The sequence below is a fragment of the Paenibacillus sp. XY044 genome (assembly GCF_002257645.1).
GTDB lineage: Bacteria > Bacillota > Bacilli > Paenibacillales > Paenibacillaceae > Paenibacillus_AQ.
Genome location: NZ_NQMO01000004.1, coordinates 401669 through 582877, shown reverse-complemented (window position 1 = coordinate 582877; position 181209 = coordinate 401669). Strand labels below are relative to the sequence as shown.

The following is a 181209-nucleotide window of genomic DNA, read 5'->3' as shown; positions in this document are numbered from 1 at the left end:
CGTCCTGAGCCAGGATCAAACTCTCCAATAAAGTTGGAAGAATCTGCTCACCCGAAGGGAGTAGCTTTCCAACGAAAGTTTGTAGCTCATTTTGAAACTGACGAGATTGATTTAATCTCAAGTTGCTCCGGTCCGAAGACCGTCGCATGTATACTCACTCGTTGTTCAGTTTTCAAAGATCAAACTTCGTTTTCGTTACCGCCTTATGTTTCAGCAGCAACTCTTATAATATATCATGTTCATTTCTTAATTGCAAGCTTTTTTTAAAAAAATTTCTTTTTACTTGCCGGCGCTTTATCAGCGGCCGGATTTATAATTTACCACGTCTGGACCTTTATAACAAGTTGTAAAATATTCCATATTGATATTACGTTATAACATGGAGCTCAGTTTGATTTTAACAGACACCTTCCAACCGCTATATGAAATAAGAACATAAGAATTCGTACATTTGGGATTCACTCCATCTTCAACTTCTCATGTACCGAAAAAAACGCGATTACTCGCGGCTGCACATTAAATATAAGATGGGATAAATGATCACTAAATACCGCGTTCCCTTCGCCTTGCCACTCCTGAGGCATAGGCAGCCTGAATTACGGCTTCTTTTACCTTATCTGCAACATGAGGATTAAAGACACTCGGGATAATATACTGCTCATTCAGCTCATCCTCCCCCACAACCGAAGCAATGGCCATGGCGGCAGCAATCTTCATCTCCTCGGTCACCCTGGAGGCTCGGCAATCGAGTACTCCGCGAAATAGTCCTGGGAAACAAAGAACATTGTTAATCTGATTCGGATAATCCGAACGGCCTGTGGCCATTACCCGTACAATGCCCTCCGCTTCCTCCGGCGCAATTTCCGGTGTTGGGTTCGCCATAGCGAAGACGATGGGATCGGAAGCCATCTTAGCGATATCGTTTCGCTTTAATATACCAGGTCCTGACACACCGATAAAAATATCAGCACCCGTAATCACGTCCGATAATGTCCCCGACTCCTTGTCCGGATTCGTATGCTCCGCGTACCAACGCCAGGCGTCATGAGTATATTCGTTCCCACGGACTATTGCGCCGTCCCGATCAACTCCAACGATCCGCGTAACACCGGCAGCTTGAAGGATTTTGGTGCAGGCAATGCCGGCTGCACCGATGCCGCACAGCACGATCTTGCAATCCTCGAGCCTCTTCCCGACCAATTTAACTGCATTATAGAGGCCTGCCAACAGAACGACAGCCGTCCCATGCTGATCATCATGAAAAATAGGAATGTCCAACTCCTGGATCAGCCGCCGTTCAATTTCAAAGCAGCGCGGAGACGAGATGTCTTCCAGATTGATACCTCCAAAGGCCGGAGCAATCCGTTTAATCGTCGCGATAATTTCCTCCGTATCCTGCGAGTCCAGACAGATGGGGAAGGCATCAACACCCGCCAGCTGCTTGAACAGCATCGCTTTCCCTTCCATCACGGGCATTGCGGCAAGTGGACCGATGTTTCCGAGCCCGAGCACGGCACTCCCATCTGACACCACTGCAATCGTGTTGCGTTTGATGGTAAGGGTGTGGGCACTGGAAGGGTCCTCATGAATTGCCATACATACACTGGCAACACCGGGAGTATAAACTCGTGACAGATCATCCCGCGATTTGATGGCCATTTTCGGTGTCACCTCAATTTTCCCTCCCAAATGCATCAGGAATGTCTGGTCAGAAACCTGCAGAACCTTGACGCCGGGAAGTTTATCCAAAACCTGTACAATTAGATCTTTCGTTCCCGTATCCGTGATATTGACCGTCAGGTCCCGAATCGTAGTGACCTTTCCCGTCCCGCTGACATCAATGGCGACAATATCTCCCCCTGAATCCCCGATCGCCATAGCGATCCTTCCAAATGCAGCCGAGGCCTTGTCCATTTCCACCCGGACGACGATATTCGTGCTCCCCGATTTCGGCACAGCCATATCTCCCACGCTCCCCATCATCAAATTTCAACCAATAGGCCGCGCCAGATAACACCTTTTTTATCGCCTCTTGGCCACTTCCTAATCAGATCCGTTAAAATATAAGTTAATCATTTACCTTTGTGAGGTACTTGCGCCCGGATTGCTCCGGGATTCATGCATCTGACGCTAGTGCTGCATCAATCTCCCCCCAAGGACAACCAAAACGGCGAGCACCAACGGGATGATGATGTAAAAAACATGAGGTAAAGCTTCCATAAAACCGGCGAACCTCTTTTCTTTTAGGATCATTTCGCCCGCTGTGTAGCCGAGAAGCGCAACGCCAAGAATAACGATGACCGGAAATTTGTTCATTAGAGACATTAGCAGTCTGCTGCCCCAAATAATTAATGGGATACTAACTGCAAGTCCGACGGCGATTAAGACGTAATTCCCTGACGCCGCTCCGGCCACCGCTACCACATTATCAAGGCTCATCACCAGATCGGCGATCATAATGGTTTTGATGGCTCTTCCGAGGTGGGCGCTTGCTTCAAGCTTTTCCTCTCCTTCTTCGCCGGACATGAGTTTGAGCGCAATCCAGAGCAGCATAATGCCTCCCGTCAACTGTACGAAAGGAATCTGCAGCAGCCAAACGGCAGCAATGGTCAGTACAAAGCGGAGAACAATCGCACCGGAACTGCCAAGGAATATCGCCTTCTTCCTCTGTTCGGGCGGCAGGTGTTTGCAAGCGAGAGCGATAACGACAGCGTTATCGCCGCTCAGCACGATATTAATAACAATAATTTTCAAAAGACCGAGAAGCAGCCACTCCATATCCATAAATGACATTTCCTTTCCTAGCCTTCCTCATTAACAAGAACCTTCTTGCCTTTCAGCTTCAGGATCAACGGGATCGTAATCCATAACAGTCCAATAAACAGAAATACCAGGGAAACCGGCTTCTGAAGGAATATCATAAAATCGCCGTTGGAAATCGTAAGCGCGCGCCGCATGTTATTCTCCATCATAGGTCCGAGAATAAGTCCGAGCACGAGAGGCGCAAGCGGAAAGTCGTTTTTGGACAACACATACCCAACGACGCCGCAACCCATAATTAACAATAGATCGAATGTCGAATACTGGACGGCGTACACCCCGAAGACCGAAAAGACGATAATCAAAGGAATTAAATATTTAGCAGGCGTTTCGATCACCTTCGCGAACAGCTTGACTAGAGGCATATTGAGAATCAGCAGCATGAGATTGCCGACGAACATACTCGCAATAACCCCCCATGCCAACTGGGGATGATCCTGAAACAGCAAGGGACCCGGCTGCACATTGTACATAATAAAAGCACCCATCAAAATCGCCGTCGTACCGGAAGACGGAATCCCCAGACTGAGCAGTGGGATCATGGCACCTCCGGAAGCCGCATTATTCGCCGATTCCGGCGACGCTACCCCCTCGATAGCGCCTTTCCCGAATTTCTCGGGATGTCTGCTGATCTTCTTTTCAACAATATATGCAAAAAAGGATGCTAGAATGGCCCCTGCTCCTGGCAGCAGGCCTATAAAGAAACCTAGAATGGAACCGCGGGCGATCGGTGCAGCGCTATCCTTCATATCCTGCTTCGTCGGCAGAATACGGCTGATTTTTGCGATTTCTCCGTCGTTATTGTCCCGCTCCAAAATGGTCTTAAACACTTCCCCTACCGCAAACATGCCTACGGCAATCGTCAAAAATTCCAGTCCCTGATAAAGCTCAGGAATCCCGAAGGTAAACCGCTCTACACCGGATACGCTGTCGATCCCGATCGTCGCGAGAAGCAGTCCGAACGCTGTCATTATCAGCGCCTTGACCATCGATTTGCCGGCCAGACCGCTTATGGCAAGCAGTCCAAGCACCATCAACGAAAAATATTCTGCAGGACCAAACTTGATCGCAACCGCCGATAATGGGCGGGCCAGGCAGATAAGTCCAACCAAGGAGATGATGCCTGCGGCGAACGAACCGATGGCCGATATCGCCAACGCCGCTCCCGCTCGTCCCTGCTTCGCCATTTGGTATCCGTCCAATGTCGTGACAACAGACGAGGATTCGCCGGGGGTATTGAGCAGTATCGAAGTAGTGGACCCGCCGTACATCGCGCCGTAGTACACACCGGCCAGTAGGATAATTGAGCTTGTGGCTGCTTCTTCAGGACTCAGACCCGATGTCATGGTTGCAGTTATCGGAATAAGCAGTGCCACGCCGCTCATGGGACCGATGCCGGGCAGAACGCCAACGACGGTACCGATTAATACGCCAAAAAATACGAAGACCAGATTATGCCACTGCATCGCGGTCCCTAGTCCATGCAGCAAATACTCAACTGTGCTCACTGTTCAACCCCCTAGAAAAAGACTAACCAAGATGGAAAACCGGGAAGGGTACCATCCAGCACGTTGACATAAAGATAATACACACCGTAAGAGAAGCAGGCAGAGATTACAATTGAAGCCCAGATGCGGCCCCTCTGCATCGTTTGAAAGCCTATCATCAGAAACAGGAAGGTCGAGATGACGAATCCGATATCCTCCAGGAAAAGCGCGTACAGCACTGCGGCGGTAAAAATAATGCCGAAACGCCTGTAATCGAGCTTTTCTTGATTCTGCTGCTTCTGCTGCCTGCGGAAAGTTTCGTATATCAGCCTGATGCTCATCAGCGAAAGAAATGCGCCGAGAAACATCGGAAAGATATTCGCGCCGACGTTGCTGCCATAGGCACTTGTCGATATACTTGTGCTCCCGATGACAAAAGCGATGCCGACCGCACAAAATACGATACCGGCATAGCGGTCAAATGTATGATTCATCGTCTTCACGCCTCCTCTTCAGACAGGGGAAAGAAAGACTCTTCCCCTGACGTTCCTATCGCCGTTACTTCTGCATGCCGAGAGCGGTCAGCATTTCCTTGAGCTGATCATTTTGCTGGGCCAGGAAAGCCTTGAAATCGTCGCTGTTCTTGTAATCATTTTCCCAGTTGTTCGCCGTCATCTCGGCCGCCCACTCTTTCGTTTCGGTCATTTTTTTAATAGCCTGATCCCAATAGCTCTTGGCTTCAGCGCTCATCTCCTTGGGACCAAAAATACCTCGCCAAATGAGAAATTCAGCTTCAATTCCCTGCTCCTTCATGGTCGGTACGTCTTTCAAGCTTCCCCCCAGACGTTCAGGGGCGGCCACGGCGAGCACCTTGATTTTTCCAGCCTTTAAATACTGGTCAAGCGACGAGGCATCCGTACCCAGCACATCCGCGTTGCCGCCAAGCAGCGCGGTAATGGCTTCGCCTCCCCCGTCGTAAGACACGTACTTTACGCTTTTGGGATCAATTCCATACTTGAATGCCGGGAGAATGGACACGAGATGATCCATGGAGCCTGGGGCTGAGCCGCCGGCGATCGTGAACTTGGCCGGATCTGCTTTCAAATCATCAAGCAGCGATTTCAGATCGTTGTATTTGGAGTTAGCCGATACGGCAATAGCACCGTAGTCCTTTGTCAGCTGGGCCAGCGGCGTCGTATCCTGATATCCATACGGCGAGTTGCCTTCCTTTTTCAAATTGTTGATCAGGATCGGCGGAGAGCTGACAAACAATCTGTAGTCATCCTTCTTGTCCTTGGTCGCGTACTCGGCCATGAAAACCGCGCCGCCTCCGCCCGGTTTATTTTCTACCGTGATAGCCTTGTTGGTAGCCTTCGTCTCGGTTAATACCTTGGCGATGGTGCGGGCTGTCATATCCCATCCTCCTCCCGCTCCTGACGGTGCCACGAGCGTTAAGGCTTTTTCGGGATAATTGGACCCTTTGGAAGCCCCTTCCTTGTTCGCTGCTCCTCCATTGGCACAAGCGGCTAAACTGAGCGCCAGCACCATTGCGGGAATCACTTTCCAGGTTTTATTCCGCATTTTTGTATTCATCTAAGTACCCTCCGCATCATTCATCTAAACTTTCTTCCCACATGCTGCCGCACTGATGTATGCGCTTTCTTTTTTGTGGTTCTCAGCATATCACCCGCTGCAGCTTTAGCAAATGTTAAGCACATAAGATCTAAAAACACGATTATGGGCATTTTGTTCATTTTGTTCACGATAAGATGAAAGCCCTTTCAAACAGGTTTATGCTACAATAAAAGCAAAAAAACGGGGGGCGTCCGGTATTCATGCGGCTGCAGACAAAATTGATTTGGATCATCTGTTCCCTGATTGCCTTTATCACCCTCAGCCTAAGCGGTATTTTTTATGTCGTGATCACGAACATTTTCGAGGACCAGATCGGTCAGCGTGCCTTAAAAGTAGCCGAAACTCTAGCCATCATGCCGGAGATTAGAAAAGCCTTCAGCGAGCCGGATCCCTCGGCCATCATCCAGCCTATTTCTGAAAACGTCCGGATCAAAACAGACGCCCAGTACATCGTTGTAGGAAACCGCGAAGGCATACGATATTCGCATCCGCTGCCGGACCGGATCGGAAAATCCATGGTTGGCGGCGACAACGGCCCTGTGCTTGCGGGACATTCCATCGTGTCCAAAGCTACCGGCTCCATGGGGCCTTCCGTTCGGGGGAAAGCCCCTGTTATCGCGGACGACGGAACGGTGATCGGTATCGTCTCGGTTGGATTCCTGACAGATAACATCGATCGGATAAATGATGTATACCAAAATGAAATTTTATTGGTCTGCTTGATCGGTCTGGCCGTCGGCGCTAGCGGAGCCGTTCTGATTGCGCGCAGCGTAAGACGCTCCATCCATGGTCTTGAGCCCAGGGAGATTGGCGCGCTGTATACAGAGAAAAAGGCGGTCCTGGAATCGATCCGCGAAGGAATCATCGCCATTAACCGGGATGGTTTCATTACGATGGCTAACCGTTTCGCGCTTCAGTTGATGAATCTATCGGAGAACGAAACGATCATGGGAAAACATATAGAGGACGTCCTTCCGAACACGCGGCTGCTGGAGGTGGTCCGGAGCGGCGAATCCGAGTTCGACCGGGAGATGCTGATCGGCGACCACGAAGTGATCGTAAACAGGCTCCCTATCATGGATATGAACAATCAATTAACCGGGGCGGTCTCCAGCTTCCGCAGCAAGCCGGAACTATACCGGCTGGCCGAAGAATTATCCCAGGTCAAGCGTTTTGCAGAATCGCTGCGGGCGCAGACGCACGAATACTCCAACAAGCTCTATGTCATATCTGGCCTGATCCAGCTGGAGTCTTACCAAGAAGCGGTAGACCTGATCAATCGCGAAGTGAACGTCCACCAGCATTTGATTCAGTTTGTTATGAGGGAAATCCCGGACCCGGTCATCGGTGGGCTGCTGATCGGCAAGTACAATCACGCCCAAGAGCTGAAGCTTTCCTTTGAGATCGATCCTGAGAGCACGTTCGCTGACATCCCGGACAATATGGACCGCAGCCTGCTCGTGACCATTATCGGAAATTTGATCGACAACGCGATGGAAGCCGTTCTTGCACGGCAAACCTTCTCCGAATCCAAAGGCGAAGTTACGCTGTTTCTGACGGATTTGGGTGAGGACCTGATTATCGAATGCGAGGATAACGGAATCGGCATTCCGGAAGACATCGGAGAAACGATCTATGAAAAGGGCTTCTCTACCAAACCGGGGGCACACCGCGGGATCGGGCTTGCCCTTGTCGTTCATGCGGTCAGTAAGTTAAGCGGTTACATTACGTTCAATCGAAATACAGCGGGCGGCGGTACGGTCTTTACGGTGGCGATCCCCAAACAACCCGGTCTATTCAGAAAGGAGCATCCCAATGGAAATGCCAGGACAAAACGCAGTCCTTGAGGTGTTAATCGTAGAGGATGACACAAAAATCGCGGAAATTAACCGGCGGTTCATTGAACAAGTGCCCGGGTTTAAAGTCGTCGGCATCGCCACGGATGAAATACAGGCAAAGTCGCAGCTGGAAATCCTGGAGCCCCATCTGGTGCTCTTGGATATCTATCTGCCTCACGCGAATGGCTTGGATTTGCTGCTGTTCATCCGTCAGCATTACCGAAGCACAGATGTAATTATGATTACCGCCGCCCGGGAAATCGAACCGATCCGGGAAGCCATCCGCAGCGGTGCGTTCGATTATCTCATGAAGCCGCTCATCTTCGACAGACTGAAGGAGACGCTGCTGCACTACGCGGCCTTCCAACGGGAATTATCCCGGCTGGATACGGCCGGCAGCATCGGCCAGAGCGATGTGGACCGCTTGCTGGCAAGCCCAGTCAAAGCGGAGCCGCTCTCCGAGAATACATTTCTTCCCAAAGGGATTGATAAACTCACGCTCGAAAAAGTCGTCCATACCATATCGACAGTGAATGAGGGGCTAACCGCCCATCAGGTGGCCAAGCTGATCGGCATCAGTCGCTCGACTAGCCGGAGATACCTGGAACATCTCGTAGGTTTCGGTATTGTCTTTGCCGACGTATCCTATGGTCTCGTTGGCCGTCCGGAACGCGTATACCGAAGCAAAAAATAACCCGTCTGCAAATTGCAGGCGGGTTCCTTTTCTCCATATGAAGATCGTTCTTAACGCGTACATGCCCGGTACTCCGTCGGCGACATGCCCGTATGCCCCTTGAACTGCCGGGAAAAGTGCGACAGCTGCATCCCGAGCTGATCGGCAATATCCGCGATAGGCGCGTTCGTAAATGAAAGCAGGCGTCTAGCTTCCTCCATCCGTTTGCGCTGAACGTAATGCATCGGCGTGCAGCCCATCGCTTTTTTAAAATAAGGAATAAAGTAGTTCGGATGCAGGTGGACGATCTCGGCCAGCTTTTCGATTTCCATCGATTCACGGAGATGGTCATGAATGTACTGCAGCACGCCGCCGAGCTTGTTCCCTTCCGTATGCTGCATGAAATCGATCCAATAGTCGGTGTATCCGCCTTCTTCCAGGCAGCAGGCCAGCATGTGCAGCAGACCCGCCTGCATGCGCAAGGCCGCAAAAGGCCCGCCCTCTTGAAATTGACCGATCATATCGTTAAAGGTGCTTCGAATAAAATCCGCGTCGCCGACGTCGCTGATATAAAGCTTGCTCCCCGCATGGAACAAGGGCCACTCCCCCACCTGCGCGTCAAAATGGCAAAAATAGCGCGTGTATGGATTTTCCTTGGACGTGTAGGTCGTCTGGCTCGTACCCGCAGGCATGATCATCAGTTGGTTCGGCTTGGGATAATACGTAACGCCGTTGATTACGACCGAGCCTTCACCTTCCGTGATGTAATAGAGCCGATGAAAGCTTGGGGCGACTTCGGCCCGGTTCCAGTCGGGAAAGCCCCTCTTGAGCTGGACGTGACTGACATGCATCCGAAGCCCTTCCGGAAGACGCGCGCCAAGCTGCATGGCCTGTGCCATATCAAGCCCCTCCTTATATAGAAAATAGTCGTCTGATGTACTGCCATTGTATCATCCCCATTTTACGAAAACACCTTAATTTTATGCAAAACCCTCTTAATCTAAGCCATTTGCTTCCCCTGTCATTCGGGCTAAGCTTGAGAAAGATGAAATGGCTTACATGCCTGCAAACTTTGTTCATAATCAATGGGAAGGCGGGATTTTTAAGATGGAGCAAGTACGATACGGCATTATCGGCATCGGTAATATGGGAAGCAGTCATGCACTGAGTTTGGTGGATAAAATCAAGGGGGCGCAGCTGACGGCGATATGCGATACCAGCCCGGCCCGTCTGGAGTGGGCGCAGGCCCATCTGCCGGAATCGGTGCAAAGGTTCGACACGCCGGAGGCGTTCTTCGCTTCGCACGCAATGGATGTCGTCCTGATCGCCGCTCCGCATTATGATCATCCTGCGCTGGCGATCAAAGCTTTTGAGAACGGATACCACGTCATCGTCGAGAAACCAGCCGGGGTGTACACCAAGGCGGTTCGTGAAATGAACGAGGCTGCTTCCGAATCGGGCAAGCTGTTCGGTATTATGTACAACCAGCGCACCTCGCCGCTGTATACCAAGCTGCGCGACCTGGTGCAGTCCGGAGAACTGGGGAACATCAAACGGACCAATTGGATCATCACCAACTGGTACCGCTCGCAGAGCTACTATAATTCCGGCGGATGGCGTGCCACGTGGGCCGGCGAAGGCGGCGGCGTGCTGCTGAATCAGGACCCGCACCAGCTGGACCTGTGGCAGTGGACGACAGGCCTGATGCCGAAGCGCGTCCGCGCATTTTGCCACTTTGGAAAATACCGCAACATCGAGGTCGAAGACGATGTCACCGCTTATGTTGAATATGAAAACGGAGCTACCGGCGTATTCGTGACCACCGTCGGCGAAGCGCCGGGAACGAACCGGTTCGAGCTCTCCGGAGATAACGGAAAAATCGTCGTCGAAGACGACAAGATCACCTTCTGGCGCCTGCGCGTGCCCGAGCCACAGTTCAACGCGGAATATACCGGCGGATTCGGCCAGCCGGAATGCTGGAAATGCGACATTCCGGTGCACGGGGGACACGGTCCTCAGCATAACGGAATTTTGCAGAACTTCACCAACGCACTGTTGAACGGAGAGAAGCTGATCGCCCCGGGCGAAGAAGGCATCCGCGGCCTGACGATCTCGAACGCGATGCATCTGTCTGCCTGGACGGACAACTGGGTGGACCTTCCGCTCGACGAGGATCTCTTCTACGACAAGCTGCAGGAGAAGATCAAAAACTCGACGTTCCGCAAGGAAGCTGCCGGCGGCAAAGTGCTCGACGTCTCGGGAACCCACTGATCCGCTTGGCAATAGCAAGTTCAAGTTAGCTTCCATAGCATCGGTACCTGATTATAGATGAATGACTTCCATGGACATCCCATTTTCGATAAGAGGAGAATCGCCCTATGAAACTATCGGTATTTACCGTCGTCACCCCGGATCTGAATCCTGAAGAGCTTGTGCAAGCCGCAAACGAAGCCGGACTGGATGGCGTGGAATGGCGCTTCAAGGAAGTTCCCGCAAGCGCCGCAAGCGAGAAGCCGTCGTTCTGGAGCAACAATTTGTGCTCGATCGACCCTTCCCTTCCCGCGGATCAAATGCGGAAATTCAAAGACCTGGCCCTTGCGCAGGGGCTTGAAGTCGTCAGCATCACCCCTTATTTGAACCATTTGGACCTAAAGGATACGGAGCATGTGTTCCGGACGGCCAAAGAGCTAGGTGCAAAAATGATCCGCATCGGCGTGGCGGGCTACAACGGAAGCTCAGACTACAACGAGCTGTACGACAAGACGGTCCGCTATTTAAAAGAAGCCGAGCAAATGGCCAAACAGTACGGCGTCAAGGGCGTCATTGAAACCCATCACGGTACAATCGCGCCGAGCGCCGGGCTAGCCCACCGTCTGGCCAGCCACTGCAGCCCGGACCATATCGGCGTCCTGTACGACCCGGGCAACATGATCCATGAAGGCTTCGAGCATTCCCGGATGGGCCTTCAGCTTCTCGGTCCTTACCTCGCTCACGTTCACATCAAAAATGCCGAGTGGGTCCGTGAGGGGACCCGGGAAGACGGAACGGTCAAGTGGCGTTCGAAATGGGCGCCGATGCGCGAAGGCATCGTAGATTTCACCTCGCTGCTCAATGACCTGAAATCCGTCGGTTACGACGGGTACTTGGGAATAGAAGATTTCAGCGAACAATATTCCTCGCGTGAGCTGCTGAAAGAGTTCGCGCAGCTCATGCGCGAAAGGATGTGACAGGCCATGACCATACAAAATAAAGACGGAATGAACTACGCGCCGGAAGGCAAGCCGGACCATGTCGTGGAGCCGGGACAATTTGTTTTTGCGGCGGCGGCTTTGGATCACGGGCACATCTATGGCATGTGCAACGGGCTGATCGAAGCCGGGGCGACGCTGAAATGGGTATACGATCCGGATCTGGCGAAAAGTCAGGCTTTTGCCGATAAGTTTCCGCAAGTACAGATCGCGGACAGCCTTGAGCAGGTGCTCGAGGACCCCGAGGTCCGACTAGTGGCCGCAGCTGCGGTGCCCAGCGAACGCGGCCCCCTCGGGCTGCAGGTGATGGACGCCGGAAAAGACTATTTTACCGACAAAACACCGTTCACCTCACTGGACCAGCTGGAAGCGGCGCGCCGGAAAGTGAAGGAAACCGGGCAAAAATACGCCGTGTATTACAGCGAGCGGCTTCATGTGGAGTCGGCGGTCTATGCCGGTCAGCTCGTGCAGAAAGGAGCCATCGGCCGAGTCATTCAGGTGACCGGCTTCGGCCCGCACCGGCTGAACGCGCCGTCTCGTCCGGACTGGTTTTTCGAGAAGGATAAATACGGCGGCATTCTGTGCGATATCGGGAGCCATCAAATCGAGCAGTTCCTGTTCTATGCCGGCTGCAAGGACGCCAAGGTTCTGCACAGCAAAGTAGCGAACTACAACAACCCGGATTACCCCGAGCTTGAGGATTTCGGCGACGCGACCCTGGTAGGCGACAATGGCGCTACCCAGTACTTCCGGGTCGACTGGTTCACGCCGGACGGTCTCGGCACCTGGGGCGACGGCCGGACGATCATCCTCGGCACCGAAGGCTACATCGAGCTGCGCAAATACATCGACATCGCACGTGATCCGCGCGGCGATCATGTCTACCTGGTGAACCGGGACGGCGAGCAGCACTTCGAAGTCAAAGGCAAAGTGGGCTATCCTTACTTCGGCCAGCTTATTCTCGACTGTCTGAACCGGACTGAGAATGCCATGACTCAGGAACACTGCTTCAAAGCGGCGGAGCTGTGCCTCAAGGCGCAGGAAGCGGCCGTACGTATCGATCAGGTGATGCAGACAAATTCGTAGCCGCATCTAAAATAGATTTGCGGCGGCCAAGCTTGACGATTTTACTATAAGCAAAAAGCTCCCGTATCGCGCTCATTCCTCTACGTTGAGGCTAAGAGCACGGCGGGAGCTTTTTCATTCATTCAATTCGGATTCATCAAATTTGTCCCGAATTATGGCGGATAGCTTTTCTGGCCCGCTGCTTTTCGTGCAGCGCACTCAGCTGTTATTATTCTCCGTAGACGTTGGTAAACGCCTCTTCGATTTTCGGAACAATGTTCTCCCAATCGGCGTCCGGCATTTTGCTGACGGTGACGAATGTCCCGATGCCAAAGATGTTGTCCACTCCGTCGATGCTGAGCAGCGCGCCAGCGAGCGGATGGTCGGTGTTGTCCCCTTTTTTCAGCGAGGTGCTCTTCGGCCCTTCGAACAGGCTCTGGCTCGCATTGACTTTAAGCGAGTGCGGGTTCGGGGTCTGCTGAATCTGAATGGATACGGCCATGCTTAATCACTCCCTTCTGGCTATAACTGTACCATATTGTCCATTTTTCACCAAAGCCGGGACGCCCATCCGGACGGAAAGCGACATCATTTGCGCTTGGCGAAGCCCTGGATTACAATTAAAGGAATTGAACGGTTAGGGAGAGGTGAAGAAATGAGCGACAGCAGACTGGAGCCCGGAATAGACGCCACATACATCGTTTCCGGGGACTCGATTTCCAAGGGTGTCGTGTATGATGAAACACGCAGCAAATATGTCATCCTCGAGGATAATTATGTATCCCTTCTTCAGGGCAAACTGAAGGGGGCTGTGAAGAACACGGCAAGATTCGGCAATACGCTGATCAAAGGCATCGGCAGCCTGAAGAAGGAAATCCTGAAGGATAAGCCCAGCATGGTGCTGATTGAATACGGCGGCAACGATTGCGATTTTAACTGGAACGAAATTGCCAGCAATCCGGATGCGGAACACCGTCCCAAGACGGATTTCTCGCTGTTTGAGAAGATGCTGACGGATACGGTGAATTTTCTGAAAAGCCAGTCGATTACCCCGGTACTCATGAGCCTCCCTCCCCTCAACGCGGATAAATACTTCAAGTGGGTCAGCCGGGACAACCCCGAAGCGGAGCAAAACATCATGAAGTTCCTCGGCAGCGTCACCAAAATCTACTGGTGGCAGGAGCGTTATAATTCGACCATCCTCAAGGTGTCCGAGCTGACCAAAACCAAGTACATCGACGTGCGGGGTGCTTTTCTCGCCCATCCGGACTTTACCCAATTCATCTGCTCCGACGGCATTCATCCGAACCGGGACGGCCACCGCATCATTTACGACAAGGTTCTGGAGTTCGTCAAGGCCAACTACGGGCATTTGCTGAAAGACAATACGATAGGCTGCGAGGCGTGAATGAGAGGATGCGGGTATTGGAAATTTGGCTATAAATAGATAGATGCACTTTTGCATTTAATCCAACCGTACCGGGGAAAACCCAATCAAATAGATGCATTTTTGCAACTAATCGCGTGGTATGGCATTTGCATGATGGCTGTCAACCACATGGTTTGTACTTGGAAAAAGGCTGCCCCAATCAGGTGACTCACTCCTGGGGGACGGCCTTTTTAACGCGCAAAAAACGGCAGCCCCGGACATGACGTTCGCGTCCCGGACTGCCGCTCTTATAGCTGATGATCTATATAGGATAATTAGAGCCAGAAGCGTTTATTTTCCGTGGCATTTCTTGTATTTCAGCCCGCTGCCGCAAGGGCACGGCTCGTTGCGTCCCACCTTCGGCACGGTATCCGCTGCGGAAACGTTCACCAGCTTCACCAACTCCGGCTTTACGCCATCGGCAATGGCCTGAAGCTCCACCAGGGTAAAGCCGTTATTGGCCCACATCCGGGTATGGTTATAGATTTCAGTCAGCAGCTGAATCGTCTGCTGTGCCTGAAGCGGGTTTTTGAAATTGATTTTGCGGCTCTCGAATTCGTAGATCAGATCTTGAATCGAGGAGCCTTTGGCGCACGCCAGCTGGAGATCGTCAATCAGGTATTCCACCGTCTCCTGGTCCTTGCACAGCTCCCGCAGCACATACTGCTGTAGTGCGGACAACTGCGGCGTCATTTCAAAATACGTTTCGTCCGTATACCGGAGCAGTTCCTCCTGGTCCGGAACGTAATGCGGTTTCCCTTCGGCTTTCGCGATCCAGTCGTTGATCTTCTGCTCGTCCATGTCGTGGAGCAGATAGCCGTTCACGATATATTCGCCGTGCAGGAGCAAGTGCTCCCCCCGGCCGATCGCCCCGTTCACTTCATCCAGAAGCTCCTGCGAGCTCAGCGCCTGTTCATTCTGCGCATTATAGATCTCAAGAAGCTTGTCCACCTTAACCGCTCCGTACAGATGGGATGCGGCAACAATATATTGATAAGCCAGCTGGTGCTGGCCGTGCTGCTGTTTCAAAGCAGGCAAATCAGCCTTACGGATGGCGTCTCTTATTTCTTCCGGCATGATCAGATGCAGCTGACCTTCCGAAAAAAAGCTGAATACGAGCCCGCGATCCAGCAAAAACGCGTAATCCCCATATGGAATCGTATTATCTTGAACGGAAGACTCCTGAAGGAGCTTCTCAAACAGGCTCCATTCGGCACCATCCATCTGGAGCAGCATGGACGTCAAATTCCCCGTATTCGTGACGTAATCCGACAGCGCTTCGGCAAGTTCTTCTTTCTTCATCTTGGAACGACCTGTGATGCTGTGGACGGAAGCCAGCGCGGACAACCTCGTCTTGGTTAGGCTCAGCAAAATCTCGGACAAGCTGGTCATGGGTTCGCCGATGATGGCATGCTGTATATTCGTTTGTTCCAGTTGTAACGTAGGGTCTTCCAACATGTACACCTCTTCTTCGTTATTAAGCATGCGCAGCATGACCGATTAAGGCATCACCCTGCGCCCTTCTACCATTATACACGATGTTCGCTTCGCAGCCCGCCTTCCGGCAAAAAAAGGAACCCGGCCCGGAGAAAAAACTCCGGCAGGCCGGGTTGTACCGCCTGTCAAGCATCTGCCGCAAGTCCGGTAAGAGCTTGGCTTACACCATGATTTTGCAAATATCGTTCGTAAACTCGACCGGATCCTGAATCGGCAGCCCTTCGATCAGGAGCGCCTGGTTGAACAGCAGGTTCGTGTACAGCCCCAGCTTCTCCCGGTCCTTGTCATAAGCATCCTTCAAGGACTGGAACACTTCGTGGTGGACGTTAATCTCCAGCACCTTGTCGGCCTGGATGTCCTGGCCGCTCGGCATCGCTTTGAGCACTTTCTCCATTTCGATCGACAAGTCGCCTTCCGTGGACAGGCAGACCGGATGGGACTTCAGCCGTTTTGAAGCCTTGACGTCCTTCACCTTGCCGGAGAGAATGTTCTTCATCTCCTCGAAGAGCTCCTTGCTCTCCGTCTCCGCCGCTTCATCTTTCTTGTCTGCTTCCGTCTCGATGCCGAGATCGCTGCTTGATACCGATTTGAATTCCTTGTCCTTGTATTTCATCAGCATTTTGATGGCAAACTCGTCGATATCGTCGGTGAAATACAGAATTTCGTAGCCTTTATCGGTCACCATTTCCGTTTGCGGCAGCTTCTCAAGCCGCTCCACCGATTCGCCGGCCGCGTAGTAAATATATTTCTGATCCTCCGGCATACCGGATACGTATTCGTCCAGCGTCACCAGCTTCTTTTCCTTAGAAGAGGTAAACAGCAGCAGATCCTGAAGAACGTCCTTATCCGCGCCGTAATTGTTGTATACGCCAAACTTCAGCTGTCTGCCGAACGCCTCATAGAACTTCTCATAATTCTCACGCTCATCCTTGAGCAGCGTCTGCAGTTGGCTCTTGATCTTACTCTTGATATTTTTTGCGATCAGCGTCAGCTGACGGTCATGCTGCAGCATTTCTCGGGAAATGTTCAGCGACAGGTCCTCGGAATCGACCATTCCTTTGACGAAGCTGAAGTAATCCGGGAGCAGGTCGCCGCATTTTTCCATGATAAGGACGCCGTTCGAGTAGAGCTCAAGCCCCTTCTCGTATTCCTTCGTATAATAATCGAACGGGGTGTGCTCCGGAATGAACAAGATCGCGTTGTAAACAACGGCGCCGTCCGCCTTGATGTGCACATGAGTGAGCGGCTTGTCAAACCCGTAGCGCTTCTCGTTGTAAAAGTTGACGTAGTCCTCTTCGGTCAGCTCGCCCTTGTTCTTGCGCCAGATCGGAACCATGCTGTTCACGGTCTGCTCCTCGCGGTATTCCTCAAACTCGCCGTCCGCGCCCTCTTTCGGCCGGTGTCCGGTGACTTCCATCTTGATCGGGTACCGGATAAAGTCCGAGTACTTCTTGATGATCGTCCGAAGGCGGTAATCCTCCAGAAACTCATCGTAATTGTCTTCTTCCGTGTTTTCTTTGATTGTCAAAATAATTTCCGTACCCAAGGCGTCCTTCGCAGCAGGCTCAATCGTATATCCGTCCGCTCCAGCAGACTCCCACTTGTACGCCGTATCGGAGCCTAACGCCTTGGTGATGACCGTCACCTGGTCCGCCACCATGAAGGCCGAATAGAAGCCGACCCCGAACTGGCCGATAATGTTGTGGCCTTCCTTGGCTTCGTTCTCATTCTTGAAGGCCAGCGAACCGCTCTTGGCGATGACGCCCAGATTGTTCTCCAGTTCCTCCTGTGTCATCCCGATGCCCGTATCGGAAATCGTCAGCGTTCTGGCTTCTTTATCCGGCGTGATCCGGACGTAATAATCGTCTTTGTTGAATACCAGCTGGTCGTCTGTTAGCGCTTTATAATAGATTTTATCGATAGCGTCGCTGGCGTTGGAGATGAGTTCGCGCAAAAAAATCTCCCGCTGCGTATAAATGGAGTTGATCATCATTTCCAGCAGTCGTTTGGATTCGGCCTTAAACTCTTTCTTGGACATCTAGAATACTCCCTTCAACGAACATAGTATCTTAGCACTCAAACATAATGAGTGCTAATTATTCTTATTTTTATATAACATAAGTTCATTTTTGAAGTCAACATTTGGTTATCCGCTCTGCTTATCGCTTCCACTCCGGCAAGTCCCGGCGAACGCCGAACAGGGCTGACCCGGCAGCTTTTTGCAAAGCTTGGCGGTCAGCCCCGTCCTTTATGATCGCTGTCATGTTCTGCCTATCCAGGATCCGTCTATTCCTTGACCGACCCCAGTACGATGCCGTGAATGAGATACCGCTGCAGGAACGGATAAATCAGCAGGATCGGTATCATGGATACGAGAATTTTAGCCGAGTTGAGCGTGGTGTTGGAGATTTTGTTGTACTGCTGCAGCTGCTCGACCGACAGATTCTGCATTTGGTCACGGGTCAAATTCAGCTGCTGCAGATACGTTTGCAGCGGAATTTTATGGCTGTCGTTGATCAGCACAATCCCGTCAAAGAAGTTGTTCCAGTGGCCCACGATGACAAATAAGGTGATCGTCGCCAGGCTGGGCAGGGAAACCGGGATGAAGATGTGCCACAAAATTTTCAGCGGACCCGCCCCGTCGATAAAGGCCGCCTCCTCCAGCTCCTTCGGAATCCCTTTGAAAAAGTTCATCAGCAGGATGACGTTAAAGACCGGGACTGCGCCGGGCAGCACGAGCGCCCAGATCGAGTTGATCAACCCCAGCTTGCTGATGACCATATACCATGGAACAATGCCGCCGCTGAACAGCATCGTGAACACGATGATCCACATGTAGACGTTGCGGGCCCGGAACTGCGAGGCCGTTCTCGACAGCGGGTATGCCATCAGAATCGTCAGCAGCATGTTGATGGCTCCGCCCAAGGCGACCCGTTCCACCGACACGAGGAAAGCTCTCCAAAACTTCTCGTCATCCAGAATTTTGACGTAGGAGGAGAAATTAATATCTACCGGGAGAAAATACACCCTGCCCGCATTGACCGCGGTGCTGCTGCTCACCGACACCATGATCGTATTGATGATCGGGGCCAGGGACAGGCAGGCGATCAGCACCAGCACCAGGATGATCAGGAAGCGGGAAGCCTGCGCCCCGAACGTTCTCGATTGTATCATGCAAATCAGCGCCCCTTTCTAGAAAATCCGGTAACCGGCGTATTTGGAAGCCAGCTTGTAGGACACGATGATCAGCACGAAGCTGATGACCGATTTCATCAAGCCGACCGCGGTGGCAAACGAATACTGCATCTGAATCAGACCCATCCGGTATACGAACGTATCAATGATATCCCCGGTCTGATACACCAGCGGATTGTACATATTAAATACCTGATCGAAACCGGCATTCAGCACATTGCCCAGGCTCAGCGTGCCGAGCAGAACGATCGTCGGCAAAATTCCCGGCAGTGTAATGTTCAGCGTCTGCTTCCACCGGCTTGCCCCGTCAAGAGCCGCCGATTCGTACAGGGAAGGATTGATGCCCGTCAGGGCGGCCAGATAGACGATCGTTCCGTAGCCGAACTCCTTCCAGGTGTCGGTCACGATCAACAGCGGCCTGAACCAGGTGTTGCTGGCGAGAAACATCGTCCGATCGAGTCCGAAGAGCTGCAGGATGTTGTTCACCATACCATCGTAAGAGAAGATCATCGTCATCATCGTGCCGAGCACGACCCAGGACATGAAGTGAGGAAGGTACACGATGGTCTGCACGGTGCTTTTAAACACTTTCAGACGTACTTCATTCAGCAGCAGCGCAAACACGATCGGCACGATCAGCCCCAGAATGATTTTCCCGACCGCAATGACCAGCGTATTGACGAAGATTTGCTTCGCGTCCGGGAGCTGAAACATATACGTGAAATTGGACAGCCCGGCCCATTTGGAGCCGAAAATGCCTTTGGCCGGAATGAATTTCTGAAAGGCCATCACGATGCCGAACATCGGGACGATGGAGAAAATGAACAGCAGCACCATGCCCGGCAGCAGCATGAAGTGATACGTCATTTCATGAAACGCTTTCCGTTTCTTCCGTATCCGTCCCGAAACCTGCCGCTCCGTCTTAAGACTTGCTTCCAGCGAAGACATGCTTATCACTTCCATTTATCCAGGATGTATTAACGGGGACCGGTAAACGGTCCGTAACAATAATGCAGGGAGCCAAACCGTAGCCGGGCTCCCTGACGATGCGTTCCAAAGCCTAGAAACCCTTATCTGCTGCTCATCTCTTCTACTTCCTGCGTAATCTCATCGCCGCCGGTCTTCTTCCATGTCGACACGAATTGATCAAAAGCATCGATGCCGGCTTGGCCCATGATGATCTTCAGCATCATTTCCTGCTCCATCTTCTGCAGGTTGGCCCATTTCAGCTTCATCGTTTCCGTCGTGCCGTAGAAGCCGGCCGGGATCACTTCGAGATTCGGGTTGTTCGCCTCCCGCTGCCCCTCAATCCGGGACAGATATTCGCCGTACGTATTAGCGTCGATCGCAGTTCCCTTTTGCTTGAACTCCTGGTACGCTTCGTAGGATACGACGCGGTCTTCCTGAATTCCGTCGGCACTGCCTGCTTTGTCAGCCTTCATAATGTCGTCGTAATAACGCTTGAGCACATCGTCATAGTCCACCTGCATAGGAATTTGCGTCGGCTCGTTATTCCAGCGGCTGTGGTCGGTCAGTCCTTCGCTGGCATGATCCTTCTTATACTGGACGGCGTCGTCCGTCAGCGAGTACAGGAAATCCGTTGTCAGGTTGATCGATTTCATGATCGCCTCGGGATGTGGGTACCCTTTGCGAACGACGACGATGCCCCCGCCGACCGGGTCCTGCCGGATCGTCTTGAATTTGCCGTTATCGTCCACTGGTGCGGAGACCGCCACCCATTCGGCTTTCGGATCCTGCTTGATGGAATCCTTGTAGTTCGTGTATCCGATCCACCATGGGTTAAAGAGCATGCCGGCCTGGCCGTTGATAACCAGAGCTTCCTTCTCTTCGTCCGAGCGGACCGCAAACTGCTTGTCGATCAGCCCTTCCTTGTAATGCTTGGCCAAATCGGCGAGCGCCTCTTTCATTTCGGGCTGCACGGAGCCGTACACGACCTTCCCGTCCTTCTTGATCCACTCGCCCGGGAACGCGTTATAGGCCGCAAAAATCGGCGAAAAATTCATCGCGTCCTGATTCATCCCGAATCCGATCGTCTTGCCGGTTCCGGAGACGTCCTTCTCCACGAAGGTTTTGGCCAGGTTCCATACATCGTCCACCGATTGCGGCAGCTTGCCGCCGACCTTGTCCATCCAATCCTTACGGATCCACAGCAGCTGATGCTGGTTGCCGATATTCGTCATCGGCAGACCCATGATTTTGCCGTCCACCTTCACTTGATCGAGCAGCAGCTCCCCGTAAGAAGAGTAAATGTTTTTGACGCCCTCGGAGGCGGTTTTTTCATATACCTCGGTCATATCTTCAATGAGGTCATTGTCCACGAGCTGGTTGAAAATCGTGCGGCTGACCAGCATCACGTCCGGCAGATCGCCGGTCGTCATCGACAAAGACAGCTTCTGGTCCATATCGTCGGTCTCCCAGGCCACCTTGGCCTTTACGTTCACCTTGCTTTCGACATATCGGGTCGCCATGTTATTCTCGATCGAATCGCCTTTCGGCAGATTGTTCGTATGGCTCGTATTGCGTCCGATGGTAAACTCCACCGGGGATTCGTACTTGCTGTACGGCTCATAGTCCTTTTCGCTGACAGCCTTGTCCTCCGCTTTGCCGCTTCCGCCGCCGCATCCGCTCGCAACGAGCGCTGTAATGACGGTGACGGCCAACAGAGACGATATTTTTCGCTTGTTCATCCCTTTGAACCCCTTTCTTGTCGATTCCTTGTACAAGTAAAATTGTATGCGGTTCCAAAAAAATCGTATATATCACATTTTTCCGTTCTGTGTCACTTTTTTCATGAATGCCCCGCGGGCAGCTTGGCCACATAAAAGGAGCGCCTCCGATCGGGGGCACTCCTCTGGCTTCTGGCGTAACGGTCGGCAGCCAGACGCTGTGGCGTGGGCTGCATTCATTCAAGCAAAAAAGCGACGAGCACATCACCCCGTTGATCGCCACCAATTCGAATGCGATCAAGGAATGGTTGACTCGTCGCCAAGGGATAGTTTCACATCGTCGGGGCGGCCAACCAGGCGTTGTTTAGGACCCGGTCAACCTTCACGCGGCCCCCCTTCAATCATGCTCAGCCCTGAATGGGGTAGTCCACCACCACGACCTGCTCGATCAAGCCATCGAGTTTGCGGACAAATTCCTGATGCGCCGGATGCGGCCCGTAGGCCTGCAGCGATTCGCGGTCTTTGAAAGTCACGCGAAGCCCAAGGCTGAACCCGTGGATGTTCTCCGTTTCCTCCGTTTCATTAAGGCCGGCCGTAAGCTCAACAATGCCGGGAATCTGATCTTTCAGCTCCCACAGCAGTCCGAGCAGCTCCTGCTCCAGCTCCGGTTCAAGGATGCGGTTAAATTTAAATGAGACCAAATGTTCAAACATGTGTGTTCCTCCTTATATGATCTTGCGTTCTTCGCGTTCTGCGTTCCTTACCTCTTTACTTTCTTTCCATACGAAGGCCCGCTCTTCCTTCTACCCGCCAAGCCCCACTACCGCCATTTATTGAACGGCAGCCGCGCTCTCGGCCAATCCGTTCGGTTCCGAGTCCACCGGCTTCAAGGGAAACGTCAGGGTGACCGTCGTGCCCTTCCCGGGAACGCTGTCGATAGCAAGGCCGTACGGCGGCCCGTAAAACAGCTTCATCCGGTCGTTGACGTTCTTCACGCCGGTTCCCCCGTTCTCGGCAGACAGCAGCTTTGCGGCCTGAACAGGGGTCATGCCGACGCCGTTATCCGTTACACTCAGTGTCAGGATGCGCTCGTGCCGGTGCGCTGCAATGACGATCCGCGGAGTTTCCTCGGCCTCCGGATCGGTGAAACCGTGTTTGATCGCGTTCTCAACAATCGGCTGCAGCACGAAGTGAATGATTTTCAAATCTGCCGTCTCATCCTCTACTTGGAACTCCACGTCAAAATCCCCGTCGTTCATGACGAGCTGCAAATCCAGATACGCCCGGATATGCTCGATTTCGTTCGAGACCGTCGCCATATCCCTTCCCCCGTTCAGGGTCGTCCGGTAGAACTTGGCCAGCGTCGAAACCATGTACCCGGTTTCTAAATCCCGCTTCTTTTTAGCCCGCCAGTGTATAAAAGACAGCGTGTTGTACAAAAAGTGAGGGTTGATCTGATTGATCAGCCGCTGGTACTCGCTCTGCTGCCTGGCGATTTCCGCTTGGTACACCTGGTGGATCAGGCTGTTAATGCGCCCCAGCATCTTACCGATACCGTTGGTCAGTTCCCCGAATTCGTCCCGCGAAGAGCTCTGGATGACTACGTCCAGGTTGTTCTGCTCGACCTTGTCCACCTTGTGCTTGAGATGAATGATCCGCCTCGTGAAGTTGTTCGACACGATATAGATCAGGAAAAAGGCGACGATCAGGCTTAAGGCAATAACGAGCAGGGTGATTTTGAAAAATGTCATCGCGTTACCATACGCATTTGCATTGGACAGATAATAATGGATCGTCCAGCCATTGCTCTTCAGCGTCCGGTCAAGCTGGGTCGCCCCTTGCGCGGGTGCGTCCGCCGCCTGTTCGCGGAATATCGTCTGATGCTGCGGACCCTCGATCTGCACGGTGATATGATCCGACAGCTTGTCCATGTCCGAGAAAATGCTGTCGTAATTGACCGAAATCACCATGTAATTGCTGTCCTTCAAATTGCTGATCAGCTCCTGCACCAGGTATACATGACTTCCGTCCACCACCCAATGCCTGCCCCGGTAACCGTCGAACCACGGCTTTTGCTTCAAATCGCTGAGCGGCAAAATGTTGTCCCGGATGCCCAGCAAATCCCCGGACGTATAGAAGGTAATGCCCTCAATATTGTCGTCCATCGTTTTCGTATTGGAAATGAGCGGGTCCATAATATCCCGAAAGTCGAGGAACATCTCGAAGTAGTTGTCCGCATAGTTCCGGGTAAACAGTTTCGAAAAGTCGCGGTTCAGCACGATAAATTCGCTCAGCGTATTATAGCGGTTGATTTTATAATCGAGAATGTTCGCCACTTGGTCCAGACTTGCCGCGGCTTCGCTCTTCAGCTCTTTCATTTGAATGCGGTAGGATTGGATAAAGGCGAGAACGCCGAGCAGCAGAATGGGAATCAGGGCGATAAAAAGGTGGGACAGCAGCAGCTTGTTGCGGAACCGGATATCATTGAACCTGCTCTTGATCCAGTGAAGCATGGACATTCCCGCTCTCTCTATACTGTAATGGGCTGACGCCGTAGTTGGTTTTGAACAGCCGGCAAAAATAAGAGGTGTTGTCGATGCCGACGAACGCCGCGATGTCGTTGATTTTCATATTGGAATTCATCAGCAGATGGCCTGCTTTGCGAAGGCGGAGGTCGGTCAAATATTTGGAAAAGTTCATCCCGGTTTCTTTCTTGAACAATATACTCAAGTATCCGGGGGACAAATACACCTCATTGGCCACCTCCGTTAAGGACAGGTCGCGCTGAAAGTGGTCCTTCACGAACTCCTTCACCTGGCGGATCACCTTCGATTCCTCTGATTCCATCTCCGGCTCGCCGGCATGGGGGCGAATATGCGTAATCTCCTCCATCACCTCCAAAAATTCCTCAGTCACAAGCGGCTTGAGCAGATAGTTCACGACGCCCAGCTTAATGGCGGTTTTCGCGTATTCGAATTCGTCGTATCCGCTGCAAATGACGATTTTGAGGTTGTCCTGCGTTTTTTTCGCCAGCCGGCCGAGCTCAAGGCCGCTCATCAGCGGCATTTTGACATCGGTAATCAGAATATCGATCGGGTGGCGGTTCAAAATGGTTTCGGCCGCGCGGCCATTCTCGGCTTCGAGCACGTGGAACGGAAACCGGTATTCCGATATCAAATCCTTAATGCCTTCTCTTTGGATATGCTCATCGTCTACTACAAGAACATTAAACATCGTACGGACTCGTCTCCTTATGAACAAATAATATGAAGGGAAAGGACCTTTTGGGCCAGCAGCGGCTGCGCTTTAACGATGCAAACGATGGAAGTAATTGATATATTAGGTATGTCTGCTTTTATTGCATTATATCATATGATGTGAAAGTGCTTTCAACAAATTGTTGGCTAGTAGGATAGGGATGCCCATCCGTTAGACAAAAAAAGAGCGCCGGCTTGATCGCCAGCGCCCTTAACCTGTACATTCGGCAATGTTTATCCGAAACGGAAACAGGCCACTCTTATCGAAAAAATCCCTTTGTCGTTCTATCGTTTTAGCGGCTCATCCACTTTCCGTTCGTGAAATCCGGAATCGCCACCGGATGACCGCCAAGCGCGATCGACTCTTCGGAAAGGGCCGAAATGCTCATCCATGCTGCCATATCGTACACATCAAGCGGCGTGTCCGTGCCGTTCTTCACGCATTCGATAAATTCGGAGTAAACCAGCCAGTCCATACCTCCGTGGCCGCCCTTCACGCCATCGCTGATGAATTTCTTCCAGATCGGATGCTCATACTGCTCGCGGAAGGAATCGGCGTTGCCCCACTGTTCCCTCCAGTCAAAGTGGTTCTCGTCATGCTGTCCGTCAACGTAAATGGAATGGTTCTCCTCCACATACATCCCCTTGGTGCCCCGGACCGTGAATCCTCTGGAGTAGTAGCGGGGAAGCGTCGTGTCGAGCGTGATCGTGATCGTTTCGCCATGGGCGCACTTGATGACGGTGGTGACGATATCGCCCTGCATGAATTCGGTCTGGGCGAGCGCGGAATCGGCGCCTCTCTCCCGGACGACGTATTCATGCATGCCTCTGGCTTTGGAAGACATGGAAACGAGGGATACCATCCGGTTGCCGTGGTTGATGCCCAGGATCTGGGCGATGGGTCCAAGCTCATGCGTCGGGTAGTTTTCACAGTTGCGGTGAATATAGTTGTTCAGGCGGTAATGCCGGTTTTCGATGCCGTAGGCAATTTCTTCGCGCAGATCATGATGGTAACCGCCGGCGCAGTGAACGATGTCGCCGAATACGCCCTGCTTGACCATGTTCAGCACCATCAGTTCTTCGCGTCCGTAGCAGCAGTTCTCCATAATCATGCAGGGTACGCCGGTGCGCTCATACGTCTCTACCAGCTTCCAGCACTCCTGCACCGAATAAGCGCCGCCGACTTCGCTGGCCACGTAGATCCCAGCTTCCATGCACGCCGCGGCAATATGAATATGATCCGCCCAGGATGCGCCGATAACAACGGCGTCCAGCCCCGGCAGGGCCACAACTTCGTGGTATTTCGTCGTCACCAGCGGTCTGGCGGTACCGGCCTCTTGAACATAACCGGCCGCCTGCTCGCAGCGATCCTCATACAGGTCGCAGACCGCGACAACTTCGACATCTTCCATATGCAGGATGATTCCTCTCAGCAGCCCCATGCCGCGTGCGCCGAGACCGATCATTCCAACACGCACCTTCTCCTTCACCCTCGATCACTCCTCCAAATTTTTGGTTGTTTTGGCTGTGAACAATGTAGTCCGATTTTGGCTATTCTATGGACTATACAAGCATATTTCTCTATGAAAGGGGTTATTCCTTCTCCAAATTTTATGAGTTTTTTGGATAACGTAAAAAAAGACCACGGCTCAAGTCATCGACTTCCAGCTATGGTCTGGCAAAGGTCTGTTCGGTTGATTTACTTCACCGCTGACGGTTCGGTCTTCTTGAGATAGGCGCGCCAGGTGATGCACCACTGCCGCGGATCGTCCAGGGACGATTCGTCGTTGCGGTGAACCGTGCTGGCGTGAGGAGCCGTTCGGACAATTTCAGGAGTTGTGTACGCTTCATTGGAGATATGCTCCAGCGCCTGGATGTACTCGTCGAGATCCTCTTTGGAGTACGATTCGGTCGGCTCGAGCGTGAACGGCTGCGGCACGATGTACGGATGATGGGACGTCCAGTAATGCAGGCCGAAGTCGCACATCCGCCGCGTAATATCTTCGGTCGTAACGCCCGTCTCGTCGGTCAGCTGCTCCCAGCTGTAGCGGACCTGCTCCAGGCGGCGGCCCTTGATATACGGCGCACTCGCCCCGCGGATCTGCAGGATTTTGTGGTACAGGTAGTTATTGTTCAGCACGGCAGTTTGCGCGACATTCTTCAGCCCTTCCGCGCCGAGGCTGAGAATCCATGCGTAGGCGCGGAGCACCGTCTGGGCGACGCCGTGGAAGCTGCGGACCTTGCCGATGCTGCTTGCGCCCTGCTCCCGCAGGACGTAGCCCCCGTCCGCCGCCTGATCCACCAGCGGACCCGGCAGAAACGGCTTCAGCGCATCGGTCACGCCGAGCGCGCCGGTGGCTGGTCCGCCGCACATATGCGGCGCGGCAAACGTCTTGTGCAGGTTAAAGAAGCACATGTCAAAGCCCGCTTCCTTCGCGCGGGTAATGCCGAGCAGGCCGTTGGCATTGGCCTGGTCGTAGTAGCAGACCCCGCCGGCGGCATGGACCACGTCCGTAAACTCGCGGATCCGGTGGTTATAGATGCCGGTGTCTTCCGGATTCGCCACGACGAAGCCGGCGGTCCGCTCGGAGACCGCAGCTTTCAGCTTCTCCAGGTCCGGGAATCCGTCCTCGTCCGGATGGAGGGTGATGATCTTGTAGCCTTTGACGGCAGCCGTCGCCGCCTGGGACGGATGGGAGAAGATCGTCGTGATGATCTCATTGCGCTGCTCCCCCTCTCCATGTGAGTCATGGTAAGCCCGCACGATGGAAGCCATGGCCAGCAGCGCTTGGGTGCCGCTGCTCGGCTGGAAACTGAAGGCGTCCATACCGGAAATCTCCCGCATCGCAAGGTCCAGATGATGATAGACTTCCAGCATGCCCTGTACCGTGCTCACATCCTGGAGCGGATGGAGCTCGGTCATGCGGGGGCTGCGAATCAGCATTTCGTTGATCCGCGGAATGTATTTCATCGTGCAGGTGCCCTGCCCGATTTCGACGTTCAAATCCGAGCCCAGCGTCTCCTGGGAGAGGCGCAGGTAATGGCGCAGCACCTTGGCCTGGCCGATCTCCGGCAGGGCAGGCGCTTGGCTGCGGCGTATGTTTGCCGGGATGGCGTCCTGCACGCCGCCGGCTTCCGCCGCAACAGCCGGCTCGGCCTGCGGCGGGATGACGCCCCGCTCTCCCGCGCGGTGCAGCTCAAAAATGACCGGCTCATCCCATTTGGCTTGATGGAACTGGCGGACCTTCCGGTCCCTGACAATCCGTTTCATGGCGTCTGCTCCTCTCCTGATGATCCGGCCGCTGAAGCGCTTGTGCCCACGACCGTGCGGACGGCTTCGGCCAGGCGGTCCAGATCGGCCTGGGTATGAATTTCCGTGACGCAGTACAGGGCGCATTGCCCCCAATCGGGATAGCTGGCCGATAAATCTTTGCCGCCGAAAATCCCTTCTTCCAGCAAACCGCGGTTAATATCGGCCACGGTGAGCCCCGTTCCGTTGAAATCGACGACAAACTCCTTGAAGAACGGCGTGCTGCCATGGCGTAGCGATACGCCCGGGATGCCGGACAGCTGGAGGGCTGCATACTTTGCCTTCTGAATGATCGTTCCGCCCACCTCCTGCATGCCGCTAGGTCCCATCAGGGCCAAGTAGACGCCGGCTGTAATGCCCCACAGGGCGGTCTGGGTGCCGACGGATTCTTTGCCCTTCTCCCGCAGCGCAAACGAGGTGCGCTCGTACGCAACGTCACCGAAGCCGTATTCGCCTTCCACTTCCGTCGGAACGATGCCAAACAACCGGGACGGGTATTCCATCACGAATTTCTCTTCGTCGCGGGTCGCAATAAATCCGGCCTGTCCCCCGCCGTAGTTCATATGCATGCCGAGCGGCTGCAGGTCCCCGCAGACGATATCGGCGCCGTAGCGGGCCGGTGGCTCCAGCACGCCGAGGGAGATCGGGTCCACGCCGACGATCGACAGCGCATGAGCGGCATGGGCAAGACGGGAAATGTCGGCTCCTTGGTCTTCAATGATGCCAAGATACCCCGGATTTTCGAAATAGACGGCGGCGGTGTCCTCGTCCAGCTTGCGCTGCAGATCGGCCAGGTCCATTTTCCCGGTGGCCGGATCGATCTCTACCATGCGGATGTCCATGACCGGCGTGCAGTAATTACGGATGATGGCGACCTTATCCGGATCGACCGAGTGCGGGATCAGAGCGATGCGGCGCCCGGTGATGCGGCCGGCCATGCGAATCGCCGTGGACGCGGCTTGCGCCCAGTCAAAGGTCGGAACGTTGACGACGTCCATATCCACCAGTTCGGCTAACAGGCTTTGATACTCGAACAGCGCCTGAAAGCGGCCGTGATCCTCATAAGGCTCGCCGGCATAAGCCGTCACGAATTCGGAGCGCTGGCTGATTTCGTCGCAAACCGCCGGGATAAAATGCTGCCAGCAGCCCGCCCCCAGAAAATTCAGGTCATCCGCGCCGTGCTTGTTTTTGGCGAGCATGCCTTCGATATGCCGGCGCAGCTCGTATTCGTTCATGGCCGGTGGAAGGTCCATCTCCCGCTTCAGCTTGAGATGATCGGGTATCGCGTCATGCAGCTGGTCCAGGGAAGTCAGTCCGATTTCCCGCAGCATGGCGTCCCGGACTTCCGGGACGGTATTCGGTATATAAGGATGGGCATACGTTCTGTGTTCTGCCAAAGTTAACGCCTCCGTTCTGTATTGAGGTCAGGCGATCCCGCCGCCGTCGACGACGAGCACGCTGCCCGTGACCCAGGAGGACAGGTCGCTCGCGAGAAACAGCACTGCGTTGGCGATATCGCGCGGCGTACCGAGCCTCTCGAGCGGGCGTCCCCCGGCGGAAGAGACGAGGAACGCCGCCTCGTCCTGCTGCAGCTGCTTGGCTTCATCCCGAAGCAGCGGCGTGTCCGTATCGCCCGGCGATACGCAGTTGACGCGGATACCCGCCGGCCCGTGGTCGATCGCCATCGCCCGCGTCAGGTTCACGACGCCGGCTTTGGCGGCGCAGTAGGCCGCGGCACGGTCTCCGCCCTTCAGGCCCCAGCCGGAGCCCGTATTGATGATGCTGCCTCCGCCGCCCCGCTCCATGACCGGAATGACGTACTTCGAGAGGAGGTAGACGCCTTTCAAAGACACGTCGAGCACCAGGTCCCAATCCCGCTCCTCGAGCTCGGTCACGCTCCGGCGGCGGATGACGCCCGCATTGTTGAACAGAATGTGGATGCCTCCCAAATCGGCAGCAATCTCACCCGCGGTCCGTTCGCAATCCGCGGCCGAGGTGACGTTGCAGCGGCGGAAGGTAGCCAAGCCGCCGCCGGCTCGGATGCCTGCGGCAGCCGCTTCCCCGGCCGCCTCGTTAATATCAATCAGCACGGCGTGAGCGCCGAAGTTCGCCAAGAGCTCGGCGGTGGCCAGACCGATGCCGGAGGCCCCCCCGGTCACGACCGCCACTTTTCCCGACAAATTCAAAACGTCTTGTGTATTAAGCATCGTTCTCCTCCTTAAGTGGGTATCGTGCGGCTTCCCCGGCCATCTGCCGGCTCAGCCGCTCCGGTGCCTGGTCCTCCGCCATATACGGCTGCAGCAGCATACGGAACCGGAACGGTTCGGGCTTCACCGCATGCTCCGGCGCCTGCGCCGGACCGCAGCTGTTGCTTCCCAGCCCGTTTTGCCGGTAGTCCAGGTTCAGCGTAATAAAGTCGCGCGGCCTGAGCTCCGTCATGTGCTGCGCCTGCTCCAGATCCTGATCCGTGTACCGCCTCGCGCTGAACTCCAGCTCGGGTGAGCCTGCCGCAAGCAGCCCCAATCCCGCGCCGTCCGCAATCGAGACCCATCGCACATCGGTGCGGTTGCCGTTCTCCTGCGGATAGACGTACGGCGTAAAGAGGCCGTCCACCTTGCTGCGGTACACCCCGAAGCCGCCGGCTTCCTTGCTGTCCGAGTAGCTCTCTCCGGGGCCGCGGCCGTACCAGGCCACCCCATCCAAATCCTCCGGGAGCTGCATCTGCAGCCCGATCTTCGGCAGCATGGACGGCGGCGTGCCGATCGGCGATCCTGCCACGTCCATGATGATGAGCCCTTCCGCCGTCACCGTGTACGACGTCTCGCAGCGGAAGCCCCAGTCGTACACCGGCGGCGCGATCCGCGAGGACCAGGTCAGCCGGACCGCGTCCGCGCCAAGCACCTCCCAGCGGAACGCATCCACCCGCTCGCTTAGCCGGTCCAGGTGCGCCTTCCGCCAGTCCGCCAGCACGTACATGTCGTTATCGATCGGCGCGCGCCAGAAGTTCAGCCGCGGTCCGCGCCGGATCAGCTCTTTGCCGTTCATTCGGAGCGAAGTCATGCCGGGTTCAAGGCTGCTCGCTTCCAAGTGGAACCGATCGCTTGTCAGAATGAGCGCATGTCCTTGTTCCTGAACGGATAAGGTCCGGCGCAGACTTGCAGCCTCGGCGGACCGGGCTGCTGCTTGGAACCGTGGCGCCTCTGCCGGCAAAGCCAGCTGCGCCCAGGCGACTTCATGCCCCTGCTCCGCCCAGCTGCAGTCGGCCGCCAGCGTGAAGCCGACGTTCAGCCACCGCTCCGTCCCGGCTTCGAGGCAGCTTTCCGGTTGATCCCACGCAAAGGGGAGTTCAACCTCCGCCGATTCCTCCGGCCCTACGGCCGGAAGCGTCAGCGCGCCGCTGCGCAGAGTACGCCCGTCGGCCGTCACGCTGAAATCCGCCTGAAGATGGTCGAGCGTCATAAAGTCATACTTGTTCGTGATGCGAATGCGGCCTGCTTCCGCCCATTCCACACGAACCGGCTCAATGATTTTCTTATATTCGATCAGTCCCGGCGACGGCGTCCGGTCGGGGAAAACCAGACCGTCGAGACAAAAGTTCCCGTTGTTCGGCACATCGCCGTAATCGCCGCCATAGGCGTAGTCATCGCGCCCGTCGGCCGTGCGTCTGCGCAGGCCGTGGTCGATCCATTCCCAGACGAAGCCTCCCTGCAGGCGGGGAAACTTCTCAAAGGTATCGAAATACGCCCGCAGCCCGCCGGGTCCGTTGCCCATCGCATGGGCGAACTCGCACATCAAATGCGGCTTCGGATGGTCCGTCAGCTTCCCGAAGCCCTCCATCTTCTCGACGGAGGAATACATCGTGCTGACGACGTCGCATACTTCCGCCTCCCGGTCCTCTTCGTAATGCACGAGGCGCGTCGGATCGTTCGCCTTGCACCACTCGGACATGGCACGGAAATTACAGCCGAAGCCCGACTCGTTGCCGAGCGACCAGAAGATGACGGATGGATGGTTCTTGTCGCGCTCCACCATGCGCCGAACGCGGTCCACGTAGGCTTCCGTCCAGACGGGATCATCACTCAGGCGCGAGATGTTCCCGAGCGGCTCGAATCCGTGCGTCTCCAGATCCGTCTCCTCCATCACGTACAACCCATATTCGTCACAGAGGTCATAGAACCGCGGATCGTTCGGATAATGAGCCGTTCTGACGGCGTTGATATTGTGGCGCTTCATCATCAGGATGTCTTCCCGCATCGTGGACAAAGTCACGGTTCGGCCGGTATCCGGGTGATGATCGTGCCGGTTGACCCCCTTGATGAGGATCGCCTTGCCGTTGATCCAAAATCGGCCGTCCCTCACTTCCACCTGCCGGAATCCCACCCGCTGCGCGATGATCTCGCTCTGATTCCCGCGCGCATCCGTTACCGTGATCAGCAAATGGTACAGTACAGGTTGCTCCGCGCTCCACAAAGCCGGATGGGCGACGGGCAGACGGACATCCAAAAGGTTAAAGCCGTTTTGCACCGATTCATGAGCAGTGGCAACTTCCTGCCCCGCAGGGTCCAGCAGCCGCAGCGTGACGCCTCCTTCACGTTCATGTCCTTCCAGGTCGAGGTGAACGGCCACCACTCCCTGCTCAAACTTCCCCTCCAGCTCGGTGACCACCCGGTAATCGGCGACGCGGATCGAGGCGGGCTCGGCGATCAGATAAACGTCCCGGAAGATACCGCTCAGCCACCACATATCCTGGTCCTCCAGGTAACTTCCGTCCGACCATTGATATACGCGGACGGCCAGACGGTTTACCCCAGGCTGCAAATAAGGCGTAAGGTCAAACTCCGAGGTCAAGCGGCTCCCCTGGCTTAAGCCTACGAACGAGCCGTTCAGCCACACATGGTAGGCGCTGTCCACGCCGTCGAATTTGACGGTGATCCGTCTTCCCTGCCAATAGGGCGGCAGCTCGAATTCCCGGACGTAGCTGCCCGTTGGATTGTCATTGGGAACCCGGGGCGGATCCACCGGAAACGGGTAGTCCAGGTCCGTATAATGCGGGCTGCCATACCCTTGAAGCTGCCAGTGCCCCGGCACCCGAATGTCCGCCCAGTCCCAGCCGGCCAGCGCTTCTTCCCGAAAATCGTCCGGCGCCAGCTCCGGCCTGGGCGCATAATGGAATTTCCAAATGCCGTTCAGCGATTGGAACCAGGGCGAGCTTCCGCGGTCGCCGCCCAGCGCCCCTTCGGCGTCCGCATAAGGGATGAAATAAGCTCTGCCCTTCATCCGGTTTTTTTCCAGCACGGCGAGGTTGTCCCAATCCCTGGGTATGTTCGTGTTGTGCATGTTTTCCCTTCCTTTCTCTCTGGATGCGTCTCATTACTTGAACGGGTGAGGCGTCAACCTTTGATCCCGGTGCTCGCAATGCCTCCGACGATATAGCGCTGTGCGAAGAAAAAGATGGCGAGCGGCGGAATGGAGATCAGGCAGGTGATCGCCATAATGGACTGCATATCTACGCCGTACATGCCCTTGAACTGCGACAAGCCCAGCGTCAGCGTGTATTTAGTCTGGTCGTTCAGAAAAATGAGCGGTCCGAGGTAATCGTTCCAGCAGTTCATCATCTGGAACACCGCCACCAGGATAAGCGACGGCCCCATCAAAGGCACGATCACCCGCAACAGCACGGTAAGCTTGCTGGCCCCATCGATCGTGGCAGCTTCATCTAATTCCCGCGGTAATGTCATGATGAATTGGCGCAGCAAAAAAATAAAGTACGCAGAGCCGAACCAGGACGGAACGATCAGCGGCTTGAGCGTATTGATCCATCCTAAATAATTGAACTCCATATACTGCGGAATCATCGTCACTTCCCACGGAATCATCATCGTGGCAAGCACGATCAGAAACAGCAGGTTGCGCCCCTTGAATTCGAACCGGGCGAAGCCGTAGGCCACAAGCGTACAGGACACCAGCTGGCCGAGGGTGGCGAGCACCGTGACGATCAGCGTATTTTTCAAAAACAGGTTAAAGGGCTGAATATTCCAGGCATCCGCAAAGTTGCTGAATCGGAAGACGGACGGAATCCATTTGGGCGGAAACAGGTACAGCTCCTGCGGAGACTTGAGCGCTGTCGTAATGGCCCAGAACAAGGGCGCGATAAAGAGCAGGGAAAAGAGGATCAGCGCAAGATAGCTCAGCGTCTTTTTCATCATGCCCGGCCTCCTTTCGCCGGTTTCGGCTTCTTCTGCGGGCCGCGCTTCATTTCGCCTTCGTAGAACACCCACGCTTCCGACGACTTGAACACCAGGAACGTCAGCGTGAGCACGATCAGGAACATGAACCAGGCGTTGGCGGCGGAGTAGCCCATTTTGAAATACTTAAATGCGTTCTCATACATGTACATCGCGTAAAAATACGTCGCCTTCATCGGCCCCCCGCCCGTCAGGAGCAGAGCCAGCGTCAGCTGCTGGAACGCCGCGATAATCGACGTGATCAGGTTGAACAGAATCGTCGGGGTGATCATCGGAACCGTCACGCTGACAAACTGCCGAAGCTTGCCCGCGCCGTCGATGGAGGCGGACTCGTAGAGATCCTTCGGGATGCCTTTGAGCCCCGCCAGAAAAATCAGCATCATCGAGCCTTGTCCCCACAAGCTGGCGACGACCATCGCGACCAGCGACCATTTCGTATCGTTCAGCCAATCCGGCCCCTGAATCCCGAAGATCGACAGGAAGTAATTCAGGATGCCGTAATCGCCGCTGTATACCCAGGACCAGATCATGGCCAGTGCCACGCCCGAAATGACGGATGGAAGGTAGAATGCCGTGCGGAAAATCGCGCTGCCCCGAACCTTCTGGTTGAGCAGCATCGCGAGCCCGAGGGCGACGACGATGTTCAGCGGCACGAACAGCACGGCGAATTTCAGCGTCACCATCAGCGATTTCCAGAACAGCGGATCGTCGGTGAACATTTCCACATAGTTGCCGAGCCCGATAAACGTCACTTTGCCGACGATCGGCCAGTCAAAGAACGAAATGACGAGCGAAAACAGCAGCGGTCCCAGCGTGAAGACGAGAAAGCCGAATATCCACGGAAAAATGAAGAGGTAGGGAGCAGCCCCACCCCGTCTGCGTTTCTTCAAGGCCTTGAGGGCGGCTGACTGTTCCCGTGCCGGGTGGAGGTAGGTTTGAGCCATTCTCCCAACCTTCTTTCTTCAGGAATTATTTCATGTAGCGTTCGCTGTCCTTCACGGCCTGGTTCAGCACATCCTGGGCATTGCTGCCGTGCATGACCGATTCCACCGCGGCGGAGAGCTGGCGGTTGACCTCATTCCACTTCGGATTCAGCAGGAATGCCGGCGTGTTGTCGGAACGCTCCAGCATCGTGTAGTACGGCTTGTAGAGCGGATCCTGGTCCTTTTTCAGCTCATTGACGACGCTTTGGCGCACCGGGAGGTCGGCTACCCGCATTTTGATCGACGCATCGGATACGTAGAACTTGATGAACTCCCAGGCCAGATCCTTCTGCTTGGAATCTTTCGCGATGGACAACGCCGATTCGGCCAGCACGCCTTTGACCGGTTTGCCCGGGAAGGCCGGCATTTCGACCGTGCCTACATCGACGCCCGCCTGACGGAACGACTCCAGCGGCCAGATACCGCTTTCCCACATGGCGATTTTGCCGGCTTTGAAAATGTCGTCGCCGCTCTGCTGCCCCTTTCCGCCGGTGAGCACGGCCGAACCGTTCTTCACCATGTCGCCGAACATCTGGATCGCCGCTGCGGTTTCCTTGCTGTTCATATATCCGTCGATCGTCTTGCCGTCAGGCGAAATGAACGAGCCGCCGTTGCTCCATACGAACCCCTGCAGATCGTATGTGTCGTTCTCCGCGCGGGCGCCGAAGCCGTACTGCTTCTTGGATTTATCCGTCAGCTTCCCGGCGATCTCCTGGAATTCGGGCCAGGTCCAGCCGTCCTTCGGATACGGGATGCCCGCCTCATCAAACAGCTTCTTGTTGTAGTACACCACCCGCGTCGTAAAACCCGCCGGAATGCCGTACAGGGTACCGTCGATTTTGCCGTAATTGAACAGGCCCTTGTAGAAATCATCAATATTTAAATCCTTGTCTTTGTCCGCAAAGCTGTCCAGCGGCTCAAGCGATTGGTGGTAGGTCGGGAAATCCCACATGTACATGACGTCGGGCGGATTGGCGGCTCCGAAGCCTGCCGCGAGCTTCTGGTCAAAGCCGTCCGCATAAGCCTCCACCTGCACCTTCGTGCCCGGATGACTCTCTTCGAACTTTTTGGCGATGTCCTGCTCGATTTTGAGCGCATCCCCCGTGTCCCAGGTGGCGAAGCGGAGCGTGGCCCCCGATTCGGAGCCGCCGCCCTGGCCGGCCGTTTCCGCCTTACTCCCGCTCCCGCTGCCGCCGCAGGCCGACAGTGACACCATCAGCGCCGCCGCAAGAACGATAAGTGAAGCCTGTTTCTTCATATTGTCAGCTCCTCTCGCGAATGAGGTATATCATTTTTGAACCGCTTTCATCGTAACTCTTTTGAAAGCGGTTCAAAACGTGCGTTCATCGGCAATTTGGCGTCTTTTTGTTTGAAGTTGCAGGCGGGGTGTCAAACTGTCCGGTCCGATTCGCCTTTTTGCACGGTCCGGAATTGGCTTGGGGTCTGACCCGTACAGCGTTTGAACCATTTACTGAAATATTTGCTGTCGCCAAGCCCCGTCCGCTCGGCGATATCCTGCATCGTCAGATCCGTATCCCGCAGCAGCCCCTGGGCCAGCCGCAACTTGCGCTTGTATTGGAACGCAATAAAGCTGTCGCCGACCGTCTTTTTGAACAGGATGGAAAAATGGCTGCGGCTGAGTCCGACCTCTTCGGCCAGCTCGCTCGCCGACCAGTCGGAACCGGGCTGCTCATGAAGCAGGCGCACCGCCTTTTGAATGGGCTCGGGCCAGTCGTCGCCGGACACCCCATACACCCGTTCCAGCTCGGCCTCCTTATGCAGGGAGCGGAACGCTTCCGCGATGTCGCTGCCAGTGCCGAGGGGCCCCTTGGCGGACCATTTGAGCAGGCCATGGCTGCCCTTGGCTTCGATCAGCAGGCTGTTCGTCGCCTCCTGCAGCCCCTCCGGCACGATCCAATAGCAGGCGTCCCCGCCATAGGGGATGATCGCTTCACTTCCCGAGCTGTGTACGAGCTGCTTCGCCATCAGCCATTCGGCCCACGGCATGCCGCAGCCCTCCGTCCGGACAAGGTACACATGCACGTTCTGGCCGCCAAAACGCCACGCCTCCGCGCGAAGCCGCTCCAGCTCGGCGGGAAATCTTCCGCTGCTGCCGCTGAGCCAGCCGAACAGGAGCGCTTCCAGCTTCTCCCCGTCCAGCGGTGCTGGGGACGGAACCCGCTGAAGCTCCCGCTGCAGCTTCTCCAGCAGCCCTTCCAGCTCTTCGTCCTCAAACGCGGTCTTCAGAAGGTATCCCGACGCCCCGAGCTGGATGCCCTGCTGCGCGTATTCAAAATCCCGGTGGCAGCTGAGCAGGATGATTTTCGTCCGTTCCTCGGCCTCCTTGACCCTGCGCAGCAGCTCGATGCCGTCCATCTCCGGCATGACGATATCGGTAATGACGATGTCCGGGCGGTGCTCCTTGAAGGCTTCCCACGCCTTCGCCCCGTTGGGCGCGTCGGCCACGACCTCCATGCCGAACCGCTCCCAGGGCACCGTCGATCTCAGGCCTTTGCGCACGATGCTCTCGTCATCGGCAATCAGCACTTTCAGGTTGTTTGCGTTCTCCATCCGGATGCTCCTCCTTTTTAGGCCAACGAATCTGTATTGATGTTCCCTCTCCCTTAATTGAACGTATGGTAAGCCCGTACCGCGGGCCGAAGTGCAGCTTGAATTTCTGGTACGCATTCCTTACGCCGAGGCCTCCGCGGCCGCGGGGCTCGGGATTCGGAGCCAGCAGCTGAGCGAGTTTCTCTTCGCTGATGCCGACCCCGTTGTCTTTTAGTTCCAGCAGAAGCTCCTCCCCCTGCTCCCGGACGTTCAGTTCGATGATGCCTGCCCCATCGGTAAAACCGTGGAAAAAGATGTTTTCAAACAGCGGCTGCAGCGTCATCCGCGGGATGACGAACCGCTTCAGAGCTTCCTCGCAGTCCAGCTTATATTGGAATACGGCTCCATAGCGGATTTCCTGGATCTTCAAAAAATGCCCGATCATCCGCAGCTCCCGGTCCAGTGTGACGAGCTCCTGCGATATATCAAGGTTGCCCTCCAGCACCATCGTCAGGTGATACAGCATCCGGCGGATTTCCTCCGCTCCTTCCAGCCTGGCCTTCCACTGGATCGAGTTCAGCGTATTGAAGAGCAGATGCGGATTGATCTGATAATGGAATGCCTTCAGCTCCGCCTCCTTCTTGAGGCGCTCGCTTCGTTCCACTTCCTGCACGAGCGATTGCACGCCGCTGACCATCCGGTTGAAGCTGATATCCAGGCTCCCGAGCTCGTCCCGTCCTTCGACCGGGACCCGTGTGTCCAGCTTGCCGAAGCTGACCTTCTGCATCGATTCCTTCAGGGAACGGATGCGGCCCGTAAACCGGGAGGTAAACACGTAAGCCAGCGCGAAAGCGAGCAGGCAGGAACATACCGCCACGATGACCGTGTTCGACCGGATGACTCCCGATGACTGGTAGAAGGCCTTGGCAGGCAGCCTCGCCTCGATCTTCCAACGATTGACGGACAGCGTCCGGTCCCAGATGATATCGTTGTCCCTCGGCGCAAAGGATTCCGCGCTTGCGTAAACGGTCCGGCCGTCCGGCGCCTGAATCGTCAGATGCGCCTTCGTATCCTCTTCGAACTGCCGGAACAAACGCAGCAGATCCCGGGCATCTTCCTCGATCAGGATCGTGCTGCCGTCCTGGGCGCCGCCCGGGTTCCGGATCGGCACGGCCAGTCCCAGCACTGCCGGACCGGCCTGCTCCGAGGCGGATATCGCATGATTCTGCATGTAGAAGCCCAGCCAGTAGGGGCCGCTGCTAGGAGCCGGCATGCTCTTCCAGGCCGGAATATCGGCGAGCTTGGCGACGTCGAGGTTATTTTCGCCGTAATAATATCCGGATGGCGTGATAATATAAATCCCGGCCGTCTGGTCGTTAGCCAGCGACCTCAGGACGGATTCGAAGTCGTTCTTCTCCATAATTTCGCCGTAGCTGACCGGCGGATCGCTTCCGAGGTCCGCATGGGCAGGATCCAGCAAATACGAATAGATCGTCTGGCCCATCTGCTTCATGCGGCCCAGCATGGAGTCCGACTGCTGCTGCAGTTGGGCCACCGTGTTCTCGCCGTAACGGCCGAACTGGGAATTGACCGTCCTGGCGGACTGGTAGTAAGAAAGCGCCCCGAGCGAGAGCAGCGGGATCAGCGTCACAATCAGAAAGCATACAAGCAGTTTGGTCCGGATGCTGCGGTAAGCTCCTGCCGGAAGCCAGCGCCGCAGCGGTCCGTGCCGGCGGATATTCATGGCGGATCCCCTCCTCTTCACGGTAGTCGTCTATCTGCATTCTAGCATGGACGGACAGGGGACGGAGCCCTTTCGCCGCGCAATTGTTACCGCTTACAAAAATCCGTGGTCAAGCGCCTTGTTTGCGGAAGCCATGCTTCTTTCGGAAACGGGAAATGCACCTCCCCGGAGGACTTTTCCAAAAAGTCCCTTCCGAAGAAGTGCATGATCCCGCTATATTTCCCCGTATTCGTGTCCGAGGATCAAAAATACGCTCGACGTCCAGGTAAAAGCCCGGTCCCGCAACCCTTCTCCCGTCAGCGCGTCGAAGTTTTCAGCCATGCCGCTCTTGTTCAGCATGCGGCAGAACCGCTGCGCCACCTCTCGGGCGAGCTCCGTATCCCCCGCCGCGGCGACGCCTTCCACGAGCAGCATGGTGGATGGCGCCCAGATCGGCCCGCGCCAGTAGCCGTCGGGCTGGTAATAGGGACTGCTGATGCTTTCGGTCGCCCAGCCGTTGCCGGTGAGGAAACGACCCTCCTCCCGCAGCCCCTGCAGCAGTGCGGTCCGGATCTCTTCCGGCAGCCGGTTACCGAGCAGGATCGGCACGAACAGCAGCAGGCTGTCGCCTTGCGAGCGCTCATGCGTCCCTGACCGGCATGCCGTGAACCGGCCGTCCTTCCAGAAATGCCGGAGCATGGCGTCCAGCGTATCCCCGGCAAGCCGGCGCCACCGCGCCGATTCCTCCGCCTTGCCCAGCATCCCGGCAATCTCGGCCAGAAGCTCCGCCTGCACAACCAGGAAGGCGGACAGGTCCGGGCTTTCCACCGGAATGCCGTTATTGAACGCCGTGCTGTTGTCCCAGCCGGAATCGTTGCCGTGATTATACTGGGGAATGCCGTCGCCATCGCCGTCCCGGTACCGGAACCACCACTCCGTCCATTTGGACAGCGGCCCGTATACTTCCCGAAGCTGCGCTTCGCCGATCCAATCGGTCCGGCGCATCATCCAGCCGAGCGTCCACCCGTGAATCGGCGGCTTGTTGCAGTTCCACAGCTCATACTTATCGTTGATAAAATCGGGTAGAAGCCCGCTCTCATCCTGCCGGTCGAAAAAGATCATGAACTGGTCCCACGCCAGCTTCGGATCGTGGCGCACCAGCGCCATGGCGTTAAAGCAGTGATCCCAGCTCCATATATTCGTCATCCAGTTCTTCGACATGTACATCGCCGGACGCGTCAGGCAGCCTTCGGCCGGGACGAGGCACGACCACGTAATGTAAGCCGCCAGCTCCCGCCCTTCCTGCCATCGCTCTGGGACCGCAAGGCTGTGATCCAGCCAGGCCGCAAATTCGGCCTCGGCTTCCTTCACCGCCGCCTCAAAGGGCTCCCAAGCCGGCCGCGGCTCCCACACGGTCCGGAATTCTTCGACGGCGAATTCAGCCTCGCCCGCGTCTCCGCCTGCCATAAACTCAGCCACGATGCGCGAGCTCTTGATCTTGTCCCAAATCACTTCCATCTTCATGCTGCCGGCAAGGCGGGTCAGCATAAACCGGCATTCGTGCGTAAAGCTGTTCACTTCCCAGCTGCCGGGCACCGCCTCATAGGCATAATCGTAAGCCGCCGGCTGAAAGGTCAGCCGGATGCCGCAGCCTTTGTTTCGGAAGCGCACGGTGCGGCTGTCTGAAATGCACAGCTCCGCATAAGTCGCGGCTTCGGTGGAGGCGAGCTTCACGCTCGCGGGATTGGCTTCGGCCTTGAACGGCAGAAGCTCTCCGGCGTCATCCAGCAGTTCGATGTGGAACGCCTCCCCGAACTTGTCGTCCCCGCCCCGGATGGTGCGCAGGTACAGCCCGGCCGGTCTATTTTTACCCTCAGGCAGCAGCGATACCGCCAGAAACGTTTCTCTGCGGCTGAAGGGCACTACGTTCAGGTCAAAATTCATGGCTGTTCTCCTTTGTCCAGGAATATAACGCTTTCATTGTAAACCGGGACGCGTGGAAGGGAAACGGCCAGGTGTTTCCATGTACCTGCACATTTGTTGGGGACGGCTTTATTTTCCGGGCAATCGTGTCTTTTTGTCAGGTGTGAGGGGGTACGATTGTTGGATTAGGCATTCGCCTTCCCTACACGCCCCATTCCTTGCGGGCATCGGCAACCGGTTTCGGTGTCGTCTTGCCCCATGCGTAATGCCCCTTTGGCTTGCGGCCCACCCATCTTTCATCGACCGGCTCCAATGCGAGCTGATAGCGGGTATCCGAGCTGATCCGGTAGCGGTCCGTCGTGTTGTTAAGCGAAGTATGCATCATGTACATACCGAAAACAATGGCATCGCCCGCTTCGAAAGACGTCGTGGCCCATTGTCCTCCAAACGTATCGACGATCTCCACCGGATCTTCGGAAAACCAGCCTGTCGCGACATTATCCCGGTCTACATCCATCTCGCCGTACGTTTGCCTAATCTTGCTGAAATGCTGAGAGCCCAGGCACATGGCCAACGTTCCCAGCTCAAGCGGAGTGTCTCCGAAAGGGGTCCACATCGTATATACGTTTTTGGTGCCCCTTCCCATATACACGACATCGTAATGCGCGCCGGTATTTCCACCATGGGCTACGGCCCGCGGCCATTTATAGTCGTAAGTCATCGATTTGCCGCCAAGCAGACGGTCAAAAAAATCCAAGACCGAAGGATGGTTCACTACATCCAAAAATCGGGGGAAATCCCCCTGCAGTTCCTCCGTGCCACCGCCCCACATCATGCCGCGGTTGTCTTGGGAAATGCGCCCTTCGTCCAGCGGGGCCCCCGGCTCCAATCTGCCCATGGCTTGGAGTTTGTGCAAAAATTCCTCTCTTGCGGACAACACCCGCGCCCGATCGTGAAATCCGCGGATCAGCAGGTATCCCTCCTCCGCCAGACGTAATCTCAGCGCTTCCGTATCCTCCAAAATATCGTTGCTGCTTTTCAGCTCGGTCAAATACCGGCTTCCCATCGCTAGTTCCCTCGTTCCGATCGTTACGTTCATGCCGCTCTCTCCTTTCAAGGTATCACCCCGCATTCCTGCCGGAAGCGGAAGATTCCCCCTCATCATAGCCCTTGCTTCAGGAGAAAGTCGTTAATCGAAACCCGCCACATTTTACGCAAAACCGGACCGATTGCCTTAATGATGGTCGCGACGCTGCCTCGTTCGCCATTCCGACGGAGGACAACCTTCGGTCTTTTTGAACCAAAGCGAAAACGAGTGCAGCTGGGCAAAGCCGATCTGCTCGGCTATGGACTGCATATCCTTGTCCGTCGAGCTGAGAAGCCACTTGGCTTCTTCCAGGCGGCACATCTGCTGATACTGCTTGGGCGTCATCCCGTAAGCTTTGAAAAACCGTTTGCGGAAGCCTTCTTCCGACAGGCCTGCCATCTCCGCGAGGCTGCCGATGACGATAGGCTCCTGAAGATGCTGGCGAATATAATCGCCCGTATGCGATACCGTGAGCGACTGCTGGTCCGGGTGGGAATGCTCGTCCAAAAACAGCAGCAGAATTTCGATCCAGGCCAAATCATTTCGGACAGGCTCTTTCAGCATGGACGAGCGGCTTCTCAGCCATTCCCGGAACAGCCGCTCGTAGCGGTCCTGATCGAGGCGGGATAATGCAATGATGCGCGGTTTGCCAAGGACAATCTGCCGTTCAAACAGCTCACGAACATGCACCGGTAGTCCGTCAACAAGCACAACCCCGAACCGGATCGGGGTAATTGCGTGAAAGGAATGCAAGGATAAAGACGGAATCAGCGCGACATGCCCTGCTTCGACCCGCCTTTCTTCCTGTTCATGGACAAAGCGCCCGCTTCCTTCCAACACCACGGTGATTTCCAAATCGGGATGGCTCCACTGCCGCTCGTCCTCCCAGTCCTTATCGTGAGTTCCGATAAAACCTCTAATTTCGAGCAAGATCACTCCATCCTCCTTGTCCGTCAGCTTCGGATCAAACCAATCGCTTGATCATGATATGTCCACTATACATCAATCGCGGAGAGGAGCTACAGTCCCAAGCCTTATTGCTTGTCCATTCTTTTTACGTAACTTAGATGCAGGACATGGTATAATCAGGAAAACCTATGTTTTAATGGTATATTGACGATGACGATAAAGGAGGAACTGGAACATGGGATGGTCGGAACTGCGGGCGGTGCCCAATGATTACGATGAGGAAATCCGTGCGGTCGATACGCAGCTGATTGAGCTGCTCAATCACCGGAAGGCCCTGGCGAAAGGGCGACGATGTTTTCCGCCTATGGTAGTGCTGAAGGAATTCGAGGAAAAATCCGGCTTGAAGCCGCCCTATTTGAATTGGCTGTTCCATTCGATTAACGGAGGGTTTCATCGTACACGCACCGACGGTCCCGGTGAGCTGCAGGGCATCCTGCAGATTATGAAAACAACCGTGCAGGAAGGGTACCAATACATGATTACCCATGCGATGCAGCATGAGCACGGCAGTATCGTACATATCGAGATTAGGCCGCAGAAGATCGATAACGACTCGCCAGATTTCCACCCCCGCCTACAGCTCGAAGTCACGTGTCCTGATGTAGAATACAGCGTACATCGCAACGGCTCCCGAGGAGGTGGAGGAGCCAGCTCCATGTCCTTCCTCGTCGAACCGCCCCTACCGGAGCAGCTGGACACCGTTCATTTTGCGCTGATCCCGTTTGAGGAGCCTATGGAATTCAGGCGTAGGGAGATATTTCTGGATCAGGAGGTTCATTTCGAGTAAGTTCCCGCAAAAAAGTGAACAGTCGGATTTTGGGATGTATCCAAGCAAAGAAGCAGGCACCTTGCCTGCTTCTTTGTCATGAAACTAAATCTATGGGCTGGTTGTACGGCGTCTGCTCATCCTGCAGAAGATTCCACATCAGCAAGAGAATGATGCAAGGTGCTCAATGATGGGCCCGAACGCCTCCGCTTCGGCGAAAAAGCGCTCCGTGTCATCCCCGCAAAACATCGCGGATACCGACAGGCGGAAGATGACCGCCCTCAACAGCATTTCCCGGTAGTGGTCGTCATCCGGCAGCAGGCCTAGACCTGAGAGCGGACACCCCTGCCAGGCAATGCCGTCGCACACGAGAATCGCTTCAGCATACGACTCAGGGGCAACCGTCGGGGAAAAATCGATGATCAGTGGGCCGAGCTCCTCATCGAACAGGATGTTCCCGGCCAGATCGCCGTGGATCAGCTGAACGGTATATTCCCCGCTTCTCTTGGCCTTTCCGAGCAGGCCAGCCAGGAAATCCCTCACGGGGACAGGGAACCCCGACGGAAGTGCTTTGGTCTGCCATGCGATCCGGTGGCCCCTGGACCAAGGATGGTCCGGCTCCGAAAACCCGTCATATGGAATGCCGGCCAAATCCCGGTGGAACAACCGGGCCACCCTTAGCTTTTGTTCCAAGTCACCCTGAACTTCCCTGCCCGGCTCGAACCGGCTGCACGTCCATCCATCGCTGACAAAAGACCCGTTTCGTCCAGGAATCGGCCTGGATATCCGGTATCCGTGCGGCTGAAGCTCGTGCATGATGCCAAGCACCCACTCGTCATGCCGTACATTTTCCGACGGTTTGAGAACCGCGTCCTGTACCTTCACCGATGTATTTTGCCCGCCTTCGAGAGGAACCGCCTCCCCTTGAAGCCCGAATGAATCCAGAATTCTCCTAGACAAGAGCATGGCCTCTCTCACCTCCCTTCACCCTTCTATCTTACTGTATGGCAGCGATGATTTTGACCGAATTTCGCCTCCGATAGCCGTTCCTATTCTCCGCATTTCACCAGCCTTCTCCGATCCTGATCCCAACGCCACGCAGGATTGTCACCGCTCAAATGAACGCCTCCGTACCACACGTCGATGCCGCACCGTTCCAGGTAATCCTCACCGTGTAAAACCCGGGTCCCCCATTCCGTGATCTTGACCTTGCTGTCCCTAAAAGCCGGAGAAGATCCCGCATAGCTGGGAAAGGATTCCGCCCCCTCCAGCGTCAGCAGCGGACTTGGGCCCTGACACAGGCTGCGCAGAATATCCCAGTACTGCAGGTCGCCCATGCCCAATCCGTGCAGCCGGTCGCCGATTTGCCTGAACAGTTCCAGCGGCGAGTGAATCCCTTCGCTTACCTTTTCCAAAGTCATCTGCTCCACGATCCCCAGTCCGTTATATACGGAAGGAAAACGGGACAGATGCAGCTCAAATGCCTCCCGCACGAACGGGAGCGCCGAGGTGTCCCCCTCCAGAAGCTGCCGGAGCTTCATCGGATCAGGCGAGGTGTACGCCTCCCAAACCCTGCTCCCGAGCTTCAGCTCATCCTCTCCGACATGGTGCCAGGTTCCGGATAACGTCTTCAGCTGACTGGCCGATAGCTGGCCAAGTCCTCGGAACAGGCCGACTCCCGGGTAATCCCCGATACAGAGCAGATTCAGTTTCGTCCCGCCGAGGGACTGCTGTCCAAACCAGTGCAGCAAATAAGACAGCATCGTCTGGTCGAACAGGTCATGCTCAAACCACAGCACGATTTCGTCATACTGCCGGAATCCGGCCAGCTTTTGCTCTTGATCCTCGCAGTTCCGGATAAACTCCTCAGCCGGAATGCCCATGTCTTTTTCGAGGTATCTAGCGCGGACCACGCGGCTCACCGGCTCCGCCGGCTCCAGAAACACCGGGCCTTCCGGATATACCTCGCGCCAAACGAGGATATCCCCCTGAACGACTCCCTGCTTGAGCGTCTCGGCGACCGTATCGCCGTTTACAATATGCAGCATGCGTTTTCCTCCTTCGTGTAAATGCTGGAATACGTGCGCGAAATCGGCGACCGGCAGAGTGCCCCTCAGCTTGCGGCGTGCGTCGAACAGCCGCTTTTTCAGCGTCGTCACCGGCGTCCCCGCATACTCCGAAATTTCCTGCAGACTATAGCCGTGAAAATAAAACAGCTGAACCGCCTCTCTCATGCCGGGCGATAAGGCCTTGACCGAGTCGTGAAGCATCCGGTACAGCTCCTGCCGCGCCACGACCTCTCCGATATCCGGCTGGTCGGGCGCGGTCAGTTCCCCCTCCTCCAGCAAGGAAGCCTGCGGCTTTCTGCGAATCAATCGGTAGCACTGGCGGTGCACAATCGTCCGCAGCCAGCCCGGAAAAGCATCCGGATGCTGCAGCTTGCCCAGATGGACGAACGCTTCCACAAACGCCTCTTGCACCGCTTCTTCCGCCAATTCGTGATCCTGCAGCTTCCCGTATGCGGCCGTGTGCGCCATCGCATAATACTGGCGGAAGAGGCGGTTCAACGCGTCCCTGTCTCCCTGCCGGGCTTGTTCAATGAGCTGCCGCAACCCTCTTTCCTCCCTTAGATTTCATGTTCAACCCTATAGTGCGGTATCGGGCCCGAAAGGTTACCAGGGCTCCGGAATATTTTGAAAAATGATGAACCTATTCAGAAAAAATGCTTTAAAGCGGCGTAACCGCTGTTCTCATAAACATATATTTTGTATTCGTTCGGACGACCGCCTTGGCGATTATACTGATCGTGCTTGACGCATTTCCGGGAGCAGTTCAAGTGAAACGAAATCATCGGCCTAACCATCGATGCTCCAAAGCTCGGTGGCGCTCCGCTCCCGTCACCGAACACCCAGGCCCGGAATAGGCTGGTGTATACCATTCAACGATTGGAGCGAACCGCATGGCTCAATACGTACCGCCGGTTGCCATCCGGACCGTCACCTTTACGGCTCCCGGCACGGTGATCCACTATCCGCAGGTAACCGGGCTCGCCGACAAAACGGTAGAGAACAAAATCAACCAAACGATCATCCGTACAATCCAGGAAATGCAGCGCGCCCAGCAGGCGGTTCAGACGGGAAGCCAGCCGGAAACGACCAGCAATTTCGAGATGAAAACGAACGAGCGCGGCATTCTCAGCCTAGTGCTGAGCAACTACACCTATTCCACACCGATGGCGCATGGATACACGATCGCCAAGGGATTGACCTTTTCCGTGCAAACGGGGGACACCTATACCTTATCCAGCCTGTTTAAACCAGGCTCCCCTTACCAGGCGGTGCTGACCGCTGCCGTCAAGAAGCAGGTGCAGGAGCGGAGACTTCCCGTTCTGGATGCAGGCAGCATCACGGTCGCGCCGAACCAGGATTTCTATCTCGCCGATAAGGCGCTGGTACTCTTTTACCCATTGTACGCCATCACGCCCTATTATGTCGGCATTCCGATGTTCCCAATTTCGGTCTACGACCTGCAGGACATCGCGGCCGAAGACGGCCCGCTTACGATACTTGCCGCAGAAGTCGTGTGAAGCAACGCCTCAGGTGACGGGAGGTGAGCAGCCCATCCAGAGATTAGATGCATTTATGCAGCATTTGCTTGAGGGCACCCGCGCCCAATATTCATTGGATATACCAAAAAAGCAAAGAGCCGCTTCCATATCGTCCGAGAGACGAAGGAGCAGCTCTTTTGCACGTATGTCTGCGTTCATGAGGATCATTGCACACAGCATCCCGCTTACTTGACGCCGTTGTACACAAACGCTTTGATAATATGCTTTTGCGCCAGGAAAAAGGCGGCCAGAATCGGTGCGACCAAAATGATATTGCCGGCCATCAGAATGTTCCAGGTGCCGCCGCCCTCGACCTCGCGGATTTTGGCGATGCCGATCGGCAGCGTACGCGCCGTTTCGTTCGTCGTCATGACGAGCGGCCAGAAATAATCGTTCCAGTGCGCGATGAAGCTGAACAGGGCAAACGTCACGAGCACCGGCTTCACCATGGGCACCATGATGCGGACGATGATTTTCCATTCCTTGGCCTGATCCAGGCGGGAAGCCTCCACCAGCTCCTCGGGGATCTGCCGGAACCCCTGCCGGAGAAGGAAGATGCCGAAGGCGCTGGAGGCGAATGGCAGAATCAGCCCGAGATGGGTGTTCAGCAGCTTGAAGGCGCTCAGCTCCAGATATACCGGCAGAAAGATGAGCTGGGTCGGGATCATCAGCGTTACCATGACCAGGCTGAACAGAAAGCCGGAGCCGATAAACCGGTATCTGGCAAACGCATACGCAGCCGGAATGATCGTCAGCATCTGCAGCAGCAAAATGCTGACCGAAATGATCGCGCTGTTCGTAATGTAATGCAGGAACGGCCCGGTTTGCCACGCGGAGGCGTAATTGCTCCATACCGGACTCCGGGGAATCCACTCCGGCGGGAAGATCATCGTCTCCGGCAGCGTTTTGAGGGATGTCGAGAGCATCCAGACAAACGGCATGGCAAAGATGAGGACCAGCAGCAGCAGCGCCGCCACATTCAGCGCCTTCAGCAGCAGGACGGCCGCGGAGCGCGCAAGGGCAGGTCTGCCCGGCGCTTCCAGCATTCGTCCGCCGGGAACGGCGACGGTATGCCCGTCAAAGGCACGGTTTGCGGGTTCCAAGCGGTTTCCCCCTTTTCTTGGTTCGTCGAAGTTAGAAGTTTAACGATAATGAACGCGGCTGGACAGCAGCCGGAAATAGACGATGGTCAGGATGCCGACGATGAACAGCAGGATCACGCCGGCCGCCGAGGCATACCCGATTTTGAAGAAGCGGAAGCCGGCCTCGTAGATGTAATACACCAGCGTATTTGTCGAATTGACCGGGCCGCCCTGCGTCATGATCGCGATCGTTTCGAACACCTGGAATGATCCGATCAAATTGATGATGACGAGGAAAAAAATCGTTGGCGACAGCATCGGCAGAATTAGCCGGGTGAACGTCGTCCACGGCCTGGAGCGGTCCAGGGAAGCCGCCTCGTATATATCCTGCGGGATGCTCTGCAGCCCCGCGATAAACACAAGCGTGTTATAGCCGAGCCCTTTCCACACCGCCACGATCACCAGGGAGATCAGCGAGGTGCTCGGATGGGACAGCCATTCCAGCTTGCCGAAGCCGAACAGGCCGATCACCCAGTTCAAGAGGCCGTATTCGGGATCCATCAGCCAGCTCCACAGGAGCGAAATCGATACGAGCGAGATGATATGCGGGCTGAATATTGCTCCCTGTACCAGGCCGTAGAAGAAGCCGCTGCGGTTCAGCCAGATCGCCATGAACAGGGAAAGGCCGGTCGTCAGCGTGACCGTCAGCACCGTATAAAGGGTCGTGTTCGATAGCACCTGGCGGAAATCCGGCTCCGACAGCAGATCCACGAAGTTCTGGATGCCGACGAACGTCTTTGTCGGGCTGACGAAGTTCCAGTCGAACAGGCTTAAGTACATCATGTAAAAAATCGGGTAGATGAAAAACATGGCGAAGACGATGATTGCCGGCGCGACCATGCTGTACGGACGCAGCCGTTCCCAGACGGTCATGCTACACCCCTCCCGCAATCAGCTGCCGCGAGGTGGTCTCCTCGTTCGCCGCGCCAGCCTGCACCCGGCTGCCGTTCAGGCTGAAATAATAGAGATGCCCATTCGGTACGGCGATGCGCACGCGTTCCGCCGTCACCAGCGGCTTAAGAAACGTTTTGACAAAAAACGGTCCCGCCTTGGAGCGGATCTGGTAGATATGCTCCGCCCCCAGGCTTTCCCGCGTCAGAATATCTCCTTCAAGCACGAGACCTTCCACGGGGCTGTCCGGATTGATCTGCGCATGCTCGGGCCTGAAGCCTACATGGTAGGCTCCGGACTCGGGCTTGACGCGCAGCCCCTTGGTGTCGCCGACCTTCATCATGTTCATCGCCGGTGTGCCGATAAACTGGGCGGTGAACAGGTTGGCGGGCTGCTCATACAGCTTCATCGGCGAGTCCGCCTGCTGGATCGCCCCTTGATTCATGACGACGATTTCGTCGCCCATGGACATCGCCTCGACCTGATCATGCGTCACGTAGACGAAGGTCGTGCCAAGGCGTTCGTGCAGCTGGATCAGCTCCGTCCGCATCTGGTTCCGCAGCTTTGCGTCCAAGTTGGACAGCGGTTCGTCAAGGATAAACACCTTCGGCTGCTTCACCATCGCCCGGGCGAGCGCCACGCGCTGGCGCTGGCCGCCGGAGAGGTTCTGCGGCTTCTTGTCGAGGTAAGGCCCGAGTCCGACGATTTCCGAAATGTCGGCGACCAGGCGCTCCCGCTCTTTGCGGGTAACGCCGCGGTTCTTGAGGCCGAACTCGATGTTGCCCCGGACCGTCATGGTCGGGTACAGCGCGTAGTTCTGGAACACCATCGCCACGTCCCGCAGGCCGGGCGGCGTGTCGTTCACGCGCTTGCCGTCGATCAATATATCTCCCGCGGACTGTCGCTCCAGCCCGGCCACCATGCGCAGCGTCGTCGATTTGCCGCAGCCGGACGGCCCGACCAGGACGGTAAACGAACCGTCCCGGATCGTCAGGTTGAGGTCCTGAATCACGGTTTCTTCCTTGTATTTCTTGCAAATGCCGATCAGCTCGATTTGGGCCATGCCGAATGCCTCCTTGTTTGGCTGGTCTGTTTCATTGCCTGACAGGCGCTAAACTCACTTGCCGAGCAGCTTATCCGACTTGGCCGCGGCGTCGTCCAGCGCCTGCTGCGGCGTCGTCTTCGGATCGATAATCGCCTTCTGGATCGCATCACGGACGATCTTGGCGACTTCCGGATACGCATTCTCCATCGGACGCGGTCTGGCGTATTTCAGCTGGTCGACAGCGACTTTATACTGCGGATACTGGGTAAAATGCTCCTTGAGCTCATCGCTTTCCACCGCGGACGTGCGGGTCGGCAGGTATCCGACATGCTTATGCTGGTAGATCGTGTTTTCCTGGGAGGTCATCCATTTCATGAATTCCCATGCCGCCGCCTTCTCCTCCGCACTGCTCTTCGACGTCATGACGAGCTGGCATCCGCCTGTCGGCACCCCGTAATCCTTGTTGGCCGGCATGAAGGCCGTCTCAAGCTCAAAGCCGTTGCCCTTGGCGATTTCCAAGCTTTGCGACACGCCTGCTGTCGAGGCGAATTTAAACGCGGAATTTTGGTTCGCCCAATCCTTGTCCGCCGTATCCCCGGCTTCGTCACCGACCGGCATTTTGATCAGGCCTTCGTTTACGAGCCGCTTCCAGAAATCCACCGGCGCCACGCCGGCCGCCTCGTTGAAGGTTGCCTTTTTGCCGTCCTCGCTCAGCATGGTGCCGCCGCTTTGGGCCACCAGCGCTTCATAAAACCAAATATCGACCGGAACGGTCATCCCGAGCTTACCCTTCTCCTTGAGCACTTTGGAGTACTGCTCAAACTCATCCCACGTTTTGGGCCCGGATGGATCCAGCCCGGCATCTTTCAGCATCGTCACGTTCTTGTACATAATCGGGGTACTGCGCATAAAAGGAAGCCCGTACAGCTTGTCGTCCACATAGGCGTTCCCCATCAGTCCAGGGATAAAATCGTCCAGCTTCAGTTGGTCCTTGTCTTTCTCGGCGTATGAGGTCAGGTCTTCGAGCATGCCGGAATGGGCGAACACGCCCGTAGAGGCAATTTCCAGATCCGTAACCGCAGGAGCGTCCCCTGCCGCAAAAGCCGCCTGGACTTTCGCATGTAGGTCATCGTAATTCCCCTGATGCTCGGCAACCACTTCGATCTTGTCCTGGGACTCGTTGAACGTTTTGACCATATGCTGCTTGGCTTCCTCGATCTTGTCGCCGAAGGCGTACCAGTACTTGATGACGATTTTTTTATCCGGCTTGGCCGCTGCCGCCTCCGCTGTCTCGCTGCCGGCCGCCTTCTCGGCTGCGCCGCATCCGGCCAGCATGCCCGTCATTACCGCGGACAACGTAAGCAGTGCGATCTTTTTCTTAAACATCGATTGATTCCTCCACCCTTGATTTTGGTTTTAGTTTGTTTGACAGCGACGGCCGCAGCAAAAAAAGAAACCCGAATACCGCCGAAGGGGGAACGCTCGCTAAAGCGCCCTCGGCAGATCAGGTTTCTCCATAACTCCAACCGTTCTATTTACTTGTCGATTTCATCATAAGGGACAACTATTAACGCGGTTTATGCGGAATATTAACGGGACATCAAATGATTTTTCTTCTCCACAGGTCCGGACAGGACGCGGAAATGGCGGTCGCCCCCTGGTCGAGGCATTCCTGCGCGTGGCTGTGCTCATACAGCAGGCCGCCGGTGATGATCGGCACCTCCGTAAAGCCCTTCACCCTGCGGATCACATCCGGGATGCGGGCAGGCATCAGCTCGATGATGTCCGGCTCGGCCTGGGACAGGCTCTTCGCGATGTTCTCCAGCCCTTCGCTGTCGACGAGAAAGAAACGCTGCACCGTAAGCAGTCCCATTTTCTTGGCGGTTTTGATGACGCTGGTTTTGGTCGAAATGATACCGACCGGGCGGATACTCTTGGCCAAATAGTCCAGGCCGTAATGGTCCGTGCTGAGCCCGCCGATTTTTTCCAAATGCATGAACACCGGCAGACCGTGCTCCCGGAATACGTTCACATAGCCTTTGGCAACGCCGATATGGCCCATCAGCAGGAAGACGCCGCTGAGCTCATTCCGATGCTTCAAGGCGATTTCGATATGGCGGGGGTCTTTAATGGAGGCAATCCGTTTATGCTTGGCGAGACCTTTGAAGAAATGCTGCCGGGTCATAACGTCATTCATGCGTGTACAGCCTCCCTTTCGCGAATCTTGCGATCACTCTATATTTAGATTTGCGGCGCAATCGGCAGCGGGACGAGGAGAGAACGATCGTCCTCCATTCCTCTCGCCTCCGGATTCGGGCTAAAATGCTTCATATGCCGGTGAAGCAGCGTCATGTGATCCGGCAGCGTCGGGTCCATCACTTCGACCGGCGTGATCCGGATCGCGTCCTCCCCGATATCGACGATCCGAAAGCCCGGCTGATCCAGGCAGGCCGACAGCTGCACGAACGACCAGTCCTGCCGGTGCGCGATCGAATCCATGTGCGTATGGCCGTTGAAATAGATGCCAATGCCCTGCTTTTGGTTCAAAATGCTCCACATGTCGATGATCGGATGAATCGATCCCTTGTCCTTCTCCGAACCCGCCGTCGTATTGTATACGGGATGATGGCCGAAGACGAGCAGCGGCTTGCCGCCCGACAGTCCGACCTGCTCCTCAAGCCAGCCCAACTGTTCGGGATCGAGCCAGCCGCCCCAGTCCTTAAAATCCATTTCCTTGGCCGTGTCGAGAAACACGAGCATCGCTTGGTCCGCGTCGATGGCATGGTACCTCTCCTGGCCTGTAATCTCGAGCACCTCGTCTCTCCGCTGCGCATACAGGTCGTGATTGCCCAGCACGTGAATGAACGTCTTGTCTTGGCGGCGAAGCAGGTCGTACACTTCGCGAAGCTCGGAGGCCGTGCCGAAGTTGGTGAGATCCCCCAGCGAAATATACAGGTCCGCTTCCTGCTCCAAAAACTGCTCCAGCACCGTTTGATAAAATGCACGCCGTGCTTCCTTCAACCCCGGTACCGACTCGTCGATTTCGTGGTAATGCAAATCACCCAACAGCGCCAATCTCATCATTTCTCTCCTCCCGGCTTGTTCGAATTGGATTTTTCCTCCTTCATCTTATCGATGGATTGTTTCCGATCCGTTAATTAGGAAGGCAGATTATGTAAAATTACGGTTAATTGATTTTGGTCACGCTCCCGTTGGAGGGGAGGGATTCATCCTGAGTGACCTGATGGATGATGTTTCCGCTGCGGTCATAGGCCGTAATCTCGAACTTCATACCCTGAGAAGCATCCAAAAACACGTAAAACAACTTGAAATTTTGCTCAACGGGAACGATCTGCGCCTGCTTTTCGTAGCCGGTGGGGTCCTTGACCACGATGCGGCTGATGTCGGGATGCAGAGCAATGCCGCAATACATCGGAAAAGGAGTACTTCCAATGTCCGTGCCCTCCGTCCCCGGAAAGTACTCCGCATGGAAGCTTTCCTTTCGAGCCTCGGTGTCGGAGAGTCCGGGATGATAGTTGGAAGCTGAAAACGTTCCGCCCCATACATATTTCCATCCATTGGCGTTTTTCCTAATGTAATCTGCAACCATCGCAGTACTGCCGCTCTGTGATTTTCTCAGAAAAAAAGCTACCTCCCCATCAGCAACCGGCTGTTCATGGATCATATAAGACACGAAGCCTTTTCCGTTGACCTTCTCAATCGCCTCAACAACCGTTGGGCTCCCTTCCGCTTTCTTGTCTTGAAGGCCGAATAACTTCCCCTCGAAAGCGTAAATAACGACCAAGATGACCGCAGCCAGCACCAGCAGCAGAATCAGCCTGTTGGCCCATTGCCTGACCATGAATTCCCTCCTTTCAAACGTCCGTCCGCATACACGGCGGCGCCCAGCATCCCGGCCCTGTCCCCAAGCTCGGCCTGCACGATGCGGCAGACACCGGCGGACAGCTGCAGCGCATGGCGGGCTACCGACTCGCGCACCGGGCGCAAGAGCCGCTCCCCGGCCGCGGCCATGCCGCCGCCTACAATAATCAGTTCGGGATTCAGCAGGTTGATAGCATTCGCTAGTCCGTATCCGAGCAGCTCTCCCGTCCCGTGCATCACTTCGACGGCGAGCGCATCCTGAAGGTCATAGGCGTCCGAAATGAGCTGTGCCGTAATCTGCGAGGAATCGTTCCCCGTCCATTCCTGAATGACGCTCGTCCGTCCTTCCGCCAGCTTTTCCGCAAATGTTCGGACCATCCCCACCGCGGACACGTAGCGGCCGAGGCAGCCCGAGCTGCCGCAGCGGCACGGCCGCCCTTCCCTGTACATGTTCATGTGGCCGATCTCGCCTGCGCTCGAAGACGTGCCGTAGACGACCTTCCCCTGATAAATAATTCCCGAGCCCAGTCCGGTTCCCAGGGTAATGAGCATCAGGTTTCCGCAGTCCCTGCCGGCGCCAAACCGCCATTCCCCATACATGTTCACGCGTACATCATTATCGATGAAGACCGGAAAAGCAAACTCCTCCCGCATCCGTTCTACGACGTGGATATTTTCCCATTCCGGAAAGTTGGGGGACAGAATCGACAGCCCCTCCTGCGGATCCAGCAGACCTGGAATGCCCATGCCCATGCAGCTCACGCCAGCCGGCCCGATGCCCGCTTCCTTCATCAGTTCATGAACAATCCGCTTCATCCGGTACAGCACATGCTCCGGCCCCTTGTCCGCCTCGGTTGCGTCCATTCTTTCCACGGCGATCCTCCAATCGGCATCCGCCTCAAATATCGCCGATTTGATCCGCGTTCCGCCGAGGTCCATGCCCATGACAAATTTGCTCATGCCTACCCTTTCCTCCTCCGGAAATCCCTGGTTGCTCACATAAACCTATCATAAACGACTTCGGTCCGGATATGAATGGATCTATAGCATTCTTTTCCAGATTTCCCCTCAGCAGGTTTCCCGCAAATGGCATCAAACGCCGCGGTTCTGAATCTATCAGCGTCCTGCCGGTTTCGGCATTCCCAGTCATTAAATCGTAATCTTTACGTATAGATAGAATGAGGAAAATGATATGGCTTGGTACAGGCTGTGTTCCTGAGCCTCTTTATACAACTTCGCGGGATAAAGGAGATGGATCGCGTATGGAAACGCCAGTCATCATATTAAGCGGATTTTTGGGGAGCGGCAAAACGACGCTGCTGCTTTCCGTGCTCAAGGAGTGCTCGGCCCGGGGGCTGACCCCCGGCATCTTGATGAATGAGCTGGGCAAACGGGATGTGGACGGAACGATTCTGGAGGAACAGGCAGGAGTTCAGGTGCAGAAGCTGCTGGACGGATGCGTCTGCTGCAGCCGGAAAAGCGAGCTGCCGCAGGGCCTCTTCACCCTGCTGGAGCGGTCGCCCGACGTCATCGTTATCGAGCTCACCGGCGTCGCCGATCCGGATGAAATCCGCCGCACCCTTCAGGAGCCGGAGCTAGCCGGCCGTGTACGGCATCATTATACGGTGACGATGCTCGATGCAGAGAACGTGCTGGAGTTCAACAGCCGCTTCTCCGCTGATAAGGAGCTGGTCCGCACGCTGCGCAAGCAGATCGAAAGTGCCGATCTGGTCGCGGTCAACAAGCAGGACCTGGCCGCCCCCGGCACGATCGGCAAAATCGAAAACATGATCCGCAAGCATAATCCCGAAGCTGCGATCGTATACACAGAATATAGCCGGATTGACCTGTCCAGCCTGCTGGACGGGGTTCACCGCCGCCGCGAATCCAAGGCGGCTGCCCATGACGGACACGGAGCAGGGACCCCGGCAGCGGCCCATGCGCATGACGGACATGGTGGTCACAGTCACAGCGGACACGAACCGCATGAGGAGACGGCCTCTTTTTCCAAAGTCAGCACCGTCACGCTGACTTTTCCACCGGCGGAACAAAGTCCGGCTTCCCTGTCCAGGGAGCGGCTGGAGGCGTTCTTCCTCGATTGCGGGGACGCGCTTCTCCGCGCCAAAGGGCATGTGGCACTCTCCCGCCATGAAACGGTCCAGCTCGTCCAATATGCCGGGACGCGTACGTACTGGGAAGCCTCCCGCTACCCTGGCGCACCGTATCTCGTCATGATCGGCCTGAATTTGAGCGAGGCACGGCTGAAGGAGCGCTGGTCCGAACTGTTTCATTAACTCTTCATCATTTCTGTGGAAGGAGCTGATCCGCCATGACCACCCTCTCCCCTTTTAAAATCGTCCCTCTGCTTCTTCCCGCCGCCTTTCTAATCATCCTTCTCGTCCTGTGGCTGCCGGAGCGCATCGAGATGCTGGATAACGTCTATATGGATACGTTCAAAACCAGCTTTGTCGGCATTCTGCTGGAGGCGCTGCCGTTCGTGCTGGCCGGGGCGCTTCTCTCTTCGCTGCTGCAGGTATTTGTGCCGGACGAGGTCCTGTCGCGCTGGATTCCGAAGAAGCCTGTCCCGGCGATCCTGTTCGCCTGCCTGCTCGGCGTGATCTTCCCGGTGTGCGAGTGCGGCATGATCCCGCTCGTCCGCCGGCTCATCCATAAGGGCATGCCCGTGTATGTCGCGATTGTGTTCATTTTATCCGGACCGATCATCAATCCGGTCGTCTACGGAGCCACCTTCATGGCGTTCCGCAGTCATCCGGATCTCGCTTACGCCCGGATGGGACTGGCCTTCGCCGTCGCTTTCCTGATCGGGCTCATCGTCTATGTCACGGTAAAGAAATCCCCTGTGAGATGGTCGATGGAGCGGGAAACCGGCGGGGATTCCCATCTTCATGCCGCCCGGGGCGGCCGGCTGGCTTCGGTATTCGTCCATACGTCGGACGAGTTTTTCGACATGGGCAAATATTTGATCATCGGCTGCCTGCTGACGTCGGCCATTCAGACGTTTATGGTCCGGGAGAGCCTCTCCGCCATCGGCGGCCATCCGCTGGGCTCGTATTTGTTCATGATGGGACTCGCCTTTGCGCTCTCACTCTGCTCCACGTCGGACGCTTTTGTCGCTTCCACCTTCCTGCACACCTTCCCCGCCGGTTCGCTGATCGCGTTCATGGTGCTGGGCCCGATGCTTGATTTCAAAAACGCCATGATGCTGATGGCGCTGTTCAAAACAAAGTTCGCCCTCTATCTGTTCTTCCTGATCGCGGCCTGCGTCTTCGTCGGCTCTGTTCTAATATCGGCCTGGCTGTAGACTTTCTGCTGGTTGTAACTGTCGGCCTGGCTATGAACGCTCATGCAAGGGAACGCCCGGGCATGATCAGAGGGTCCATCCTATCCAACTGGAGGTAGTGCCAAGTGAACGATTCCCGCAGCATCCGGCTGCATTATCTGTTCCGGGCAGCCGTGCTGGCGGCTTTCGCCCTCTATATTTTGCACCTGATGCAGCAGGACGCGCTGCATTATTATGTCGCGCCTGCCCTGGCAAAATGGATCCGGCTGTGCCCGGTTCCGCTTGGCCTGATGGCGCTCAGCCTTGTGGTCCAGGCGCTGCTCGGACGCAGCCAGGTGCTGTGCAACTGCAATCACCGGCTGCCCGCCGGTTTCTTGAAAAGCACCGGGCTGTACGGCCTGTTCGTTCTCCCGCTGCTGCTCGGGTTTCTCCTTCCGGACAAAGCGCTCGGCAGCATCGCCGCCGCCAAAAAGGGCATATCCCTTTCTTATTCGGCGATGGAGCCGGAGAAGGCCACCTCTAGCAGGGTCCCGGAACCGAAAAATTCAATTACCAGCGCTGCCACAGAGCCTGATAAGACCGTCACCTTCGAAACCTCCGATCCGTATGCCAAGGAATTCGCCGAGCTCGCCAAACTGCTGTACGCCCAGCCCGTCATCCCGGTCTACCCGGCGATTTACTCCGAGACGTTCGGGGCGATCGAAATGTTCAAGGAGCAGTTTGCGGGCAAGGAAATCGCCGTATCCGGCTTCGTCTACCGCGACCAAACCGACGGGACTAGCGGTCCTTTTGCGGTCAGCCGTTTTCTGGTGCAGTGCTGCACGGCGGACGCCACCCCGTTCGGCATTATGGTCGATCCGCAGCAGAAGCTGACCCTGCCGGCCGATTCCTGGGTCAAGGTGCAGGGCAAACTGAAGATGGTGTCCCAAGGGGGCAAAGACCTGATCGAGATCGAAGCCACGCAGATCACGCCGATCTCCCAGCCCCAGACCCCTTACATTTATACGAGCGCCGACTCGGTGGCCGCCTGGAAAGAGCTGCAGAAGGACGCTGCCAACGGAAAATAGCAGGAGATTCCCGTCCAGAAAACAAAGAAGACTCCGGAACTATACCGGAGTCTTCTTTGTTTGAGTTTGTATTGGAGTCTCTCTTTAAATGATCATGCCGCTCCCGCGGTCCCGGTTGCGTCTAGCGGGGCTTCGCAACCTCATCGCGCCAGCGGTGCTGCGGCTGCCAGCCGAGCAGGCGCTTCGCCTTCTCGTTGCTGAGCAGGGTCTCATGACCCGTCAGCGGCGCGCGGATATCCGTCACGCCGGAATACCTGGCGGCCAGCAGTTCGCGGCTCGGAACCGCCATGCTGGAGTCGTCGGCGGCCACGTTGAGGGCCACCGCACCGAGCCCGTCCGCCTCGACGGCCAGCCGGATGGCCGCAGCGGCGTCGCGGGTGTCGATGTAGCTCCACAGAATGCGGTCCCGTTCTTCGGGCTTGTCCATAAACGATGGAAAACGCTCATACCATTCCGGAGGAATGACATTCCCGAGGCGAATGGAGACGACCTGCATGCCGGTACGCCGGTGGAACATGTCGGCGGTCATTTCGTTGACTACCTTGGACAGGCCGTAGCTGTCCTCGGGCAGCTGCGGATGCTCCTCGTCCACGGGCACGTATTGCGGGCTTAAGGGACTGACTGCAAATACGATGCCGTAGGACGATTCGCTGGACGCGATCACCGCTTTGCGGATTCCAAGACCTGTGGCCGCCTCCAGCACGTTGTACGTCGACATGACGTTGTTCCGGAAGGTAATTTCCGGCGTGCGGATATGCGCCGCCGGGATCGCCGCCAAATGAACGACGGCATCAGCCCCGGCCAGCGCGCCGTAGGTCTCACCCAAATCCTCTAGATTCGCGATCAGCGTAGGGCACAGGTTCTCGTCGGGACGCCGGAAGTCCACGTTCAGCACCTCATACCCCTGCTCGATAAAATGACGCACGACCCACTGTCCAAGCATGCCGCTTCCGCCTGTAATGACGACTTTGGCCACAGGCAACGCCTCCTCTTCGCTTCGGTTCAAACCTAGCCGAACCCTTGGCCGGTCCGATTATTTCAGAATGTCTTCGATCCGCCCCTGAACGTCTTCGCTAAGGACAATACCCGAAGCTTTGGCATTCTCCGTCACCTGCTCCGGACGGCTTGCGCCGACCAGCGCGCTGGCCACGTTGTCTTTGCGCAGAATCCACGCAAGGGCCAGGTTGCCAACGGAAATGCCGAGCTCTTTGGCGATGCCTTCAAGCTGCTGCACTTTGGCGATTTTTTCTTCAGTGATCCCTTTGCGCATCCAATCGAGCTTCGCCGCGCGGCTGTCCTGCGGGATGTCGGAAGCCGAAGTGTATTTGCCTGTCAGCAGGCCTTGGGCCAGTGGGGAGAACACCACTTGTCCAATCCCTACGCGTTCGCTGAGCGGCATGACTTCCTTCTCGATGTAGCGCTCGAACATGTTGTAAATCGGCTGGTTGACCACGATGCGGTCCAGCAGATAACGGTCGGCCACGCCAATCGCTTCGGCGATCTGCGATGCCTGCCATTCGCTCACACCGACGTACAGCACCTTGCCGTGGCGGACGAGGTCGTCGATCGCGCGCAGCGTTTCTTCCAGCGGCGTTTCCGGGTCATGGCGGTGGCAGTAAAAAATGTCCACATAGTCATGTCCGAGACGCTTCAGGCTGGCATTCGCCTGTTCCGTAATATGCTTGCGCGACAAGCCGCGGTCATTCGGGCCTTCGCCCATCGGCCAGAATGCCTTGGTCGCCAGCACGTAGGATTCGCGCGGGTACTCTTTCAGCGCTTTGCCGACCAGCTCTTCCGCCGCGCCTTTTTCATATACATTGGCCGTATCGAAAAAGTTGATGCCCAAATCGTACGCCGTTTTGATCGAATTCACCGCATTTTCGCGTTCCACGTAACCGCCATATGTAAGCCAGCTTCCCAAGCTGATCTCGCTGACTTTAAGTCCGCTTCTTCCCAGTCTCCGGTATTTCATTCCATCTACCTCCTTGTAGTCCTGTTACCCTTTTCATTCTATAAAAGTTCATATATGATTTAAAGAAGTGAAATGTTTTTCACTTAATTATATCAAGGGTAGATACTATATAGAGTATAGTTATATACATATAAGGAGGAGAGTCTATGGAAACAGTCAAAAAAGCGAGCAGTTACATTCCGAAAAACCCGGAACATATCGAATGCAACATTGAGAGAACACTGGATGTGCTGGGCGGAAAGTGGGCCTTTCTCGTCATCCGCGAGCTGTTCTGCGGCACTCTTCGCTTCGGTGAGCTGCAGCGCCGGATTCCAAGCGTGAGCCCCCGCGCCTTGACCAGTACGCTGCGCCATTTGGAGGAACAGGGTGTGCTGGAGCGGGAAGTGTTCCCTACCGTACCGGTGACGGTGGAGTACTCGCTCACGCCCAAGGGACAGGACCTGCATGTCATTTGTCACGAAATGAAGCTGTGGGCGGCCCGCTGGACTTAAGCAGCCCGCAGCTACGGAACTGTCACAAGAAAAAAGCTCAGGCACTGAATCAGGCCTGGGCTTTTTGGTCTCCCCGTAATATCGTATATATGCAGAAGGCCTTGCGGACGAAGCCGATCGCGCCAAACGCCGACAGCAGCGCCAGCCAAATCACGATACTCGGCATCAGCAGGAAAATTTGCTCCCATTTCAGCACTCTGCCACCCCCAACAAACGTCAGAATCTGCGGCAGGCTGATGAAGAGCGCAAGCGGGATCAAGGTGACGAGCATCCGCAGCGAGGTCAGCCAAATGCGGCGCTTCCGGGCCTTTTGTTGCCACCGCTCCCAGCGGAAAAAGAATCCCCGCACCCACAGCAGGATCGTCAGCAGGGTCACAAGTGCGATTCCCGCTTCAATCATTCCTACGGAAATCGCTGACTTCGGCGGCTCCTCCCCGTTCAAAATGTCGGCAATTCCTGAAGCAAAGGCTCCGTAGTTGACCAGCGCATTCAGCCCGCTGCCAAACAGGATCACGATTCCGTACCCGCTCTCCGGCATCAGCAGCTGATCCGCCTGATACGTCCACAAAATACCGTTATGGCTCACCCTTGCACCGTCCACCGTCCATCCCATGCCGTAACGGCTGTCCACGCCGGCGGGAACCTTGCGCATCGTCGCGATGCCCTCCGGACTGAGAAGGTGGGCTCCCCCGTTAGTTCCCTCGCCCAGCTGCAGCATCAGCCACCGCGCCATATCATTTGCCGTCGAGACATTACCCGCTGCTCCCTCAACGAACCAATCCGGTTCTTTGAAGGCTATCGGCTGTCCATAAAGCAGCATGTGCCCCGGTTCTTTGAAGGAACCGGTCAATGCAGCGTCCGTGGAACGATCCATGTGCAGCGGAGCAAAGATATGCTCCTGCAAATAGTCCGGAAAATGCTCCTTGCTCACCGTCTCCACGATCAGTGCGAGCAGCTGATAATTGGTATTGTGGTAATGAAACGCCTGTCCTGGGTCACTGGCGAGCTTGACCTTCTTCAACCGGGCGATCGATTCGCCGAGCGAGGCCGGCTGCGTGGAAAAAGCCATTTCCGGAAAGACGTTGTCGGCCAGACCACTCGTCTGGTTCAGCAGCTGCCGCACCGTAATTTCCTTCCCCCTTGGATCCTCCATCACGAAGGACGGGAGAATGTCCGCCGCCTTGTCATCCAGCCGGATTTTCCCGGCTTCAACCAGCTGCATGACCGCCAGCGCCGTGATCGACTTGCTCAGGGACGCGACCGGAAACGGCGTGTCCGGCGTAACGGCTGCCCCGCCTCCCGTTTGACCGTACCCTTTGGCATAAACGACTTCGCTATCATGTACGATCGCAACAGACAATCCGGGAATCCGGTTCTGATGCATGCGGGTCTCGATGAACCGGTCGATCTGATCCTCACGGCTCGCCTCAAGCTTAGGGTCTGCTGATGCCAAACGGGTATAAGCTCCTGTAAAAACGGCAGTCATAAGCAGCACGAGCATGATTTTCCGGGAAAGGGGAGCCACGGACCGCCGCTTTTCTTTACACTCCATCATGAATTGAATTCCTCCTCTTGTAACGATAAGCCCAGTATAGGAGCGAAAACGAAAGAGAAGTTAAAGACAATCCTTAAGAAAGAGTTAAGTTGATGATGATGAATAACGATGAACGACCACAAAAAAGAGGAGCAAGCGCAAAGCTCGGTCCTCTCCTTGATCTATCCACGCGAATCGCAAGATAGGCTACCTGTTATTCGCGGCATAATCCGCATTCGCTTGGTCCAGCATCGATTTCCAATCGTTAAAGTCCGTCTCCCTGGAGACGTGCCGGTCCAGCAGCTCACCCTGAATCTTATTCATATCCTCATGGGTTTCCGCCTGAAAATTACCCTTCTCCAAAAAAGCCTGAAAGCTGGCAAACGCCGAATACTTACGCATAAACGAGTCGTTTAAAAGCTTGTCAAGGGCAATGCGGCCGGTATCATCCTGCGCCGATTTTTGGCCTTTCAATTCCAACAGCAGATCGTCAAACGACATGGGCTTGTGTTTTCTCAGAAGATCACTCCTAAATTGAATTTATGCTCAGTATAACATATCATGTTTCATTCCATCTCATACCGTTAAAATCGGACGCCCCCTTCATCCGTGAAGAGATCAGTTGACTAAATTTTCCCAGCATGTTATGTTGTTTTTGAACTGACCAGTCAGATTAAAACCATCCAAATGATGAATGAGAAGGAAAGGACCGATACACCACCGTGAGCAAAGACAAGATTATCCACGCCGCCACCCGCGTCTTCTCCGAATACGGCTATCACCGTGCCAGCATGGATGAGATCGCCCAGCAGGCGCAGGTCGCCAAAGGGACCCTGTACTACAACTTTCCGGGAAAATCACAGCTGTTTAAAGCCGTGGTGAAAGCCGGATTCGAGGACATCATGGAGCGGACGAAGACCGACCTAAGCTCAGAGCTCCCGATCAAGGAGCAGATTCTTCGGGTTCTCCGCCACCATCTGGATTTGTTCCTGGACTCCCGCCATTTTGCCCATATCGTATTCAACGAAATTTCCAACGGCATCGAGCCCGATGTGCTGGATGAGCTGAAGCAGCTCCGCCGCGAGCATTTAAGTTTTCTGGCCGGCATTCTCAAAGAGGCCCAGTGCGAGGGCGGCATCATGCGCGACGTCGATGCGGACCTGGCTGCAGCCAGCACGATCGGCATGCTGGAAAGCACATGCAACTATTACTTGAGCCACCAGGAGGAGTACGGCCGCGAGGACTTGGAAAGCTTCGTATTCACAGTGGTTGCCGAAGGTCTGTTTAAGTCGCTTGATTAAGCAGGACCTTTTTTTGCACACACCAAACTGACCAGTCAGTTCAAAGGATTAAAAAACATTAACCGGAGCCATTTGAAAATCATCCCATCTAGAAAAACGACCAGATCTAGCAGACAGACCTCATTTATCGGAAGTTTCCATCTAAATGAACGAGAAGTCGGTTTTACCGAAAATCAGGGTTCAATCATCTAAAAAGAAAGCGACGGTGTTGCTTCATGGAATGGAATGAGAATGGACTGCTGCCTTTGGAGTGGTATAAAAAAATGCGCCGGGATTCCCCCGTTGTCCAGTCCAACGACGGACAAGTTTGGGACGTATACGGATATGACGATGTAAAGACGGTATTTACGAATCACGATATTTTTTCCTCGTCGGCCTTCCCTGACTCCCAGGACCCGCTGGAACACAGCATTCTGCGGCAGGATCCGCCCAAGCACCGGCAGCTGCGCCGGCTGGTGACCCAGGCGTTCACGCCGCGCGTCATCGAGTCGCTGGCTCCCAAAATCCAGTCGATCACGACCTCGCTGCTGGACGAAGCGGAGAAAAAGGGGCGGATGGACGCCATCGCTGATTTTGCCAGCCCGCTGCCGATCGTCGTCATCGCCGAGATGCTCGGCGTGTCGCTGGACCACCGCGAACAATTCAAAGCCTGGTCCGACGCCCTGGTCGGAGACAGCGGTGAAGATTTCTATCAGTGCCAGCGCGAGATGAGCGAATACTTCTCCGAAATTGCCGAAGACCGCAGACGCCATCCGCAGGACGATCTGGTCACCAAGCTGGTCGAGGCTCGCATCGACAATGAGCATCTGACGGACCTCGAGATCATCGGCTTCTGCATCCTGCTCCTCGTGGCCGGCAACGAAACGACGACCAACCTGATCTCCTCGGCGATGCTCGGCATCGACACCCTGCCGGACGTCCGTGCGCAGCTGCTTGCCGACCGCAGCCTTATTCCCGGCGCGCTGGAGGAAGTGTTCCGCTATTTCTCACCGGTGCAGGTCATGTTCCGCCGCGTGAAGCAGGATACCGTCCTTGGCGGCCAGGAGATGAAGGTAGGCCAATTCGTCCATATCTGGATGGCGTCGGCCAACCATGACGAGAAGGTGTTCGAACGTCCGGAGGAATTTAATATCCACCGCAATCCGAACCCGCACCTGGGACTGGGCAGCGGCATCCATTACTGCCTCGGCTCCCAGCTTGCCCGCCTCGAGTCCAAAATCGCGATCGAAACCCTGCTGGCCCGTTTTCCCGAATACCGCCGCGACCGTTCCGCTGAGCTGACGCGGATGGACAGCATGATGATGTTCGCGCTGAAGGAGCTGCCGATTCTTTTGACATAGATGTTGTTCACATCCATGCATGGCAAAAAACCTGTACTCCTACGGAGATACAGGTTTTTTGGTTCCCATCCAGCCCACTTCCAAATGCCACGCATACGTTTCGCCGCCCTCCACGATGGCTGCTGCTTCCCGTTCCATGGCATGCGCCAAGTCGTCCAGGAAGCCCGTGGCCGGTTCCAGGGCCAGATGGTACTGCCCCTGGTATCCGCCGTAATTCGCCCACACCGACAAGTAAGGCACCTTTTCCTGCGGAAACGTAAAGGTGATCCCTTCCTGCTTCCCCGGGTCATAGACGGAAGCCGTTCCTTCCGGCAGCTCACCCGTAAAATAAAACTTCTCGGCCGTTCGCTCCTCACGTCGGCCCGTGCGGTCCAGGCGGCATTCCGGCCGGTTCGCGAAAGGCTGCGGCCACGACCGCAGATCCCCCCTCTTCCCAAGTCTGTCACCTTCCGAATAGGAGACGGCAATTTGCCGAAGTTCACCCGGCACGATGATCTCCATGCCTTCCCTGATCCGCAGCAGCGGATGGGCCGCCCACAGGAACGAAAACGGGAACGGGCTGAGGTTGGTTACAAGGTAGTCGATCCTGAGCCGGTCCTCCGCTGCAAAAGAATACGTCTTCTCAAGCCGGTACGGCATCCTCACGCCGTGCACGCTGCACGATAGGCGGTCGCCATGTGCCTCGACCTTCCAAGGAATGGACCAGACCTCGCCGTGATCCGGGAGCTCCGTTCCCGTCCAGGGATGCTCCGGATACCGGCATACGTTGACCGTCGGGAACATTTCGTCCCAGCCGCTTCCGTCGCTGTCCGCAAAGGAGCTGGCGTAGCCCCGGTTCTCCAGCGGTCCGTCCGCCGGCGCGAGCCATTCACGACCGGTCAGGCGGTTGCGCAGGGAGATCATTTTGGTGCCGAGCTCCGGCAGCAGGGTGACCTCCATGGCGGGGGTGCGTCCCGTCCAGGCGTTAAAGCCGTTGATTTGATGCGATGTCCAACTCACCTTCTCACCCCTTCGGTCTGAGGCGTCATATGCCCGTCCGGCATAACTCGAGATGCTGCGCGGCACCCTGATGATGCGGCTCCATTGCCAGCGCCCGGCGGAAATGTTCTTCGGCCTCCCGAATTCGGCCCAGACCCAGCTGCCCCAGTCCCATCATGTAATGGCAGTGTAATTCGTGGCGTTTGTGCAGATCGTCCTCAAACACGAGGAAGTCAGGAAGCGACACGGCAAAATAATCGATTTGCGGACGGTCGAACAGATGCTTTTCCCCGTAGTCGACCAGCTTGTTGAAGCGGCTCCGCGCTTCCGCTTCCCGCCCCAGCCTGCGCAGGGCCGCGCCCTGGTAAAAAATCATGTGCGGCGGCTGGTCGTTATAATACATGGCGCTGGCCGGCTCCTCAAGCCCTTTCGATGCCTGCAGCAGCGCGGCTTGCGCTTCCTCCTGCCGGCCGAGCAGGCCGTACGCGACGCCGAGGTAATAGTCGATGTTGTTCTCCTGGGCGCCTTCCAGCTTGCCCTCGCCGATGTTCTGCGGGTACTGCTTCGCGAGCAGCAGCTGCTCGGCGGCCTCCTCCGCCCGGCCTTCGATCAGCATCCTTTTGGCGATTTCCACGCGGGCAGTCACGTATTGGGCCGGCACTTTGCCTTCCCCGCCCTCCCATGGATGGAAATTGCGCTTCAGGATGAGGCTGAGCGCCTCTTCATGCCGGGTCAGCGTGTTGTGCAGCGTCAAGTATTCGAGGTACAGGTCGTCCCGAAGCTCGACCAGCTCACGGTGCGCTTCCAGCGCCAGCAGCCGGGACTCCGGCGCGCGGCCGATCTTTTTGTGCAGCTGGTCCAGCTCGTAAAATACGCGCGCGTCGGCCGGGTTCAGCCGAAACGCCGTCTCCAGCGCCTGCTGCGCGTCGTCCGGGCGATTCAGCTTGTTGTAGTAGGCGAGCGCCAAATTGCGGTAAGGCGTCGCAAAGCTGCCGTCCAGCGACACCGAAGCTTCCCAGCACGCGACCGCCTCGGCATGGCGCTTTTTGTCGTAGAGCAGGTTGCCCAAGTAGTACCGTGCCTTGGCGTCTCCCGGATGCAGCACCGCCGCTTCCTTGAGCACGGCGTAATCGTGCAGCGTGTTCGGGAAGCAGTACGCCGGATCAGCCGCAGCGGCCAGCTCATCATAAGCGGCAGCCTGCTCTACGTGTCCGCTCTTCCGGCTCCAGTTGGCCTGGTAATAGCGGATCATCGGGTAGACGCCCGGTTGGCCCGGTTCCGCGATGCGGCCTAAAATGTCCAGCGCGTCTCGATACTGACCGGCTTCGGCGTAGTCCTGAGCCAAGGCGATGTAATTGTGCGCATCGCCGCGCATGAGACCCGCCAGGCTGTCCAGCGCCTCCTGCGCCTCCCCGGCGCGGCCGCTTTCACGGTATACGGCGATCAGCTCGTTACGGGCCGCGAATTCCACCGGGTCGATGCGGATCGTCTCCTGCACGAGCGCCTCGGCCTCCGCGACACGGCCCAGCCTCCGCAGGATGACGCTTTTGAGAAGACGGGCCTTGTAATGGCGGTACTGGACGTTCAGGGAACGGTCCACCAGCTCAAGCGCCTCGTCGTACTGCCCCTGCCCGCAGGCGATCTGCGCCAGGGCAAAGTATCCCGCCGCCTGCCATGCTCCCGTCCACACGCTCTTGTAGAAGGCTGCGTATGCCTCTTCGAACCTTCCCTGCCATTTGAGCGTCTGGCCGAGATGATAGAATGGCTCGCTGTCATACGGTCTGGCGTTATGGCGCGTCAGCGTCTCGATCGCTTTTCGGAAATACACTTCGCTGTCCTCAAAGCATCCCCTCCGCAGCAGCAGCAGTCCGTAGGCATTGTTCAGCCGGATGTCGCCGGGATCCCGTTTTAAGCCCTCCAAATAGTAAGCCTCAGGCTCACGGGTGGCGTGACGGTACTGCTCCAGATGCAGTCCCGCCAGATACAGCGCTTCGGTACTTGGCAGCTGCTCCGGCGCCTCGATGGCCTTGGCCGGATCGGGAACCTGCTCGATCTTTTTCGGCATCGGCCGGTAGGTAACCAGCTCCCTTCCGTCCGTGTCCAGCACGATGACCCGCAGATCCTCTTCCCGGACTTCGCCGCCAATGTTCACTTCCGTCTGGAACACGTCGCTCGGCGACAGCTTCACGGTTTTGTCCAGAACGATCTGTCCGGCGCTCTTCAGCAGCACGCGCGCCTGTTCAAACACCGAAGTGGCATAGACTTGAACCGATGCCTGCCCGTCCGCCGTCTCCAGGTTCACGGCCGCGTCGATGGAGGCGTTTTTCACCAGGCCGATCTTTTTATACGGCATGAAATACTGCTTGAGGCTCTTCTCCTCGTACGGCGCGAGCCAGCTGAAGTCCGGCTGGTTGTCGGTGTACACGCCGGTCATGAGCTCGATGTACGGACCATTCTCGTCCGTCAAATTGCGGTCCCACGCCTGGCCGAACTCCCCGTGTCCCCAGGTCCACTGCTTTTTCCCCGGCGACACATGCCTGTTCGCGACATGCAGCAGCCCTGCGCCGACGCCATGGTCGTAACCGCCGACAAAATTAAAATCCGAGTGATAGGCCATATAGGAGGTGGGCACGGGTATGTTGCTGTATTTGGAAATGTCCACGCCGGCGGAGTAGTCCATTTTATAATACGTGCCCGTGGCGATCGGGAACTTGGACACGTCCCGCTTGCCGTGGTCGAACACCGCGTGCACGTCCGGCGGAAACACGGACTGCGTGTGGTCGTTGACTGCGACCGCCGGGTTGGCCCACCACAAAAACGTCTGCGGCGCCGCTGTCCGGTTGTACAGCTGGGCCTGAATTTCAAGATAAGCTTTGCCCGGATGCAGGGTGAAACCGGTCGTCACTTTGGTGCCGTACATGCGGTCGATTTCCCCGACCCATACCGTTTGGCTCCCGTCCGGATTGCGTAGGGTCGTATGCTCCACCTCGCCGAACGTGTTCGGGCGGTGATGCTGCGGCCAGTTGAATTCGATCCCGCCGGAAATCCACGGGCCGGCCAGGCCTACCAGCGCCGGCTTGATCACTTGATTATGATAGACAAAGTCGTACCCGTTCGTCTTGTCGATCGCCCGGTAAATCCGTCCGCCGATCTCCGGCATGACCTGGATTTGCACATACTCGTTTTCCAGAAAGACGATGCGGTATGATTTCGAAACTTTCTCGTCGTAAATTTTATCGATGACCGGCAGCGGGTAAACCCGTCCCGAGCTTCCTTGATACACGCGCTTCTCCAAAAACATCGGGTTGGGATCGGGCTTGCCTGCCTCGTAAGTCGGGATTTCCACCCTCTCCTCCCATACCTTTACTTCTTCAGGCGCTTTGGCCATACGGACTCATCCTTTCCTTTGCTTAGACGCTCTTGGACTTGGCGTCTATGGTTTGGATTCGGGATTCTTCAAGATCCTATCCTCATCTTAAAAGGAAACGGTCCCGCCCTCCATTCACGATATCATGGGAATGATGGATTATATTATGATTTTCCGGAATTGATAAGGAATGTGGAGACGGAAGCTGCCGTTGACAAAAAACACGTCCCAAATCATAGTAAGTACTATGGAAAAGATACGAAAACACGAGGGATTCAAATCCGAAAAACTCATCGTCCTGCCGGATCATATTCTGATCGAGGCGTCCTCGCATCCGCTGGTCCGCCCCCTGTACGTAACCGATACCGGTTACTTTCCGCGCGCGCTGCATCATTACCGGGAGCGGCCCGAAGGCAGCGAAGCGGTCATCGTCATATTTTGCATGGAAGGAGAAGGCTGGTACCGCTTGGGAAGCGGCCGGGTGCAGCCGGTCGGCCCGGGCCAGGCCATCGTGATTCCCGCGCGGACTCCCCACGCCTACGGCTCGTCGGAGACGCATCCGTGGAGTATTTACTGGTGGCATTTCAAGGGAGAGCAGACAGAGGCGTTTTTTGAGGGATTTGGCCCGGGACCCGGTCCAGGGCACGAGCCAGGACACAAGTCAGAGTCCGAGGAAGCAAGTACGGATGTTAGCTATTCCGATGAATCGAATATCGATGCGGGTGCTAGCACAGCAAAAGGTCTTTCAGGCGATAGGATCGCTCCAGGCCTGGATATGTCCGGTGCCTGGGATCGTGAGGACTCTACAGATGCGTCTTCCCGTCCGGTTAAAACCGCCACCACTTCTGTTCCAGTCACCCTGCCCCCGGACAAAACGCGCCAACTGACGGAGCTGTTCCAGGAGGGATATGCGCTGCTGGAGCAAGGCTATACGCTGAACCATATCATTTATGTATCGCAGCTGGCGCATCACCTGGCGGCGATATTGAGGCTGTGCCGGCTGCAGCCGCAGGATGGGATTTTCCGCCACAGCCAGCATGATATCACGCAAACGGTGCGGTATATGATGGACCGCTTGGAGGGCACCGTCACGCTGAAGCAGCTCGCCGCCCAGGCTCGCGTGTCCGTTCCGCACTTTACCCAGCGCTTCAAGGAGGCGACTGGCTACTCGCCGATCGATTACTACCTGCGGCTGAAAATCCAGCTTGCCTGCAGGCACCTGGACCTCACCGAGCAAAGCGTAAAGGAAATCAGCCACCGGCTCGGTTTCCAGGACCCGTACTACTTCTCGCGCCTGTTCAAAAAAATCATGGGCAAGTCGCCCTCCGAGTATCGGGGGATGCGGAAGGGTTAAGTTAGGGCGGGATGCTCACGCACCATTTCACGCTAGAAGAAATAAGTGCGATCATCAGTTTTTAGCAGCTTCGCGCCTTTCCCCGCCCACTACGTCCCCCATATAAAAAAAGGACGCCCCCAGACCATTTCGGCCTGGAGGTGTCCTTACGTCTACTCGCGTCATTCCGTGCGGCTGAACGGCCAGCCCCTAGCGACTGCTGTTGGCTTGCTCCAACGGCTGGCTGGCCTTCAATCTGCCGGCCAACTCCGGCCGCTACTCCACCGCCGTCACCCGGTACAGGAGGCTGTCAAAATCGCCCCGCAGCGGCAGCTCGATCCCGATGTTCATCAACGCGCGGCCGCTCCAGCTGCCAGGCAGCCCCTCGATGGCGTACGCCCGGTCCGCCTGCAGCCCCTGCAGGCGCAGCCGCGGCAGCGGTTCGCCGAGACGCTGCGAATGCAGGAAGGCGAACACGACGCTGTCGGTGCCGGCTTCATCGACGTACTGCACGGCGGTGACGCCCTTGTGCTGGAGATCGGCCAGCCGGTACTGGCGGCCGAACTGCACAAGCGGGCGGATCGCCTTGTACTGGCGGATGATTTCGCCGGACTGCTCGATCAGCTCGTCGTTCCACTCGTTCAGGTTGGAGCCGATGCCGAGCGTGCCCATCATCGCGCTGTGGAACCGGTACTTCAGCGACACGTTCCGCTTGTTCATGCCTGTTGGCGATTCCGTCACCCAGCAGGTCATCATCCGCGGCGCGTACGTGTATGAGAAGCCCTCCTGGATGCTTAGACGGTCAAACGCGTCGGTATTGTCGCTCGGCCAGGACTGGTCGGCATACCGGAAGATGCCGAGGTCGATCCTCGCGCCACCGCCCGCGCACGTCTCGAATTCCACATGCGGGAACCGGCGCCGCAGCTCGGCCCAAATCTCGTACAGGCTGTGAACATGGCGAATCCACAGCTCCTTCTGCCGGTGCAGCGGATGGTCCTTCATGCCCGGCTCGGTGATCGTGCGGTTCATATCCCATTTGATGAACTTGATGCGGTGGTTCTGCAGCAGGTCGGTCATGAACTGGAGGATATACGCCTTAACCTCCGGCTTGGAAATGTTCAGCAGCAGCTGGTTGCGCAGCTCCGTCCGCGGCCGCGTCTCAAAATGGTACACCCAATCCGGGTGCGCCCGGTACAGGTCGCTGTCCGGATTGACGGCCTCCGGCTCGACCCAGATGCCGAACTCCATGCCGAGCTCGTGAACCTTGTCGATCAGCTCGCCCAAGCCGTTCGGAAACTTGTCCCGATTCACGAACCAGTCGCCCAGCCCGGCCCGGTCATGATTCCGCTGGCCGAACCAGCCATCGTCGACGACGAACAGCTCGACGCCCATCCGCGCCGCCCGTTCGGCCAGAGCCATCTGGTCCGCGGCATTCACGTTGAAATACGTCGCCTCCCAGGAGTTGTACAGCACCTTGCGCGGCTCACGGCCGGGCAGCACGTACGCGTACTGGTATTGATGCAAATTCCGGCTCATACCGCCGAAGCCGCCGGCCGTATACCCGCCGACGAACCATGGCGTGTCGAACGACTCGCCAGCGCCCAAAACCCACTCGCAGTCGAAATCGTTGATCCCGCCGGTCACCCGGACATGATTAAACACCGTTTTCTCCGCGGTAATCTTCCAGTTGCCGCTCCAGGCGAGCGCCCCGAACCATACGCGTCCGTCCGTTTCCGTCGCCAGTCCCTCATCGACGGCAAACCACGGGTTGGCATGGCTGTCGGTAAAGCCTCTGCGCGACTCCAGCACCTTTTTCCCCTCGCTCAGCACATTGCGGCGAAGCTGGAATTCGCCGGACCATTTGCCAGTGACATGCGTCAGCCTGTAATCCCGCAGGCCCGGCAGGCTCCAGGCGGCCGACTGGACGCTCTCGAGGACGATATCATCCCCGCCTGTATTGACGATGCGCGCGGAGCGCTCAATCAGATCATATTCCGGGATGACCCGGTACAGCAGATGGGCCTCCAGCGGATAGACCCGATCCTTCAGCACAATGATCAGCGTCTGCCGGCCGTCCTCCTCGCGGATTTCATGGCGCACATAACCGGCCGAAAGATCCCGGACGCCATCCGGCATGCGGACCTTCAGGGAAGGTTCGTCATAGTTGACTCCGCCCCATAAGCTGTACTCTTCGGCTTCCATGTCCACTTCGGCGTCAAAGGAGCTGTGTGAGCGTCCGCGGAGCAGCGGCGCGCAGTCGTCGATCGTGACGCGTTCCCCCCAATACAGATGCTGCAGCCGGTCTTGTTCATTGATTCCAAACACGTAGGAGCTGCGCTGCGTATGAATCGCAAAGATCCGGCGATTTTCCTCAAACTCAAACTGAATGTCTACTTTTCCCATCGTCCCTCACCCTTTGCCGTTTGAAAATGGATCGTTTCTCACTAACTTTTTCGCGCAAGCCATCGGCGGACCTGCCGCTTTCACAAAAATATGGGGAGGCCAAAGACAAAGGCCGTCTTCTCCTCCCCCGCTTGCTTTATTTGGACTGCGTCCACAACTGCTGGCGTTCCTTATAGTTATCGGTGTAGATTTTCTCCAGTTTGGAGAGGCCAGCCGCCTCGACTTCCTTCATCATTTGGTTGTATTGCTCGGTGACCTGCTCTTCGGTCGGAGCCAGGGCCATTTTCAGGAAATACTTGTTGATCGTGTCGTTGACCTTCGTATCCATAATCGCTTCCGGCGTACCGCCCGCCGGTCCCAGGTTGTCGTATGGCGCCGTATCAAAGGAGGTGTCGGCCAGGTTTTTGATCGCCAGGTCGGTCACCGGATCGGACTGGAAGCGGCCGATCAGGTCGTAAGGCGTGCCGTCGGAGCCTGGTCCGTTCTTGATCATCCACGTCCACTTACGGATGCCTGTCGTCCGGGAAGCCTCATCCCAGTTTTTCTTGAACGCATCGAGCACTTCCGGACGCGGCACATGCTTGCCGTCTTTCATGTCCCAATCCTTGCCTTCCACGCCCCACATCAGGAGATACTGACCTTCCTCGCTGGCCAAGAAGTCCAGCAGCTTCATCGTGCGCTCCGGATCCTTGTTCGAGCGGGTGATGGCTACGCCGTCCCAGCCCAGGGAGCTCTTCGGACCATACGTCGTCTGATCGGCGCTCACGCCCGGAGCCAGCACTTTATATTGATAGAACTGATGCTCGTCGGCTTTGGCCGGATCGGACGCTTCCGATTTCAGCAGCGAGTTGGCGTTGCCCACGTTCCACAGCGCTTCCGCCGTGGCGAACACATTGCCGCCCGCCAGCTTCTGCTCGAACTGCTTCGTCTTCATCGTCGCCCATTCCTTGTCGAGCAGCCCTTTGCGGTACAAGGAGTTCAGGAATTTCACCATCTCCAGGTAGCGGGGATCGCGGATGTCCTTCTTCAGCTCGCCGTTCGTTTCATAATATGGCATCATGCCGAACATTCCTTTGAAGGTGCCGGTTACGCTGCCGATATTTTCGCCGTTCAGCGTCATCGGGATGGATTCCTTGCCATCGATCGTTGGATATTTCTCCTTGAACTTCACCAGGAGGTTCTCGAACTCTTCAGCCGTAAACGGCTCACCATTGTTCGCTTTGTCCCCGACGCCGAGCTCCTTCATGATATCCATACGCATCATAAAGCCGAAGACCGGGTATTTCTCCAGACCGTACCAGTTGGCAAAATAATAGTTTTTCCCGTCGTCGTTTTTCGTTTTGGCCAGGGTGTCGCCGTACATTTCTTTAATATGCGGACCGTACTTGTCGATCAGATCGTTCAGCGGGATAATCGCGCCCGATGAAATATACTTGTTCATAATGTCGCTGCCGCGGTCCAGCATGACGACATCCGGCAGGTCCCCGCTCGCCAGCATCAGGTTCAGCTTCTCCACCGGGTTGCCGGTCGGCTGCTGAATCTCGACCGTAATGCCGGTCTTTTCTGTAATCGCTTTAGCCACCGGGTTGTTGAACGCATCCCCCGTATTTTTATCGAACCACGTCAGTGTGATTGGCGCATTGCTGTCGGCAGCCGCGCCCTTGTCATCACTGGATGCCGCTTTCTGGCCGCCTCCGCCGCCGCAGCCAGTAAGCGCTGTCATAACGAGGGCTGCTGCGAGAATCCCTTTGATCGTTTTCATTGCCTGAACCCCTTTCTGAAGTCGTCATATTCTTGTTCCCGAATACATGTCTAATTGTAAAAACGGGGAGTTCAATTAGCTATAACGCAATATTACAATTCATAATGGAAAACGTCTTTCATCGTTTCCAGGCAGTTTCTCATCCGGGTGCTTTTGCGGCAGATGGAGGCGGATTGAGCGGTATCCGGATCGTGACCGCGGTGCCGATTCCCAATTTGCTGAACATGGATATCCCGTATTCCCCGCCATAGGTGAGCTTGATGCGGTCATCCACATTTTTGATGCCATAGCCGGATGCTCCGGATGGGTTGTCGCTCTTCTGCATCGCCTGGTCCAGCTGCTCTGACGTCATCCCGGCACCGTCGTCAATGACCTGAAGCAGCATGTCATGCCCGTCCTGCTTCAGCTTAATGTTAATATTAATCCCCGACTCGTCCCACATCGCGTGGTTAATGCAGTTTTCGATAAAAGGCTGCAAAATCAGCTTGATCGTCGTCCGCTGGAACAGCTCCTCATCGAGATCATAGTGCATATGCAGCTTGTCCCGGAAGCGGATATCCTGAATCGCCACATAATTTTTGACGAGATTGATTTCCTGCTCCACCAGAATGATCCGCTTTCCCTTGTTCAGCGACACCCGGTAGTATTTGGCCAAATAGTTAACCATCCGGTAGACCTGCCCCGCTCCCTCTTTCATGGCCAGCGAAGAAATCGATGACAGCGTATTATACAAAAAATGCGGATTGATCTGAGCCTGCAGCGTATTCAGCTCCGATTCCTTCATGGCGATTTCCTTTTTGTACACGTCTTGAATCAAATTCTCGATCGTTGACGCCATTTTATTGAAGGCAAAAGACAGCTGGCCAATCTCGTCATGCCCCATCGGTTTGATGGACAGGCGGAAGTCGCCCCGTTCCACCTTGCGGATCTGCTGCAGCAGCACCTCGATCCGTTTGGTCAGCACCTTGGTGGTGAAGTACAGCAGCAGAATGGCGATGCAGATCGTAATCGCAGAGAACCAGATGATTTTCCCCGTAGCTTTTTTCGTGTTGGACAGCAGTTCATTGTACGGCACGGTAATGACCGTACTCCAGCCGTTGCTCAGCTTGTTATAGGTAAAAAAGCGCTCCTGCCCGTTCAGCTTCAGGTCAAAATGACCCGATTTCTCGTTCAGCTCTTTCTGAATGGGATAGAGGTTATACAGCAGGTTGGAAGCCAGATTCTGATCCCCCGTGCTGATGATTCTTCCGTTCTCGTCGATGATATAGACGCTTTTGTTGTTGTTTTCCATCTTGATCAGGGAATACAGCTCGTTGTCGCTAATATCCAGCGTTAAAATGCCGTAAGGATGCTGGAGGCTGAAATAGCTCAGCGAACGGGCCAGCGTAAAATGCGCATCCGGCGCGGTGTAGTCGTCCGTATGGGTATAGACGGTGCTTCCGGCGGCTTTCAGCGCCTTTTCCTTGATCTCCGTGGTCAGTTCTTCCGTATATTTCACGTATTGTCCGTCGGAGTACAGCGTTTTGTTATCGGTAAAAATCGTGATGTTCTGAATGTTGGAATTCAGCGTCATCAGCGAGGGCAGCGTGCGGTTGATATATTGAAAAGCATCCAAATAATAAAAGGCCTGCTCGTAATCCGTCGATAAATAATTGCGCAGCTGGGCATCCATATACAAAATGTTCGACAGCTGGTTGTAGTATTCCAGCCGCTTCTCCACGTTGGTGTTGATCTGGGCCAATGTCACATTGAGCGCATTATACGTCTGCTCCGTAATCGTGCTTCGGGTCGACGTATACGAATAATAGATCAGGATGGAGAACGGCAAAATAATGACGATCAGAAAGATGAGGAAAAATTTATGCCGCAGGCGCGGGCGGGCCAACCTGCCTGACCGGGTTAACGAAAAGCGCGCGGCGAGTTTATCCCAGAAGGAGATGTTTTCGGTATTCATTCGGCGTGACTCCTTGGTTTTTCACGAATAAGGAAATAAAGTAGGACGTGCTCTCGTAACCCACCATCTGGGCAATGTCCTGCACCTTCAGCGATTCGTCGGCTAAATACGCCTTGGCCTTGTCCAGGCGGATTTGGGTCAGGTAATCATGAATCGTCATCCCCGTTTTCTCTTTAAAAATCGACCGCAGGTAGTTTGGCGAAAGGTACACTTGGTCCGACAGGCTGTTAATCGTAATCGGCTGGTGGAAGTTCTGGTCGATCATCGTCCGCACCTGATGCACCAGCTTGGCGTTCTTGTCCGCAAACCGCTGCCGGACCGAATCCGCCGCCTGCTTGGCATAGTCCATCACCAGCGCTTCAATCTCATAAATGGTTTGGCAGCCGTATACGGTATGGTACAGCTCCGCACGCTTATGGCTTTCGAGAATCGGCTCGTGAATGTGTTCCAGCAGGTGCTCGATCCAGCCGATGGCCGCGCCGCAAACCTCGTTTTTCAAAACCCTCAGCGCCACCAGATGGACGATATGTTCCCTTAATATCTCACCCGCCCGCTCCAGATCATGCCCGTCCAGCGCCTCCATCCATTCCTTCTCCGCAAACGCGGGCGCTTCACCGCCCTTGGGCTGCTGAACGTCCTCCGGACCGATCACTTTTCCCTTTCCCGTGTAAAATAGCTCCGCCAAAATGGCCCGGTTTTGCCGGTACAGCGCCTGAATCCCCGTCAACGGTTCCGCCTGTGGCGCCGTGGCGATCGTTACCGTAAAATGCAGCGATTGCCGGATTCTCTTCAGCAGATCGCCCCAACCATAATCGCCCGGCTTGCTTACGGCATCCATAAACAGGCCCATTTCGCCCTCCTTGAACAGGACGATGTCGGCGTCCATCCGTTTCTCGGCCAGCCATTCCCCGATCAGCTCGGACACCTGGCTGCAGCCGTCCTCCACGGATACGTCCCGCGCCTCAGCGCTGATTCCGTCCAGCTGCAGCAGGGCCAGCGCATACTTCTGCTGCTCCGGATGGCGGGAAAGCCGGCGGAAGCTGGCGGCCAGATTTCCGGTGCGCTCCGCATCGGATTCATGGACCAGCTCCTTCAAAATATGAGAGCGGGTGACGCGGATCGAACGGTTCTTCATCCGCACTTCCTCGCATTGATGCTTGACCTTTTCGATAACGCTTACAATTTCGGTGAGATCGAGCGGCTTGAGCAAATAACCGACGGCTCCCACGTTCAAGGCCGATTTGACGTAATCAAATTCGTCATGCCCCGTCAGAAACACGAGCTGCATCCAGTCATAACGCTCCCGGATATGTCGCGCCAGCTCCAGCCCGTTCATCAGCGGCATCTGCACGTCGGTCAGCACGATGTCGGGCTGGATCGCCTCGATCTTCTCTACGGCATCCCGTCCATTGACGGCCGTGCCCGCGACATAGAGACCCATCTCTTCCCAGCGAATATAATCCCTCATCATCTCAAGTTCCAGCTCTTCGTCATCCACCAGAAAAATGCTGTACATGGTCTACCCCTCCAGTCCCCTTTTGCTATATCTAAATTGAATGAACTAAAGAAAGTTCTTTTCTGACACGGAAATGCCCCGTGGTTCAAGAGATAACGAGAGAAAACTTTAGCTCATTCTATATTATTATAGTGGTTTCCCGTTACTTAACTACGGGTCGAACCAAATGTAAGTCATTTTCAAGCATCATTCGTTACAATGCCGTATCGACACTCATTTTTTGGGGGTTTTATAATTTGAGTTAACTTAAGATGCGAGGTGCCCCCTATGAAAACCGAACTGGCTTTACAGAAAAGATCAGAGCTCCCGATCCCCCGGCGCAAGCTGTGGGTGACCGTCAAACAACAGAAGTATTTGTTCCTCATGATGCTGCCTGCGATCGTATGGGCGCTCATCTTCGCTTATACGCCCATGGTGGGTCTGTACATGTCTTTTGTCAATTACCAGCCGACGCTGGGCGGCTTCTGGCATACGCTGTTTCACAGCGAATTTGTCGGATTCAAGTGGTTCCAGTACTTTTTCAACAACGGCGACTTCCTGATCGTCATGCGCAACACGCTGGCGTCGACCTTGATTACATTGCTGTTCTCGTTTCCGATGCCGATCCTCATTGCCATCGCCATCAACGAGATCCGGAGCGTTCGCTTTAAAAAGACGGTGCAGACCGCATCGTATCTGCCATATTTTATTTCCTGGGTTATCGCGGCCAATATCATCGTGACGCTGCTATCCTCAGACGGCGCAATCAACGGCATATTGAAGTTCCTGCATATTACGCATGAAAGCGTTCTATTCCTGCAGCATGGTTCCTACTTCTGGTGGATCGTCGCGATCGGCAACACGTGGAAAGACATGGGCTACAACTCGATCATGTATCTGGCTGCCATCTCTTCCATTAACCAAGAGCTGTACGAAGCCGCCAAGGTTGACGGTGCAAGCCGCTTCAAGCAGATCCGTTACATCACGCTGCCGCACCTGAAGCCGACGATCGTCATTTTGCTGATCCTTGCCCTCGGCGGCATTCTGAATGCCGGCTTTGACCAGCACTTCCTGCTCGGTAACGATTTGACGCGCGACTATTCCGACGTGCTGTCGACCTATTCGTTCCGCTACGGTATTCAGAACGGCATGTTCTCCTATGCATCCGCCGTCGGCATGTTCAGTTCCGTCGTCGCTTTCATCATTGTCATGATCGTCAACGGCATCGCCAAGCGGCTCAACGGCCAGTCTTTATTCTAATCGACCCAGGAGGTTTACGATATGAAAAACAGCAAACCGGTTTCCGAGCATCTATTCGATGCCTCACTGTACGTCTTTTTGGCCCTCATTTTCCTGGCGACGTTTTATCCGTTCTGGAATATCTTCGTCATTTCACTGAATGACGCGACGGACACGTTAAGAGGGGGCCTGTATTTTTGGCCCCGGGTGCCGACCTTTGAAAGCTACATGACCATCTTCCGCAACCCGGAAATTTGGAGCGCCATCAAAGTCACCGTCCTGCGGACGGTCATCGGCACCGCCATATCCATCTTCTGCATCTCCATGCTGGCCTACGCGCTCAGCAAACGAAACCTGATCGGCTGGAAGTACTTCTCCTTCTTCTTCGTGTTCACGATGTACTTCGGCGGCGGCCTGATTCCGACCTATATGGTCATCAAATCGGTCGGGCTTATCGATTCGTTCTGGGTCTATATTTTCCCCGGCTTGATCGGCGTGTTTCTCATGATTCTGGTCCGGACCTTTATCGAGCAAATCCCTGGCGAAATCGAGGAATCGTCCAAAATCGACGGCGCCAACGACCTGCAAATCTTTTTCCGCATCATCATGCCGCTCTGCGTTCCCGTGCTGGCCACCATCGGGCTGTTTCTGGCCATCGGTCACTGGAATTCGTGGTACGATTCCTACGTCTACACCTACAAGCCGGAGCTGAAGACGCTGCAGGCCGTGCTGGTCAAAATCCTGAACCAGTTCCAGACGGCCAGCATGATGTCCGACGCCCAGCAGCTTGCCCAAAGCTCCAAGCGCATCCCGGTATCGAGCGAGAGCATCCGGATGGCGGTGACGATGGTTGCCACACTGCCGATCATCATGGTGTATCCGTTCGTGCAGCGGTATTTTGTGAAGGGGATCATGATGGGGGCGATCAAGAGCTGAGGAAGGCATGGCGTGTTCGAACGGAGCGTAGTAGGTTGCTCGTAGGATGCGTGACGAAACCCAAAGTGGCGAAACCCAGACGTTTGGTGCGTGGGAGGGGCGGGATTGGGATTTCAGCCGCTGTTGAGACTGGTTCCTGGAATGGATAAGTGGTTGGAACCCGGTCTCAAAGGCGGCACGTAAACTTTCCACCCCAATTCCCGCCTCCTCTTGGAGCTACGTTTGCGGTGACTTCGACGTTATTGAGGTCTTCCCCATCTCTTGATGAGGGGAATAATAGGCTCGTTCCGGACGGCTTTTGCCGTGAACTCACCTGTGGTTGATCAGCGCCTGGCACTCGGCCAGGCTGCTTCGATTTGGCGAAACCCAAGCGTTTGGCATCGTGGAGTGAGTGGCGAAACCCAGACGTTTGGTGCGTGGGAGGGGCGGGATTGGGCTTTCAGCCGCTGTTGAGACCGGGTTCCTTGGAATAGATAAGTGGTTGGAACCCGGTCTCAAAGGCGGCACGTAAACTTTCCACCCCAATTCCCGCCTCCTCTTGGAGCTGCCTTTCCGGTGACTTCGATTTTCTTGTTTCTTGTGGCCTTCCTCATCTCTTGATGAGGGAAATAATAGGCTCGTTCCGCTCGGTTGGACCTGGAACTCGCCTGTGGTTGATCAGCGCCTGGCTCCTGGCCAGGCTGCTTTTTTTGGAGACACCCAGAGGTTTTGGCGCGGGGATGGGTGGCGAAAACCCATAAGTTTGCCCGTTGGAGGGGCGGGATTGGGCTTTCAGCCGCTGTTGAGACTGGGTTCCTTGGAATAGATAAGTGGTTGGAACCCGGTCTCAAAGGCGGCACGTAAACTTTCCACCCCAATTCCCGCCTCCTCTTGGAGCTACGTTTGCGGTGACTTCGACGTTATTGAGGTCTTCCCCATCTCTTGATGAGGGGAGCAATGGCTCGTTCCGGACGGCTTTTGCCGTGAACTCGCCTAGTATGATCAGCGCCTGGCCTCTGGCCAGGCTGCTTGTGTTTTGCCTAACGCCATTGTTTTATTGCATCCAGTATAGTTTTATTGCATCCAGTACAGAGCAAAGTTTGAAAGGATATCATCTTGGATTCGCTCCCTTAGGTTTAAAATCACCGCCCCGTTAGGCTTGCCACCTGGAACATGCGTATCATATCGATCACCATCATCGATTATGTTTCCCTTGTTAGTTCAACTGGAGGCACCGCCAAGCGCACCGCGCCGCCGGAGTAGTTGAACTATCCGAACAAGGAGAAACGCGCAGCGGCAAATCCTTGTTCGGATATCAAGGTATGATAGGCTTGTGTAGGGGGGCATGTTCAACTCCAGGGCCGGGATTTCGGAGTAGCCGAAATCAACGATGCTTTAAAAAAAGCCAATGGCTGCAGGCTTCTCCTTATTGAGTGCTTCCCTGAACCAGTTACGGCTCGATTGGGCGTTTCGTTGGTTGCCTTAGGCAATCTGATTTAATAGAAAAACAAATAATAAATTGTGGTTTTCGCTTGAATTATGTCTCTCATTTTTTATAGAATTGGGAGTAAAAGTAAATTCCCGAATCCGCAGCATACTTACATGAATGATCGGTACGAAGGGGGATGAAGTGATGAAACGACTCGGATACCTCGCGGCCGCCATCGTTATCGTGGTTGGCTTGGGGATTTTCTACTTTTCACCCAAAAACTATACGTTTAAAGAGACTGTACTGGATAAGCTCGATCCCACCAGTGTGGCGTCCATCGAAGTCATCAAACGCGATCAGCAGGGTGAGCATACGAAAAATGTAACGGATTCGAATGAAATCAATGAAATATTGAACGCACTTTCTGCTGCGAAATTGAAAAAATCCACATCATCTGACATCGAATTTACCGAATCTTACTGGATGACCCTGAATACAAAAGAAAAAGGAAGAGCGTACGGGATGACTCTCTATGACAACGACTATATAAATACCTTCGAATACAACGCGGCCGCTCCTAAAAATGCATCTAGGTCATACAAAATTACGAACGATTTCGATACCCTGGTTATTCGAGATCTATTTAAATAATTTGCTTTAATATTAAAGAATCGACCGTTAAAATGTCGCAGCCTCCACCATTGGGAAACGGCTGCTGTTTTCATATAGGATCTCTTTCGAGGAGAGTGGCTGATGTTTTCAAGCCCGGTTCCCTTCTGTGGTGATCATCATTTACCTTTTGGCCATCTAACTGTATAAAAACGGGGCCTGTCCCTATCCAATGGACACATCCTTGTTTTGTCCTACAAAAGAAGGACATGACACATATATTCTCCTGCATGCGGCTGGATTCGAAAATCCCTATATCTAGTGCTAATATCCAGCTCATGTCCTATATACGGAGTAAACACTTGAGCAAAGATAGGGTACTTCTGTCCGCCATTTGAAAGACAAAATCTGAATTTGTTCATTATACGTAGACAAGCTCAATTTAACCGTGAACCAGCTCTAAACCGCTCTAAATCGCTCTATATCCCTCTAAATCGCAAACCATTCAGCAATTCCCCTGCATTCCAGGTTTCCGGGCTGACTCTTGAACATCCCAGATTTACGGTAGGCCTGGCGCTAAAGATGTTCAACGACCCGTTCGACATCCAATGGTAACAGCTGCTCGCCATGTCGCTTTTGCCGGTCCGGTCATATAACCACGGAATTTGCTCGTGGAACTCACCCTGAGGGAGCCGCCTTCTCCACCCTCCCCCAATTTGTGGTAAGATGTCAGTAATTACGGAATTGGCGGGCATGCAGCCCGTCATGAGCCATACATCTCAGTTCTGCCGATGATTTACTCACTACTTCACAAGGAGGACAATCATCATGAAGAAGCTGCTTGACCACTTGTAACGTGAACTTGTCGTCCGCTGGACTATCCGAAATCGGGGACCGCCTCGTTGAGACATGACCCAACTCCAAATTAATATAAAAACAGGGAGGCTGTACCCGGGATGAGAAGCGAACGAGAAATGTTGGATTTGATATTGAATGTAGCCAAAAGCGATGAGCGTATCCGGGCCGTTGGGATGAACGGTTCGCGCACGAATCCGAATGCGCCGAAGGATGTTTTTCAGGATTACGATATCGTGTATGTCGTGACTGATGTGGGGTCTTTTATCCAAGATCCCGACTGGGTCAACGTCTTCGGCGACCGGATCGTCATGCAAAAGCCGGAGGAGATGAAGCTCGTCCCTCCGTCTATGGACGGATATTATCCGTATCTCATGCTGTTCACGGATGGCAACCGGATTGACCTGACCCTTTGCCCGATCGAGAAAAAGGATCACTGGAACGGCGGCGACCGCTTGGCCGTGGTGCTGCTCGACAAAGACCAGAACCTGCCGCAGTTGGCAGAGCCGACGGATCAGGGGTATTGGGTACAGCAGCCGACCGCCAAATTATTTGCCGACTGCTGCAACGAGTTTTGGTGGGTCTCGCCCTACATTGCCAAGGGTTTGTGGAGACAGGAGATGCTGTATGCGCTGGATCATCTGAACATCATCCGGGAGATGCTGGTCAAGATGCTCGAATGGCAGGCCGGCATTCTTACCGGGTTCTCGGTGAGCACCGGCAAAAACGGGAAGTACTTAGTAAACTACCTTCCAGAATCGAGCTGGGAACAGCTCTTGGCCACCTATCCGAAAGGCAGCTATGAAGAGGCGTGGCAAGCACTGTTTACTATGACCGGCCTATTCCGCAAAACAGCGCAGGAAGTGGCGTCGAAGCTCGGTTTTGCCTATCCCACTGAAGACGACCGCCGGGTGACGGCTTATCTGGAGCGAGTCAGGGAGCTGGAACCCGGAGCCACTGAAATTTTTCCGCCGGGTCGCGAACCAGATAAAGAAGCGTAGGTATAGCATATGCTAACATTGTTCCTGTGACCGAAGCGGGAATAACACCAAAAAACCAGCCGAAACCCTAGCGGGTGCCGGCTGGTTTTTCTCTTGGGTCTGGTCTGCGGCCCATGCCGCGGATCGATTCGTAGAATGCGACATGGTCCCCGGCCCCCTTTGCTTGCTGTTCCTGCTGAGGTTCGGAGCTCCCACCCGCCGTTTCAGCTATCCCAAGCTCAATTTCCAGCTGGTTGACGAGCTCGATGAGCTGCATCGGTTCGTTGATCGTGTACGCGGGCTGTTCGGACTCGTCCGCAGGGATATGGGGGTACCTTGGAGTCCAGCTTTGAAAGACGCTTATGATGCCGAGAGCGTTTGCTCCTTTGATATCCCTGCTTAAATTGTTGCCGACCATGACGGTACGGGCAAAATCCGCTTCGGACCCATCCAGCGCGCCGATCGCCGCTTTAAACATCCGCGGGCTCGGCTTGGTGGCCTTGATGTGTTCGGAAATAATGAGCGCCTCGAAATAATCGTGCAGGCGGTGCTGACTCAGCACATTTTTGAAGGATTGAGCGTCACCATCGGCCACGAGCGCAAGCGTAAAGCCAAGTGAATGCAGCGTCCTAACCATCTCCGCTGCCCCTGGAATCAGCTCGGCACTAACCACGATTCCGTCTTCGTCACGAACTTCGGTAGACTCGTCCACTAGCGTATCCCCGCTATCCAAAAAAACGATCAGTTTCTTCTTGTCGATGACGTTCATCCCCTTTATTCCTCATTCTATTCGTTCGCCTGAGCCTCTATGAAATGGATCGAATTCGCACCCATTTCAACCCCGCTGCAGCATTCCATCATATAGAACCCGGGATACGGTGCTTCCTTGGGGTGGTCCTTCCCTTCGAGCGTTATCTCATTTCGGCAGAAGGCAAGCCCCTCCGTGCTCCGCACCGACAGCAGCATGGCATGAGCCGCCCTGAACCGGTTGTCCTCAATCCGGATGTTGCGGTGGACCGGTACGTCTGAATTGGACTGCTCGTTCTCGGGAGCGATCCGGATCACAGGATGCTCCTCTCCGCCGCAGTCGATAAATTGGTTGTTCGTAATGCACAAATCCGCGACAGCACCTGATTCGTACCAGGAGTTCGCATCGGCCGCGACCAGAATGGCGCTCATGTTCATGCGCTCAAACCTGTTACCCTGTATGACCGTCTTCCGAGGCGACGAAGCCAATATGCCCCGGGTCGGTATTCTGGCAAAATGGTTCCGTTCAATCACGACCTCTGGCATCCACGTCACATTCTCGATCACATCATGCTCTCCAAGCCCTGTTGGAGCCGGTTGCTCCAATGTCAGGAGAAACTCGCGGGGATCAAGCATCTCGGCGGCGGCGATCCGTCCGAAAGCATATGACGCAAGACTGTGCGCATTGACAAAAGCAATCTCGTCTCCCGGAAAGAAGGCACGGAATCCATACGTTTGCGGATGCATGAAACGAACCCGCACTTGATTAGGCGACGGTTGGTCGACGATGCGGAGGTAAGTGCCATGAATGTTGACCGCATCGTCATGAGCTCCGGCAAAGCGGCTGTCCGTAATCGAGATGCGGCCCCGGCAGCCTGAACAATGGATAAAATCGGCGAAGCCCGCCACCGTTCTCCCGGTCTCGGGGCGCGGCGTCACATCCAGATCGGTGAAGGTCAGATCCCCGCTAAACTGGCCGACGACGCCTAGTCCATGCATAAAATGAAGGCCCATGCCGATCAGGCTTATCCTCTCGCATTCCAGGATCAGTACCCCGACTTGGTCACGGATACCGTCTCTCATTTGTACGGTGACCCCAGGCAGGATATCCGGAACGGCTTCTTTCCCGAAATGAAACCGGAGGCGCCGGCTGCCGATTTCCACAATGCGTTCAGCCCGTGACGGCCAATCGTCCACGCGCCAGGTCGCAGTCCGGCCGAAGTCGCAGTGCTGCACCGGTCCTTCCCGGAAGCTCCATCCTTCACCGACCCAGGTGAGATGTCCATCTTCCAGTTCATAGTGCGAGTCCGGATGCACGCGAACGTCGAGGTCATGATCACCGCACCGCTCCACGGTCATCTCGGTCACGGTCGGCACCGCATAGTCGAAACGGAGGTTGCGAATTTCAACATCCGCGCAGCTGTCCAACAGCAGCATGGTTTGTTTGCCGTGAATGACAAAAAGGGAGCCGTTTCCCTCCAGCGTCAGCCGGCGCAGCCCCTTCAGCAGCAGCGCGATCGTTTTCGTGACGTCCGGATTTTCTTCCTCGCTGGCCGTGTTGGTAATATGATAAGCTGCCTTGACGGCATGCTCCGGATAAAAATGGTACGTTCCGAAAGGTACATCCAGTATGACGGGGACATCGGCATCATGTGATGCAGCTGCCTCCAGCGCGAGCCGCATGGCCCCGCCTGCATTGGCCTGTAAGTCCTCAGCGTCGCCAAAGTCCGCCAGCGATATTTTCTTGAACAGGGACGGACCCGGAATTTCATGATCAGTCATGCCATACTCCTTTCCATGCGTTGTCTGCTCTATTGCTTAACACACAGCCCGATTTTGTAAATATAGACGAAAACGCGGAAGATGCCAGTCTAATTTAGAACCGGCATCCCGCCTCATTGAATAAGCTTATTTTGCTAATTTATCATAAGCCGTCTGCAAAATTTCCAGGTAACGGTCCAGCTGCAGGTCCTTCAGGCCTTTAACATAAGCATCCCAGTCTTTGTCCAGGTCTTTGTTCCCGGTGACGAACTGCAATTCATTCTGCTCAATGTAATTTTTCAGGTTGGTCTGCAGCATGCTGGCTTCGTCGATTTCGGTTGGATCGATCCAGACGGACCAAATCGGGAAGATTTCTTTAGGCTCATGTCCTTCGTACAGAAGCGTAGCGTTGTACAGTCTGCGCTCATAGCCGTCCGAAGCGTAAATATCGGTGCCCTGTACCCAGGTGTCGCGGTATTCTTTCGGCATGTAGAAATGGCCCATTCCGCTCCAGCCTGCATTGTGCGGCTGCTCGCCTTCCTTCGTCGGAATCGTTTTGACCATCGGCTTGACGCCTTCTCCCAGCGCTTTGTCTTCCGGCCCGGGATCCGTCCAGTCGATGCCCTTCATACCGGTTCCGGCATTGGTTTGCCCCTCGGGCGTGAACATATAATCCACCATTTTGATTAATGCGACTTGCGCTTCTTCGCTTGCTTTATTCGTAATAACGAATTTGGCTCCTGAAGTTACGCCTCCGGCATCATGCGTGGCATATGAGATGCCGTTCGGACCGGTCAGCGGCGGCAGCGCGTTATAATGTGCGGAACGGGTGTTGCCTGGATCAATATTGATAAAGATGGCCGGATGCATGCCTGCCCCCGCACCCAGGATTTCGGCACCGGCATTTTCGCCGACTTTTTTGAAGGCCTCAGCATTTTGCGTAAATGCGCCCGGGTCGATCAGTCCTTCATCATAAAGGGACTTAACGTATTTCAATCCTTCTTTCCACTCCGGCGTAATGGCTGCGGATTGCACTTTGCCATTGCTCATCGTCAAATAGTTCCGGTCATCGTCATAGATAAAGCTGTTCATCAGATACGGAATGAGGCGGACGCCGAAATCCTCCGTCGAACCGCTGAGCGGTACTTCGTCGGCTTTGCCGTTGCCATTGGGATCCTTCGATTTGAAAGCCTTCAGGACCTCTCTGAATTCCTCGGTCGTTTTCGGCTCTTGAAGATTAAGCTTTTTCAGCCACTCGGTATTGAGCCACATTTTGTTCGGATAAGAACAGTGGAAGCATTCGGTATAGGCTCCAAGCCCATAGATATTGCCGTCAGGGGCCGTGACCAGAGCTTTCATTTCCGGGCTCTCTTCCATAGCCTTCTTGATGTTGGGTCCATACTTGTCGATCAGATCATTTAAGGGGATCAATACCCCTTGCTGCCCGTATTTCAGGACGTCGGCCTGGGAGAATTCGTCGATGTAAGCTGTAAGCAGATAAGCATCCGGGTAATCGCCGCTTGCCAGCGAAATTTGGCGTTTTTCCTTGGCTCCGTCGGAAGGGTTAATCTGCCATTTAAACTGAATGTTGAATTTGTCCTCGACAAATTTGGTAAACTTGTTCGTCGGAATATCGATTCCCGATTCCTGAACTGCGAAAACGCTGATCTGTACAGGCTTCGCCGATCCTCCGTCGGCGGCGGTACCGCCTCCCTGTGCACTGTCCGGGCTATCTGTCTTTTTGCCGGAGCAGCCGCTGATGACGATGAAGGAGGCCAGCAGCAGTATGAACATTCGTATTAGGCTCTTTTTCAATCCAATCGCTCCCTTTTTATAAGTTCTGCAACAAGCTTGTAATGCCTTCTGATCATGTAAAAAGTACACCACCTCCTTACTTAAGTCGATTTCAAACCCTTACGGACTAAGGGAGGGCATGTTTATCCTTTGACCGATCCGACCAGCATCCCCTGCACGAAATAGCGCTGCACGAACGGGTAAATGACAAGCACCGGAAGGGTCGCGACGACGATCAGCGCATATTTCAAAAGCTCGGCCAACTGCTGTTTTTCAACCATCGCCATGGCGTCCATCGCTCCTCCCGAACTGTTGTTTTGGATAATAATGCTCCGAAGGACCAACTGCAGCGGGAACAGGTCTGCGCTTCTTAAATAAATTAAGGCATCGAAGTAGGCATTCCACTGCCCGACGGCATACATCAGCACGAGAACGGCAATGATCGGCTTGGATAGCGGAAGCACGACGCTTCGAATGAACCTGATGTCACTGCAGCCGTCGATTTCGCTGGCCTCCAGCAGTTCTCCCGGAATCGACGATTGAAAGAAGGAGCGGGCTATAATCACCTGCCATACCCAGATCGCGTTGGGAATCAGCAGCGCCCACCTTGTGTCGATCAAGTGCAGCTGTTTAACCACCATATAGGTGGGAATTAACCCGCCGCTGAAAATCATCGTAAACGTGATGATCATCATGAATACATTGCGCCCGAATAATGACCTGCGGGACAAGGGGTAGGCAATCATGACGGTCAGCGTGACGCTGATGAGGGTGCCCACCGCGGTATAAAATAAGGAGTTGGCATAGCCCGTCATAATTTCCTTCCTGCTGAACAGCACGCGGAAGCCCTCGAACGAAATATCGACCGGCCACAGCCATACTTTCCCGGAGGTGACCGCCGCCGGACTGCTGATGGAGCTGCTTAAAATATAGACAAGCGGATACAGCACCGCCAGGACGACCAAGATCAGAATGGTGTAGATGATGCCTAAAAATAAGCGGTCGCCTCTCGACTCCTTGATTTCTTTTCTTCCTGCTAGTTGAATGGCCATACCTTTGCTCCTTCCTTACCAAATGCTGTTGCTCGTCAGCCTCTTGGCCAATCCGTTCACGGTCAGCAGCAGAATGAGATTGATGACAGAATTAAACAGGCCGACGGCCGTGGCAAAGCTGTAGTTTGCGTTCAGTAATCCGATCCGGTATACATAGGTTGCGATAATTTCCGAATTCACCTGATTCAGCGGGTTTTGCAGAAGATAGACTTTCTCAAAACCAATCGCCATGACGTTGCCGACGTTCAGAATCAGAATGATGACGATAGTCGGAACGATGCCCGGCAAATCAACGTGCCAGATTTTCTGGAACCGTGAAGCGCCGTCAACCTTTGCTGCTTCGTACAGGGTCGGATCGATGCCCGCCAGGGCCGCTAAATAGATGACCGCGCTATAGCCTGCCGTCTGCCATATATCGGACCAGACATAGATGGAACGGAACATGCCCGGATCGCCCAGAAAATTCACGGACTGAAGCCCGAAATAATTCAGGGCGACGTTGGCAAAGCCCAGCCTCGGAGCCAGGAACAGCATGACAATCGATACCATGACTACCGTGGAAATAAAATAGGGAGCAAAAGTGACCATCTGGACGAATTTCTTGAATCGCTTCCCGCGCAATTCGTTGATCATCAGCGCCAGGATAATCGGAATCGGAAATCCGGCCAGGATCAAATAACCGCTCAGCAGCAGCGTGTTTTTGAGCAATGTCCAAAACAACGGATTTTTAAAGAACAGCTCAAAATGCTTGAAGCCTACCCATGGACTGCCCCAGATCCCCTTGATCACGTTATAATCCTTGAAAGCAAGGACAGCGTTAAGCATGGGGTAGTATTTGAAAATAAGGAAAAATAACAGCGGAGGAATCACGAGCAGATAGAGCTGCCAATGCCTCTTTATGCTTTTACCGGCGATCTGCCGGTAACTGACCTTGCGCGTGGAGCTGCTTTCGCGCTTCATTGGAATTGCCGCTTGCTTGTTCAGAATAATCCCCCCTATGCCATCAGCGTGGATGCATGATGTAATGATAGCGTTTTCTTTCTTGCTAGAGCATAGTGGATCAAATGGACGCTTGAACAGGTACACTTCGGTCGTTTTGCATCCAATTTCCCTTTTTTTGAGGGTCCATCGCTCTAAGCGGTGTACATTTTTCCGCCTCGACCCGCGCACAAAAGCCGCATCATCCTCAAACGGATGATGCGGCCTTCAAGGACTTTGTTCTAATCATCCAGCGTTTGTCTGAACACGCTCGGCGTGACGCCAATCAATCGCTTGAAAGCCCGGCGGAAGGAATGGGAGCTGTTGTATCCCACCTGGGCAGCGATATCGTCGACCGTGTGATTGCTTTCTTTAAGCAAACCGGCCGCTTTCTCCATGCGTACCTTAATCAGATGATCCGAGTAATTGACCCCGGTCACTTCTTTAAACAATTGAGAAATGTATTTTTCCGGCCGCTCCACATATTCGGCCACCCGGTACAGGGTCAGATCGGGATTAGCGTACATTTCCTCCGTGTACTGATACATCCGCTGTACCAGTTTGGCATGGGAGTCTTTTTTCTTGTTGGCGATATAACCGCACAGCGTTTCGGTAATACCTTTGATTTCCGACCGAACGGAATCCAGCGGCTCGGCGGAGCCGATGTCAATGACCCTCCGTTTTACGGTTTCCAGCATATTCGATTCCTGAAAAACCTTCTGATCGAGCAGCTTGAGGAAGGTTCCTTTGATTTCACCGACGAGCTGATGCCTCATCTCTACGGACAACTCGCGCCGGCCGATATTTTGCTCGAAAATGCCGTCGATGATTTTCCCGGCCTCCTCTTCCTCTCCGGCCCGAATCGTACTTGCCAAGCGCTGCTCCGCGTCAAGCGGGTAATAATACGTCGTGTTTTCGATTCGGGCCTCATGATTCCACAGCATGCCCTTGGAGTTCACAAACACGGCATATTCCAGCGCTTGCTTGGCCTGCTCGAACGATTGGCTCACATCCATCAGCGTCTCAAAGGCCTCGCCGAAGCCCGCCTGGATGGAAACCTTGTATTCCTGGAACACATGCTGGATCAGTTCTTCCATCAGTGCGGTTATCCGCTCCTCTTCGTCTTGCCCCGTTTCCCGGTTCCCGCTCGAGAAAAACAAGACGACGAGCTTATCGGATCCAAGATCGGATATCGGCAGCGGACCCGCAAATTCCAAAAGCGCTTGTTTCATAAGGAGTCGGGTGGCGCTTAGTTCGTTCAAAATTTCCACGCTGTCCATACCCGAGTATCCGTTGATGCAGAGAATGCCTACATAGCCGCTCCCCTGTTCCAGCGAGATGTTTGCCTGCTTGGCAGCCGCCACGATTTCATCGCGCGACTCGAATTCGCCCGCGATCAGGCGTTTAATGAACGCGTCGCGGACCAGCGGCAGCTGGAGGGTGAGCTCGCCTTCGAGCTGTTTGTTAGTCTTGATCATGTTGGCGATATTGCCGCTAAGAAAATCATACGCATTCCTTTTCTCCAGCTCGTCCCGGCCAAACTGCTCTTTGATAATTCCGATCATGCTATGAATAGGGACGCTGTTTCGATGCGCCAGCAGCAGTCCTACCACCAGGCCGATCAGCATCGTCCCTCCGGTAAGGACAAAGGTTGCGCGCTTGATCTTGTTGGCGTTCTCCATCAAGGCGGTTCGCGGAATGCCTGCCTGGTATATCCATCCGCTCTTGTCCGAACGGGTCGTAATGACCAGATCATTCTCATAAAACTGGCTCGTTTTATTGGCATCAAAAGCCGGGTCATCCTTCAATTTGTCTACATATGACGGAATGTTCCCTTGGAGCGCAAGCGTATTTCCTTTACTGTCGTAGATATGTACCCATCCTCCAAATCCTTTGGTCAGACCAGACAGCAAACCCGTAATGGTTTTTTCGTCGATCACGACTACTACGTTGGCCGGCGAGGAATCGTTGAAGCTGTCGAGCGGCAAAGACTGCATAAACGTAATGACGGAAGTATCCATTCCCCTCTCCGTATAGGCGGTTACCGGCTTGATTTCGCTGCGGTGGGTCTTTTGCAGCACCTGCGTCTTCCAATCCTCAAACGACAAATCATCATAATGGAAATATTCGTAGTAATGCTCAGGCCGGTAAGTGGAGCCCGAAGTCAGGATCAAATCGTAATTCGCCAAATAAATGAAATAGTTCTGGAGGAAATCGTTGGTTTGTCCAAAGGTCAGCACGTTCCGCATCGCCTTCCACAATCCGTACACATCCTGCACTTTATGGCGGTCGTTCATCAGCATATTCATTTCCTGGTTGATGGCGATTTGCCGGGTCATGCCTTCCACCTCGGCCATCCGATGCTCCAGCAGCTCCTGGCTCTTTTCAAGCTGAATCAAGCTGTTGTCGATCGAGATGGACTGCGTAACCGAAATGGAAGTAAGGTACGAGATGTAACCTCCCACACAGGGGATCAGAAGAATGACAATATAGGAAATAAGAAAATTCCGAAAAATACTGGAACGTTTCAGCATGATGTCCCCCCTCTTTTTGATAGCGCTATCATTTTGTGGGTTGAATAACTTGTTGCTCTTCTCATACAGCGTACATTCCATAATAAGGTCTTGCTCGCGAATTTGTATAGGTACACTCCAGACAAAAGGTACATTTTTCCCGGATTGGTGGCTAGAACGCAGGATTCACGGGCTGAACAGGCCGCAAATCATGATTCGTTGATGCAGAAAAGACAACCACAGCCCACCCGGCTGCAGTTGTCCTTAAACCTAAACTTCCTCGATGTTCAGCACCCTCTCAGCTTGTGAGTCCGGCAGCCGCAGACGCGGCGAGCGCCCCATCCAGCGTATGAACCGAGCCTGGGGCCAGATTCAGTGTTACGCTCCGATCTCCGTAGTATACCTGAACGGTGCCGCCCGAAAAGGCCTGTATACGGGCCTGGACAAGCTTGCCGTGCTTCCACGTCAAGTCCACTTCCATGTTTCCTTTGGTCCGAAGTCCCCGAACGGTCCCGTCCGGCCAGCTTTCCGGCAGCGCCGGCAGCAGATGGACTTCCCCCGTATGGCTCTGCAGCAGCATCTCACCAATCGCGGCGGCTCCGCCGAAATTACCGTCGATCACGAAAATGTTTGTCTCGGCCCCGGCGATTCCCGACTTGGAGTAGGTCAGCATATTGTCCAGGCACAGCTCCCCGATCAAATGGGCGATATGATGCTCGGCCCGGCTGGCGTCGTGCAGCCTGGCGAAGAAGAGGCCGAATAAGGCGGCGGTAAATTCCACGTCCTCGAGGTCGATCCGCTCCATGCGGTTTTGCAGCGTTACCCGCGACGCCTCCGCCAATTCCGGCGTATGATGCGGCGTGATCTGGCTGCCGGGATACAGGGCAAACAGATGAGCCAAATGCCGGTGCTCCGGCTGTGCCTCGCCGTAATCCTTCAGCCACTCCTGCAGCTGGCCGCGCTGGCCGACCTGCAGCGGAGGCAGCAGCGAGATGGCGTCCTCCCACTTCTGCTGCAGCTCTGCATCCACGTCCAGTATTCGGGCCGAATTCAGGCAGAAGGTAAGGAGATCCCGAACCAAAACCTGGTCCATCGTCGGACCCATCGAGAGCTGCTGCGCTCCTTCCTCAGGAGACCCGGGATAGAAGCTGTTCTCCGGCGAGTTGGAAGGCCCGGTCACCATCCAGCCGAGCTCCGGATGCACGGTCATGTAGTCCAGGAAGAAGGCGGCAGCTTCTTTGAGCACCGGGTACGCCTCTTCGGCAAGGAAAACGTCGTCCATACCGTAATCGTAATGCTCCATCATGTGGGTCGCGATCCAGAGGCCGCCCGTCACGTTCAGGCCCCAGGACGTTTCCCATCCGGGCGAGCTGAAACCCCATACGTTCGAGAACACGTGGGCCACCCATCCTTCGGCGTCGTAATACTGCCGCGCGGCGGACCGGCCGGACCGGGCCAGCTCCCGGATGTAGCGCATCAACGGCTCGTGGGAATCGCCCAGGTTGACCATCTCTGCCGGAAAATAGTTCATCTGCGTATTAATGTCGAGATGGTAATCGCAGCTCCAGCCCATGCGGCAAGCTTCCCCGTCATTCCAGATGCCTTGCAGATGCAGCGGCAGCGGTGAATCTTGACGCGATCCGGCGATCATCAGATAGCGGCCATACTGGAAGAAGAGTGCGAACAGCGCCGGGTCATCCGTCAGCCCCGCCCGGAAACGGCGCATCCGCTCATCGGTCGGCAAGCCGGCTGCCGTGGAGGTGCCGAGATTCAGCTCCACCCGCTCCAGCAGCGGCCGGTAATCGGCGGCATGATCCGCCTTCAGCCGGTCATAGCCTTTGCCCAGCGCCTGCTCCAGCTGGCGGAGGCTCGCTTCCTTCCAAGCATCGTCCTCCTGGCGGAAATCCGTGTGCACGGCGGTGTAGACCCACACCTCTTTCGCCCGCTCCACCCGGATCTTTCCGGACGAAGCCAGCACGCTGCCACCACGGGCCTCAACGCGCACAAGTCCGCTGCAGGACACCCCGCATGTCCCGTCGCTGTGCACGGCTTCCACCGCTTTGCCGGCAAAAGCCAGCATGTCCGGTTCCCGGGTTTCGCTGCCGAATTCTTCCGTGCGGCCCTCTAGCCGGAGCGTAAACGTGAGCCCCTCCGGGTCCTCGCTCCACAACCGGGACGCCATCAGATCGTCGGCATGGGAGATAAACGTCTCGCGTTCAAACCGGTATCCATTCATGCTGCCGGCGGAGCGTGCTTCAGCCTGCTGCAAATCCAGCTCCCTGCGCATTGCCGCTTCTCCTTCCGAGGCTGCCGCAGGCCACTCCAGGATGATGTCGCACAGGCTCAGATTCGTGCCGAAGTTGCCCTTGGGCGGCTGCAAATGCTCCTTCGCCAGCTTGTCGCCAGCGGCATAATCGCCCGCAAAAAAGCGCTCGCGCATCCGTTCCAAATCCTGCTTCGTATTAGAGCGGCCGTGACAAGGCTCCGCTTGTCCCGACCAATACGTGACTTCGGTCAGGCTCCAAATTTCCTTATGCGGTGCCGATAGGATCACGCCGCCCATTCTGCCGTTTCCGAGCGGCAGCCCCTGTGCCCAGCCTGCCGCGGGGCCCTCGTACCAAAGCTTCAAGTTATTCATCCAACTTCCTCCATTTCCTTCAGCCGATCTGGCATCTTGAATCGGCGCTGCGCAGCCGCCGATTCAAGAGATTGGCAAGATGGCATGAACGGGTCTCAGCCAACAATTGATTTGCGGATTCATCCGCCATTTTGTTATTTTCATATTCCGGTACCTTCGAAATTATCGTATCATTACTAGGAATAATCCGTCTTTGCTAACACATTCATTGATTTATCAATTCATCCGCCAATCTTATTAAAGATATCATCATCCTGTGACCCGAGGGGAGTGAATCGTATGAACAAAGCATTATCCGAGATGACTCCATTCGTAGGCGACTCCATGAGTTATCTGTACGACGGCAGCAGCAACGAACATCTGCGCGCAGGCAGCGTGTATGCCCTTCACTTGTTTAATGAAGGACCCGGAGAAATGGAGGTCGACAGGGTCAAATATCCAATCGAGCGGGGAACGCTCATTTTTTTGCGTCCCGGCCAGCCGCATGCTTTTCACATTCGCCCGTCCCATCCGCTACCTTCGTATAATCTGTATTTCGATTTATGGGATGACACCGATCCGCTCTCTCCGAGCCGCTCCTTCATCCATGCGCCCGAACCTTTCGTATTTGACCGATTGTCTGTAGAGCTGCCTTGCGAGGAACTGGACCGGCTTCCGAGCGTTTTCTCGCTGCGCGCCCATCCCCATTTGTATGATGGATTCGCAATGATCGCCAGGACATACAGCGAATCCAAGTTTTACCGCAGCGAAACGGTGAACAGCTTTCTGTACGGCTGGATGCTATCCTGGCACAACGCCGTGAACGTGCAGCATCCGAGCGATTACCGCATCGTCCGCCTTCTGGAGTATTTGAACCGCCGTCCGGAGCATGGACAGTCGATTGAAGCCTGGTCCCGGTTCTGCGGCTTGAAACGCACCTATTTCCATGAGCTGTTCCTGCGCGAGACGGGAATGACCCCGAAGGCCTACCATGATCAGCTCGTGATGAAGCGGGCGGCCCATATGATCGTCGAAACCGACCTAAGCATCACGGCGATTGCGGATAAGATGGGATACCCTTCCATCCATCCGTTTTCCCGGCATTTTAGCAGCTTTTACGGCACAACCCCCAGTCAGTACCGGCTGAATCCGCGGCACCGGATATGATCCCGGGGAAGGGATAAAAAAAATCGCGTATCCGCTTGTTGGCCGGAATACGCGATTTTGTTGGTTTTGATTACTCTGGAAAGATGCTGCCTAGAAATTAAAATTGTCAGGGTCCCCGCCGGTCCGTTGGTTCCGGTTCAGCCCGTCGATCTGCCGCATTTCGTCCGCCGTTAATTCGAAGTCGAACACGTCGGCATTTTCAATGATCCGGTGTTCCTTGACCGATTTCGGGATCGTGACGATGTCATGCTGAAGATCCCAGCGGATGATGACCTGCGCGGTGGATTTGCCGTATTTGGCGCCAATGCCTGCCAGCACTTCGTTATCGAGAAGTTGGCCTGCGGCCAGCGGCGACCAGGCTTCGATCTGGATGCCCTGCGATTTGCAGTAGCTGCGCAGTTCCGATTGGGAGAGCAGCGGATGCAGCTCCACCTGATTGACGGCCGGCTTCACCTCGGCATCCTGCATCAAATCCTCCAAATGATGGACATGGAAGTTGGATACGCCGATGGTACGGACTCGGCCGTCCTTCCGCAGCTTCTCCAGCGCGCGCCATGTATCCTTGTACTTGCCTTTGACCGGCCAGTGAATCAGGTACAAATCCACGTAGTCCAAGCCAAGCTTGCTTATGCTTTGTTCAAACGCCTTCAGGGTAGAGTCATAACCTTGATCCGAATTCCAAACTTTGGTGGTAATGAACAGCTCCTCACGCGGAACGCCGGATTCCCGGACCGCCTGGCCGACACCTTCTTCGTTTCCGTACAGCGCAGCCGTGTCAATACTGCGGTAGCCGTGCGCAATGGCCGCTTTCACCGCGCCAACGACTTCATCGCCTTCCTGTGCCTTGTAGACGCCCAGCCCGAGCCATGGCATGGCATACCCGCTGGACAAGGTCGTGGTGGATTGCAGATTGTTCATGAGTAAGACGCCTCCTTCGAATCAGCAAAATGTCGTGGATGACTGAAAACCACCCATCTTGTCCCAAGATAATCCAGCTCTTTGGCAAAGTCAAATTTAAGGACTGATTTTGTACAGTTTGGATTCGGCGCCTTTCAGCGTAACGTCCAGCGCCGCACCTGCCGTTACCTTCTCCCCGGTCCACAAGTCGGTCACCTGATAGGAAGCCCCCTCTTTGGCAGGAATGCCGGCGCGCTTCAGGTCGATCTGGCGCTGCTCCGGATTCTGCGTGTAATTGAACACGGCCAAGTAATAGGTGCCCTGATCTTCAAGCACAAACAGGTCCGCTGCTTTCGTTCCGGTATTCCCTTCCACCGGTTTAAAAGCTTTGCCCTTCACCGCCAACGCGTTCACTTCCGGATTGGTGAGCAGGCTCTCCATGTACTGGCGGGCCGCCGGGTCGTTCACATCGTCGGAGTTCAGGTAGACCGTACCCGAAATGGCAGCCGCATTGACACGGGTCTGCGCTCCTTCGTACGAGCCCCCCTTAACCAGCGTCATATAATCCGGGTCGGTGTAATGATAGATCGTCCCGTTCTGCCACCAGCCATAAGTCAAGTTGTTCAGCTGGTATTCCGTGCTGCCCAGGCTGCCGTCCACGTCGCAGGAAATGCGGCGGCTGTGTGCATATTGGCTCGGGAACAGCGGAGCGATCGATTCGCTGATGAACATCGTGCCGCCAATGGCCTGATCCAGGTAAGCCATTCCCTGATTGTACGCCTGGATGCCGGTCTGCACTTTCGGATCGTAATGCCGGCCTTCCATGGAGCCGTGGGACAGGAAGTCCACCTTGATATATTCAAACCCTTCCTTTTTGAAACGGTTCATATAGTAGTCGATCCGGGCTTTCACGGCCGGATGGGTCGGGTCCACGGCATAAGCGCCGTCCAGCTTCGGCAGAATATTGCCGGATGCATCCCTCAGCACGATATCCCCGTACTTGTATTTGCCGTCGGTCCCTTCGACCACCTGGTCCAAGTTGTCCCCCCAATAAACGAACGGAGAATAGTAGATGCCCGCCTTCTGGCCGTTGCCGTGAATCAGCTTCACGAGATCGGTCAGCTGCTGGTCGGTCATGTTATCCCAATACGAATCGAGGTTAATGTACACATTCCCGTTGTTTTCGAAAGAGCTGTTCTGCAGATGCTCCTTCACATAGTTCGAGACGGCTGCAGCGTTGTCGTAGCTGAGATGATCGGCATAAGCGCCCCAGCTGTTCCAGCCGACCGGCACGCCATCAGGGATGTTTTGGCCAAAAGCAAGCGGCGGTGCGATCGCGGCATTCACCTCGCCGTAGCCCTCCATACCTTTGCGGTAGTCGTCGTACAAACCGATAAACACCTTTGGCGATGTCACGCTCTTTCCGGACACGCTTCCGTGCGGCAGGCTGTCATGCGTGGATGCCTGGGAAGTAAAGCCCCCATACACGCGCAGCTCGTTCAGTTTATTGTCGGTGCCGCTCCAGTGGATTCCCGTTTTCCATGTGTCATGCGTGACGGACCCAACGACAAGGCCCTTCCGGCTTGTATTGTCGTAAATGGCCGTCAATTCGGAACTTACATAGTTGTCCGAATTTAACCGGGTATTGATCGTTTTTGCCTGATACCGGGACCAGCTGTCGTTATCAAAAGGCGTCACGAGCACCCGGTTGTCGCCGTAGCTGCCAATATCGATGCCGCCCCGGGCTTCTACAGCCAGCGGCGAAATCTGGTTCGTCGCCAGTCCGGCGGCTTGGGAAGCCGTCACTTCAGTCAATAAGTATGGACCGTTATTATAAATGTAGAAGACCTGGCTCAGATCCGGCAGCCCTTTTTGCTCGCTGCGGACCGTTACTTTGATGCCTTCGCCCGTTGCGTCACGGAATGGGGTCGCATCCTTGGCTTTAAACGTATGTTTGCCGTAATCCTTGCTCGCCACCGCCTTGTCCAGCATGATTTCGCTGTAGGCTCCCTTGATCACCGGCTTATGGTTCCAGTTGTACTGGGACAGGCCGGTCGTGGTGTTGTACAGCAGTTCATACGACGGATTGGCCACACGAAATCCACGCTGATACTCGGTCAACATAATGGAGCCGTACTTCGTGACATGGAGCTGCTTGCCGAGATCGCCAATGCTGCCGTCGTTGTCCGGTACACCGTCGCCGGCCGATGCCAGCCGCAGCTCCATTTTATCGATATCCGGCGAGTATCCGCCGCCATCGTCGAATAGGATCGTATTGCTGCCCTGCTTCAAGTCGATCTGGATATCATAGGTGCCGACCGTATTCCAGTCCACCGTTTTGGGAAAGTTGAAATTTTCCCCTTCCGCTCCGTTAACCGAAATGACGGCGGCGCGGGGGTCGCCGGAAATGTAGTGCACCGTCATCGTATAGACGCCGGCCTGTTCCGCGTTAACGCCGTTAAACTGCAGGGTGGAGCCGCCGTACAAGTTGCCTGCTTTTTTTCCGCCCGAGCAGGTTCCGCAATCCGCAGGACCCGCATTGCCCGTAAACGTGTTGGCCCCGGCTTCCGCCTCGTACGAAGCTGCTGCTGCATTGGCTCCCGTTCCGGCAGCCGTTTCAGAAGATGCAGCCCAGGAAGCCCCGGGCCAGGACAGGGCCAGCAGCCCCGCCCATACCATCAGCAATATTCTCGGGATGAACCGGATTCGTGTGCTCATCGGCAATCCTCCTTGAAATCTAAAATTATGGTTGAATGCATAGCTTCAAAATGGTGGACTCCGCCGGCTCAAGGCTTAAGCGGACTTCCCCGCCGGCCTCGCTCTCGGTCCCTTCCCACATGTCGGTTACGAGGTAGGTTGCGAGCGGGTCGAGTCCCATGCGGGCCAGAGGCACCGCCTTGTTCGCCGCCTGTTTGCCGTCGAAATTGAACACCGCCAGATAGACCGTACCCTCCTCGCCCGGATCGGCCAGCATAAAGGCGTCCGCTGCACGGCCGCCCAAGGCGCTTTCCACCGGAACGAACGTCGTGCCCTTCCGCGCAAGCTCCATGATGCTGCCGTTCCGCAGCCAAGCCTTGGCGCGTGAGGCCGCTTCCTCCTGCCTGAAATCGTCTCCGAGCAGCAGCACCGTCCCGGCGATCACCGATGCCGTCAACCGGCTCCGCCCCTCGTGGCGTGTGGTGGCCTCCTGGTTAAAGCTCTTGTACAGCACCGAGTGATCGGGGTCGTTGAACCGGTACAGCGTATCGTTCATCCACCAGCCGTAGGTAAGCGAATTGAGCAAATACTCGGTATCCCCGATCATGCCGAACACGTCGCAGGAAATTCTCCGGCTGTGCGCAAAGGCGTACGGGAACAGCGGCGCGATCGACAAATTGATGAATATCGGCTTTCCGGCGGCTTCCGGGGACAGCTTTTGTGCCAGATAAGACAGGCCATAATGATATGCCGCAATGCCCGTCGTGATTTCCGGATGGTAATGCTGTCCCTCCAGCGCTCCGTGTGCCATAAAATCGAGCTTGATGTACTCGAAGCCCTCCCGGATCATTTTGTCCGTGAACCAATCAATGCGCTTCAGCGCCCCCGGATGGGTCGGATCGATCGCCAGGCCGCCGGCGATGTCCGGCAGGATTTCGCCCTCGGCATCCCGCAGCAGAATATCCCTGTATGTATATTCGCCATCCGTTCCCTCTACGGGCTTATCGAACTGGGCCGGGCTGCCCCAGAAGGCAAACGGTGTCCAGTACGTCCCCGGCTTGTGGCCGTTTTGCCGCACCCGGTTCAACGCATCCTCCATCTCTTCATCCGTCAGGCGATCCCAGAAGGCATCGAAATTGATGTACAGTGTGTCGTTGTTATGAAAACCGTCCGATTGGACTTCGCGCTTCAGAAAGTCGCTCGTGGATGTGTACAGATCATAATCCAATGTGCTCATCGCGGCCGACCAGCTGTTCCAGCCAACGGGAACCCCGCCCTCCCACGGAAGCGCCGGCGACAGGGCCCTATTCGCCCGCCCGTAGGCCTCCAGGCCGCGGCGGTAATCGTCGTACCCGCCGACGAACACGACCGGCGACGCCACGCGCGTCCCATGGACGTAACCGTGCGGCTGAAAATCGCGGGTCATTTCCCCGGCCGCTCCGGCGTACATCTCCAGCTCGTCCAGCGTTCCACGCTGTTCGCCCTGGATTTTGATGCCGGTTTTCCACACGTCATGACTCAGCGAACCGGCAATGATCCCTTGCCGGCTGTGCGGCCGAAACAGTGCCGTAACCTCGTAGCTTTCGGTGCGCAGCGGCGCCGTTTCCGTCTCGTAGCGCACCCATTTGTCATTGTCATAGGGAACGCGGAGCACATGAAGGTCCTCGTCTACGGCCGGCCCAAAGGACAGCTGCCCGGAACGCAGCACCGTCATCCGGTTCAGCCGGATGCGTGTCGGGTGAACAGCCACCAGCTGCGTCAGGAAAAACGGCGCACCCTCGTAAATCCAAAAATGCTGCTCAAGCGTCGGAAGCATGTCGGATTCATGCACCAGCGTCAAGTGAACGCCAATCCCGAAAGCATCCTCGATTGTCTCCGGCTCCCCATTCATGCTGTGGCGGTCGTAGCTGCCCGTATGGTATTCGCGCCCGTTCCACCGGATGGCGCTTCGGATTTCTTTCCAGTCCCAAAGCGAGCCGCCGGCAGCGCTGTAATGGCCCTGTTCCAAGTCGATATCCAGCGTCACCAGATCCGTTGACATGTGGATCAGGGAGCCGGTTTGCCGGACCTGGACCGCGTCCGTTTGGCTGTTTGTCATCATTCGCCTTATTTTCCTCCTGTCTCTGCAAGTCTTTGGCTGGACCGGGCGGATCAATCCAACATGCTTGGCATCCGCTCGCCCCAGCCGTATGACTTCATTATAGAAAGCGCTTTATCGGCTTTCTATAGAGCGATCTTCCGATTGATAGCGGGAATTAACGCTTCTGGATGAAGGGCGGGCTGTTAAAATGCGGCATGGCGATTTGCGTTTGGGGCTCGATGGAGCGTGCTTTGGAGCGCAGGGAAGTGGCGATCGATGAACGTGCTCATTGATGGACGCTGGTGCTTCGATGAATGTTTGCATTCTTCGCTGGACGCTCCGTGTACGAAACATTCTGGTGTGTAGTGGCATGATGTGAAGGAGCGTTCGGAGAATCATACTTTTGCATTTCCGTGGACAATGGCACTCAATAGCGTGGCTCATTGTGAGCGAAGACGCTGGCACTTCGATGGGCATTGGCCCTTCGATGGACGCTCCTGGTACGAAACATTCCTCCGATCGCTGTTGCCCCCGAATTTTCGCGGGTCATAGTGAAGGGTAAAATTCGGGGACAGCCCGGGCTTCCGAAGTGAGCTTTCCGGCGGAAAGCTTTCAGGCGACCGCTAACGCTTCTCCGGAATTGTTTCGTCCCCTCCGCTGCGTTGTGCTGGGAGGGCATGCGGTGCGGGGCTAGACCTAAAAAAGCTAGGATGGGAGCACTCAACAACACTTCGCAAACGCTCATAAGCCCCCCATTCCCAGATCGGTTAACAAACAAAAACAAAAAAAGCAGACGCATCCGTCTGCTTTTCATCTACTTCCCCATCTACTTTGGCCCTTCATCTTTTATTCGATTCCCACGGTCAAGAGAAACTTAGTACCCAGTCCAATCCGGCTTTTCCTGCGGCCGATCTTCCTGCCGCTTCTTGCTTCACATTCCGGCCGCTGAAGCATGAAAATCCTTAGTAGCCTTGGATCCAAACAAACTTACAATCCCTCGTGGTATTGAACCACTTCTCCCCAGGACCACTTCCCTACCCTACGCATCCACCAGCTCGAGCTCCAAGCTCCATGCAATCACCCGCTGCATCAGCCGGACGAACCCTTCGTTCAGCAATCCCTTGGGCAGATGCGCCGGCGTCACGCAGGCCACCCTTCCCTGCCCGTACGAATGAAGCCAGCCGGCAGCGGATTCGCCGTCCCGCGAAGAGGACCGCAGGAACACCTCGCTCTCTTGCTCGGAGCAGGAGACAAAATAATGTTCGTCCTTGAACCGAAACGCATTGTCAAGCTCACCCAGTGCTGATCCGCCAACCGGTGTATAGGTCACGTCACTATGTGCCTCCGGATGGGACAAAAAATACCCCCGCAGCATGTTCACATACGCGCCGTCCTCGGGATAAGACGCCAGTCCGGAATGCCAGGCCAGCCAGGCACCGCCGCCACTCACGTAAGTCTCGATCTGCCGGCCGATGTCTTCGGTCATCCAGGTTGCCTCCGGGTCGCTTTGCGGCTCCAGGCGGTTCTCAGCGAATAAAATAACGAGGTCCGGTTTCTGCTCGAGCTGCCCGGCGGCAAGATCGGATACTTCCTTATACCGCAGCTCCGTTTGTCCATTCGCCAGGATGGGCTTCAATACTTGTTCAAGTGACGTTCTCGCCGGTCCGGCTTCATGATAAAAATCGCCGATGACCGCCCAAATCGTTTTCATGAGGCAGCCTCCTTATCTATCGAATGCAATGGCGGCACAAAGGCTTCCTGACCGCTCCGTTAAAAGGGCATCGCTTCCCCTTGGTGATTCACCATCCAGGCTTTCGGGTCAGGCGTGACCGTTCGTTCCACGATGCGCAGTAGGCCCTGCGCGGTATCCGCCGGATCGCCCGGCGCTTGTTCGCCGCCCATCGGGGTCCGGATCCAGCCGGGATGCACGGCATAGACCGCAAAATTCTGAGGGGTCAGCTCCTTGCGGAGCTGGGCGGTAAAGTAGTTCAGCCCGCTTTTGGATATCGCGTATGGATAATCCCCGCCGTAGGCACCGGTAAAGCATCCTGCCTCCGAGCTGATGTTGATGATGCACGGATCGGCGCTCCCCCGCAGCAGCGGAAGAAAATGCTTCACGACCTTCATCGGTCCGTACAGGTTCGCCAGCATGGACTTTTCCATATCGGCAAAATCCAGCTCCTCCAGTTTATGCTCGCGGCCGATCAGCACGCCTGCGTTGTTAATCAAAGCATCGAGCACATCCGTTTGCTCCAGAACGGCCGACTTGGCGGCCTTCACCCCTTCTTCGTCGGTGACATCCATCGAGATAAGCTTAAGCCGATCCGGATGAGCTGCCCGCAGCGCATGAAGCGGCTCGGTATGCCGCTCCATATCGCGTACGCCCGCAAACACGGTGTGCCCATGCGCAAGCGACGCTTTAACCGTCTCAAAGCCAAGCCCCCGGGCCGATCCCGTAATCAAAATATTCATAGCATTAGCACCTCACTCTACTAATTGGATTAATCATTCTCCAGCAGCTCGATCAGAACTTTCAGCTCGTTACTGCTGTCGATGTATGCGTAGCGTCCGCCGGTATATTCGCCTTTTTGAATCAGCGGCATGTGACGGCCTTCCAGAACGGCGATCTTTTCTTTCATTCCTTGAATCGCAAACGCGATATGATGAACGCCTTCACCATGCTCATCCAAAAATTCGCGCCACGTCGACGGATGCTCATCCGGCTCAATCAGCTCGATCTGCAGCTGCCCGCAGTCAAAAAAGGCCAGCTTCGCGCGCGCTTCAGAGGGCTGCCCATTATACTCCGTCTGGGCAACGTCCACGGTGTCCGTCCAGGACCATTTCGGCCGCTCCACTCCCAGAAAATCTGCATAGCTCTGCGAAACGGTATCGATGTCCTTCACAAGGATCCCGATTTGTGTAACCAGTTTGGTTCCCAATGCGCCTGCCGTCATATGAACATCCTCCTTAACAGTACTTAAAATGGAAAAGCATTTTTTCGCGTTGAAATCCTAGGCAACCAAGGGTTTCCCCTCGGCCGTTCCCGCCAAACGCCAGAACAGCTGTCACAGCTTCGGCCTACCGCTTTAATTAGACTTTACGGCACGAGTCCCGGATCACGAGCTCCGCCGTTCCCACGTATTTCTTGTACAACTGTGTTTCGTCCTCAATGGTTTCGATGACCTGCTGCGTCAGCATGTCGATCATTTCAGAAAAGTTCACGCGTATGGTGGTTAACGCCGGTTGAATGCGAGAGCTTAATAAGTGATCGTCAAACCCCATCAGGGAAATGTCTTCGGGTACCCGCAGCCCGGCTTCATTCAAGGCTCGCAGCGCCCCGAATGCTACGCTGTCGTTGCAGGCGAAGATGGCCGTCGGCAGATCTGGGGTGCTCTGAAGCCAGCGGGTAGTCGACTGGTATCCGCTTCGCTCGGAAAAATCCGATGACAGGACCCAGTCCGGGTTCACCTTCAGTCCGTGAGCAGCCATCGCCTCTTGAAACGCCCCTAATCTCTCAGGGCCCGAGCAGCGAAGCGGATCACCCGCAATAAGTGCAATGTTCCGGTGTCCCAGGCCTACCAGGTAATCGACTCCTTGCCTCATGCCCAGCTTGTTGTCAAAATTGCAGATCACCCGATTCGGCTCCAGCCGTCCCTCCAGTTGCTGATCCACGATTCCCGCCACAAATCCCTTGGCAATGAGCTCCTCGATAAAAGGCTCATGATTCGCCGCGCCGATAAAAATACCGCCGTCGATCCGCCGCTGATAAAACGTATCCTTTACCTTGCGGATGGTTTCCGCGTCCCCCGTGCTCCGGATGATGCAGGTCAGGACGTAGTAGCCGCGTCGGGAAGCGCTCTCGATCACATCGCTAATCAGAGCGTGAGTCAGCGTGTCGTGGATCGCCTCCGGCGAAACCAGAAACAAGCCGATCGTAAGCGTTTTCATTCCAGTCATGATACGTGCCGAGAAATTCGGGGAATAGCCGTACCTCTCGATGACCTGCATCACCTTCTCCCGCGTAGCTTGCGGCACGTTCGGGTAATTGTTGATCACCCGGCTGACGGTGCTTCGCGAAACGCCTGCGAGTCTGGCAATTTCGATGCTGTTGATGTCGTTCTTTCTCATTCTGCACGCTCCACTTTCATTAACACGTGTTCACAAAAGGATACGAAATCACGGTTTACTTGAGCTCTTTTGCCATAAACACGTGTTTATGAGTTCAATCTATCCCCTCTTCCACATGTTGTCAATACATTTTCCAAGATGGGCTCGCCATCTTTAATGAGTATTTCTTTCTTGACCAAACGGGACCAGAGCTCACGATGCTCGAATCCCGTCCCCCGCCATTAAAAAAGGCCAGAACCGGTAGAGACCAGCCTGGCTGACTTACATGTACCCAGATTCCAATTTTGATTTTACGAGTTTATTTTTTTCTTGCGAGAAATAAGACAACGGCCTGAGGCTTAACGATTGTACCGCCATGTTGTTCAATTACTTTTTGAATATCACTGAACAATTGGTTACGCACGATTTCTGAAATTAATCGATGCCTCGAATTTGTATTTAATAAAGAAATATATTCACTTGCCGCATAGGTGTCTTCCCATCTATACTGTTTGACTTCAAGTTCCTTGAATAGATCACCTTTTAGCGTCCATTGCGTCCGTTCCTCAACCATTTGCTCCAGGGAAGGGTTTTGTGAATCATCGAGCTGAGGAGCGTATTTTCTGTAAATGCCTCGAATTTCGCTGTATATTTCATTATACGATGGAATATGGACGGTCCAAAAAAATGCGGCAGATCCTTGATCGCCAAGCAGGTCATGGACCTTGCGGTATCCGGCTTCTTGCGGTTGAATGAAATGAAACGCGGTTCCCGAAATGGCCAGCTTAAAATGCGCCCCCTTATGATGCCAAGCTTCAAACGGAGAATGAACAACCGTGACACTTGGTTTGTCTTTAAACTTATCACGAGTGAGATCCGCCAGATTTTCACCTGCCTCTACGGCCGTTATCCTAGAATAACCTAAGTTAACGAACCCGCTTGTAGCTTGACCCGTACCACAACCAATTTCTAGGATTTCATCCGTTGTTTCTAAATCGGCGTACTCCACAATTTCTCTGAACAGCTTATCCGGGTAACTTGGTCGGTACTTGTCGTACTCTTTGGCAATCATTAAAGGTGTGTTTGCGCTCCATCTTATGAACCTCCCTTAATAAATTAAAAAAACTCCCGCCCCGTAAAGGGACGAGAGTTATCTCCGTGTTACCACCCAAGTTCATCGACGATCAAGCATCGATCTTATTTCGGGTACATGTTCAATTACTCTTTCTCATCCATGCCATTGTAAGGAATATACTGGAATTTCCATGAGTATATCATCCGTTAATCAGGGATTCAATGATCTATTTTTTTTTACCCCAGATCCAACGTATCGTCCGCAATGATTCCGCTTTGCACATACCGGACCAACTTACCGGCTTCACTCGAAGCCCGGTTGAACCCTTCCGGGGTCAACCACCAGTTATCCTCCCGGGTCGACGCATCCTCCGCGGAACACATCGAGTATTCGATCCAGGGGGGCATGTACGTGTTTAAGGTCAAGTACGCCCTCCGCATGTGGTAGGCGGAAGTGACGATCAGAATCCGGCGGATACGATGCAGCGGAATCGCCCGATCCAGGATAAGCAGCGAGGCGAGCACGTTCTCCTTCGTATGCTGAGATTCCCGCTCCACCAGAACTTGCCCGGCAGGGACTCCCAGCTCCACCGCCTTTTCCTTCATCATAAGCGCCTCGGGCAGTGGCTGCCCTTTCCAGACCGTACCTCCTGATAAAAGAATCATCGGTGCCCGGCCATTCTTGTATAATTGAACCGCTGTGGGAACGCGGTACTTCGCGCCCTTGTTGCTACCGAACACGAAGATGCAGTCGCCTGGCTGACCGTCATCGGAAATCCCCTTGTACAGCAGCGCGGAAATTTGCTCGTGCGATAATTGGCCGGGATTGCATTCAGAAATTAACATCTCCGGCACCCCCGTTTTCCTATGGATTTCTTTGCGAAATCTCGCAATAAATGATAGAACCACTTCAATTGTATGAAACAACAACTGAAATGGTTCCTGATGACGCCGTATATGATGACAATGCCTAGGCATCGCCGCGCTGGAAAAGGCAAATATCGGAGTAGCGGGATTCGAACCCACGGCCTCACCCACCCCAAGGGTGCGCGCTACCAGACTGCGCCATACCCCGATATACGAACCGCATGAAGCGGTATATCAACCGCAGCGACGCGGTTATCCACGTTCATTGTGCGCTGGACCATGGAAATGATTGCGTTTACCGCTTTCGTATTAACGCTATTATAGCGTATAGGCGCGCACACCTGCAATACTTTAAACGCTGTCCATTGTTAGTTTTCCAAGGCTTCAAGATGTTTGAATAGATCGATCTCTTCCTACATTGCAGGATGAAGAAATGGGGAGAAAGTTATGGAGCATTAGCGAAGAACTTACCTTCACGAGCTCCCACTGAGACTTTCACGCTAAAGATGACGCCGATGTTTTGCGCACTAAAACAAACGCTCTCCGCCGATTCGGCGGTTAAGCGCTTGTTTCAGTAAAATTTATGATTTAGTGGCCAACCCTAGGCGGGAACGGCTCCATTAAAACCGGGATCCTGATGTAATCCGCATGTACTCTTGTTTCATCAATCCTCGTACCAAGCCCCAGGGATCATTTCACGCTCCTGTACCAGCAGTTCTTTGATGATCTTGTCCGCGTCGCTGATCGAATTCACGAGTGGATCCGTCAGCATCGCTCTTCTCAGCTTCTCGTGGCTCTGCTCCACGACCGCCTCCGCCGTAAGCTCATGCGTATCCAGCACAAGCTCCTGCATGCCGCGAATTCCCCGCGGCATCTCGCCTACGTGGACCGGCTTTGCCCCGTCCATGCTCACGTCGCACAGCAGCTCCAGGAACGAATCGTCGCTCATGTTCGTTACAGCTCCGCGATTGAGCGTATTGATGAAGAAGCGTTTCCCCAAGTTTCCTACCATATTTTCGATGATGTCTGTCGCATGATCCGGACCGAAGGTACTCATGTAATCGGCAATCGGAATGTTCCCCGAGAGGAAGTCGTCCACCTGCCGCCACATCTCGTCGTGACGCTGATACCGATCCTCCGTCTCCCAAATCGATAACGGCGGGATGGAGTCCGGCGTTTTGCCGAGACCTTGCCAATAGCGGACGTATTCCTTCGTGTGGGCTGTGCAGGTAGGAATATACCCGAAGATATCGTACAGTTCATACGTGATGGCGTCGTTATGAAGCGCCTTCGCGCCGCGGTCCCCGCCGTTGTTCTCCTCTCCAGCCGCCTTGCGCATGGCTTCCGCGATCGTGGGCATGACGTCCTTTCCTTCGAACTCCGCTTTCAGCAGCCACGTGAAATGATTGACGCCGGCGACACGGAAGTCGAACTTCCGGTCGATCTCCTCGGTGAACTCGCTCCGGTCCCCGATAATTCCCGCTCGTACCGCGTAATAGGCTTTTTTATGCGGCATATGGTGGCTGTCGCACAGCGCGAACGATTTCAGCTTCGGCGCATAGCGGTGTAACGCGATACCATGGACGGTAGACGGGTTGATATAGTTGATCACCCAAGCGTCGGGGCACAGCTCTTCAATGTCTTTGACGCATTCCATAATGACCGGCAGCTCCCGCATCGCCCGAAATACCCCGCCCGGCCCGATCGTATCTCCTGAGCACATGCGAATACCGTATTTTAACGACACTTCGCAATCGATGCCCCGATATTTCACCGATTGCTCCGCGAAGCTGAGTACAACGAAGTCGGCCCCTGAAAGCACCTCTCTTCGGTCCGTCGAGCCCTCCACCTTCAAAGATACGTTGTTCTCCCGAGCCACCATCTCTGCAAGTCTTACCATTTTCGATAGCCTTTCTTCGTCCGTATCCACCAAAGCAAGCGTTCCCCGATTCAGGTAAGGGGAGTGGACCATTTGCCAAATGGACTGGCGGCCGAAAAACAGACTGCCTGCTCCAATAACGACGACCTTCGGATGCTGCATGTTCAAACCGTTCACGAATAACCCTCCTCGTATGATATAAGTCCATTATAGGAGAATGGCCGGAAAACGGAATGTTCGATAGTTTCAATAACATGTCATAAAGTACGATTGTTCGTAATCCACAAATCCTTTGATATACTAAGATTTAAGCTAGGGATGTCAAGAAGTAGAGGAGAACAAAAAACCGGATGGGTATAAACATGAGTATAATTAACGAACTCTCGGAGTATATCACGCTTGGCATGCGCTCCTATTTAGAGCAGGCTCATGATCAGGATTGGATCGAACATAAGTCGCATCCCGATTACGATCTCTGGTTCATTCAATCGGGCTCCGTGAAGGTGACGATCGACGGGTTCGAACATACGGCGGTCCCGGGAGACGTCGTGTTTTTTTATCCCGATCTGCCCTATATCGCCTCGACGAACGAGGACCTTTGCCAATTCATATACATTCATTTCGATTTCGGCATCGGCGAACAACAGCGAATTCTAGGCGAATTTCAACTTCCGGGTATTGTACCGGGCGACCTCATTCGGGAGGAAGCGGCGTTGTTTACCAAAGCCTATCGTCGGTTGAAACAGGGCAGCGGCACGCCGGGGAACCAGCTTTACTTGAAAGCTTGTCTCCTTGCCGTCATCGCGAAGATCCTTGAGCTTCACGGGCAAGGCGCCTACACCGGTAAGTTCCTGCACGGCAGAACATCGGGAAAAAGCGAAGGAAGCCTGGGGGTACTGCAAGACGTATTCCAATACGTAGATGCGAACCTGCACCGTTCCGTTCGGATGAATGAGCTCGCTGCCGTTGTCGGCGTCTCCGAAAAGTATTTTATATCCTATTTCAAGAAAACCGTAGGCATCACGCCGGGGCAGTACATTTCCCAAATCAAAATGAACCGGGCAAGAGACTACCTCTATACAAAAAAATACACGATCCAGCAGATCGCAGGATTCCTCGGGTATCCTGATCCGTTTACATTTTCGAAAGCCTTTAAAAAATATTACAACGTGCCTCCTTCAAAATTCGAATAGCCAAGCATGAACAGGTACACGAACGTCATCAGCGGCTTGATGATGGGCAAAAACAAAGAACCGCGGCAAGCGGTTCTTAAAGTTTAAAGTGGCGTATGCTATTTGAACGTATGGCCCGCGCATTTTGAAAAAGCGTAAACTGCTTCTTCCCGCATTTGCACCAAAGCCTGATCGGGTACGGCCTTTCCGTGATTGCCCAGCAGCGAGGAAATTTCGTCCACGGTATAGTATCCGGTAAACCTTTTTTTTCTTACCGCTTTGGTCAGCCAGCTGAAAAAATCCCACACCGGGTCATCGACCCATCTTCCGCCTTGGTTAACCAGAACGGGCGTATAAGAGATTTTTAGTGCGCATCCGCCCTGCCATTCGAAAAAGAAAATGTTTTCTGTATTTTTTTTCTGCAGTAAAAAGGAGTAGCATCCTTCCTGAAGAAGGTATTTGTCCTGGTTGTGAAAGAAAACCGGTCCCTCCCCTGTCGCCACGATCCCGATCAAGTCGCCGTTGTGATGAATGTAAAAACCCCGGGTGTATTCGATGTTCATATCGGGCGTTAGCCGAACTTCCTGAAGCGAATAGGGCTCGACCCCCCGGTGTCTGGTTTGCGCTGCGTCCTGAAAATGACTAATGATTTTCATGATTACACATAACCTCCCTCTTCGTACAACGCTTCAATTAGTATAACGCTTGATTCTATACCAATTCTGAACATCCCGGGGAATGGCCACCCGATTGTCCATGACTTCCCTCACAATCTGTTTGATTTATAACGGAAGAGGGAAACTGAGAACAAGCCGGGAACTGAAGTGAGGCACGGATGGCAGATCCCTATCCTTTATCCGCATAAAAAACATGCCGGGGGAAGACTTGACCTCCTTTGATTTCAAGCAGTCCAAACGAATACAACCTCTCCCTACGCTTGTCCGTAGGAGAACCGGGATTAAACATCAGCACGCCGTCGTCCATCTGCAGGTAAGGCTGGTGGGAATGGCCGAACAGGATGCAGGAAACCGGCTCGCCCTCAAAAGCCTTCCTAGCCTTCTGGGGAGTGGCTATTCTTGATGAATAAGGCTCATGTCCGTGAACAAGCCCAATCGGTACCCCTTCAAAGGAGAGTACCTTTTTTTCGCCGAAACGCTCAATAATCTCGTACCCGTCATTATTTCCGGCGATGCCGTCCACAGGAGCTAATTTCGACAGCTGATCGTACACCTCCAGGGTCATCCAATCGCCTAAATGGAGAATATGGTCAACCTGCCGGAGCCCTTCCACCAGCTTTGCGGGGAGCTTTACTCTGCCCTCTCTCAAGTGCGTATCCGAAACCACGCCGATGATCATTGTTGTTCCTCCTTTTCTCAATTTGATCCCCCTTCGGTAGATCGCATAAAGAATGCATTTTTGCAGTTACTCCATTTATACCCCGCCTAACGGATGATAATAAGTGCGCTTTTGCAGCTATTTATCCCCAGTCTCATCGTATAGCAACGCCGTTGACTGCGGTCCTACGCAAAAAAGACCGCCCCGCGGCTTCCCTATGGACGGTTCAAGGTCCAGAAAGGTGCCGAGAGGCAGTCTAGAAGCTGCCTGAGCGTAGGCAGTTATGGTACAGTCATGGTGCTAACTTGGCCCAGCCTAACTGCGGTCTCGCTAACCAGAAAAGTAACGACCGCCGTGCCGCCAATCAGTACTTAATCAAGTCGGCACGCAGCGGTGTGAAGCAGTCCAGCAAAGCGCTGGCCTCCAGCGCCTTCGCCCCATGCCTGGCGCCCATCGGAATGACGATGTGCTCGCCCTGCGCGATGACCGTCTTCTTGCCTTCGATCGTGAACTCGACACGTCCCCGCAGGCAGTAAGACATCTGCTCATGCGGGTGGGCATGCTCATATCCTTCCGCGCCGGCTTCGAAGTGGACTTCCATCATCATCAGCGACGCCCCCGGCTGTAAAATTTTACGCTTTACGCCAGGCTCCGCGTCCTCCCAAACTCCGATATTGCTCACGATTGTTCCGCCTCCCTATGCTTATCCGTCTGATCGAGATTTTCCTGGCATTCCGGCCGAGCTTGGGCCTAAAACGCCTTCGCTATTTCAATCTTGTGCGTTTGCCCGTTGTCCGTCAAATATAAATTATAACTGAATCCTTGATCATCCATAAAATAAGAAATGTATTTGCCGCCCTCATCCAGCCGCTTCGGCACGAGCAGCGTGGCGATCCGGTGCGAGGCCGCGGCCTTGGTCTCCGCCGACAGATGCCAGTGGGTATCCAGCCCGGCGATTTCCGCGGGATCCACGCCCTCGAATCCGCTCTTCTGCGACAGCGCAAGCTCTCCGGAGGTGCTGAAGATGAAGCGCCCTTCCATCAGGGCTTTCTTCCCGTTCACGTGGAAGGACTGGCCCCTCAGATCCATCTCATACAGCGTGTGGAAGAGCCACTGCACCCGTCCCGGCTGCTCAAGGTCGATCGAGTCGACGACGACGAAGTAGCTGTTCTGCACAAAATAAATCTCGCGCTTATACTGCTTCAAATACGGTACATGCTCCCGGTAAGCGGAGGCCGGGTTCAAACGGACGTAAGACACGCCCTTGTCATGCCAGGCGTCCTCGACCTCCCCTTTGGCCGCCAGGTTCAGCGCCTTGTTCATGCCGGCGAACTGCCCCTGCCCGTCGATGAGGGCGGCGTTTTTGGACTTGGTCTGCCTGCGCCAGTTCAGATGCATCGAGCTGTTAAACGCGACGTAATACCCGCTCTCCATGGCCAGCGGCTCCCCGTAAGCGTGCAGCAGAAACGCCCCCTGATCGCCATGGCTGTGGCTGACCGAGCCGTACCGGCTGCTCTTGGCGATGAGGGAAATCTGCTCCGCCGGATCGTGCAGGCGGTGATGCATCGCCACCCAGCCGATATCGCGGAACCATTTGACCGGCTCGATGCCGGAAGGCTCCACCGGTTCAATATGCGCGTAATTGTGCCGGTACACGAGATCATCGAAGGCAAAATCCCACCAGCCATAGTTGTAAAACATGCGGTCGGCCTCCGGATTCGCGTCCTTCAGTTGGTCGAAGTACCATTGGTACCATCCATTTCCGGTGACGCCGGCAAACTCGCGCATGTTGTAGCCGACCTTTTTAATGATGTCGTCCCCAAGCGTCGAGTTGTCGCCAAAGGCCGTGCGGGTCGATGTGGTTGGGCTGTAGCAATATAGGGGGAAATCCCCGGTACGCTGGAAAAAAGGACGCCGGAACACGTCGAGCTCCGAAAAGTTTTTGAGCAGGTTCAGGCCCTCCGTCAGGTAAGCCATGCCGGTCGTCCAGTAGTGAGGCCCTTCGGCCCAACCGCCGTCTTTACCTCCCCATGGGGAGAACAGCGTGTAATAGTACTCCACCGTGTAGTCCAGCCATTCCCTGGCCTCCGGCTCCTCGTCGAACAACGCGATGCAGCAGGGCACGAGCACCGAAGACAGCGAGCGGACGGCGTGGCTGTCATAGGGGACATGATGGATCTTCGAGCGCTGGATCACATGGTACGCCACCTGCCGGGTCCGGGCGAGCAGCTGCTTCCGCACCGCATCCCGCTCCTCCTCCGCCAGTTCGCCATGGAGCCAGTCGTAGCCCCAAGCCAGCGCGGCGGCAATCCGAAACGCCGCTTCGTCGTTATAATCGCGGCTGGTCGGGCCCTCCGGGTCCCAGGACGCGGCGTGCAGCAGCCAGGCCTTCGCCTTCGCGAGCAGCTCGGCGTCCTGCAGCACGGCACCCGCAACGCTCAAATGCCGGATGGCGTACAGCACCTCCTGGCAGGTCAAATAGCTTCCGCGCCACAGCGCCGCCGTCCGGCGGTTGTCCGGATAAGGCTGCGGCTCCTCAATCAGCTCGCGGGTCAGCCAAGGCTTGACCGATTGCTCGAAGAAAGCCGGCCATCCGCTGCCTGCCGCATCCTCCCTTACTGTGCCGCGATAAGCCTCCAGCTCATCCGGCTGCAGCCACAGCCGGGGATGCCCGGTGCGGACCGCGCTGTAGCGCTCGCTCCGGGATGGAAGCGCCGTCTCCGGCAGCCCCTCCGGCAGTTGGAACTCCCTGGCGGTGCTCCATTCAGACTGCTGCGCCTCCAGCCCTTCTCCCTCGAGCAGCGCGTACCGCCAATAATACATCCCCGGCTCGAAGGCCTCGGAAGGCGTAAAGAAATTATAGGGAATCGGCCCGTAAGTTCGGGTCGTCTCCCCGGTGAAATCCGGCGCTGACGACACCTCCAGCACATACCGGTCATCCTCCAGCTTCGCCGGGATCCAGGTAAATCTTGGCGGATTTTCCATCAGCTCCGATTGCCCGGAAGGCGCATACTGCACCGTTAAATCGCCGCTTTGCGGCTGATACAATCCGTTTGCCATTGTCTATATCCCTCCAGTTTGCGTGACGCTGTAGTAAGCTGTGCTCCTAAATGCAGCTTCATTTAAATACCGCCCCAAAATGTCGTGATATGCTTACCGCATGAACAATCCGCCATTCACTTCGATCGTTTCGCCCGTAAGATAGCGGGACAGGTCTGAAGCCAGATACAGCACCGTATCGGCGACATCTTGCGGCGTTCCTTCCCGGCCGAGCGGGATTTTGGACACCGTGGCGGCCCGGCCTTCATCGGAGGTGAAGGTCGCGTGGAAAGCCGTCTGGCCGATGAAGCCCGGCGAAACGCAGTTCACCCGGATTCCATGCGGGGCGACTTCCTTGGCCAGACCCTTCGAGAAGGAAATGACCGCCGCTTTGCTGGCCGCATACACCGATGCCCCCGGCCCGCCGCCATCATGGGCGGCGACCGAAGTCATATTCATGATGGAACCGCCGCCACGGGACAGCATGCCTGGAATGACCAGCTTGCTCAAAAACACGCAGGATTTGAAATTGACGTCCATGACGCTTGCATAATGCTCCTCGGTCATTTCCGTATTCGGCACCCGCTTCACCAGGTGGCCCGCATTGTTCACCAAAATATCCACCGGGCCGCCCAGTTCCCGCTGGACCGTGTCCAGCATCGCCGTCAGTTCATCCACGCGGGTGACGTCCGCCTGGACGACGGCAGCCCTGCTGCCCGACTCCGCTATTTCCGCGGCAAGGGCTTCCGCCTCCTCCCGGCCCCGGTTATAATGAACCGCTACGGCGGCTCCCGCCGCCGCCAGCGACCTGGCCGCTTCCCGGCCGATGCCTGAGCTGGCGCCGGTCACCAGCGCAATTTTCCCTTGCAAATCGATCTTCATCCCACGTTCTCCTCCTCATACATGCAAGTGATGCTGCCGTCGAACGGCAGCGACATCCGTATCGTCGTTCCCTGATGCAAAGCGCTGTCAATCGTCAAACCGTAAGCTTCCCCATAAACCATCTGAATCCGCCGGTGCACGTTCATGAGGCCTAACCCGCCTTTATGGTACAGGGAGCCCGAATCGGACTCCGCGAGCCGGTTCAGCTCCAGCTTTTTGCGCAGCAAATGAAGCTTCCCTTCCGTCATGCCGGCGCCGTTATCCTCCACGCTCAGCCGGAAGCCGCCTTCCCGGACTTCCGCACCGATCCGGATCCGGTGATGTTCCTGAATCCCGTCGGGGAACGCATGCTGGAACATGTTCTCGATCAGCGGCTGCAACGTCAGCCGGACCATCTTGTGCAGCAGCAGGTCCGGAGGAACGTCAACGTCCAGCTCAAACCGCCGCTGAGTCCGGTACTGCAAAATCGTCATGTAATTCAGCACATGCTTCAGCTCGTCGACGACGGTAATCTCCGATAAGTTCGTCTGAATCGCATACCTCAGCATGGCCGCCATCGCCTCGACCATTTCCATGATTTCTTCGGAATCCTGGACGACGGCATAACATTTGATCGTCTCGAGCGTGTTGTACAGAAAATGCGGATTGATCTGCAGCTGCAGCGCCTGAAATTCGGCCTTGTGCTGCTCCAGGGCGATTTTCTGCAGGTTCAGCTCGGTCTTGTGCGAGCGGATTTCCGCCTCGTAGACGCGTTCGATCATCTCCGACAGCCGCGTCAGCATTACATTGTAGCTCGAGATCAGGAAGCCGAACTCATCCTGGCGCTGCTCCCCTTCAATCGTTTTCCACTCGCCTTTCTCCATCATGCGCATATTGCGGACGAGCTTCTTGAGCGGCTGCACGAGAGAGCGGCCGAAGCGTCCCGCGATCCACATCGCGACAATTAACGTGATGAAACCGGCAATGACCGTCGTATAACGGATGTTCATGATAGGCCTCCGGAGCTCCTTCACCGGGACCGAAATGACCATTTGCCAATCGGCGGCGCTGAGCCGCTGCGACACATACATCCGCTTCTCCCCTTTGACGACAGCCGTGAAGGTGCCCTGCCCGCCGAGCAGGTTCTTCCTTACCTCGTCGTCCATAAATGCAGGGATGGCGGCATCCTCCGGCTTGTCGACGAAATTACCCTTGCTGTCCACGATGAACGAGTAGCCTTTATCCCCCAGGTCCATTTGGCCCCACAGCTTGGAAATCTCCCTGGTGTTGAGCTTCATTCCGAGGATGCCCCGCGGCTGATGCGACAAAAGCCCCCGCACGCGGCGGATAAACGTAATATATTGTTCTTCCCCCGGATCGGCTGTCGCGGAGTTAATGATCGCGCCGAGACCGTCCTTCGGAATATTTTGCTCGATCAAACGATAATAGGATTTATAATCCTTGACCTCATCCTGGATGATGTCCTTCGTGGTGATCGCCTTACCGTCCTGATTGATGACGTAAATCAATTCGATCTGCGGGTAAATGATAAAGGCCGAATCGAACACCTTGCTCTGAATCCGCCGCGACAGCTCGTAATACTGGAAACTGTCGTCCGGATCCATCTCCATGAACTTCAGGACGTCCGGGTCGGACAGAATGATTTTGCTGGCGTTATCAAAGGTTTGGAGGTACAAGTCCGTATGATAGGCCGCATGGGTGATCATTTGGGACAGGTACCGTTCCAGCTGGCGGTCCAGAAGTTTGGACGACTGCATGTAAGTAATGGTGCCGACCACCGATAAAGAAATGACGATTAATACCATGAAGTAGCCGAAAATGCGGTGGGAAATGCTTCTGCGGAACATGTCAGATCCCCAGCCGCTGCCGGTATTCCGAAGGCGAAATGCCTTCGTATTTCTTGAAGGTTTTCGTGAAGTTGGAATGGTCGGCATATCCAACCGCGTATGAAATGTCGGTGATCCGGTGCGATTCCTCGCCGAGCATCCGCTTGGCGTATTCCATGCGCCGCTTCGTGCGGTACTGGACGAAGGTTTCCCCCGTCGCTTGCTTGAACATGACGCTGAAGTAGTTCGGATGCAGCCCGAGCAGATCCGCCACTTCCTCCAGCGACACTTCGCTGGCCAAATGGCGCTCGATGTAATGCTTGGCTTCCTCGATCGGGTCCTTCCATTTCCCTTTCCGCTTTCGGTACAGACGGTCCAGCGTCTGGCCGATTCGCTCGGCGAACCGCCCGAAAGCCTCCTCCCCGGAGGATTCCGGGCTGAGCTCTAGGCTATCGTCCAATTCGATGTTCATCTCCCTGGCTCTCAGCTTCTTGACGAGCAAGCCGTGGAATTCCTCCAGCATTTCGGCCTTTTGCCGCTCCTGAAGCTGAAAAGCCGAAGTCTCCCGCTGCCACTCCCCCAGCAGCTCCTGGACCTGGCTGCGGTTCATGTAGTAGATGGCCTGGTCAAACTGCTCCAGCCACGCATCCATTTTGGCGACGGAGAGGTAGGCCGAGGCCGGCTTCTGTTTCTCGGCGCGCTGTACCAGGCGCCTCAGCGTATCCGCCAGTTCGCGCTTGGCCACCGGCTTCAGGAGGTATTCCCTCACGCCGAAAGCCATGCTGGCCTGGGCATACGAAAAATCACCATAGCCGGAAACGACCACCGTCTGCACCGGGTACTCCTGCATGGCGATGGCCTCGCACAAGGCCAAACCGTCCATGACCGGCATCCGGATATCCGTAAACACGAAATCGGGGAGCTCCTCCCCGATCGCCTGCAGCGCCTCGCGCCCATTGGCTGCCAGCCGGATGGATGAAATCCGGATCCCGGACTGCTGAATGAATACGCTTAGTCCTTTCAGAATCATAGGTTCATCATCAACGAGCAAAATCCGATACATCCACAAGAGCTCCTTTCGATTTCGTATATTCGGGTTTCGATTTGGGCGGCGTAACCGGCACGGCTCCGCCGCCCCAACAACTTCATCAGCAGGTGAACAATCGCCAATCCCTACTTCCGCGGCAGGAAGGCACCCTCCTGTTTCTGGTAGCGTTCATTGGCTTCCTTCAGCACGGCGCTGCCGCCCTTGGACTTCCACTCCTCGATCACCTTCGGCCAATTTTCGACTGGCTCCTGGCCGTAGACCATCTTAACCATATGAGTGACGAGTACCGGCGGCGGCGTATCCGAGAGCGGGGTGATGTCCGGATTCTTTTTAAGCGCTTCCAACCTTGGGTCGAATTCAATACCGTCACGGCCTTCATTCGCAAGAATGTTATCGAACACGCCCATCAGCTTGCGCCCGTCTTCCGTCAAGCTGAGCGATCCCTTGTTGTAGGTCGTATCCTGCACGAGCCACAGGAAGGATTGGCGGTAGCGCTCCTCGTCAACCCCTTTGGAGTCGGTCGGCTGCTTGTAGTTGATTTTGTCCCCGTCCATCGTGTAGGTTTCGCCTTCGACACCGAAGGTGAAAAACTTCTCCGCCTCATCCGATACCATCCAGTCAAGGAATTGGATGATTTTCTCCGGGTGCGCGTACTTGGCGTTAATAAAATAAGAACGATTCACGTCGCCGTACAAATAATATCCGCCCTTGCCGTCCGGTCCGGTCGGGGATGGTATGATTTCAAGCTTCGCATCCGCAACCGACTCCTGCAGCTGGGTTTGCCATTGGAGCAGTTCGTTGGCGTTCATCGACCAGATGCCGGCTTTTCCGGACAGAATCGTGTTCTTGAACGTCGTCGGGTTGATCGTGGCAAATTCCTTATTGATCAGCCCTTCATCATACATCGTCTTGTAGGTGGACAGCGCTTTCATCATATTGTCCGCATCGAAGAATTTGGGCTGCACCTGACCGTCTGCTTCCTCAAACTGGCTTAAATACGGGAAGACATCATACGCTCCGAAAACCGTATCCGCATATTTGAAGTCCTGGCGGCCCATGTAGGGATTTTCGACGCCCATCTTTTTAAAAGCGCGCAGCACCTCCATAAAATCGTCGATCGTCTTCGGCACCGGCAGGCCCGCTTTGTCCAGCAGATCCTTGCGGATCCAGGTCGCGCGGCGAGAAGGATTGCCGAGCCACTCCGGAATACCATAGATTTTACCTTCATAGGTCATGCGATTCCAGGCTTCTTTCGGGATTTTTTGCAGCAGGTTCTGCCCGTACTTCTGCAGCAGGTCGTCCAGCGGCATAAAGACTCCCGCCTCCACCGATCCCGCCATCTCCTTTCCGGTCACTCCGCCCTGGCCCTGCACCACGTCCGGAATGTCGCCTGTTGCAAACATTTGCGCCATCTTCTGGTCGTATTCGCTGTGCGGGACCAACCGGATGTCCATGTCGGTGTTCGTCAGCTCCTCCAGCTTCTTCACCCACTTATCCGCGTTGATGTCCGGCGATTTTTCCACGTGGCCGAAATTCAGCGTCCGCAGCGAAATCGAAAACTTCGTGATCCCGCCTTCCTCCGTATTGGCGCCGGCCTCCTTGCCGCTGGCGGATGAATCATTGTCCTTGCCGCCGCACCCGGCGAGCAGAGATGCCGTGACCACGGTGGCCAGCATCAAGCTTACCCATTTTTTCATCGTATCCCCTCTTTCCCCGCTTTGATTCGCTCTTTTGTGTGCTCTTTGTTGGATTTGGCAAGTTGATTGTATCGTTAACGTTTGCCGGACCGTGAGGTGGCAACTTCAGTTCGGGTAGTTCATTTTTAAGATTTGACCGCCCCTAGTGTAAGCCCTTTCACAAAATGTTTCTGCAGGAACGGATACAGCAAAATGATCGGCAGCGTCGCAATAACGATGGTGGCCATCTTGATCCCTTCCGGGGAGGTAAACGCCAACTCGCTGAACTGCGAGGCGCCGGGATCGATGCTGAGATCGTCGGTCTCAAACATCTTTTTCAGCAGGACCTGCAGCGGCCACCACTTCGGCTGATCGATGTAATACAGCGCGTTCATATAGGCGTTCCAGTGTCCGACCGCGTAAAAAATGCCAAGCGAGGCCATCACAGGTTTGGAGAGAGGCACGACCATCTTCATCAGGATACGTACCTCCCCGCAGCCGTCGATGCGGGCGGAATCGATGACCTCCGCGGGCAGCTGCTTGAAGAACGAATGCATCACGAAAAAGTTAAACGCGCTGATCGCGCCGGGCAGAATCATGGCCCAAGGGGTGTTCATCAGGTGCAGGTTTTTCATCAGCAAAAAGTTCGGAATCAAGGGTGCGCTGAAAATCATCGTGATCAGCACCATCAGCATGATCAGTTTGCGTCCAACATACTCCTCCCGGGATACCGGGTAAGCCAGTGTTGCCGTCGCCACCAGGTTGATCAGCGTCCCCGCCACCGTGATGAAGACGGATACCGCAAACGCGCGCCATATCGACGCATCGCTGAACACGTACCGGTAGTTGATCGTTGTGACGTCCACCGGCCAGAACGTCACCTTACCCGACGTGACTGCTTCGGACGAGCTGAAGGATTGGGCGATGACGTTCAGAAACGGCAGGAACATGGCGAGCCCGAGCAGGCACATGAACAGGATGTTGAACGAGTTGAATATTTGAAAGCTCCTAGACATCATTCGGTACAACCGTCGTTCCTCCCTTCTAGTACAGGCCTTCGCCCGTTGTTTTCTTGCTGAGCATGTTGCCGGTCAGGACCAGCACCAGCCCCACCACCGATTTGAACAAGCCCACCGCCGTCGTATAGCTGTACTGCTGCGACAGGAGGCCGGAGCGGTAGATGTACGTGTCGAGAATTTCCCCGTTTTCCGTGTTGAGCGCGTTCAGGAACACCCACACCCGCTCAAAGCCGAAGTCGAGGAATTTCCCGATGTGCAGCAGGAACAAAATCATGATCGTCGGCAGCAGCGCCGGCAGCGTAATCCGGAGCGTCTGCTTCCACCGGTTCGCCCCGTCGATCTCGGCCGCTTCGTACAGGTCCGGGTTGATTCCCGCCAAAGCGGCCAGGTACAGGATCGTGCCGTACCCCATGTCCCGCCAAATGCCGGATCCGACCAGCACGCTGCGGATGTAGGCGTTGTCGCCGAGAAAGTACAGCGGCTTGACGCCGAACAGTCCGAGCAGTTGGTTCAGGATGCCGGTGGACGGGGACAAAATGGCCACGGACATGCCGGCAATGACGACCCAGGACAGAAAGTGCGGCATGTACACCACGGTTTGGATGACCCTTTTGAACACGACCAGCCTCAGCTCGTTGAGCAGCAGGGCCAGAATGATCGGGGCCGGAAACGCAATGATCAGGTCGTAAAGCCCGATGAGCAGCGTATTTTTCAAGATCCGCAGAAAGTCGTAATGCTGAAACATCGCCGCGAAGTTGGCGAAGCCCACCCACTCGCTCCCGGAAAAGCCCTTGAACATGTTGTAATCCTGGAACGCGATGATCGATCCGCCTAGCGGAATGTACTTGAAGATGAGAAAATACACGATCCCTGGGAGGGAAATTACGTACAGCGCCTTGTACTTCCAGATGAGGTGGATCAGACCACCGCCCCTTCCCGGCCTTCGGACCCTGCTTGGGGGCTTCAGCTCGGCCGTTTCCGTTTTGATCGTCGACATATCGGTCCTCCTTTATGGCAGTGCTTATTTTCCATAGTAACGGCGGAGGGGCGGGGGATGCTTGGCGTGAATATGGGTGGGCTGGTTATTTTTTAAGGTTTGAGGCTTGGTTGAAAAAAGGAGGCAGCGGTGCATCTGCTTTGGGAGCGAGCTGATTCGAAGGAGGAATAATGAGAGCCGATTCGAAGGAATAATGAGAGCCGATTCGAAGGAGGAATAACGAAACCCATACGTCGGCGCTCGGGGGAGGGACGCATTTGGGGTTCCAGCCGCTGTTGAAGCCGTGTTCCTTGATGAGATAAGGAGGTGGGAACACGGCTTCAAAGGCGGCACGTAAACTTTCCACCCCATATGCTTTCCCTTTTTGGAGTTCAGGCGCGGGGACTGCGTTAGAGTTCGATAATCGAAACTAACCTTCTCCCGCTTTCCTGCTGCTAGCCATTTTTTTTCACCTTCGGTTGCCGCACCAGCACACCGTCTTCGCTCGTGACCTTAAAAAATAAGCAGCTTGGGGGTAGGAAGAAAAAAAGAGGCGTGTCGCCTTACGGCACGCCTTTATTGATTTACTTAGCCGATTCCAAGGAGCAGCAACGAAACCCATACGTCGGCGCTCGGGGGAGGGACGCATTTGGGGTTCCAGCCGCTGTTGAAGCCGTGTTCCTTGATGAGATAAGGAGGTGGGAACACGGCTTCAAAGGCGGCACGTAAACTTTCCACCCCATATGCTTTCCCTTTTTGGAGTTCAGGCGCGGGGACTGCGTTAGAGTTCGATAATCGAAACTAACCTTCTCCCTCTTTCCTGCTGCTACCCATTTTTTAACCTTCGGTTGCCGCACCAGCACAACGGCTTCGCTCATGACCTTAAAAAAATAAGCAGTTGGTGGGTAGGAAGCAAAAAAGAGGCGTGTCGCCTTACGGCACGCCTCTTTCAGGTTGGCTATTGGTTCGCTTCGAAGGGAATAACGAGACCCCATGCGTCGGCAAAGCTGCTATGAGAGGAGGCGATTCGAAGGAGCAGCAACGAAACCCATACATCGGCGCTTGGAGAGGACGCATTTGGGTTTCCAGCGCTGTTGAAGCCGTGTTCCTTGATGAGGTGAGGAGGTGGGAACACGGCTTCAAAGGCGGCACGTAAACTTTCCATTCCATAAGCTTTCCCTCTTTGGAGTTTAGGCGCGGGGGCGGCTTCGCTTAGGAATTTGCCGAGGCTTGAGCATTGGGAGGAGCGCCCCCTTTCTCACCGGAACTGCTGAGCAATGCCGGCCATAAATTCCTCCTCCGGCACCTTGCTGCGCAAGTCCATCAGAAACTCGGCGTCCGGACCGGCGATATACCGGAACCGGGAAGAAGGATCGACCGCTGCCTCGTAAATCGTCTTTGCGATGTGTTCCGGTGTGGACACCTGGGTTTCAAAGCTCTCCAGCTGCTTTTTCATAACGGTATCGGTATAGGCTGCGTACGCATCCAGCGCATCGTCCTTCAGCAGGTCCAGCGAGCGTCCGGTAAAGTCCGTAGCCACGTTGCCCGGCTCCACAACCTTCACCCGGATGTTCTGTTCAGCCAGCTCATAGTATAGCGATTCGGAGAATCCTTCCACCGCCCACTTGCTTGCGTGGTACAACGACAGCAGCGGGAAAGCCACCCTGCCGCCGGCCGACGAGACGTTGATCACCGTTCCGCCGCCCTGGGCCCGGAAATGAGGAAGAAGCGTCCGGGTCGTCTGCATCACGCCATGGACGTTGACATCAAACTGTTTGCGCACCTGGTCATCCGTCGCTGCTTCAAAAGCGCCAAATGCCGCATAGCCCGCGTTGTTCAGTAGGACATCGATCCGCCCAAACCGGTCGATCCCCTCCGCTACCGCAGCCTCGATGGTCTCCTTCTGCTCCACGTCCAAACGGGTCACCATCACCCGCTCCAAGGACTTCAGCCCGAATTCCTGTTCCGGCGAACGCATCGTCGCAATGACGTTCCACCCCTGCTGCTGAAAAAACTGCGCCGCCGCTTTTCCAATACCCGATGAAGCACCCGTAATCAAAATCGATTTCATGCCAATTCCTCCTCTGTTCTCATTTACAAGGAGATTATACCGCGGAGAATGAACTATGTAAACTAATATTAACTATTTTAGTTAAGTTATATAAAAATAATTCATTGTGTTTACATTATTGCGGATTGTTCGAATAAGTTGCAGCATAAGGCAGGGGTGGCTGTTGGGAGCGCAATAAAGGCAGTCGCAGCTAGAAGCGCCTTTTGAGTACATTGATTAGTGTATTACCTGGGAATGAACGAATGATCGATGGTATCGACAGCAAAAAGAGGCCAGAGCGGCCTCTTTTTGCTTATTTGCCAAACGGTACCTTGGATGGCACCGCCTGGCTTCTCTCCTTTTCCAAACCTTTGTAATGATAGATCTTGTCACCAATGCTTTGCAAATTGTCCCGAAGCACCCGCATTTGCTCATGAATGTGCGCCTGGTGGGCTTCCAGCATGACCCGCCTTTCCGTTATCGTGGAATCGCCTTCGCTCCGCAGGTCCGAAAACCGCTTCATTTCGCTGATCGGCATCCCCGTCTCCCTTAACCGCATCAAAAATTCAACCCATAACAAGTCGGACTCCCGGTACAGACGGTAGCCGTGCTCATCCCGGGGAACTCCTTCCAGCAAGCCGATCCGCTCGTAGTAACGCAGCGTATGCACGGACAGGCCGGTCTTTTGGGAAAGCTGCTGAATCGTATATTGGTTTTCCATGGCTGCATTATATCACTAAATCCCCTACAATGCGGGTCCATTTCGATCTGAACTCGGTTACGTTACGGAACCTCTAGAGGTATAGATTCCTTCTAAAAATAGGCCTTGCTTTAGAGCGCGCTCAAAGCTGTAGCATAAGTCTCACGAAGCAACAAAACCAGAACTCAGGAGGTCAAAACAATGACAAACGAACGTTACGAACGCGGATGGAAAAAGCTGCTGGAAGTCGACGGAGACGGCGGGCAGCGTGTCATGGACTCGCTCAGCGATATCGCCCCGGACCTGGGGAAATACATCATCGAATTTGCCTTTGGCGACATTTACTCGCGGAAGGAACTCGACCTCAGGCAGCGCGAACTGATCACGATCGCTTCCCTGACGACGCAAGGGGGATGCGAAGCGCAGCTGAATGTGCACATCAACGCCGGATTGAACGTCGGGCTGACCACCGGTGAAATCATGGAAGCCATCATCCAATGCGCGCCGTATACCGGCTTTCCCCGGGTGCTGAACGCGGTATTTGAAGCCAAACGGGTATTTAATGAACGTAATTTAATATAACGGGCAAAGGGGCGGCATGAGCCACCTTTTTTGGCCTACTAGCCGATAGAACTTTAACTTTTTCCATTCTTATCGCCACAATAGACAGATATCGTTGCAAGCACATCTCTACATTCATATGTTAGGTCAGGAAGGTGGTGGTATGTATGGCTAAGTACAAAAGCAGCTCGATCAGCGATAAATGGAAGAAAACGAAATGGTTGTTAGGGCAACGCGATTTACGGGAATATGTCCCCCACACGGAAACTTTTAATAGAAAAAACCTGTTATCCATGCTTTCCAAATATTCAACCGTTTACTTCAAACCAACGCATGGTTCCGGCGGGGCGGGCATCATTCGGATCAATAAAAAAAACAGTGGGTACCAAACCCAATTCAAGAGAGAGAAATCCTTTTTCTCAACAGCTGACGAGCTATATCATATGCTTTCCCGCTTTTCTAACAAAAGGCCGTATTTGTTACAGAAGGGGATCCAATTAGCTAAAACGAACGGAAAGCTGTTCGATATTCGCGTGATGGTTCAGAAAACGAAAAAAGGGGAGTGGATCAGTACGGCCGTCTTCACGAAGATCGGGAGTCCTGGAAAGGTTGCAACGAACTATAACCAGGGAGGAAGCATCGGTTTATTTCGGCCAACCCTGACAGGCGCGGGGCTTCATTCGGCTTCCATTCAAAGTACGGAAGAAGCACTGAAGCAGTTAGGGGTTTCGGTAGCGAAAAATTTTGACCGCCATCTCAAAGGATTTCAGGAACTCGGTTTGGATGTAGCGCTGGACAATAAGGAAAAGCTGTGGATATTGGAGGTCAATACCCGGCCCCAAATTTATCCGCTAAAAAATTTAAAAGACAAAAGGCTGTTCCATCGAATCCTTTCTTATGCAAAGCAATATGGGAGGCTCACATAATTACCATCAAAACGCCATGAGCAAACATGGCTTTTTTTGTTATACATAAATGGTTTGAAGGAGATCGGTAGCACGACTAACAACAAAATGATAATATTATTCATTAATTATTTATTGTAAAACGATAAATGGTGTGCTAAATTCGAGGAACAATAATGATTAAGAGGTGTTTTTATGAAACGGGTGTCAACTCTCTTCTTAAAGATGGCTGTGTTTCTGATCGGCATTCCGATTCTTGCTTTGTGCATCTTTGTGGTTCCGGTGATTGCGAATTTTGCAGCAGAACTGTATCCGGATCATGCCTATTTCAAATATCTCGTTTTCGTCGGTATGTATGCAGGAGCCATTCCTTTTTACCTCGCTCTGTATCAAGCCTTTAAACTGTTAATTTATATTGACGGAAATGAAGCTTTCTCGGAGTTATCCGTAAGAGCGCTAAAAAAAATCAAGCACTGTGCAGTCGCCATCAGTATTCTGTATGTGGCCGGTTTGCCGCTCATGTATCTCATCGCGGAGGCAGACGACGCCCCGGGTGTCATTTTGATCGGATTGGTCATTATCTTTGCTTCCATGGTGATTGCCTTCTTTGCCGCCGTTCTTCAGAGGCTTTTGCAAGAGGCGATCGATATCAAATCGGAAAATGACTTAACGGTCTGAGGTGAAAACAATGGCAATCGTAATCAATATCGACGTAATGCTGGCGAAAAGAAAAATGAGCGTAACCGAGCTTTCGGAACGGGTAGGAATCACCATGGCTAACCTGTCTATATTGAAGAACGGGAAGGCGAAAGCGATTCGATTATCGACTTTAGAGGCGATTTGCAAGGCTTTGGATTGCCAGCCCGGAGATATTTTAGAGTATCGGAGTGATGAAGATCATGATGGATCATAGCCGAATGATGGAGTCACCGGTCATCAGAGCTTTCAAGCAGCTCGTTCGATTCGGTTGGGAGCAGGCCTTATCCTGTTTGTTTCCCGTCGTGATTTTTGCCTCTTTGGCTTTGACGAAAATCATCCCCCTCCCCTTCCTGCCAAGGTATGATTGGCTGCTGATCATTTGCCTCCTGATGCAGTGGTGGATGGTTCGCTCCGGACTCGAAACGCGAGACGAACTCAAGGTGATCACGATGTTCCATTTGATCGGGCTGGCTCTTGAACTTTTCAAGGTACATATGGGCTCTTGGTCGTACCCGGGGGAAGGATATTTCAAAATATTCGGAGTCCCTTTATACAGCGGATTTATGTATGCGAGCGTAGCGAGTTATCTTTGCCAGGCCTGGAGAAGGCTCAAGATAGAACTGATCAAGTGGCCGCCGTTTGCGGTTGTCGTACCTCTTGCGGCTGCGATTTATTTGAATTTTTTCACCCACCATTTTTGGATTGACTTGCGTTGGTGGTTATCTGGACTTGTTATCCTTGTCTTTTGGCGATCATGGGTCAAATATGAAATTAACGGAACGCGTTACCGTATGCCGCTCGCCCTGTCATTTGTGCTCATCGGATTTTTTATTTGGATCGCAGAAAATATCGCCACGTTCTTTGGCGCCTGGCAATACCCGAACCAGGCCGATGCTTGGAGCCTCGTTCATCTCGGAAAGGTAAGTTCATGGCTCTTATTGGTGATCGTCAGTTTTCTGATCGTAGCGACGTTAAAGCAGGTGAAGGAAAAAATCCCGCCGGAATAGACCGGGGGCATTGGGTTGATTATTATCGCAAGCCCGAAAGTGCATATAAAAGGAAAAGGCGGCGGGAATGGCCGCCTTTTTATGTTCGATCGTATGTTTTTCGGGATGTCCCATCGAGCCCCATTACGTTACGTCCCCGGCCGTGAGGCCCGTCCAGCCTCAAAATACTTCTCCGCCAGCATCACCGTCTCCATCTCCGGCTCGGCGTCCAGCTCCTCGGACAAGACTCGTACAAACATATCGTAATGCCTTTGTGCCTCGGAAATTTCGCCGATTTGGAGATGGCCTAACAGGATTTTGCGGCACACCTCGTCTGAGAAAGGCTCGACGCTCTGCAGGCCCAGCAGCCGATCCAGTGCTCTGCGCGCCTGCCCGACGGTTTGTTCATAGTCGGCAGCCAGCAGGCTGGAGCACACGAATTGGCGCCGAAGCTCCTCGCGGACCGACAACGCCCATGCGTAATCATGCTCCTCGAGATAATCGCCCTGATACTGGGCCAGTCCGTTCTGCAGGCGCTGCAGGTCGCGCAGGTCACGGATTTCCTCCATGGCGGTATCCCGCAGGAAGCGGTCCACGTCCACCTCTACCTCCCGCTGCACCAGGCAGTAGCTCTCATGGGAGTAATCCACGGTGGAGCCCAGTCCCCAGGATTTCAGCATTTTGCGGACCTGGTATACGGAAGTATGCAGCTGGGTCACCGCCTTATCGGCGGAGAGCTCCGGCCACAGGGTCATCAGGATCTGATCCTTCGCGACCCATCGGTTGCGGTGATGCACCAGCAGGGCGAACAGCTCCTGCGCTTTCTGTGTCCGCCATTTGAGCCGGCTGCCGCTCCCCGTGCCATCCAGCACCTCAAGCCGCTGAAAGCAAATGATTTTGGGCTCCTGCCGGACAGATGCCTCCGCCAATTGCTGAGACGCCAAACGCGCCTCCAGGCGGCTCACGGTTTTGGCAAACCGCTCGGGGTCAACCGGCTTCAGTAAATAGTCGACCGCGTTCACTTCGAACGCTTCAATCGCGTACTGATTGTACGCCGTTACGAATACGACATGAATGCCGGGATGCAGGCTGTTCAGGTGCTCCGCCGCCTCCAGCCCGTTCAGCCCGGGCATCTCGATATCCAAAAACGCGATATCCAGCGGACTTCCCGCGGCATGCTCCAATGCTTCCCGGACCCGCGTAAATTTGCCGGCTACCTCGATCCGCCCATCTACTTGAATCAGCCGCTCCAACTGGAGCAGCGCCGGATTTTCGTCATCAACCAATATCGCTCTCATGCTTGCCCTCCTCTTGTGTCATCCCGGGAGTCCCGCTGTTTTTGCTTCGGCACATGGAACCGGACTGCGGTTCCCCGCTCCGGATGGCTCTCGATCATAAGCTCCGTGCCAAAGAGCGTCAGCAGGCGGGCATTAATATTTTTCAGCCCTACACCGTCCCCGGCCCTGCCTTCCCGCACGGCTTCCATCCGTTCCGGAGTCATACCTATCCCGTTATCCTCGACGGAAATCTCCAGCCGCTCATCCAGCTCCAACACCGATATCCGAACCCTGCCCCCCTCTTCCTTGCGCATGATTCCGTGCCGGACCGCATTCTCAACGATCGGCTGGATGGTAAGCGGAGGCACCAGTCGGTTTATGTCCGCCTGAACGTTGTAGTCGATCTGCAGCCGGTCTTCAAACCGGGCCTTCTCCAGGTTTAAATAGGACTTGACCAAAGCCAGCTCCTGACGCAGAACGGTCAACTGGTCCCGGTTGCTGAAATCGAAGCTCCCCCGCAAATACCGGCTGAGCTCGTGCAGCAGTTCCGTCGTCTTTTCCGGGTCGACAGGCAGCAGGGCGATCATCGTATTCAGCGCATTGTACAAAAAGTGCGGCTTAATCTGGGCCTGCAGGAAGGCCATTTCCGCGGAAATCGCGTGCCGGACCGATCTGCGCAGCTCCAGCAAGGTTCTGACCCTTGCCCGCAGTTCTTCGGCATCAACCGGCTTGCGAAGAAAATCGTTCGCTCCGGCGGATAGGCCGATACGGACATCCTCCGGCAGGCTTCTCGCCGTTAGAAGAAGAATCGGAAGAGCCGACAAGGAGAACTGCCGGCGCACGTTCCGGCACAGGTCCAGGCCCGACATGCCGGGCATCATCCAATCGGCAATGACCAGATCGATCGATTGCCCCGATTGGATCTTTTCCAGCGCCTCCTGCCCGTTGCTGGCCGTCATCAGCCTGTAGCCCTCGAGGGCCAACAGATTGCGCAGCACCTGAAGATTGACGGGATCGTCGTCCACCATCAGGACAGTGGCGCGTTCCGCTCCGCTCTCGAGCATCTTCGGATCGGCGAGCGCTGCAGCCGTTTCCTCGCGGATGCGCTCCGAAGAGATGCCGGCTGCTGCGCTATCTGCAGTTTTCGGTCTTGGACCGGCGGCAGGAACGGTGAAATGGAAGGTTGAGCCCCGTCCCAGCTGCGATTCGACCCAAATGCGGCCTCCGCCGAGCTCAACGAGCCTTTTGGTAATGCTGAGCCCAAGGCCGGTGCCGGAAGATTCGTGCCCCTCCGGCATGTCCAGCTGATCAAACGGGGTAAAAATAGCCTCCAGCCGCTCCGCCGCAATGCCGATCCCGGTATCGGTCACCGAGATATGCACGGCGTCACCCCGTTTGTCGGCCGCAATCCGGATGCTTCCACTGGAAGTATTTTTCACCGCATTGCCAAGGAGGTTAAACAAAATCTGCTGAAGACGGTCCTCGTCCGTCAGCAGGAAGGGCAGATCTTCCGGCAGGCTTTCCTCCAGTACGATTCGTTTGCTCCCCGCGAGATTGCGGATGATCTCCAGCACCGACCCGGTCACGGAAGCCAACTCGACCGGCTGCCGCCTCATGACGATCTCCCCGTTCTTCAGCTTGGCAAAATCCAAAATATCGTTGATGAGAAGTGTCAGCCGCTTCCCTGTCGTCATGATCAGCTTGAGATTGCCGCGCTGCTCCCGGTTCAGCTCCCCAGAGGCCCCTTCCAGCAAGGACTGGGCAATGTTGACCATGCCGTGCACGGGCGTCCGCAGCTCGTGGGAGGTGTTTGCCATAAACTCATCCTTTAGGCCATCCAAGGTCAGGAGCCTGCGGGACAGCTGCTCCACCTCATTAAATGTCCGGTCATAGCGCCGGGCCAGCAGGGCCGACTGAGTCACGACGAACATCAGCATCTCCACTGGAGCGAAGACCATGCCCTCGTATATCCCAATCAAGGGAAGCAGGTTGGTGATAATGACCATGAGAATGCTGATGATGCTGAGAATCGTGAGCAGGTATTCTCCCGAATTCCGCCGCCTGTGGAGATCCCGCAGCATGATGCCGATAATGTAGGCGATGCATAACGCTGTGAAGGCAACCAGCAAAGGTTCGATCCTGGAGAACAGGATACTGGGAAAAATAATCGCAACCGCAATGGATGCCGTGCCGAGAAACGTGTAGGAACGCATCACGATAGGATGCACCCCGCCGCGTACCGAAGCGGACACGAATTTTAACAAAAAATAGTACACCAGTACGGACAGCAGCAGCTGGCTCTTCAGGATCCACTCATAAGGAAGGCCCGGCCAAATGCCGGCGATCAGCTTCTCCCCGTGCAGCAGGACATAACAAATGGTTGTCAGACAAAATAATCCCAGGTGCAGGGAAGCCGGCTCCTTCTTGCGGATTTGTTGGAATCCGAGAAAATAAAGGGCTGCGGTAAAGAAGCCGGCAATCGTCATCCAGTCAGCGAACAAATACAGTTCTTTGTTCTGCATAATCGAGTGCTGCTCCCCGAACAGGATCGGTGAAAATACGCCGCCGGTGGTATACAAGTAATTGGCCACCTGAACGAGAACTTCGATCCGTCCGCCCGAAAGGGTGGCAAACCCCAAATAAGGCACGTTCTTCTGAACGCCGTCGGCGGCGGAGCGCCCGGGATTCCCGCTGGCCCCAATCTCGTATCCGCCCATGAACACACGGCTGGCGGAACGGATATTGTTTGTCTGCAGGCCATACGTCAGCATCTGTCCAGGCTGTACCTGAACGATCAGACGAAACGTCCCGTAGCCCTCGGCTGCTCGTCGCCCGTCCTCCGCGATATAATCGTTCCAGGCTCCCGGCAAGCGTGCCATCCCGGACAGCCTTGGACGCTCGCCTTCCTTCTCGGTGCCGCTGCCGTTAAAATCTTCCGGAGTCAGCAGCTGATTACGGTAAAATTCCCACTCCCCGTCCAAGCTGATGGCCCCTTGGTGCCGGAGATCCAGCTTGCTCAGGTCAAGCACCCCTTGGATCCCCGTAGGCTGCCTGTCCATTGCCACCTGCTGCCAAACGGCGTACACCGGCAGAAACAGCACCAGCAGCATGCCGATGATAAAAATAATCCATTGCCTTTTCATGCCAACGCTCCCCGGGCTTTACGCAGGGTAAAGCCTGTATTCAAGCCGCTGTTCGCGCACTTTATTCCGACATAGCAACCGCTATACTTTATGTCGGCGCCTCTTGGTCAAAACATAATAAAAAGCCCCCCTCGCCAAAATTTTTTTTGAATAAGCATAAAACGGCGATCAAAGCATATTCAAAGAGCCCAGACCGCATTAGGCGGTAGTTTTTGTTGCGTGATAAAGAAGGCGAGTTTCCGACATCAAAAAAAGAGACCTTACGGTCTCTCGATCCCAGGCAGCTCCGACTCCATATGCATCATAGCCAATAGAACTTCCTGATTCCCTAACTCCGCCGGGACTGAAGCTCGCGCCAAACCTTCTTGTTGCTGTACTCCTTATCCGTACTGATGTCCTGGCCAAACCATGCCGGGGGAACAAAGCTCTCGGCCTCCTCCTCCGAGGAGAACTCCACTTCCAGCACGGTCAGCCTGATTTGATCGTATTCATCGATCTCTACCTGCAAGCCATCCCACAGCGCCGTGGAGCGCTTCTTGATCAAGGGGACGGCGCCGTGAGCCTGAATCATCTGATCATACAGGCCGCCGGCAATGGATACCTCGACTTCTTCCCTGGCGATGCCGAATCCCCGCTTAAACGTATGCGTGTACTCCACCTCTCCGCTGGCGGCATCCGTAATTTTCCGAACCCGCAGCTCCTGGTCTTCATACAGCGCGAGATACGTCTGCTCGATCAGCTGCTCCTTAACGATCTGCAGCACGCCTTCATCGACCTGGGCCGCCGGGAATTCCGGCAGCAAAAATTTGCGTTCAATTTCAAGGGGCATCCCGCTGTTCCTCCTTCGATTGGATAGCCGGTATCCGGCTTTTTCCAAAAGTTAAGTTTGACTTAAGACTCGCTCTTTACACTAAACCCACAACCAAGCATTCCCATTATACGAATGAAACCATAGGAGGACAATCATTTGAACTGGATTCGCAAACAGCAGCAGATCATCAAGCTCCAGGCAGCCGTGACGAAGGAATTGTCCGGCTACGAGAGCGAACAAGATAAAGTCATAGCCGAACGGCTAAGCAAACTGACCGCCGGATTTACGGTCTAAACATGACATAACTTTCTGAATAAACCACGGAAGTCGTAAAATAGCCTGGAAACGGCAAACAAGGGTTAAGCAGACGAATCTGCTTAACCCTTGTACTTTTACCAGGAATGAATCATCAATGTGACGACCTAAGCCTTAGCAAGGCCTGTTCAACGTAACCTGCAGGGTGCCGCCCGAGCCGACTTCTACAGCTTCAGCGCCTGCCCGCACCGTCCGCAGTATCTGGACCCCGGCGGCGATACCGTTTTGCATGCCTCGCAAACGAGCGTCTGGCCCGGAACCGCAGGCGCCCCGTCCTGACCGGCTGCGCTGAGCAGCCGCTCTTCCACCTGCTGCTCCGGGTTGACCGCCTGGAGCATGGACTGCTCTTCCCGAGACCCCCTCCGGACTAGCCAATAGAGAAGCCCGATCCCGATCGCGCCGACGGCGACCATCCCGACCAGCTTCCAGAGCGCGGTATCATAGCGGTAATCCCATACCGCGTGGAGCACCATGCTGGACAGCAGCAGGGCCGCCATCACCAGCAGGCTGCGTGGCGAAATGCCCCGCTGCCCTGCACGGCCGGCACCGCGTCCCATGCCATACCATACCCCCGCCGCCGCAATCGCCGTCCAGGTGCCGTGGCCAAAAGGGGACAGCAGCGCCCGAACCCACAGCACGGCAAGCATGCCGGTGGTGGCGTGGGATTGCAAATAAGTGACGCCGTACAATATGCTCTCGATCGCCGCGAATCCCATCCCCGCACAGGCGCCGAAAACGATGGCGTCCATCAGGAACCGATGCCTGCGGCTCCGCAAAAAGATCAGGCAGACGAGCAGTTTGGCCGCCTCCTCGATCACCGCTACAAGCGCGGCCGCTTTCAAGTGGCCCGAAGCGCCGACACCCATGCCTGAGTGCATAAGCCAGCGCTGCTCCAGCAGCCAGGCGATGGGAAGGGCAATGACGGCCGAGGAAGCAAACACCAGGGCCAGACGCATCGGGCGAAAGCCGAGGAGCTGCGAGCTGCGTAGATAGGCCACGAACGATACCGGCCCGACGAATCCGCCAGCCACCAGCGCCGCATCAATCCACACCGTCTGCCTGAGCCACGCGGCCAGAATCGTTAATAGAACGAACAGCCCGCCGAGAACAAGGACGACATCCATCCAGCGCTCTTTTTTCGCCCTAACCGGATATCCGGCAGATTCCGCGACCGCGCCGTTCCCGGCCGGATCGGCCGCCGCCGCAATCTCCGAAAACTGCAGCTTGGAGCTGACAGCCTCGTTCAACAGATCCGGCCTGCGAATCCGCAGCACCTCATAAAACTGCCTCCTCACCGGTTCATACTGCTGCAGGACAAATTGGAATTCGTCCCGGCCCATAACCATCAGCTCGCCGTTTTCCAGCGCGGTCACCGTTCCCGTCTTCGCCTCTCCGCTTAACAGGTCCATCTCGCCGAAGTAATCGCCGGCTTCATAGACCGCCTTCTTGCGCCGCCCGTTTCGGATCTCAAACCGTCCCTCGGCGATCATGTAAAACCGGTCGGACATCGTTCCTTCCGTCAAAATCACGTCGCCCTTATACACCTTCCGGCGGACAGTTACCTCCGCCAGTCCACGCAGCTCTGCATTCGGTATCGCCGCCCAAATCGTCGCCTTGCTGAGCATGGCATGCATCGTGCGGATGCGCGCCGAGAAGGACAAGCTCTCGTGAAACATCGGACTCGCCGCCGCCAGCCGGCTGAAGGCGTTCTGCTCGAGCCGCAGGGCGGTCACGTCACCGATGGCCTGAACGCCGGATGTCCTTTTTTCCTCCAGAAACAAGGCCACCTCCCCGATCAGCGCACCTTCGCCCAGCACGTCCAGCGTCATCGTCTGCCCCACCAAATTCCGTGATACCACCTGCACCTGTCCGCTCATAATGAAATAGCATGAATTGCTGTAGCTCCCCTCCACGATCAGGCTGTCACCGTCATGAAAGCGCTCCTCATGCATTGACAGGGCCGCCCCTTCCAGCTCGGGAACCGGGACGCCGCGAAAAAGCGGGTGGCTGCGCAAAAAATCGACCGCCATCGTTGTCATTTCCATCGCTCCATACACGAAAAGAACCCGCCCTGCGGCAGATTCCTCTCCTGAGTTATTGATTGTCCTTCCTCAAATAGAAGGGATCATCTCATATTGCCTAAAATACTGCTTCTTGCGTCTTCCATCTTCTTGATGTAATCGCTCATGACGTCCATCGCTTCATTCCGCTTGTTGCTAAGCTCCTGAAGACGAATCATGTCCATCTGCTGGGAACTGCTCAAATTGTCGATATGGCTCTTGACCTTCTCGATCAGCTGATCCACATCGTCTGCGGAATAATCGGTCTTCGATGCGTCGGCCAACCCCTTGCCCGCAAGCGTCGATAACGTCCCGTCCGCCACCTTGTAATTTCCGTCAGCGCTTTGTCCGCGGAGGGTTCTGAGCTCGCTCAAAATGTTGTTCAGCTGGGCAATCTCTTCATTCCTTTTCTGAACGTTTGTCAATTGATCCCTTAATTGATCCTCCAGCACTTGAGCACGCTGCTGCTGCACCGCCTGAAGGGCGGATTCGATATCCATACCGGCCAGATCAATGTTCCCCACATTCACCAAGGAGTTGTTCGTGGCGCTGCCCCCTACGGCCTGCTTCACGGACGTGTAGGCTTGGTCGTTCATCATAATACCGGTTCCTGCGACGACACCGACGAGCAGTGATGCGGCGGTCGTCAAGATCATTTTACGATTCATGCACTCAACCTCGATCCATTCATTCTATCATTCTACTACAAGAAGAATAGCAAAAACAGGAAATCAGCACAATCCAAAATATGACAAATTACCCTTGAATTCCGGGATTTAGGCCTTTTATAATGTAACTATTCTTTCAAAGGGGTGAAGCGGACCGTGGTACTGCATTTCGTTCGAGGTATTTAACTTCCGGGCTGGGTCAAAACGCGTACCAGCTATCAAGGGACACGTCTGTCCTTTGATCCATTTGGAAACGAACCGACAACGTCTGCATGGACCTCTATTCTCTTACGCTTTGAAAGGTGGAATGATCTATGGATTCTTTTGATTATAAAACATTTTACGCCGAGGTCGGCCGCATGAACGGTTGGGATTTCAGCCGATTGAACGTAATCGTTGAGGATGCCCGGTGGAATTTTTGGAGCGAGGTCTCCTCACGCTGCAAGGCCGGAGACATTTTGCTGGATATCGGCACCGGAGGCGGCGAAGCTTTGCTGCGCATGACGGATGCGGCCCTGCTTCTGATCGGAATCGACCATTCGGAAGCCATGATCCAAACCGCCAACCGGAATCGGGATCAATCCGGCGGTTTCAACGTCCGCTTTTTGCCGATGGAGGCGTCTAAGCTCGACTTTCCTGAACAATTCTTTCAGATGATTACCTGCAGACATTCAGAATTCAGTGCGGCTGAAGTCGCCAGGGTGCTGACCGATGACGGGGTGTTCCTGACCCAGCAGGTTGGCGAAAGCGATAAACGCAATCTGTCGCAAGCTTTCGGCAGAGGTCAATTTGGGAATGCCAAGCGGGGAACGCTGATGGACCGGTATGCCGCCGAGCTGAAGGAAGCCGGATTCCGCAAGATCGAGTGCCGGCAATACGATGCAGTGGAGTATTACGCGTCGGCCGAAGACTTGATATTTTTGCTGAAGCACACCCCCATCATCCCCGGATTTGGACAAACGGAGTCGGATTTTCAAACGCTCCACCGATTTATTGCCGAACATCAGACGCCGAAGGGAATCCAAACGAATGCCGACCGGTTTATGATCATCGCTTCGAAATGACTGTTTATGGAACCTTCTCAACACTTAACACTTTGATATGATTCGGATCATACACGTCTTGACTGGTATTGCTGTAAAAATATTATGCTTTGTGGTACAGCCAACCATAAAGCCGAGCGTCAGCATGGCTAGAATCCGTTTTTTCATCTTCATAGCCTCCTTAGCGCAAAAACAGCAGCTGATCTTTATGGTCGGCTGCTGTCTTTTATCATCATAATCACGCCCTCGTTAACGAGCGTCCTTTTGAGGTTCTTCCAAAACGGGAGCCAATCCCGCCGCCACGACCACCAGCATCTCCTGAACCATCTCTTCCCCCGATCGATGTTGAGGATCTCTGCTCCACTGAATGGCTGTCCCCAATATGCCCCAACTTATAAGGAGAGCCGTGGGTTCCACAGCTTTTTTTGCCTCCGGCGTCTTCGCTTCTTCGCTCAACCATGTGAACAGGAGTTGATAGAGTTCTTTATGAATGGCGCTTTCAAACAGCGGTTCATACGGACTGTTCTCTGGAGTACGAATCATATATTGCCGGGTAAGGGCAAGAAAATCAAAAACGATTTGAATCAAAGAACGCAAGCTGCTCATATTCGATATTGAATTATTAGGTAATTCCCTTGCCAATTTCCTTTGGAATTTTTGCCTCATCCAACACTCCAGGAATGCATACTTATCTTCGAAGTGCGCATAAAATGTGGCCCGATTAACCGTCGCGCGGTCGGTAATGTCTTGAACGGAAATGGAGTAAATATTTTTCTTTTGCTCGATCAGCTCCATAAAGGATTGCAGTAATAACTGACGCGTGCGCTTGACGCGGGGATCGTTTGGGTTTACTGGCATGCTATCACTCCTTGTACTTGTAACCTAATAAACAACAAAAGCGAGCAGTTGTTGCCTACACAACGAAAACGGCTTCGTGCTGATTGCCTGCATAGCTGTATCAACCTAATATGATTTATACAGTATAGTTTAACCGAAAATGACGCTTAGACAACACTGTTAGTTAGTTGTCCTCTCCAATGAGTTGGGACAGCCATAACCTATGAAAGGATGAATTGTTCATGATTGTCATTACTGCCCCCACCGGCCAAATCGGCCGTCAGGTTCTTGAACGCATCATTGATAGCGGGAAGGCTATCCGTATCATTGTCCGGGATCCGTCCCGGCTACCGCAGCGAGTGCGCGAACGCGTCGAAGTCTTTCAGGGATCACACGATGACATCGATGTCGTCACGAAAGCATTCACAGGTGCAGAGAGCGTTCTTTGGCTGGTGCCTCCGAACCCTCAATCCGGGAATTCCACGGAATACTATTTGAATTTCACCAGACCGGCTTGCCAAGCAATCGAGAGCCTTGGAGTGAAAAGAGTTGTAGGCGTGTCCAGCATGGGGCGCGGGTTCGGCAGAAATGCCGGGATATTATCCGCTGCGTTTGAGATGGATGCTCTCATCGAAAGCACAGGTGTAAGCTATCGTTCACTGCGTATGCCGTATTTCATGGAAAATATGTTTCATGATCTGGGATCCATCAAGAGCCACGGGACGTTCTATATGCCTATGACTGGAGATCAGGAGCTCCCGCTCTGCGCTACCCGGGATATCGCCTCCACAGCAGCTGCACTCTTGCTCGATGAATCCTGGAGCGGTCAAGACAGTGTCCCTGTAGTCAGCCCCGATTCTTTATCGCCCAATGAAATGGCGCATGTCTTGTCTGAAGTGCTCGAGCGTCCAATTCGTTTTCAGCAGGTTTCGATTGCCGAGTATAAAGCTACCCTATCTCAGTTTGGAACGGAGGCATGGGTCAAGGATTACATGGATATGGTCATTGCCCAAAATGAAGGCATCTACGACGACGATTTCCAAAAGGCACGGCCCTCTGACACAAGCTTCCGCACTTGGTGTGAGGAAGTGTTCAAGCCGGCTATTCTAGCTTAAATTACAGGTCAACATTCTTTGCCTTCGTCAACATAGCTCATCAATCGTAAATCCCAACACGAACCCTATAGCTTGTCCTTCTTCCGTACATCCTCTTTGATGTCGCCTCATGAATGAACAAAAGGAATCTATGCATGCGAAACCCGGTGTCCTCGATACCGGGTTTTTATTAAGATTATAGAATTTATAAATTTCAGCGAAGCTGAACCATTCTATAATCGCAAGAAAAACTTCAGCTACACGCGGTCTGTCTTCTTTGAAGGTACGTCGATAGACGTTTTTCTTATGGCTTTGGGTGTATGAATGACTCGAAGCCCCATGTTTAACTCGATATTTGCCGATAGATCTATATATTTTTACCGATGCATCCCCAAACGTTTGACACATCGAAAACAACGTGCTATATTTATCTTAAATTAAAGATTCTTTATAACAAGTAATTGGCATAAGTCATTTCATTCATGGAATAACAAATTTGAGGGAAGCTTAATTCATGAGGAGGAATTGTAACATGAACGGATTAAAAGGAATTCACCACGTAACTGCAATTACGAGCAGCGCGGAAAAAAACTATCAGTTTTTCACTTATGTGCTGGGCATGCGCCTGGTCAAAAAAACGGTAAACCAAGACGACATTCAGACTTACCACCTGTTCTTTGCCGATGACAAAGGAAGCGCGGGAACCGACATGACGTTCTTTGACTTTCCGGGCATTCCGAAAGGCGTTCACGGCACCAACGAAATTGCCAAAACGTCGTTTCGGGTTCCGAGCGATGCGGCACTGGACTATTGGGTGAAACGCTTTGACCGCCTGAACGTGCAGCATTTCGGCATTAAAGAAATGTTCGGTAAAAAGACACTCTCCTTCGTCGACTTCGACGACCAGCAGTACCAGCTCATTTCCGACGAGCACAACGAGGGCATTCCTTCGGGAACTCCGTGGGAAAAAGGGCCGATCCCGCTGGAGTATGCCATCACAGGTCTGGGCCCGGTCTTTGTGAGAATCGCCAACTTCGATTACTTCAAAGAGATGCTGGAGAAAGTATTCGAGTTCAAAGAAATCGGCCAGGAAGGCTCCTACCACCTCTTTGAAGTCGGCGAAGGCGGCAACGGGGCACAGATCGTCGTGGAATATAATGCAGTGCTGCCACCTGCCCGTCAGGGCTTCGGCACCGTGCATCACGCGGCATTCCGCGTGGAAGACCGCGCCGTGCTGGAACAATGGATCACCCGACTGGACGAATTCGGATTTTCGACGTCTGGTTACGTCAACCGTCACTTCTTCGAGTCGCTGTATGCCCGGGTGGCACCGCAAATTTTGTTCGAGCTGGCTACCGACGGACCCGGCTTTATGGGCGACGAGCCTTACGAAACGCTGGGCGAAAAGCTGTCTCTGCCTCCATTCCTGGAGCCGAAGCGCGAGCAAATCGAGAAGCTGGTACGTCCGATTGACACTGTGCGCAGCACGATTGAATTTACAAAAGAATAAGTGTCCAATCTAAAAAAAGCAGCTCCTGACTACGGTCAGGAGCTGCTTTTATAATAGGACAGCAGAGGCTGGAGCAAACCGAGGAAGCCGCGCTCATACAGCTTCCGGTACGCCAGATGGCGCTCCGGATCAGGCTCGTACACCTTCGCTTCGGGATACGTTACGGCAGCAGCCGCTTCGCGGAAGGACGGATACAGGCCGGCCCCGACAGCGGCGGCCAGAGCAGCCCCGAGCAGCGAGGCCTCGGCTGCGCCGGTCATGGTCAGGCGGACGCCCGATACATCGGCCTTGATCTGCAGCCAGTGGCTGTTCCGGGCGCCGCCCCCGACCACATGCATCCGCCGGATCGGGCTGCCGCCGACCCGTTCGGCGCGCTCCCGCAGCAGCTCCAGCTGATAGGCGTTTCCTTCCAGCACCGCCCGGATCAGGTCCCCCTTCTTGTGCTTGGCATCCAAGCCGATGAAAGCGGCCCGGGCCCCGGGCTCAGGAAACGGGGCGCCGCTTCCGGTTAAATACGGATAATACAGAATGCCGGTAGGCTGCTCGCCCGCCTCATCCAGCAGCCGCATCATGTCCGGGTAGGACAAGCCCGCATCCGACAGTGCCTCTCGGGCCCATTCCACCGAACCGCCGGACGAGGAATGCCCTCCCATCCAGTACATGCGGCCCGGCACCGGATGAATGCCGAATGACAAGCCCGATTCATCGTCGGCATCCCCTAGAGGGCGCAGGGGGAACGTCCCGACCAGCGTTTCGGCGGTCCCCATCGAATTGTATGTACTGTCAGGCCCCTCCGGGCAGGCCAGCGAAGCGCACACATGGTCATGCCCGGCCAGAATGACCGGCGCTTCGCCGAGGCCAAGGCCGTCCATGGACGGCAGCACCGTTCCGACCGGCGTCCCCGCCGGTTGAATGGGCGGGAACAGCTTCGGATCCAGCCCGAAGCTGCGGATCAGCGGCTCATTCCAGGCGCGGGTGTCGATCCGGTAAGCGTAGGTTCTCGCCGCCAGCGTTTCATCCTCGGCAATCTTACCGGTAAGCCGGTAAGCGATGTATGACGCGGCGGACAGCCACACGCTGCCGCCGAAGGCGTCCGGGCAAGCTTCCTGCAGCCACAGCAGCTTCGGCAGGCCGTGTTTGAACGACGGCCGCAGTCCGGTCATGCGGAACAGCTCCCGTTCATCCACCTCCTGCCTGATTCGCTCGGCCTGCGGCGCCGAGCAGGTTTCGAACCAAGGCAGGATCGGGGTGCGTGCCTTCCCGTCCGCCGGATGCAGCAGCAGGCCGCTCTCCGCCATGCTCGTAATCCCGACGGCATCGATCGCATCGCCCCGTTCTCCGAGTCGCTCAGCCGCCTGCTGCATCAAACTGGACGCGGTCTCCCACAGCACATCCGGGTCATAAACGGCGGTACCGGCGGGGCCTTGTGCCTTCGGGTTCGCTGCCGAGACGACGGCCAATTCCGAGCCGTCGTTCCCGAACACCCCTGCTTTGATATGAGTCGTGCCGATATCCAAAGAAAGCAGCATCCCGGGCTCCTCCTCTCCAAAAAGGGCTCCTCTACGGGAGCCTTATGCATAGGAGATCAGAGAGCTGAACAACAATGCCGCAGCAACCTGATCTCCCCATCTATATTTCCGCTAAACGCGGTCTGTCTTTGATGCATGTACGTCGATAAACTTTTTCGTACTCCAATCGTAGCACGTGAGGTTTGGAGATGAAAACCCGCCCATCCGGGAACGCAAATCCCATGGACCGGATCTCCCCCTGCAGCAACGGCTTCCACGTAGTGCCGCCATTCGCCGGGCAGTCCTTACCAGGACGACAGCTCCGTCCGTTTCCAACTGTCTTGGGCAACGCAAACATACACATACTGGTCGTCCCAGGCCATTTGTCCCTGACTGCAAGGCTCACTGGATGACTTCGGCGTATGCTTCTCGCGGATGCGAAGCTTGTCTCCGTTCACATCGAGCTTGGTGTCCGGTTCGCTTGTGCCGATTCCGACATTGCCGTCGCTCCGCTGCACGGTAAGCGGGGAATCAACCACTTCGCCGTCGTCGCCATAGCGGACGAATTCCAGGTTTGCCCCGGTGTTGCCGCCCTTCTCTTTCGTGCTGTCCGCCCGAACGGCCCATCGCGGCGTCGTTTTGTTGTCTTCGCCGGCTACGCTGAACTGGAGGTCCCGGTTCGACCCGGTTTCCCCTGCAACCCGCAGGATGCCGTTCATCACATTGAAATTGGATGATTGGGTCCGGATTTCGCTGACGTCCATGTCATAGGGAATTTCCAGCCGCGTGAACAGTTGGTCCGCATATTGACCGTCTGGCGACATCGTCGTCTCAAACGAGAGGTGTTTATGGTCATGCTGCTCGGGATTATTCGCTTTGTCGTGGGAGATGATTGCGGTCTTGTCCTTACCTTTTTCGTCGGCCCATGCAATCGCGGGTTTGGCACGGTCGGCCGTCCATTGCAATCGGATCAGGTCGGACTGATGCCCTTCCTCATTGATCCACTTCTTGTCGGTGGACAATAGCAGCCGCTCGTTATGCGGAACGCGGATTTCGCTGCCGGTCTGTTCCGCTTGATCCAACACGCTATCAGCCGAACTCAATGTTCGGTCGGTGCATCCGATACCTACCAAGCAGACGCCCCCGAGTAAAATCTTTACGATCATCGACTTCGATATTTTCATTGCATATCCCTCCGTTTTCATTTCATTCGACCTTATTCATGTGAATCAGCCAAAAGCTCCGTTTGATCGTATAATAGACCGCACACTGCGTACATCCATTTCAGCAAATTTCCCGGAAAAATGATTCTTTCTGTCTATAAAATTTAGAATCCGATTGTCCGATAGCCGTTCTCAAAATAGGTCTAACTGTTGATATGATTCTAAAAAAATATGTAAACGCCGCGGCGTACCGCAGCTTCTTCTATTTATATGTATTTGTACCTATACGGCAATCAGCTAATCCAGCGACAGGTGATCCACAAATCCGGAAGATAAAGAAACAAGGAACCTACCAATATATTTGCATCAACTTAGATCAGCCATATCTATCGTCCAATCATTCTCTCATTGTTCAACATATCTTGGAACTATCAAACCAAAGGAGTTGATATGATTGGCACGTATTCTCGATAAAGCCACCTCACAGCCGCGCCGCAGATTCAGTCTGACAAACGCTTTTACGATTCGGCGTTCACCGGCAAGATCTCGCCTTGCTTCGATCACTTTACGGATTCCGGCGAACGCTCAACCTAATAGGGTAGATTTAGTAGCGTCCGTAGGCGTTCGGGGTGTCACAGGTATTGCACAAATTCTGTTTAGAGTCTTCCGCGATGGAAGAGAGATTTTCAATACGCAGCAAGGCATTGAATCAGCCGGCTCTGAACAAAACTATGTTGTGACGTTTCAAGCGGAAGATCGAAATGTAAGATCGGGTTCCCATGTGTACACGGTTACCGCCGAAAATAGAACGGCAAATACAAGAGTCGATGTTGTAGGGCCGATATCGTTCAGCGGTTTAGCCGTTCAAACCAGAACTTAATATCGCCGCGAAAAAAGCAAAAGCAGCTCGTTCATCCTCCGTTGAACGGCTGCTTTTGCTTTTTTTTCATTAAAGAAAGAAGCATAGAGCGTGCAAACGGGATATGCGGCGGCATAGCCGTAGGGTTCCCAAGCCGTTCCGACCCCCTATTCGAACCCTTCATGCTGCTTTTACGCCGAGACGATTTCGATCTGTACGGATTGTCCCGGCTCGCCGCAGAGCGCTTCATAGAAATCGCCGGACTCCCCGCCCACCGGGACAACAAGGGCCGCCTTCCCGTTTGCGGTGACGCTCAATGGCGCTGTTTTGGCTGCAAACACAAATCTGCCGCCTTCCCGCAGCCGGACGCTCGTCACCTTGCCGGACTCGGTGTACCCGGTAACCGCCGCCGGGGAAATGTATTTGCCGGCCAATCCCACGGGAGTGACGCTGCCTGCAACCGGAACGACCACAAATAAGGCGCATTTCCCTTCCTTCAGGCAAATCGGGGTCTGCTCGTCAGAACGCATCAGCCAACCCTTTCCGGCGAAATGATCGTACACGGCGAATTTCTCGCCGCCGAGCCCCGGCGCATCGGCCGGTCCGATCGAACCCGCGACCTGCGCGGCGTCCCCGCTGATATGGAAAGCAGCCACAACGCCTGCGTTTCCTGTCCGGTTCCACAGCTTCAGCGGCACATGCTCCTCGGCCGGATTCAGCAGCAGGCAGTCCGGTGTCGGATTCGCCGTCTCGTCGCAGCGGATAACGGTGCCGTCTGCATAAATCAGCGGCCAGATATGCGACGGATCGGTATTCCCCGGGGCGTCGCTGATATAGACCGGGCCTCCGCTCACCGCGCGCAGCACCGCACTTTGCACGTCGTCGTGGTTTTTGGACCAGTACATATCCCAATCTCCCCAGTAAAAAGCCCCGTGGTAAAAGGAATTGTAGCCGTTCTGCAGCGCGTGCTCCGGAAAGCCGAGCTTCTCCAGCGGGACAAAATCGTCACTGTTGCGCGAAACGGCCGACTTCGGCCGGTGCCATACATTTTCGGAGGCCATTCCCATGCAGTTGATGATGGTCCCGTCAAAATGCAGCGCAACCGAAGCCTCCAGCGCCTCATGCGCAGCCGCGGCAGCCTGGCCGATCGGCATCCGTCCCTGCAGGTAGTTCAGAACCGCGCTCTGGCTGTCCACCTTGACGAAATCGATGCCCTGACGGCGCAAAAATCCGTGCCAGGCATGCCAGAAGGCAAAGCCTTTGCCGGCTTCCGGATAAGGGATCAGGTTGCCCCGGGGCACCCGGTACAAATGGTCCGCATACGTCCTGGCGATCGGGCTGTCCTCCAGAATGCCGCCCCAGTAGCCGGCGATGGTGTGCCATACCCCGACGTGGCGGATGCCGTAGCGCTCCTTCAGTGCATGCACGGCACGCTTCAAACCGCCGGAAAATTTAACGGGATCCGCTTCAAAGGAAGACAGCTTGCCCCCGGAAATATCGGACCAGCCGTCGTCGATCATCACCCAGCCGACCGGCAGCCCGAGCTGCTGCAGCTCGGCGGCTTTGGCCAGCAGCCCTTCTTCGCTGACCTGGTGGTAAAAAGCGTCCCAGCTGCACCAGCCGAGCTTTTCCAAAATGGCCGGAAACGGCTTCTGCTCCCTGGGCAGCGCCGGATAGTCCAGCGCTTTCAGCGCGGAAGCCACGTTGCTCTTGACGAGACCGTACGGGTCGCTCCCGGCCGCAAAGGCAAAGGCCAGCGCTTCGCACCGGGTATGCCCTTCCTCATAGGCCGATAATCTAAGCGTAATCCCTTCCTCGGAACCGGCGGCATCCGCCCGCCATACCGGCCCCGTTACCGGCAGCAGGTGCCCGTATCCGGCCGCCGTCTTCCACAGCACCGACTGCATCTTCTCCGGAAGACCGGCCATATCGGTGCCAAAATGCGGGCGGGTCCACCAGTCCTTATGCTGGTAGTTGGCCATGAGCCCTTCGATCCGCCCGGCCGGCCGCAGCGTCAGCAGGATCGCATGCTCCCCTGCGAACGAGCGCTGCTTGCCGAAATCATTTTCATTGGCGATACTGGCTTCCAAGGATACCAGGACTGTACCGCCTGCTTCCTTGCGCACAAAAATACGCGCCTGAATGGACTCATCTTCGCTCAGGTAGTGAAACCGGGTCTCCTCAAGAATTCCCCGTTCCGTTGAACCTTTCTCTGTGTCCGACCCCGTCAGCCGCAGCCGAACCGCTTCGGTCACCGACTGAAGCCGAACGGAGAGTCCAAACGGCCAGAGCAGAGCTTTCTCCCCGCTGTCCGCCCCAAGACTTTCCCTGGAAATAAACGCGCCTTGCCCTTCGATACTCATCAATGATTCCCCCTGCTGCTCCCAAAATGACGAACATGCCAACTTCCAACCATCCATGCGACAAAGGCCTGAGGGCTTTGCACTTCTATGCCTTCAGGCCGCGAATCCTGTATCAAATCAATGAAGTTAACCTCTATCATCTTAAAAAGTTTACCGAGTCTTCCTGCAAATTCCCGGATCGGTCATTCCAACGTTAATGCTCCCCCAGCGCGTGAAGCGCAACGGACAAGCTGGCCGCATCCCCGACATGCTCGCCGAGCTCCGAGGGCAGAATCCGGCAGGCCGAGAGAGCCGCCGGCAGCGCTTCGCGCCGCAGTTCCTCCAGCACGAGCGGCTGGAGCACCTGCGCCTGGCGCGCATAGATGCTGCCGATCACGATCCGCTCCGGATTGAGCGTATCGACGAGAACGGCCAGGCCCCGGCCGAGCTTGCGGCCGATGATGCCCACCGCTTCGCGCGCCAGCGCGTCCCCGGCGGCGGCCGCCTCAAACACGTCCTTTGCCGTCCATGGAGCGCCCCCGCTCTCTTCCGGGTTCGAGGCCAGGCCTCCGGCGCCGACGGATGGATGCGCGGCAGTCCCTGCCGCCGCTTCCCTTAAACCGGAATACAGGCGGGCGATCCCCCCGCCGCTGCAAAAGCCTTCAAAGGAGCCGGCCTTGCCGTAGCCGACCGGCCCTTCCTCCGCCAGGCGGATATGGCCGACCTCACCGGCCATGTCACTTGCGCCGGTATACAAGGCTCCGTTCAGGATCAGACCCGCGCCCATTCCTGTCCCGAAGGTCAGGAAGATCATACTGGACGCCCCGCGCCCGGCCCCCCACCGCCATTCGGCGAGGGCGCAGGCGTTAGCGTCGTTCTGGAGCGCGGCGGGAACGCCAAAGCGATCCCGGAGCGGCGTGAGGACGTCAATGCCGTCCCAGCCGGGCAAATTCGGCGGGGAGAGAATCAGTCCCCGCCGGCTGTCAAGCGGGCCGCCGCAGCTGACGCCGACGGCCGCCAGCGGCTCGCCCCCGCCGGCCGAAGCGGCCAGGTCGGCCAGCTCATCGCACAGCGACGCCAGCGCTTCCTCCGGCGTGCCCGGCGTCGGGAAGCTGTGCTTGCCCACGATTTCGATCCGGTCGCCCTCCACCCTTCCGAGCACGGCCGCGCATTTCGTTCCGCCGATATCGAGGCCTCCCAGCAGCATGCTCATGCGAAAAAAGCCTCCTCCAGCAACATGCACAGCGTATGGTAAATCGGCAGATGCCTTTCCTGGATGTCCGGCGTGCCGTCGTAAGGAACGCAGACGGCAATGTCGCACAGCTCCTTCAGGCGTCCGCCGGTGCGGCCGGTGAGCCCGATCGTGGTCATCCCGAGGGATTTGGCCACCTGAACGGCTCGAACCACATTCGCGGAGTTGCCGGATGTGCTGAACACGACCAGCGTATCCTTCGGCCGGCCATAGCCGTATACCTGCTGGGCCACCGCCATATCGGCGGCAACGTCGTTAATGAACGCGGTCGACAGGCCGCTCTGGCTGACGAGGGAGATGGCCGGCAGCGCACCCTGCAGCCGGTCGGCGATATAAGCGCCTTCCTCGCCGTGAATGAGCATTTTGTCGCGTTCCGCCGGCGGCAAAGTCCGCTTCAGCATAAAGCCCTTCATCAGCTCGCCCACGACATGCTCGCAGTCGGCGGCGCTGCCGCCGTTGCCGGCGAGGAGCATTTTGCCTCCCTGGCGAAAAGAAGCCTCCATCGCCTCAAACGCCTGCCAAACTTCGTCCCGGCACGGCTGAAGATCCGGATATTTCGCAAACAGTTGATCAAAGATCGCGCTCATCGCAGTCACTCTCCCCATGGATGTTCATTCCCTTCAAATGTTCGATGGCTTTGACGATAAACTCCGGGCTGCCGAAGCTGCCCGATTTCAGCACGAGCAGGCGCTCCCTGCCGTCCAGCGACATGCAGGAGGGCAGCCCTGGCTCAATCTCCTCCAGTACCCGCAGCCCCGCGATGCCCAGCCGGCCGCACACCGCGGCAGAGGTCTCGCCGCCGGCGATGACGAGCCGGCGCTGCCCGGTACGCTCCGCGACCTCGGCTACCGCGCCTGCCAGTTCATCCGAGACGATGCGCGAGAGCACTGGGCCCTCTAGGCCGAGCTCCCTTGCCCGTCTCCGGGTCGCCGCAAGCTTGCCGGCATCGTTCGATGCATGGATCAACACATCGCGTCCGGAGGCCAGTTCCGCGCGGGCCCGCCGCACGACATCGGCGATGTGTCCCGCTTTGTGCGCCGGTTCCAGCAGCAGCAAGGAGTCGAGCTCAATGATCGTGACGCCTTCTTCCCGGGCGAAAGCGATCTGGGCCGCAGTTTGCGGCATTAAGCTGCCTGCCGCGAGAAGCACCCCTTTGCTCCCGGTCCCGTTTCCGGCTGAACCGGAACTGTCCTGCAAGGCATCGCCATCCTTGCGAGGAACGCGGTGTTCCTTACCATCAACGGAGGGCAGGTCACCTTGCCCGACAACCGGCCCGCTCCCGGCTGAAACCAAGGCACCCGCTGCTTCTTCTTCCCGGTCAGCCTTGAGGGTTTTCAGCCCCCCATTCGCAACAGGTCCGGCACTGGGTCCACCCGATCGTTCCCGTTCAGCATCTGCACGCTTCAGCAATGGCGCAAGCTCCTCATAGAGTCCGGAACTGCCGCACAGCAGCGGCTCACCCTTTACCGCCTCAGCGATAATCCGCAGTGACTGCTGATCGCGGACATCGAGGATCAGGTAGGCGCTATGGCTCCGCATCCGGTTTATTTCCCTGCGGAGAGCTTCGGCGCCTTGCTCCACCACGCCGATCGGCAGCATCGCGACTTTTCGCTCCGTCTGCGCCTGCAGGATCGCCGTCAGCTCCGATTCCTGCATCGGATGCACCGGATCTTGCCGGAATTCGGACTCGGCGAGCGGCTTGCCGTGCACGTAATGGATGCCGCCCAGCGTAACGCGGCCGTTCTTCGGGAAACCGAGCACGACGACCACGAACGAAGCGGGCACCGCATCCAGCATGGCGTCGAATTCCGCTCCGATGTTGCCGCGGAAGACCGAGCACGTTTTGTTGATCAGCCGCGTGCAGCCGGCGGCCCGCAGGGCAACCGTGGCCGTATATACCTTGGCGTAAGCCTGATCCCCGGTATCGAGCCGCGAGTTCGTGTCCACCACGAGCACGTCCGGCAGAGGTTCCGGCAGACCGTGCCGGAGCTCATCCGCCGGATACACATGTATCGTCAAGCCCGCCTTGGCGAACATGATGCCGATGTCGTTCGCGCCGGTAATATCGTCGGCAATGACGCCGATCATCCGTCCCACCTCCTCCGCGGGCGGTAGCCGGACCGCTCCAGAAAGTGCTGCCGAACCGAATCCGGCAGTTCTTGAAGTCTTATGCCCGCGCTCCCGGATTCAATCACCATCCGGCAGGCCATTTCGAGCGTCTGCAGCGCCATCCGCGCTTCCTTGATGCTGGTGTCGTATACCAGCACCCCGTGGTGCTCCAGCAGCAGCACGTTGGCCTGCTTCGCCTTCTCCCTGACCGCTTTCCCAAGATCCAGCGAGCCGGGATGGGCATACCGGACGCGCTCCACGCGCTCCAGGTAATACATCGTCTCCACGAACAAGCCGGAAGGAAGCGGAATATCGGCGCAGGCGAACAGCGTGCTGTAGAAAGGCGACGCATGCAATACCGCCCCGACGTCAGGCCGCAGGTCATACACGGCCTGATGCATCGGCACTTCCTTGGACGGCTTGGGACCGGCAGCCGCCGGCACCTCTCTGCCGTCCAGAACGCATTCGGCGAAATCCCCGTCGCCCAGTTCCCCCAGGAACGTTCCCGTCGCCGAAATCAGAAAGCTGGCATCATCCAGCCTGGCGCTGATGTTTCCCGCGTTGCCCCAGGCGAGCCCTGTGTCCATCATGAATTTCCCGGCCGCCCGCAGCTCGGCGGCCGTCTCTTCGCGGCGGCTCATCTTACAGGTCCCACTCCAGGAGGCTGGTTTCCGTCACTGGAAGGTTTTTGTCAGCCGGCACGCGGAACGTTTTGATTTCCGACGGATTGAAATCGGCGCGGATGCTGCGTTCCCATTTCGGGAGCCGGATTTCCGCCGTCGTCGCTTTTTTGTCCGTTTCATACACGCGCAGGATGAGATCATCGTTATCCTCCGCTTTTTTCACCGCGCTGACGATAACGTTGTCCCGGTCTACCGACAGGTACGAATCGGTCTGCGGCAGCTTTCCGTCATGGTAAGTCTCAATAATAGCCACCGGCTTACAGTTCAGCTCCGCTGCGCGGCGCACGGTTCCGGCCTGCTCCCAGCCTTCTTCGTGGGGAAGGAGCGAGTAGTGGAACTGCTGGATGCCCTGGTCGGTAAAGGCATATTCGCCGTCCGCCTCCGGCTCGTAAGGATCGTGATGGGCGTAAATCGGACTCCTCAGCACGGTTAAAGCCAGCTCCTTGTTGTGGATGCTGTAGCTGTATTTGGCGTCATTCATCAGGCTCAGCCCGTAGACACGGTTCGATCCCGGAACGATCCCGGTATAGTCAACCCAGCTCTGACCCGGCTCTTCCTCGCCGTTATGCTCGCGCTCGATCGTTCCGTAAGGAATTTCGTACGTATGCCTGCTGAAAACGCAGTTCACCGGGAAGACGAGCTTCAGCATTTTGAATTTTTCCCGCCAGTCCACGGTCACGCGAACTTCGATTTGGTCACGGTCCGGATACATCGCAAAATCCTGCACCAGCCGCGAGCGGCCGTATTCGCTTACTACACGGATCACCGATTTGACCGGCCCATGCTCGATGCGCTGCACTCTGACCGCCTTAAGCTGCCCTGCCGTCCGGTTAAAATGAAGCACGTCATGGCTCCACGTGTCCGAGGTGTCGTCGATCACGACCGGTCTCGCGCCTTCGCCACGCAGCACCTCATGATCCAGCTTCTTGTCCCGCAGGCTCTTAATAAAGCCCGTGTCCTTGTCAAACTCCAGCCGCAGGCGGCTGTTTTCCAAGACGAGATCGCTGGCCGTGATCGGTTCCCCGACCGGCTTCAGCGAGGCCGATTCCAGGAACAGCTTGTAGACCCGGTATCCAAGCGGCGGCAGTTCGGCCATAAAGCTGAGACGGTACCGTCCTCTGGCAGCGGCCTGCGACTTGACGGTTTGGAACGGCACCGGCTTGCCGGTATCGTCGACCAGAACGCTGCTGTCCTTGATCCCGCCGATCTCCAGCTCGACGTTCACTTTGCTGGACCAGGCATGCGGGTTAAACACGACGATCGGCCGCATCGTCTCATCCTGCTCGATGCCGATGTTCCAGGACAGCGACTGCACTGCATAGTTCAGCGAGCGGTCGGCAATCGCCATCGCCTCCCCAAACAAATATCTGGCGTCCTCATACGCAGGCTCCAGGCTCGTTCCGGCCAGGATGTCATGGAACTGGTTGAACAGCACGTTTTTCCAGGCACGCGTAAATTCCTCCGGGTACTGCTGGCCCGTGATCCATGAGGCGAGCGCGGAGAACTTCTCCGCCGCGATCAGCCGGTTCTCCGCCTGGCGGTTCCACTGCTTGATGCCGGAATGCGCGGCATAACAGCCGCTGGCGTGATGCTGCAGGTCGTCATGCACAACGGGAAAATCGAGCCCGGACGCCTCCATATCCTTGAAGTACCGGTCAGGCGTAGCAAACTCGAGCTTCGGCAGATCAGGCTCCTGGTTCAGGCGCCGAATGCTCTCGATATTTTCCTTGGTCGGCCCGCCCCCGTGGTTGCCCACGCCGTAGAACAGCATCAAGTCGTTCAGCGGTTCCTTGAACTCGCCGAGGCAGCGGCGCACATGGTTCTCCAGATCTTTGCCCCAGGACAGGTACTCAAACATAATGCGGAACGTCAGCACCTTGGACCCGTCGTCGGACTGCCACCAGAAGAGACGGCTCGGCAGGCCTTTCTCGTTCGGCATTGGCCGCATCATCACGTAGTAGTCCATCCCGCTCTTCTTTAAAATTTGCGGCAGCATGGCATTATGGCCGAAGCTGTCGACGTTGTAACCGACCTTGGCGGTCACCCCGAACTTTTCCTTAAAATAACGCTGGCCGTACAGACCCTGGCGGACGAAGGATTCGCCCCCCGGGATGTTGCAGTCAGGCTGGATCCACCAGCCGCCGACGATGTTCCATCGCCCTTCCTTTACACGTGCGCGGATTTCCTCGAACATCGCGGGCTCGTTGTTTTCGATCCATTCGTACATGGCCGCCGAGCTGGACGTAAAAATAAAATCCTCCGATTCCTTCATCCGGTCGAGGGCCGAGCGGAAGGTCGCCTTCGCTTCCTGAAAGCCCTCCTGCCACTGCCACAGCCACACCGGGTCGAGATGCGCGTTGCCGATCATGTACAGCTTTTTGTCCTTCATAGTGGTTCAGCTCCAATCCATGGTTACTTGGGTGTAAAGATGAGTCCGGTTTATTGGAAAAAGCGTCCGGCCTTCCCGGCGCTAAGCACAAAATCCTTCATCTTGTTCATGACCGTCTGTTTTACGGCTTCGCGGCCGGCAGCCAGTTGATCCGGCGCGAGCGCCCGGCACTCCGCGTCCGTCATCCGCTCTTCCCGGCCCAGCGCCGCCAGCAGCGACAGCTCCAGGTCGGTGGCGATATTCACTTTGCTGACGCCGCCCCTGGGCAGGGCGAACGCCTGCTGCATCATGTCCGCCGGAACGCCCGAACCGCCGTGCAGCACCAGATGCACCGGGGTCAGCGCCCGGATCGCCGCTAGGCGCGCGTAATCGATCTTCGGCTGCTTCACGTCGTAAACGCCGTGTGCGGTGCCGCATGATACCGCCAGCGCGTCTACGCCGGTTAGCCGCACGAACTCCGCCGCCTCATCGGGATCGGTGTACAGCTCTTCGTCCGTGTCCGTCTCGACGAAATCGGTCGTGCCGATCATGCCGAGCTCGGCTTCGACCGAGACGCCTCTGGCATGGGCATAGTCGGCCACTTCCTTGGACTCACGGACGTTGACTTCGAACGGTTTCTCCGACGCGTCGATCATGACGGAGGTGAAGCCGGCTTCGATCGCCTCGGCGGTAACCGCCATATCCTTCGTGTGGTCCAGGTGGAGCACCACCGGAACGGTGATCTGCTGCTCCTCCAGCTGGCGGTAGAATTCCTCCGCAAATGCCTTCGGCGTAATGCCGTACCGGACCAGCTCCTTCTGCGATATCTGGACGATCAGCGGAGAATTCGCCTCCTGCCCTGCCGCCAGAACGGCAGCGATCATCGACGTATAGCGCGGCGAAAACGAACCGATCGCGTATTTTCCGGCTTCGGCCGCTTCCAGCGCCTGCTTCAGCGTCAGGACGTTGGACCGTCCCGTAGATCCTGCTTGGGTCGTCATATGGTAATAGCTCCTCTCGCTACTCTCGTGTAATTCTGGATTACATTGACCGTGATTCACCATTCGGTCCGTTCAGTCCATCCTGTCCGCCATCAACCGTTCGCGCACTCGCTCCATTCCGAAGGCGGGGCTGGTCAGAAAGCAGCCCCGTTCCTCGGGAGGCAAGCCTTCCACCGCACGCGCCATCGATGCCTGGGCCAATACGACGATGTCCGCCGTCTCGGCCATCCGGGCCAGCGCCTCGGCCAGCACTTCGTCATGGCCCTGCCGGTCGCCGGCCAGCAGGCGTTCATACGCGGAAGAGATCACCTCCGGCATCAGCCGGACATCTCTTCCGAGCCGCTCCGCCTGCTGCAGCAGCAGCCGCTGCGTCGGCCCAAGCGTCGTGGCCAGCGTGGCCGCCACGCCGATGGTGCCGGCGGAGCGCACCGCATGCTCCGCCATTGCTTCGTCGATGCGCACGATCGGCACCGCGATCTCCGGCTGCACCGCCGCGCACAGCTCCCCGATGGAGGAGCAGGCGTTCAGGATGCAGTCCGCGCCCTGCTGCTTCGCAATGTGCGCATACTGCTGCCACCGCCCGGCGATGGCTCCCACCCGCCCGCCGTTCTCCGCGAGCTCCGGCAGGATCGAGTCATCCACCAGATTGATGACGCGGAGGCCGGGCATCCACTGCTGCGCCAGGTCCCGCAAGGGATCGATGGTGACCGGGGTCGTATGGATGACCGCCAGTTTGAAGCGTCCCCATTCCTGCGGCTGACGCGATGTACTTGTATCGACTGTATCCATGTCCATCCCAAGTTCACCCTTTCCTCATTTCGCTAAGCGACGACCGGACATCGGGATAATATCCGGCCGCCGCTGCGCCGTACACGGCCGCTCCATAGGCCGCCTCCTCTTCTCCGGGCGGAAGCTGGAGCGTCAGGCCAAGCTCCGCTTCCAGCATTTCGCGGAGGAGAGGATTCCGGCGGATGCCGTTTCCCGAACCCGCCGCGGCCGAGATGCTGCCGCGCAGCCCCGCCGGCAGCGCGCCGACGTACTGCATCAGCTCCTCGGCCATGCCCTGCAGGAAGCCTGCGACCAAATGGCCTGGCGTGAAATTGTCCGGCCCGATGCCGCGGATGGCCCCCCGGAGCCCCGGATCCTGCCGGGTTCCGTAGAACTGGGTCTGAACCTGAAGCGGCTCATCCCCGCGCCGAAGCACCTCCCGGGCCCATTCATTCATCCGCGCGTAGATCTCGCCTTCATCCGGAGGTGCGCCGAAGGCTCGGCCCGCCTCCTGGAAAAATGCCAGCAGCATGGCGTAGGACTTGCCCCCGCTGAGCGGGGCGCCTACCAGCAGCGAGCCGCCTCCCGGAAACGGCCGGATTTCAAGGCCGGCCGAAGGGTCTAATTCCTCCGGAGACACATCGTTATCCGTATAAATGGAAATTTGCGAGCCGGTCCCGACGTTGACGAGCAGCGTCCGCTCCAGCTGCGATACCGAACCAAGAAAGCTCGCCTGGTTATCGCCGATCGCGCATGCGACGGGCTTACCGTCCCGCGTTCTTCCGACCGGTTCCGTGCCATGGCAAACCGGCGGCAGGATGGATGCATCCATCCCGGCCCGCCGCAGCGCTTCTTCATCAAAGCAGTGCCGGCTCGCCGAAAATAATCCGATTCCGGCCGCGTTGGAAGGATCCATCAGCGGTTTGGCGGCTCCCGTCAACTGCATCGCCGCATAATCGCCGATCGTACATAAATAAACCGCATCATTGGGAACGTTCCCGTTTTTCACATGATGAAAGTGCGTCACCAGTCCAAACCCGCTGGCCGCCGGATAACCCGTGCATTCCCGAAGATGCCGCGCGTAAGAGACTCCCCGATCTTGCATCGGTTCGTCGCCGCGTCCGTCCTGCCAAGTGAAAAGCGGACTGACGCTTTGGCCCTCTCCGTCGACATAGAGGATGCCGTGCATCTGGCAGGAAATTCCGACCGCAGCAACGTCCGCCCATTCCTCCCGGCATTCCGCAAGCAGCCCGCGGACGCGCTCCATGATCCGCTCCGGATTCTGCAGCCGTTCCCAGCTGTGATCTCCCCGAATCGACGCATCGTTCGCGCAAGTTGCCACACGGACCACCCGGCCCGACGCAGCCGAGATCAGCACGACGCTGATCGATGTCGTTCCGATATCAATTCCTGCAAATAACATACGTTGTCCCCTCCCGTATTCGTCTTACCATCTCATCGCCCTTGCAAAGCGGTTCCATGGATTTCCTTATACTTTTCGCGGGCGGAAAGCGACGCACCTTCTGGTCGTCCGCTTTTGCGCCCTGAAATCCTTTTTCTCGCCGGAAGGTAAGTTCGATGGGACGAAGAACGTTTACCGGCGTTTCACAGAGGACAGAACGCATTTTTGGCTTAAGCAATCAGCCCTCGGTTTTCCGAACATTTATTTTTCGATCCTTCAGTTTTCGATCAGCTTGCTCAGCTCCAGCTCCGCCGCGTATTCCGCCGCCTCCTGGGATGCGTACAGAATCAAGCCGATGCACCAGGAGTGCGACAGGGTCAGCATCATTCCTTTGGGCTGGAAGCAGTTCGTGTTGTAATAACGCTCGGTGACCATGCCTTTATAGGCGTTGAAGTCCCCGTCTTCCCGCGCGATAAACTGCAGGAAGCAGGCAATATGGTCGCGGGTGCGGTCCAGGTAATAACGGTCGCCGGTATGCTTCCACAGCCTCAGCATTTCCGGCACGCAGAACAGGCCGTAGTTGTGCAGATGCTGGTTCGACGTGGACGCCTGATCCGCTCCCCGCGAGCGGAAATCGTATTGCGCCAGCAGCGTATGACGCGGAAAGCACAGATTATACGTCCAGCGGAACGTCATCATCCAGTCCGCCGCGCTGGATGCCAGCTCCAGCCACTTCGGCTGCCGGTCGAATTCATACAGCAGCACATAGGCGGCGACGGCGTTATAGGCGTCTTCCGAGGTTGGCGTCAGATGCACATCCTCCGGAGCGCCGTAAATATATTCATCCTTGATAAATTTCTCGTAGTAGCTTCCGGCAAGCACGGCGGCTTCGGCAAACCTCGTATCCCCGAACAAAGCCGCGCCTTCGAGCAGCGCCGCGATCCACAGCATGCCGCCGGCGCCGTCCCATTCTTCGACCTCCCCGGTCTTCGCATGGTAATAGGACCCGAAGTTGCCGTCGCTTCGCTGGCAGAAAGCCGCAAAGTTCAGGTTCGACAAGGCCGCCGCTTCCCAGTCCGGATGCGATACGCCCTGCCCGCGCTCAAAGGCCAGCGCCCGAATCATGAACAGCGTTGCTTCGGCTGCCGTTCTCGCCTGCAGCCAATCGGGCTTCGGATTCCAGCCGGCGTTCCAGCCCCGGCCTTCGATCCAGGACGCCCAGAAAATGCCGCTCGGCGACAAGCCCTCGGCGATTTTGCTCAGCACATCCATGCCGGCCGCCGTGTACTCGGCAATGCCCTGCCTGCGCCCGTACGTCAGCAGCGCATGCGCGTACGGCGCTCCGCTGACCCAGCCCACGTGCATATGAGGGCGGTCCCCCTGCCCTTTGACGTTGTTGTTCAGCTCGCGGTCAAACGCCGCCGTTTCGTACAATATGCGGTGCTCCGGACGATAATGCCACGTAAACAAACCATGCGCGGTCAGCTGCGCCCCCTCGTCCAGATCCATCCATGGCCGGAGCGGGTAGGCTTCGGCATGCAGCCGGTACATCCGGCGCACGAACGGATCGTACGCGTGGGGATCGCCTGCCGCCGTATACACCCGGTAACGCAGCGTCACCTGCTGCCCCGGCTCGAACCGCGCCGACGTCAGGTCCGCCGGCGCCGGAACCGGTTCGCCGACAAACGTCACCGGCTCCTCCCGATACGGGAAGTTCAGCCAGATTGCCGTTCCGTCCGCGTTGCCCCGGAAACCGAGGCCCGTCAGACCCAGCTCCGACATCTCTTCCGTGCAGAGCGCGCCGCACAGCGCGTCGTTCCAGGCAAACACCGCCGGCAGCGCCGCCCGGTCCGAGCGGAAGGACCAGTAATCCGATACCATCTGCTCCGGATCTCCGCCCCGGTAGTCGTAGCGGGGATAGCGCCGCAAATTTTTCTCAAAGCGGTTTTCCTTGTAGAAGGCGCCGGGAATCATCCAGTCCGGCTTCCCCGGACCGGCCACCTCCGCCCGCAGCGTCAGCCCCATATTTTTGGGAACGTTCCCGTTATACGTTAAACGAAGGGTGACGTCGTAGCCGTCACAGCTTTCTTTCACCGCTTCCCATTTCGCTTCCGCAGCAAATTCGCCCGAAGACCCGGACATCGTCAGCCCTCCATCCGTCAGGGCTTCCACCCTTTCGATCGGAACCTCCGAGATGGACCCGTCCAGCGGGCTCCATGCTTCGATCAAATGATCGAACCGCAGCGCAGCCTCCCCCTGCTCTTCATCGGGCCGATACACGTTCAGTACGTAACGCTCACCACCATCTGCCTCTGCCTTCCATCCCACGATTGACTCCCGCCTTTCTTCCGATAGCATGCTTTTCCCAGAAACTTTTCTACATCACATATCCAGCTGGTATATCTCGATCAGGTTGTCCCGGAAAATGCGCTTGGCGAATTCCATCGCCGCCTTTTCCGTCATGCTGCCCTCCTGAACTTTCTCGGTTAACACGTCGCCCACGATGTTCCGCACCAGCTTCAGATGCGCGTAGGTTCCTTCGATATGGTTGTAGTCGCCGCCGAACCCCTGGATCTTCGTCTGCGGAACCATTTCGATCATTTGATGCAGAATCTGTTTGCCGATCGTCGGCGAGATGATGTGCACCCAGGTAAAGTCGGTATACACATTCGGATAATTTTTCGCGATGCTGAGGTACGACTGATGGTAAGGAAAACCGCAGTGCAGCAGGACGAATTTGGCGTCCCGGTACTGCGCCAGCAGCGGCAGCAGCAGCTCCGCGTTCGAGTTGGTCAGGATGTTGCCGTTGCCGGACACGCTCGACTCATGATGGCCGGTATGAATCTGGATCGGCAGCTCATAGGCGATGGAACGCTGGATGATAAAATGAATGAGGTAGTCCTGCAGCGCCAGCGTCTCGTCCTTGGACAGCCCGTCCTCCAGCGTATAGCCCAGCAGCCGGTTGAAGACGATCTCTGCTTCGTGGAACGTCGGCTTGGTGCTGGCGAGGCTCCGCCAATATGCATGGCCCAGCTTCGTCGCGACCATACCTTCCTGTTTGTATCTATGCAATAAGGCATCCACCGCTTCGAGATAACCCGGGAACGAATGCACGCGCATCCCGGACGCGTTCTCGACGTCGTGAATATCCTTCAGTGTTCGAAGTTTAAAAGTAAAATCCATAAACATAATCGGGCGGAACAGCTCATAGTCCAATTGCGTCGTTTGGATCAGCGTGAACGCCAGGTCGATTTGCGAGCGCTCGTACAGCACTTCCCGGTACCAGTCCGGATTGTTCGTCGCCGCTTTGACCTTCTCGTTAACCTCCAGAATCCCCTGAACGGTCCAGTTTTCAAAGCCGTACAGATCCTTCATGGCCGTCCGGAACATGTTCGCGTATGTGGTGTTGTTCGCGCGCTGCCAATACTGCAAAAAGGTGGCCGCCTTCTCTTCGTCGCTGCGCAGCCGGCCGCTTAGAGCCCCGCGCTGCATCCCTGCCGTAATGAAGTCGGAATCGAGGTAATGCATCAGGGAGAAAAAATCCTGCTGTTCTCTTTTTCTGATCTGCGGAGTCGCCAAATGCTCATGTCCGTCGATGATCCGTAGTTCGCTGATATATTCATGTATGCTGCTCATCGGGCTTTTCTCCTTCCAAAAATGGAGCGGCTGCTCCTCTTCCCATCCGAAAAGCAGCCGCGTCTTTTTATCTGTCATTCCTGCCTCTAATCGGGCGATCAGTCCACGTTCAGCTCAGGGAAAGCGTTCTTCACTTCTTTTTTGAAGTCTGTCACGACATCGTCGTAGCTGCGGTTGTTGGTCACGCCGTCACCTGCGACTTTTCTCCACTTGCTCATGATGTCTTCACCGTATTTATCCGCTTTGGTTGCCGGAATTTTCACGACGGTCTCGTAATATGGCTTCAGTACGTTTTCGTCACCGAACAGCGGGGATTTATACGTATCCAGGTTGGCTTCGTACACTTTGCTGTTCCCCGGCATGTTGCCCGTTTTTTCCAGGTTGTGCTGCTGCCATTCTTCACCGGCGATATATTTGATGAACTCATACGCCAGATCCTTGTTCTTGGACTTTTCGTAGATGCCGCGGTACGTTCCGCCCGAGTAGAAGCCTTCCGGCGTTTTGGCAACGCCGTACTTGCCTTTGGCTTTGTCGTCCTTGTTGTCGACCATGAACCCGGCCCATGCCGGCATCGAGGTCAGCACGACACTGCCGTCGTTCAGCGCGTTACCCCAGCCCGCCGACATGAACGGGAGCTTGGCGTCCACGTTGTTATTGCGGATATCCAGCTGCGTCTGATAGATCGTCTGCCATTTCGGATCGATGTTCAGCTTGCCGTCCTTCACCCACGGCTGGGTGTTGTAGGCCTCGATGTCGAACAGGTCGCCGGCGTTTTGGATCAGATGCACTTTGCCGCTGCTGTCCGCCGCTACTTTTTTGCCGAGCTCGATGATTTTGTCCCACGAGCTGACCATATCGCTGATTTTGTCGGGGTCATCCGTCCCGAGATACTTCTTGGCCGTATCGCGCAGGTACCAGAAGCCGCCCGGAGAAGAGTGGTCGGAAATCGCCCGCAGCTTGCCGTCCTGGGAGCGTCCCAGCTCCTGGACGTAAGGGATGTAATCCTTCACCAGATCCTCGGCGCCCATCGCCGACAAGTCCGTCAAAAACTTCGAATCGATGAATTTGCCGATATACCCGCGCTCCAGGTCGAAAATATCGGGAACGTCGCGTCCGGACTGCAGCGCGGTCAGCAGCTTCGTCTGATATTGGTCACCCGGGAACATTTTGACGTCTACGGTGACGCCGGGATTTTTCGCCTGAAACTGGTCGGCCATATCCTTCACCTGGTCAAAGAACGTCCAGATAACCAAATGACCTTTGAGCTCGCCGGATTCGGCGGCCTTGCCGGCGTCGCCTCCGCTTGCCGTACTGCTGCTGTCCGAAGCCTTGCTTCCGCATCCGGCCAGCATGCTGCCGACCAGCAGGACGGACAGCACCATCATCAGCCATTTCTTCGTTTTCAAAACCGATCTCCCCTTTTGGTCGTGATTGAAGTGCATGCGTGGACTTAGGTCCCGCAAATGATAGAGCGCTTTCAATTGACTGTGTTGCCCTGGCGGTTCACTGCGCCGTTTCCCGGTTATCACCTCTTTCCCTGAAGTCTGGGATTCAAGCCGGATACAACCTGCTTCATTGGATCAGCCTTTGACCGCTCCCGCCGCCACGCCGTCGATGATCCGCTTGGACATGAATGAGAAGAAGACGAGAATCGGAACGACTGCAATTACAATGCCTACATACTGCGCGCCAAAGTCCGATGTGAACTGGGATTTCAGGCTCGCGATCATGACCGGCAGCGTCTGCAGGTTGTTGTCGAAGAGGACGATCATCGGCGTGAGAAAATCGTTCCATTTGCCGATAAAAGCGAAGATGCCAAGCGTCGCGAGCCCCGGGCCCATAATCGGCAGCACAATCCGGTTAAAAATTTGCCATTCCCCGTAGCCGTCTACCCGGCCCGATTCAATAATTTCCGTCGGTACCGAGGAATCCGCGAACTGTCTCATCAGGAAGATCCCGAAGGCGTTATGGATCGACGGCAAAATGAGCGGCCAGTACGTGTTCAGCATGTTCAGCGAATCCATCAGTTTGAAGAAGCCGATGATGCCGAGCTGGCCCGGAATCATCATGGTGCCCAGGACGAACATAAACAGTACGTTTTTGTACTTAAAGTTGCATTTCGAGAAGCCATACCCGGCCAGCGCCGCAAAGTACACGTTAATGATCGTCGATGTGACGGTGATCAGGACGGTGTTCCCGAAGCCCCGCCAAATGTTAACCGTGTCCTTCAGCCTCGCGTAGTTGTCGAGGAACTGGTCTCCCGGAATGAGCAGCAGCTTGCGCGCGATATCCGAGTTGGCATGGGTGGACGTTATGATCATGCTGTAAAAGGGCAGCAGGCACGTCGCCGCCACAGCGACGAGAAAGAGGTACAGAATGCCTCGGGTAAGTATTTTAGCCATGAAGGTGAACCTCCTTAATCCTTCAGCTTCGATGCTTTGGCCGTAATGGCCGTAAAGAACATGACCACAAAGAATATTCCGTAGGCGACCGCCGCCCCGTAGCTGTAATCAAAGTTTTTGAAAGCCGTTTCATATAAATACATGACCATCGTTCTGGAAGAGTTTCCTGGCCCGTCTCCGAGCATGAGCGGCGCATCGAACAGCTGCAGGCCGCCGATGACCGACGTAATGAACACGAACAGGAATACCGGGCGCAGCAGCGGCAGCGTAATGTGCAGCGCCGTCTGCTTTTTGGTGGCCCCGTCCACTTCCGCCGCTTCATAAACTTCTCTCGAAATGCCCTGAAGTCCGGCGATAAAGACGATCATGTTGAACCCGAAGTACTGCCAGCAGATGACCCCCGATGCAATGATCCTGGACCACCATGGGCTGTTGAACCAGTTGACCGGATCGTGGATAATGCCAAGGCTCATGAGCAGCTTGTTGATCGTCCCCGTCTGCCAGTCGAACATCAGGGAGAAAATCACCCCTAGCGTCACCGGCGTAATAATATGAGGAAAGAAATACACGGCCCGGAAGAAGTGCTTGCCCCGGATAAAGCGCTCGTTCAGCACCAGCGCGAGCAGCACCGATAAGATGAGCTGGGGAACGTTGGACAGAATCCAAATAATCAGCGTGTTGCCGATCGTCTGGTAAAAGAAGCTGTCATGCAGCAGCCGCGAATAATTTGCCAGCCCCACATAGACGGGATCCGAGAATCCGTCCCATTTCATGAAGCTGAGGTAAAGCGTGTACAGAATCGGCATCAGCCCGAATACGGCAAAACCGATAAAGAAAGGCGCCACAAAGATGTAACCGTAAAATGACCTGTTGACCTTGGAGCCCATCGTTTTCACCCCTCTTTACTCTTTACTTGGTTCCGCAGGAATCCCGGACGATGAGCTTCGGCTTCAGAAGATGGATCGCTTCTTCACTCTTGTCCTGGACGCCCTCGATCTGTTGGAACAATCCTTCCGCCGCCTTTCGGCCGATGGCTTCAAAGGGCTGGCGTACCGTCGTCAGCGAAGGATACACCCATTCCGAGATCGAAATGTCGTCATACCCGACGACCGACATTTGCTTGGGCACGTTGAGTCCGTGCTCCTGGATGGCCCGCAGCGCCCCGGTTGCCGCTTCGTCGTTGGAGCCGATGACGGCCGAGAAGCCTTTGCGCTCAAGCAGCTGCTTCATAGCCTGATAACCGCCCTGACTGCTCCAGTCCGACTCCACCACCCATTCCGGCCGGTAGGTTAACCCAAGCGTTTCCATCGCCTGCAAATATCCGTTAAAGCGATGCTGGTTCGCGGCGGCATGCTGCGGTCCGGAAATGTATGCGATCTCCCGGTGGCCCAGGCTGTGCAAATATCCGACGATATCGTAAACGCCTGCGGCGTTGTCCACGTCGACTGCGAAGATGCCGTCCTTGCCGCCGTGATCCCCGATCAGCGCAACCGGATACTGCGAGTCCCTGATTCTTTCCAGATCTTCGTCCTTGCGTTTTTGGAAGCTCACCAGGATAATTCCGTCGACCTGCCCTTCATACAAAAGGTTGAGAAAGGATATTTCTTCCGCATAGTTGGAAGTCCAGCTGAGGAAGGTACAATTGTATCCCTTCAGATTCGCTACTCCCTCAATGCCCCGGATCACGCCGGAATAGAAAATATTCGAAATGTTGTCGACGACGACGGCGATGCTGTTCGTCCGGTCAAGCACCAGCCTGCGGGCATTGGCGTTGCGGTGGAAATTCAGCTCCTTGATGGCTTTATCCAGCGCTTCCTGCGTTGCTTTTTTAACCTGCTGCCCGTTCAGGTAACGGGACACGGTGCTTTTGCTTGTTCCCGCCAATCTGGCGACATCGTGAATGGTTGGACCCACTGTAATCACTCTCTCCATGTATCGTTTCCCTAGGCTTCGGCCCCTTCTCTTGCCAAACCGGCTGAGGCGGAATCAATGGCAAGAAACAGCACGAAAACCATTTTTGGGAACGTTCCCATTTTACCAGACAGCCTTGGTTCAAGAAAAGGACTTGTTTGGCCGGGGCTGCCACTTTTTTACCGGGAACACCCGCCGGCACAAGCCGTTGTCTGTTTGTTCCCTGTCTCAGATCCAACATCACAACCCTTATGAAGGCTCCCGCCTTAAAGGTTCCGACACGGAATTCCGTTTCCCGCTTCATTTTGGGAACGTTCCCAAAATGAAGGACATGCCTCTCACGGCTTTGCTTCAAAGGAATTCAATCGAACGGGAAAGACCCTTAAGAAAATAGAATGGCCGGATCTAAACCATGAAGATTTTGGGAACGTTCCCGTTTTGATGCAGCAACTTGATTAAGATGCGTCTATAATAGCGCTTCCAGGAAAGGGTGTCAACGGATATTTTAAAAATAAAAAATATCCATTTTATGGGCATCGGCATATCTTCCTCCCTCCTTACTGCTATTTTTGCCCGAATGAATGACGTTTGCCCAGGATGCTGAATAAGGTGAAGGAAAGCATCCATTACGAAGGGAGATAAACCAACGATGTATTACTATACGTGGGACTATCGGGCTCCGGCCTCCTCGATCGCCGATCTTGAGAAAGCCATCAACGGCGAATACTCCGCCATCGCCTGCTATGAACGGCTGGCGGGTGCGGCACCGAGCGAGGAAGAACGGAAGCAGATCGCGGAGATCCGGAAAGACGAAATCAGACACTACCAAACGTTTGCCGGGCTGTACACGACCCTGACCGGAAGACAGCCGGCACCTGTCATCAATGAGCCATGTCCATCCGACTACCGGGATGGCCTCCACTTTGCCTTCAAGGACGAACAAAACACGGTGGACTTCTACCATGAAGCCGCCGACCGGGCATCCGATCCGGCCGTGAAGCAGGCTTTCCTGAGGGCCGCTGCCGATGAGCAGAATCACGCCGTTTGGTTTTTGTATTTCCTTACGCAGCAGGCCAGGGAATAATCCCCGGCCTTTGATTTTTGGAGCCCTGTCCGCCATTCACCAAGCAATTGCCTGACGTCCCCGAAAATATCCCCCGCTTGGTCCGTCTTCTCCGGCGGTGGCCAGCCACACGGCTGTATCGGCCCCCTCCGCCACCGAGAGCGGAGCGTCCGTCCCGCCCATATCGGTCCGCACTCTGCCGGGGCAAACCGCATTCGTTTGGACGCCGTACGCCGCGGCTTCCTGGTCCACCAGCACCGTCAGCGCATTTAGCATCGTCTTGGAAATCCGGTAAGCCGAGGATGAACCCTTAAGCCCGAGGAGTCCCTGCATCACCTCAAAAGAACCAAGGCCGGACGACATATTGACGATCCGCCCGTACCCTTGTTCCTTCATCAACGGCACCACCGCCTGGATCATGCGCAGCGCGCCGAAGAAGTTGGCCTCCAGCGTTTCTTTCATCACACTCTCCTTAACGTCCAAGACGGATACGCCCCGGTCCAGGATGATGCCGGCGTTGTTAACGAGAACGTCCAGCCTGCCATGCTCCTGCCGGATTCGATCCAGCATCGCATCAATGCTTCCCGGATCTTGCAGATCCACCATCTGAACCTCCAGCCCAAGTCCCTCCGAACGAAGCTCGGTTACCGCTTGCTGCCCCTTCTCTTCGCTCCGGCAGCCGATGATGACATGCAGTCCCTTCTGCGCCAGCTGTCTGGCGATTTCCTTTCCGATCCCGCGATTCCCGCCGGTGACCAGCGCTACCCGCTTACTCATCATGATCCCCTCCTTCCTCCAATTGACGTCTCCAATTGGTCAGGCATTCCTGCAGATGGGCTTCCGCCCTTCTAAGCGTATCGATCCGCTCCCCAATCTCCGCCAGCTTGGCTTCCCCCACCCGGATCGCTCCAGGCAAGCAATCCCGCCGAACGTCCTCCGATCCGGCGCACGGATAGGCATCGCTGATCTCTTTGGCGCTCAGCCCAAGGCTGAAGTACAGCTGGATGATCCGGACGCGCTCGACATCGGACAGGCCGTATTCCCGGTATCCGTTATCCAGCCGGACGGGATGAAGCAGCTCCTTCTCCTCGTAATACCGCAGTGAGCGCAGGCTCACGCCCGTGGCGCGAGACAGTTCGCTAATATGCATCATCGTTACTCCCCTTCATCGGCTATACAGCCATCTGTTAAAGCAAGTGTAAACCCTCACATCATGTGAAGGTCAAGCGGTCATTTGCAGGTGGATTTATAATTCACCCGGATCGATGGGCCGTCCGTTACTTTTTATGGTAAGCTGTACTGAAAAAAGCTGCGGAGGTGAAAAGATGAGCAGACAGAAAACGTATGTCGATATCGAATCCATACCGGCTGCTGTCCGGCCGTTTTTGACAAACGCCGTTTTCTATGACAGCAGCTGTTCCGGGCAGGCACAAACCTTGCGGGTGGAGGGGGCTGAGCGCTTCTTTCTGAAGATCAGCGGGAAAGGACGGCTGGAGCGGGAATACCGTATGACGGATTTTCTGCATTCGCATCAGCTGGCACCAAGGGCCATCGCCTTTGCTTCGGACGAAGGGCATGATTACCTGCTTACCGAACCGGTGCCCGGCGAAAATGGGGCAAGTCCGACTTTTTTGGAACAGCCCGCCCGCTTGGCAAAAGTGTTCGGAGAACAATTGCGGATGCTGCATTCGCTGCCTCTGCACGGCTGCCCGTATCCGGGCCGCACGCGGGAAATGCTTCAGGACGCCGGGATAGCCCTTCCCGATCTGGACGAAGCGCTGAAGCCGTTTCGGTATACGCCCTCTGACGACGTCATCATTCACGGCGATTACTGCCTGCCGAATATCATGCTGGACAGCTTCGGGTTCCGGGGATTTATCGACCTCGGGGACGGCGGCATCGGGGACCGGCACTACGATTTGTATTACGGGCTGTGGACGCTGAACTACAACTTGAAGACAGACCGATATCACGACACGTTTCTTGACGCTTACGGCAGGCAGCATGTCGATCCTGAAGGGCTGGCCTATTTTACCCGGTGGATCGAAATGTTGGACTAATTAGGCAGGAGCTCCCTTCCGGAAAGTCGAATTTATGAACCGATATAGAGGTTAACGGAGGCGAAGCCCATGGCAGTTCATAGATCAGACGGCACGAAGGCACCGGACAAAATTCGCATTATCGGCTCGGTCGGCAGCGGTAAATCCACCCTGGCCAGAGCGTTGTCCGAGCAATTGGGCATACCTTATTATGAATTGGACAATATGGTGTGGAGGCGCACGGACGGCGGAGACGTAAAGAACAGCTTCGAGGAAAGGGACCGCATCCTGAACGGTATTCTCGAGCAGGACCAATGGATTATCGAGGGCGTCCATTATCAGTGGGTGCAGCGGAGCTTCGCGGACGCGGACCTAATCGTTTACGTCGACACGCCGATCTGGGTCCGCAATTACCGCATTCTGAAGCGTTTTACCGTGCAGAAACTGGGGCTGGAGCAGGGAAACTACCAGCAGTCGTTCGGCATGCTCCGCAAAATGTACAAATGGAATTACCGGCACGCGAAAAAGGAAAAACCGGAAATTATGCAGATCGTGGAGCCCTACCGCGGAAAGCTGCTTGTGATCAACAATTCGACTGTGCAGCAAGCCTTGATGATTCCTGAAGGAGCCCGGCCATGAACGGCCGGCAGATCGTCGTGTAAAGTTTTATTCTCAAATAACGTAATGAGGTTAAATTCTTTATGAAAAATTTCTCATCTCATCATTCTTCTCTTTCGATTTGGGTCTATTTTGGTTTGGTCTATGTTCTATCTATTCCGTTTTGGTTAGCAGGTATGGCGGCCAACATATCAACCTCCCCATTAGCGCCTTGATGTTTGTATGTCCTATGATTGCTGCTTTGATCCTGGTTTATCAGAAAGATCGAACTCAAGGTGTTAAAGATTTATGCAGGAAAATACTTCACATTACAATAGAGCGCAAAAGCTGGTATATTCCGGCTTTTCTATCCATGCCCCTGATCATGATCATTTCTTACGGAGTTATGAAGATCCTGCTCCCTTCCGTACCCCCTCTGTCATTTTCACCTCTAACAGCCATTGGTTTGTTTTTGCTTTTTATCGTTCCTGCTCTATGTGAAGAGATTGGTTGGCAAGGATATGTATATGACAAGCTTGAATATCGATGGAATGCATGGATGGCTAGTGTAATGCTAGGAGTCATTTGGCAAGCATGGCACATCATTCCCCATCTTCAAACGGACCATTCTGCAGTAATTATGATTCAAGCTACGCTACTTTTTCCGTTTTTCTTGTAACAGCCTTAGTGGTTATGCTGATCACTTTGGTATGGGGAAAAACATTAACACAGTATAGATTTCATTCCAAGGCATGAGTCCCCTTGATACATAAATGCCCCAGCCTCTTCTGAGAAGTGGCCGGGGCATGGCTGCCGGCTTATTTAAAAAAGCTCTGGTCCTTTTACCTCGAATAACACCCAAGCTTCCTCATGGCGCAGTTTTACTCTTGTACCGGATATCCCATCACGCTCATCAGCGCGTTCTCGGCCTGCGTAGAATCCAGTCGGCTGTATTGTACAAAAATCGGAGCGCTGCCGGTCACCTCCATGGCATAAGGAATCCCTTTAGGTATGTAATTCCCATCCGCGTTCAGATGGGCCGTGCGGATATGCTTCGTCCGCTGTCCCCCCACGGTTGTAACCATGCCCAGGAGCGGCTCCCGATCTTCGAAAAAGGCGTTAACCGTCACTGTCACTTCTTCTCCGCTTAAGTTCAGCACGCAAATCGATTCGTGGCTTTCCAGCTGGCCGCTGCTCGTCGGCGGGATGTACCCGTCGGGAATAATCCACTGTAACTGACCTTTGGACAATCGAATCCCTCTTTTCAAAAGTAGTTTGCCGCGTTTCCGATGTGAACCCATGAGACGGAGTCGCAGCCTTTTTCCCATTATAACCCTGGCGGGGAAGCGATTACATCCAATATTCCTTTCTTTTTGATAAGAAAAACAGGGCTTTGCCAATAGCGCCACCTCAGCGAGTCCTACTAGCAGCGCTCTGTCGAGCCGTTCTTATTACTCCACGGCAGCCTGCTCCACCTGCCGCTTGGCCAGCGGTTTACGGACGAACGCCAGAAAGATCAGCGCCGATACAGCGACGGATGCTGCGCAAACCCCGAACAGCGCGTTGTATCCCGTGTACTGCGACACCCAGCCCAGCAGGATGGAGCCCAGGCCGATGCCGAGGTCGAAGGCGGTCATGTACGAAGCGCTGGCCGCGCCCCGCCGCTCCGGATCGGCAAGCCGCAGGTTCACCGCCTGCATGGCCGGTTGTGCCGAGCCAAAGCCGATGCCGTACAGCACGGCCGCAATGATGACGCCGGTAAGCCCGCCGGCGAAGGCGAGAACGAGCAGGCCGGCCGCCGTGACGGCCAGCGCCGGCACGATCACGTAAACTTCGCCAAGCCGGTCGGCCAGCTTCCCGGCCACCGGCCGCGCCAGCGTCAGGGCGAGGGCGTAGACGAGAAAGAAGGTACCGGCATTCACCCGGACCGATTCGGCAAACAGCGGCAGAAACGTCGTGATCCCGCCGTATGCCGCCGACAGGAAGAACAGCGACGAGGTGACGGGAAGAACCGATTTTTCGAAAAAGACGATCTTCCGGCGCTCCGTCTGGATCTGAAACGGGATCCGGGTCAGAAAGACCAGGATGAATGCAGCGGCGGACAAGCCGGTCGCCAGCAAAAACAACTGGTGGAACGAGCCGCTCTGGTGTACCCAGGTCCCGAGCATCGGCCCGACCGCCATGGCGATCGTCATCGCCAGGCCGAACCAGCCCATCCCTTCACCACGGCGCTGGGTGGGAATGATGTCGGTGACCGACGTGCTCACCGCTGTGGTAGAGAGCGCCCAGCTGGCCCCGTGAAGGATGCGCAGCCCGAGAAGAACGGAAATGCCGCCAACCCAGTCATACAGATACATGGATAATACAAAAAACAGCAATCCCCAAATCATAAAGGGCCTTCTGCCGTAACGGTCGAGCAGTCCGCCTACGACGGGACGGAACAAGACGGCGCTCAGCGTGAACACGCCGGTCACAAGCCCGACCTGGGATTCGTCCCCGCCCATCTCCTTAATAAAAAGCGGCATCGTCGGCAGCAGCAGGTAAAACCCGGTGAACAGCACAAGCATGCCGGCCGTGATTTGAATAAACGACCTCGTCCATAACCTTTCCATGGATGAGTCCCTCCCTAACCATGATTGAATTGGTTTCACACGCACGAATCTTCTTGAATTCCATGTGCTTGTTCAATCCCTTGAACGATATCCTTGATCGTCATCTTTCACGACATTCCTGTTCAATCTTCCTCGGCCTCGATCCGCTCGATTTCTGCGGTGATCCAGGCTTCATCCGCCTCCCCCAGCCGCTTGCGGTAATCGAACATCCGGAGCAGCTGGTCCCGCTGCTTGGCGGGTTCCGGCTTTTGCGACTGCAGATACGCCTCAAATCGGTCCACATATTCCCGGCTTCTCCGGATGATTTGCAGGTAGTCCTTCAAGCAGGCCAGGCGCACCTCCCTCCGCACGTATCCGAAATACACCATCTTGAAGCGGAAGATGAGCGCAGCCTCCGCTTCCGGGTTCGGCTCAAGCGTCTCCTCCATCAACCCTTCGAAACGCTCCCGACCGGCATCGGTGATCGCGTATATTTTCCGGGTACGTCCACCCTTCGTCTCTTCTTCGATCCGCAAATGGATCCATCCGGCCGCCGTCATCCGCGACAAAAGCGGATACAGCGTGCCGGAGCTGATCTTCCGGCCGAGCCCCACCGCGTTGTTCAAGACGTCCTGGAGCATATAGCCATGCTTCTCGCCTGTCATCAGTTCGCCCAGAACGAACAATTCGTACACCGTTCTCACCTCCGTTAATTATGTCGTTTCGATATATATTATATGTCGGGTCGACATAATTGCAAGCCTTTGTTTTGAAATGTTTCCCAATTTTTTTTGCATAGAAAAAGACGGTTTCAGCAGAGGATCCCATGAAAGGCATCGGTTCGAGAAACCGTTCAATATCACGACATTAGGCCAACCCCATGCCGACAAATCACAGGCTTGCGATTCGTCCCCAGGCCCTGTCCTATGCATCTCCCGCCTGTTGACAGCGTTTCCAAAGCGATGACATAATGTTGTACAAAAAATCCCGCCTAGGCGGGCGGAAGGAGTAGCCGTGCAGACTTGGAAGAGCCGTTTCAGGCATATGAAAATCAAGAACAAGCTGTCCATCCTGATCGCATTTATCGTTGCCATGACCTTTGCTTTTGCCCTGATCGTGCAGCAGTACGCCTTCTCCGTGTACGACGAGCAGCTGTACGTCAAGTCCTCCCGCGTGCTGTATCTGTCGTCTTCTGCGATCGAAAAAGAGCTCGAACGCCTCGAGCAGCTGTCCTTCAATATCATCACCGACACGCAGATCCAGTCCCAGCTCAAGTCCATCGCCCAAAGCGACTCCGATTACGACCGCCTGACCCTGCGCAAGCACATGGTCGACCGGCTCCTCACCTATGTCGGGTCCGAGCCGTCCCTCTACTCGATCCACATGGTCGATGCGGCCGGGGCCCAGCAGGATGTCGGCAGCCTGGTTCCTATCCAGTCCGGGAAGCGGGACACCATCCTCAAGCTGGCGGACAACGCCGAGGGCCAGGCGCGCTGGACCTTCCCCGATGCATCCGATCCGGCCTTGATCCTGGCCCGCCAAGTCCGTTCCTACTCGGGCACCATGTTCGACCTGCAGGACATCGGCACCATTTTCATGCGGATCAATATGGAGCGGATCGTGCACGAACTCGGTGCCGGTGAAGGCGACCTGATCGTGACCTCCGGGCCGGACGTGATTTATCCCTCGCAGCCCCATTTCGATCCCGCCCTCATCCAGAGCTCCATCACATCCGAGACCGGATATTTTATTAAGGAAATCCAGGGGAAAACGTACTTTGTCGCCTATAACCGTTCCTCCGCCACCGGGTGGACGTATTTGAACGTGACCCCGTTCAACCAAATTTTCAGGCAGATCGTCCTGATTAAAGAAATCGTTATCGGCGTCTTCATTCTGATTTTCACCTTCGCCATTCTGTGGGGCATCCGCTTCTCCCGGGGGCTTACCCGCCCGATCGAAAATCTGATCGCGCGCATGAAGCTGGCGGAGAAGGGGAACTTCGCCGAAGCCAACATCCTTGCCGGCGACCAGGAGCCGCCCGCCATGGATGAACTCGGCCTGCTGCACCGGACGTTCCGACTCATGATCGAACGGATCAACGACCTGATCACCGAAAACTACGCCAGCCGCCTCCTGATCAAGGAGACCGAATTCAAGGCGCTGCAAGCGCAGATCAACCCGCATTTTCTGTACAACACGCTCGAGTCGGTCAACTGGATGGCCAAAATCAACAAGCAGACGCAAATTTCCCAAATGGTGCAGGCGCTGGCGTTTCTGCTCCGCAATTCGGTCAGCCTGAAGGAGCCGATCCTGACGCTGAAGGAAGAGCTGGAAATGGTGCAGCATTACATTACGATCCAGAAATTCCGGTTTGAAGAGCGCCTGTCCTTCCACATGGACGTTCCCGAACGGGAGCACTTCCGGAAAATTCCGAAGCTGACGCTTCAGCCCCTGCTCGAAAATGCGATTCATTATGCGCTGGAGCCTTCCGTCGGCACCTGCACCATCTCCCTGACCAGCCGGGAGGAAGCGGATGCGTTTGTCCTCAGGGTCGAAGACGACGGTCCGGGCATGGCGACAGATACGCTTGACCTGCTGCGGGAAGGCAGGCTGGCCACGGCAGGGAACGGCATCGGCCTGCTCAACATCGATGAGCGGATCCGCTTTGCGTTCGGCGAGGCTTACGGGCTCACCATCGACAGCGCCCCGGGTCAGGGGACCCGCATTCATATCAGGTTACCGAAAGAAACGGAGGGATCTGAGCATGTATAAAGTGCTTTTGGTAGACGATGAACGCATCATTCTGGACGGCATTTCGCAAATGGTCGACTGGCCGGCCTTCGGAACAGAGCTGATGGGAACGGCTCAGAACGGACTGCAAGCTTACGACCAGATCACAGCCGATCCGCCGGACATTGTCATCAGTGACATCCGGATGCCCGGACTCGACGGGCTTGGGCTGGTCGCCCAAACCTATGCCACCCACCCGAACGTCAAATTTGTGCTGCTCTCCGGATTCGGGGAGTTCGAATATGCCAACCGGGCCATGCAGTACGGGGTCAAGCATTACCTTCTCAAGCCGACCGACGAAACCAAGATCGCCGAGGCGCTGAAGGAAGTGACGGCCGAGCTCGATCAGGAGCACCGGAGGGAAGCTTTTACCCTGGACATGAAACGCCGCTTTGAGAAGGTCATCCCCCATGTCAAAGAACAGGTACTCCGGGAGTTCGTGACCAATAAAACCTACGGAAGGCGCGATCTCGAGGAATACCGCAGCCTGCTTCCCTGCGATTTTGGTCGTCCCGTCCGGCTGCTGCTCTGCCATATTGAGGGCGAGGCCGATTACGAGCACCAATTTGCCGTCAAAAATATCGCCGAGGATCTGCTGCAAACGACGCTGATGAGCACGACGCTGGGCGACCACGCGCTGATCCTCATCGCAGACCCGGAGGACCAGGAGCTGCTTAACAGCCGGCTGCAGGATATCCGCTACACCTTCCGGCTGTATTACAAAATGAACGTGTCCGTCGCCGTCAGCGATCCCGGTCCGATCACGTCCGCGCGGAAGCTGTACCGCGAAACGCTGCAATGCCTGAATTACCGCTTTTATCTGGACGAGAGCGGGATCATTACGCGGAAGGACACGTTTGTGCCTGACGGCGGCGTCAGCGAGTTTGCCTTTGACGAAGAGCGCCTGATGCTGCCCGTGCGCTCGGGTCACGGCGAGGAGGCGGCTATCGCCCTGGCCGAGTTCATCGGCGAGCTCAAACGGGCGCAGCTCGGCATCGAAATGACGAAATCGTACGCGATTTCGATGTACGCCGCGCTGGTGCGTCTGGACGGACCGGACCGGATGGCTGAGGCCTACAAGCAGATCTCCGAGATCGCCGACATGGGTTCGCTGCAGGCGATTCAGTACTTCCTGGAGGAGACGGTCCGGGACATGACCGAGCGCAACTACGAACGGAATGCGTTCAAATACAACGCCATCGTGCGGAAGGTGATCGACATCGTGGAGGAGCAGATCGGCAACGCCTGCCTGTCGCTGAACCTCGTCGCGCACGAAATGCTGTACATGAACGCCGACTATCTAGGCAAGCTGTTCAAAAAGGAGACCGGCGAGAAGTTTTCCAACTACGTCATGCGCATCCGCATCCAGCGGGCGACCGAGCTGATGGCCGTAAATCCGGACGCCAAAATATTCGAGATGGCCGAGCAGCTCGGCTTCGGCGACAATCCGCAGTATTTCAGCCAGGTGTTCAAAAAACAGATGGGCTGCACGCCGTCGGAATATATCCGGAAGCTGACGGGCGGCATCTCTGCTTTTTAAACAAACAGGTCGGTTTTTTTCCTTACCCTGATCGCCGCAAGCGTTGATAATTGGAAATGTAAGCAGTACCACATAGAGCACACCAATAAACCGTTAATCCTATGGGGGAGGAAATGACATGAGAAAAGCGTTAAGCGCCGTTCTTCTTTTTTCCTTAATCACTGGCCTGATCGGCTGTTCTGCCGGAGGCAGCAGCGACAAATCGGCCAGCGGAAGCGACACGGCGCCCGCGTCGACCACATCCGCCGGCGAGAACAAAGATCCGGTCAAGCTTCGCATCGCCTGGTGGGGCGGCCAATCCAGACATGATTACACCCTGAAAGTGATCGAAATGTACGAGAAGCAGCATCCAAACGTCACGATCGAGCCCGAATACGCGCCGTTCGACGACTATTGGAAGAAGCTCGCGCCGCAAGCCGTCGCCGGCGGGCTGCCGGACATCATCCAGATGGACATTTCGTATTTGAGCCAGTACGCCAGCCGCAACCAGCTGGCCGACCTGAAGCCGTTTACCGAAAGCGGTTCGCTGGATGTCGCCGACGTCAGTGAGAACGCCCTGAAAGGCGGCGAGGTCGACGGCAAGCTCGTCGCCATGAACCTCGGGGTCAACGCCCTGCAGACGACCTTTGACGTGGAGACGATGAAGAAAAACGGCATTGACATCCCGTCTCAAGATTGGACATGGGACGACATGGGCAAACTCGGGGAGCAGGCCAAGGCGAAGGGCTTCCAAATCGGGGGATTCGCTTACCATCACGAGGTGTTCTTCCCGTATTATCTAAGAACGATCGGCCAGAAGATGTACAGCGACGACGGTAAAACGATCGGCTATGCCGACGACCAGGCCTTTATCGATTATTTCACGCGTTATCAACAATGGTATGACAAGGGGTACATCCTCTCCCTCGACAAAGAAGCGCAGAAGAAGGGCGTCGCCGAAGAGGACGAAATCGTTCTCGGCCACTCTATCTCGGGCATCGGCTGGTCCAACCAGTTCCTGGCGGTAGCGAATCTGGTCAAAGATCGTCCGCTGGAACTGAACCCGATGCCGGGTCCGGGCACGAAGGAAGGGCTGTTCCTGAAGCCTTCCATGTACTTCTCCATCGCGGAATCGTCCAAGCAGAAGGAAGAAGCGGCCAAGTTCATCAGCTTCTTCATCAACGACATCGAAGCCAACAAGCTGATCAAGGGCGAACGCGGCGTGCCGGTATCCTCCAAAGTGAAGGACGCGCTGAAGCCGATCCTGACCGAGAACGAAGCGAAGATCTTTGATTATGTGACTTGGGCCGAGTCGAACAGCAGCCCGGCGGACCCGCCGAACCCGATCGGGTCGGTGGAAGTCGAGAAGCTGCTGCGGGATTTGAGCGAGAAAATTCTGTTCAAGAAAATTCCGATCGACCAGGCGGCGGCGGAATTCCGCAAAGAGGCCAATGCTATACTGGCCCGCAGCCAGAAGTAACCGTAAGGGGAATCCTCATACGGAAAGGAGCCGGGCCCCGGTCGGGTTCGGCTCCTTTCCTTTTGGCTCAGGTAAAAGACCCGCCCACCGAACTCCTCTGCTTCAAGAGGAACAGCCCGGTTTCTTCACCGGCGGGCCGCTTCTGCTCACAGTACGTCCAATTTTGTAAGCTTAGGGGTTGACGATAATGAAAAGGCTGCGGGATAACGAGCACCTCACCGGTTACGTGTTTACGTCTCCGTTCGTGCTGGGCTTTCTGATCTTTACGCTGTATCCGGTGCTGTCTTCGCTGTATTATTCCTTCACCGACTACAACTTGATGGAGGCGCCGAACTGGCTCGGCCTGGACAACTACAAGCGGATGTTCATGGAAGACGACAAAATCGGCAAATCGTTTCAGGTCACCTTTACGTATGTGCTGGCCAGCGTGCCGCTCCGCTTGATCTTCGCCCTGTTCGTCGCCATGATCCTGAACGTGGCCACGAAAGCGGTGGGCCTGTACCGTTCCGCCTTCTACCTGCCGTCCCTGATCGGCGGCAGCGTCGCGGTGTCGATCATGTGGCAGCAGATCTTCGGGGATCAAGGACTGGTGAATTCCTTCCTGAACCTGATCGGCATACATGCCTCGACCTCGTGGATCGGCAATCCGAGCACCGCGCTGTGGACCTTGATCGCCTTATCCACGTGGCAGTTCGGCTCGTCGATGATTATTTTCCTCGCGGGGCTGAAAAACATTCCGAAAGACTACTATGAGGCTGCGGGCGTGGACGGCGCCAATGCTGTCCGGCGCTTCTTCAACATCACGCTGCCGATGCTGAGCCCGATCATCCTCTTCAACCTGACGCTGCAGACGATCTCGGCATTTATGACGTTTACGCCGGCCTACATTATTTCCCGCGGGGAAGGTGGTCCGCTCGACCAGACGCTGCTCTATTCGCTGTACCTGTACCGTAAGGCGTTCTCGCACTTTGAGATGGGCTACGCTTCGGCGCTCGCCTGGGTGATGCTGCTCATCGTCGGGTTCCTGACCCTGCTTATCTTCAAATCCTCGACCCGCTGGGTTCACTACGAGACGAAGGGAGACTAACGGCCATGACCATGTCCACACCCAAGCGCGTCCTGTATCATGTACTGGTCGGCATCTTCGCCCTGTTCATGATCTATCCGATTCTGTGGCTGGCGGCCAGCTCCCTGAAGCCGAACGGCGAAATTTTCTCGACCGCCTACAGCCTCATTCCGAGCCGGTTGGAATTCGCCAATTACGTCTCGGGCTTCAAGGGATTCGGCGGGACGACGTTTGCGACCTTCTTCAAAAATTCGTTCATCATCGTCATTCTGTCGACGGTCGGCGCCGTCGCCTCTTCGGCCCTGGTCGCCTTCGGCCTGGCGCGCACGAAATTTTTCGGCCAGAAGTTCTGGTTTGCCGCCATGATGACCACGATGATGCTGCCCCAGGACGTCGTCCTCGTGCCGCAGTACGTCATGTTCGCCAAATTCGGCTGGCTCTCGTCCTTCAAGCCGCTGATCGTCCCGCATTTCTTCGGCACGCCGTTCTTCATTTTCCTGATCATGCAGTTTATCCGCACCATTCCGGGCGAGCTGGACGAAGCCGCGAAAATCGACGGCTGCAGCAAATACGGCGTGTTCTACAGAGTGGTCCTGCCGCTCATCGGACCCGCTTTGATCACCAGCGCGATCTTCTCTTTTTACTGGAGATGGGACGATTTCATCAATCCGCTCATCTACTTGAACAGCCCGGATAAATTCCCGGTTTCCCTTGCGCTGAAGCTGTTCCTGGACGGCGAATCGCTGAACAATTGGGGCGGCATGTTCGCCATGGCCACGCTGTCGCTCCTGCCGGTCGTCATCGTATTCTTCATTTTCCAAAAATACATCGTCGAGGGCATCAGCACCACCGGGTTGAAAGGATAACCATAGAGCCTTCCATCAGCAAGCCATCCACGCTGCTCCGTATAAAGGAATGACCGGATTCCCTTACTTATTAAGGAATCCGGTCATTTTCATGTTAGCCTTCCGTTTCGACGATTCCGCTCTTCACCAGATGATCAATCGTAATGCCTGACAATTCGTTCTCCATCGTCGTTTGGATTTTCGTGTTAACTCCGTCTAATAAATACGGCATTTTACTTCCTACCGGGCAAGTCGGGTTTGTATCTCGATGAATGATAAAAATCTCCTGATTATCTTCAACCATAGCACGGTATACATCCTGCAGCGTGATTTGATCTGCCTTTTTGGCCAGGCTTATCGCGGCATTTGTTCCAAGAGTAGATGTAATAAGACCCTCTTTCGTAAGTTTTCTCATGATTCTTCTAATCACCGCCGGATTAGCGTTCACACTCATCGCAAGTAATTCGGACGTGGTACGGCCATTTTTATTAAATTCAAGAAAGCATAAAATATGAACCGCTACAGAGAACTGCTGGCTTCGGTTTCCCATTTTTGCAAGGTCCTTCTTTCTGATTAAAGCTTATGTTTAGTGTATTGATTTTTGAAAGGCAAATCAATTTTATAATAAATCCACAAGTAATCAACTTGACTTCATAAACATGAACCGTTATTTT

148 protein-coding genes and 1 tRNA gene are annotated in these 181209 nt (G+C 55.4%); 41 read left to right on the top strand and 108 right to left on the bottom strand.

Going from position 1 to position 181209, the window contains the following annotated elements; genetic code table 11:
• Positions 1-267, top strand: a 267-nt coding sequence (locus CJP46_RS36855) for a hypothetical protein (RefSeq protein ID WP_218831041.1), incomplete at its 5' end; no start/stop codon positions are given.
• Between the two features lie 276 nt (positions 268-543).
• Here CJP46_RS36855 and CJP46_RS19950 read toward each other — a convergent pair.
• From CJP46_RS19950 to CJP46_RS19930, 5 genes are all read right to left on the bottom strand, one after another.
• Entirely contained in the window at positions 544-1962 is a 1419-nt protein-coding gene (locus CJP46_RS19950; protein ID WP_094597364.1) for an NAD-dependent malic enzyme, read from the bottom strand.
• 168 nt (positions 1963-2130) lie between these two features.
• Positions 2131-2778 carry a TerC family protein gene (locus CJP46_RS19945; RefSeq protein ID WP_094597401.1) on the bottom strand — a complete coding sequence of 216 codons (648 nt, stop codon included), beginning with the start codon at positions 2776-2778 and terminating at the stop codon, positions 2131-2133.
• A gap of 23 nt (positions 2779-2801) precedes the next feature.
• Positions 2802-4328, bottom strand: a complete 1527-nt coding sequence (locus CJP46_RS19940) for a tripartite tricarboxylate transporter permease (protein WP_094597363.1) — start codon at positions 4326-4328, stop codon at positions 2802-2804.
• A gap of 11 nt (positions 4329-4339) precedes the next feature.
• Positions 4340-4801 carry a tripartite tricarboxylate transporter TctB family protein gene (locus CJP46_RS19935; RefSeq protein ID WP_094597362.1) on the bottom strand — a complete coding sequence of 154 codons (462 nt, stop codon included), beginning with the start codon at positions 4799-4801 and terminating at the stop codon, positions 4340-4342.
• 64 nt (positions 4802-4865) lie between these two features.
• Entirely contained in the window at positions 4866-5900 is a 1035-nt protein-coding gene (locus tag CJP46_RS19930; protein WP_094597361.1) for a tripartite tricarboxylate transporter substrate binding protein, read from the bottom strand.
• A 242-nt stretch (positions 5901-6142) separates the two neighbouring features.
• Between CJP46_RS19930 and CJP46_RS19925 the strand changes: the two genes are divergently transcribed.
• Both CJP46_RS19925 and CJP46_RS19920 read left to right on the top strand, forming a co-directional pair.
• Positions 6143-7789, top strand: coding sequence for an ATP-binding protein (locus CJP46_RS19925; protein WP_094597360.1), 1647 nt, complete (start codon positions 6143-6145; stop codon positions 7787-7789).
• On the top strand, positions 7758-8474 hold the full coding sequence (locus CJP46_RS19920; protein ID WP_306431060.1) for a response regulator: 717 nt from the start codon (positions 7758-7760) through the stop codon (positions 8472-8474). Before CJP46_RS19925 ends, CJP46_RS19920 begins: the two co-directional genes overlap by 32 nt.
• A gap of 50 nt (positions 8475-8524) precedes the next feature.
• On the opposite strand, the gene CJP46_RS19915 is transcribed toward CJP46_RS19920, so the two are convergent.
• Positions 8525-9352, bottom strand: a complete 828-nt coding sequence (locus CJP46_RS19915; RefSeq protein ID WP_094597359.1) for an AraC family transcriptional regulator — start codon at positions 9350-9352, stop codon at positions 8525-8527.
• 208 nt (positions 9353-9560) lie between these two features.
• On the opposite strand from CJP46_RS19915, the gene CJP46_RS19910 reads away from it, so the two are divergent.
• The 3 genes from CJP46_RS19910 to CJP46_RS19900 all read left to right on the top strand — a co-directional run bounded on the left by CJP46_RS19910 (position 9561) and on the right by CJP46_RS19900 (position 12787).
• The gene (locus CJP46_RS19910; RefSeq protein WP_094597399.1) at positions 9561-10724 is read left to right on the top strand and encodes a Gfo/Idh/MocA family protein; all 1164 of its coding nucleotides are present in this window, start codon (positions 9561-9563) and stop codon (positions 10722-10724) included.
• Positions 10725-10831: 107 nt separating this feature from the next.
• Positions 10832-11680, top strand: coding sequence for a sugar phosphate isomerase/epimerase family protein (locus tag CJP46_RS19905; RefSeq protein WP_094597358.1), 849 nt, complete (start codon positions 10832-10834; stop codon positions 11678-11680).
• 12 nt (positions 11681-11692) lie between these two features.
• Positions 11693-12787, top strand: coding sequence for a Gfo/Idh/MocA family protein (locus tag CJP46_RS19900; protein ID WP_094597398.1), 1095 nt, complete (start codon positions 11693-11695; stop codon positions 12785-12787).
• Between the two features lie 208 nt (positions 12788-12995).
• On the opposite strand, the gene CJP46_RS19895 is transcribed toward CJP46_RS19900, so the two are convergent.
• Entirely contained in the window at positions 12996-13268 is a 273-nt protein-coding gene (locus tag CJP46_RS19895) for a NifU N-terminal domain-containing protein (protein ID WP_094597357.1), read from the bottom strand.
• Positions 13269-13421: 153 nt separating this feature from the next.
• On the opposite strand from CJP46_RS19895, the gene CJP46_RS19890 reads away from it, so the two are divergent.
• Positions 13422-14174 (top strand): SGNH/GDSL hydrolase family protein, encoded by a 753-nt coding sequence (locus tag CJP46_RS19890; RefSeq protein ID WP_094597356.1) that lies wholly within the window; start codon positions 13422-13424, stop codon positions 14172-14174.
• Positions 14175-14486: 312 nt separating this feature from the next.
• On the opposite strand, the gene CJP46_RS19885 is transcribed toward CJP46_RS19890, so the two are convergent.
• The 21 genes from CJP46_RS19885 to CJP46_RS19785 all read right to left on the bottom strand — a co-directional run bounded on the left by CJP46_RS19885 (position 14487) and on the right by CJP46_RS19785 (position 43588).
• Positions 14487-15653, bottom strand: a complete 1167-nt coding sequence (locus CJP46_RS19885) for an SEC-C metal-binding domain-containing protein (RefSeq protein ID WP_179281242.1) — start codon at positions 15651-15653, stop codon at positions 14487-14489.
• Positions 15654-15852: 199 nt separating this feature from the next.
• Positions 15853-17730, bottom strand: a complete 1878-nt coding sequence (gene htpG / locus CJP46_RS19880) for a molecular chaperone HtpG (protein WP_094597354.1) — start codon at positions 17728-17730, stop codon at positions 15853-15855.
• Between the two features lie 248 nt (positions 17731-17978).
• Positions 17979-18866, bottom strand: coding sequence for a carbohydrate ABC transporter permease (locus CJP46_RS19875; RefSeq protein ID WP_094597353.1), 888 nt, complete (start codon positions 18864-18866; stop codon positions 17979-17981).
• An 18-nt stretch (positions 18867-18884) separates the two neighbouring features.
• Entirely contained in the window at positions 18885-19754 is an 870-nt protein-coding gene (locus CJP46_RS19870; RefSeq protein ID WP_256992437.1) for an ABC transporter permease, read from the bottom strand.
• Positions 19755-19957: 203 nt separating this feature from the next.
• Positions 19958-21595 (bottom strand): type 2 periplasmic-binding domain-containing protein, encoded by a 1638-nt coding sequence (locus CJP46_RS19865; RefSeq protein ID WP_094597351.1) that lies wholly within the window; start codon positions 21593-21595, stop codon positions 19958-19960.
• 386 nt (positions 21596-21981) lie between these two features.
• Positions 21982-22287, bottom strand: a complete 306-nt coding sequence (locus tag CJP46_RS19860) for a Dabb family protein (RefSeq protein WP_094597350.1) — start codon at positions 22285-22287, stop codon at positions 21982-21984.
• A 117-nt stretch (positions 22288-22404) separates the two neighbouring features.
• A complete protein-coding gene (locus tag CJP46_RS19855) occupies positions 22405-24093 on the bottom strand; it encodes a sensor histidine kinase (RefSeq protein WP_256992431.1) in 1689 nt (562 codons plus the stop codon).
• On the bottom strand, positions 24056-24808 hold the full coding sequence (locus CJP46_RS19850; RefSeq protein ID WP_094597349.1) for a response regulator transcription factor: 753 nt from the start codon (positions 24806-24808) through the stop codon (positions 24056-24058). The genes CJP46_RS19855 and CJP46_RS19850 overlap by 38 nt, the downstream gene beginning before the upstream one ends.
• Positions 24809-25124: 316 nt before the next feature.
• Entirely contained in the window at positions 25125-26321 is a 1197-nt protein-coding gene (locus CJP46_RS19845) for a Gfo/Idh/MocA family protein (protein WP_094597348.1), read from the bottom strand.
• A gap of 209 nt (positions 26322-26530) precedes the next feature.
• Positions 26531-28102, bottom strand: coding sequence for an aminomethyl-transferring glycine dehydrogenase subunit GcvPB (gene gcvPB, locus CJP46_RS19840; RefSeq protein WP_094597347.1), 1572 nt, complete (start codon positions 28100-28102; stop codon positions 26531-26533).
• Positions 28099-29538: an aminomethyl-transferring glycine dehydrogenase subunit GcvPA gene (gene gcvPA, locus CJP46_RS19835; RefSeq protein ID WP_094597346.1), complete on the bottom strand. Its 1440-nt coding sequence runs from the start codon at positions 29536-29538 to the stop codon at positions 28099-28101. The genes gcvPB and gcvPA overlap by 4 nt, the downstream gene beginning before the upstream one ends.
• Positions 29539-29565: 27 nt before the next feature.
• Positions 29566-30348 (bottom strand): SDR family NAD(P)-dependent oxidoreductase, encoded by a 783-nt coding sequence (locus tag CJP46_RS19830; protein ID WP_094597345.1) that lies wholly within the window; start codon positions 30346-30348, stop codon positions 29566-29568.
• Complete coding sequence (lacZ, locus tag CJP46_RS19825; protein WP_094597344.1) at positions 30341-33478, bottom strand: beta-galactosidase, LacZ type; 3138 nt, start codon at positions 33476-33478, stop codon at positions 30341-30343. Before lacZ ends, CJP46_RS19830 begins: the two co-directional genes overlap by 8 nt.
• 53 nt (positions 33479-33531) lie before the next feature.
• The gene (locus CJP46_RS19820) at positions 33532-34344 is read right to left on the bottom strand and encodes a carbohydrate ABC transporter permease (protein ID WP_094597396.1); all 813 of its coding nucleotides are present in this window, start codon (positions 34342-34344) and stop codon (positions 33532-33534) included.
• Complete coding sequence (locus CJP46_RS19815; RefSeq protein ID WP_094597343.1) at positions 34344-35330, bottom strand: carbohydrate ABC transporter permease; 987 nt, start codon at positions 35328-35330, stop codon at positions 34344-34346. The genes CJP46_RS19820 and CJP46_RS19815 overlap by 1 nt, the downstream gene beginning before the upstream one ends.
• A 25-nt stretch (positions 35331-35355) precedes the next feature.
• Complete coding sequence (locus tag CJP46_RS19810; RefSeq protein ID WP_094597342.1) at positions 35356-36627, bottom strand: ABC transporter substrate-binding protein; 1272 nt, start codon at positions 36625-36627, stop codon at positions 35356-35358.
• A gap of 131 nt (positions 36628-36758) precedes the next feature.
• Positions 36759-37940, bottom strand: coding sequence for a response regulator (locus tag CJP46_RS19805; protein ID WP_094597341.1), 1182 nt, complete (start codon positions 37938-37940; stop codon positions 36759-36761).
• A complete protein-coding gene (locus CJP46_RS19800) occupies positions 37900-39663 on the bottom strand; it encodes a cache domain-containing sensor histidine kinase (RefSeq protein WP_094597340.1) in 1764 nt (587 codons plus the stop codon). Before CJP46_RS19800 ends, CJP46_RS19805 begins: the two co-directional genes overlap by 41 nt.
• Before the next feature lie 213 nt (positions 39664-39876).
• Complete coding sequence (locus CJP46_RS19795) at positions 39877-41586, bottom strand: amylo-alpha-1,6-glucosidase (protein WP_094597339.1); 1710 nt, start codon at positions 41584-41586, stop codon at positions 39877-39879.
• A gap of 181 nt (positions 41587-41767) precedes the next feature.
• Positions 41768-42664 carry a phytanoyl-CoA dioxygenase family protein gene (locus CJP46_RS19790; RefSeq protein WP_094597338.1) on the bottom strand — a complete coding sequence of 299 codons (897 nt, stop codon included), beginning with the start codon at positions 42662-42664 and terminating at the stop codon, positions 41768-41770.
• A 135-nt stretch (positions 42665-42799) separates the two neighbouring features.
• On the bottom strand, positions 42800-43588 hold the full coding sequence (locus CJP46_RS19785) for an AraC family transcriptional regulator (RefSeq protein WP_256992430.1): 789 nt from the start codon (positions 43586-43588) through the stop codon (positions 42800-42802).
• A gap of 208 nt (positions 43589-43796) precedes the next feature.
• On the opposite strand from CJP46_RS19785, the gene CJP46_RS19780 reads away from it, so the two are divergent.
• Positions 43797-44408, top strand: a complete 612-nt coding sequence (locus CJP46_RS19780; RefSeq protein WP_094597337.1) for a hypothetical protein — start codon at positions 43797-43799, stop codon at positions 44406-44408.
• Between the two features lie 138 nt (positions 44409-44546).
• Here the strand turns inward: CJP46_RS19780 and CJP46_RS19775 are convergent, their stop codons facing one another.
• Complete coding sequence (locus CJP46_RS19775) at positions 44547-45347, bottom strand: phosphotransferase enzyme family protein (RefSeq protein WP_143813003.1); 801 nt, start codon at positions 45345-45347, stop codon at positions 44547-44549.
• Positions 45348-45436: 89 nt separating this feature from the next.
• Positions 45437-46999 carry a sigma-70 family RNA polymerase sigma factor gene (locus CJP46_RS19770; RefSeq protein ID WP_094597335.1) on the bottom strand — a complete coding sequence of 521 codons (1563 nt, stop codon included), beginning with the start codon at positions 46997-46999 and terminating at the stop codon, positions 45437-45439.
• A 347-nt stretch (positions 47000-47346) separates the two neighbouring features.
• Between CJP46_RS19770 and CJP46_RS19765 the strand changes: the two genes are divergently transcribed.
• On the top strand, positions 47347-47973 hold the full coding sequence (locus CJP46_RS19765; RefSeq protein ID WP_094597334.1) for a DUF3298 and DUF4163 domain-containing protein: 627 nt from the start codon (positions 47347-47349) through the stop codon (positions 47971-47973).
• 206 nt (positions 47974-48179) lie between these two features.
• Here CJP46_RS19765 and CJP46_RS19760 read toward each other — a convergent pair whose 3' ends face one another.
• From CJP46_RS19760 to CJP46_RS19725, 8 genes are all read right to left on the bottom strand, one after another.
• Positions 48180-49040 carry a carbohydrate ABC transporter permease gene (locus CJP46_RS19760; protein ID WP_094597394.1) on the bottom strand — a complete coding sequence of 287 codons (861 nt, stop codon included), beginning with the start codon at positions 49038-49040 and terminating at the stop codon, positions 48180-48182.
• Positions 49041-49136: 96 nt separating this feature from the next.
• Positions 49137-50009, bottom strand: coding sequence for a carbohydrate ABC transporter permease (locus CJP46_RS19755; protein WP_076175638.1), 873 nt, complete (start codon positions 50007-50009; stop codon positions 49137-49139).
• Position 50010: 1 nt separating this feature from the next.
• On the bottom strand, positions 50011-51090 hold the full coding sequence (locus CJP46_RS19750; RefSeq protein WP_094597333.1) for an ABC transporter ATP-binding protein: 1080 nt from the start codon (positions 51088-51090) through the stop codon (positions 50011-50013).
• A gap of 54 nt (positions 51091-51144) precedes the next feature.
• Complete coding sequence (locus CJP46_RS19745; RefSeq protein WP_094597332.1) at positions 51145-52458, bottom strand: ABC transporter substrate-binding protein; 1314 nt, start codon at positions 52456-52458, stop codon at positions 51145-51147.
• 214 nt (positions 52459-52672) lie between these two features.
• Positions 52673-53269: a glycerol-3-phosphate responsive antiterminator gene (locus CJP46_RS19740; protein WP_094597331.1), complete on the bottom strand. Its 597-nt coding sequence runs from the start codon at positions 53267-53269 to the stop codon at positions 52673-52675.
• A 44-nt stretch (positions 53270-53313) separates the two neighbouring features.
• On the bottom strand, positions 53314-54156 hold the full coding sequence (locus CJP46_RS19735; protein ID WP_256992429.1) for a metallophosphoesterase family protein: 843 nt from the start codon (positions 54154-54156) through the stop codon (positions 53314-53316).
• Positions 54157-54259: 103 nt separating this feature from the next.
• Entirely contained in the window at positions 54260-54934 is a 675-nt protein-coding gene (locus tag CJP46_RS19730; protein ID WP_094597329.1) for a hypothetical protein, read from the bottom strand.
• Positions 54907-55914 (bottom strand): ROK family protein, encoded by a 1008-nt coding sequence (locus CJP46_RS19725; protein ID WP_094597328.1) that lies wholly within the window; start codon positions 55912-55914, stop codon positions 54907-54909. Before CJP46_RS19725 ends, CJP46_RS19730 begins: the two co-directional genes overlap by 28 nt.
• 302 nt (positions 55915-56216) lie before the next feature.
• Here CJP46_RS19725 and CJP46_RS19720 point away from each other — a divergent pair, with 302 nt between their 5' ends.
• The 3 genes from CJP46_RS19720 to CJP46_RS19710 all read left to right on the top strand — a co-directional run bounded on the left by CJP46_RS19720 (position 56217) and on the right by CJP46_RS19710 (position 59322).
• Complete coding sequence (locus tag CJP46_RS19720) at positions 56217-57248, top strand: CobW family GTP-binding protein (RefSeq protein ID WP_094597327.1); 1032 nt, start codon at positions 56217-56219, stop codon at positions 57246-57248.
• A 35-nt stretch (positions 57249-57283) separates the two neighbouring features.
• On the top strand, positions 57284-58276 hold the full coding sequence (locus tag CJP46_RS19715) for a permease (protein ID WP_094597326.1): 993 nt from the start codon (positions 57284-57286) through the stop codon (positions 58274-58276).
• A 104-nt stretch (positions 58277-58380) separates the two neighbouring features.
• Entirely contained in the window at positions 58381-59322 is a 942-nt protein-coding gene (locus CJP46_RS19710) for a TIGR03943 family putative permease subunit (RefSeq protein WP_094597325.1), read from the top strand.
• A 121-nt stretch (positions 59323-59443) separates the two neighbouring features.
• Here CJP46_RS19710 and CJP46_RS19705 read toward each other — a convergent pair whose 3' ends face one another.
• Both CJP46_RS19705 and CJP46_RS19700 read right to left on the bottom strand, forming a co-directional pair.
• Entirely contained in the window at positions 59444-60298 is an 855-nt protein-coding gene (locus tag CJP46_RS19705; RefSeq protein WP_094597324.1) for an NAD-dependent epimerase/dehydratase family protein, read from the bottom strand.
• 57 nt (positions 60299-60355) lie between these two features.
• Positions 60356-61294, bottom strand: coding sequence for an aldo/keto reductase family protein (locus CJP46_RS19700; RefSeq protein ID WP_094597323.1), 939 nt, complete (start codon positions 61292-61294; stop codon positions 60356-60358).
• A 146-nt stretch (positions 61295-61440) separates the two neighbouring features.
• Here CJP46_RS19700 and CJP46_RS19695 point away from each other — a divergent pair, with 146 nt between their 5' ends.
• Positions 61441-61785: a winged helix-turn-helix transcriptional regulator gene (locus CJP46_RS19695; protein ID WP_094597322.1), complete on the top strand. Its 345-nt coding sequence runs from the start codon at positions 61441-61443 to the stop codon at positions 61783-61785.
• A gap of 49 nt (positions 61786-61834) precedes the next feature.
• On the opposite strand, the gene CJP46_RS19690 is transcribed toward CJP46_RS19695, so the two are convergent.
• Both CJP46_RS19690 and CJP46_RS19685 read right to left on the bottom strand, forming a co-directional pair.
• Entirely contained in the window at positions 61835-63340 is a 1506-nt protein-coding gene (locus CJP46_RS19690) for a serine hydrolase domain-containing protein (protein WP_094597321.1), read from the bottom strand.
• A 186-nt stretch (positions 63341-63526) separates the two neighbouring features.
• On the bottom strand, positions 63527-63820 hold the full coding sequence (locus CJP46_RS19685; RefSeq protein ID WP_094597320.1) for a hypothetical protein: 294 nt from the start codon (positions 63818-63820) through the stop codon (positions 63527-63529).
• Positions 63821-64041: 221 nt separating this feature from the next.
• Between CJP46_RS19685 and CJP46_RS19680 the strand changes: the two genes are divergently transcribed.
• Both CJP46_RS19680 and CJP46_RS19675 read left to right on the top strand, forming a co-directional pair.
• Complete coding sequence (locus tag CJP46_RS19680) at positions 64042-64620, top strand: TetR/AcrR family transcriptional regulator (RefSeq protein ID WP_094597319.1); 579 nt, start codon at positions 64042-64044, stop codon at positions 64618-64620.
• Positions 64621-64835: 215 nt separating this feature from the next.
• Positions 64836-65960, top strand: coding sequence for a cytochrome P450 (locus CJP46_RS19675; RefSeq protein ID WP_094597318.1), 1125 nt, complete (start codon positions 64836-64838; stop codon positions 65958-65960).
• Positions 65961-65999: 39 nt separating this feature from the next.
• Here the strand turns inward: CJP46_RS19675 and CJP46_RS19670 are convergent, their stop codons facing one another.
• Together CJP46_RS19670 and CJP46_RS19665 are read right to left on the bottom strand one after the other, a co-directional pair.
• Positions 66000-66959, bottom strand: a complete 960-nt coding sequence (locus tag CJP46_RS19670) for an aldose epimerase family protein (RefSeq protein ID WP_306431059.1) — start codon at positions 66957-66959, stop codon at positions 66000-66002.
• 25 nt (positions 66960-66984) lie between these two features.
• Positions 66985-70326 carry a DUF5107 domain-containing protein gene (locus CJP46_RS19665; RefSeq protein WP_094597317.1) on the bottom strand — a complete coding sequence of 1114 codons (3342 nt, stop codon included), beginning with the start codon at positions 70324-70326 and terminating at the stop codon, positions 66985-66987.
• A gap of 226 nt (positions 70327-70552) precedes the next feature.
• Between CJP46_RS19665 and CJP46_RS37150 the strand changes: the two genes are divergently transcribed.
• Positions 70553-71659, top strand: a complete 1107-nt coding sequence (locus tag CJP46_RS37150) for an AraC family transcriptional regulator (RefSeq protein ID WP_256992428.1) — start codon at positions 70553-70555, stop codon at positions 71657-71659.
• A 255-nt stretch (positions 71660-71914) separates the two neighbouring features.
• Here the strand turns inward: CJP46_RS37150 and CJP46_RS19650 are convergent, their stop codons facing one another.
• From CJP46_RS19650 to CJP46_RS19635, 4 genes are all read right to left on the bottom strand, one after another.
• Positions 71915-74041, bottom strand: a complete 2127-nt coding sequence (locus CJP46_RS19650; protein WP_256992427.1) for an alpha-galactosidase — start codon at positions 74039-74041, stop codon at positions 71915-71917.
• A 136-nt stretch (positions 74042-74177) separates the two neighbouring features.
• Positions 74178-75803, bottom strand: a complete 1626-nt coding sequence (locus CJP46_RS19645; RefSeq protein ID WP_094597316.1) for an ABC transporter substrate-binding protein — start codon at positions 75801-75803, stop codon at positions 74178-74180.
• A gap of 139 nt (positions 75804-75942) precedes the next feature.
• A complete protein-coding gene (locus CJP46_RS19640; protein ID WP_094597315.1) occupies positions 75943-77757 on the bottom strand; it encodes a cache domain-containing sensor histidine kinase in 1815 nt (604 codons plus the stop codon).
• Positions 77726-79273 (bottom strand): response regulator, encoded by a 1548-nt coding sequence (locus CJP46_RS19635; protein ID WP_094597314.1) that lies wholly within the window; start codon positions 79271-79273, stop codon positions 77726-77728. Before CJP46_RS19635 ends, CJP46_RS19640 begins: the two co-directional genes overlap by 32 nt.
• Before the next feature lie 267 nt (positions 79274-79540).
• Between CJP46_RS19635 and CJP46_RS19630 the strand changes: the two genes are divergently transcribed.
• From CJP46_RS19630 to CJP46_RS19610, 4 genes are all read left to right on the top strand, one after another.
• Entirely contained in the window at positions 79541-80512 is a 972-nt protein-coding gene (locus tag CJP46_RS19630) for an ABC transporter permease (RefSeq protein WP_094597313.1), read from the top strand.
• A gap of 21 nt (positions 80513-80533) precedes the next feature.
• On the top strand, positions 80534-81427 hold the full coding sequence (locus CJP46_RS19625; RefSeq protein WP_094597312.1) for a carbohydrate ABC transporter permease: 894 nt from the start codon (positions 80534-80536) through the stop codon (positions 81425-81427).
• A 1612-nt stretch (positions 81428-83039) separates the two neighbouring features.
• Entirely contained in the window at positions 83040-83486 is a 447-nt protein-coding gene (locus CJP46_RS19615; RefSeq protein WP_179281241.1) for a DUF5301 domain-containing protein, read from the top strand.
• 914 nt (positions 83487-84400) lie between these two features.
• Positions 84401-85300, top strand: a complete 900-nt coding sequence (locus tag CJP46_RS19610) for an aminoglycoside 6-adenylyltransferase (protein WP_094597309.1) — start codon at positions 84401-84403, stop codon at positions 85298-85300.
• Between the two features lie 67 nt (positions 85301-85367).
• Here the strand turns inward: CJP46_RS19610 and CJP46_RS19605 are convergent, their stop codons facing one another.
• From CJP46_RS19605 to CJP46_RS19575, 7 genes are all read right to left on the bottom strand, one after another.
• A complete protein-coding gene (locus CJP46_RS19605) occupies positions 85368-86048 on the bottom strand; it encodes an HAD family hydrolase (RefSeq protein ID WP_094597308.1) in 681 nt (226 codons plus the stop codon).
• Between the two features lie 17 nt (positions 86049-86065).
• The gene (locus CJP46_RS19600; RefSeq protein ID WP_094597307.1) at positions 86066-87808 is read right to left on the bottom strand and encodes a right-handed parallel beta-helix repeat-containing protein; all 1743 of its coding nucleotides are present in this window, start codon (positions 87806-87808) and stop codon (positions 86066-86068) included.
• Positions 87809-87934: 126 nt separating this feature from the next.
• Positions 87935-89602, bottom strand: coding sequence for an extracellular solute-binding protein (locus CJP46_RS19595; protein WP_256992426.1), 1668 nt, complete (start codon positions 89600-89602; stop codon positions 87935-87937).
• Between the two features lie 122 nt (positions 89603-89724).
• Entirely contained in the window at positions 89725-90633 is a 909-nt protein-coding gene (locus tag CJP46_RS19590) for a carbohydrate ABC transporter permease (RefSeq protein WP_094597305.1), read from the bottom strand.
• A 15-nt stretch (positions 90634-90648) separates the two neighbouring features.
• Complete coding sequence (locus tag CJP46_RS19585) at positions 90649-91593, bottom strand: ABC transporter permease (RefSeq protein ID WP_256992425.1); 945 nt, start codon at positions 91591-91593, stop codon at positions 90649-90651.
• Between the two features lie 260 nt (positions 91594-91853).
• Positions 91854-94145 (bottom strand): helix-turn-helix domain-containing protein, encoded by a 2292-nt coding sequence (locus CJP46_RS19580; RefSeq protein WP_094597304.1) that lies wholly within the window; start codon positions 94143-94145, stop codon positions 91854-91856.
• A gap of 277 nt (positions 94146-94422) precedes the next feature.
• Positions 94423-96762 (bottom strand): glycoside hydrolase family 95 protein, encoded by a 2340-nt coding sequence (locus tag CJP46_RS19575; RefSeq protein WP_094597303.1) that lies wholly within the window; start codon positions 96760-96762, stop codon positions 94423-94425.
• A gap of 279 nt (positions 96763-97041) precedes the next feature.
• Between CJP46_RS19575 and CJP46_RS19570 the strand changes: the two genes are divergently transcribed.
• Positions 97042-97908: a helix-turn-helix domain-containing protein gene (locus CJP46_RS19570; protein ID WP_094597302.1), complete on the top strand. Its 867-nt coding sequence runs from the start codon at positions 97042-97044 to the stop codon at positions 97906-97908.
• 90 nt (positions 97909-97998) lie between these two features.
• Here the strand turns inward: CJP46_RS19570 and CJP46_RS19565 are convergent, their stop codons facing one another.
• From CJP46_RS19565 to CJP46_RS19515, 11 genes are all read right to left on the bottom strand, one after another.
• A complete protein-coding gene (locus tag CJP46_RS19565; RefSeq protein WP_094597301.1) occupies positions 97999-98826 on the bottom strand; it encodes an aldo/keto reductase in 828 nt (275 codons plus the stop codon).
• A 96-nt stretch (positions 98827-98922) separates the two neighbouring features.
• On the bottom strand, positions 98923-101523 hold the full coding sequence (locus tag CJP46_RS19560) for a carbohydrate-binding protein (RefSeq protein WP_094597300.1): 2601 nt from the start codon (positions 101521-101523) through the stop codon (positions 98923-98925).
• A gap of 25 nt (positions 101524-101548) precedes the next feature.
• On the bottom strand, positions 101549-103603 hold the full coding sequence (locus CJP46_RS19555) for an alpha-galactosidase (protein WP_094597299.1): 2055 nt from the start codon (positions 103601-103603) through the stop codon (positions 101549-101551).
• 1018 nt (positions 103604-104621) lie between these two features.
• Positions 104622-105293, bottom strand: coding sequence for a ThuA domain-containing protein (locus CJP46_RS19550; RefSeq protein ID WP_094597298.1), 672 nt, complete (start codon positions 105291-105293; stop codon positions 104622-104624).
• A gap of 59 nt (positions 105294-105352) precedes the next feature.
• Positions 105353-106054 carry an SDR family oxidoreductase gene (locus tag CJP46_RS19545; protein ID WP_094597297.1) on the bottom strand — a complete coding sequence of 234 codons (702 nt, stop codon included), beginning with the start codon at positions 106052-106054 and terminating at the stop codon, positions 105353-105355.
• A gap of 29 nt (positions 106055-106083) precedes the next feature.
• A complete protein-coding gene (locus CJP46_RS19540; protein WP_094597296.1) occupies positions 106084-106536 on the bottom strand; it encodes a VOC family protein in 453 nt (150 codons plus the stop codon).
• A 136-nt stretch (positions 106537-106672) separates the two neighbouring features.
• The gene (locus CJP46_RS19535; protein ID WP_094597295.1) at positions 106673-107710 is read right to left on the bottom strand and encodes a LacI family DNA-binding transcriptional regulator; all 1038 of its coding nucleotides are present in this window, start codon (positions 107708-107710) and stop codon (positions 106673-106675) included.
• Between the two features lie 298 nt (positions 107711-108008).
• On the bottom strand, positions 108009-108761 hold the full coding sequence (locus CJP46_RS19530; protein ID WP_094597294.1) for a class I SAM-dependent methyltransferase: 753 nt from the start codon (positions 108759-108761) through the stop codon (positions 108009-108011).
• A gap of 239 nt (positions 108762-109000) precedes the next feature.
• On the bottom strand, positions 109001-109609 hold the full coding sequence (locus CJP46_RS19525; RefSeq protein ID WP_094597293.1) for a YdcF family protein: 609 nt from the start codon (positions 109607-109609) through the stop codon (positions 109001-109003).
• 155 nt (positions 109610-109764) lie between these two features.
• Positions 109765-109838, bottom strand: a tRNA-Pro gene (locus CJP46_RS19520).
• Positions 109839-110294: 456 nt separating this feature from the next.
• The gene (locus CJP46_RS19515) at positions 110295-111686 is read right to left on the bottom strand and encodes a family 4 glycosyl hydrolase (protein ID WP_094597292.1); all 1392 of its coding nucleotides are present in this window, start codon (positions 111684-111686) and stop codon (positions 110295-110297) included.
• 185 nt (positions 111687-111871) lie between these two features.
• Here CJP46_RS19515 and CJP46_RS19510 point away from each other — a divergent pair, with 185 nt between their 5' ends.
• Positions 111872-112702 carry an AraC family transcriptional regulator gene (locus tag CJP46_RS19510; protein WP_256992423.1) on the top strand — a complete coding sequence of 277 codons (831 nt, stop codon included), beginning with the start codon at positions 111872-111874 and terminating at the stop codon, positions 112700-112702.
• A gap of 98 nt (positions 112703-112800) precedes the next feature.
• Here the strand turns inward: CJP46_RS19510 and CJP46_RS19505 are convergent, their stop codons facing one another.
• From CJP46_RS19505 to CJP46_RS19440, 13 genes are all read right to left on the bottom strand, one after another.
• Positions 112801-113337 carry a hypothetical protein gene (locus tag CJP46_RS19505; RefSeq protein ID WP_094597290.1) on the bottom strand — a complete coding sequence of 179 codons (537 nt, stop codon included), beginning with the start codon at positions 113335-113337 and terminating at the stop codon, positions 112801-112803.
• A 190-nt stretch (positions 113338-113527) separates the two neighbouring features.
• Positions 113528-114037, bottom strand: a complete 510-nt coding sequence (locus CJP46_RS19500) for a metallophosphoesterase family protein (protein ID WP_094597289.1) — start codon at positions 114035-114037, stop codon at positions 113528-113530.
• Between the two features lie 343 nt (positions 114038-114380).
• Positions 114381-114698 carry a cupin domain-containing protein gene (locus CJP46_RS19495; RefSeq protein ID WP_076175515.1) on the bottom strand — a complete coding sequence of 106 codons (318 nt, stop codon included), beginning with the start codon at positions 114696-114698 and terminating at the stop codon, positions 114381-114383.
• 68 nt (positions 114699-114766) lie between these two features.
• A complete protein-coding gene (locus CJP46_RS19490) occupies positions 114767-117076 on the bottom strand; it encodes a DUF4962 domain-containing protein (RefSeq protein ID WP_094597288.1) in 2310 nt (769 codons plus the stop codon).
• 93 nt (positions 117077-117169) lie between these two features.
• Positions 117170-117937 carry an SDR family NAD(P)-dependent oxidoreductase gene (locus CJP46_RS19485; RefSeq protein WP_094597287.1) on the bottom strand — a complete coding sequence of 256 codons (768 nt, stop codon included), beginning with the start codon at positions 117935-117937 and terminating at the stop codon, positions 117170-117172.
• Entirely contained in the window at positions 117934-119784 is a 1851-nt protein-coding gene (locus tag CJP46_RS19480) for a sensor histidine kinase (RefSeq protein WP_179281240.1), read from the bottom strand. Before CJP46_RS19480 ends, CJP46_RS19485 begins: the two co-directional genes overlap by 4 nt.
• 1 nt (position 119785) lies before the next feature.
• Complete coding sequence (locus CJP46_RS19475) at positions 119786-120826, bottom strand: response regulator transcription factor (RefSeq protein ID WP_094597285.1); 1041 nt, start codon at positions 120824-120826, stop codon at positions 119786-119788.
• Positions 120827-120936: 110 nt separating this feature from the next.
• On the bottom strand, positions 120937-122508 hold the full coding sequence (locus tag CJP46_RS19470) for an extracellular solute-binding protein (protein ID WP_094597284.1): 1572 nt from the start codon (positions 122506-122508) through the stop codon (positions 120937-120939).
• A 125-nt stretch (positions 122509-122633) separates the two neighbouring features.
• Positions 122634-123506, bottom strand: coding sequence for a carbohydrate ABC transporter permease (locus CJP46_RS19465; protein ID WP_094597389.1), 873 nt, complete (start codon positions 123504-123506; stop codon positions 122634-122636).
• Positions 123507-123531: 25 nt separating this feature from the next.
• A complete protein-coding gene (locus tag CJP46_RS19460) occupies positions 123532-124503 on the bottom strand; it encodes an ABC transporter permease (protein ID WP_094597283.1) in 972 nt (323 codons plus the stop codon).
• 567 nt (positions 124504-125070) lie between these two features.
• Positions 125071-125220: a hypothetical protein gene (locus tag CJP46_RS36590; protein WP_179281239.1), complete on the bottom strand. Its 150-nt coding sequence runs from the start codon at positions 125218-125220 to the stop codon at positions 125071-125073.
• Between the two features lie 520 nt (positions 125221-125740).
• The gene (locus CJP46_RS19445) at positions 125741-126553 is read right to left on the bottom strand and encodes an SDR family oxidoreductase (protein WP_094597280.1); all 813 of its coding nucleotides are present in this window, start codon (positions 126551-126553) and stop codon (positions 125741-125743) included.
• 292 nt (positions 126554-126845) lie between these two features.
• Positions 126846-127253, bottom strand: a complete 408-nt coding sequence (locus CJP46_RS19440; protein ID WP_094597279.1) for a MerR family transcriptional regulator — start codon at positions 127251-127253, stop codon at positions 126846-126848.
• Positions 127254-127433: 180 nt separating this feature from the next.
• On the opposite strand from CJP46_RS19440, the gene CJP46_RS19435 reads away from it, so the two are divergent.
• The 5 genes from CJP46_RS19435 to CJP46_RS19415 all read left to right on the top strand — a co-directional run bounded on the left by CJP46_RS19435 (position 127434) and on the right by CJP46_RS19415 (position 130404).
• Positions 127434-127814, top strand: a complete 381-nt coding sequence (locus CJP46_RS19435; protein WP_094597278.1) for a carboxymuconolactone decarboxylase family protein — start codon at positions 127434-127436, stop codon at positions 127812-127814.
• Positions 127815-127960: 146 nt separating this feature from the next.
• Positions 127961-128719 carry a YheC/YheD family protein gene (locus tag CJP46_RS19430; RefSeq protein WP_094597277.1) on the top strand — a complete coding sequence of 253 codons (759 nt, stop codon included), beginning with the start codon at positions 127961-127963 and terminating at the stop codon, positions 128717-128719.
• Between the two features lie 174 nt (positions 128720-128893).
• Positions 128894-129376, top strand: coding sequence for a DUF2975 domain-containing protein (locus tag CJP46_RS19425; protein ID WP_094597276.1), 483 nt, complete (start codon positions 128894-128896; stop codon positions 129374-129376).
• Between the two features lie 10 nt (positions 129377-129386).
• Entirely contained in the window at positions 129387-129611 is a 225-nt protein-coding gene (locus CJP46_RS19420) for a helix-turn-helix domain-containing protein (RefSeq protein WP_076173767.1), read from the top strand.
• 22 nt (positions 129612-129633) lie between these two features.
• Positions 129634-130404 carry a DUF817 domain-containing protein gene (locus CJP46_RS19415; RefSeq protein WP_094597388.1) on the top strand — a complete coding sequence of 257 codons (771 nt, stop codon included), beginning with the start codon at positions 129634-129636 and terminating at the stop codon, positions 130402-130404.
• A 128-nt stretch (positions 130405-130532) separates the two neighbouring features.
• On the opposite strand, the gene CJP46_RS19410 is transcribed toward CJP46_RS19415, so the two are convergent.
• The 3 genes from CJP46_RS19410 to CJP46_RS19400 all read right to left on the bottom strand — a co-directional run bounded on the left by CJP46_RS19410 (position 130533) and on the right by CJP46_RS19400 (position 135632).
• On the bottom strand, positions 130533-131681 hold the full coding sequence (locus CJP46_RS19410; protein WP_094597275.1) for a response regulator: 1149 nt from the start codon (positions 131679-131681) through the stop codon (positions 130533-130535).
• Entirely contained in the window at positions 131678-134803 is a 3126-nt protein-coding gene (locus tag CJP46_RS19405; RefSeq protein WP_094597274.1) for an ATP-binding protein, read from the bottom strand. Before CJP46_RS19405 ends, CJP46_RS19410 begins: the two co-directional genes overlap by 4 nt.
• 328 nt (positions 134804-135131) lie before the next feature.
• Positions 135132-135632 (bottom strand): CYTH domain-containing protein, encoded by a 501-nt coding sequence (locus tag CJP46_RS19400; protein ID WP_094597273.1) that lies wholly within the window; start codon positions 135630-135632, stop codon positions 135132-135134.
• 138 nt (positions 135633-135770) lie between these two features.
• Between CJP46_RS19400 and CJP46_RS36585 the strand changes: the two genes are divergently transcribed.
• Positions 135771-135908, top strand: coding sequence for a hypothetical protein (locus CJP46_RS36585; RefSeq protein WP_179281238.1), 138 nt, complete (start codon positions 135771-135773; stop codon positions 135906-135908).
• Positions 135909-136093: 185 nt separating this feature from the next.
• Here the strand turns inward: CJP46_RS36585 and CJP46_RS19395 are convergent, their stop codons facing one another.
• Both CJP46_RS19395 and CJP46_RS19390 read right to left on the bottom strand, forming a co-directional pair.
• Positions 136094-137968, bottom strand: coding sequence for a cyclic nucleotide-binding domain-containing protein (locus CJP46_RS19395; RefSeq protein WP_094597272.1), 1875 nt, complete (start codon positions 137966-137968; stop codon positions 136094-136096).
• An 86-nt stretch (positions 137969-138054) separates the two neighbouring features.
• The gene (locus CJP46_RS19390) at positions 138055-138657 is read right to left on the bottom strand and encodes a hypothetical protein (protein ID WP_094597271.1); all 603 of its coding nucleotides are present in this window, start codon (positions 138655-138657) and stop codon (positions 138055-138057) included.
• Positions 138658-138971: 314 nt separating this feature from the next.
• On the opposite strand from CJP46_RS19390, the gene CJP46_RS19385 reads away from it, so the two are divergent.
• Positions 138972-139721, top strand: coding sequence for a class I SAM-dependent methyltransferase (locus CJP46_RS19385; RefSeq protein WP_094597270.1), 750 nt, complete (start codon positions 138972-138974; stop codon positions 139719-139721).
• A 228-nt stretch (positions 139722-139949) separates the two neighbouring features.
• Here the strand turns inward: CJP46_RS19385 and CJP46_RS19380 are convergent, their stop codons facing one another.
• Entirely contained in the window at positions 139950-140558 is a 609-nt protein-coding gene (locus CJP46_RS19380; protein ID WP_094597269.1) for a TetR/AcrR family transcriptional regulator, read from the bottom strand.
• 221 nt (positions 140559-140779) lie between these two features.
• Here CJP46_RS19380 and CJP46_RS19375 point away from each other — a divergent pair, with 221 nt between their 5' ends.
• Both CJP46_RS19375 and CJP46_RS19370 read left to right on the top strand, forming a co-directional pair.
• Positions 140780-141652, top strand: a complete 873-nt coding sequence (locus CJP46_RS19375; RefSeq protein ID WP_094597268.1) for an NmrA family NAD(P)-binding protein — start codon at positions 140780-140782, stop codon at positions 141650-141652.
• A 511-nt stretch (positions 141653-142163) separates the two neighbouring features.
• A complete protein-coding gene (locus tag CJP46_RS19370) occupies positions 142164-143141 on the top strand; it encodes a ring-cleaving dioxygenase (protein ID WP_094597267.1) in 978 nt (325 codons plus the stop codon).
• 35 nt (positions 143142-143176) lie between these two features.
• Here CJP46_RS19370 and CJP46_RS19365 read toward each other — a convergent pair whose 3' ends face one another.
• Together CJP46_RS19365 and CJP46_RS19360 are read right to left on the bottom strand one after the other, a co-directional pair.
• Positions 143177-144670, bottom strand: a complete 1494-nt coding sequence (locus CJP46_RS19365) for an FGGY-family carbohydrate kinase (protein ID WP_094597266.1) — start codon at positions 144668-144670, stop codon at positions 143177-143179.
• A 284-nt stretch (positions 144671-144954) separates the two neighbouring features.
• Complete coding sequence (locus CJP46_RS19360) at positions 144955-145833, bottom strand: hypothetical protein (protein WP_094597265.1); 879 nt, start codon at positions 145831-145833, stop codon at positions 144955-144957.
• A 433-nt stretch (positions 145834-146266) separates the two neighbouring features.
• On the opposite strand from CJP46_RS19360, the gene CJP46_RS19355 reads away from it, so the two are divergent.
• Positions 146267-146692, top strand: coding sequence for an exosporium protein C (locus CJP46_RS19355; RefSeq protein WP_094597264.1), 426 nt, complete (start codon positions 146267-146269; stop codon positions 146690-146692).
• A gap of 170 nt (positions 146693-146862) precedes the next feature.
• On the opposite strand, the gene CJP46_RS19350 is transcribed toward CJP46_RS19355, so the two are convergent.
• The 15 genes from CJP46_RS19350 to CJP46_RS19280 form a co-directional block, all read right to left on the bottom strand.
• Positions 146863-149034 (bottom strand): Sip1-related alpha-galactosidase, encoded by a 2172-nt coding sequence (locus CJP46_RS19350; protein WP_179281237.1) that lies wholly within the window; start codon positions 149032-149034, stop codon positions 146863-146865.
• A gap of 193 nt (positions 149035-149227) precedes the next feature.
• Positions 149228-150256, bottom strand: coding sequence for an ROK family protein (locus tag CJP46_RS19345; RefSeq protein ID WP_256992422.1), 1029 nt, complete (start codon positions 150254-150256; stop codon positions 149228-149230).
• Complete coding sequence (locus tag CJP46_RS19340; protein ID WP_094597261.1) at positions 150223-150852, bottom strand: D-sedoheptulose-7-phosphate isomerase; 630 nt, start codon at positions 150850-150852, stop codon at positions 150223-150225. Before CJP46_RS19340 ends, CJP46_RS19345 begins: the two co-directional genes overlap by 34 nt.
• On the bottom strand, positions 150836-152353 hold the full coding sequence (locus tag CJP46_RS19335) for a four-carbon acid sugar kinase family protein (protein ID WP_094597260.1): 1518 nt from the start codon (positions 152351-152353) through the stop codon (positions 150836-150838). Before CJP46_RS19335 ends, CJP46_RS19340 begins: the two co-directional genes overlap by 17 nt.
• Positions 152350-153015 carry a class II aldolase/adducin family protein gene (locus CJP46_RS19330; RefSeq protein WP_094597259.1) on the bottom strand — a complete coding sequence of 222 codons (666 nt, stop codon included), beginning with the start codon at positions 153013-153015 and terminating at the stop codon, positions 152350-152352. The genes CJP46_RS19335 and CJP46_RS19330 overlap by 4 nt, the downstream gene beginning before the upstream one ends.
• A gap of 1 nt (position 153016) precedes the next feature.
• Positions 153017-155446 (bottom strand): alpha-mannosidase, encoded by a 2430-nt coding sequence (locus CJP46_RS19325; protein WP_094597258.1) that lies wholly within the window; start codon positions 155444-155446, stop codon positions 153017-153019.
• Positions 155447-155496: 50 nt separating this feature from the next.
• Positions 155497-156426: a class II fructose-bisphosphate aldolase gene (locus CJP46_RS19320; protein WP_094597257.1), complete on the bottom strand. Its 930-nt coding sequence runs from the start codon at positions 156424-156426 to the stop codon at positions 155497-155499.
• Between the two features lie 72 nt (positions 156427-156498).
• Positions 156499-157221, bottom strand: a complete 723-nt coding sequence (locus CJP46_RS19315; RefSeq protein ID WP_094597256.1) for an aspartate/glutamate racemase family protein — start codon at positions 157219-157221, stop codon at positions 156499-156501.
• 7 nt (positions 157222-157228) lie between these two features.
• Positions 157229-158617: a sedoheptulokinase gene (locus tag CJP46_RS19310; RefSeq protein ID WP_094597255.1), complete on the bottom strand. Its 1389-nt coding sequence runs from the start codon at positions 158615-158617 to the stop codon at positions 157229-157231.
• 255 nt (positions 158618-158872) lie between these two features.
• Positions 158873-160924, bottom strand: a complete 2052-nt coding sequence (locus tag CJP46_RS19305; protein WP_094597254.1) for a YyaL domain-containing protein — start codon at positions 160922-160924, stop codon at positions 158873-158875.
• 54 nt (positions 160925-160978) lie between these two features.
• Positions 160979-162232 carry an amidohydrolase family protein gene (locus tag CJP46_RS19300; protein ID WP_179281236.1) on the bottom strand — a complete coding sequence of 418 codons (1254 nt, stop codon included), beginning with the start codon at positions 162230-162232 and terminating at the stop codon, positions 160979-160981.
• 98 nt (positions 162233-162330) lie between these two features.
• A complete protein-coding gene (locus tag CJP46_RS19295) occupies positions 162331-163638 on the bottom strand; it encodes an ABC transporter substrate-binding protein (protein WP_179281235.1) in 1308 nt (435 codons plus the stop codon).
• Between the two features lie 174 nt (positions 163639-163812).
• On the bottom strand, positions 163813-164634 hold the full coding sequence (locus CJP46_RS19290; protein WP_094597251.1) for a carbohydrate ABC transporter permease: 822 nt from the start codon (positions 164632-164634) through the stop codon (positions 163813-163815).
• Positions 164635-164648: 14 nt separating this feature from the next.
• Positions 164649-165521: a carbohydrate ABC transporter permease gene (locus tag CJP46_RS19285; RefSeq protein ID WP_094597250.1), complete on the bottom strand. Its 873-nt coding sequence runs from the start codon at positions 165519-165521 to the stop codon at positions 164649-164651.
• Between the two features lie 22 nt (positions 165522-165543).
• A complete protein-coding gene (locus CJP46_RS19280; protein WP_094597249.1) occupies positions 165544-166566 on the bottom strand; it encodes a LacI family DNA-binding transcriptional regulator in 1023 nt (340 codons plus the stop codon).
• Positions 166567-167194: 628 nt separating this feature from the next.
• Between CJP46_RS19280 and CJP46_RS19275 the strand changes: the two genes are divergently transcribed.
• Positions 167195-167629, top strand: a complete 435-nt coding sequence (locus CJP46_RS19275) for a ferritin family protein (RefSeq protein WP_094597248.1) — start codon at positions 167195-167197, stop codon at positions 167627-167629.
• A gap of 36 nt (positions 167630-167665) precedes the next feature.
• Here the strand turns inward: CJP46_RS19275 and CJP46_RS19270 are convergent, their stop codons facing one another.
• Positions 167666-168388 (bottom strand): SDR family oxidoreductase, encoded by a 723-nt coding sequence (locus tag CJP46_RS19270; RefSeq protein ID WP_094597247.1) that lies wholly within the window; start codon positions 168386-168388, stop codon positions 167666-167668.
• The gene (locus tag CJP46_RS19265) at positions 168378-168761 is read right to left on the bottom strand and encodes a MerR family transcriptional regulator (protein ID WP_306431058.1); all 384 of its coding nucleotides are present in this window, start codon (positions 168759-168761) and stop codon (positions 168378-168380) included. The genes CJP46_RS19270 and CJP46_RS19265 overlap by 11 nt, the downstream gene beginning before the upstream one ends.
• A 172-nt stretch (positions 168762-168933) precedes the next feature.
• On the opposite strand from CJP46_RS19265, the gene CJP46_RS19260 reads away from it, so the two are divergent.
• The 3 genes from CJP46_RS19260 to CJP46_RS19250 all read left to right on the top strand — a co-directional run bounded on the left by CJP46_RS19260 (position 168934) and on the right by CJP46_RS19250 (position 170923).
• Positions 168934-169668 carry an aminoglycoside 3'-phosphotransferase gene (locus CJP46_RS19260; RefSeq protein WP_094597246.1) on the top strand — a complete coding sequence of 245 codons (735 nt, stop codon included), beginning with the start codon at positions 168934-168936 and terminating at the stop codon, positions 169666-169668.
• 69 nt (positions 169669-169737) lie between these two features.
• Positions 169738-170286 (top strand): AAA family ATPase, encoded by a 549-nt coding sequence (locus CJP46_RS19255; protein WP_094597245.1) that lies wholly within the window; start codon positions 169738-169740, stop codon positions 170284-170286.
• Positions 170287-170494: 208 nt separating this feature from the next.
• Positions 170495-170923 (top strand): CPBP family intramembrane glutamic endopeptidase, encoded by a 429-nt coding sequence (locus tag CJP46_RS19250; RefSeq protein ID WP_179281234.1) that lies wholly within the window; start codon positions 170495-170497, stop codon positions 170921-170923.
• 202 nt (positions 170924-171125) lie between these two features.
• Here the strand turns inward: CJP46_RS19250 and CJP46_RS19245 are convergent, their stop codons facing one another.
• From CJP46_RS19245 to CJP46_RS19235, 3 genes are all read right to left on the bottom strand, one after another.
• The gene (locus CJP46_RS19245; RefSeq protein ID WP_179281233.1) at positions 171126-171494 is read right to left on the bottom strand and encodes a sensory rhodopsin transducer; all 369 of its coding nucleotides are present in this window, start codon (positions 171492-171494) and stop codon (positions 171126-171128) included.
• Positions 171495-171695: 201 nt separating this feature from the next.
• Positions 171696-172856 (bottom strand): MFS transporter, encoded by a 1161-nt coding sequence (locus tag CJP46_RS19240; protein ID WP_094597242.1) that lies wholly within the window; start codon positions 172854-172856, stop codon positions 171696-171698.
• Between the two features lie 122 nt (positions 172857-172978).
• Positions 172979-173530 carry a PadR family transcriptional regulator gene (locus CJP46_RS19235; protein WP_094597241.1) on the bottom strand — a complete coding sequence of 184 codons (552 nt, stop codon included), beginning with the start codon at positions 173528-173530 and terminating at the stop codon, positions 172979-172981.
• A 319-nt stretch (positions 173531-173849) separates the two neighbouring features.
• Between CJP46_RS19235 and CJP46_RS19230 the strand changes: the two genes are divergently transcribed.
• The 5 genes from CJP46_RS19230 (at position 173850) to CJP46_RS19210 (ending at position 180556) form a co-directional block, all read left to right on the top strand.
• Complete coding sequence (locus CJP46_RS19230) at positions 173850-175607, top strand: cache domain-containing sensor histidine kinase (RefSeq protein ID WP_094597240.1); 1758 nt, start codon at positions 173850-173852, stop codon at positions 175605-175607.
• Positions 175600-177165: a response regulator transcription factor gene (locus CJP46_RS19225; RefSeq protein ID WP_094597239.1), complete on the top strand. Its 1566-nt coding sequence runs from the start codon at positions 175600-175602 to the stop codon at positions 177163-177165. The genes CJP46_RS19230 and CJP46_RS19225 overlap by 8 nt, the downstream gene beginning before the upstream one ends.
• Before the next feature lie 118 nt (positions 177166-177283).
• Positions 177284-178624 carry an ABC transporter substrate-binding protein gene (locus CJP46_RS19220; RefSeq protein WP_094597238.1) on the top strand — a complete coding sequence of 447 codons (1341 nt, stop codon included), beginning with the start codon at positions 177284-177286 and terminating at the stop codon, positions 178622-178624.
• A gap of 187 nt (positions 178625-178811) precedes the next feature.
• Positions 178812-179711: a carbohydrate ABC transporter permease gene (locus CJP46_RS19215; RefSeq protein WP_094597237.1), complete on the top strand. Its 900-nt coding sequence runs from the start codon at positions 178812-178814 to the stop codon at positions 179709-179711.
• A 5-nt stretch (positions 179712-179716) separates the two neighbouring features.
• Entirely contained in the window at positions 179717-180556 is an 840-nt protein-coding gene (locus CJP46_RS19210; protein WP_373558020.1) for a carbohydrate ABC transporter permease, read from the top strand.
• 94 nt (positions 180557-180650) lie between these two features.
• On the opposite strand, the gene CJP46_RS19205 is transcribed toward CJP46_RS19210, so the two are convergent.
• A complete protein-coding gene (locus CJP46_RS19205; protein WP_094597236.1) occupies positions 180651-181085 on the bottom strand; it encodes an Rrf2 family transcriptional regulator in 435 nt (144 codons plus the stop codon).
• Positions 181086-181209 lie beyond the last annotated feature (124 nt).

Coding starts and splice junctions, on each gene's coding strand:
- CJP46_RS19950 (WP_094597364.1), bottom strand. CDS start 1,962: ATGGCTGTGCCGAAATCGGGGAGCACGAATATCGTCGTCCGGGTGGAA.
- CJP46_RS19945 (WP_094597401.1), bottom strand. CDS start 2,778: ATGGAGTGGCTGCTTCTCGGTCTTTTGAAAATTATTGTTATTAATATC.
- CJP46_RS19935 (WP_094597362.1), bottom strand. CDS start 4,801: ATGAATCATACATTTGACCGCTATGCCGGTATCGTATTTTGTGCGGTC.
- CJP46_RS19930 (WP_094597361.1), bottom strand. CDS start 5,900: ATGAATACAAAAATGCGGAATAAAACCTGGAAAGTGATTCCCGCAATG.
- CJP46_RS19925 (WP_094597360.1), top strand. CDS start 6,143: ATGCGGCTGCAGACAAAATTGATTTGGATCATCTGTTCCCTGATTGCC.
- CJP46_RS19920 (WP_306431060.1), top strand. CDS start 7,758: ATGGAAATGCCAGGACAAAACGCAGTCCTTGAGGTGTTAATCGTAGAG.
- CJP46_RS19915 (WP_094597359.1), bottom strand. CDS start 9,352: ATGGCACAGGCCATGCAGCTTGGCGCGCGTCTTCCGGAAGGGCTTCGG.
- CJP46_RS19910 (WP_094597399.1), top strand. CDS start 9,561: ATGGAGCAAGTACGATACGGCATTATCGGCATCGGTAATATGGGAAGC.
- CJP46_RS19905 (WP_094597358.1), top strand. CDS start 10,832: ATGAAACTATCGGTATTTACCGTCGTCACCCCGGATCTGAATCCTGAA.
- CJP46_RS19895 (WP_094597357.1), bottom strand. CDS start 13,268: ATGGCCGTATCCATTCAGATTCAGCAGACCCCGAACCCGCACTCGCTT.
- CJP46_RS19890 (WP_094597356.1), top strand. CDS start 13,422: ATGAGCGACAGCAGACTGGAGCCCGGAATAGACGCCACATACATCGTT.
- CJP46_RS19885 (WP_179281242.1), bottom strand. CDS start 15,653: ATGTTGGAAGACCCTACGTTACAACTGGAACAAACGAATATACAGCAT.
- htpG (WP_094597354.1), bottom strand. CDS start 17,730: ATGTCCAAGAAAGAGTTTAAGGCCGAATCCAAACGACTGCTGGAAATG.
- CJP46_RS19875 (WP_094597353.1), bottom strand. CDS start 18,866: ATGATACAATCGAGAACGTTCGGGGCGCAGGCTTCCCGCTTCCTGATC.
- CJP46_RS19870 (WP_256992437.1), bottom strand. CDS start 19,754: ATGACGTATCACTTCATGCTGCTGCCGGGCATGGTGCTGCTGTTCATT.
- CJP46_RS19865 (WP_094597351.1), bottom strand. CDS start 21,595: ATGAACAAGCGAAAAATATCGTCTCTGTTGGCCGTCACCGTCATTACA.
- CJP46_RS19860 (WP_094597350.1), bottom strand. CDS start 22,287: ATGTTTGAACATTTGGTCTCATTTAAATTTAACCGCATCCTTGAACCG.
- CJP46_RS19855 (WP_256992431.1), bottom strand. CDS start 24,093: ATGTCCATGCTTCACTGGATCAAGAGCAGGTTCAATGATATCCGGTTC.
- CJP46_RS19850 (WP_094597349.1), bottom strand. CDS start 24,808: ATGTTTAATGTTCTTGTAGTAGACGATGAGCATATCCAAAGAGAAGGC.
- gcvPB (WP_094597347.1), bottom strand. CDS start 28,102: ATGAAACGGATTGTCAGGGACCGGAAGGTCCGCCAGTTCCATCAAGCC.
- CJP46_RS19830 (WP_094597345.1), bottom strand. CDS start 30,348: ATGCTTAATACACAAGACGTTTTGAATTTGTCGGGAAAAGTGGCGGTC.
- lacZ (WP_094597344.1), bottom strand. CDS start 33,478: ATGCACAACACGAACATACCCAGGGATTGGGACAACCTCGCCGTGCTG.
- CJP46_RS19820 (WP_094597396.1), bottom strand. CDS start 34,344: ATGAAAAAGACGCTGAGCTATCTTGCGCTGATCCTCTTTTCCCTGCTC.
- CJP46_RS19815 (WP_094597343.1), bottom strand. CDS start 35,330: ATGGCTCAAACCTACCTCCACCCGGCACGGGAACAGTCAGCCGCCCTC.
- CJP46_RS19810 (WP_094597342.1), bottom strand. CDS start 36,627: ATGAAGAAACAGGCTTCACTTATCGTTCTTGCGGCGGCGCTGATGGTG.
- CJP46_RS19805 (WP_094597341.1), bottom strand. CDS start 37,940: ATGGAGAACGCAAACAACCTGAAAGTGCTGATTGCCGATGACGAGAGC.
- CJP46_RS19800 (WP_094597340.1), bottom strand. CDS start 39,663: ATGAATATCCGCCGGCACGGACCGCTGCGGCGCTGGCTTCCGGCAGGA.
- CJP46_RS19795 (WP_094597339.1), bottom strand. CDS start 41,586: ATGAATTTTGACCTGAACGTAGTGCCCTTCAGCCGCAGAGAAACGTTT.
- CJP46_RS19790 (WP_094597338.1), bottom strand. CDS start 42,664: ATGAACGTAACGATCGGAACGAGGGAACTAGCGATGGGAAGCCGGTAT.
- CJP46_RS19780 (WP_094597337.1), top strand. CDS start 43,797: ATGGGATGGTCGGAACTGCGGGCGGTGCCCAATGATTACGATGAGGAA.
- CJP46_RS19765 (WP_094597334.1), top strand. CDS start 47,347: ATGGCTCAATACGTACCGCCGGTTGCCATCCGGACCGTCACCTTTACG.
- CJP46_RS19760 (WP_094597394.1), bottom strand. CDS start 49,040: ATGCTGGAAGCGCCGGGCAGACCTGCCCTTGCGCGCTCCGCGGCCGTC.
- CJP46_RS19755 (WP_076175638.1), bottom strand. CDS start 50,009: ATGACCGTCTGGGAACGGCTGCGTCCGTACAGCATGGTCGCGCCGGCA.
- CJP46_RS19750 (WP_094597333.1), bottom strand. CDS start 51,090: ATGGCCCAAATCGAGCTGATCGGCATTTGCAAGAAATACAAGGAAGAA.
- CJP46_RS19745 (WP_094597332.1), bottom strand. CDS start 52,458: ATGTTTAAGAAAAAGATCGCACTGCTTACGTTGTCCGCGGTAATGACG.
- CJP46_RS19740 (WP_094597331.1), bottom strand. CDS start 53,269: ATGAATGACGTTATGACCCGGCAGCATTTCTTCAAAGGTCTCGCCAAG.
- CJP46_RS19735 (WP_256992429.1), bottom strand. CDS start 54,156: ATGATGAGATTGGCGCTGTTGGGTGATTTGCATTACCACGAAATCGAC.
- CJP46_RS19730 (WP_094597329.1), bottom strand. CDS start 54,934: ATGGTCAGGCAATGGGCCAACAGGCTGATTCTGCTGCTGGTGCTGGCT.
- CJP46_RS19725 (WP_094597328.1), bottom strand. CDS start 55,914: ATGAGCAAATTTGTCATGGGCATGGACCTCGGCGGAACGCGGATCAAA.
- CJP46_RS19720 (WP_094597327.1), top strand. CDS start 56,217: ATGGAAACGCCAGTCATCATATTAAGCGGATTTTTGGGGAGCGGCAAA.
- CJP46_RS19715 (WP_094597326.1), top strand. CDS start 57,284: ATGACCACCCTCTCCCCTTTTAAAATCGTCCCTCTGCTTCTTCCCGCC.
- CJP46_RS19700 (WP_094597323.1), bottom strand. CDS start 61,294: ATGAAATACCGGAGACTGGGAAGAAGCGGACTTAAAGTCAGCGAGATC.
- CJP46_RS19695 (WP_094597322.1), top strand. CDS start 61,441: ATGGAAACAGTCAAAAAAGCGAGCAGTTACATTCCGAAAAACCCGGAA.
- CJP46_RS19690 (WP_094597321.1), bottom strand. CDS start 63,340: ATGATGGAGTGTAAAGAAAAGCGGCGGTCCGTGGCTCCCCTTTCCCGG.
- CJP46_RS19685 (WP_094597320.1), bottom strand. CDS start 63,820: ATGTCGTTTGACGATCTGCTGTTGGAATTGAAAGGCCAAAAATCGGCG.
- CJP46_RS19675 (WP_094597318.1), top strand. CDS start 64,836: ATGGAATGGAATGAGAATGGACTGCTGCCTTTGGAGTGGTATAAAAAA.
- CJP46_RS19665 (WP_094597317.1), bottom strand. CDS start 70,326: ATGGCCAAAGCGCCTGAAGAAGTAAAGGTATGGGAGGAGAGGGTGGAA.
- CJP46_RS37150 (WP_256992428.1), top strand. CDS start 70,553: ATGGAAAAGATACGAAAACACGAGGGATTCAAATCCGAAAAACTCATC.
- CJP46_RS19650 (WP_256992427.1), bottom strand. CDS start 74,041: ATGGGAAAAGTAGACATTCAGTTTGAGTTTGAGGAAAATCGCCGGATC.
- CJP46_RS19645 (WP_094597316.1), bottom strand. CDS start 75,803: ATGAAAACGATCAAAGGGATTCTCGCAGCAGCCCTCGTTATGACAGCG.
- CJP46_RS19640 (WP_094597315.1), bottom strand. CDS start 77,757: ATGAATACCGAAAACATCTCCTTCTGGGATAAACTCGCCGCGCGCTTT.
- CJP46_RS19635 (WP_094597314.1), bottom strand. CDS start 79,273: ATGTACAGCATTTTTCTGGTGGATGACGAAGAGCTGGAACTTGAGATG.
- CJP46_RS19630 (WP_094597313.1), top strand. CDS start 79,541: ATGAAAACCGAACTGGCTTTACAGAAAAGATCAGAGCTCCCGATCCCC.
- CJP46_RS19625 (WP_094597312.1), top strand. CDS start 80,534: ATGAAAAACAGCAAACCGGTTTCCGAGCATCTATTCGATGCCTCACTG.
- CJP46_RS19615 (WP_179281241.1), top strand. CDS start 83,040: ATGAAACGACTCGGATACCTCGCGGCCGCCATCGTTATCGTGGTTGGC.
- CJP46_RS19610 (WP_094597309.1), top strand. CDS start 84,401: ATGAGAAGCGAACGAGAAATGTTGGATTTGATATTGAATGTAGCCAAA.
- CJP46_RS19605 (WP_094597308.1), bottom strand. CDS start 86,048: ATGAACGTCATCGACAAGAAGAAACTGATCGTTTTTTTGGATAGCGGG.
- CJP46_RS19600 (WP_094597307.1), bottom strand. CDS start 87,808: ATGACTGATCATGAAATTCCGGGTCCGTCCCTGTTCAAGAAAATATCG.
- CJP46_RS19590 (WP_094597305.1), bottom strand. CDS start 90,633: ATGGCCATTCAACTAGCAGGAAGAAAAGAAATCAAGGAGTCGAGAGGC.
- CJP46_RS19585 (WP_256992425.1), bottom strand. CDS start 91,593: ATGAAGCGCGAAAGCAGCTCCACGCGCAAGGTCAGTTACCGGCAGATC.
- CJP46_RS19580 (WP_094597304.1), bottom strand. CDS start 94,145: ATGCTGAAACGTTCCAGTATTTTTCGGAATTTTCTTATTTCCTATATT.
- CJP46_RS19575 (WP_094597303.1), bottom strand. CDS start 96,762: ATGAATAACTTGAAGCTTTGGTACGAGGGCCCCGCGGCAGGCTGGGCA.
- CJP46_RS19570 (WP_094597302.1), top strand. CDS start 97,042: ATGAACAAAGCATTATCCGAGATGACTCCATTCGTAGGCGACTCCATG.
- CJP46_RS19565 (WP_094597301.1), bottom strand. CDS start 98,826: ATGAACAATCTGCAATCCACCACGACCTTGTCCAGCGGGTATGCCATG.
- CJP46_RS19560 (WP_094597300.1), bottom strand. CDS start 101,523: ATGAGCACACGAATCCGGTTCATCCCGAGAATATTGCTGATGGTATGG.
- CJP46_RS19555 (WP_094597299.1), bottom strand. CDS start 103,603: ATGATGACAAACAGCCAAACGGACGCGGTCCAGGTCCGGCAAACCGGC.
- CJP46_RS19550 (WP_094597298.1), bottom strand. CDS start 105,293: ATGAAAACGATTTGGGCGGTCATCGGCGATTTTTATCATGAAGCCGGA.
- CJP46_RS19545 (WP_094597297.1), bottom strand. CDS start 106,054: ATGAATATTTTGATTACGGGATCGGCCCGGGGGCTTGGCTTTGAGACG.
- CJP46_RS19540 (WP_094597296.1), bottom strand. CDS start 106,536: ATGACGGCAGGCGCATTGGGAACCAAACTGGTTACACAAATCGGGATC.
- CJP46_RS19535 (WP_094597295.1), bottom strand. CDS start 107,710: ATGAGAAAGAACGACATCAACAGCATCGAAATTGCCAGACTCGCAGGC.
- CJP46_RS19530 (WP_094597294.1), bottom strand. CDS start 108,761: ATGATTGCCAAAGAGTACGACAAGTACCGACCAAGTTACCCGGATAAG.
- CJP46_RS19525 (WP_094597293.1), bottom strand. CDS start 109,609: ATGTTAATTTCTGAATGCAATCCCGGCCAATTATCGCACGAGCAAATT.
- CJP46_RS19510 (WP_256992423.1), top strand. CDS start 111,872: ATGAGTATAATTAACGAACTCTCGGAGTATATCACGCTTGGCATGCGC.
- CJP46_RS19505 (WP_094597290.1), bottom strand. CDS start 113,337: ATGAAAATCATTAGTCATTTTCAGGACGCAGCGCAAACCAGACACCGG.
- CJP46_RS19500 (WP_094597289.1), bottom strand. CDS start 114,037: ATGATCATCGGCGTGGTTTCGGATACGCACTTGAGAGAGGGCAGAGTA.
- CJP46_RS19490 (WP_094597288.1), bottom strand. CDS start 117,076: ATGGCAAACGGATTGTATCAGCCGCAAAGCGGCGATTTAACGGTGCAG.
- CJP46_RS19485 (WP_094597287.1), bottom strand. CDS start 117,937: ATGAAGATCGATTTGCAAGGGAAAATTGCGCTGGTGACCGGCGCCAGC.
- CJP46_RS19480 (WP_179281240.1), bottom strand. CDS start 119,784: ATGTTCCGCAGAAGCATTTCCCACCGCATTTTCGGCTACTTCATGGTA.
- CJP46_RS19475 (WP_094597285.1), bottom strand. CDS start 120,826: ATGTATCGGATTTTGCTCGTTGATGATGAACCTATGATTCTGAAAGGA.
- CJP46_RS19470 (WP_094597284.1), bottom strand. CDS start 122,508: ATGAAAAAATGGGTAAGCTTGATGCTGGCCACCGTGGTCACGGCATCT.
- CJP46_RS19465 (WP_094597389.1), bottom strand. CDS start 123,506: ATGATGTCTAGGAGCTTTCAAATATTCAACTCGTTCAACATCCTGTTC.
- CJP46_RS19460 (WP_094597283.1), bottom strand. CDS start 124,503: ATGTCGACGATCAAAACGGAAACGGCCGAGCTGAAGCCCCCAAGCAGG.
- CJP46_RS19445 (WP_094597280.1), bottom strand. CDS start 126,553: ATGAAATCGATTTTGATTACGGGTGCTTCATCGGGTATTGGAAAAGCG.
- CJP46_RS19440 (WP_094597279.1), bottom strand. CDS start 127,253: ATGGAAAACCAATATACGATTCAGCAGCTTTCCCAAAAGACCGGCCTG.
- CJP46_RS19435 (WP_094597278.1), top strand. CDS start 127,434: ATGACAAACGAACGTTACGAACGCGGATGGAAAAAGCTGCTGGAAGTC.
- CJP46_RS19430 (WP_094597277.1), top strand. CDS start 127,961: ATGGCTAAGTACAAAAGCAGCTCGATCAGCGATAAATGGAAGAAAACG.
- CJP46_RS19425 (WP_094597276.1), top strand. CDS start 128,894: ATGAAACGGGTGTCAACTCTCTTCTTAAAGATGGCTGTGTTTCTGATC.
- CJP46_RS19420 (WP_076173767.1), top strand. CDS start 129,387: ATGGCAATCGTAATCAATATCGACGTAATGCTGGCGAAAAGAAAAATG.
- CJP46_RS19410 (WP_094597275.1), bottom strand. CDS start 131,681: ATGAGAGCGATATTGGTTGATGACGAAAATCCGGCGCTGCTCCAGTTG.
- CJP46_RS19405 (WP_094597274.1), bottom strand. CDS start 134,803: ATGAAAAGGCAATGGATTATTTTTATCATCGGCATGCTGCTGGTGCTG.
- CJP46_RS19400 (WP_094597273.1), bottom strand. CDS start 135,632: ATGCCCCTTGAAATTGAACGCAAATTTTTGCTGCCGGAATTCCCGGCG.
- CJP46_RS19395 (WP_094597272.1), bottom strand. CDS start 137,968: ATGACAACGATGGCGGTCGATTTTTTGCGCAGCCACCCGCTTTTTCGC.
- CJP46_RS19390 (WP_094597271.1), bottom strand. CDS start 138,657: ATGAATCGTAAAATGATCTTGACGACCGCCGCATCACTGCTCGTCGGT.
- CJP46_RS19385 (WP_094597270.1), top strand. CDS start 138,972: ATGGATTCTTTTGATTATAAAACATTTTACGCCGAGGTCGGCCGCATG.
- CJP46_RS19380 (WP_094597269.1), bottom strand. CDS start 140,558: ATGCCAGTAAACCCAAACGATCCCCGCGTCAAGCGCACGCGTCAGTTA.
- CJP46_RS19375 (WP_094597268.1), top strand. CDS start 140,780: ATGATTGTCATTACTGCCCCCACCGGCCAAATCGGCCGTCAGGTTCTT.
- CJP46_RS19370 (WP_094597267.1), top strand. CDS start 142,164: ATGAACGGATTAAAAGGAATTCACCACGTAACTGCAATTACGAGCAGC.
- CJP46_RS19365 (WP_094597266.1), bottom strand. CDS start 144,670: ATGCTGCTTTCTTTGGATATCGGCACGACTCATATCAAAGCAGGGGTG.
- CJP46_RS19360 (WP_094597265.1), bottom strand. CDS start 145,833: ATGAAAATATCGAAGTCGATGATCGTAAAGATTTTACTCGGGGGCGTC.
- CJP46_RS19350 (WP_179281237.1), bottom strand. CDS start 149,034: ATGAGTATCGAAGGGCAAGGCGCGTTTATTTCCAGGGAAAGTCTTGGG.
- CJP46_RS19340 (WP_094597261.1), bottom strand. CDS start 150,852: ATGAGCGCGATCTTTGATCAACTGTTTGCGAAATATCCGGATCTTCAG.
- CJP46_RS19335 (WP_094597260.1), bottom strand. CDS start 152,353: ATGATCGGCGTCATTGCCGACGATATTACCGGCGCGAACGACATCGGC.
- CJP46_RS19330 (WP_094597259.1), bottom strand. CDS start 153,015: ATGAGCCGCCGCGAAGAGACGGCCGCCGAGCTGCGGGCGGCCGGGAAA.
- CJP46_RS19325 (WP_094597258.1), bottom strand. CDS start 155,446: ATGAAGGACAAAAAGCTGTACATGATCGGCAACGCGCATCTCGACCCG.
- CJP46_RS19320 (WP_094597257.1), bottom strand. CDS start 156,426: ATGACGACCCAAGCAGGATCTACGGGACGGTCCAACGTCCTGACGCTG.
- CJP46_RS19315 (WP_094597256.1), bottom strand. CDS start 157,221: ATGGACATGGATACAGTCGATACAAGTACATCGCGTCAGCCGCAGGAA.
- CJP46_RS19310 (WP_094597255.1), bottom strand. CDS start 158,617: ATGTTATTTGCAGGAATTGATATCGGAACGACATCGATCAGCGTCGTG.
- CJP46_RS19300 (WP_179281236.1), bottom strand. CDS start 162,232: ATGAGCAGCATACATGAATATATCAGCGAACTACGGATCATCGACGGA.
- CJP46_RS19290 (WP_094597251.1), bottom strand. CDS start 164,634: ATGGCTAAAATACTTACCCGAGGCATTCTGTACCTCTTTCTCGTCGCT.
- CJP46_RS19285 (WP_094597250.1), bottom strand. CDS start 165,521: ATGGGCTCCAAGGTCAACAGGTCATTTTACGGTTACATCTTTGTGGCG.
- CJP46_RS19280 (WP_094597249.1), bottom strand. CDS start 166,566: ATGGAGAGAGTGATTACAGTGGGTCCAACCATTCACGATGTCGCCAGA.
- CJP46_RS19275 (WP_094597248.1), top strand. CDS start 167,195: ATGTATTACTATACGTGGGACTATCGGGCTCCGGCCTCCTCGATCGCC.
- CJP46_RS19270 (WP_094597247.1), bottom strand. CDS start 168,388: ATGATGAGTAAGCGGGTAGCGCTGGTCACCGGCGGGAATCGCGGGATC.
- CJP46_RS19265 (WP_306431058.1), bottom strand. CDS start 168,761: ATGATGCATATTAGCGAACTGTCTCGCGCCACGGGCGTGAGCCTGCGC.
- CJP46_RS19260 (WP_094597246.1), top strand. CDS start 168,934: ATGAGCAGACAGAAAACGTATGTCGATATCGAATCCATACCGGCTGCT.
- CJP46_RS19255 (WP_094597245.1), top strand. CDS start 169,738: ATGGCAGTTCATAGATCAGACGGCACGAAGGCACCGGACAAAATTCGC.
- CJP46_RS19250 (WP_179281234.1), top strand. CDS start 170,495: ATGATTGCTGCTTTGATCCTGGTTTATCAGAAAGATCGAACTCAAGGT.
- CJP46_RS19240 (WP_094597242.1), bottom strand. CDS start 172,856: ATGGAAAGGTTATGGACGAGGTCGTTTATTCAAATCACGGCCGGCATG.
- CJP46_RS19225 (WP_094597239.1), top strand. CDS start 175,600: ATGTATAAAGTGCTTTTGGTAGACGATGAACGCATCATTCTGGACGGC.
- CJP46_RS19220 (WP_094597238.1), top strand. CDS start 177,284: ATGAGAAAAGCGTTAAGCGCCGTTCTTCTTTTTTCCTTAATCACTGGC.
- CJP46_RS19215 (WP_094597237.1), top strand. CDS start 178,812: ATGAAAAGGCTGCGGGATAACGAGCACCTCACCGGTTACGTGTTTACG.
- CJP46_RS19210 (WP_373558020.1), top strand. CDS start 179,717: ATGACCATGTCCACACCCAAGCGCGTCCTGTATCATGTACTGGTCGGC.
- CJP46_RS19205 (WP_094597236.1), bottom strand. CDS start 181,085: ATGGGAAACCGAAGCCAGCAGTTCTCTGTAGCGGTTCATATTTTATGC.